The 230,686-nt window shown below is 70.2% G+C and carries 213 protein-coding genes and 1 riboswitch (2 of these 214 cut by a window edge); of the genes, 111 read left to right on the forward strand and 102 right to left on the reverse strand.

Translation table 11 applies throughout. The features are described from left to right. The 3 genes from BDK92_RS12030 to BDK92_RS12040 form a co-directional block, all read right to left on the reverse strand. Window positions 1-348: the start of an ATP-binding protein gene (locus BDK92_RS12030; protein WP_121156789.1), read on the reverse strand. 2,832 nt of this gene lie to the left of the window's left edge; 348 of the gene's 3,180 nt are visible here — the first part of the coding sequence; it begins with the start codon at window positions 346-348; its stop codon lies off the left edge, out of view. 99 nt (window positions 349-447) lie between these two features. After that, on the reverse strand, window positions 448-1,173 hold the full coding sequence (locus BDK92_RS12035; RefSeq protein ID WP_121156790.1) for a GAP family protein: 726 nt from the start codon (window positions 1,171-1,173) through the stop codon (window positions 448-450). Further along, entirely contained in the window at window positions 1,173-1,802 is a 630-nt protein-coding gene (locus BDK92_RS12040) for a TetR/AcrR family transcriptional regulator (protein WP_121156791.1), read from the reverse strand. The genes BDK92_RS12035 and BDK92_RS12040 overlap by 1 nt, the downstream gene beginning before the upstream one ends. A 136-nt stretch (window positions 1,803-1,938) precedes the next feature. Here BDK92_RS12040 and BDK92_RS12045 point away from each other — a divergent pair, with 136 nt between their 5' ends. From BDK92_RS12045 to BDK92_RS12060, 4 genes are all read left to right on the forward strand, one after another. Next, window positions 1,939-3,132 carry a glycosyltransferase gene (locus tag BDK92_RS12045; RefSeq protein WP_121156792.1) on the forward strand — a complete coding sequence of 398 codons (1,194 nt, stop codon included), beginning with the start codon at window positions 1,939-1,941 and terminating at the stop codon, window positions 3,130-3,132. Between the two features lie 165 nt (window positions 3,133-3,297). Next, window positions 3,298-4,662 carry a sensor histidine kinase gene (locus BDK92_RS12050; RefSeq protein ID WP_246016978.1) on the forward strand — a complete coding sequence of 455 codons (1,365 nt, stop codon included), beginning with the start codon at window positions 3,298-3,300 and terminating at the stop codon, window positions 4,660-4,662. Next, entirely contained in the window at window positions 4,650-5,324 is a 675-nt protein-coding gene (locus BDK92_RS12055; RefSeq protein WP_211349190.1) for a response regulator transcription factor, read from the forward strand. Before BDK92_RS12050 ends, BDK92_RS12055 begins: the two co-directional genes overlap by 13 nt. A 66-nt stretch (window positions 5,325-5,390) precedes the next feature. Beyond that, entirely contained in the window at window positions 5,391-6,290 is a 900-nt protein-coding gene (locus BDK92_RS12060) for a DUF1775 domain-containing protein (protein WP_121156793.1), read from the forward strand. Between the two features lie 19 nt (window positions 6,291-6,309). Here BDK92_RS12060 and BDK92_RS12065 read toward each other — a convergent pair whose 3' ends face one another. The 5 genes from BDK92_RS12065 to BDK92_RS12085 all read right to left on the reverse strand — a co-directional run bounded on the left by BDK92_RS12065 (window position 6,310) and on the right by BDK92_RS12085 (window position 11,757). Next, complete coding sequence (locus BDK92_RS12065) at window positions 6,310-8,310, reverse strand: bifunctional copper resistance protein CopD/cytochrome c oxidase assembly protein (protein WP_121156794.1); 2,001 nt, start codon at window positions 8,308-8,310, stop codon at window positions 6,310-6,312. Further along, window positions 8,307-8,915: a copper resistance CopC family protein gene (locus BDK92_RS12070; RefSeq protein WP_121156795.1), complete on the reverse strand. Its 609-nt coding sequence runs from the start codon at window positions 8,913-8,915 to the stop codon at window positions 8,307-8,309. Before BDK92_RS12070 ends, BDK92_RS12065 begins: the two co-directional genes overlap by 4 nt. Window positions 8,916-8,991: 76 nt before the next feature. Then, window positions 8,992-9,906, reverse strand: a complete 915-nt coding sequence (locus tag BDK92_RS12075; protein WP_121162018.1) for a cation diffusion facilitator family transporter — start codon at window positions 9,904-9,906, stop codon at window positions 8,992-8,994. A 107-nt stretch (window positions 9,907-10,013) separates the two neighbouring features. Further along, window positions 10,014-11,363: a hypothetical protein gene (locus tag BDK92_RS12080; protein ID WP_121156796.1), complete on the reverse strand. Its 1,350-nt coding sequence runs from the start codon at window positions 11,361-11,363 to the stop codon at window positions 10,014-10,016. Window positions 11,364-11,382: 19 nt separating this feature from the next. Further along, window positions 11,383-11,757 carry a hypothetical protein gene (locus BDK92_RS12085; RefSeq protein WP_147456966.1) on the reverse strand — a complete coding sequence of 125 codons (375 nt, stop codon included), beginning with the start codon at window positions 11,755-11,757 and terminating at the stop codon, window positions 11,383-11,385. 89 nt (window positions 11,758-11,846) lie between these two features. Between BDK92_RS12085 and BDK92_RS12090 the strand changes: the two genes are divergently transcribed. The 3 genes from BDK92_RS12090 to BDK92_RS12100 all read left to right on the forward strand — a co-directional run bounded on the left by BDK92_RS12090 (window position 11,847) and on the right by BDK92_RS12100 (window position 14,846). Continuing rightward, window positions 11,847-12,722 carry a copper resistance CopC family protein gene (locus tag BDK92_RS12090; protein WP_121156798.1) on the forward strand — a complete coding sequence of 292 codons (876 nt, stop codon included), beginning with the start codon at window positions 11,847-11,849 and terminating at the stop codon, window positions 12,720-12,722. Window positions 12,723-12,898: 176 nt separating this feature from the next. After that, a riboswitch (cyclic di-AMP (ydaO/yuaA leader) is annotated at window positions 12,899-13,030 on the forward strand. Window positions 13,031-13,033: 3 nt separating this feature from the next. Next, window positions 13,034-14,044 carry a coiled-coil domain-containing protein gene (locus BDK92_RS12095; RefSeq protein WP_121156799.1) on the forward strand — a complete coding sequence of 337 codons (1,011 nt, stop codon included), beginning with the start codon at window positions 13,034-13,036 and terminating at the stop codon, window positions 14,042-14,044. A 259-nt stretch (window positions 14,045-14,303) separates the two neighbouring features. After that, the gene (locus BDK92_RS12100) at window positions 14,304-14,846 is read left to right on the forward strand and encodes a MarR family winged helix-turn-helix transcriptional regulator (protein ID WP_246016979.1); all 543 of its coding nucleotides are present in this window, start codon (window positions 14,304-14,306) and stop codon (window positions 14,844-14,846) included. A gap of 51 nt (window positions 14,847-14,897) precedes the next feature. On the opposite strand, the gene BDK92_RS12105 is transcribed toward BDK92_RS12100, so the two are convergent. The 7 genes from BDK92_RS12105 to BDK92_RS12135 form a co-directional block, all read right to left on the reverse strand. Continuing rightward, window positions 14,898-15,584, reverse strand: a complete 687-nt coding sequence (locus tag BDK92_RS12105; protein ID WP_121156801.1) for a hypothetical protein — start codon at window positions 15,582-15,584, stop codon at window positions 14,898-14,900. Between the two features lie 142 nt (window positions 15,585-15,726). Next, complete coding sequence (locus tag BDK92_RS12110; protein ID WP_121162020.1) at window positions 15,727-17,013, reverse strand: erythromycin esterase family protein; 1,287 nt, start codon at window positions 17,011-17,013, stop codon at window positions 15,727-15,729. 8 nt (window positions 17,014-17,021) lie between these two features. Continuing rightward, entirely contained in the window at window positions 17,022-17,441 is a 420-nt protein-coding gene (locus BDK92_RS12115; RefSeq protein WP_121156802.1) for a DUF4118 domain-containing protein, read from the reverse strand. A gap of 204 nt (window positions 17,442-17,645) precedes the next feature. Beyond that, window positions 17,646-18,452 (reverse strand): ErmE/ErmH/ErmO/ErmR family 23S rRNA (adenine(2058)-N(6))-methyltransferase, encoded by an 807-nt coding sequence (gene erm / locus BDK92_RS12120; protein WP_121162022.1) that lies wholly within the window; start codon window positions 18,450-18,452, stop codon window positions 17,646-17,648. A 193-nt stretch (window positions 18,453-18,645) separates the two neighbouring features. Further along, window positions 18,646-18,852 (reverse strand): hypothetical protein, encoded by a 207-nt coding sequence (locus tag BDK92_RS38950; RefSeq protein ID WP_121156803.1) that lies wholly within the window; start codon window positions 18,850-18,852, stop codon window positions 18,646-18,648. A gap of 38 nt (window positions 18,853-18,890) precedes the next feature. Beyond that, window positions 18,891-19,796, reverse strand: a complete 906-nt coding sequence (locus BDK92_RS12130; protein ID WP_121156804.1) for a Gfo/Idh/MocA family protein — start codon at window positions 19,794-19,796, stop codon at window positions 18,891-18,893. A gap of 159 nt (window positions 19,797-19,955) precedes the next feature. Continuing rightward, window positions 19,956-20,660 carry a hypothetical protein gene (locus tag BDK92_RS12135; protein ID WP_147456967.1) on the reverse strand — a complete coding sequence of 235 codons (705 nt, stop codon included), beginning with the start codon at window positions 20,658-20,660 and terminating at the stop codon, window positions 19,956-19,958. 205 nt (window positions 20,661-20,865) lie between these two features. On the opposite strand from BDK92_RS12135, the gene BDK92_RS12140 reads away from it, so the two are divergent. Continuing rightward, window positions 20,866-21,231, forward strand: a complete 366-nt coding sequence (locus BDK92_RS12140) for a hypothetical protein (RefSeq protein ID WP_121156806.1) — start codon at window positions 20,866-20,868, stop codon at window positions 21,229-21,231. Window positions 21,232-21,310: 79 nt separating this feature from the next. Continuing rightward, a complete protein-coding gene (locus tag BDK92_RS12145) occupies window positions 21,311-21,697 on the forward strand; it encodes a hypothetical protein (protein WP_121156807.1) in 387 nt (128 codons plus the stop codon). 14 nt (window positions 21,698-21,711) lie between these two features. Here the strand turns inward: BDK92_RS12145 and fabG are convergent, their stop codons facing one another. Then, entirely contained in the window at window positions 21,712-22,470 is a 759-nt protein-coding gene (gene fabG / locus BDK92_RS12150; protein WP_121156808.1) for a 3-oxoacyl-ACP reductase FabG, read from the reverse strand. Window positions 22,471-22,507: 37 nt separating this feature from the next. Beyond that, complete coding sequence (locus BDK92_RS12155) at window positions 22,508-24,166, reverse strand: alpha-amylase family protein (RefSeq protein WP_121156809.1); 1,659 nt, start codon at window positions 24,164-24,166, stop codon at window positions 22,508-22,510. A 238-nt stretch (window positions 24,167-24,404) separates the two neighbouring features. Here BDK92_RS12155 and BDK92_RS12160 point away from each other — a divergent pair, with 238 nt between their 5' ends. Continuing rightward, complete coding sequence (locus tag BDK92_RS12160) at window positions 24,405-25,100, forward strand: DedA family protein (RefSeq protein WP_121162024.1); 696 nt, start codon at window positions 24,405-24,407, stop codon at window positions 25,098-25,100. A gap of 109 nt (window positions 25,101-25,209) precedes the next feature. On the opposite strand, the gene BDK92_RS12165 is transcribed toward BDK92_RS12160, so the two are convergent. From BDK92_RS12165 to BDK92_RS12180, 4 genes are all read right to left on the reverse strand, one after another. Beyond that, window positions 25,210-26,601, reverse strand: a complete 1,392-nt coding sequence (locus tag BDK92_RS12165) for a chitinase (protein ID WP_121162026.1) — start codon at window positions 26,599-26,601, stop codon at window positions 25,210-25,212. Between the two features lie 169 nt (window positions 26,602-26,770). After that, window positions 26,771-28,186, reverse strand: a complete 1,416-nt coding sequence (locus BDK92_RS12170; RefSeq protein ID WP_121156810.1) for a carbohydrate-binding protein — start codon at window positions 28,184-28,186, stop codon at window positions 26,771-26,773. Window positions 28,187-28,303: 117 nt separating this feature from the next. After that, the gene (locus tag BDK92_RS12175; RefSeq protein WP_121156811.1) at window positions 28,304-29,047 is read right to left on the reverse strand and encodes a YidC/Oxa1 family membrane protein insertase; all 744 of its coding nucleotides are present in this window, start codon (window positions 29,045-29,047) and stop codon (window positions 28,304-28,306) included. 172 nt (window positions 29,048-29,219) lie between these two features. Continuing rightward, window positions 29,220-29,519, reverse strand: coding sequence for a DUF6412 domain-containing protein (locus BDK92_RS12180; RefSeq protein WP_246016983.1), 300 nt, complete (start codon window positions 29,517-29,519; stop codon window positions 29,220-29,222). Between the two features lie 178 nt (window positions 29,520-29,697). On the opposite strand from BDK92_RS12180, the gene BDK92_RS12185 reads away from it, so the two are divergent. The 6 genes from BDK92_RS12185 to BDK92_RS12210 all read left to right on the forward strand — a co-directional run bounded on the left by BDK92_RS12185 (window position 29,698) and on the right by BDK92_RS12210 (window position 38,727). Further along, window positions 29,698-31,584, forward strand: coding sequence for a DUF1800 domain-containing protein (locus BDK92_RS12185; protein ID WP_121156812.1), 1,887 nt, complete (start codon window positions 29,698-29,700; stop codon window positions 31,582-31,584). A 10-nt stretch (window positions 31,585-31,594) separates the two neighbouring features. Beyond that, window positions 31,595-32,989 (forward strand): DUF1501 domain-containing protein, encoded by a 1,395-nt coding sequence (locus BDK92_RS12190; RefSeq protein ID WP_121156813.1) that lies wholly within the window; start codon window positions 31,595-31,597, stop codon window positions 32,987-32,989. Between the two features lie 159 nt (window positions 32,990-33,148). Further along, on the forward strand, window positions 33,149-34,432 hold the full coding sequence (locus BDK92_RS12195) for a carboxylate-amine ligase (RefSeq protein ID WP_246016985.1): 1,284 nt from the start codon (window positions 33,149-33,151) through the stop codon (window positions 34,430-34,432). Between the two features lie 3 nt (window positions 34,433-34,435). After that, entirely contained in the window at window positions 34,436-35,809 is a 1,374-nt protein-coding gene (locus BDK92_RS12200; RefSeq protein ID WP_121156814.1) for an FAD-dependent oxidoreductase, read from the forward strand. Window positions 35,810-35,980: 171 nt separating this feature from the next. Beyond that, entirely contained in the window at window positions 35,981-37,405 is a 1,425-nt protein-coding gene (locus BDK92_RS12205; RefSeq protein ID WP_121156815.1) for a WGR domain-containing protein, read from the forward strand. Between the two features lie 125 nt (window positions 37,406-37,530). Then, window positions 37,531-38,727: a low temperature requirement protein A gene (locus BDK92_RS12210; protein ID WP_121156816.1), complete on the forward strand. Its 1,197-nt coding sequence runs from the start codon at window positions 37,531-37,533 to the stop codon at window positions 38,725-38,727. Window positions 38,728-38,733: 6 nt separating this feature from the next. Here BDK92_RS12210 and BDK92_RS12215 read toward each other — a convergent pair whose 3' ends face one another. The 3 genes from BDK92_RS12215 to BDK92_RS12225 all read right to left on the reverse strand — a co-directional run bounded on the left by BDK92_RS12215 (window position 38,734) and on the right by BDK92_RS12225 (window position 41,774). Then, on the reverse strand, window positions 38,734-39,918 hold the full coding sequence (locus BDK92_RS12215; protein WP_170208556.1) for a low temperature requirement protein A: 1,185 nt from the start codon (window positions 39,916-39,918) through the stop codon (window positions 38,734-38,736). A 147-nt stretch (window positions 39,919-40,065) separates the two neighbouring features. Beyond that, complete coding sequence (locus tag BDK92_RS12220; RefSeq protein ID WP_121156818.1) at window positions 40,066-40,875, reverse strand: Fpg/Nei family DNA glycosylase; 810 nt, start codon at window positions 40,873-40,875, stop codon at window positions 40,066-40,068. Between the two features lie 275 nt (window positions 40,876-41,150). Beyond that, a complete protein-coding gene (locus BDK92_RS12225) occupies window positions 41,151-41,774 on the reverse strand; it encodes a TetR/AcrR family transcriptional regulator (RefSeq protein WP_211349191.1) in 624 nt (207 codons plus the stop codon). Window positions 41,775-42,307: 533 nt separating this feature from the next. On the opposite strand from BDK92_RS12225, the gene BDK92_RS12235 reads away from it, so the two are divergent. From BDK92_RS12235 to BDK92_RS12260, 6 genes are all read left to right on the forward strand, one after another. Continuing rightward, complete coding sequence (locus BDK92_RS12235) at window positions 42,308-42,727, forward strand: YbaB/EbfC family nucleoid-associated protein (RefSeq protein WP_147456968.1); 420 nt, start codon at window positions 42,308-42,310, stop codon at window positions 42,725-42,727. Next, the gene (locus BDK92_RS12240; protein WP_121156821.1) at window positions 42,720-43,034 is read left to right on the forward strand and encodes a WXG100 family type VII secretion target; all 315 of its coding nucleotides are present in this window, start codon (window positions 42,720-42,722) and stop codon (window positions 43,032-43,034) included. Before BDK92_RS12235 ends, BDK92_RS12240 begins: the two co-directional genes overlap by 8 nt. 22 nt (window positions 43,035-43,056) lie before the next feature. Continuing rightward, window positions 43,057-43,542 (forward strand): WXG100-like domain-containing protein, encoded by a 486-nt coding sequence (locus BDK92_RS12245; protein WP_246016987.1) that lies wholly within the window; start codon window positions 43,057-43,059, stop codon window positions 43,540-43,542. 76 nt (window positions 43,543-43,618) lie between these two features. Further along, a complete protein-coding gene (locus BDK92_RS12250; protein ID WP_147456969.1) occupies window positions 43,619-44,086 on the forward strand; it encodes a GH-E family nuclease in 468 nt (155 codons plus the stop codon). 15 nt (window positions 44,087-44,101) lie between these two features. Then, window positions 44,102-44,518 carry an ankyrin repeat domain-containing protein gene (locus tag BDK92_RS12255; RefSeq protein WP_121156824.1) on the forward strand — a complete coding sequence of 139 codons (417 nt, stop codon included), beginning with the start codon at window positions 44,102-44,104 and terminating at the stop codon, window positions 44,516-44,518. After that, window positions 44,515-45,054, forward strand: a complete 540-nt coding sequence (locus tag BDK92_RS12260) for a suppressor of fused domain protein (RefSeq protein WP_170208557.1) — start codon at window positions 44,515-44,517, stop codon at window positions 45,052-45,054. Before BDK92_RS12255 ends, BDK92_RS12260 begins: the two co-directional genes overlap by 4 nt. A gap of 36 nt (window positions 45,055-45,090) precedes the next feature. Here BDK92_RS12260 and BDK92_RS12265 read toward each other — a convergent pair whose 3' ends face one another. Beyond that, window positions 45,091-45,315: a hypothetical protein gene (locus BDK92_RS12265; protein ID WP_121156826.1), complete on the reverse strand. Its 225-nt coding sequence runs from the start codon at window positions 45,313-45,315 to the stop codon at window positions 45,091-45,093. 85 nt (window positions 45,316-45,400) lie between these two features. On the opposite strand from BDK92_RS12265, the gene BDK92_RS12270 reads away from it, so the two are divergent. Beyond that, window positions 45,401-46,249, forward strand: a complete 849-nt coding sequence (locus BDK92_RS12270) for a DUF4262 domain-containing protein (RefSeq protein ID WP_121156827.1) — start codon at window positions 45,401-45,403, stop codon at window positions 46,247-46,249. Window positions 46,250-46,273: 24 nt separating this feature from the next. Here BDK92_RS12270 and BDK92_RS12275 read toward each other — a convergent pair whose 3' ends face one another. Both BDK92_RS12275 and BDK92_RS12280 read right to left on the reverse strand, forming a co-directional pair. After that, window positions 46,274-47,182 (reverse strand): phytanoyl-CoA dioxygenase family protein, encoded by a 909-nt coding sequence (locus tag BDK92_RS12275; RefSeq protein WP_121156828.1) that lies wholly within the window; start codon window positions 47,180-47,182, stop codon window positions 46,274-46,276. 169 nt (window positions 47,183-47,351) lie between these two features. Further along, window positions 47,352-47,702 carry an MmcQ/YjbR family DNA-binding protein gene (locus BDK92_RS12280; RefSeq protein WP_121156829.1) on the reverse strand — a complete coding sequence of 117 codons (351 nt, stop codon included), beginning with the start codon at window positions 47,700-47,702 and terminating at the stop codon, window positions 47,352-47,354. A 435-nt stretch (window positions 47,703-48,137) separates the two neighbouring features. On the opposite strand from BDK92_RS12280, the gene BDK92_RS38370 reads away from it, so the two are divergent. Next, window positions 48,138-48,485: a hypothetical protein gene (locus BDK92_RS38370; protein WP_147456970.1), complete on the forward strand. Its 348-nt coding sequence runs from the start codon at window positions 48,138-48,140 to the stop codon at window positions 48,483-48,485. 39 nt (window positions 48,486-48,524) lie between these two features. On the opposite strand, the gene BDK92_RS12285 is transcribed toward BDK92_RS38370, so the two are convergent. Together BDK92_RS12285 and BDK92_RS12290 are read right to left on the reverse strand one after the other, a co-directional pair. Continuing rightward, window positions 48,525-49,193, reverse strand: coding sequence for a YceI family protein (locus tag BDK92_RS12285; RefSeq protein WP_121156830.1), 669 nt, complete (start codon window positions 49,191-49,193; stop codon window positions 48,525-48,527). Window positions 49,194-49,562: 369 nt separating this feature from the next. Continuing rightward, window positions 49,563-50,522, reverse strand: a complete 960-nt coding sequence (locus BDK92_RS12290) for an alpha/beta hydrolase family protein (protein ID WP_121156831.1) — start codon at window positions 50,520-50,522, stop codon at window positions 49,563-49,565. Between the two features lie 163 nt (window positions 50,523-50,685). Here BDK92_RS12290 and BDK92_RS12295 point away from each other — a divergent pair, with 163 nt between their 5' ends. After that, on the forward strand, window positions 50,686-51,285 hold the full coding sequence (locus BDK92_RS12295; protein WP_121162032.1) for a TetR/AcrR family transcriptional regulator: 600 nt from the start codon (window positions 50,686-50,688) through the stop codon (window positions 51,283-51,285). A 42-nt stretch (window positions 51,286-51,327) separates the two neighbouring features. On the opposite strand, the gene BDK92_RS12300 is transcribed toward BDK92_RS12295, so the two are convergent. Then, entirely contained in the window at window positions 51,328-52,572 is a 1,245-nt protein-coding gene (locus tag BDK92_RS12300; protein WP_121156832.1) for a low temperature requirement protein A, read from the reverse strand. Window positions 52,573-53,056: 484 nt separating this feature from the next. On the opposite strand from BDK92_RS12300, the gene BDK92_RS12310 reads away from it, so the two are divergent. From BDK92_RS12310 to rocD, 3 genes are all read left to right on the forward strand, one after another. Further along, window positions 53,057-53,773, forward strand: coding sequence for an RAD23 family protein (locus tag BDK92_RS12310; protein ID WP_147456971.1), 717 nt, complete (start codon window positions 53,057-53,059; stop codon window positions 53,771-53,773). A 362-nt stretch (window positions 53,774-54,135) separates the two neighbouring features. Then, the gene (gene ddaH / locus BDK92_RS12315; protein ID WP_121156835.1) at window positions 54,136-54,957 is read left to right on the forward strand and encodes a dimethylargininase; all 822 of its coding nucleotides are present in this window, start codon (window positions 54,136-54,138) and stop codon (window positions 54,955-54,957) included. Between the two features lie 11 nt (window positions 54,958-54,968). Further along, window positions 54,969-56,168 (forward strand): ornithine--oxo-acid transaminase, encoded by a 1,200-nt coding sequence (rocD, locus tag BDK92_RS12320; protein ID WP_121162034.1) that lies wholly within the window; start codon window positions 54,969-54,971, stop codon window positions 56,166-56,168. 88 nt (window positions 56,169-56,256) lie between these two features. Here the strand turns inward: rocD and BDK92_RS12325 are convergent, their stop codons facing one another. From BDK92_RS12325 to BDK92_RS12370, 10 genes are all read right to left on the reverse strand, one after another. Continuing rightward, a complete protein-coding gene (locus BDK92_RS12325) occupies window positions 56,257-57,414 on the reverse strand; it encodes an FHA domain-containing protein (RefSeq protein ID WP_121156836.1) in 1,158 nt (385 codons plus the stop codon). Then, a complete protein-coding gene (locus BDK92_RS12330; RefSeq protein WP_121156837.1) occupies window positions 57,411-57,704 on the reverse strand; it encodes a 4a-hydroxytetrahydrobiopterin dehydratase in 294 nt (97 codons plus the stop codon). Before BDK92_RS12330 ends, BDK92_RS12325 begins: the two co-directional genes overlap by 4 nt. Window positions 57,705-57,799: 95 nt before the next feature. Beyond that, the gene (locus tag BDK92_RS12335; protein ID WP_121156838.1) at window positions 57,800-58,831 is read right to left on the reverse strand and encodes a fatty acid desaturase family protein; all 1,032 of its coding nucleotides are present in this window, start codon (window positions 58,829-58,831) and stop codon (window positions 57,800-57,802) included. Between the two features lie 136 nt (window positions 58,832-58,967). Then, complete coding sequence (locus tag BDK92_RS12340; protein WP_121156839.1) at window positions 58,968-62,594, reverse strand: SCO7613 C-terminal domain-containing membrane protein; 3,627 nt, start codon at window positions 62,592-62,594, stop codon at window positions 58,968-58,970. 106 nt (window positions 62,595-62,700) lie between these two features. Continuing rightward, window positions 62,701-63,021, reverse strand: a complete 321-nt coding sequence (cutA, locus tag BDK92_RS12345) for a divalent-cation tolerance protein CutA (RefSeq protein WP_121162036.1) — start codon at window positions 63,019-63,021, stop codon at window positions 62,701-62,703. Between the two features lie 10 nt (window positions 63,022-63,031). Beyond that, window positions 63,032-64,078 carry a 1-acyl-sn-glycerol-3-phosphate acyltransferase gene (locus BDK92_RS12350; protein ID WP_121156840.1) on the reverse strand — a complete coding sequence of 349 codons (1,047 nt, stop codon included), beginning with the start codon at window positions 64,076-64,078 and terminating at the stop codon, window positions 63,032-63,034. Continuing rightward, window positions 64,078-64,914: a patatin-like phospholipase family protein gene (locus tag BDK92_RS12355; protein WP_121162038.1), complete on the reverse strand. Its 837-nt coding sequence runs from the start codon at window positions 64,912-64,914 to the stop codon at window positions 64,078-64,080. The genes BDK92_RS12350 and BDK92_RS12355 overlap by 1 nt, the downstream gene beginning before the upstream one ends. Before the next feature lie 107 nt (window positions 64,915-65,021). Continuing rightward, window positions 65,022-65,276, reverse strand: a complete 255-nt coding sequence (locus tag BDK92_RS12360; protein ID WP_121156841.1) for a helix-turn-helix transcriptional regulator — start codon at window positions 65,274-65,276, stop codon at window positions 65,022-65,024. Window positions 65,277-65,289: 13 nt separating this feature from the next. After that, a complete protein-coding gene (locus tag BDK92_RS12365) occupies window positions 65,290-66,141 on the reverse strand; it encodes an ABC transporter permease (RefSeq protein ID WP_121156842.1) in 852 nt (283 codons plus the stop codon). Next, window positions 66,138-67,109, reverse strand: coding sequence for an ABC transporter ATP-binding protein (locus BDK92_RS12370; protein ID WP_121156843.1), 972 nt, complete (start codon window positions 67,107-67,109; stop codon window positions 66,138-66,140). Before BDK92_RS12370 ends, BDK92_RS12365 begins: the two co-directional genes overlap by 4 nt. Window positions 67,110-67,281: 172 nt before the next feature. Between BDK92_RS12370 and BDK92_RS12375 the strand changes: the two genes are divergently transcribed. Both BDK92_RS12375 and BDK92_RS12380 read left to right on the forward strand, forming a co-directional pair. After that, window positions 67,282-68,481, forward strand: coding sequence for a hypothetical protein (locus BDK92_RS12375; protein ID WP_121156844.1), 1,200 nt, complete (start codon window positions 67,282-67,284; stop codon window positions 68,479-68,481). A 173-nt stretch (window positions 68,482-68,654) separates the two neighbouring features. Further along, a complete protein-coding gene (locus BDK92_RS12380; protein WP_121162040.1) occupies window positions 68,655-70,229 on the forward strand; it encodes a serine/threonine-protein kinase in 1,575 nt (524 codons plus the stop codon). A 77-nt stretch (window positions 70,230-70,306) separates the two neighbouring features. Here the strand turns inward: BDK92_RS12380 and BDK92_RS12385 are convergent, their stop codons facing one another. Then, the gene (locus BDK92_RS12385) at window positions 70,307-71,815 is read right to left on the reverse strand and encodes a chitinase (RefSeq protein WP_246017508.1); all 1,509 of its coding nucleotides are present in this window, start codon (window positions 71,813-71,815) and stop codon (window positions 70,307-70,309) included. A 210-nt stretch (window positions 71,816-72,025) separates the two neighbouring features. After that, entirely contained in the window at window positions 72,026-73,192 is a 1,167-nt protein-coding gene (locus BDK92_RS12390) for an ROK family transcriptional regulator (RefSeq protein ID WP_121156845.1), read from the reverse strand. 144 nt (window positions 73,193-73,336) lie between these two features. On the opposite strand from BDK92_RS12390, the gene BDK92_RS12395 reads away from it, so the two are divergent. The 4 genes from BDK92_RS12395 to BDK92_RS12410 all read left to right on the forward strand — a co-directional run bounded on the left by BDK92_RS12395 (window position 73,337) and on the right by BDK92_RS12410 (window position 78,752). After that, window positions 73,337-75,430 carry an alpha-galactosidase gene (locus BDK92_RS12395; RefSeq protein WP_121156846.1) on the forward strand — a complete coding sequence of 698 codons (2,094 nt, stop codon included), beginning with the start codon at window positions 73,337-73,339 and terminating at the stop codon, window positions 75,428-75,430. A gap of 106 nt (window positions 75,431-75,536) precedes the next feature. Beyond that, window positions 75,537-76,853 carry an ABC transporter substrate-binding protein gene (locus tag BDK92_RS12400; RefSeq protein WP_121156847.1) on the forward strand — a complete coding sequence of 439 codons (1,317 nt, stop codon included), beginning with the start codon at window positions 75,537-75,539 and terminating at the stop codon, window positions 76,851-76,853. Between the two features lie 13 nt (window positions 76,854-76,866). Further along, window positions 76,867-77,823: a carbohydrate ABC transporter permease gene (locus tag BDK92_RS12405; protein ID WP_121156848.1), complete on the forward strand. Its 957-nt coding sequence runs from the start codon at window positions 76,867-76,869 to the stop codon at window positions 77,821-77,823. After that, entirely contained in the window at window positions 77,823-78,752 is a 930-nt protein-coding gene (locus BDK92_RS12410; protein WP_121156849.1) for a carbohydrate ABC transporter permease, read from the forward strand. Before BDK92_RS12405 ends, BDK92_RS12410 begins: the two co-directional genes overlap by 1 nt. Window positions 78,753-78,777: 25 nt before the next feature. Here the strand turns inward: BDK92_RS12410 and BDK92_RS12415 are convergent, their stop codons facing one another. The 10 genes from BDK92_RS12415 to BDK92_RS12460 all read right to left on the reverse strand — a co-directional run bounded on the left by BDK92_RS12415 (window position 78,778) and on the right by BDK92_RS12460 (window position 89,991). Beyond that, a complete protein-coding gene (locus BDK92_RS12415) occupies window positions 78,778-80,127 on the reverse strand; it encodes an ABC transporter ATP-binding protein (RefSeq protein ID WP_246016989.1) in 1,350 nt (449 codons plus the stop codon). A 183-nt stretch (window positions 80,128-80,310) separates the two neighbouring features. Then, window positions 80,311-81,414, reverse strand: a complete 1,104-nt coding sequence (locus tag BDK92_RS12420; protein WP_121162046.1) for a glycosyltransferase family 4 protein — start codon at window positions 81,412-81,414, stop codon at window positions 80,311-80,313. 134 nt (window positions 81,415-81,548) lie between these two features. Continuing rightward, window positions 81,549-82,226, reverse strand: coding sequence for a BON domain-containing protein (locus BDK92_RS12425; protein ID WP_121156850.1), 678 nt, complete (start codon window positions 82,224-82,226; stop codon window positions 81,549-81,551). A 274-nt stretch (window positions 82,227-82,500) separates the two neighbouring features. Next, window positions 82,501-84,144 carry a trypsin-like peptidase domain-containing protein gene (locus BDK92_RS12430; protein ID WP_121156851.1) on the reverse strand — a complete coding sequence of 548 codons (1,644 nt, stop codon included), beginning with the start codon at window positions 84,142-84,144 and terminating at the stop codon, window positions 82,501-82,503. Between the two features lie 93 nt (window positions 84,145-84,237). Continuing rightward, a complete protein-coding gene (locus BDK92_RS12435; RefSeq protein ID WP_246016990.1) occupies window positions 84,238-85,803 on the reverse strand; it encodes a sensor histidine kinase in 1,566 nt (521 codons plus the stop codon). Then, a complete protein-coding gene (locus BDK92_RS12440) occupies window positions 85,800-86,498 on the reverse strand; it encodes a response regulator transcription factor (RefSeq protein ID WP_121156852.1) in 699 nt (232 codons plus the stop codon). The genes BDK92_RS12435 and BDK92_RS12440 overlap by 4 nt, the downstream gene beginning before the upstream one ends. A gap of 106 nt (window positions 86,499-86,604) precedes the next feature. Continuing rightward, window positions 86,605-87,210 carry a PadR family transcriptional regulator gene (locus BDK92_RS12445; protein WP_121156853.1) on the reverse strand — a complete coding sequence of 202 codons (606 nt, stop codon included), beginning with the start codon at window positions 87,208-87,210 and terminating at the stop codon, window positions 86,605-86,607. After that, a complete protein-coding gene (locus BDK92_RS12450; RefSeq protein WP_121156854.1) occupies window positions 87,207-88,097 on the reverse strand; it encodes a DUF4097 family beta strand repeat-containing protein in 891 nt (296 codons plus the stop codon). The genes BDK92_RS12445 and BDK92_RS12450 overlap by 4 nt, the downstream gene beginning before the upstream one ends. A 122-nt stretch (window positions 88,098-88,219) precedes the next feature. Continuing rightward, on the reverse strand, window positions 88,220-89,197 hold the full coding sequence (locus tag BDK92_RS12455) for a lysophospholipid acyltransferase family protein (protein WP_121156855.1): 978 nt from the start codon (window positions 89,195-89,197) through the stop codon (window positions 88,220-88,222). Beyond that, window positions 89,194-89,991 carry a GNAT family N-acetyltransferase gene (locus tag BDK92_RS12460; RefSeq protein ID WP_121156856.1) on the reverse strand — a complete coding sequence of 266 codons (798 nt, stop codon included), beginning with the start codon at window positions 89,989-89,991 and terminating at the stop codon, window positions 89,194-89,196. The genes BDK92_RS12455 and BDK92_RS12460 overlap by 4 nt, the downstream gene beginning before the upstream one ends. 337 nt (window positions 89,992-90,328) lie before the next feature. On the opposite strand from BDK92_RS12460, the gene BDK92_RS12465 reads away from it, so the two are divergent. The 4 genes from BDK92_RS12465 (at window position 90,329) to BDK92_RS12480 (ending at window position 97,685) form a co-directional block, all read left to right on the forward strand. Next, complete coding sequence (locus tag BDK92_RS12465) at window positions 90,329-94,081, forward strand: multifunctional oxoglutarate decarboxylase/oxoglutarate dehydrogenase thiamine pyrophosphate-binding subunit/dihydrolipoyllysine-residue succinyltransferase subunit (protein WP_121156857.1); 3,753 nt, start codon at window positions 90,329-90,331, stop codon at window positions 94,079-94,081. A 79-nt stretch (window positions 94,082-94,160) separates the two neighbouring features. Continuing rightward, entirely contained in the window at window positions 94,161-94,340 is a 180-nt protein-coding gene (locus BDK92_RS12470; RefSeq protein ID WP_121156858.1) for a DUF6104 family protein, read from the forward strand. 79 nt (window positions 94,341-94,419) lie between these two features. Next, window positions 94,420-96,516: a phosphate acetyltransferase gene (gene pta, locus BDK92_RS12475; protein WP_121156859.1), complete on the forward strand. Its 2,097-nt coding sequence runs from the start codon at window positions 94,420-94,422 to the stop codon at window positions 96,514-96,516. Next, window positions 96,513-97,685, forward strand: coding sequence for an acetate/propionate family kinase (locus BDK92_RS12480; protein WP_121156860.1), 1,173 nt, complete (start codon window positions 96,513-96,515; stop codon window positions 97,683-97,685). Before pta ends, BDK92_RS12480 begins: the two co-directional genes overlap by 4 nt. An 88-nt stretch (window positions 97,686-97,773) precedes the next feature. On the opposite strand, the gene BDK92_RS38955 is transcribed toward BDK92_RS12480, so the two are convergent. The 5 genes from BDK92_RS38955 to BDK92_RS12505 form a co-directional block, all read right to left on the reverse strand. After that, window positions 97,774-97,947: a hypothetical protein gene (locus BDK92_RS38955; RefSeq protein ID WP_170208558.1), complete on the reverse strand. Its 174-nt coding sequence runs from the start codon at window positions 97,945-97,947 to the stop codon at window positions 97,774-97,776. Window positions 97,948-98,393: 446 nt separating this feature from the next. Further along, window positions 98,394-99,647: a hypothetical protein gene (locus tag BDK92_RS12490; RefSeq protein WP_121156862.1), complete on the reverse strand. Its 1,254-nt coding sequence runs from the start codon at window positions 99,645-99,647 to the stop codon at window positions 98,394-98,396. Between the two features lie 420 nt (window positions 99,648-100,067). Beyond that, window positions 100,068-101,030 carry a zinc-binding dehydrogenase gene (locus BDK92_RS12495; protein WP_211349193.1) on the reverse strand — a complete coding sequence of 321 codons (963 nt, stop codon included), beginning with the start codon at window positions 101,028-101,030 and terminating at the stop codon, window positions 100,068-100,070. Window positions 101,031-101,137: 107 nt separating this feature from the next. Then, entirely contained in the window at window positions 101,138-102,316 is a 1,179-nt protein-coding gene (locus BDK92_RS12500; protein ID WP_121156863.1) for an NAD(P)-dependent malic enzyme, read from the reverse strand. A gap of 144 nt (window positions 102,317-102,460) precedes the next feature. Beyond that, the gene (locus BDK92_RS12505) at window positions 102,461-102,823 is read right to left on the reverse strand and encodes a S24/S26 family peptidase (protein ID WP_425462226.1); all 363 of its coding nucleotides are present in this window, start codon (window positions 102,821-102,823) and stop codon (window positions 102,461-102,463) included. A gap of 84 nt (window positions 102,824-102,907) precedes the next feature. On the opposite strand from BDK92_RS12505, the gene sodN reads away from it, so the two are divergent. From sodN to BDK92_RS12520, 3 genes are all read left to right on the forward strand, one after another. Beyond that, window positions 102,908-103,315 (forward strand): superoxide dismutase, Ni, encoded by a 408-nt coding sequence (gene sodN / locus BDK92_RS12510; RefSeq protein ID WP_121156864.1) that lies wholly within the window; start codon window positions 102,908-102,910, stop codon window positions 103,313-103,315. Between the two features lie 104 nt (window positions 103,316-103,419). After that, on the forward strand, window positions 103,420-103,851 hold the full coding sequence (locus tag BDK92_RS12515; protein WP_121162054.1) for a GNAT family N-acetyltransferase: 432 nt from the start codon (window positions 103,420-103,422) through the stop codon (window positions 103,849-103,851). 235 nt (window positions 103,852-104,086) lie between these two features. Next, window positions 104,087-107,848 (forward strand): S8 family serine peptidase, encoded by a 3,762-nt coding sequence (locus BDK92_RS12520; protein ID WP_121156865.1) that lies wholly within the window; start codon window positions 104,087-104,089, stop codon window positions 107,846-107,848. A gap of 58 nt (window positions 107,849-107,906) precedes the next feature. Here the strand turns inward: BDK92_RS12520 and BDK92_RS12525 are convergent, their stop codons facing one another. From BDK92_RS12525 to BDK92_RS12535, 3 genes are all read right to left on the reverse strand, one after another. Further along, window positions 107,907-108,917 carry a helix-turn-helix domain-containing protein gene (locus tag BDK92_RS12525; protein ID WP_246016991.1) on the reverse strand — a complete coding sequence of 337 codons (1,011 nt, stop codon included), beginning with the start codon at window positions 108,915-108,917 and terminating at the stop codon, window positions 107,907-107,909. Between the two features lie 206 nt (window positions 108,918-109,123). Further along, entirely contained in the window at window positions 109,124-111,127 is a 2,004-nt protein-coding gene (locus BDK92_RS12530; RefSeq protein ID WP_121156867.1) for a prolyl oligopeptidase family serine peptidase, read from the reverse strand. Between the two features lie 137 nt (window positions 111,128-111,264). Further along, on the reverse strand, window positions 111,265-112,218 hold the full coding sequence (locus BDK92_RS12535; protein ID WP_121156868.1) for an aminoglycoside phosphotransferase family protein: 954 nt from the start codon (window positions 112,216-112,218) through the stop codon (window positions 111,265-111,267). Window positions 112,219-112,491: 273 nt separating this feature from the next. Here BDK92_RS12535 and BDK92_RS12540 point away from each other — a divergent pair, with 273 nt between their 5' ends. After that, a complete protein-coding gene (locus BDK92_RS12540; RefSeq protein ID WP_121162056.1) occupies window positions 112,492-112,899 on the forward strand; it encodes an ATP-binding protein in 408 nt (135 codons plus the stop codon). Between the two features lie 13 nt (window positions 112,900-112,912). On the opposite strand, the gene BDK92_RS12545 is transcribed toward BDK92_RS12540, so the two are convergent. After that, window positions 112,913-113,302 (reverse strand): hypothetical protein, encoded by a 390-nt coding sequence (locus BDK92_RS12545; protein WP_121162058.1) that lies wholly within the window; start codon window positions 113,300-113,302, stop codon window positions 112,913-112,915. A 61-nt stretch (window positions 113,303-113,363) separates the two neighbouring features. Between BDK92_RS12545 and BDK92_RS12550 the strand changes: the two genes are divergently transcribed. After that, entirely contained in the window at window positions 113,364-114,314 is a 951-nt protein-coding gene (locus tag BDK92_RS12550; protein ID WP_121156869.1) for a diacylglycerol/lipid kinase family protein, read from the forward strand. 432 nt (window positions 114,315-114,746) lie between these two features. Next, window positions 114,747-115,004 (forward strand): WhiB family transcriptional regulator, encoded by a 258-nt coding sequence (locus BDK92_RS12555; protein ID WP_121156870.1) that lies wholly within the window; start codon window positions 114,747-114,749, stop codon window positions 115,002-115,004. A 137-nt stretch (window positions 115,005-115,141) separates the two neighbouring features. Here the strand turns inward: BDK92_RS12555 and BDK92_RS12560 are convergent, their stop codons facing one another. The 4 genes from BDK92_RS12560 to BDK92_RS12570 are packed head-to-tail and all read right to left on the reverse strand — an operon-like array spanning window position 115,142 to window position 118,564. Further along, on the reverse strand, window positions 115,142-115,918 hold the full coding sequence (locus BDK92_RS12560; protein ID WP_121156871.1) for a sirohydrochlorin chelatase: 777 nt from the start codon (window positions 115,916-115,918) through the stop codon (window positions 115,142-115,144). Continuing rightward, window positions 115,900-116,676, reverse strand: a complete 777-nt coding sequence (locus tag BDK92_RS12565; RefSeq protein ID WP_121156872.1) for a phosphoadenylyl-sulfate reductase — start codon at window positions 116,674-116,676, stop codon at window positions 115,900-115,902. Before BDK92_RS12565 ends, BDK92_RS12560 begins: the two co-directional genes overlap by 19 nt. Further along, entirely contained in the window at window positions 116,673-116,831 is a 159-nt protein-coding gene (locus tag BDK92_RS38960) for a hypothetical protein (protein ID WP_170208559.1), read from the reverse strand. Before BDK92_RS38960 ends, BDK92_RS12565 begins: the two co-directional genes overlap by 4 nt. Next, a complete protein-coding gene (locus BDK92_RS12570) occupies window positions 116,828-118,564 on the reverse strand; it encodes a nitrite/sulfite reductase (RefSeq protein ID WP_121156873.1) in 1,737 nt (578 codons plus the stop codon). Before BDK92_RS12570 ends, BDK92_RS38960 begins: the two co-directional genes overlap by 4 nt. 491 nt (window positions 118,565-119,055) lie before the next feature. Between BDK92_RS12570 and BDK92_RS12575 the strand changes: the two genes are divergently transcribed. Then, window positions 119,056-120,465: a glycosyltransferase family 39 protein gene (locus BDK92_RS12575; RefSeq protein WP_121162060.1), complete on the forward strand. Its 1,410-nt coding sequence runs from the start codon at window positions 119,056-119,058 to the stop codon at window positions 120,463-120,465. Window positions 120,466-120,612: 147 nt separating this feature from the next. On the opposite strand, the gene BDK92_RS12580 is transcribed toward BDK92_RS12575, so the two are convergent. Beyond that, the gene (locus tag BDK92_RS12580; RefSeq protein WP_121156874.1) at window positions 120,613-122,142 is read right to left on the reverse strand and encodes a sensor histidine kinase; all 1,530 of its coding nucleotides are present in this window, start codon (window positions 122,140-122,142) and stop codon (window positions 120,613-120,615) included. Between the two features lie 49 nt (window positions 122,143-122,191). Further along, window positions 122,192-123,226, reverse strand: a complete 1,035-nt coding sequence (locus BDK92_RS12585) for an SIS domain-containing protein (protein WP_121162062.1) — start codon at window positions 123,224-123,226, stop codon at window positions 122,192-122,194. Window positions 123,227-123,432: 206 nt separating this feature from the next. Between BDK92_RS12585 and BDK92_RS12590 the strand changes: the two genes are divergently transcribed. Beyond that, window positions 123,433-125,241, forward strand: a complete 1,809-nt coding sequence (locus tag BDK92_RS12590; RefSeq protein ID WP_121156875.1) for a tetratricopeptide repeat protein — start codon at window positions 123,433-123,435, stop codon at window positions 125,239-125,241. 104 nt (window positions 125,242-125,345) lie between these two features. Here the strand turns inward: BDK92_RS12590 and BDK92_RS12595 are convergent, their stop codons facing one another. Next, window positions 125,346-126,944, reverse strand: a complete 1,599-nt coding sequence (locus BDK92_RS12595) for an MDR family MFS transporter (protein ID WP_121156876.1) — start codon at window positions 126,942-126,944, stop codon at window positions 125,346-125,348. 119 nt (window positions 126,945-127,063) lie between these two features. On the opposite strand from BDK92_RS12595, the gene BDK92_RS12600 reads away from it, so the two are divergent. Further along, window positions 127,064-127,639 (forward strand): TetR/AcrR family transcriptional regulator, encoded by a 576-nt coding sequence (locus BDK92_RS12600; protein WP_121156877.1) that lies wholly within the window; start codon window positions 127,064-127,066, stop codon window positions 127,637-127,639. Between the two features lie 42 nt (window positions 127,640-127,681). Here BDK92_RS12600 and BDK92_RS12605 read toward each other — a convergent pair whose 3' ends face one another. Together BDK92_RS12605 and BDK92_RS12610 are read right to left on the reverse strand one after the other, a co-directional pair. Beyond that, window positions 127,682-128,212: a GNAT family N-acetyltransferase gene (locus tag BDK92_RS12605; RefSeq protein ID WP_121156878.1), complete on the reverse strand. Its 531-nt coding sequence runs from the start codon at window positions 128,210-128,212 to the stop codon at window positions 127,682-127,684. Next, a complete protein-coding gene (locus BDK92_RS12610) occupies window positions 128,209-128,424 on the reverse strand; it encodes a biotin/lipoyl-binding carrier protein (RefSeq protein ID WP_121156879.1) in 216 nt (71 codons plus the stop codon). The genes BDK92_RS12605 and BDK92_RS12610 overlap by 4 nt, the downstream gene beginning before the upstream one ends. Window positions 128,425-128,568: 144 nt before the next feature. Here BDK92_RS12610 and BDK92_RS41140 point away from each other — a divergent pair, with 144 nt between their 5' ends. Then, window positions 128,569-128,643 (forward strand): 50S ribosomal protein bL37, encoded by a 75-nt coding sequence (locus tag BDK92_RS41140; protein WP_369814844.1) that lies wholly within the window; start codon window positions 128,569-128,571, stop codon window positions 128,641-128,643. A 106-nt stretch (window positions 128,644-128,749) separates the two neighbouring features. Here the strand turns inward: BDK92_RS41140 and rsrA are convergent, their stop codons facing one another. The 5 genes from rsrA to BDK92_RS12640 form a co-directional block, all read right to left on the reverse strand. Continuing rightward, window positions 128,750-129,037, reverse strand: coding sequence for a mycothiol system anti-sigma-R factor (gene rsrA, locus BDK92_RS12620; protein WP_121156881.1), 288 nt, complete (start codon window positions 129,035-129,037; stop codon window positions 128,750-128,752). Between the two features lie 4 nt (window positions 129,038-129,041). Beyond that, a complete protein-coding gene (locus BDK92_RS12625) occupies window positions 129,042-129,944 on the reverse strand; it encodes a sigma-70 family RNA polymerase sigma factor (protein ID WP_425462227.1) in 903 nt (300 codons plus the stop codon). A 286-nt stretch (window positions 129,945-130,230) separates the two neighbouring features. Then, entirely contained in the window at window positions 130,231-130,848 is a 618-nt protein-coding gene (locus BDK92_RS12630; protein WP_121156883.1) for an alpha/beta hydrolase family protein, read from the reverse strand. 42 nt (window positions 130,849-130,890) lie between these two features. Next, window positions 130,891-131,289, reverse strand: a complete 399-nt coding sequence (locus BDK92_RS12635) for a WhiB family transcriptional regulator (RefSeq protein WP_121156884.1) — start codon at window positions 131,287-131,289, stop codon at window positions 130,891-130,893. Between the two features lie 196 nt (window positions 131,290-131,485). Continuing rightward, entirely contained in the window at window positions 131,486-132,280 is a 795-nt protein-coding gene (locus tag BDK92_RS12640; RefSeq protein ID WP_121156885.1) for an SOS response-associated peptidase, read from the reverse strand. A 175-nt stretch (window positions 132,281-132,455) separates the two neighbouring features. On the opposite strand from BDK92_RS12640, the gene aroA reads away from it, so the two are divergent. The 4 genes from aroA to BDK92_RS12660 all read left to right on the forward strand — a co-directional run bounded on the left by aroA (window position 132,456) and on the right by BDK92_RS12660 (window position 136,882). Further along, window positions 132,456-133,763 (forward strand): 3-phosphoshikimate 1-carboxyvinyltransferase, encoded by a 1,308-nt coding sequence (gene aroA, locus BDK92_RS12645; protein ID WP_121156886.1) that lies wholly within the window; start codon window positions 132,456-132,458, stop codon window positions 133,761-133,763. 53 nt (window positions 133,764-133,816) lie between these two features. Next, window positions 133,817-134,902 carry a ribosome small subunit-dependent GTPase A gene (gene rsgA / locus BDK92_RS12650; RefSeq protein ID WP_246017509.1) on the forward strand — a complete coding sequence of 362 codons (1,086 nt, stop codon included), beginning with the start codon at window positions 133,817-133,819 and terminating at the stop codon, window positions 134,900-134,902. A 152-nt stretch (window positions 134,903-135,054) separates the two neighbouring features. Next, window positions 135,055-135,849: a histidinol-phosphatase gene (hisN, locus tag BDK92_RS12655; protein ID WP_121156888.1), complete on the forward strand. Its 795-nt coding sequence runs from the start codon at window positions 135,055-135,057 to the stop codon at window positions 135,847-135,849. Window positions 135,850-135,973: 124 nt separating this feature from the next. Further along, window positions 135,974-136,882, forward strand: coding sequence for a hypothetical protein (locus BDK92_RS12660; protein ID WP_425462301.1), 909 nt, complete (start codon window positions 135,974-135,976; stop codon window positions 136,880-136,882). Here the strand turns inward: BDK92_RS12660 and BDK92_RS12665 are convergent. Further along, on the reverse strand, window positions 136,837-138,036 hold the full coding sequence (locus BDK92_RS12665; RefSeq protein ID WP_121156889.1) for a glycosyltransferase: 1,200 nt from the start codon (window positions 138,034-138,036) through the stop codon (window positions 136,837-136,839). The genes BDK92_RS12660 and BDK92_RS12665 overlap by 46 nt on opposite strands. 516 nt (window positions 138,037-138,552) lie before the next feature. On the opposite strand from BDK92_RS12665, the gene BDK92_RS12670 reads away from it, so the two are divergent. Beyond that, window positions 138,553-139,149: a DUF5709 domain-containing protein gene (locus BDK92_RS12670; protein WP_121156890.1), complete on the forward strand. Its 597-nt coding sequence runs from the start codon at window positions 138,553-138,555 to the stop codon at window positions 139,147-139,149. Window positions 139,150-139,156: 7 nt separating this feature from the next. Here the strand turns inward: BDK92_RS12670 and BDK92_RS12675 are convergent, their stop codons facing one another. Next, entirely contained in the window at window positions 139,157-139,819 is a 663-nt protein-coding gene (locus tag BDK92_RS12675) for a response regulator (protein ID WP_121156891.1), read from the reverse strand. A 32-nt stretch (window positions 139,820-139,851) separates the two neighbouring features. Next, entirely contained in the window at window positions 139,852-141,000 is a 1,149-nt protein-coding gene (gene macS / locus BDK92_RS12680) for a MacS family sensor histidine kinase (RefSeq protein WP_246016993.1), read from the reverse strand. Between the two features lie 162 nt (window positions 141,001-141,162). On the opposite strand from macS, the gene BDK92_RS12685 reads away from it, so the two are divergent. Continuing rightward, complete coding sequence (locus BDK92_RS12685; protein WP_121156892.1) at window positions 141,163-141,690, forward strand: ATP-binding protein; 528 nt, start codon at window positions 141,163-141,165, stop codon at window positions 141,688-141,690. On the opposite strand, the gene BDK92_RS12690 is transcribed toward BDK92_RS12685, so the two are convergent. Beyond that, window positions 141,683-142,621, reverse strand: a complete 939-nt coding sequence (locus BDK92_RS12690) for a ribose-phosphate diphosphokinase (protein ID WP_121156893.1) — start codon at window positions 142,619-142,621, stop codon at window positions 141,683-141,685. The two genes, BDK92_RS12685 and BDK92_RS12690, sit on opposite strands and share 8 nt — an antisense overlap. Before the next feature lie 100 nt (window positions 142,622-142,721). Between BDK92_RS12690 and glpK the strand changes: the two genes are divergently transcribed. Next, on the forward strand, window positions 142,722-144,209 hold the full coding sequence (gene glpK / locus BDK92_RS12695; RefSeq protein WP_121156894.1) for a glycerol kinase GlpK: 1,488 nt from the start codon (window positions 142,722-142,724) through the stop codon (window positions 144,207-144,209). Between the two features lie 123 nt (window positions 144,210-144,332). On the opposite strand, the gene BDK92_RS12700 is transcribed toward glpK, so the two are convergent. After that, entirely contained in the window at window positions 144,333-145,163 is an 831-nt protein-coding gene (locus BDK92_RS12700) for a phosphoribosylaminoimidazolesuccinocarboxamide synthase (protein WP_121156895.1), read from the reverse strand. A gap of 159 nt (window positions 145,164-145,322) precedes the next feature. Beyond that, window positions 145,323-147,143 (reverse strand): right-handed parallel beta-helix repeat-containing protein, encoded by a 1,821-nt coding sequence (locus BDK92_RS12705; RefSeq protein ID WP_246016994.1) that lies wholly within the window; start codon window positions 147,141-147,143, stop codon window positions 145,323-145,325. 237 nt (window positions 147,144-147,380) lie between these two features. Between BDK92_RS12705 and BDK92_RS12710 the strand changes: the two genes are divergently transcribed. Then, window positions 147,381-148,700 carry an ABC transporter substrate-binding protein gene (locus BDK92_RS12710; RefSeq protein WP_246016996.1) on the forward strand — a complete coding sequence of 440 codons (1,320 nt, stop codon included), beginning with the start codon at window positions 147,381-147,383 and terminating at the stop codon, window positions 148,698-148,700. A 30-nt stretch (window positions 148,701-148,730) separates the two neighbouring features. On the opposite strand, the gene BDK92_RS12715 is transcribed toward BDK92_RS12710, so the two are convergent. From BDK92_RS12715 to BDK92_RS12725, 3 genes are all read right to left on the reverse strand, one after another. Continuing rightward, entirely contained in the window at window positions 148,731-148,979 is a 249-nt protein-coding gene (locus tag BDK92_RS12715) for a hypothetical protein (RefSeq protein WP_121156896.1), read from the reverse strand. A gap of 69 nt (window positions 148,980-149,048) precedes the next feature. Then, window positions 149,049-150,074 carry a DUF695 domain-containing protein gene (locus BDK92_RS12720; RefSeq protein WP_121156897.1) on the reverse strand — a complete coding sequence of 342 codons (1,026 nt, stop codon included), beginning with the start codon at window positions 150,072-150,074 and terminating at the stop codon, window positions 149,049-149,051. 171 nt (window positions 150,075-150,245) lie between these two features. Then, complete coding sequence (locus BDK92_RS12725) at window positions 150,246-154,415, reverse strand: CHAT domain-containing protein (RefSeq protein ID WP_170208560.1); 4,170 nt, start codon at window positions 154,413-154,415, stop codon at window positions 150,246-150,248. Between the two features lie 212 nt (window positions 154,416-154,627). On the opposite strand from BDK92_RS12725, the gene BDK92_RS12730 reads away from it, so the two are divergent. Further along, the gene (locus BDK92_RS12730) at window positions 154,628-156,760 is read left to right on the forward strand and encodes a LuxR family transcriptional regulator (protein WP_246016998.1); all 2,133 of its coding nucleotides are present in this window, start codon (window positions 154,628-154,630) and stop codon (window positions 156,758-156,760) included. Window positions 156,761-156,839: 79 nt separating this feature from the next. Here BDK92_RS12730 and BDK92_RS12735 read toward each other — a convergent pair whose 3' ends face one another. Beyond that, window positions 156,840-157,988 carry an oxalate decarboxylase family bicupin gene (locus tag BDK92_RS12735; RefSeq protein WP_121156899.1) on the reverse strand — a complete coding sequence of 383 codons (1,149 nt, stop codon included), beginning with the start codon at window positions 157,986-157,988 and terminating at the stop codon, window positions 156,840-156,842. Then, on the reverse strand, window positions 157,942-158,226 hold the full coding sequence (locus BDK92_RS12740; protein WP_147456972.1) for a hypothetical protein: 285 nt from the start codon (window positions 158,224-158,226) through the stop codon (window positions 157,942-157,944). Before BDK92_RS12740 ends, BDK92_RS12735 begins: the two co-directional genes overlap by 47 nt. 258 nt (window positions 158,227-158,484) lie before the next feature. Between BDK92_RS12740 and BDK92_RS12745 the strand changes: the two genes are divergently transcribed. After that, complete coding sequence (locus BDK92_RS12745) at window positions 158,485-159,573, forward strand: SDR family oxidoreductase (protein ID WP_121156901.1); 1,089 nt, start codon at window positions 158,485-158,487, stop codon at window positions 159,571-159,573. A 660-nt stretch (window positions 159,574-160,233) separates the two neighbouring features. Continuing rightward, entirely contained in the window at window positions 160,234-160,899 is a 666-nt protein-coding gene (locus BDK92_RS12750; RefSeq protein ID WP_121156902.1) for a hypothetical protein, read from the forward strand. Window positions 160,900-161,176: 277 nt separating this feature from the next. Here the strand turns inward: BDK92_RS12750 and BDK92_RS12755 are convergent, their stop codons facing one another. From BDK92_RS12755 to BDK92_RS12765, 3 genes are all read right to left on the reverse strand, one after another. Then, window positions 161,177-162,340: an IS110 family RNA-guided transposase gene (locus BDK92_RS12755; RefSeq protein WP_121153563.1), complete on the reverse strand. Its 1,164-nt coding sequence runs from the start codon at window positions 162,338-162,340 to the stop codon at window positions 161,177-161,179. A gap of 301 nt (window positions 162,341-162,641) precedes the next feature. Beyond that, a complete protein-coding gene (locus BDK92_RS12760; RefSeq protein ID WP_121156903.1) occupies window positions 162,642-163,751 on the reverse strand; it encodes a sensor histidine kinase in 1,110 nt (369 codons plus the stop codon). Next, complete coding sequence (locus BDK92_RS12765) at window positions 163,748-164,404, reverse strand: response regulator transcription factor (RefSeq protein ID WP_121156904.1); 657 nt, start codon at window positions 164,402-164,404, stop codon at window positions 163,748-163,750. The genes BDK92_RS12760 and BDK92_RS12765 overlap by 4 nt, the downstream gene beginning before the upstream one ends. Before the next feature lie 9 nt (window positions 164,405-164,413). Here BDK92_RS12765 and BDK92_RS12770 point away from each other — a divergent pair, with 9 nt between their 5' ends. Continuing rightward, window positions 164,414-165,664, forward strand: a complete 1,251-nt coding sequence (locus BDK92_RS12770; RefSeq protein ID WP_211349194.1) for a serine hydrolase domain-containing protein — start codon at window positions 164,414-164,416, stop codon at window positions 165,662-165,664. Window positions 165,665-166,124: 460 nt separating this feature from the next. After that, a complete protein-coding gene (locus tag BDK92_RS12780) occupies window positions 166,125-166,394 on the forward strand; it encodes a hypothetical protein (RefSeq protein ID WP_121153555.1) in 270 nt (89 codons plus the stop codon). Between the two features lie 467 nt (window positions 166,395-166,861). Here the strand turns inward: BDK92_RS12780 and BDK92_RS12785 are convergent, their stop codons facing one another. From BDK92_RS12785 to BDK92_RS38965, 3 genes are all read right to left on the reverse strand, one after another. Beyond that, complete coding sequence (locus BDK92_RS12785) at window positions 166,862-167,863, reverse strand: DUF4917 family protein (RefSeq protein ID WP_121156906.1); 1,002 nt, start codon at window positions 167,861-167,863, stop codon at window positions 166,862-166,864. A gap of 163 nt (window positions 167,864-168,026) precedes the next feature. Continuing rightward, window positions 168,027-168,701 (reverse strand): DUF3800 domain-containing protein, encoded by a 675-nt coding sequence (locus BDK92_RS12790; protein ID WP_121156907.1) that lies wholly within the window; start codon window positions 168,699-168,701, stop codon window positions 168,027-168,029. A 30-nt stretch (window positions 168,702-168,731) separates the two neighbouring features. Continuing rightward, on the reverse strand, window positions 168,732-168,914 hold the full coding sequence (locus tag BDK92_RS38965; RefSeq protein WP_170208561.1) for a helix-turn-helix domain-containing protein: 183 nt from the start codon (window positions 168,912-168,914) through the stop codon (window positions 168,732-168,734). Window positions 168,915-169,065: 151 nt separating this feature from the next. On the opposite strand from BDK92_RS38965, the gene BDK92_RS12800 reads away from it, so the two are divergent. The 3 genes from BDK92_RS12800 (at window position 169,066) to BDK92_RS12810 (ending at window position 171,990) form a co-directional block, all read left to right on the forward strand. Continuing rightward, the gene (locus BDK92_RS12800) at window positions 169,066-169,677 is read left to right on the forward strand and encodes a hypothetical protein (protein ID WP_121156909.1); all 612 of its coding nucleotides are present in this window, start codon (window positions 169,066-169,068) and stop codon (window positions 169,675-169,677) included. 192 nt (window positions 169,678-169,869) lie between these two features. Further along, window positions 169,870-170,502, forward strand: a complete 633-nt coding sequence (locus tag BDK92_RS12805) for a phage integrase SAM-like domain-containing protein (RefSeq protein WP_121156910.1) — start codon at window positions 169,870-169,872, stop codon at window positions 170,500-170,502. 144 nt (window positions 170,503-170,646) lie between these two features. Beyond that, window positions 170,647-171,990, forward strand: coding sequence for a tyrosine-type recombinase/integrase (locus BDK92_RS12810; protein ID WP_121156911.1), 1,344 nt, complete (start codon window positions 170,647-170,649; stop codon window positions 171,988-171,990). A gap of 19 nt (window positions 171,991-172,009) precedes the next feature. On the opposite strand, the gene BDK92_RS12815 is transcribed toward BDK92_RS12810, so the two are convergent. Together BDK92_RS12815 and BDK92_RS12820 are read right to left on the reverse strand one after the other, a co-directional pair. After that, entirely contained in the window at window positions 172,010-173,032 is a 1,023-nt protein-coding gene (locus tag BDK92_RS12815) for a DUF5954 family protein (protein ID WP_121156912.1), read from the reverse strand. A gap of 294 nt (window positions 173,033-173,326) precedes the next feature. Then, window positions 173,327-173,551, reverse strand: a complete 225-nt coding sequence (locus tag BDK92_RS12820; protein ID WP_121156913.1) for a DNA-binding protein — start codon at window positions 173,549-173,551, stop codon at window positions 173,327-173,329. A gap of 615 nt (window positions 173,552-174,166) precedes the next feature. Here BDK92_RS12820 and BDK92_RS12825 point away from each other — a divergent pair. The 18 genes from BDK92_RS12825 (at window position 174,167) to BDK92_RS12905 (ending at window position 191,472) form a co-directional block, all read left to right on the forward strand. Beyond that, window positions 174,167-175,228, forward strand: coding sequence for a DNA-processing protein DprA (locus BDK92_RS12825; RefSeq protein ID WP_211349195.1), 1,062 nt, complete (start codon window positions 174,167-174,169; stop codon window positions 175,226-175,228). Window positions 175,229-175,415: 187 nt separating this feature from the next. Then, window positions 175,416-175,931, forward strand: a complete 516-nt coding sequence (locus BDK92_RS12830) for a hypothetical protein (RefSeq protein WP_147456973.1) — start codon at window positions 175,416-175,418, stop codon at window positions 175,929-175,931. Window positions 175,932-176,176: 245 nt separating this feature from the next. Continuing rightward, window positions 176,177-177,280: a GGDEF domain-containing protein gene (locus BDK92_RS12835; protein ID WP_121156916.1), complete on the forward strand. Its 1,104-nt coding sequence runs from the start codon at window positions 176,177-176,179 to the stop codon at window positions 177,278-177,280. Beyond that, window positions 177,277-178,338, forward strand: coding sequence for a site-specific integrase (locus BDK92_RS38375; RefSeq protein ID WP_147456974.1), 1,062 nt, complete (start codon window positions 177,277-177,279; stop codon window positions 178,336-178,338). Before BDK92_RS12835 ends, BDK92_RS38375 begins: the two co-directional genes overlap by 4 nt. After that, on the forward strand, window positions 178,331-178,906 hold the full coding sequence (locus tag BDK92_RS12845; protein WP_121156918.1) for a DUF4164 family protein: 576 nt from the start codon (window positions 178,331-178,333) through the stop codon (window positions 178,904-178,906). Before BDK92_RS38375 ends, BDK92_RS12845 begins: the two co-directional genes overlap by 8 nt. A 237-nt stretch (window positions 178,907-179,143) precedes the next feature. Continuing rightward, entirely contained in the window at window positions 179,144-180,169 is a 1,026-nt protein-coding gene (locus BDK92_RS12850) for a helix-turn-helix transcriptional regulator (protein WP_170208562.1), read from the forward strand. Next, window positions 180,166-180,978: a molybdate ABC transporter substrate-binding protein gene (gene modA / locus BDK92_RS12855; RefSeq protein ID WP_170208563.1), complete on the forward strand. Its 813-nt coding sequence runs from the start codon at window positions 180,166-180,168 to the stop codon at window positions 180,976-180,978. Before BDK92_RS12850 ends, modA begins: the two co-directional genes overlap by 4 nt. 11 nt (window positions 180,979-180,989) lie before the next feature. Further along, window positions 180,990-181,667: a molybdate ABC transporter permease subunit gene (modB, locus tag BDK92_RS12860; RefSeq protein WP_121156921.1), complete on the forward strand. Its 678-nt coding sequence runs from the start codon at window positions 180,990-180,992 to the stop codon at window positions 181,665-181,667. Next, a complete protein-coding gene (locus BDK92_RS12865) occupies window positions 181,664-182,782 on the forward strand; it encodes an ABC transporter ATP-binding protein (RefSeq protein ID WP_121156922.1) in 1,119 nt (372 codons plus the stop codon). Before modB ends, BDK92_RS12865 begins: the two co-directional genes overlap by 4 nt. Window positions 182,783-182,796: 14 nt before the next feature. Further along, complete coding sequence (locus BDK92_RS12870; protein WP_121156923.1) at window positions 182,797-184,047, forward strand: MFS transporter; 1,251 nt, start codon at window positions 182,797-182,799, stop codon at window positions 184,045-184,047. Window positions 184,048-184,170: 123 nt separating this feature from the next. Further along, complete coding sequence (locus BDK92_RS12875; protein WP_121156924.1) at window positions 184,171-186,078, forward strand: hypothetical protein; 1,908 nt, start codon at window positions 184,171-184,173, stop codon at window positions 186,076-186,078. Between the two features lie 156 nt (window positions 186,079-186,234). Beyond that, a complete protein-coding gene (locus BDK92_RS12880; RefSeq protein ID WP_121156925.1) occupies window positions 186,235-186,492 on the forward strand; it encodes a hypothetical protein in 258 nt (85 codons plus the stop codon). 303 nt (window positions 186,493-186,795) lie between these two features. Next, entirely contained in the window at window positions 186,796-187,227 is a 432-nt protein-coding gene (locus BDK92_RS12885; RefSeq protein ID WP_121156926.1) for a hypothetical protein, read from the forward strand. A 76-nt stretch (window positions 187,228-187,303) separates the two neighbouring features. Continuing rightward, entirely contained in the window at window positions 187,304-189,520 is a 2,217-nt protein-coding gene (locus BDK92_RS12890; RefSeq protein WP_147456975.1) for a hypothetical protein, read from the forward strand. 118 nt (window positions 189,521-189,638) lie between these two features. After that, window positions 189,639-189,857, forward strand: coding sequence for a hypothetical protein (locus BDK92_RS12895; protein WP_147456976.1), 219 nt, complete (start codon window positions 189,639-189,641; stop codon window positions 189,855-189,857). A gap of 50 nt (window positions 189,858-189,907) precedes the next feature. Then, the gene (locus BDK92_RS12900) at window positions 189,908-190,519 is read left to right on the forward strand and encodes a hypothetical protein (RefSeq protein WP_121156929.1); all 612 of its coding nucleotides are present in this window, start codon (window positions 189,908-189,910) and stop codon (window positions 190,517-190,519) included. Window positions 190,520-190,546: 27 nt separating this feature from the next. Then, window positions 190,547-190,696, forward strand: coding sequence for a hypothetical protein (locus BDK92_RS38970; protein WP_170208564.1), 150 nt, complete (start codon window positions 190,547-190,549; stop codon window positions 190,694-190,696). 356 nt (window positions 190,697-191,052) lie between these two features. Continuing rightward, window positions 191,053-191,472, forward strand: coding sequence for a hypothetical protein (locus BDK92_RS12905; protein ID WP_121156930.1), 420 nt, complete (start codon window positions 191,053-191,055; stop codon window positions 191,470-191,472). 627 nt (window positions 191,473-192,099) lie between these two features. Here BDK92_RS12905 and BDK92_RS12910 read toward each other — a convergent pair. Next, window positions 192,100-192,411: a superoxide dismutase gene (locus tag BDK92_RS12910; protein WP_121156931.1), complete on the reverse strand. Its 312-nt coding sequence runs from the start codon at window positions 192,409-192,411 to the stop codon at window positions 192,100-192,102. After that, entirely contained in the window at window positions 192,408-193,037 is a 630-nt protein-coding gene (locus BDK92_RS12915) for a superoxide dismutase (protein WP_121156932.1), read from the reverse strand. The genes BDK92_RS12910 and BDK92_RS12915 overlap by 4 nt, the downstream gene beginning before the upstream one ends. 228 nt (window positions 193,038-193,265) lie before the next feature. Between BDK92_RS12915 and BDK92_RS12920 the strand changes: the two genes are divergently transcribed. From BDK92_RS12920 to BDK92_RS38975, 24 genes are all read left to right on the forward strand, one after another. Beyond that, window positions 193,266-194,081, forward strand: coding sequence for a deazapurine DNA modification protein DpdA family protein (locus BDK92_RS12920; RefSeq protein ID WP_211349196.1), 816 nt, complete (start codon window positions 193,266-193,268; stop codon window positions 194,079-194,081). 703 nt (window positions 194,082-194,784) lie between these two features. Next, window positions 194,785-195,291, forward strand: coding sequence for a hypothetical protein (locus BDK92_RS12925; protein WP_121156933.1), 507 nt, complete (start codon window positions 194,785-194,787; stop codon window positions 195,289-195,291). A 232-nt stretch (window positions 195,292-195,523) separates the two neighbouring features. Next, window positions 195,524-196,462, forward strand: a complete 939-nt coding sequence (locus BDK92_RS12930; RefSeq protein ID WP_170208565.1) for a DUF4192 domain-containing protein — start codon at window positions 195,524-195,526, stop codon at window positions 196,460-196,462. Further along, complete coding sequence (locus BDK92_RS12935) at window positions 196,459-197,613, forward strand: CpaE-like family protein (protein WP_121156935.1); 1,155 nt, start codon at window positions 196,459-196,461, stop codon at window positions 197,611-197,613. Before BDK92_RS12930 ends, BDK92_RS12935 begins: the two co-directional genes overlap by 4 nt. After that, complete coding sequence (locus BDK92_RS12940; RefSeq protein WP_121156936.1) at window positions 197,598-198,002, forward strand: hypothetical protein; 405 nt, start codon at window positions 197,598-197,600, stop codon at window positions 198,000-198,002. Before BDK92_RS12935 ends, BDK92_RS12940 begins: the two co-directional genes overlap by 16 nt. A 415-nt stretch (window positions 198,003-198,417) precedes the next feature. Beyond that, window positions 198,418-199,545, forward strand: coding sequence for a DUF932 domain-containing protein (locus BDK92_RS12945; RefSeq protein WP_121156937.1), 1,128 nt, complete (start codon window positions 198,418-198,420; stop codon window positions 199,543-199,545). 294 nt (window positions 199,546-199,839) lie between these two features. Continuing rightward, the gene (locus tag BDK92_RS12950) at window positions 199,840-201,522 is read left to right on the forward strand and encodes a ParB/RepB/Spo0J family partition protein (protein ID WP_170208566.1); all 1,683 of its coding nucleotides are present in this window, start codon (window positions 199,840-199,842) and stop codon (window positions 201,520-201,522) included. A 214-nt stretch (window positions 201,523-201,736) separates the two neighbouring features. Further along, window positions 201,737-202,120, forward strand: a complete 384-nt coding sequence (locus BDK92_RS12955; protein WP_147456977.1) for a hypothetical protein — start codon at window positions 201,737-201,739, stop codon at window positions 202,118-202,120. Beyond that, window positions 202,117-202,521, forward strand: coding sequence for a hypothetical protein (locus tag BDK92_RS12960; RefSeq protein WP_121156940.1), 405 nt, complete (start codon window positions 202,117-202,119; stop codon window positions 202,519-202,521). Before BDK92_RS12955 ends, BDK92_RS12960 begins: the two co-directional genes overlap by 4 nt. After that, on the forward strand, window positions 202,518-203,042 hold the full coding sequence (locus BDK92_RS12965) for a DUF3085 domain-containing protein (protein ID WP_121156941.1): 525 nt from the start codon (window positions 202,518-202,520) through the stop codon (window positions 203,040-203,042). Before BDK92_RS12960 ends, BDK92_RS12965 begins: the two co-directional genes overlap by 4 nt. Further along, complete coding sequence (locus BDK92_RS12970; RefSeq protein ID WP_121156942.1) at window positions 203,042-203,983, forward strand: hypothetical protein; 942 nt, start codon at window positions 203,042-203,044, stop codon at window positions 203,981-203,983. The genes BDK92_RS12965 and BDK92_RS12970 overlap by 1 nt, the downstream gene beginning before the upstream one ends. A gap of 109 nt (window positions 203,984-204,092) precedes the next feature. After that, window positions 204,093-204,890 (forward strand): hypothetical protein, encoded by a 798-nt coding sequence (locus BDK92_RS12975; protein WP_121156943.1) that lies wholly within the window; start codon window positions 204,093-204,095, stop codon window positions 204,888-204,890. A gap of 113 nt (window positions 204,891-205,003) precedes the next feature. Further along, window positions 205,004-206,563, forward strand: a complete 1,560-nt coding sequence (locus BDK92_RS12980) for a DUF3560 domain-containing protein (protein ID WP_121156944.1) — start codon at window positions 205,004-205,006, stop codon at window positions 206,561-206,563. A 90-nt stretch (window positions 206,564-206,653) separates the two neighbouring features. Beyond that, entirely contained in the window at window positions 206,654-207,271 is a 618-nt protein-coding gene (locus BDK92_RS12985; protein ID WP_121156945.1) for a hypothetical protein, read from the forward strand. After that, entirely contained in the window at window positions 207,271-207,891 is a 621-nt protein-coding gene (locus BDK92_RS12990; protein WP_121156946.1) for a hypothetical protein, read from the forward strand. The genes BDK92_RS12985 and BDK92_RS12990 overlap by 1 nt, the downstream gene beginning before the upstream one ends. A 181-nt stretch (window positions 207,892-208,072) precedes the next feature. After that, window positions 208,073-208,291, forward strand: a complete 219-nt coding sequence (locus BDK92_RS12995; protein ID WP_121156947.1) for a hypothetical protein — start codon at window positions 208,073-208,075, stop codon at window positions 208,289-208,291. A 99-nt stretch (window positions 208,292-208,390) separates the two neighbouring features. Next, complete coding sequence (locus BDK92_RS13000) at window positions 208,391-209,455, forward strand: hypothetical protein (protein WP_121156948.1); 1,065 nt, start codon at window positions 208,391-208,393, stop codon at window positions 209,453-209,455. A 367-nt stretch (window positions 209,456-209,822) separates the two neighbouring features. After that, a complete protein-coding gene (locus tag BDK92_RS13010) occupies window positions 209,823-210,398 on the forward strand; it encodes a hypothetical protein (RefSeq protein ID WP_147456978.1) in 576 nt (191 codons plus the stop codon). Between the two features lie 124 nt (window positions 210,399-210,522). Then, window positions 210,523-211,395, forward strand: coding sequence for a bifunctional DNA primase/polymerase (locus tag BDK92_RS13015; RefSeq protein WP_121156951.1), 873 nt, complete (start codon window positions 210,523-210,525; stop codon window positions 211,393-211,395). Window positions 211,396-211,848: 453 nt separating this feature from the next. Further along, entirely contained in the window at window positions 211,849-212,280 is a 432-nt protein-coding gene (locus BDK92_RS13020; protein WP_121156952.1) for a single-stranded DNA-binding protein, read from the forward strand. 91 nt (window positions 212,281-212,371) lie between these two features. Continuing rightward, entirely contained in the window at window positions 212,372-212,818 is a 447-nt protein-coding gene (locus BDK92_RS13025; protein WP_121156953.1) for a single-stranded DNA-binding protein, read from the forward strand. Window positions 212,819-212,933: 115 nt separating this feature from the next. After that, entirely contained in the window at window positions 212,934-213,152 is a 219-nt protein-coding gene (locus tag BDK92_RS13030; RefSeq protein WP_147456979.1) for a hypothetical protein, read from the forward strand. A gap of 26 nt (window positions 213,153-213,178) precedes the next feature. Next, complete coding sequence (locus tag BDK92_RS13035; RefSeq protein WP_121156955.1) at window positions 213,179-213,619, forward strand: hypothetical protein; 441 nt, start codon at window positions 213,179-213,181, stop codon at window positions 213,617-213,619. 478 nt (window positions 213,620-214,097) lie between these two features. Next, the gene (locus BDK92_RS38975; protein ID WP_170208567.1) at window positions 214,098-214,259 is read left to right on the forward strand and encodes a hypothetical protein; all 162 of its coding nucleotides are present in this window, start codon (window positions 214,098-214,100) and stop codon (window positions 214,257-214,259) included. A gap of 52 nt (window positions 214,260-214,311) precedes the next feature. On the opposite strand, the gene BDK92_RS38980 is transcribed toward BDK92_RS38975, so the two are convergent. Next, a complete protein-coding gene (locus BDK92_RS38980) occupies window positions 214,312-214,770 on the reverse strand; it encodes a hypothetical protein (RefSeq protein WP_211349197.1) in 459 nt (152 codons plus the stop codon). Between the two features lie 324 nt (window positions 214,771-215,094). Here BDK92_RS38980 and mobF point away from each other — a divergent pair, with 324 nt between their 5' ends. After that, on the forward strand, window positions 215,095-219,624 hold the full coding sequence (gene mobF, locus BDK92_RS13050) for a MobF family relaxase (protein WP_121156958.1): 4,530 nt from the start codon (window positions 215,095-215,097) through the stop codon (window positions 219,622-219,624). A gap of 11 nt (window positions 219,625-219,635) precedes the next feature. Here mobF and BDK92_RS40260 read toward each other — a convergent pair whose 3' ends face one another. Beyond that, complete coding sequence (locus BDK92_RS40260) at window positions 219,636-219,908, reverse strand: hypothetical protein (RefSeq protein ID WP_246017000.1); 273 nt, start codon at window positions 219,906-219,908, stop codon at window positions 219,636-219,638. Between the two features lie 443 nt (window positions 219,909-220,351). On the opposite strand from BDK92_RS40260, the gene BDK92_RS13060 reads away from it, so the two are divergent. Continuing rightward, entirely contained in the window at window positions 220,352-221,176 is an 825-nt protein-coding gene (locus BDK92_RS13060; RefSeq protein WP_211349198.1) for a 5'-3' exonuclease, read from the forward strand. Between the two features lie 141 nt (window positions 221,177-221,317). On the opposite strand, the gene BDK92_RS13065 is transcribed toward BDK92_RS13060, so the two are convergent. Then, window positions 221,318-221,830 carry a GNAT family N-acetyltransferase gene (locus BDK92_RS13065; RefSeq protein ID WP_170208569.1) on the reverse strand — a complete coding sequence of 171 codons (513 nt, stop codon included), beginning with the start codon at window positions 221,828-221,830 and terminating at the stop codon, window positions 221,318-221,320. A gap of 113 nt (window positions 221,831-221,943) precedes the next feature. Then, window positions 221,944-222,930 (reverse strand): XRE family transcriptional regulator, encoded by a 987-nt coding sequence (locus tag BDK92_RS13070; protein WP_147456981.1) that lies wholly within the window; start codon window positions 222,928-222,930, stop codon window positions 221,944-221,946. A 305-nt stretch (window positions 222,931-223,235) separates the two neighbouring features. Between BDK92_RS13070 and BDK92_RS40265 the strand changes: the two genes are divergently transcribed. Continuing rightward, a complete protein-coding gene (locus BDK92_RS40265; protein ID WP_246017002.1) occupies window positions 223,236-223,442 on the forward strand; it encodes a glutamate ligase domain-containing protein in 207 nt (68 codons plus the stop codon). A gap of 142 nt (window positions 223,443-223,584) precedes the next feature. Here BDK92_RS40265 and BDK92_RS13080 read toward each other — a convergent pair whose 3' ends face one another. Continuing rightward, window positions 223,585-224,076 (reverse strand): OST-HTH/LOTUS domain-containing protein, encoded by a 492-nt coding sequence (locus tag BDK92_RS13080; RefSeq protein WP_246017003.1) that lies wholly within the window; start codon window positions 224,074-224,076, stop codon window positions 223,585-223,587. A gap of 304 nt (window positions 224,077-224,380) precedes the next feature. Continuing rightward, window positions 224,381-226,585, reverse strand: coding sequence for an RICIN domain-containing protein (locus tag BDK92_RS13090; protein ID WP_121156964.1), 2,205 nt, complete (start codon window positions 226,583-226,585; stop codon window positions 224,381-224,383). A 576-nt stretch (window positions 226,586-227,161) separates the two neighbouring features. On the opposite strand from BDK92_RS13090, the gene BDK92_RS13100 reads away from it, so the two are divergent. After that, window positions 227,162-228,202, forward strand: coding sequence for a hypothetical protein (locus BDK92_RS13100; protein WP_147456983.1), 1,041 nt, complete (start codon window positions 227,162-227,164; stop codon window positions 228,200-228,202). 105 nt (window positions 228,203-228,307) lie between these two features. Continuing rightward, window positions 228,308-230,686, forward strand: partial view of a polymorphic toxin-type HINT domain-containing protein gene (locus BDK92_RS40780; protein WP_147456984.1) — the 5' portion only. Its footprint extends 1,884 nt past the window's final position; the window shows 2,379 of its 4,263 coding nt (coding positions 1-2,379); the start codon lies at window positions 228,308-228,310; its stop codon lies beyond the right edge, outside the window.

Consider the following 230,686-nt stretch of genomic DNA (forward strand, 5'->3'; position numbering starts at 1 on the left):
GGCGAAGCGGCGGGCGGCCGTGACGTCACCGCACCGGAGTACGCCCCGGGCCCGCTCGACGAGTGCCCTGGCCTCGACGGCGTCGACGCTGACCTCGTCGGTGGGCAGACGGTATCCGCCCGGTACGGCGACCACGGGGAGCCCGAGACGGCGCACCCGGGAGATGAGCGCCTGGACGGCACCGGTCGCGTCGTCGGGTGGCAGGCCGTCCCAGACGGCGTCGACGAGCAGCGTCGCGGAGACCGCCCGCCCGCGCGCGTCGACCAGCGCGCGGATCACCGCCGCGAGGCGCTCACCTCGGACCGGCTGGCCGTCCACGGCGAGCGGGCCAAGGATCGTGATCTGCACCGACCCAGCATTCCCTACCCGCGCGGTCGCCGTTCGGGGACCACCGGTCATTTGCCGGTCAGCCGGACGGTGGGCTGGTATGCAGCCCGACGCCCGGCGCTACTTCGCCCCGGAGAGGGAGTCGATGGCTTCGAGGATGCCGAGTTCCTGGGCGGCGTTCGCGGCGAGGAGGAAGCCCGCGATGCCGAGGACCCACCCGGTGGTCTCGGCGGCGCTACGGGTCATCCATCCGTTGACCCAGACGAGTACGGGCTGCACCCGGTCCGCCCCGACCACCCGAGCGCCCAGCAGGACGAGTGCCGGCAGGACCATCACCAGGCAGTATCCGGCGAGTACGGCGACGGTGGTCGGCAGGGCAAGCTCGGCCGCGCTGATCAGCCCGATGGCGGCCAGGTACGGCAGCATCGTCGCCACCTCCAGGGTGACCGCGGTCAGGGCCAGTACGACCAGCGCCTTCGGCGATCCCTCGCCGCTCATCGCCTGCTCGCGCCAGCGCAGCAGCCGCCCCGGCTCGGAGCCCTTCCGCTTCTTGCCGAAGCGGAAGGAGTAGGCGAACAGCGCGACGCCGACGACGAGCTGCGCCACCTGGAAGGGTCCGCTCGCGGCGACCGGTCGGAGGTCGTCCAGGAGGGCCAGCGCCCCGAAGGTGAGGGCCACCCCGAGCACCAGGTAGAAGATCGCGACGGTGGCCAGGAAGGTCAGCAGCCGGCCGGGGTGCAGCCTGCCGGGCGCGAGCATCATCCAGATCGGGATCAGCAGGGTCCCGAAGCTGGTGCTGTCGATCAGGGCCAGCAGGACAAGGGATCCGATCAGCCCGGCGTCCATCAACCATCCTCTCGTACGGCGGATTCGAGCGCTTCCAGTCGTCGGCGCAGCAGGTCACGGAGCTGTTCCGGCGGGAGTTGCGCGCGGAAGGTGGCGCCCTGCAGGGCGAGCCCGTCGACGAAGGTGTGCAACTGCGCCGCCTCGGCTTCCAGATGCTCGGCGGGGAGCGGCGCGGCGAGTTCGGCCGGCCACGGGCGGCGGGCGAGTTCGGCGACGGCGAGCCGGCAGACGTACCGCTCGCCCTGCCAGGCCGTCTGCCGCAGGTCGTCCAGGCTGGGGTCGACCCGGGCCCGGCCCAGGAAGGCGAGCCAGACCAGGACCTCGCCGAGTCGCTCCTGGTCGAGCGGGAGCAACTCCTCCAGCAGGCCCTGCGCCTGTTCGAGGCCGGTTCGACCGCTGCCCAGCTGTGTCCTGAGTCGTTCCGGCGCACGGCGGAGCATCACTTCGAGCGCGAACCGGAGCAGCCCGTCCTGGGTGGCGAAGTAGTACCGCAGGGCCCCCATCGACCAGCCGGCCTCGGCGGCCACCGCGCGTACGGTGGCGCCTTCGACGCCGGCGCGGGCGACCACGGCCCAGACCGCCCGCGCCAGCTCTTCCCGACGGCTGTCGTGGTCGACGATTTTCGGCACGTCTCTTTGTAGCCGGCATCGACCCGCGTTTCAACACAAGTGTGCGAAATAAAACCGACGGTTACCCGACACCCGTGCCGGCCCGTCCCACGAATACCGGTTGATTCCGGCGTACGGATCGTCGAGGGTCGGCCAGGTGCGCATCCTCTTCAGCTTCGTCGGCGGCAGCGGTCACCTCATCCCGCTCGTACCGATCGCCCGCGCCGCCGAAGCGGCCGGCCACACCGTCGCCTTCGCCTGCTCCGCGACGATGGCGCCCAGGGTCGAGGCACACGGCTTCACCGCCCTCGCCACCCGCCGCGCCCCCGACCCCCCGTCGGACACCGGGCCGGGCGCCACCGCCGAGCGCCTCCCGTTGCAGCCGATCGACCCGGCGCGGATCGACCGCGAGGTGCGGGAGAACTTCGCCGTCCGGGCCGCCCGCGAACGGTCCGCCCGGATGGTCGACCTCATCCCCGACTGGCGGCCCGATCTGCTGGTCTTCGACGAGGCCGACTTCGGCGGCATGATCGCGGCCGAACACCTCGGCCTGCCGTACGCGACCGTCCTGGTCCTCGCCGCCGGGTCACTGGTCCGGCCGGCACTGGTCGCCGAACCGCTGGACGAACTGCGCGCCGGGTACGGCCTGCCGCCGGACCCCGAGTTCACCATGCCCGGCCGCCACCTGGTCCTCTCCCCCTTTCCACCCAGCTTCCGCGACCCGGACTTTCCGCTGCCCGCCACGGCCCACTCGCTCCGCTCCGTCACACCACCGGCGACCGGTGACCGGGACCCGGCGCAGTGGTGGCACCCGGGCAGCCGGCCGAACGTCTACCTGACCCTCGGCACCGAGTTCAATGTGGAGTCCGGTGACCTTTTCCCCCGGCTCATCAACGGCCTGCGCGAACTCGACGTCAATCTGCTCGTCACGGTCGGACACCAGATCGATCCGGCGGAGTTCGGTCCGCAACCGGAGCACGTACGGATAGAGCGCTACGTCGACCAGGGACTGGTCCTCCCCCACTGCGACCTGGTCGTGTCGCACGGCGGCTCGGGCAGCGTGATGGGGGCCCTCGTTCACGGCCTGCCGATGGTCCTCGCCCCGATGGGCGCCGACCAACCGGCCAACGCCGCCCGCTGCGCGGCACTCGGCGTCGGCCGGGTGCTGGAAGCGCTGACCGTCACCCCACAGGATGCCGCCGTCACGGTCGCCGAGGTGCTGGCCGACCCCGGCTACCGGCAGGCGGCGGGGCGGCTCCGGAACGAACTCGCCGCCCTTCCGGGACCGGAACGGGCGGTGCCGTTACTGGAACAGATCGCCACCCGACGGCGTCCACTCCTCGACGACTGAGAAATACCGTTGGTCGGCAATGAAATGCGGCGGGCAGATCAGAATCAGTCGGAGAATCGGCCGACCCGGTCCGACAAACACCACTGCCCGGGGTATAGCCAGGTATACCCCGGGTCTATCCGCAGACCGATGGCCCCGCCGAACACCTACGATTAGCGTCGGAGCGTGCTCACCGACGAATCCCGGAACCCCATGGAAAACGGTCCCACGACCCCACTGGAATCGTTGCGACAACGACGATTCCTGATCAGCGCCTGGCCATGGCGATCACTCGGCTATCTGCTCACCACGGCACTGGTCGCCGCCGCCGTGGGCGTGCCCTGGCTGATCCTCGGCACGCCCTGGCTGTTCGCGCTCCACCGGCTCACCAGCGGGGGGTTCCAGCCCGTCGAGAGCCGGCTCGGGGTCGTCCTGTTCGGCACCCTGCTCGGGGCGGTGCTGATCGCGGTCTGCGGGCCACTGATCGGGTTACCGGTGGCCGCACTGGAACGACGCCGGCTGCGACTGATCAGCACCAGACCCGTCGAGTCCGGCCATGCCCGGGTCCGCGAACCCGGTCCCTGGCCCTGGCTGCGTACCCGCTACACGGAGGCGGCCACCTGGCGCGCGGTCGGCTACACGTTCCTCCTGGTCACGGCGGCACCCCTGCTGTACGGCGCGGTGCTCCTCGTACCCCTGCTGATCCTGACGCTGCTGGCCGCCCCGTTCCTGGTGGCGGATGGCAGCGGCCCGTTCGAGATCGGCCGGATCACGATCGACTCCGCCGCGTCCGCCCGCTGGGCCGCCCTCGTCGGTCTGCTCCTGTTTCCGCTGGTGCCGTACCTGCTGGCGCTGCTGGCCGGCGCGCACGGTGCGGTCGCCCGGCTGCTGCTGCACCGGGGCGCGGACGATCGGCTCCGGGCCGAACTGGTCGAGGTGGCGCACTCGCGGGCCCGGCTGGTGGACGCGTTCGAGTCCGAACGTCGCCGGATCGAACGCGACCTGCACGACGGCGCCCAGCAACGGCTGGTCAGCCTGACCCTGCAACTCGGCCTGGCCCGGCTCGACCTGCCCGCCGAATCACCCGCCGCCGGCCCCCTTGCCACCGCACACGAGCAGGCCAAACAGGCGATGGTCGAGCTCCGGGAAATCATCCACGGGATCCACCCGCAGATCCTCACCGAACGCGGGCTGCCAGCGGCCCTGGCCGAACTCGCCGACCGCTGCCCGATCCCGGTGACGGTCCAGGGTGACCTCTCCGGACGGCTGCCGGGACACCTGGAGGCAGCGACCTACTTCGTGGTCGCCGAGGCGCTCACCAACGCCGCCCGGCACAGCGCCGCCACCGGGGTACGGGTGGACCTGGCACGACAGGACGGCCAGCTCACCGTACGGATCAGCGACGACGGTCACGGCGGGGCCGACCCGGCGCACGGGACCGGCCTGACCGGGCTGGCCGACCGGTTGGCGGCGGTCGGCGGCCGGATGCTGCTCTCCAGCCCGCCCGGTGGCCCGACCCTGCTCCAGGTGGAGCTACCGTGTCCCCGGTGACCAGGGTGGTGCTCGCCGAGGACGGTGTGCTGCTGCGCGAGGGTCTGGTCGGGCTCCTGGACCGCTTCGGGTTCACGGTGGTGGCGGCGGTCGGCGACGCCGACGCGCTGGTCGCCGCGGCGGCCGAGCAGCAACCGGACCTGGTGGTGACCGACGTACGGATGCCGCCCGACTTCACCGACGAAGGGTTACGGGCGGCGGTGCGACTGCGCCACGACCGGCCCGAACTGGCGGTGGTGGTGCTCAGCCAGTACGTCCGACCGGGCTACGCCGCCGAACTGCTCGAGTCGGGCGACGGTCAACGGGTCGGCTACCTGCTGAAGGACCGGGTGGTCGACGTCGCCGAGTTCGCCGCCGTCCTGCACCAGGTGGTGGCCGGTGGCACCGTGGTCGATCCCGAGGTGGTACGGCACCTCCTGCGTCGCCGCCGCGATCCGCTGGCGCGGCTCTCGGTACGGGAACGCGACGTACTCGCCCTGATCGCCGAGGGTCGCTCGAATGCCTCGATCGCGCGGGCCCTGGTCGTCTCCGAGGCCGCGGTGGGTAAGCACGTCGGCAGCATCCTCGCCAAACTGGACCTGCCACCGACCGAGGACACCAACCGTCGGGTGCTGGCGGTGCTCGCCTACCTGGGCAGCGGAGCCGGATCGTCGGCCGATTGAACCTTTACGGCCTCCGGTCCGAACTACCACGGTAGGGGCACGGGTACGGATCAAAGGAGGTCGCCGGTGAACAGGTCGGTACGGGTCCGAGGCGTCCGCACGGTACGCAGCGCGCTGGCGGGCGCCCTGGCCAGCGGCGTACTCGTCGGCGGATTGGCGTTCGCCGCCCCGGCGGGCGCGGACGTGACCGTGGCACCGGCGCAGGCGTACCGGGGTGACGCCGCCAAGCTCACCTTCCGGGTGCCGGACGAGCGCACGGGGGCGTACACGACCAGGGTCGAGCTCCGGTTGCCGGAGTCGACGCCGATCGCCGAGGTGTATCCGATGTCCGTCCCGGACTGGGGCCCGAGCACCACCACCCGTCCGCTCGACCAGGCGCTCACCGGGATCCACCATGGCGCGGTGACGGAGGTGACCTCGATGGTCACCTGGGTACGCACCGCACCACCGGCCGCTGCCGGGGGCGTCGCCGAACTGGTGGTGTCGCTGGGGCCGATGCCCGAGGCCGAGGAGCTCGTCTTCGACCTGACCCAGACCTATTCGGACGGCACCCAGGTGCGGTGGAGCGGCCCGCCCGGCCCGGCCACGGCCGGCACCGGTCCGGCACCGGTGGTCGCCCTGCTTCCGTCGTCCGCCATGGCACCGGCACCGGCCGGGAACGAGGCGGGGAACTCCGAGGTGGCGGGGGCGGGCGAACCGGCGACGGACGGCTTCTCGAACGTGTTGCGGATCGGGTTGTTGCTGGTCCTGCTGGTCGTCGCCGCACTCGGCGGCGCGGCGGTCGCCCGCCGCCGCCATCCGGCCACCGTCACCGGGGTCCCGGCGCTGCCCGGGCCACCGGCCGACTCGTCGGACGCGGCGGCGACCACGGCCGGCGAACCAGCGACGGCTGGCGACGCGGAGCCGGCGGGCGACGCGGCGCGGACGGAGGCGGCCGGGAGCAGCCGTTGGCGCCTGCGCTCCTGAGCGTGGCCCGGTCGACGGGTCAGGGCCGGCCGGGCGGGTTCGCCACCGCCGGTTCCGGCGCCCCCGTTACCGGCACGTCGGCCGGAGCGTTGGCCGACGAATCGGGGCCGCCCCGGCGCAGGAGCAGGCCGAGGATGAGCAGCGGTGGCAGGTTGCCGAGTGACCAGAGGATCCGGCCGGCGGTCTGCTGGTCGACCAGGGGCGGATCACCCCAGGGGCGGGCCAGGGCGGTGAACCAGTCGCCGGCCAGCAGGGTGCTCGAACCGGCGAGCCCCAGGCCGAGCACGACCTGCGTCAGCATCAGCAGCAGTACGCCGAGCAGCCGGGCCGGTCGCCCGGCGGGTCGCGGCACCGGGTCGAGACCGAGCACCACCCAGCAGAAGAGCCCGCCCGCCGCCACCAGGTAACCGATCATGACCAGGTGCGCGGCGTGCGAGCGCAGGGTCAGGTCGTACAGGCCGGTGAGGTAGAGCAGCGGGGCGGCACCGGCGAGCAGCCCGGCCGCCACCGGTGGCCGGGTCAGCAACCACAAGAGACGCGACGACCCGGCCGACCGCAGCCGGTCCCGTACGCCCGGCCAGCTCGGGTCGGTGGTCGCGGGAAGCGCCCGTAGCGCCAGGGTGAGCGGGGCGGCGAGCACCATCAGCAGCGGTACGACCAGGGTCAGCAGCAGGTGCTGGACCAGGTGCGCGCTGAACAGCAGTGGCGTGTACCGGGCCAGCCCGCTGGAGGTGGCGAGGACGAGCACCACGCAGCCGGCGAGGAAGGTGGCCGTACGCGTCGCCGGCCAGCGCTCGGCCCGCCGCCGCAGCCGGGTCACCGCGCCGAGGTAGGCCCAGGCGGCGCCGAGCGCGGCGGCGATGACGATCGGCTCGGGCAGCCAGTCGCCGAGCAACCGCCCGGCGTCCGGTGCCGCCGGTATCGGGTAACCGAGCAGGGCCGCCGCGATGCTCTCCGCCGGCCCGGCCGGCACCGGCGCCGGGGTCCGGGACAGGGCGACCGCGGTGCCCATCGCGGCGGCGAAGAGCAGGATCTCCACCGTGGCGACCCGGACGAACCGGCTCCGGTCACCGCCGGCCAGGGCGGGTAACGCGGCCCGCCGCTGCCACCAGCCGGCGGCGGCGAGCGTGCCGAGCAGCGCGGTCTTGAGCAGGACGAGCTGGCCGTACCGGGTGTCGACGAGCGCGCCGGGTCCGGGGAGCCGGACGTACGCCGAGACCACTCCGGAGCCGGCGACCAGGAGCAGGCAGACGGCGGCGAGTGGGGAGAACCGGCGTACGGCGATGGTGAGCTGGTCGGTGGCGGCTCGACCGGTCAGCGCCAGGGCGAGCAGTCCCCCGGCCCAGACCGCCACGGGTACGACGTGCAGCAGCAGGCCGGAGACGGCGAGCTGGTGGTTGCTCGCGGCGGCGGCGTGTCCGGTGAAGACGGGCGGCACCATCGCGAGTACGGCGAGCAGCAGCGCGATCCCGGCGGCCCGGGGTGTCAACGCGGCCCGGCAGACGAGAAATACCGCCCCGGCGAGCCAACCGGAGAGGGCGAGCGCCTGCCCCAGTTGGACGGTGGTGGCGAAGTTGACCACGCTGGTGAACGACACCGCCTCGCCGATCGGCATCCCAAGTATGTCGGAGAGGGTCAGGCAGAGGGCGACGATGCTGGCCAGGCACCAGCCGAGCGCGGACCAGGCGGCGGCCCGCACCCGCCGGTAGCCGGTCCCGGAGAGTCCGCCTCCGGCGGCGCGGGCGGAGAAGAGCAGCGCGGCGATCAGCAGGCCGATGGTGACCACGGCACCGACCTGCATGCCGAGCCGGGCACCGGGCAGCGCCCAACCGGTGATCGGGCCGGAGTCGGCGAGGCCGGGCAGGCTTTCCCTGCGGGTGGCACCGCCGTACCAGAGCATCAGCACCAGCACACCGACGGCGGCGAGCAGGCCGGCGGCGGCCCGGGGCAGCGTGCCGTACGCGGTCGCGCTCGTGGTCGGCCGGCCGGTGCTCGCGGGCGGCCGTGGCGGTCGGCTCACGGCTGGCGGGTCCGGCGCTGTCGGACCAGCAGGATCCCGGTGCCGATCGCCAGTAAGGCGATGCCGCCGAGCAGCAGTCCCGCCAGGTTGTTCCCGCCGCCGTCCTGTTCGTCGCCGACGAGCGCCCCTGGTTCGGCCGCCGTGGTGGCGGGTGCGCCGGTGGTCGTCGCCGTGGGCGGTGACGCGGGCTGTGCGGGGAGCCCGGCCGGCGCGGTCGGCGGGGCGGTGGTCGGCGGCGTGGTGACGGTGAAGGTGTGCGAGCCGCGTACGGGGTGCCCGTCGACCGACACCACCCGGTACGCCACCGTGTAGGTGCCCGGGTCGAGTGGCTGGTTCAGCGGCTGGACGGCGCGTACCCCGTCGACCTTCGGTTTACCGGAGGTGACCGCCTTGCCGGCGGGGTCGGTGACGGCGACGGTGGTGAACCGGGGGTCGAGCCGTTCGGCGAAGTCGAGCGTCACCTCGACCGGTGCGGTGGCGAGCCGGGCATTCTTGGCCGGGTTGCTGGCCCGGAGTTCGTTGTGCGCCCAGGCGGGTGCCGGCGCGGCCAGCAGCCCGACGGCACAGGCGACGGCCATGACGGCCAGCGGGCGGAACATTCGCATCCAGCTCAACTCCCAACGGCGATGGCAGACAGCCCCAGGGATAGTCGTATCGACGGGCCGGATGGTTCCCATCCGATCACCAGTGGCTGTCCTGACACAACCGGGCCGAGGCCAGCGGTTCGACCTGGAGGGTGGCGTGGTCGATGCCGAAGCCCTCGTGCAGCCGTTCGCGGGCGGCGGCGAGGACCGGGCCGACGTCGGCACCGGGGTCGAGGCTGAGGTGGGCGGAGGCGACGTCCATGCCGGAGGTCAGTGTCCACACGTGCAGGTCGTGTACGTCGCAGACGCCGGTGACACCGGCGAGGGTGCTGCGCACCCGGGCCACGTCGACGTGCGCCGGTGCGGCCTGGACCAGCACCCGGATCGCGGCCTGGGCGAGTTGCCAGGTGCGCGGCAGGATGAAGAGGCCGACGGCGACCGCGACGACCAGGTCGGCGTAGAGCCAGCCGGTGAGGGCGATGACGGTCGCGGCGACGATCACGCCGACCGAGCCGAGCAGGTCGCCGAGCACCTCCAGGTAGGCGCCGCGTACGTTCAGGCTCTCCTGCGCGCCCTCGCGCAGCAGCAGGAACGCGACGATGTTCGCGACCAGCCCGCCCACGGCGACGAGCAGCATCGGCCCGGCGGCGACCTCGGGCGGGTCGCCGAACCGGCGGACCGCCTCGACCAGCACCGCGATCGCGACCCCGGAGAGGAGTACGGCGTTGGCGAGGGCGGCGAGCACTTCCAGTCGGTAGAGCCCGAAGGTCCGTTGGGTGTGTCGGGCGGCCCGACTGGCGGCGGTGATCGCGGCCAGTGCCATGCCGATGCCGAGTACGTCGGTGAACATGTGGCCGGCGTCGGAGAGCAGAGCCAACGATCCGGTCAGCCAGGCCGCGACCGCCTCGACGATCATGAAGACGGTCAGCACCGCGAGTGCCGCCCAGAGGGGTCGGCGGTGTCGTTCGCCGGCTCGTCGTACGTGTCCGCCGTGGTCGTGACCCGCACCCATGGTCGCCCCCTCGTCGTCGCCACCTTCGCCCAAAGTATGCGTACATCGCTATGTGTGCAAGTCAAAGGCGAAACGGGTGACCGATAACCAACAGAGAGTAACCGGAGCTAGCCGGCGAAGAGCAGCAACAGACCGGCGACGGTGTAACCGACCATCAGCACCAGCAACGGCACCTGCGCGGCGACCGCCGCCCGGCCGGGAAAGAGCACCAACGCCCGGTCATGGCCGAGCACGGTGCCGATCAGGTGCCCGAGCACGATCAGGGTCACCTGCAGCGTCGCCACCCCGGACGGGGTGACCAGAGCTGCGCTGATCGACCAGTGCGCGGTCCCGAGCCAGTTCGCCGTGCCGGTGACCAGCGGATCGGAGAGAAGCGCCAGGGTCCGCTGCCCCTCCAGCACCAGCAGCGAGTAGTAGTGCGCGAGCACATAACCGACCGCGATCGGCACGATGCAGTGGGCGATCTCGGCCGCGACCTCACCCGGTCGCACCCCCGGCGCCAGCCGCGCCGCGAGCAGGCAGGTCAGGCCGTACGCGGCCAGCACCAGCCCGATCAGCGCGAGCATCCCGACGGTGTTGGTGAACACCGGCGGCAACTCACTGTTCTGCACAAAGCGGAACCAGGCGGGCGCGTTGGAGAGGCTGTCGAACAGCGTCGAACCGAGCAGGACCACCACGACGACGACAAACCCGGGAGCGGGCGCCAACGCGCTCATCCCCTCCAACGGGTTGCGCCAGACCAACACGCCGTCGTCCCGACGGCCGACCACCGCGAGCCGCCCCACCAGGTCGCTGTATACCTCGAAGGCGTCACCCCGGTCGAGGAAGTCGACCCCGAACACGACCGCGCCGACCAGCACCACGATCGCGTACGCGACCAGCCAGGTCCGGATGACCGGCACCGTGGCCCGGTCCGGCGCGACGAGTTCGAGCCAGACGAAGGCGAGCAGTCCCAGCGCGGCCGGCCAGTAGCCGAGTCGCGCCGGCAACGGCAGCAGTCCCCGGCGCGGATCGCGGCGCAGCACCGCCGCCACCAGCAGAAAGCCCGTACGCAGCGGGTTCAGCGCCGGCCAGACCGGCCCGAAGAGCAGCGACAACGGAACCAGCCCGACCCAGAACAGGACGTAGAACGCGCCCGCGGTCGGATTCCGGTCCAGGTCGGGACCGAGGAAGAGCCCGATGCCGAAGTAGCCGACGACCACCAGGCCCAGCAGGCGCAGCCCCCACCGCCACCCGGCCGAGTCGACCACCCGGCCGACCCGCTCGGGCAGCGGCCGGCCCGCCTCCGGGTCACCCAGCCTCGGCTCCCGCCAGAACGCCCCGAGCACGACAAACGAGATGACCAGGGCGAGCGCGGCTCCGGTCACCGCGAAGCCGAACGGAATAGGCAGATCCTGCCGGCCGCCGACCCCGTGCGCGAGCAGCTCGGGAAACGTACCGAGGGCGGGATCGCTCATCGGACCGGGGCGGGATCGCTCATCGGACCAGGAGCTGGAACAGCAGCAGACCGGTCTGGTGCGTCTCGACCTCGAACAGACCGTCCATGTCGGCCACGAACTCGACCGTGGCCGGCTGCCCGGCCATCAGGTCCGCGCCGACCTCGTACCCGTGCACATGCACCCGGTCCGCGACATCGCTGGTGACGGTGATCCTGACCTGCTGGTTCTTCTTCGCGTCCACCCGACCCGGCTGCGGCTGGGACCGCCCGCCGGTGATGGTGATGGCCACCTCGACCGGAGAACCCGGGTCGGCCGGCGCCTCGCTCGACCCGCAGCCGGTACCGGCGACGGAGAGCAGGATCGCACCGGTCAGCGCGGCCAGCGCGCGGCGGCGGCCGATAGCGGGCAACATCGACATCTCCCCTGACAGGCCGGTCCCGAGACGTTGGGAAGCGACTGTAGCGTCTTGCCGGGCACAGCGGAAGCCACCATGATGGGCCGATGCGATCGACCCGGATGGTTACCGTCCACGCGGCATGCCGCCTGCTCGCCGTCGTTCTCGGCGCTGCGGTCGCGCTCGTCGTGGCCGGGTCGCCGGCCTCCGCGCACGGACAGTTGGCGATCTCCGATCCGGTGGCCGGCGCCACTGTCTCGCAACCGAAGCAGGCGCTGGAGCTCTACTTCACCGAGGCGCCCGCGGCGAACGCGTACTTCACCGTGACCGCGCCGAGCGGCGTACGGGTCGACGCCGGTTGGCGGCCCGGCCTGGACAAACGACTCGACCGCCCGGTGACCGAGCTGTTCCTGGTCAACGGGAAGTGGGAGCCGCGCCTCTACCACACGGGCTACGCCGCGTTGGTGCAGGTGGCGCACTGGCCGGAGAAGGGTGAGTACACCGCCAGCTACCTCTCGGTCGCCTCGGACCGGGAACCGGTACGCGGCACGGTCAAGTTCACCTACTCCGGTACGCCGACCGCCGCACCGCAGGGCTGGAGCCCGCCAACCAACTCCGCCGATCCGGCGCTGGTGGCCGCCGCCGAGAACCCGGAGCCGCCGTCCTCGGCGAATCCCGGCAGCACCACCAGCACCCACACCACCGCGCCGCCCCCGCCACCCACCGGGAACGCCAGCGGCACCACCGGCGACAGTGGAGTGATGACCTGGTTGCTGCCGGTGTTGTTGCTGGTCGCGGTGGCGGCAATGGTCTTCCTGGTGGTTCGACCGAAACGGGGTGCCCGGATCAACACCGGCCCGGCGAACCGCCGTCGTCCGGCCACCTCCGCCGCCGCCCGACGAGCGGCGGCGGCCCGAAAGGCGGTCGCCAATCAGTCGGCGCGAAACACGCAGCCGTCCCGCAAACGCGGCGGCAACCGCTGACACGACAATCCCCGGCACCACCATTACCCGCGGTACACGCCGTTGTCGAATACGCGGATGATAACCGAAAGTCGTTGTCCCATAACGCTTTTCGTACGGGTCGGGGCGTGCACAAGATGTCGATCCACGCGGTAGGATTCTTCGCGGTCAACGCCAATCGGCGCCAACCGGTGCCGGCGGGACCGTCGCCTAATCGTCCATGGACGAACCGGGGAACCGAGTACCCGGGGTGAATCCGCGAAAGCGGTAGGGATCACTTCCATCCCGAACCCGTCAGCTAACCCGGTCGGCGACCAACGGAAGGATCCTGCATGACGGCACCCCTCCGCCGATGGTTCACCCCTGCCCTGGCTCTGCTCACCGCTTCCCTCCTGCTGGTGCCGTTCTCCGCCGCGGCCCAGGCCGCGCCCGCCACGCCACCGGCGCCGGCCGAGTCCGACGGCCAGCTGTTGAGCGAGGTCCTGGAGCAGACCGGCCGCCGCTTCCTCGACGCCAAGGCCGCGCTCGAGGCGTCAAAGAAGCGCCAGGGGGTTCTCGCCGCCGAACTCCAGAAGGCCGAGGCCCAGATCGAGGAGTTGACCCCACAGGTCACCGAGATCGCCACCCGCACCTACCGGACCGGAAAGCTCGGTGCGGTCTCGGTGCTGCTCAACAGCGCGTCACCGGACTCGTTCCTCCAACGGGCGGTCGCGCTCGACGAGATGAACGCGGTCAACGACCAGAAACTGCACGAACTCAACGCCGCTCGCGAACTGGCCGACCGTGCCAAGGCCCTGGCCGATGCCGAGGTCAAGGAGCAGGAGAAGCAGCAGGCCGTGATCGCCCGACAGAAGTCGGACGCCGAAAAGGCGTTCGCCCTGGTCGGCGGCAAAAAACTGACCAACGGCCTGGTCAGTGCCACCTCGGCGGTGGCCGCACCGGCACCGCGTACGGCCAGCGGTGGCTGGCCGAAGGAGTCGTGCAGCAAGAACGACCCGACCACCAGCGGCTGCATCACCCCGCGCACGCTGCACGCGTACAACGAGGTGAAGAAGGCCGGCTTCAACCTCTTCGTCGGCTGTCACCGCAACGGGGGGCCGTTCGAGCACCCCAAGGGCCGGGCCTGCGACTGGTCGCTGCTGAAGAGCGGCTTCGCCCCCGCGAGCACCAACGCGCAGAGGTTGTACGGCAACAACCTGACCGCGTTCCTGGTCCGCAACGCGGATCGCCTCGGCATCCTCTACGTGATCTGGTACAGGCAGATCTGGTTCCCGGCGACCGGCTGGCAGTCGTACAGCGGTGAGAGTGACCACACCGACCACGTACACATGTCCATGCTCTGATCCGACGCCCGGTCGACCCACGGCACCAGGCCCCCGCCCAGCCACGAAGCTGGGGACGGGGGCCTGAGCCGTTCACCGGTGACGGTGGTCACGGACAGCCCAGTGATCAGCGACGATGGGTGCACCTGGGACACCCTGGCGGGCGCCACCGGAAGGTGAGTACCGGACTTACGTGACGGCCGGGCTGATTCCCCCGCCCGGTTTCTCCCCCGCCCGACAAGCCAGGATGACACGTCAGCCTGGCCAGTATCATGGTCAGGTGGCAACGACCGGGGAACGATGGCTCGACGAGCGGGAGCAGCGCGCCTGGCGTTCGTTCATCACCATGCAGATGGAGTTGCACAACCGGCTCGGCCGCCAACTCCTCGCCGATGCCGGCCTCTCCGAGACCGACTACGCCGTCCTGGTGCACCTCAGCGAAGCGCCCGAGGGCCGGCTGCGGATTTTCCAGCTTCGGGCGCACCTGGAGTGGGAGAAGACCCGACTCACCCACCACCTGGGGCGGATGGCCCGGCGTGGGCTGGTCGAGCGGGAGCCCTGCCTGACCGACCCCCGGGGCGCGTTCATCCGGATCACCGAAGCCGGCCGGGAGGCCATCATCTCGGCGGCGCCCAAACACGTCGCGAACGTCCGTCGCTGGGTGATCGACGTGCTCACCCCCGAGCAGCTGGACGTACTCGCCGAGATTTCCGACAAGGTGCGCGCCGGGTTCCACAAGGACGTCTGCCCGCCGGTGAAGGCCGAGCCGTGCGACGCGGAGTCGGCCGACTGCCCGACCGACACCGCCTCGCACGACGTCTAGGTTCTGTCTCACGGGTCTGGCCCAACCGGCCTGGACAGCCGGGGCCACCGGTCAGGCGCGGTTGAGCACCCAGGTCAGGCCGCCAGCATCCTTCGGGGTCAGGGTCAGCGTGTTCCCGCCGCACTGGTAACGCCCGGCACCGAGCAGTGGCTGGATGTCGACCACGTCGGCGCTGCGGGTGGCGCCGTCGCCGACGTACTCGGCGATCCGGACGTTGTCGAAGAGCTTTGCCGGCGCCGGTTCGGTCAGCTCGACGGTGACCCGGGTGTCGCCCCATTGCAGCGGCGGGATCGGGGCCCAGTCACCGGCCGTGCCGCCGGTCCCCCCGGTGCTCACCGTGCCGTTGGCCTGCCCCGCGTAGCTGAACCGGCCGGCGACCTTGGCATCGCCGAGCTGCGCGTTGAAGCTCACCGGACGCATCCCGGCGAAGTCCACCGTCGTCGCACCGGTCGGGCCGACCTTCACCAGAACTCCGTCCCCGCCGCTGATGCTCGCGCTGGCCAGGGCTCCACCGGTCTGTCCGGCGGCGGAGGTGGTCCGCCAGTCACCGGTCACGCAGGACGCCACCGGACCGGCGGACGGCGGGGAGGCACCCGCGCTGCCGGTCGGTGCCGCGCTGCCCGTAGCGGCGCTCGGGTTCGGGGTGGCCATGCCCACCACCGATCCCTCACCGCAGCCGGCTACGGCCAGGCCGAGCCCGGCCAGCGTCGCGACCGTCGCTATCGCCGATGTACGCATCGATCCTCCTCGGAGTCGGGGCGGCGGGGTCCGTACACCCGCCGGGGCGGGCGGCACGGGAAATCCGCCCACCCGTCCTGCTACCCCGAACCGGACATCGACCAAACCGGGGGCCGACGCCAGTGAAGATCGAAAACCGGGCTCAGGTCCCGGCCGGGTACGTCTCCAGCTCGCCCGGCTCGGCGTTCGCCGGCAGCTCGTGCAGGGCGGTGGTCTGGTCGCACCAGATGAACCCGTCGTACCGTTCGGCCAACCGGGTCGGTACGTAGTTGCCCCACTCCTCGAACGACGGGTCGTAGACCACCCCGATGGCCCGGTGCTCGGCCGGCTCGTTCAACCAGGCCGGCCGGTCGCCGTGGGCGAGTACGAGCAGCGCCCGTTCCGGCAGCATGCGGTGCAGCCGTTCCTCGATCGAGCCGGGTCGGGCCGGCGGCACCGTCATGATCTCCGCCGGGGCGCCCCAGCGCGGGGCGGCGACCACGCTGCCCTGGTAGCCGCCGAAGCCGATCAGGGCCACCGCCTCGGCTCCGTGCCGTTCGCGGGCGAGCTGACCGATGTTGATCATGCCGGCGTCGGCCATGTCGGTGGCCCGTGCGTCACCGATGTGGGTGTTGTGCGCCCAGACCACCGCCCGGGTGTCCGGACCGTACCGGTCCAGCAGCCGGTCCAGGGTGTCGGCCATATGGATGTCGCGGATGTTCCAGGACTGGGGCCCGCCCGCCACCATGGCCCGGTAGTACCGTTCCGCCCCGGCCACCACCTCGGCGTTCTGCCAGGCCGCGAAGCGGTCGGCCCCACTGGTCGGCTCCCCACCCGTCGCCGCCCCGTCGGTGGTCGCGCGGGCACGGATCGCGCCGAGCAGCCGGACCACCTCGTCCTCGCAACTGGCCGAGACGAACCTGCTGGCCAGCCCGTACTCCTCGACCTGCTGCCCGTACGGTTCGAAACACCGGTACGCCTCGCGCGCGGCGGCCAGCGCCTCCTGGTCGTCGTCACCCAGATATTCGAAGATCGCGTGCATCGACTCCCAGAGGGAGTAGACGTCGAGGCCGTGGAAACCGACCCGGTCCGACTCCGGCCGTTCCAGGTTCCAGGCACGCAGCCAACGGCAGAACCGGGCCACCTCCGCGTTCGCCCACATCCAGGTCGGCCAACGCTCGAACCGCTCCAGTGCGAGCTGCGGGTCGGAGTCACCACCTGGCGCGGAGATCACCGACTGGTGCACCCGGTCGCAGTCCGGCCAGTCGCCCTCGACCGCGACGAAGTTGAACCCGCACTCGACGATCAGCCGGCGGGTCAACTGCTCACGCAGCCGGTAGTAGTCGTACCCGCCGTGGCTCGCCTCGCCGAGCATCACCACCCGGGCACGGCTGGCCAACCCCAGCAGCGGATCGAAGTCGCCCGGTCCCCCGAGCCGGTGCACCTGCATGCCCGGGGCTACCCCGCCGACCGGGTATGAAACCGCCCCGTTCCGGCCACCGACCCGGGCCGGGAGCGCCGGACCCATCCCAGAGCCGTTCCGAGGAGCACGGCGACGACCAGCAGCAGGAGGTAGCCGGCGCTCCGAGCGCCGTGCCAGTGCAGCTCGCCGTACCGGTCGAGCAGGAACCCGCTGAAGCAGAGGAAACCGAGCAGGCCAACCACGAGACTCGCCCGCAGATCGGATACGACCAGGGCGAAACCGACGACCGCCAGCACTATCACCAGCAGCCGGGCCAACGGCGCGGAGACGGGGAACAGCGCGGCAGCCAGACAGGTCGCGGCGACGACCAGCGTCGCTCCACCGCCGATCCGAATGCCGAACGGTGCCGGCGGGACCCCGGGACGACCTGTCCGGCCACCGTGCTCCAGGTCCATCGCCGCTCCTTCCGTTTCCCCCCGGGCCACCGCGCACGGCGGCCCCGAAGGACGAGTGAAGCGCGGGAGTACGCCCTGGCGGCAGCCGCTTTGACGAGTGCCTTACGCCGGCCGTCACGATCTCTACGGGACCTTGACGGCCGGCGCTCCGGTGCCCGGTCAGCCGGTACGCGGTCAATCGGTACGCGGTCAACCGGTACCCGGTCAATCGGTACGCGGTCGGTCCGGTGCCACGGGCTGCAGGAGGCGGAACAGGGTGAGCCACTGCTCCGGCCAGACGTACCCGACCGGGGTGTCGGCGGCCAGCCGGATCGCCCGGAACGCGCCGTCCAGACGGGCCCGGGGATAACGCCGGCGCAACGACCCGTACAGCGAACCGCCCTCACCCACGAAGCCGAGTTCGACCAGTTTCCGGTAGTCGGGCAGCAGCGCCGGGGGCAGCAGCGGCTCGACCCGCCGGTCCAGGCAGAGGATGCCGGCATCGACCCGGGGCACCGGACGGAACGCCGACCGGTGCACCCGTCCACCCAGCCGCCACCGAATGGACGGCCAGGTCAGCACGGTGAGCCGACTCCACCGGCCGTAGTCGCCGGTGCGCTTGCGCGCGTACTCCAGTTGGGTGAGCAGTGTCGCCGAGGTGAGCGACCGGGCCCCCAGGCACCACTCGACCACCCGGGCGGTCAACGCCCACGGGATGTTCGCCACCACGGCGAACGGCTCCGCCGGTGCCCGCGCGGCGAGGAAGTCCTCGGCCCGGCAGGTGACGTTGCCGAACGGGGCACAGGCGTCGGCGAGCGCACCGGTCAACTCCGGGTCGATCTCGTACGCGAGCACCCGCGCACACCGCGCGGCCAGCGCCCGGGTCAGCGCTCCCCGCCCGGCGCCGGCCTCGACGACCAGGTCGCCCGGCCCGAGCCCGGCGGAGCGCACGATCCGCTCGATCGCCTCGGCGTCGTGCAGGAAATTCTGGGAAAGTACGCGACGGGACCGGTCGCGCTCGGTCTTCGGAATTGGTCCGGGAAATCCATTGACGGGTTGGCGAGGTGCCACAGCCGGTGTCCTTGTCTGCCGCGCCGGTGGATACCGGGCGGCGATCCGGACAGGCAACACGAGTCGGGGCCTGTCCGAGCGGGATCTGGACTCGGGTGGCCCTGGACGTGCGCGGCGGACGCGGCGCGCGAAACGACGATCAGACGTACGACGATCAGCCGGCGGTGGGCGCGTCCTGGCAGGCCAGGGCGGTACGCCGGACTCGCGGACGGGGCGCCAGCAACGGGCCCCACGCGGCCGACGAGGCGGCCACGTTGATCAGGGCGTGCGTCGTCATCATGCACATGTCGGTGAGGCTAACCAGGGGCAGCACGACGAACAACCGGTTTCCGCCGGCCCCACCGCCCTCGCGGGCGCGCACCGGGCCGGCTGGGCGGCCGGCAGCCGCCCGCTGGACCGTCAGCCGGGCAGGCGGACCGTACGCCCCTGCCGGCGGGCCGCCTCGGCCGCGTCGAGTACGGCCACCACCTCGCGGCCGAACCGGACGTCGCACTGGTGGTCCCGGGCCCCCGAGTCGACCGCCTCGGTGAGCTGGTCCAGCGCCAGGGAGAGCGCCTGCACCGCGGTGCCGTCACCGCGCGGCACGCTCTCGATGCCGTTCTCGCCGTAGAAGACGAAATCGAACGCCCGAGCCGAGGGTGACGCGTTCAGGGTCAACGAGAGAGTGCTGGTGGCGCCCCCGACGTGCGACAACAGCAGGTGCACGGTGTCCCGGGGGCCGTTCATGGCGGCCACCTGGGTCACCCGGCCAAGCACCGGCACGATGATCGACAGTGCGTGCGGCCCGATGTCCCAGAGCCCGCCCCGCTCCCGTCGCCAGGGCGAGGCACCATACGGGTTGCCCGGCTCGAAGATCGAGGCGTACATGGTGGCGCGGGCGCCGTACCAGCCCCCGGCGGCGGCGGTCGAAGCGAGGAAGCCGGCCACGTTCGCGTGGAACCGGTTGGTGAAGAAGACCAGCGAGGCGACCCCGGCGCGGGCGGTCGCGCTCACCACCCGTTCGGCGTCGGGCAGGCTCAGCGACAACGGCTTGTCCAGCAGCAGGTGCTTTCCGGCGTTCGCGGCCTGGACCGCGATGTCGGCCTGGATGTCCGGCGGCAGTGCGACCGCCACCGCGTCCACCATTTCGATCAACTTCTCGACGTCGTCGAAGGCCGGTACGCCGTACCGCTGTCCCAGCGCTTTGGCCTTGTCCGGGTCACGTCCCCAGATGCCGGCAAGCTGCGCCTTCGGGTGCGCGGTGAGTGCCGCCGCGTGCGTCTCGGCGGCCCAGTGCCCCGTGCCGAACAACCCGAACCGTTGCAACGCCGGCTCCTCTCCTCGCCCCGCCAGCCTGGCGGTGTCCCCGCCCGGTTCCGCCGGCCACCCTGGTTAACCTAGCGCCTCCCCCGGCCCCGAACACCCCACCCCGACCCGGAAGGAAGGGCCCCTTGTTATCGCTTTCCGATGTACAAGGGGCCCTTCCTAACCTCGACGGCGCAGGAAGCGGCGGCGGCGGGCGGTGTACCGCTCCACCACGAACAGGGCCTCGTCGGCTTCGGCGGCGGACTCGGCCGCCTCGTCGACCAGCGCCTCGGCGGCCACCTCGGCGACCCGGGCCGCCTGCTCCGCGCGGCGTACCCCGGCGGCGGCCCGGTCGTGCGCCCGCCGGGCCGCGGCCTGCTCGATCCGGCGCTGTTCGGCAACCCGCTCCCGCTCCTCCTGGGCCGGGTCCCAGTCACCGGAGCGCCGGAACACCTCCCGTAACTCCTGCACCGAGATGTCGCCGCGCCGGTACGCCGAGAGCGCCGCCCGGGCCACCGCCCGTTCGCGGTCCGCTCCCCCGGTCTCGTCCCGCTCGGTCACCCGGGCCGCCTGGCGCCCAACGGAAGCCGCCTGCCAGGCCAGGTCGTACGCCTGCTCAGCAGCCTCCTGGGCGGCCCAGGCCAGGTCTCGGGCCTGCTCTGCCACGGCCACCTCGGCACGGGCCAGAACCGCCCGCTCGGCCGCTCCGGCGGCGTCGATCCCCACCTGGGCGGCGTGCACGGCCAACTCGTCGGCCTCCGCGCGCAACTGCTCCAGATCCGGGCGGGGCGTACGGGCGCGGTCGGTCATCACCGCGAGTCCGAGCAGGGCGAGCACGACAAAACCACCGGCCATCAGCAACGCCCACACGCCCGTCGCGCCCACCGCCGCACTCCCCACGGTCCGCGTCGCCCAGCGGAGCCCGACCGGAGCCGCGAGGGTCCGGTCGGGTCCATGAAGCCCGGGCCATGGCGCGCGGCCCGGGACCGACCGCACCCGATGATAGACGCGTGTTGATGGCGTGACCAGCGGTGACGGTTGACCGGTGGCCAGGTCGGGGGCGTCGGGAGCCGCTCACTAGGCTGTCCACGTGAACGGCTCCCTGGTGACGGTGACGATCGTGCTCTCGCTCGTACTCGCGGCTTGGAGCCTGATCACGACGGTGCGCAACCGGCCCCCGGACCTGACCCACCTGGTCGGCCTGGCGATCGTGGAGGCGAGCCTGCTCGTCCTCGCCGGCCTGGCGCTCGCCGCGTGGGTCGGTGGTGAGCACCCCGCCGAGCCGGGCACCTTCTTCGGCTACCTGGTCACCCTGGTCTGTCTTCCGCCGCTGGCCGGGGTGCTGGCCCGGATGGAGCCGACCCGCTGGGGTTCGGTGATCGTGACCGTGGTCTGCCTGGTCATCCCGGTCGTGGTGGTACGGCTGCAACAGACATGGGAGGTGACCGGTGGCTGAACGGTCGACCAGATCGGTCGGTGGGTCGTCGGCGGGGTCGCCGCCGACCGGGTCCCCGGCGGGCGAGACACCGCCACGGGTGACCAACCGGGGGCCGGGCCGGGTGCTGATCGCGGTCTACATCCTGTTCGCGATCGCGGCGACCTCACGGGCCACCCTCCAGATCGTCACCAAGTTCCACGAGGCGCCGGTGGCGTACCTGCTCTCCGCCCTCGCCGCCGTGATCTACATCATCGCCACCGTCGGCCTGGCCCGGGGCGGCCCGAGCGGCCGGCGGATCGCGCTGGTCTGCTGCACCGTGGAACTCGTCGGGGTGCTCGCGGTCGGTGCCACCAGCCTGCTGGACAAGGCCCTCTTCCCGGACGACACGGTCTGGTCGAGCTTCGGCGCGGGCTACGGCTACATCCCGCTGGTGCTGCCGGTGCTCGGCCTGCTCTGGCTGCGCCGCACCCGCGAGACCGCCTGACCCGCAGGAACCGCTCAGTCGCGCGGACCGCCGGCCACGTAGATCACCTGACCGGAGACAAACGAGGCCCCCTCGCTCGCCAGGTACGAGATGGTGTGCGCCACGTCCTCCGGCCGGCCGACCCGGCGTACCGGGATCTCGGCGGCGCCGAGCCGCTGGAACTCCTCGAACTCGACCCCGATCCTGGCAGCGGTCGCCGCGGTCATGTCGGTCACGATGAAACCGGGAGCCACCGCGTTGGCGGTGATGCCGAACGGGCCCAGTTCGATCGCCAGGGTCTTGGTGAAGCCCTGGAGCCCGGCCTTGGCCGCCGCATAGTTCGCCTGTCCCCGGTTACCCAGGGCCGAGGTGCTGGAAAGGTTGACGATCCGGCCCCACCGCTGCCCGACCATGTGTTTCTGCGCCGCCTGGGTGAAGAGGAAGGCGCCCCGCAGGTGCACCCCCAGCACCGTGTCCCAGTCCGCGTCGGACATCTTGAACAGCAGGTTGTCCCGGAGCACCCCGGCGTTGTTGACCAGCACGCCCGGCGCGCCGAGTTCGGCGGCGATCCGCTCGACGGCGGCCTCCACCTGCACCCGGTCCGCCACGTCGGCCCCGACCGCGATCGCCCGACCGCCGGCGGCGACGATGGCCTCGACCGTCGACGCGGCCGCCGACTCCTCCAGGTCCACGACCGCGACCGCCAGCCCGTCTGCGGCCAGGCGTAGGGCGGTGGCGGCGCCGATGCCTCGGGCGGCACCGGTGACGATGGCGACGCGGGACTGCTCCGACATGCTTACCTCCCGGTAACTTACGCTCGGTCGGAGGAGCTTAACCCAGTTGTCCCTGGCCCCGGTGCAACCGGATCCAGCGGTAGCCGTACCCGGCCAGCGCCAGCGCGTCGAGCTTGCCGACCGGCCCGTACTCCTGGTCGGCGAGGACGTCACCGGGGAGTTCCGCCTCGGCGTACAGCTCACCGAGATCGACCGTCACGTCCTCCGTACCGAGGTTGTGCAGGAAGACCATCGTCCCGGTCGGGCCGTCCGCCCGGTGCGCCAACACCCCCGCCGGCAACACCTGGTCGATGTCCGTACACCGGCCCGAGCCGACCTCCGGGGCCTCACGCAGGGTACGGATCATCCGCTCGAACCAGGAGAGCAGCGAACCCGCGTCGTGCCGCTGGGCGGTCACGTTCACCCGCTCGTAGCCGTACTCGCCGCCGGTGATGACCGGTCGGATCAGCTCCGTCGCCGGTGCCGTCGAGAACCCGGCGTTCTCCTGGAAAGACCACTGCATCGGGGTACGGATCGCGTCCCGGCCGGGCAGCGACAGCTCCTCCCCCATCCCGATCTCCTCGCCGTAGCGGAGCACCGGCGTGCCGCGTAACGAGAACTGCAACGCGTACGCCAGCTCGATCCGGCGGCGGTCGTTGCCGAGCATCGGGGCGAACCGACGCCGGATCCCCCGACCGAACAGTCGCATCCCCTCGTCCGGGCCGAACCGCTCGAACACCTGCTCGCGCTGCTCGGCGGTGAGCCGGGAGAGGTCGATCTCGTCGTGGTTGCGCAGGAAGGTGGCCCACTGCCCGCCGTACGGCAGCTCCGGGGTGTCCCGCAGCGCGGCGATGATCGGCTCCGGATCCTGCCGGGCCAGGGCGAGCACCAGGCGGCCGTTGAGCATGAAGTCGAAGAGCATGTGCAGCCGGTTGGCCGACCCGCCCCGGTCGCCGAAGTAGTGCACCAGTTCGGCCGGCTCCACGTTCGCCTCGGCCAGCAGCACCGCGTCCGCCCGGCGCCACTGGGCGTGCTGACGCAGCTCGGTGAGGAACTCGAAATCCTTGGGCGAGTCCGGGTTGCCCGGCTCGGTCAGCTCGATGATGAACGGCACCGCGTCGATCCGGAACCCGGAAACGCCGAGCTGGAGCCAGAACGAGACGATCTTCTTGATCTCCTCCCGTACCGCCGGGTTGCCCAGGTTCAGGTCCGGCTGGAACCGGTAGAACCGGTGGTAGTACCAGGCCTTCGCGGTCCGGTCGTAGCTCCACGTCTCGTCCTGCTCGCCCGGGAAGACCATGCCCTGGCGGCGGTCGGGCGGCGCCTCGTCCGCCCACACATACCAGTCCCGGTACGGCGAGTCCGGTGACGAGCGGGCCGACTGGAACCAGGGGTGCTGGTCGGAGGTGTGGTTGACCACCAGGTCGATGATCACCCGGATACCCCGGTTGTGCGCCTGGTGGAGCAGCTCGGCGAAGTCACCGAGGGTGCCGAAGCGGGGGTCGACGTTGTAGAAGTCCGTGACGTCATAACCGTCGTCCCGGTTCGGGGACGGGTGGATCGGATGCAGCCAGAGGCAGGTCACGCCGAGCCGGGCCAGGTAGTCCAGCCGGCCGATCAGCCCACGCAGGTCGCCCACCCCGTCGCCGTCGCTGTCCGCGTACGTGTCGATGTCGAGGCAGTAGACGACTGCCTCGGAATACCACCGGTCTCCCATGCCCGACTGCCTTTTCCTCCGCCCGGCGCCGGTAAACGGAACCCTGCTCGGGACGGAGGTGTGAAAGTCGATCGAGACGGGTACCGCAGGCGCCATCACCCCGGACGGACGTCCTCCCGACGACCGCTCGGGCGATCGCTGTTTCGGGCGACCTCCGCTGGTGAGGCGGTCGTTCACCAGGGCTGGCCGAACCCCATGGGCCGGTCGTCAACGCTGACGGGCGGAAGGAGCCATGTCGATGCTGGTCGTGGCCGAGGCGGAGCCGACCGAGATCGGGGGGCTGACCGGCTGGGTCGCCTCGGTGATCGACGCGCTGGGGCCGCTCGGGGTCGGCCTGCTGGTCGCCCTGGAGAACCTCGTCCCACCGGTTCCGAGCGAGGTGGTGCTCGCGCTCGCGGGCTACCTGGCCGGTGAGGGACGGGGCAACGTCGTCGTGATGTGGGTCGCGGCGACGGCCGGCTCGGTGCTCGGCGCGCTCGCGCTCTACTGGGTGGGCGCCGCCCTGGGCGAGGAGCGGCTCAAGCGTTGGCTCGACCGGGTCCCGTTGGTCGACGCCGAGGACCTGGACCGGGCCGACCGCTGGTTCGCGCGGTACGGCAACTGGGCGGTGCTCCTCGGTCGGATGGTGCCGGTGGTCCGGAGCCTGGTGTCGGTGCCGGCCGGCGCGGACGGGATGCCGATTGGGCGGTTCCTGGCGTTGACCACGCTCGGCAGCGGAATCTGGAACTCGATCTTCGTCGGCCTGGGTTTCGCGCTCGGCTCGCGGTGGCAGCAGATCGACCGGTACAGCACCTGGTTCGACCTGGCGCTACTGGCCGGATTCGTGCTCGTGGTCTCGACCTGGGTGGTCAAACGGCTACGCCGACGCCGCCAACCCGCGACGCCACGGCCGTCGGCCCGCCCGGACACCGGACAAGTGGCTGATCGACGCTGATCAGCCACTCGTCCCGCGCGCCCTGGATGCGGGTCCAGAGGATTCGGTGTCTCCGGTCGGGTCGGTACCTGATGGAGGTGAACCGAACAGGGTCAGGGAGCTGGGCGGGTCACGGCAGCGTCGCCAGGTGCGGCTTGACCGTACGGGCGAAGTTGTTCCCGGTGGCGACGTCCCAGTTGATCGACCAGGTCATCGCGCCCCGGATGCCCGGGTAGGTGCGCGGCGGCTGGAAGCTGCCGCAGTTGGTGCCTCGGGCAAGGCAGTTGAGCGCCTGGTTGACCAGGGCGGGTGCGACGATGCCGCCACCGGCCGCGCCGGGGCCGGCGGGCAGGCCGAGCGCCACCTGGTCCGGCCGGAGTCCGGCTTCCAGTTGCAGGCAGGCCAGCGCGGTCATGAAGTTGACCGTGCCCTGGCTGTACGCGAACTGCTGGTCGCAGCCGAGCATCGAGCCGGAGTTGTAGAACTGGGTGTGTACGACGGTGAGGATGTCCCGGATGTCCAGCGCGAGCTTGAAGTAGCTCACGGTCGGCGACTGCATGTCGATGGTCTGTGGCGCCATCGTGATGATCAGGTTGGCGCCGACCCGGTTGCGCAGGCTCCGCAGCGCCTGTGCCATGTACGTGGGGTTGAGCCCGTTCTCCAGGTCGATGTCGACGCCGTCGAACCCGTACTCCTGGATCAGGTTGAACACGGTGTTGCTGAAGTTGGTGGCGGAGGTCGCGTCGTTGACCGCCACCCGACCGGTTTCCCCACCGACCGACAGGATCACCTTCTTCCCGCGTGAGTGCAGGGTCTGCACGTCGGTCTTGAAGTTGGCGTTGGTGTAACCGCCGAGCGAGGCCGACAGACCCGGGTCGATGCCGAAGGTGACCGCCCCCGGGGTGCTGGTCGCCTCGGCGAACGCGACCGCGATCAGGTCGTACTCGCCCGGTACGTCGCGTAGCCGCAGTTCCACCGCCGGATTGTCGAAGTTGTGCCAGTAGCCGGTGAGGAAGTGTTTCGGCAACGGCGAGTTCGGCGGCGGGGTGACGGGCGGCGTGGTCGGCGGCGGAGTCGTGGGTGGAGTGGTCGGCGGGGTCGTGGGCGGGGTCGTCGGAGCCGTACCACCCCCACACGCCACACCGTTCAACACACAGTTCGACGGCACCCCAGCACCCGTGGCATTGAACCCGAAAGACACCGACGCACCCGGAACCAACGTCCCATTCCACGACCGGTTCACAAACGAGAACCGCTGACCCGACGACGTCATCGACGCATCCCAGAACGTACCCACCCGACTCCCCACCGGCAGATCAAACGCCACCACCCACGACGAGATCACCGACGACCCACCATTCGTAACCGTGTACCTCCCCTCCCAACCAGAACCCCAGTCAGACACCTTCACAAAAGTCGCGGTCGGACCGGCCGCGAACGCCGGCATCGCCACCGCGACGGCACCGAGCGCCGCCACCAGGGTCGCGATCAGGGACAGGAGCAGGGTTCTGGAGCGCTTCATGCGGTCCTCCACGGCCGGTCAGGCATCGTCATCCATCGACGGATGGCTAATTATTAAGACTGTTAACTGTTCCTGTCCAGCCCTGACGGGAGAAGGAAGGGCCCCTTGTTATCGGAATCCGATGTACAGGGGGCCCTTCCTAACGCCTCCGTACGGGAGGCGGGGCGGGTCAACGACGGAAGGTGAACCAGTTGACGTTGACGAAGTCGGCCGGCTGGCCGCTGCTGAAGGTCAGGTAGACGGTGTGCACACCGGTGGTCGCCGAGATGTTGCCCGGGACCGAGCGCCAGCTCTGCCAGCCACCGGTGTTGGCGAGCGCGAACCCACCGATCGGCGGATTGGTCGGGCTGTCCAGGCGTACCTCGACCAGGCCGCTCACGCCGCCGGGGGCACCGGAGGCGACCCGGGCCACGAAGTCACGGGCCGGGGTGGTGCCGAAGTCGACATTGTCGAACCGGGCCCAGTCACCGCCGGCCAGGTGGCTCAGGTTCTGCCCGCCCTCGCTGCACGTCTCGACCTGCACGCCGTTCTGTCCGCTGTACGCCTCAGCCTGGATGGTCGAGTACGCGCTGCCGCCGCCACCGGACGGTGGCGTGGTCGGCGGGTTGGTGGGCGTGCCGCCGCCTCCCCGGCTCCATACGGCCACGTAGTCGACCAGCATCGGCCGGCCGGAGACGGTCGCCGAGGTCGGCGTGGTCGCGCCGGCCACCCCGTTCGGGAACGAGCCGCCCATCGCCACGTTGAGCAGCAGGAAGTAGCCGGCGTGACTGGTCATGTTGTCCCAGTGCGGCTGGCCGACCTGGTTCTGGGTGACGGTGTGGTACTGCTGGCCGTCGACGTACCAGCGCAGTTGCTGCGGGTTCGCGCCGCTGTCCCACTCGAAACGGTAGGTGTGGAACGCGGACTGGCAGCTGCTGCCGGGGCAGGCCCGGTTGGTGCCGATGCCGTTGAACTCGTTGCACGGCCCGCCAGGTGCCACGCCGCAGTGGAGTACGCCCCAGACCGAGTTGATCCCGTTGACGTTCTCCATCACGTCGAACTCGCCGATGCCCGGCCAGTTCTGGTAGTTGCCCCGGTACGGTGCGCCGAGCGCCCAGAACGCCGGCCAGTATCCGGCCGCCGCGGCTCCGGTGACGTTCGGCATCTGGATCCGCCCCTCGATGGCGAGTACGCCACCGGACGGGGGTTTGAAGTTGGTCCGTACGGTCTCGATCCGGGACGAGGTCCACTGGCCTCCCGCGCTCCGGATCGGGGTGATCCGCAGGTTGCCGGCACCGTCGTGGCTGACGTTGCTGGTGCTGTTGGTGTAGGTCTGGATCTCACCAGTGCCCCAGTTGGCCGGTCCGCCCGGATAACTGGTGCCGGTGTCGATGATCCAGTTGCTCGCCGAGGGCAGGGTGTTGGCGGCGCCGGTGAAGTCGTCGCTCCACACCAGACTCCAGCCGGGCGGGGTCGGCGGTACGGCGGCGCGGGCGTTCACCGAGACGGCGCTGACCACGGTGACGATCGTGGTGAACGCGGCCAGCAGGAGAAACGCGCGGCGCCTCGGGACGGGGCCGGCCGGAGCCGGGACGGTGCTGGTCATGATCGTGGCCTCTCTACGGGACGGATGAGAGAGCGCTCTCTCCCTGGTTGTACGTCCCGACCCCGGTTATGTCAACGTTCATCGATGCCTGTGGTCGGCGTCCTGGTGTGCCGCGAGCTACGGCAGTGGACGGGGCCGGCGCAGGACCACCCGCTCCAACGCGGTCCACGCGGTGGTGGTGACCAGGTAGAGAACCGCCGCCAGCGGCAGCACCAGGGCGGCGAGCAACGTTCCGTACGGCAGCAGCGGCAACAGCCGGGCCAACACCGCCGCGCCCGGCAGCTCCGTACCGTCGGGCGCGGTTGCCGGGGTGGCGGCGGCGGCATCCCGGCGCATCCGCCGCGACGTCCACCAGGCCAACGCGGTCAGCAACACCAGCAGTACGCCGAAGAGCGGCCCCGCCGCACCGCCGAGCCCGTCCGTGAGGTGGTGCCCGAGCGGCACCCCGGCCAGCCGTTCGTCGAGCAACCCGGCGGTCCCGCCGATCGGGCCCACCGTGGTGAAGAGGTGGTACATCACCACGAAGAACGGCACCTGAAACAGCCCTGGCAGGCAACCCGCGACCGGACTCGCGCCCGCCTCCCGATGCAGCGTGACCAGTTCCTGTTGCAGCCGCGCCCGATCCTTGCCGTACCGCTGCTGGAGTTGACGGACCTGCGGGGCGAGTTCGGCCCGGCGCCGCTCGCCGCGTACCTGCGCCCAGGTCAGGGGCGCGATCAGCAGTCGTACGGCAATGGTGAAGAGCACGACGGCGGCGGCCGTGGCGCCGGTGTCGGCAATCGGGGCGACCGCCGAGGCGAGCGCCTCGACGATGGTGGCGGCGACGGCGACGGCGCCGTCGAGTGGTGCGAACGTGAGCATGGTGAACCCCTCGGTGCGATTCCGGGAGGGCGCGACACCGGTGCGCGGGCAACCTGGTGGCGCGGATCAGCGCGTACCCGCGGATCGGCGCATCCGGTGCGAGCCAGGGACAACGTCCGATGTGGACGATGTAAGACGGAACCGACCGCGTGGCGGTGGGAAGAGGAAACCGCTACGCGGCCGAGAGGAGCACCGACGGTGCTCGGGGACGGGGCCGCCCGGCCGCGTCCGGGTCGAGCTGGCGCGGGATCCGGGCCCGACGGGCCCGCTCCCGGATGGTCAACCCGCGTCTGGCCGCGTTACCGGCCCCGGGCACCGTGCCGACCAGGCGCACCGCCACCGCGATCACCAGCAGCGTGGCCGCGGCCACCGCCGCACCGGCGAGCAGTTCGGACGGTTGGGTGGCCACCGTGACGACGTGCGCGAGGGCGTACGCCCACCAGCCCACGACGCTCAACAGCGATTCCGGCACCCGGTCAGTGTAATCGGCCGGGCCACCCCCGAAAGCACCGATCGGAGTGCTTCCTTTGCTGCGGCTTAACAATCCGTCGCGACGGTTGAGTGGTAGCTCAGCACCTGACTAGGGTGCGCCAGGGGCACGGTCGCGCCGGCGCCCCAGCCGACCGGATCGACGAAGAGGTGCGCCGAGAATGGCCGAGCGGGACCAGCCGGGCTTGGCGAGACGCGACGGAGGTTCCCGCCACCGCGCCGCCAGCCCGCGCGGCAGCGCCACCGAGGCCGCGGGGTTGCCCGCGACCCGGGCCGGCGGCAACGAGCCCGGTCGGCTCGCCCCGGTGCTCGGCAAGATGGCCCGCGCGGCGCGCGCGAGCGAACCGGCCCTCTTCGGACTGCTGCGCAACCGGCGCCAGGTGGTGATCGGGCTCGGCGCGGCAGCCGTCGCCACCGGCGCGGTCGGCTCGGCCGCCGCCGTACTCGGCGGGGGTGGTGGGATCGCCGCCGCCGTGAGCGACCAGGCCACCTCGACCCGGTCGCCCCGGGACGCGGGCGCGTTCGCCGACCGCGACGCCAGCTACAGCCAGTCCCTCGGCGAATCGATCAACTTCGGCGCGGCCGGGATCTCCGACACCCCGGCCAAGGCTGCCAAGGCGGCGCTCGCGGCGACACCGCGCTTTCCCAACCCGCTCAGCCGTGACCCCGTGCAGCACCTGCTGCGGCGGGCCACCTTCGGCCCCACCCGGACCGAGGCCGACGCGGTCCGGGCCATCGGCGTCGACGCCTGGATCGAACAGCAGCTCGACCCCGGCAAGCTCGCCGACCCGGTCGGCGAGCAGGTGGCCGGCGCGTTCCCCACGGTGAACATGTCGACCGCGCAGATCCGTCGGGCGGTCAAGGAGTTCGACTGGGCCGCCCAGTACGAGCTCGGCCACGCCACCCTGGCCCGACAGTTCTGGAGCAGCCGTCAGCTCTTCGAGGTGATGGTGGACTTCTGGTCCAACCACCTGAACGTGACCAACCCGTTCGACGGCGGCTGGGACGTACGGACCTCGTTCGACAGCCAGGTGATCCGTAAACACGCGCTCGGCAGGTTCTCCGACATGCTCACCGCCAGCGCCCGCAACCCGGCCATGCTGCGTTACCTCAACAACAACGAGTCGCACCGTCGCTCGGTGAACGAGAACTACGGCCGCGAACTGCTGGAACTGCACACGGTCGGGATCGACGGCGGTTACACCGAGAAAGACGTACGCAACAGCGCGTACATCATGACGGGCCGGACCGTGACCAACGCGGGCGAGTTCCGGTACGAGGCCGACCGGCACTGGATCGACCCGGTCAAGGTGCTCGGCTTCACCGACAAGAACCCGTCCCGCGCCAAGGGACTCCAGGTCGGCGACCGCTACCTGCAGTATCTCGCCACCCACGAGGCGACCGCGAAGAACATCGCCCGCAAGCTCGCCGTACGGTTCGTCGCCGACACCCCGCCACACAACCTGGTGCAGCGGCTCGCCGAGACGTACCTGGCCAACGGCACCGCGATCGCGCCGGTGCTGCGGGTCCTCTTCCGGTCCCAGGAGTTCTGGATCGCCACCGGGCTCAAGGCCCGCCGGCCGCTGGAGAACTTCGTCGCCACCGCCCGTTCGCTCGGCATCGCACCCGGCTCCGACACCCGCGCCGGAATCGAGGGGCTCTACCGGATGACCCAGCGCTTCGGGCAGCCGCCACTGGGCTGGGTACCGCCGAACGGCTACCCCGACGTCGCGGCGGCGTGGCGGTCGGCCCATGCCACGCTGGCGATCTGGAACAGCCACCGGGCGCTGGTGCAGGGCTCCCAGCGCGGGCTGTCGTACCCGAAGCCGGAAGGGCTGGTCGGCAAGCGCCCGCCCACCACCGGCCAGTACCTCGACGCCCTCGCCGCCCGGCTGTTGCAACAACCGCTGGCCGCCAAGGACCGCCAGGCGCTGCTGACCTTCCTCGGCTCGAAGGAGGGTACGACGGTGAAGAACGCCACCCTGGGCGGCAAGATCGAGCACCTGGCTCCGCTCTTCCTCGACTCGATCTACCACGCGCTGCGCTGAGGAGAGACCAATGACGCAGGAGAATCCTCAGCCGCCGGACGGCAACCCGCCGTACCACCCCGACGACGCGCCCCCGCGTCCCCGTACCGCACAGGAGCTGCGCCGGCACGGCCCGAACCTGGCCGAGGCGGCGATCCGGGTGCAGGCCGAGTCGGTCACCGGGGAGCTGACCGAACAGCGGGACCGCTGGCGGCACGGTTTCACCCGACGCCGGGTGATGGCTGGCGCCGGCGCGGTCGGCGTGGCCAGCCTCGCCGGTCAGATCGCCACCACCCGGGTCGCGTTCGGCGCGCCCGCCACCACCAACCGCGCCCTGGTGGTGGTCTTCCTGCGCGGCGGCATGGACGGCCTCTCCGTGGTGGTGCCGCGCGGCGACCGGAACTACCTCAACGCCCGGCGCAACATCGCCATCCCGGACGGCGCGCTGATCGCCGGGGACAACCGGTTCGGGCTGCACCCGGCCCTCGCCCCGCTCGAGCCGTTCTGGAAGTCGGGCAGGATGGCCGCGGTGCACGCGGTCGCGTCGCCGGACGCCAGCCGCAGCCACTTCCAGGCCCAGGACTGTCTGGAACGGGGAGCCGCCTCGACCGGCGTACACACCGGCTGGCTGGACCGGGTGTTGACCGCGCTCGGACCGGGCACCACGTTCCGGGCCATCGCCGAAGGCTCCGCCCTGCCCCGGTCACTGGTCGGCGGCGAGAACAAGCTGGTGTTGCAGGGCATCCGCGAGTTCGACCTCCAGGGCTTCAGCGGCGTACGGGCCAGCACGCTGACCGCCTTGAAGGCGCTCTACACCGGCCTGGATGACCACCCACTGGCAACCCAGGCCACCGAGACCCTCGCGTCGATCGCGGCCGCGCGGAAGATCGCCAGCAAGGACTACCGCTCCACCGCCCAGTGGCCCGGCGGCGGCTTCGCCGACCAACTGCGGGACGTGGCCCGGCTGATCAAAGCGAAGGTGGGGCTGCGGGTGGCCGCGGTCGACATCGGCGGCTGGGACATGCACACCAACATCGGCGGCCCGGACGGCGGCGACATGCGCAACCGGCTGAACGAACTCGCCAGCGCGCTCGGCGCGTTCGCCGCCGACCTGGGACCGGCGCTGGACGATGTCTCGGTGGTCACGATGAGCGAGTTCGGTCGCCGGGTCGAGGCGAATGGCAGTTCCGGCACCGACCACGGGCACGGCGGGTTGATGCTGCTGCTCGGCGGTGGCATGAACGGCGGCAAGGTGCACGGGCGTTGGCCGGGGCTCGGCGCCGGCGCGCTGGACCAGGGTGACCTGGCCGGCGCCAACGACTATCGGGACGTACTGGCCGAGCTGCTCAGGTCCCGGCTCGGCGTCGCCGACCACAAACCCATCTTCCCCGGCCTCAAGCACAAGGAGATCGGCGTTTTCCGCTAGGCGTACCCGCCGTCGACGTACGTGGAAACCCCTCTCCTCTGGAGCTGAGTGCGTGTCGCCACGCCGGGACCGCGTTTCCCCGCCTGACCGCGCTGGGTAACGGAGTCGTCAGGCGCTGATCTCGGCGCGACGGCAACGACGGAACGGCGGGTGGTGGCGATGGCCGGCATTGTGGCGATGGCCCAGGGCGCGGCGGTTTCCCAGGAGACGGCGGCACGCACGCCTGCGCAGCCGGCGGCCGAGGTTCCGGCCGAACAGCCGGGACTGCGTACGGTCGGGGTCGAGGAGGAGTTCCTGCTCGTCGACCCGGATACCGGGGTGGCCGTACCCGCGGTCGACCGGGTGCTGGAGCGGGTGCCGGAGGAGCTACGTGGCCAGGTGCAGCACGAGTTCCAGACCAGCCAGATCGAGATCGGCAGCCCGCCCGGACTGGAACTGGGCGCGCTGCGCCACTCGCTCGGGCTGCTCCGGGCCGGTCTGTCCGACGCCGCCGAGGCGGCCGGCGTACGGCTGGTCGCGGTCGGTGCCGGGCTGGTCGACGGGCCGGTTCCACCGGTCTTCGACAACCCCCGGTTCCACCGGATGGTCGAGCAGTTCGGCCCGTTGGTGGACGGGCCGGGCAACAACGGCATGCACGTGCACGTCGGGATCCCCGACCCGGAAACCGGCGTACGGGTGCTCAACCACCTGCGTCCCTGGTTGCCGATCCTGCACGCGGTGACCACCAACTCCCCGTTCCACGCCGGGCTCGACACCGGGTACGCGAGTTGGCGTTCGGTGCTCTGGGAGCGCTGGCCCTCCGTCGCGCCGACCCCGTGGCTGGAGTCGTACGCGCACTACCAGTGGCTGGTCGACCAGCTCGTCTCGACCGGCATGCTGCTCGACGAGGGGATGGTCTACTGGTACGCCCGGCTCTCCGCGCACTACCCCACGGTGGAGGTCAGGATCGGTGACGTGTGCCCGAGCCTGGACGACACCATCCTGGTCGCGGCGCTGGTCCGGTCGCTCGTCGGCACCGCGATCAGCGATGTCGAGCAGGGCCGCGAGGCGGTGCAGATCGATCATCACCTGCTCACCGCCGCGCACTGGCGGGCGGCGCACGACGGGCTGGACGGGCTCGCCGTCGACCCGGTACGCGGCGGCACCATGCCGGCGTGGGAGCTGCTGGAGAAGCTGGTCGACCGGGTACGGCCGGAGCTGGACCGCCACGGTGACCTGCCCGAGGTGACCGCGCAACTGGACCGGCTACGCCGGGACGGGACCGGCGCCGACCGGCAGCGCGCGGCGTACGCCCGCCGGGGTGAGCTCTCCGACGTCATCGCCGACCTGGCCCGACAGACCCGCGGCGGCGACACCGATCGGCACCCGGGCGATCGTGCCGAGCCTCACCCGGGCAACCGTGCCGAACAGCAGCGCCGCGACCTTGCCGAACAGCGACAATGAGATATGGCTGATCGACTGATCGTGATCGGCGGGGACGCCGCTGGCATGTCCGCGGCGTCCCAGGCGCGTCGCCGTAGGGACCGGGACGACTTGGAGATCATCGCCTTCGAACGGGGACACTTCACGTCGTACTCGGCCTGTGGCATCCCGTACTGGATCAGCGGGCTGGTCGACTACAACGAGTTGATCATTCGCGATCCGGAGACGCACCGCAGGGAGCACCAGATCGACGTACGGCTGCGCCACGAGGTCGTCAAGATCGACCTGGACCGGCGCGAGGTGGTCGCACGGGACCTGGAGAACGGCGGGCGCGAGGTCCGGGAGAGCTTCGACGAGCTGGTGTACGCGGCCGGCGCGGTGCCGACCGTGCCCGACTGGGCGCGGACCGACGCCGGTGGGGTCTTCGGGGTGCAGACCCTGGACGACGGCAAGGCGCTGCGGCACTGGCTCGAAGGGGACCCGAAGCCGAAACGGGCGGTCGTCGTCGGCGGCGGTTACATCGGAGTCGAGATGGCCGAGGCGATGATCGAACGTGGGCTCGCGGTGACCCTGGTCGAGCGGGGCGAGCAGCCGATGTCCACGGTTGACCCGGACATGGGCCGGATGGTCCGCGACGCGCTCGACGGGCTCGGCATCGACGTACGCACCGGGGTGACCATCACCGGCCTGACCACCGAGGGGGGCCGGGTCTCCGGCGTACGCACCAGCGAGGTCACGATCCCGGCGGACGTGGTGGTGCTCGGGACCGGCGTACGCCCGAACGTCCGGCTCGCGGCTGAGGCCGGCCTGCCGATCGGCCCGACCGGCGGCATCCGTACCGACCTGCGGATGCGGGTGATCGGCGCACCGGGGGTCTGGGCGGCCGGTGACTGTGTCGAGACCCTGCACAAGACAACCGGTCAGCCGGTCTACGTACCACTCGGTACGCACGCCAACAAGCAGGGCCGGGTCGCCGGCATCAACATCGGTGGCGGGTACGCCACCTTCCCGGGTGTCATCGGCACCGCCGTGACCCGGGTCTGCGACCTGGAGGTGGCCCGGACCGGGCTGCTGGAGCCGGAGGCGCGGATCGCCGGGTTCGAGTTCATCACGGTGACGGTCGAGTCGACCAGTACCGCCAGCTACTTCCCCGACGCCGCGAAGATGACGGTCAAGCTGATCGCCGAGAAGGGCACCGGACGGCTGCTCGGCGCGCAGATCGTCGGTCGGTCCCAGTCCGCGAAGCGGATAGACACCCTGGCCGTGGCGCTCTGGAACAAGATGACCGTGGACGAGATGTCGATGCTCGATCTCGGTTACGCACCTCCGTACTCCCCCGTCTGGGACCCGGTCCTGGTCGCCGCCCGCAAAGCCGTCGACATCCTCCACTCGACGTAAGGAAGGGCCCCTTGTTAACGCATAGCGTTAAGAAGGGGCCCTTCCTTACGTGGGAACGGAGGCCGGCGAACATGTCGGTGGGGGTGGTTACGGTCTGGGGCGTTGGTGCGTCGGTGTTTTCGCCCGGCGCGAGTCACGCCACCAGTCACTCCACCCCCGGAGGCTTCGCCGATGTCCCAGGAGAAGACGTACCTCGAACTGTCCGAGGCCGACGGCACCTCGCACAAGTTCTACGAGGTGACCATCGACGGCGCGGAACTGACGGTCCGCTACGGCCGGATCGGCGACACCGGCCAGGTGAAGCGGAGCAGCTTCGCCAGCGCGGAACGGGCCCGGCTGGAGGCGTCCCGCAAGGTCGGCGAGAAGGTACGTAAGGGCTACGCCCCGGCCGTGCCGGGGGTACGGCAGAAGCGCAGCGTCTCCCGTCGCCAGATCGTCAGTGTCCGCTCCACCGCCCGGCGCGCCCCGGTGCTCTGGCGTTACGACTCGGGTGCTCCGGCGTTCGGCATCTTCGTCGATCGCGACGGCTGCCTGGTAGGCAACGAACGCGGGGTGATCACCGCGTTGAACCACAACGCCGAGGTGATGCAGCAGTACCGGCTGCCCGACGGGGTGAAGTGCATCGTCGCCGACGACGACTGGCGGTACGCCGGCTGCGATGACGGCAACGTCTACGACATCTCCGGCAAGGTGCCCCGGCTGGCGTACCGGATCGCCGACGACATCGACATCTACTGGCTGGACATCCACGACGGAGTGCTCGGGGTCTCGGACTCCGGCGGCGGCATCGCCTCGATCGACCACGAGGACGAGTTCCTCTGGCGGCGGCAGGGCAACGGTTCGAGCGGCTGGATGGTGCGGTGCGACGCGGACGCCGTACACCATGGTCATTCCCGTGGGGTGACCAGCTACGACTGGCGGACCGGCCGTGAGGTGTGGCACCAGTCGACCGGTGCGGTCCTCTTCGGCTGGCAGGAGCCCGGCACCCTGTACGCGGGCACGGCCACGAACCAGGTGGCCCGGCTGAGCAAGGACGGCCGGTTCGAGCGGACCTACCGCTGTGACGCCGCGGTCTACTCCTGCGCGACGGCGGCGGACGGCGAGTTCGTCTTCGCCGGGGACAGCCACTCGTCGATCTACTGCTTCGACTCGGCCGGCAACCGGCTCTGGAAGCTCGGCACCGGCTGCGGCTCGGCCTACTCCATGCAGTATCACGACGAGCGGCTCTATCTGGTCACCACGACCGGGGCGCTGGCCTGCGTCGACGCCAGCGAGGCGGCGATCCGGGCCGCGGAGCAGGGCACCGTGCCCGACGTGGTGGACGTGAAGGCACCGCCCCGGATGCCGGCGGTCCCGGTCTCCACCACCGTCGAGGTGGTCCACGATCAGGACGACGGGGTGCTGGTGGAGTGCGTCGAGGAGGGTGGCCGGCTGCGCATCCACGTTCTCACGCCGGGTTTTCGGCGGGACTGGCTGGTCCAGTTTCCCAAGGGCATTCGTGAGCCGCGGGCCCGCTATCTGGTCTCGGAGGTCCGGGAGTCGGGCCGTGGCGGTTTCTACCGGGCGTACGGGGACATCCGTCGTCTGCGCGGCTGAGTCGCCGGTCTCCAGGCCGGCCGGCCCCGGGTGGCCCGGGAACGGATCACCCCACACCGCCACTTCCTACCGCTTAGTGTCTGTTTACGGCGATAACGGTGGACCGGCGGCGGGTGGGGTGATCGATGGCGACGGGCGGCGCCCGGGTGACGGCCTCGACCTCCGAGGATGCGCAGCGGCCGGCTTTCCTGGAACTCTTCTTCGACCTGGTCTACGTCGCCGCCCTGCTCGGGCTCGCGACAAAGCTCGGCGACAAGATGAGCTGGGCAAGCATCGGTCAGACCATGACGCTGCTGCTGGCGTTCACGATGATCTGGGCACTGACCGCCTGGGCGGGGAACAGGTTCGACCCGACCCAGCCGCTGATCCAGCCGCTGGTGCTCGGGGTGATGGCGGCCAGTCTGCTGCTGGCCGCCGCGATCCCCGACGCGTACGGCGACCGCAGCCTGCTGTTCGCGATCACGTACGTGACGATCCACCTCACGTCGAGCTTCTACTACGGCGTGATCGAGCGGCACGGCCCGTCGGCGACTCGCGGGCGCCGGGTCTTTTTCTGGGAGTCCATCGCCGGCGTCGGCTGGATCGTCGGCGCACTGCTCGGCGGCACGTCTCAAGGGGTGCTCTGGGCGACGGCGGTCGGCATCGAGTACCTCGGCGCCGCGTTCGGCTGGCCCGTACCCCGCGCCGGGCGTTCCCGTTCGCAGGAATGGCGACTGATCGGTGAGCGGATCTCCGAGCGTTACCGGCAGTTTGTGATCATCGCGCTCGGCGTATCGCTCTTCGTCACCGGAAAGGCATTCGGCGAGACAAAGACCCAGCGGATCGACCAGGCGTGGGCGGTTCTTGTCGTATTCACGATCACGGTGCTGATGTGGCGGATCTACATCTACCGCGCCGGTGAGCTGATGACGATCGCCATGTTCCGGTCGGCGAATCTGCACCGAATCGGGCATCTCGCCGCCGCCGTCCACGTGGTGATCGTGGCCGGCATCGTCATCACGGCAGGCACCTGTCAACTCGTCATCGAACACCCGTTGGGCAGGACGCCGCCGCACTGGATTCCGGCGCTCCTCGGCGGCCCGGCCCTGTTCCTGCTCGGCCGAGGACTGCTCGACTACGTCGTGTTCGGTCGCGTCTCCCGGTCCCGGCTGGTCGGGCTGGTTCTGCTCGCCGCGGTGGTGCCCACGACGCCCCTGATACCGCCGATCGCGATCACCATCATCGACCTGGTCATCCTTGCCCTGATTGCGACGGCCAACCTGCTCAGCACCCGAAAGCACCCCCGGGAGCCGAACCCACCGGTGCTGGGCGACCCTTCCTGACGCACCTCACGGCACCGGGACCGCCGGGCCGCTCAGCCACCTGGTCCGGACCAGCGTCTCCACGAGCAGGGTCAGCAGCAGCACCAGGTTGGCCAGGATCATGATCATGAGCGGCGGAAGGGGCGCCACCGCGGGTCCGATCGCGCCCAGCACGACCAACGCGACCGCACGGGACAGGAGCAGCCGGCCGGTCACCACAAAGTCGAAGAGGAGCCCGCCGACCAGGAACAGTGCCGGACCGCCCAAAATCAGCACGATCCAGCTCGCGGGTGCCTCGCCGAACGGGCGACCGATGACGAGTATGTCGCTTGCCGAGATGACCACCGCCCCCGCCACCATGACCAGATGGGTGTAGGAGGTCGAGGTGCCGGAACGGACCCGTTCCACCAGAGCGACCTTGGCCGGTGCCAGTAGCTGGCGGACCCGGTGGAAATAGAGGTGGAAGAGCAGCACCGCATTGGCGAACGCCACCCCGCTGGCCGCTACCCGACCGGCCTCGAAGCCGCTGGCGGAGAGTTCCAGCCCGGTGGTCAGGATCAACTCACCGAGCGCGATGATGAAGATCTCCCGGTGCCGCTCGGATAGATGGGTGCCGGTGAAGATCTGGCTGGTGAGATCCGTCCGACCGAGTCTCGGCGTGGGCCAGCCGACCCGGGCCGAGCCGAGGTCCACCGCGACCGCGACGGCCCAGAGCACCAGTCGGGCCGTGCCGTCGACGAGCGCACCGGCCACCCAGAGGGGACCGGTGACACCGAACCAGAAGAAAACCCGGACGCTCCTGGCCTGGATATAACGGTTGACCCGGGTCCCCGGTATCAGCACCAGATCACGGGCGAGGTGGATGCCGAAATACCCGGCGACGAAGATCCACCCGGCGGAGCCGAACGCGCGGGGCGTCGTGATCGCCATGACCAGGGCGCCGAGCATGACCGCGAGTACCGTCGCCTGGATGATCGGCAACTGCGGATTGAAGAGGTCGGTCAGCCACGCTGTCAGCACCCAGACCCACCACGCGGCGGCCAGCAGCACCGCCATCATCACCGCGTTGCGCACGCTGGGGTCGTTGGCCAGGGCCCCGGCGATGCGGGAGAGCAGGAAGATGTAGACCAGATCGAAGAAGAGCTCCAGGAACGTCGGGTACTCGGGCTCGTCACCCTTGCGCAGGATCCGTGGTAGCGGACTCGACGTCACGGCGGCTGGCCTCCTATGCACGCCGGACCAGCGAGAGGCGGCCATATCCTGGTCTTGTTCGTACCCCGCTAAACATACAAAACAGGTGGTTATCCGGCAGCCAAACGGCTCGCTCCCAGACCCGATGAGCCCGGCTGGTCGGCTCGGTCAGCGCGGCTGGCAGGTCGGGCACCAGTACAGGTTGCGCCCGACCAGTTCACCCTGGCAGATCGCCGTACCGCAGACGTGGCAGGGCTGACCCGCGCGGCGGTAGACGTACACCTCGCCGCCGTGCCGGTCCACCCGGGGCGGTCGGCCCATCGCCTCCGGCAGGTGCTGCGGCCGTACGGTATCGATCCGACCGGTCACCACCGCGGCGCGCATCAACTCCCCGAGATCGTCCCAGAGCGCCGCCCAGCCGGCGCCGGTCAACCGCTGCCCGGATCTGCGCGGATGCGTCCCAGCCCGGAAGAGCGCCTCGGTCACGAAGATCAGACCGGTACCGGCCACGATCGTCTGGTCCAGCAGCAGCGCCGCCAACGGGGTCGGACTGCGCCTGATCCGCCCGTACGCGGGCTCGGGATCGGCGCCCGGCCTCAGCGGATCGGCGCCGAGCCGATGCCGCAGCGCCTCGACCTCGGGCGGTGTGAGCACCTCGCAGGCGGTCGGCCCACGCAGTTCCAGCCAGTGCCGGTCGGTGCTCATCCGCAGCCTGACCTGCCCGACCGGGTCCGGCGGCTCGCCGTCACCATCGGCGAACTTGCCGTACAGCCCGAGGTGGACGTGCAGGCTCACGCCACTGGCGTAATGATGGAGCAGATGCTTGCCGTACGCCTCGGTGCCGTCCAGGACCGTGCCACTAAGCAGCGCCGCCCCCTCGGCGAACCGACCCTGGGGGCTGTCGACCAGCACCTTGTCGCCCGCGAAGAGCGCCCGGTGGCGTACCGCGAGCCGGTGGATGGTGTGTCCCTCAGGCATGGTGACCAAGCCTATGCGGTAACTCGAACTGATCGCCCCGGACCCACGGCGGGGTCAACAGGGGGCCCTTCCTATACCGAAAACGATAAGAGGGGGCCCTTCCTTACAAGCCAGTGCCCCCTCGGCCATGGCGGAGGCGCGAGGGGGCACTGGGGTCGAGGCGACCGTTGACTGTACGTCCGTCCAGTCCACTGTCGACACGACCCTACGAGCCCGATCATCAGCTAGTCAACCGGACGTTGGCAAGTCAACGGTCCGCGAGCGGACGGCCACCGTCAGACGGGGGCGCGCAACCCGTCGGTGACCCGGAAGTCGTCCGGCGGCAACGGCAGCGGCGACGGCTCCCCCAACTGATAGAGCTCGTACAACCGGGGCCGGACGTCCGCCAGCGGGTAGGTGTCCTCGTACACGGCGAGCTTGTAGACCACACCTTCGAGCAGGCTGCGCAGCAGCACCTCCTCCAACGCCGGATCAGCCGCACCCCGCGCCTTGAAGATCGCGCGCAGCCGCTCCTCGAAGGCCCGTACCGCGACCGCGCGTGACCGCTCCACCTTGGCGAAGACCTCGCGGGTGCCGGGCTGGAGCATCAGGCAGAGCATCAACCGCTGCATGCCGAGGAACTCGCGGGCGCCGAGCAGTGCCCGGTCGATCACGGTCGCGAGCAGTCGGTCCGCCGGCACGTCCTCGCCCTGGTCGTCCAGCATCGAGAGCACGCTGTCCAACCAGCGCCCCAGGACCGCCTCCAGCAGGTCACGTTTTGAGGCGAAGTAGTAGGAAATGAGCCCCCGGGACACCTGCGCCCGCTCGGTGATCTGGGAGATGGTCGCTCCCTCGTACCCGTGAGCCGCGAAGACCTCCAACGCCGCACCGATGATCCGTTCCTGGGACCGATGGCGCATCTGGACGTTCACCCGAGGGGAACGAGGGGACACCGATGACCTCCAGTTGGGAGCGCGCAACAACATAGGCATCATTGCGTACCAACCCAGGTCGCGAGGGCTCGGCGGCGCTGCGGCGGGGTGTCCGAAGATCACAAACGTCCGCCGGAGCGCCCCACGAACGTCAATGCCCGTCGCGGCAGTCGCCGGCCGTGGGCCCGCGCGCGGCGAGAAACACCCCCGGGGGTACGCCCATGAGACGCCGGAACTCCGCTGTCATGTGGGCCTGGTCGTAGTAACCGGCACCGCTCGCCAACTCCGACAAATGCGTACGGGAGCGCGGTCGCGAGCAGCGCGGTCGCGTGGCGTACCGGACCACTGTTCGCCGACGGCGTCGACACCATGGCTCACCCGCCTGTCAGGATGTTCCTCCGCTGTGGACTCGGTACGGGCCGACCCACGCCGGTCATCGGGGCAAACCGCGTTGCCGATATCTACTACTGTCAACCTCCGCCGATGGGACAGACGGGAGTGTGCGGGTGACGGATCCGGGAATGGGCGCCGCTGCGATCGCGCAGTTACTGGAACAGACGCGCCGAAGCCTTCAGGAGATGCGCGCCGATCGAGATGACCTGCCGGAGATCGAGGCGCGAGGAGAAGCTGAGACCGCTGGTGGGCTGGTCCGGGCGGTCGTCACGCCCGAGGCGCACCTGGAAGTCCTGTATCTGGACCCGCGGGCGATGCGGATGGATTCGCTGGCGCTGTCGGAGGAGATCGTCCGCGCCGTCAACGCCGCCGCCGACGAGCTACGTGCCCAACATCCGCAGGGACCAGCTGGCGCTCCGGACCCGCAGGCGCTGGCCGAGCAGTTGGAGCAGGTCCAAGAAGAATCGGTACGCCGGATGGCGGTGTTCAGCACCGCGATGGCCGACGTCCTGGACCGCCTCGCGCAGGGCGACGGCCGCCGTGGCTGACGGGCTGCTGGTGGAGACGGAGACGCTGCGCCAGGCCGGACAGCAGCTACTCCAGCTCGCCGAGGAACTCGACGGCGCCTGGGCCCGGTTCTCCGGGCAGGTGCAGGCGATGGGTGACATCTTCGGCGACGACGACGTCGGCGGCCTGATCGGTATCGGCTATCACGCCGCACACGAGATAGCCGGCGACTCCTACCTGTCGGTTGTCGACGGCCTCTACAGCTTCAGCGCCGGCCTGAGTGACATGGCCGACAACTACGACTCGGTCGAGGCGGACAACACCGGCCTCTTCTCGGCGATCTACTGAGCCGGGCGACCCCATGGGATTGATGATTCCCGGCGAGCTGGCCAACCTGCTCAACGAGCTCGGCTACACCTGGCCGAAGTCCGACGAGATGAAACTCTTCGAGCTGGGGCAGAACTGGCTGGCCCTCGCATCCGAGCTGCAGGCGCTCGGACAGAGCGCCGACGCGGCGGTGCAACCGGTCGCCGCCGCGAACGCCGGTGAGGCGATCGACGCGTTCCTGGCCGCCTGGCACGGTGACGACGCCGCGCCGTCCGTGTTGGACAGCGGCGTCACCGGCGCCAACGTCATCGGCGGGGCCCTGTTCGTCTGCGCGGCCGTGGTCCTCGCCCTGAAGATCAACGTAATCGTCCAACTGACCCTCCTGGCAATCGCGATCATCCAGGCGATCGCGACGGCCGCGCCAACCTTCGGTGCGTCCCTGCTGGAGATCCCGGTCTTCAAGAGGCTCACCGACATCGTGATCAACATGCTGATCGACCAGGCTCTCGGGGTAATCCTCGGTGGCTAGGCGGAACAACGCGACCGGCGCTGGCGCGAATCGCATCGCCCAGGCCGCCGCCTCGACCTTCAAGACGAAAGCGAAGGTGTACGGCCCGCTCACCGCTGAGCAGGCCCGGAAGAAGGCTGAACGGGCCGCGAAGCGCAAGGAACGCCGGGAGGCCACGCCGGTGGCGGTCCGTGACCGCGTCAAACTGTCCGCACCGACAAAACGTGCAATCTATCGCGACGCGGTCCGAGACCAGAACGGTGACTTCGTCTGCGAGGCCACCGGCGGCAAGATCCCCCGCGTGACCACCCCCGACGGAAACACCGTTTATATCAACCCCGACACCGGCCGCCGGGTCAACCCGGGACAGGGCGGCATGACCGTCCCGCAGCCCGGCACCTTCGACTTCGGCCACCGGCCCGGACACGAGTGGGCCGACTACAAGAAGGAAGCGATCGCGAACAACTACGATCGGGCGCGAGTCATCAAGGACCAGGACAGGCCGGAGATCTACCGGCTTGAACAACAGGGACCGAATCGCAGCCGCAAATTCCAGGGCCCATAGAAGGAGCCGGTGATTATGGCCAAGTCAGACGACCTGGACCGCGACGAGCTGCACTACGCGGCACTCCGCAACGACGTCGACCTGATCAGGCAACGTCTCGCCGCCGGCGTGCCGGTGTCAATGCGGGAGCGCCGCGAGGGTTACACCCCGCTGCACTTCGCCGCCCAGGACGGCGCCGCAGCGGCGGTCGATGCGCTCCTCAGCGCCGGAGCCGACGTCGACGCCCTCTCCAACCGGGGACAAAGCCCGCTCTGGCTGGCCGTCATGAACTCGCGCCGGGCGCCGGACGGCGTTGTCGTGCGGACGCTGCTCGAGCATGGTGCGGACCGCAACCTCCGCGACCAGGGGGGGCAGTCACCGCTCGAGCTCGCGCAGCGCATCCACCCGTTCCCGCTCGAGTGGTTCGACGAAGTGCCGGAGGGCAAGCAGTGAGCCTGGAAGCGATTGCCGACCACTACGACCTGTATCTGGGTGAGTCCGAGGACGTCGCCCCGGTCGGCGTGCTCCGCATCCTCGATTTCCAACCGGACGAGGCCGACTTCGTCACCTTCGCGTCTCTCGGCCTGTCGGCGGCGAAAATCACGGCTGTGTTCCCGCAGGAGATCGTCTGCTCCGTCGTCGACGGCCAGGACGGTGCCGCCGAACACCTCGTCCGAATCGCCGTCGAACTCGTCCTGCAGCAGGGCCGTGGCCTCGTCAACGAGGATGTCATCCCCAACGACGGCCCGCTGCTTGCCGGCACCGAGATCCATGGTGTCCTCGTCGCCTCACACCCGTCCCTGGGCGACTCCTTCAACGTCGTCTTTGCCGAGGACGGAGTGACCGTCGTCGCCGAACTCATGACCATGATCCCGATCACCGCCAATGAAGTGGCACTCGCCCGACGTGAGGGCGTACAGACACTGATCGCCCTGCTCGACGTCGCCGACGTCAACCTCCTCGACGTGACCCGAGACTCGGTGGTCTAGCAAGTCAACCCATACCCCTGCTCCTACCGGGTCGGGTCAGCCGAGCTGGATGGCCAGGGTCTGGAGGTGCCCGTCGACCTGTGCGCGGTCGTAACCACGCAACCGTACGACAAGAACGGCCCGCCGGATCTCGTCCCGGGCCGCGGCGAGCCGCACCTGGTCCGCCGAGGCGGGTGCCTCCTCGACCAACGTGATCAGTCCGTCCACCTCGGCGGTGTCGTAACCCCGTAACGCAACCGTGAAGCTCGGCTTGCTCCGCATCCGGCCAGTGTGCGAACCGGCGGCAAGCCGCCGCCCCGCAGCCCTGGCCACTGCCGGTCGGCAACGCCGTCGGTAGAGTCGCGAGGTGACCGAGCTCCCCTGCGCCTGCCTCGTCTGCTCCGACGCTCCCGTCGGAAGGGACGACCGCATCGTCGACACCGTCCGGCAGCACGGCTGGTCGGCCCTGCGGGTCGAGGGCGGGCTCAGTTTCGCGTACACGGTCGGGCTGTGGCACACCTTCCGCCGGCCCGAGATCGTGATGTTCGGGCTCGACGGCGAGAACATGCAGCACTGGTTGAACGCGTGCGTGGACCGGGGGCGCGCGCACGGCTGGCCCGAGCCGGGGGAGCCGTTCGAGGGTGTCTTGCAGGGCTTCGAGACCCAGTTGCGACCGGTGCACGAATCGTGGCGGGACGCACTGTTCGGCACCGCGCACCGCTTCTACGGCGGTTTCGAGGTGCCCGTACTCCAGCTGGTCTGGCCGGACCGCGACGGACACTGGCCGTGGACGGACGGGGCGACCCCGAGCAGCCGCAATCGGCAGGCGTTCGCCTGGTTGCCGGTCTCCGAGCACCCGGCGGGCGCGTGGCGGCTGGTCGGTGAACTGGAACCGGGTTTCCCGTTCCCGGTGGGTCCGGACAGTCTGGCCCTGACCACCGCGGCGGTGCTCGACGGTGAGCGGCCAATCGCCCGGGTCAGCCTGGACGACGGCGCGTACGACGTGCTCGACGAACGCGGCTACGACGCCGACGACCTCTGCCTGGCCTTCCTCGGTGACCTGGTGGTGCGGTACCCGCAGGTGACCGCCGCCGCCGATCTCGGCGAGGGACAGGTCGCGATCAGCGGCGACGACCAGGTCTGGCTCCGTGCCGGGCAGTCACCCAGCGACAGCCGGGCAAGCCAACGAGCGTGGGAGTCCGCCCAGCCGCGTTAGCCACCGGACGGACCCGGCTGCCGGTCAACGGAGCCAGGGAATGGAGCGGTCGAGGCGCCGGCGCCGCTTGAGCTCCCGGCGCAGTGGGATCTCGTCGTCGACGTACCCGTCCCAGTTGACGCCCCAGTGGTTGGCCGTGTGGGTGCTCTCCCCCAGCAACTGCCGCTGCACCGGCGTACGTGCCGCCCACCACGGGCCGTCATGGTCGAGGTGCAGGTCGTCAAGGGGACGGATCCAGCGGTACGTGTAACCGACGAAGAGCATCTTGCGGGTGATGCTGGAGCGGTTGATCGACCGCGAATGCCACAGCCTACGGTCGAAGACAAACGCGTCGCCGGGGTTGGCGGTGATCTCGACCGCGCCCTCCGGGTCGGGGTGGTGCACCGAGAGATCCGCCGGGCGGGGCAGCGAGTTCCTGATGTGGCTGCCCGGGATGACCTTGGTTGCGCCCCGACCCGTCTCCGAGAGGTCGGAGAGCACGTACGCGACCTTCAGCGAGAACATCGGCCGAGGCTGGTCGGAATCCAACGTCTGCGGGTCGGAGTTCTGCCGGTAGCCGTCCTGGTGCCAGCCCCAGTACGGCCGCTCCGCCTCGGCGGCCGGCTCCGGGGGCGTCACGTCGAGGTGGTTGTGGTGGGTGTGGATGTTCCAGCCGAGCAGCCCCCAGACGTACGGGAACGTCGTCGGGTGGGTGAGCAGTTCGCCGAAGAGTTCGTCCCGTTCCAGGAAACCGAGCAGGTGCAGGGTCCCGTTCTTCGCGGTGTTGCCCGCCGTGGCCGCCCGGTCGTGGATCCGGTCGACCGCCTTCTCCAACGCCGTCCGGTGCTCCTCGGTCAGCACCTGCCGCAGCAGCAGGAAACCCTGGTCGTGGAACTCCTTGCGATCGACGTCGCTGATCGTCTCGTACCCTGTCCGCCCCTGGTAGTCGAACATTCCGCCAACCTTTCCCTTGACACGCGTCCTGTGAAGCTGTCAGGGAGTGAACCGGCCGGATACGAAAAAAACATGTGGTTCGGATCAGCGATCGATGGCGGGGGTCCGGGCGGGTCGGACTCCATCACCGCCGTACCTGATCTTCGCCGTCCCTTCACAAAAGCCCTGGTCAGACGGTTGGTCGGTCCCTCAGCGGAAGCTTGCTCAGCACCGCCTCGTAGGAGGCGTCGATCGCCTCGACGAGTTCGTCGTCCGGGATCGTGCCGTCGATCCGCAGGCTGTTCCAGCCGTACCGCCCGATGTAGGCCATCACCGAGGCGTCCCGGGGGTGGCGGAGCAGCCACTCGTCGGCGATCTCGCGGTCGGCACCGCACTTCACCCCGACCGAGGTTCGTGACTCGGAGCCGAGAAACGCGAAGATCTTGCCGCCGACCTTGACCACAATGTCGGTCTCCCACGGCTCGTCCTGCCAGGCACCCGGTTTGGCCAGGCAGTATTCGAGCACCTCGTCCCACGTCATCCCAGTCCCCCTTACTGACAGCCATGTTCACATGCCGGTACGACACCGCGCGTGATCCGCACTGACACGCAGCTCGGGAGAGTGAGGATCGCCGGGTACACGTGGCTCCCCGGGCAGGCGTTCAAAGATGCTCAGTCGGAATGCCCAGCGTGATCCACGCCATACCGCCGACAACGCCTGGCCCCGTTCGCCGGCACGAGGTCCGGGTCCCCGGAGATCGACGCACCGGTTCGGTCGATCTCCATCAGCCCCACGTTGGAACGTCGCGGATTGTGCTGACGGTATGGACTCCCGGCGGTCCCGCGCCGGACGGTACGACGCCCTGGGTGCTCCGGTCGCGGTCAGCAGCGACCAGGGCCGGAGCTGGATCTGGCCGAACGTGCCCGAACTGGGCGACGTCGTGACGCTGCACGGCGGCAAGGACGGCTCCGACACGTGGCTGATCCCCGAGGTGCAGGTGTTCCGACGCTGTTGCGGCTCGCCGACGACCAGTGGGTCACCGTCCCGGCGACCGGTCACCCGACCGAGGCGGGCAAATACAACGCGGTCGCGGTGGGCGGCGGCGCACTCGCGGTCGCCGGTCCGGGCGGCTTCGGGTACGTCAACACAAGCGACGGCGTCTGGGTGAGCGATCCACGGGTACCGCCCGGGCTGGGCCTGGTTGACGTACTCGCGGACGACACTCTCGCGGTGACCGACCGGGCCACCTCGGACCAGTTCTACCTGGGGATCGGCTCGGCAGCACGGCGCAACTGGGTGCAGATCCTGCTCAGGTCCGAGTGAGCCGCCGGGTGGTCGGCGGGGTGGCGACGCCCGTTCGGGTCAGGACTGACGGATGGCCTCACCGGCGATTTCGATCCGTACCGTCTTGCCGACGAGAACTCCACCGCTTTCGAGGACCACGTTCCAGAGCAGGCCGTAGTCCTCGCGGTCGATGTCCGCCGTCGCGTTGAAGCCGAAGATGTCCTGCCCGTAGGGATCACGTCGGGCACCGCCGAACTCCACCTGAAGGTCGACCGCCCGGGTGATTCCCTTCACCGTCAACTCTCCGGTGAGCACGAATCGCCCGGGCGTCTGGGCCACTTGCGGCGGTACCTCGCGCCCCGCGCCCCGCTGACCCAGTCGGTGGTTCCTCAACCGGGCCCAGGTGAAGATCGGGTCTTCGTTGCGCTGCCACTTGATGCCCGTACTCCGGTATTCGAGCGTCCGATAGCGCTCCACGTCGAGAAAGTCGGGGCTGCTCAGGTGGGTGTCCCGGTCGATGCTCCCGGTGGTGAGGCTCGCCGTCTGGATCGTCGCGGTCACCGAGGAGGCCAAGGGGTCCTCCGCCACGTGGATATGGGCGGTCGCCTCGGCGAACTCCCCACGTACGGGACTCACCATCATGTGTCGGGCCACAAAACCGATCCGCTTGTGCGCCTGATCGAGAAGATAGGAGCCGGCAGCCGGGATGGTCATGCCTTCCCAGGTACGTGTGACGAAGTCGGTCATCGTGTTGCCTTCCCCGGTTGTCTTCCCCCCGAGTTGTTCCCGGGTGTTTGCCAGCGCGCTACTGGAGCCCGCGGGTACGCGAGTCGGTCGGACCCGCGTACCCGCAGCCCAGCATAAGGACGCTCCGGGGCCGCTTTCCTGGCTCCACCGAACGGTGGATCTCGACTGGCCGCTCGCTCGGGAGAAAGGTGCGTACGGCGGCGAATTCACACGGCATTTCGGTCATTTCCCTGCGGGAATCGGCTAGCGAAAGGGAGTGACCGACGATCGAATTCGATGGGACTCGATCCCGGGGCAACGTCCGGGACCTGCGCCGACCCGCCCACGTGATAACGCTCACCACCAGGGGCCTCGCCGGGTCCGGTCCGCCTACTTGGACTCGACCCGTCCGAGCGGGTTCGGGCCGGCCGCCAGCGCGGCACGCGCCGCCTGCCAAGCCGATTCGCCGGGGTGGAGCTCGGTACGGAGGTAGGCCCAGGTGAGTCGCTGGACCACGGACACCCGCTCGGGGTTCTCGTCCGTCGTCTCGGCTACGTCATATCCGGAGACCCCGCCGAGCCCGTGCTCCGCCTCGAACAGGGTGAGCAGAGACTTCGGGCCGGGAGCGAGGAAGTACGGATCCGTGTGCCAGTCCGCGCCCCGAACGGTCAGGTGGGCAGAGGTGTCCTTGTCGCCAGCGACCACGAGCGTGGGCGTCGCCATGGCGGAGAAGTCCGTGGTCACAAAGAAGGAGTAGTTCTTGGCCGCGAACTCGCTGAGGGCGTCGCCTCCTCTACCGGGCGCGGCGAGCAGCACACCCGCCTTGATCCGGGGCTCGGTCAGATTCACTTCCGTTCCGTCCTCCGGATCGGTGAGCCGGGCGCCCAGCAGCAGGCTCGCGGTGTGCGCGCCCATCGAATGCCCGGCTACGGCGACCTTGCTGTGGTCCAGGCGCCCGAGCAGCTGTGGCACGGCGGCCTCGATCACGTCGAGCTGGTCGAGGATGCGCTTCATGTCCTCGGCCCGCGATCGCCAGTGCAGGGGCGCCCCCGGGGTAGCGGGGTCGAGCCTCAGCGTCCGGGAACTCAGATGGGTGGGCTGGATCACGACGAAGCCGTGCGCCGCCCAGAAGTTGACGAGGGGGGCGTAGCCGTTCAGCGAGGAGAGGTTGTTCGAGTGGCCCTGGCCGTGCGAGAGGAGGATGACCGGCAGCTCGCCCCCGGTCACGGGCGCGGAGACCCGCACCTCCAGGTCCACGGCTCGGCCGGGGGCCGACAGCACCACCGGGCTGACCGAGAGCACCGGAGTGGGTGGGCTGACAGTGTCGGCCACGTAAGTCGATCCAATCATGATGCGTGTTTCCCTTCACTGGCCTCTGCCGCGGTCTCGTCCGGCTCGCGGCAGGTGAGGCTGTCAGGAGGTCGGGCTTCAGCTAAGCTAAAGCGGAACGTTGCTCCGATTAATATACGGAGCAGTGTTCCGCTTTGTCAACGGCCACCGGAAGGAGAACGCGGTGCCCACCACCAGCCAGTCCGGGCAGGTGCCTGCCCGGGGCAAACGGGCCGACGCGCTGCGTAATCAGCAGACGCTGCTCGCCGCCGCCGCCGCGGTGTTCGTCACCTCCGGCGTCGACGCGCCGATCCGCGAGATCGCGGCCAAAGCGGGCGTCGGGATGGGGACGATCTACCGCCACTTCCCCACTCGGTCGGATCTCGTCGTCGCCGTCTACCGCCACCAGGTCGAGGCATGCGCCGAGGCCGGCCCGATCCTGCTGGGCAGTGCCGACTCACCGCTCGCGGCACTCCGACAGTGGGTCGACCTCTTCGTTGATTTCCTCGTCACGAAGCACGGGCTCGCCAACGCGCTGCAATCGGAGAGCAGTGGCTTCGACGCGCTGCACACCTACTTCCTCGACCGCCTGGTGCCCGTCTGCGCGCAGTTGCTCGACGCCGCCGTCGAAGCCGACGAAATCAGCCCCGGTACGCACGCCTACGAGCTGATGCGGGGCATCGGCAACCTCTGCGTCGGACGTGACAGCGACCCCCGCTACGACCCCCGCCGACTGGTCGAGCTGCTTCTCCAGGGACTACGGCGACCGCGACCGTCATCCTGATCCCGACCGTCGACGGGTGCCTACCGCCTCCTGGCCGTACCGTCATCCGCCGGGCGGCTGACGGCCCGGAAGCCGGATCGCGTCCCAGACCCCGACGCCGGCCACGACCAGGGTGGCGATGGCCGAGAGAGCCAGCGGCGACACGTGCGGCCCCACCGGCACCAGGGCGGCGAGCGCGACGATGGCGAGCAACCGGGGCAGCGAGAAGGTGGCGAAGACGGAACGCTTGAAGAGCAGGTGCCCGGCGAGGAAGAGGGCCGGCCCGCCGAGCACGGTGACGATGGTGACGGTCTCGGCGTGGCCGCCCGGGTGGGCGATGACGAGGTCGTCCCCGACCGCCGCGACGATGATGCCGGCGACGATCGGCAACTGGAAATAGGTGTACGCCGAGCGGCCGATCTGCCCCGGGTTCTCCGATTGCTCGATCGCCGCGCTGGCGGCCTCGGCGCCTCGGTCGAAGTAGAGCCACCAGAGGGCGACGGTGCCCAGGAACGAGACGGTGAACGCGAGCAGGTGCGGCGCCTCGGCCGGACGGGTCCCGAAGACCGTACCGGTGATCAGGATCGATTCGCCGAGCGCGATCAGGATGAACAACTGCCCGCGTTCGGCGAGGTGCCGGCCGTTGACCGGCCAGTCCGCCGGGTCGGACTTGCCCACTCCGGGGACCCAGAAGCCGGCGATGGCGGCAAGGTATTCGATCACCACGGCGGCGGCCCAGAACGCGAGCCGCGCCGACCCGTACGAGAGACCGCCCGCCACCCAGAGCGCACTGGAAACGGCCTTCCACACCAGCAGGCGCTGAAAGTTGAGCCGCAGCCCCAGCCGTTGACGCTTCTGCTCCGCCGACTCCCCCGCCGCGCCAGCGCCCGGCCGACCCAGCGTCACTATGACGAAGACGTTCCGCCCGACCTGGATCGCCGCGTACGCACCGGCGACCCAGATGCCCCGCTCCCCGTACGCCTCCGGCAGTGACGCCGAGACGATCAGGCTGAGCAGCATGAGGACGACCAGCATCAGCCGCACGGCCAACTGGTTCGGGTCGAACCAGTTGGTGACCCAGGAGGTGTCCACCCAGGCCCACCAGATCGCCAGCAACAGCAGCAGGGTCTGGGCCGCACCGAGAAGGGTCAGGTGGGTGAGGAGGAGGTGGGTCAACTGCGTGACCGCGAGTACGTAGATCAGGTCGAAGAACAGTTCGACGAACGTGACCCGGCCACGTCCTTCGGAGCCCCGGAGGCCCCGCACGCTGTCCCCGATATCCGCCACCTGACCGGCCTCCGACCGCATCCGCCCAGCTCAGCCGCTGTGGCCAGGCCGATGGTAACGGCGGGTACAGCGCCAGGTCCGCATGTTGCGGCAGGTCAGGTCAGGGTACGAGCAGCAGGAGCGTGGCCAGGGCAGTGGCGCCTCGGCGTGGGCCAACGCCCGGTCGAACTCGACCCCGGACGCCGCCGAGATCTCCTGCTCACTGATCCGGGACGCCACAGAACTCCCCCACCACGTTGCGGAAGTGGTTCACCAAGCTGTCGGTTTCCCGCTTTCCCAGCGCCGGACGCTGCTCGCCGAGCCCCACGGCGAGCGCGTAGGGCTCGCCTGTCGGACGAGCCGTCCCCGTCCGATGTGGGCGACCGTCCATGTACCCGAACCCTCCGCCCGCCAACCGTCCGGCCTGGTGGTTGGCGGGTCGGAGATCGGGGTACTCCGATGGTCGTAACCGCGTGGGCACCGGCGAACAGGCGTAGGTAGCCGCGCTCCGACCAGGAGGTGTGTTGTGGTCAGAATTCCTTCGCTCTCGCGGCGCACGGCGGCGTCGACCGAGCCCGGGCCGGCGGTGACGCCCGCGCCGACGCCAGACAGCGGACGGGCGGGTGACACCGGTGCGGTGGCTCCGCCGAGCGCGGTGGCTCCGCCGAGCGAGCGGGCGACGTACCGCAGTTCGTCGGCCGGCTCCGCGACCGCGCCGGTCATCGACCGCCCACGTACGAGTGTCAGCCGGGACGACGACACGCGGGTCGACGGTCGCCCCGCAGGAGAGGACCTTCCCCGGGCCGACCGTCGTGACCGGACCGACGGGCCGACGACCACCACCGAGCGGGTCGACGACCGGACGACCGGCACCGAGCGGGTGGACCGCGAACCGACCGTGGTGGCGCCGGCCGGCCCGCGCCCCCGGGCCAGCCTGCTCGCCACCGTCAGCCTGGTCCTCGGCGTCGCCGCGGCCCTCTTCGTGCTGACCGGCACCCTCGCCGGGTACGGCATCGCGATCGGCGCCCTCGGGTCGCTGCTCGGCGTCGCCGGCGTCTCGGCCACCAGTCGCCGGCACGTCGCCGGCAAGTCCGACGCGCTGCTCGGCCTGGTGTTGGGGCTCGGCGCGGTGGTCCTGGGCATCCTCGCGATGACCGGGCAGTTCACCTGGCCGACCACGGACGGGGACTGGGTGCTGCGATTCCGGGAGTGGCTCGACTCACAGTTTGTGAACCGCTTCTAGGGGGCAGATATGACGCCAGAGCGGTGGTGCACCGCTCGGGCGTAGCTCGCCGGTGGTGGTTCACCGCCAGAGCTGAGTCGATGAAGGGGGCGGCGTCCACGCCGCCCCCTCAGCGACGACCGGCAACCCGTCGTACGGCAACCGGCTCCGAGCCGGGTGACCGGGCGACGCCGATCAACCGGGCGACGCCTGATCACCCGACGCAACGAATCGCCGTAAGAGGCCGCTCCATACGCAATGATCCGCCGCACGACGCAACTCCTCCCAGTGGTTTCGGCCAGGCCCAGCCGCATAGCGTTGGGTTACGCGCCAGCGGTGTGAGCCGACCCCGGCCGGGCGCGCCCGACCACTGGGAGCAGGGCATGACGCTGGACAACAGCCGCCGGCACTACCTGATGTGCCGGCCCACATATTTTGCCGTCGAGTACGCGATCAATCCGTGGATGGATCCGAGCGCTCCGGTCGACGCCGCGCTCGCCATCCGTCAGTGGGAGACGTTGCGCCGCACGTACCTCGACCTCGGCCACACGGTCGACGAGATCGAACCGGTGCCCGGCCTGCCCGACATGGTCTTCGCCGCAAACGGCGCGACCGTGGTGGACGGCGAGGTGCTCGCCGTCCAGTTCCGTGACCCGCAGCGGGCCGATGAGGCACCCGCGTACCGGTCGTGGTTCGAGCGGGCCGGGTACCCGGTCCACGAGGCCAAGTACGTCAACGAGGGCGAGGGCGACATCCTGCTCGCCAACGGGATGCTGCTGGCCGGCACCGGATTCCGTACCACGCACGCCGCGCACGCCCAGTTGCAGGAGGTCTTCGGTCGGCCGGTGGTGACGCTGCAACTGGTCGACCCGCGCTTCTACCACCTGGACACCGCGCTCTGTGTGCTGGACGAACGGAACGTGGCGTACCTGCCGGAGGCCTTCTCCGCCGGCAGTCAGGCCGTACTGCGGCGGCTCTTCCCGGACGCGGTCCTGGCCGAGGCGGCGGACGCCGAGGTGCTCGGCCTGAACGCGGTCAGCGACGGCCGGAACGTGGTGCTTCCGGCCCAGGCCACCGGCCTGGCGGCCAAGCTTCGCGAGCGCGGATACGCGACAATTGGCGTTGATCTGTCCGAGCTACGCAAAGCGGGCGGCGGACCGAAGTGCTGCACCCTGGTGCTGCGGGAACGAGAGGCAAGCAAGTGATCGTGGACGACATGCTGCTCACCCCAGGGGCGGTACGCGACGCCGAACGCTGGACCGCGCACAACTACCACCCGCTGCCCGTGGTGATCTCCTCCGCCGAGGGCGCCTGGGTGACCGACGTTGACGGCAAGCGCTACCTCGACTGCCTGGCCGGCTACTCGGCACTCAACTTCGGCCACCGCCACCCGAAGCTGATCGCCACCGCGCACGAACAGCTCGACCGGCTCACCCTGACCAGCCGCGCCTTCATCCACGACCAGTTCGCCGACTTCTGCCACGAACTGGCGGACCTCTGCGGCACCGAACTCGTCCTGCCGATGAACACCGGCGCCGAGGCCGTGGAGACCGCGATCAAGGTCGCCCGTAAGTGGGGCTACCAGGTCAAGGGCGTGCCGGCGGGCCAGGCCACCATCGTCGTCGCCGACGGCAACTTCCACGGCCGGACCACCACGATCATCAGCTTCTCCACCGACCCGGACGCCCGCAACGACTTCGGGCCGTACACCCCCGGCTTCCGGATCGTCCCGTACGGGGACCTCACCGCGCTCGCCGAGGCGATCGACGAGACCACCGTCGCCGTACTGCTCGAACCGATCCAGGGCGAACAGGGCGTGGTGGTGCCGCCGACCGGTTACCTGCCCGGCGTACGGCAGCTCTGCACCGAACAGAACGTGCTCTTCCTCGCCGACGAGATCCAGTCCGGTCTGGGCCGGACCGGCGCCACGTTCGCCCTCGACCACGAGGGCGTCAAGCCGGACATGTACCTGCTCGGCAAGGCGCTCGGCGGCGGCATCGTGCCGGTCTCGGCGGTCGCCGCCGACAAGTCCGTACTCGGCGTGCTGCGCCCGGGTGAGCACGGTTCGACCTTCGGCGGCAACCCGCTGGCCTGCGCGGTCGCCACCGAGGTGGTACGACTGCTCGCCACCGGCGACTTCCAACGTCGTTCGGCCGAACTCGGGGCGCGCCTGCACACGGCACTGGGCGGGCTGGTCGGCGAGGGCCTCGTCGCCGTACGCGGCCGTGGCCTCTGGGCCGGGATCGACATCGACCCGTCGCTGATGACCGGCCGGCAGGCGTGCGAGCGACTGGCCGCACGGGGTGTGCTCGCCAAGGACACCCACGGCTCGACCATCCGGCTGGCCCCGCCACTGGTGGTGGAGCCCGAGGAGCTCGACTTCGCCGTCGAGCAGCTCCGCGCCATCCTGAGCTGACACCGGGAAGTCACCGGCGACGAACCGGTACGTGAACAGCGGTCACCCCAATCCGGGTGACCGCTGTTCAGGTACGCGGAGGATGCGCTCAGGGGCGCTCGATGACCCGCATCGCCATGGTCGGCGCCTCGGCCATCACCGAACTGGGGTTGATCACTCCGCCGGAGGTCCAGTTCGACGACCGACCGATCTGGACACCCGGGTACAGCTCGACGATGTCACCGCCACGCAGCACCCGGTTGGCCTGCTGCTTCAACGCGATCCGCTCGTCCTCGTCCATCGAGCCGCCGGGCCGGACACCCGACCCGTTGGTGCTCACGTCGAACGCCACCAGGTCGCCGCCGCGCAACTCGAAGCGGACGTGGTTGCGGCTGATCCAGCGCCGGGCCTCCTCGCTCAGCCACTGGCCGAGCACGATCCCGCCGGACTCCTCCGGCGCGCGGCCGACCATCACGGGCCGGTCCGCGGAGACCACGAAACGACGACGTACCTGGCCACCGACGCGGACCGAGAGCACCTCGGTGTCCGGCCGGGGACCGGCATCGGTGAGGCGGCGGTCGTGCCGGGGGCAGCTCGGGGCGCCGCCGCGCAGCGTGGGCGGGGGCTGCCCGCCCGGTTCGCGGTCGGACCGGGCCAGATCGGCGAAGGAACCGCCGCCACCGCCACCATCGCCGAACAGCACGCAGCCCGGTTCAGGGCAACGCCACAGCCGGGACAGCAGCTTCGCCCCGGTCGGGGACGGGCCGGGCGAGGTCCAGACCGCCTTGCCACCGGCCTGGGCCACCAGGGTCGGCCCGTTCGGGCTGTTCACCGGGGCGAGCAGGCGGCCGGGCTGCGACCCCAGCCAGGGATAACGCCCGAGCATGCCGTCGAACCGCATCCGGCTGAGCACCGGCAGGCCAAGCAGGTCGGCCAACTCCAGCATCCGCTCGACCGGGTTGGGCAGCACCTCGACCAGGCCGTCATCGGCCCACCGCCGGACCACCATGCGCTCATTGGAGGTGAGGTCGGCGTCGGAGAGGAGCGCCCGGTGCACCACCGGGTAGACCGGGACGCTGTCCTCTTCCAACTGCCGACTGAGTGCGTCGATGACGATGCCGAGCCGGAGCATGCTCGCCGGGCGGCCGCCGTCGAAGTCGGTGTAGCGGACCACCTCGGCCAGGTCCAGTACGGCACGGGCCAGCGACGGATCGGTGCAGACCCGGCCCTCGATCGCGTCGAGGACCTTACTGATCTCGAATCTCACGCCGCTCCCCCGAGGATCTGGTCGATACGCTGTGCGAGCTGGATGTCCCGGCGGGTCACGCCCCCTACCGAGTGGGTCGCGCACCGGAAGGTCACCGTACGCCAGCGGATGTCGATGTCCGGATGATGGTCTAGTTCCTCGGCCACCACCGCCACCCGGTCGACCGTCGTGATCGCCTCCGGGAAGCTGCCCAGCTCGACGGTACGGGTGATCAGTGCGGGATGACCGGACCAGCCGTCCAGCCGCTCCAGTTCACCGCGCACCGCCTCGGCGTCCAGCACCTCTGCCATAAGGCAGACCTTACCGCCGCGCTTCCCACCCGGGGAGGGCAACCGGGGCCGGCGCATCCGTCGGGTTCACCCACCCCGGCCTGCACCGGGACAGATCAACGGTCGGCGCGCAACCCGGCTCCGACGCTGTGCAGGTGCCGCAGCGCCTGGGCGTACGAGTCGAGCAGGCCGGTCTCCTCGTAGGGGATGCCCTGCTCCGCGCAGTACTGCCGGACGATCGGCTGGGCCTTGCGCAGATTCGAGCGGGGCATGCTCGGGAAGAGGTGGTGTTCGATCTGGTAGTTCAGCCCGCCGAGCGCGAAGTCGACGACCCGGCTGCCCCGTACATTGCGGGAGGTCAGGACCTGCTTGCGGAGGAAGTCGAGGTCGTCCTCGGCGGTCAGCACCGGCATCCCCTTGTGGTTGGGCGCGAACGAGCAACCCATGTAGACGCCCCACAATCCCTGGTGTACGGCGATGAAGACCAGCGCCTTTACCGGCGACAGTACGGCGAAGACCACGCCGAGGTACGCGGCCACGTGCGCGACCAGCAGCACGGCCTCGACCGCCCGGTACCGCATCGGTGCCCGGAACAGTCCCTGGAAGCTCGCGTAGTGCAGGTTCAACCCTTCCAGGGTCAGCATCGGGAAGAAAAGGTACGCCTGGTGCCGGGCCAGCCAGTGGCCGAAGCCGCGCCGCTCGCGCGCCTGCTCGTCGGTCCAGACCAGGGCTCCGGCGCCGACGTCGGGGTCGTGGTCCTCGTGGTTGGGGTTGGCGTGGTGCCGGTTGTGCTTGTCGATCCACCAGCCGTAGCTCAGCCCGACCGCCAGGTTCGCGGCGAGCAGGCCGGCGACCTCGCTGGCCCGGCGGTTGCGGAACATCTGCCGGTGACCGGCGTCGTGTCCGAGGAAGGCGACCTGGGTGGAACCGATCGCGAGGAGGACCGCGACCAGCAGTTGCCACCACGAGTCACCGACCAGGACAAGGGCGCCCCAGCCGGCGGCGAAAAGCCCGACGGTCAATGCGATCTTGGCCGCGTACCAACCGGGCCGGCGGTTCAGCAGACCCGCCTGACTGATCTTCCGAGATAACTGCGCGTAGTCGCTACCTCGTCGAAGGGTGGGTTCCGCCACCGCGCCGACCGTCATGACTTCTCCCAGATTGCTCGGAATTGATGACGCGCCGGGCGACGCGCGCTGCCTCAAGTCTCGCGATCGAGCTTGCGCTGAGTAACCCTGGAAACCCCCTAATGCGCGGTAGTGCCAGCCCTACCGCCACAGGTGATCAACTCATCCGGGAGACGGCCGCGCGCCAGCGCGACAGGTCCCGCCGCCGCCGCTCGTACGTGATGGCGAGCCCGATCAGGGCGAGCCCACCGGCGGCCAGGAAGATCCACCGGGGTAGTTGGTCCCACGCGCCGACCACCTCGTGCAGGGCGACGACGGCCAGCGTGGCGCCGCCGAGCAGCACCGGCGCCTGCTGCCGCCAGTGCGCCCCGGCCAGCACCACCACCAGCGCGCCGACTCCGAGCAGCAGCCGCCGCCACGGTTGGTCCCCGTCGACCAGCACCGACGCGAGGCTGGGCAGGAGCGCCGCCGCGAGCCCGGGGCCGTACGTCACCCAACTGCTCAACGCTGGCTGGACTCGTAGCGCCAGCGCGCCGACGACCAGCGCGCAGAGCGCTGTGGGCAGGGTGTACGCCTCCAGCACCGCCACCTGCGCGGAGCCGAGCAGCACCCAGACCGCGAGCAGTTCACAACCGGCCGCCGCCGAGGCGAGCAGTGATCGGCGCCGGGCCGGCTCACCCGGGCGCAGCGCGCGTACCCCGACCACCACCCCCCAGATGGTGGCGACCGCTGCCGCGTACCGGGCGGAGCCGACGGTCAGCAGCAGGGCGACCAGCGCCCCGGCATGCCCGGCCGCCTCGATCGCGATCGACTCGGCCGGCCGCCGTCCGCGCAGCAACGCACCGCCGGCCAGCACCACCGTGGCCACCCCGAGCACCACGAGCGCGGCCACCCGCAGCGGCAGTTCGGCCGCCCGGCTGGCGGCGACCGCGAGGGTGAGGGCGGCGCCGCTGGCGACGAGCCAGCCGACGACCCGCACCGCCGGCAGTGGTGCCGCGCCGCCGGCCGCCGCGCCGATCGCCGTGGCGACCAGCACGACCAGGCCCAACGCGAGCAGGGTGCTGGCCTTGGTGGGCAACGCGCCGGCCAGGCCGGCCGCGGCCAGCAACACCCCCGCGGGTACGGCCACCAGCCCGAACCGGGTCGCGCCGGGCGCTGCCGTACGGCCGATCGGTACGGTGCCGGCAAGCAGCGCGGCGAGTCCGCCGAGCAGGGCCACCGCCGGCACCACCGGCCAGTTTGCACCGACGCAGGCGAGTACGACCGGCACCGCTGTCGCGGCCACCGGGAACGCCACCAGTGCCGCCCCGCCGAGGCTGCGGTGCCAACCCCAGCCGGCCAGGGCGAGTACGCCGGTCAGCACCACCAGTGCGGCGCCGGCACGGCCGTCGACGGGCCAGCCGTGCGGGGCGAGCCCGACACCGGTGGGCGTCCCGGACCAGACCCGGCCCAGCCAGCCGTACGGGCCGAGCAGCACCGCGCCCACGGTCGGCGCGACCGCGAGCAGGACCGGGAACGCCAGCACCGGCACGCAGAGCAGGCTGGCCGACACCGGGCCGGGCAGCCGGGTTCCGGCCCGTGGCGCCTCCACCGGTCCGGTGCCGGTCGGGGTGCCGGCCCGCGCCGTCAGCACTCCGCCGATCTGGAGCGCGGCGACTCCCAGGAGCAGTGCCAGCGCCGAGTAGAGCCCGAGCGGCTCGTCGGTTCCCCCGGCCAGTGGGGCCAGCCCGGTCACCAGTGCGGTGCCGGCGAGTGCGGTGTCGGCGTACGGGAGGTGATCGGGTCGGCGGCGACGTACCAGCGCCACCGCACCGAGTACGAGTACGCCGCTGGCGAGCGCGGCCCGCGCCTGCCACCACGGTTGCACCCCGGCGGCGAAGAGTCCGACAGTTGTCGTCGCCGGTACGGCGAAGAGGCCGACGGTGAGAGCCGCCCCGCCGATGACCCGCCGTACTGCTGTTACCGGGTCCGGTGTCCCGTCGCCGTCGCCGTCGGTGCCGTCCTCGCCGGGCCGACCGGCGCCGGCGAGTACGGCGACGACCAGCCCGGTCAGCATGATCGTGCCGAGTACGGCCGCGGCACTGGTCGGACGGGCCAGGGCGACCAGGAACGCGTGCCCGGCCAGTGCCGCTCCGACGACCGCCCGGACCAGCACCGACGCCACCCCGGGCGCCGGCACGCGTACGGCGGCGAGCAGCAGCGGCACCGCGACCGCCAGTTCCACCCCGGCCAGCCCCCACCAGGGCAGCGGCAGCGCGGCCGGGAAGGCGAGCACCGCCAGCCCGACGCCGGCTACCGCCACTGGTTCCCGGGCCGGCCGGGGCAGCAGCATCGCGAGCGCCAACGCGACCAGCAGTACGGTCACCGACGCCTGCCAGTCCAACGTGCTGACCAGCCCGGTGCCGCTCCCCCGCCAGGCCGGCCGCGAACGGTCCACCGCCGCCAGTCCGGTCATCGCGGCCATCGCGAAGGTCAGTGAGCCCAGGGCGCCACCGAGCAACAGCCCGCCGATCCACGGGCCGCGCCAGACCTCGACCGGCAGCCATCTGCGGCCCCACGCGACCGCGCCGGCCAGTACGGCGATCACCACGCCGCTCGCCACCAGTGCCGATGGCGGGGCCAGGTCGAGGACCGGGCGCAGGGTCGCGGCGGCGAGGGTGAGCACGACCACCAGTCCGGCGGCGGCCTGGAAGCCGGCGTTGCGCGCGAGCACCGCACCGGCCACCAGTACCGCCACCGCGACCAGCAGTGGCCCGCCGGCCAACACCGGCGTTCCCGGCCCGTCGCCCACCAGCAGCGCGATCAGGCCGCAGAACGCGGCGACCGCCAGCGCGGCGGCGTACGCCACCCAGCCGACGACCCGACGAGCCGGCGCCACCCCTCCGGGCGCCGCCCCGTCAGTTCCCCCACCTCCCACACGTACGCCCGCCGGGGCCGGTTCACCGGTCTCCGGCACCGGAGCGGACCGGATCCGCTCGGCGTACACCACGATCAGGTTGAATCCGGCAAGCGTGGCGAAGGCCAGCGCCCAGCCGGCCGCACCGGGATCCGTCTCGCTCACCAGGAGCGGCAACACCGGCTGGACCAGCGCCAGCGCGGTGAACCAGGGCGCGTCGAGGCGGGTCAGTCGTTGGTAGCCGAGGGCCACGGCAGCGCTGACTCCCCAGACCAGCGCCGCGTAGGTGGGGCCCGACCAGGCCCGGACGTCGAGCAGGTTCACCGACCAGGCGGCGTAACCGTCGAGCGCCAGCAGCAGGAGTCCGACCACCGAGAACGTCTCGGCGGTCGCGGTGAGCCCTCGTCGCTTCGCCAGCGGTGGCAACGCGAGCACACCGGCCGTGACGCCGGCCAGGATCGCCGCCCGGCCGGCCACTCCGACCACCGACCAGGTGACCGCGATGAAGACGATCGCGGCGGCGCAGAGCAGCAGTCCACCGAGGACGAAGAGCAGGTTCTGTACCGTCCGGGTGGACGCTTCCGGGCGTACCGGTGGCGGCGCGGCGGCGTGGACGACCGGGGCGGGTGCCGGGCGTGTCGCCACCACCCGTACCTGTGCGGCCAGTTCGGCTCGGCGGCGGCGGAGCCCGTCGAGGGTGGTGACCAGTGCCGTGTACGCCTGCCGGGTCTGCTCGACCCGGGCGGTCAGCGCGACGATCTCACCGTCCAACCGGACCACCTCGGCGGCGACCGGGTCCGGTGCCCGTCCACAGCGCGGGCAGCCGGTGCTCAGATTGGCCCCTGCCCCACATCCGGGGCAGGGATACAGACTCGGCGGATTGCTCACCCTCGCATGCTCGCCCCGCCGGCCCCGACCAGCACAGAGTCCGGGTACTCAGCGACCGGCGGTGGCCGGGGGGTGGGTACTCACGCCACCTGGCCCGATCCCCGGCTCAGGTCCGGGTCTGGTCGTGGATCCAGGTGGTGTAGTCCGGGTTTCCGCTCTCCACCCAGTGCACCAGGATCTCCGGCACCTCGTACGGATGGGAGCTGCGCAGGTGGTCGACGAGCGCCTCCACCCGGTCCGGCGCGGTCTTGAACTGCACCGACCACTCGCGGGTGGTTTCCATCCGGGACTGCCACCAGTAGGTGCTGTCCATCGGGCCGCCCACCTGGGCGCAGGCCGCCAGCCGGCCGGCGACCGCGGCGGCGGCGAGCAGATCCGCCACTGACCGGGCATCCACCACGGTCGTTACCACGCAGAGCTGGTCCACGTCGCGCACCTTACGCGCTGTTGCGGTGGATATCGACCCATTCGTCGATACGTTTCCACCAGTCGTAGAGCCAGTCGATCCGCTCCTGCCGACCAGCTGGTATTTCCTCCGGCGGCACCGACCAGAAACGCATCACAATCTTCTTATCCATCGGCAGTTCGCGCCAGACGTCGGCCACGGTCAGCATTCGGTCGAGACCGGTGTGCGCGACAAAAATGACGCCCGCGTCCGGTGCCGCATCGAGCGCGGCTAGTACGCCGCCGGGCTGCGGTGCGAGCACGTGCCGCATCGCCTCCGCCCGTACGGCCATCTTCTCCAACCCCCGCGCCCGCAGCCGCTCGATGGCCCGGATCCGCCGACGCGGCGTGAAGTTCCCGCCCTCTGGAAAGATCACGAACGCGTCGTCGCTGTCCAGGCCGACCGCGAGGTGCCCGATCTGCTCGGTGAGGGTACGGCCCGGCTGACGACTGTCGCCGCCGATCGCCGGATCCTGCGCCCGGCCGGGCGCGATGAACCGGTTCGGCAGTCGATTGAGCAGGACGTCGACCGCCGGGTCCCACTGCAGGGTCTGCTTGAGGACGATCCGCGGCTCGCGATCGAACCAGTTCACCAGAGCGTGGATCAGGATGAACGAGTCACCCGGGCCGGCATGCCGGCAGAGCACCAACTGCGGGCGACCCGGCAACGCGCTGTCCGGGTCGGTGCCCACCATCTCGATGGTCAGCCGCAGCGTCCACTGCGCCTGCCAGAAGAGGAAGTTGAGGAACCAGCCGGTGAGCACGTAGTGCGCCCGCTGGAACCGGGGTGAGCGCTTCTTCCAACCGAAACCGGAGGCGATCCAGAGCGCGAAGAGCGCGATCAGCGCGGTCGCGTCCCAGGCCAGGTAGATGATCGCCATCCAGAGCACCCGCAGCGGGCGCAGATAACCCGGCACCAGTGGCGACGCCGCCGCCGCGAGGATCAGCCAGACCGGCAACGCGCTGACCACGAGTACGGCCAGCAGCACCACCACCGGCCCGAGGAACACCCGCCGCAGCCAGCGCGGCGGCAACCACATCAGCTGCCCTCGACGTGCGATTGCAGGTAGCGCCGGGAGGCGGTGTACGCCCGGCTGATCCGCCGGCCCACCGCCGCCATGTCGCGGTACGCCCACGGGGTGTCATCGCGTGGCTGCGACCCTCCGGTCGGCAGTACGTGCACGTCCACGTCGTCCGGCAGCGCCGCCATCTCCCGGGCGAACCGGTGCCTTCGGGCGATCTCGAAGGCGACCTGGGCGATCTCCCACGGCCGCCGGGGCGGGCTCAACGGCCGTTCGATCCGGCCCACCTGGAGCACGAAGATCTGCTTCGCCCCGCAGTCCACCGCCTCGCCGATCGGAATCGAGTTGACGATGCCGCCGTCGACGAAGTGCTCCCCGTCGATCTCCGAAGGTGGGAGCAGGCCGGGAACCGAGGCCGAGGCGAGCACCGCGTCGACCACCGGCCCGCTGGAGAACCAGTGCTCGGCGGCGCGCTCGATGCTCGCCGCACAGCAGCGGAACGGCACCTTCAGGTCGGCGAAGGTGGTCCGTTCACCGATCTCGGATTCGAGCAGCCGGCGCAGCGGACGGGGCGAGTGCAGGTGCGTACGGGCGGCGAACCGGCGGAGTTGCCGGGCCACCGAGTCGCCGTACACCTCGCTCGCCTCGGGCGACGCCCAGAGCCGGACCAGCCGGTTGGTCACCGCCTCGGTCGGATCGGCCGCCACCAGGGCGCCGTTGACCGCACCAATCGACGTACCGATGACAAGATCGGGGCGGATGCCGGCGCGGAACAGCGCCCGGAGCATGCCGACCTCGACCGCACCGAGCACGCCACCGCCGCCGAGCACGAACGCGACCGGACCCTTGACCATGCCTTTCATCGTGGCACGACCGGTCACGAGCCGGGTCGGCGCGGCCGCTTCGACGTGCGCGTCCGCACCCCGCCGGCCGCCCGGCACACCCGGCGAGCGGTGCCCGGTCAGGCGGGCCGCCGCTCCGACACGGCCGGGCCGCCACCGATGCGCGGAAAGGGCTCGGTGGAGAAGACCACCTCGACCGGCACCTCGAAGAAGGCGGCGATCCGCAACGCCAGGTGCAGGCTGGGCCGGAACTCGCCCCGCTCGAGGTAGCCCACGGTCTGGTAGTGGACCCCGAGCGCCTCGGCGAGCTGTCGGCGGGAGATGCCCCGCTCGACCCGGAGCACCGCGATCCGGTCGTAGATCACCTCGTTCATGGCGTCCGCCCTCTCACGCGACCCGCTGCAGGGCCTTCTCGCGACGCGCGGCCACGCTCGACCCCGACTCCCGTCGAGCCATCCGGCGCAACACGACCGGCGCCACGACCAACCCGACAACCGCCCAGATCCCGAGTACGCCGAGGGTCTCCAGGTGCCGCCAGGACTGTCCGATCTCGACCGCCGACAGGTTCTCCGGAAGCAGCGCCGACCTCATCCCCAACCCCAGCCAGTAGATCGGGAACACCTGCGCGACCCCCTGTAGCCAGGCCGGGAAGTTGGTGATTGGGTAGAAGATACCGGAGCTTGCAACCAGCCCCATGATGGGCAACATGATCAGGCCCATGTTGCGGGGGTTGTCGAAGAGCGAGCCGATGATCGCACCGATCGGCATGGTCGCGACCAGCCCGAGCGCCAGCACCCAGGCCAGGGTCAACCAGGAGGTCAGGCTCGTCACCGTCAGACCGTCGACCAGGAACAGCCCGGGTACGAGCTGGAGGGTGGTGCTCACCACGGTGATACCGGAGATCAGCACGATCTTCCCGATCAGGTAACCCAGCATTCCGTTCGGGACCGCCTTGGCCCGGAGCAGGGTGCCGTCCTCCCGCTCGACGATGAGCTGCTGGGCCACGTTGACCAGCCCGCCGAAGGCGACGCCCATGCCGATCGCGCTCGGCAGGGTCCGCGACCCGAGTGAGAAGCTGGTCCCGGGCACGCTGACGTCCCGGGTGAAGAACATGACCACGAGCAGGATCGCGGTGGGGAAGAAATAGGTCCAGAGGTCCTGGGCGGTGGTGAACGTCTGGCGCAGCTCGATCCCGCCGCGCGCGAGCCCGGACCGGACCGCGGTCAGCACCGGCGTCATCGGACAACCTCCTCGAACGTACGCGCCGCGGTGGCGGCCCGCCCCGACTCGAACTCCCGGACCATGGCCATGTAGGTGTCCTCCAGGCTGGCCCGGCGTACCTCCAGGTCGGCGACGGACTCACCGTGCTGGCGGAACAGTTCCCGGACGAACCGGGTGGCGTCCATGGTGGTGTGCACGAACCGCTGGTCGTCGTGGGTCCAGCGGACCTCCGCCTCGGTGGACATCCGCCGGGAGAGTTCGTCGGCCGACCCGTCGGCGATGATCCGGCCACCGGCCAGGATGAGGATCCGGTCGGCGAGCTTCTCCGCCTCGTCCAGGTCGTGCGTGGTGAGCAGGATCGTGGTGTCGTCGGTGTCGGAGAGCCGGTGCACCAGGTCGTGGAACTCGCGCCGGGCGGCCGGGTCGAAGCCGACCGTCGGCTCGTCGAGGAAGAGCAACTCCGGACGGCCGACGATGCCGATCGCCACGTCTAGCCGCCGCCGCTGCCCACCCGAGAGCTGGCCGACGCGCTTGCCGGCGTGCTCGGTGAGCCCGACCGCCGCCACCAGTTCGTCGATGTCCCATGGGCGGCGGACCTGGTCGGCGGAGTACGGCAGGTAGTAGGAACCGATCTGGGCGAGCAGTTCGCGTACCCGCCATTTGGCGTGGTCACGCCAGGACTGGAGGACCACGCCGAGCCGGGCCCGCCACCGCTCGTCACCGTGTCCTGGGTCCACGCCGAGCACCCTGACCTCGCCCGCGGAACGCATCCGGAAGCCTTCGAGGATCTCGATGGTGGTGGTCTTGCCCGCCCCGTTCGGGCCGAGCAGCGCCAGCACCTCGCCCCGGTGCGCGGCGAACGTGACCCCGTCGAGCACGTCGTTGGTGCCATAGCGCATGCGCAGGTCGCGTACGTCGAGCACGGTCGACCCGTCGGTCCGGCCGGAGACCCGGGCGGGTGCGTTCAGCTCCTGCAACCCCGTCATAGACCTTCACCTCCCCGTCTAACCAGTGGGCCAGACCATAGCATGAGTACTACATTCTGAAGCAGTCTCATTCCTGACAGCCGCACTTTCTCGCCGGTACCGGTGCTGGGTAGCATGAGCCCGCCCCGATGCTTCCCGTAGAGCCCCGTCCGGCGGCTGAGGAGACCAGGAAGTGCCCCTATCGCAGGGCGTCGACGCCCTCACCCGGCTCCGCCGCACGATTTTCCGTACGCCCGGTCCACTGCGCTGGGTCGCCATCGGCACCACGCTCGGCCTGGTCCTCCTACTCGTACTGTTCGGAGTCGTGTTCCGGACCGGACTCGGCATCGTGCCGGTGGTCGGCGCCCGGGAACCCGACGGCGGCAACCGGGTCGGCGCGGCCGCACCGATCGGCATCGCCCCCAGTCCGGGCACCTCACCGAAGCCGCTGCCGGACGAATACGTACCCCTGGTGGTGGCCGCCGGCAAGGTGTGCCCGGAGCTGCCGGCGCCCCGGATCGCCGGACAGGTGATGGCCGCCTCCGGCTTCACCCCCGGAGTCCTCGGCGAGGACGGCGCGGAGGGGGTCGCACAGTTCCGACCCGAACTCTGGCAGGCGTACGCACCCTCCCCCGCCGCCTCGGCGACCGACCCCGCCGCGGCCGTGCCCGCCCTCGGGCGGGCCATGTGCGGCCTGGTCGACGAACTCGCCCCACTCGACGGGGACGCCTACCTGACCGCCCTGGCCGCGTTCCAGTGGGGACCGGAGGCGATACGGGAGGCCGGCGGGCTGCCCGACGCCCCGAGCCTGCGTGCCTTCGCCGACATGGTGTCGGACTACACCGCGTACTACGCGCGGGACCCGCGACTGGGCGGCGCCTCGGCCACCCCCACCCGGCGGAACAACCCGACCGCTTCGACACCGAGCGGGCCGGCGGGTACGGCCAGCCCGCCGGGCAACGCCACCCCCGACCCCACCGGCCCCGGTACGAACCCCAGTGGCACCCCCAGGCCCTCGGCGACCACCACCACCGCGCCGCCACCCCCGCCGGCTCCGGTCTGGCAGGAGCGGGTGATCCGGTCGACCTCCGCGCTCCGCACCGACCAGTCCTGGACCTCGAACCGGTTGGAACTCACCCTGACCGGCGACGGCGACATCGTCCTGCGGGACCAGGGACGGACGGTGTGGCGGTCGGGCACCGCCGGTAGAGGCGGCCAGGTCCTCGTCTTCCAGGGCGACGGCAACCTCGTCCTGTACTCGCGATACGGCGGGACCGTCTGGAGTTCGCGTACCGCGCGCAACAACGGCGCGACGCTGGTCCTGCGAGCGGACGGAAACGTCGTCATCTCCGACGACGGCAGGAGCATCTGGCAGACCGGGACCGCGAGCTGAGCGACGCTTCGCCGGCCGTGGGGAGCGGCCGGCGAAGCGGGTACACCAGAACCGGAAACCCCGGTCCGACCAGGGGTTGACGGCAGGTGCCGGGTCGGACCACCGATCGTTGACAGAACGATTACATTCGCGCAACCTGATACGACCCCCTCCCCAGGCAGGTGCTGCACACGATGGCTGCGCTGTACGCGGGCGGTCTGCTCGCCCGCAGGTACCGACTCATCGACCAGATCGGCGCGGGTGGCATGTCCGTCATCTGGCGTGCCCGCGACGAGGTACTGGACCGGGTCATCGCGATCAAGGTCCTCGCCGCGTCGCTCGCCGCCGACGCCAAGTTCCGTGACATGGTCCGCGAGGAGGCACGCGCCGCCGCCCAGCTCGTCCACCCGCACGTCACCGCCGTACACGACTACGGCGAGGAGATCGCCCCGGACGGCGCCGTCACCGCCTTCGTGGTGATGGAGCTGCTCACCGGCGAGGAGCTGGAGGCCCGGCTACGGGACGGCCCGCTGCCCTGGGCCGACTCGGTGGAGATCTGCGCGCAGGTGGCCGAGGCCCTGGCCGAGGCGCACGAACTCGGCATCGTGCACCGGGACATCACCCCGTCCAACATCATGATGACCTCGGTCGGCGCGAAGGTGCTCGACTTCGGCATCGCCACCCACGTCGGCGCGCCGGACGAGGACGAGGACGGCGAAACCTTCGGCACGCCGGCGTACGTGGCGCCGGAGCGGCTCGACGGGACTCCGGCGCAACCCGCCACCGACACGTACTCGCTGGGTGTGCTGCTCTACGAGACGCTCACCGGACAGGTGCCCTATCCCGCCGAGACCTGGGACGAGCTGACCGAGGCGCTGCGTACCGGTGGTCCCGTACCGCCCCTGACCGGCGTACCCGGTCTGCCGCCGAAGGTGGCCGACGCCTGCCTGCGCTGCCTGGCCCGCGATCCGGTCGACCGGCCGACCACCCGGGAGGTCGCCGAACTGCTCCGTGGACAGCTCCTCGCCGCCGAGCCGCCGGCACCGGCCGAAGCGGCACCGCCGTCCGGTCGACCAGCGATCGTCGCCGAGCCGTCACCCTCCCCGGCCGCGCCGATCCCCCCAGCCTGGTCACACGAGCGGACAGCCATCGGCGTACGGGTGCTGCCCGCCCTCGCCGAGCCGGCCGGATCCGGCCCCGGTGCCCCGGCTGCCACACCGGTACGCCAACCCGAGCAGCACGCTCGCCGCTCCCGGATCGGAACCCTCGGACTCGCCTGCGGCGCGGTCGCCGTAGTCGGGTTGGCCGTGATCGTCGGCCTTCTGGTCAGCGACCCGCGCCAGCCCCGACCGGTCGGCCTCCCCACCGCCCCGATGCCGGCCACCTCCGCACCGGCGCCGTCCACGAACGGGTCGACACCGCCCACGAACGGGTCGACACCGCCCGGTACGCGGAGCGCGGCTCCGATCGGACCGACACCGACCGGACCGGTTGTGGTGACCGCGGCGACGTTCCGGGAGGCGGTGGCGGAACTCGACCGGTTGATCGGCAACGGCCTGGCCGCCGGGGCGATCCGCGGCGATGTCGGGGTCGACCTGCGCAACCAGCTACGCAACCTGCAGATGTCGATGATCTCCGGACCGGTCGACCTGGTCGGACCGGTCGACCTGCTCCGGCAGGCGGTCGCGACCCGGGTGCACGAGGGTGGCATCAGCCGCGACTACGCCAGGCAGTTGGACGCGGTCCTGGCCCAACTCACCGCGACCTGACCCGAAGGAAGGGCCCCTTGTTATCGCATTCTGTATAGGAAGGGGCCCTTCCAAACGGCTGTCCGGGGGGGGAGCGGTCAGGGCAGGGAATTCAGGAAGGGGTCGTGACTGTTCTTGAACTCCCAGTTGTAGAAGCGGTCCCAGTTGATCGACCAGGTCATCAGCCCACGGAAGTTGGGGTTGGTGCCACTGCGTGGGGCATAGCCGCCGCAGTTGGTACCGCGCACCAGACAGGTGACCGCCTGCTGGACCCCGGCCGGTGCGACGTACCCGTTGCCGGCGCTGCTGCCGGCGGGCGTACCGAAGGCGATCTGGTCCTCGCGCAGGCCGGGGAAGACGTTCGCGCTGTTGCCGGCGACCGGGAACCCGGCGAGCAGCATGTCGGTCATCGCGATGTGGAAGTCCGCGCCACCCATGGTGTGGTACTGGTTGTCCAGCCCCATGATCGGCCCCGAGTTGTAGTCCTGTACGTGCAGCACGGTGATGTCGTCGCGAAGCGCGTGGATGACCGGTAGGTACGAGCCGGCGCGCGGATCCTGACCGCCCCATGGCCCGGAGCCGTAGAACTGGTAGCCGAGCTGCACGAAGAACGTCTCGGGCGCCATGGTGAGGACGAAACCGGAGCCGTAGCGTGCCTTGAGGGTGCGGATGGCGGAGATCAGGTTGACGATCACCGGCGTGGTGGGGTTCCGGAAGTCGGTGTCACCGGTGTTCAGTGAGAGCGAGTGCCCCTCGAAGTCGATGTCCAACCCGTTCAGGCCGTACCGGTCGATGATGGCGCTGACCGAGCTGACGAACCTGTCCCGGGCGGCGGTGGTGGTGAGCTGCACCTGCCCGTTCTGGCCGCCGATCGAGATCAGCACCTTCTTGCCCTGCTGCTGTTTGGCCCGGATGGCGGCGGTGAACTGCGGCTCGGTCTCGACGCCGGGGCATTCCGCGACGGGGCAGAGCTGGAACCTGATGTCGCCGGAGGTGACCGAGGTCGGCTCGCCGAAGGCGAGGTTGATGATGTCCCACTCGGCCGGTACGTCGGCCATCCGGAGATAGCCGGAACCGTTGGCGAAGCTGCTGTGCAGGTAGCCGATGAGCGCGTGCTTCGGTAGACCGGTGTTCGGCGGCGGCGAAGTGGTCGGCGGCGGGGTGACGGGCGGCGTGGTCGGCGGCGGAGTCGTGGGTGGAGTGGTCGGCGGGGTCGTGGGCGGGGTCGTCGGAGTCGTACCACCCCCACACGCCACACCGTTCAACACACAGTTCGACGGCACCCCAGCACCCGTGGCATTGAACCCGAAAGACACCGACGCACCCGGAACCAACGTCCCGTTCCACGACCGGTTCACAAACGAGAACCGCTGACCCGACGACGTCATCGACGCATCCCAGAACGTACCCACCCGACTCCCCACCGGCAGATCAAACGCCACCACCCACGACGAGATCACCGACGACCCACCATTCGTGACCGTGTACCTCCCCTCCCAACCAGAACCCCAGTCAGACACCTTCACAAAAGTCGCGGTCGGACCGGCCGCGAACGCCGGCATCGCCACCGCGACGGCACCCACCCCGGCCGCCAGCGCGGCGACCATACCGATGAACAACGATCTGGAGCGTCTCATCCAGTCCTCCCGACCGGTCATGGCTCGCGCAGCCATCGACAGTTGGCTAATTATTAGGACTGTTAACTGTTTGTGTCCAGACCCCGGCCACCGTTCGACGAGCGCACCCAGGATCGACGTCTGTCGAAGCAGACCTACCGCCGGATCCGGCGGAAGGCCCCGCCGGGCACGACGGGTGAGTCAGGAGACGACGAGCGACTGGATGCTGACCGCCGCCGCACCACGCGCCCACTCCTCGAACGGAAGCGGGCGAATGGACAGGGGGCACTGGGCGGCGGCTCCGAACGCCTGGCGTTCGAAACCGGCCCGGATGTGCGGCTCGAACAGGTCGTAGACGGCCAGCCCTTCGCCGGACACGACGATCCGGGCCGGTCCGACCAGGTTCGCAACCGCCGCGATGCCGGTGCCGATCGCGTTGCCGGCGCGGGCGAAGACAGCGGTGACCCGTTCGTCACCGGCTCGGGCCAGGGCCACCGCGTCGTCGATGGTGAGGTCGGACCGGCCGGTCCGGTCCCGGGCCTGTTCGACGATGGCGTGCGTGCCGGCGATGGATTCCACGCAGCCCCGCCCACCACAGTGGCAGCTCGGGCCGGTCGCGTCGATGCCGATGTGGCCGACCTCGCCGGCCACGCCGTGCGCCCCGGAGACCAACCGGCCGTTGACGACCAGGCCACAACCGATGCCGGTGCCGACGGTGACGAGGGCGAAGGACTCGACGCCGACACCCTCACCGAACCAGTGTTCGGCGGCGGTCAGCGCCTTCACGTCGTTCTCCACGGTGACGCTGAGCCCGGTGAGCAGGCTCGCGCGCTCGCGCAGCCGTACGTTGTGCCAGCGCAGGAAGGGCGAGTACCGGACCAGGCCGGTGCTGCGGTCCACGTCACCGGAGACGGCCAGTCCGAGCCGTCGGGTGCGCTGGCGGTAGTCGTCGGGACCGTCGAGCAGTTCGTCGACGAGTCGGCCGAGTTCGGTGAGGACCGCTTCGACACCGGTGTCGGTCAGTGGCCGGTGGGCCGCTGCCCGTACCCGTGCGCCGAGGTCGCAGACCACGCCGATCAGCTCGTCGGCGGTGATTTTCACGCCGACGAAGAACTCACGGTCGCTCCGGATGGCGAGCGGGCTGGCCGGGCGTCCGGCCCCCGGTCCGGTCCGCTCGGTCGCGGCGAGCTCGTGCAGGTAGCCCATGTCGATGAGCGGTCGGGCGGCCTTGGTGACAGCGGCGGAGGAGAGTCCGAGCCGGCGAGCGAGGGTGACCCGACTCAGCGGACCTTCGGTCAGTACGGCGGTGAACACGGCCGTTGCCGCCGGGGCCACGGAGAGGCTGCCCGTGCCGGTCTCGGGAAACATACGCGAAACCTAGGATCAATAATTAACTTCGTCAAGTATTGATTTCGGCGCGGCGGCGGTCCTACGCTCGGCGGCACTTACGGCCCGCCACCCCATCCCGGCCCGGTGGAGCCACCACCCGATCGCCGCACAACCGAGGAACCGATGCCCACCGTGCTGTTTCACCCCGACCATCGCCTGTGGCTGCTGTGCGGGCCGACCGCAGCGTACGCCGTCCGGCTCGCCGAGGACGGCGCCGTGCGGCATGTCCACTGGGGTGCGCCGCTCACGCTCGACCAGGCCGTTCAGGCGGTCGAGCGCACCTCGCCGGCGGCGAGCAGCTTCGAGGCCGTGGCCGGAGTCGACGAACTGACGGTGGAGGGCGGCGCCCGGTTCGGCCCACCCAGTCTGGTCGTACGGTTCGCCGACGGCACCCGGGCCCTCCAGTGGCGGTACGCCGGCCACGACGTCGACGGTGGGCACCTGAGCATTCACCTGGAAGACCAGCACTACCCACTTCGGGTGACCCTGCACTACCGGACACATTCGGACAGTGACGTACTCGAGCGGTGGACGACCGTCCGGAACCTCGACGCCCACCAACCGGTCACCCTGCTCCGCTGCGACTCGGCGACCTGGACGGTGCCGCACCGGACCCACTACCGGCTGAGTCACCTGGTCGGCGGCTGGAACAGCGAGTTCCAACTGCGACGTACCGAGATCCCGGTGGCCGAGACAGTGCTCACCAGCCGGCGCGGCATGACCAGCCACCACGCCAACCCCTGGCTCGCCGTCGACGACGGCACCGCCACCGAGGAGCACGGCGAGGTCTGGAGTACCGCGCTGGCCTGGAGCGGCAGCTGGCGGATCACCGTGCACCGCGACCCGGTCGGCCGGACGACCTGGACCGGCGGCTTCGGCCACGAGGGCCTGACCTGGACCCTCGCGCCCGGCGAAGCCCTGGACACGCCGATCGTCGCCGGCCTCTACAGCATGGGCGGATTCGGGTCGGCCAGCCGCGCCTGGCACGGATACGTCCGCCGGCACGTGCTGTCGCACCCCGACGAGACCCGGCCGGTCCTCTACAACTCCTGGGAGGCGACCGGCTTCGACGTCGACGAGGCGGGCCAGAAGGCCCTCGCGGCCCGCGCGGCGAGCCTCGGCGTCGAACTGTTCGTGATGGACGACGGCTGGTACGGCGCCCGCAGCAGCGAACGCGCCGGCCTCGGCGACTGGGTGCCCAACCCGGCCCGCTTCCCCAACGGCCTGCGCCCGCTCGCCACCGAGGTACGCCGGCTCGGTATGCGGTTCGGGCTCTGGGTGGAGCCGGAGATGGTCAACCCCGACAGCGACCTGTACCGGGCGCACCCGGACTGGGTGCTACACATGGCAAACCGCGACCGCACCGAGATGCGCCACCAACTGGTGCTCAACCTGGCCCGACCGGACACCGCCGAGTGGACCCACTCATGGCTCGACCGGCTGGTCAGCGAGCACGACGTCGACTTCCTCAAGTGGGACGCCAACCGCCCGTTCACCGAGGCGGGATGGCCCGGCCACGGTGACCCCGACCGGCTCTGGATCGCGCACACCCGCGCGGTCTACCGGATCATGGACCGGCTCCGGGCGGACCACCCGGGCCTGCGGATCGAGGCGTGCGCCGGCGGCGGCGGACGCGCGGACCTCGGCGTACTCGCCCGTACCGACCAGGTGTGGACCTCTGACAACACCGACCCGGTCGACCGGATCGGCATCCAGCACGGATTCGGTCAGCTCTACCCGGCGCAGGTGATGGGCGCCTGGGTCACCGACAGCCCGAACGTCGCCACCGCCCGGCGTACTCCGTTGCGCTTCCGCTTCCACGTCGCGATGGCCGGCGCGCTGGGCGTCGGCGGCGACCTCACCGCCTGGACCGAGGACGAACTGACCGAGGCCGCCGGACTCATCGCCACGTACAAGCTGATCCGGCCGGTGGTCCAGCACGGAACGGCGTACCGGCTTCGCGGCGACGGCGCGCTGACCGGGATGCAGTACGTCCACGGCGACGACCACGTACTGCTCGCCTGGTGCCCCACCCGCCGGTTCGGCCACCAGCCACCACCGCTCCGCCTGGCCTCGGTCGACGTCGCCGCGAGCTACCACGACCTGGAGTCCGGGGCGACGTACCCGGGCGCACTGCTCCGGCATGCCGGCCTTCCCCTCGGCCTGCCACCGGGCGACCACGCCAGCACCCTCGTCCGGCTACGGCGGATCGACTAGGTCGAGAGGCGAACCCGACCGGCCCACGCCACGCCACCCCACCGAACGCACCGACAGCCAGACACCGGCGAGATCCGGTGTCCGAACCCTCACTGGGAGGTTCCCCATGGCGCACGACCAGACCACACCGTCCCCCTTCACCTCCGACGCCCGCCCCGATCGCCGTACGCTGCTGAAGGGCATCGGTGGCGTCACCGCCGCGCTCGCCTCGGCACCACTGCTCGCCGCCTGTAGCGGGGGCTCCCCCTCGGGCGAGGGCGGTGACAAGGCCACCTCGCTCGGCTCGGGCCTCTCCGACGCCGTACCGCGCAGCGCCGTCCAGGCGATGGTCGACGCGTACCAGCAGAAGTCCGGCGCGGCCGTGAAGACCAACGTGATGCCGCGCAACGAGCTGATCAACAACATCAGCACGTACCTGCAGAGCAGCCCGGAGGACGCGATCACCTGGTTCGCCGGCTACCGGATGCGCTACTACGCCGCCAAGGGTCTGCTCGCGCCCGTGGACGACGTCTGGGAGAAGATCGGCGGGAACTTCTCCGAGGGCATCGCCAAGGCGTCCACCGGCGACGACGGTAAGAAGTACCTGGTGCCGAACTACAACTACCCGTGGGGCTTCTACTACCGCAAGAGTGTCTGGCAGTCGCACGGCTACCAGATCCCGGCCACCTTCGACGCGCTGCTCGCACTCTGTACGCAGATGAAAAAGGACGGCCTGACCCCGATCGCCTTCGCCGACAAGGACGGCTGGCCGGCGATGGGCACGTTCGACTATCTCAACATGCGCACCAACGGCTACCAGTTCCACGTCGACCTCTGCGCGCACAAGGAGTCCTGGGACCAGCAGAAGGTCAAGGACGTCTTCGACAACTGGAAGGCGCTGCTGCCGCACCAGGACCCGGCCGCGCTCGGCGCCACGTGGCAGGAGGCGGCCCGGAGCCTGGCCACCAAGAAATCCGGCATGTACCTGATCGGTGCCTTCATCGGTCAGGAGCTCACCGACCCGGAGGTCGCTGCCGACCTGGACTTCTTCCCGTTCCCCGCGATCGCGGTCGAGGGCACCGACGCCATCGAGGCGCCGATCGACGGCTTTGTGCTCTCCGCGAAGGGTGGGCGCAACCAGGCCGCCAAGGACATGCTGGCGTTCTTCGGCACCGGTGCCGGGCAGGACGCGTACGCGGCGAAGGACTCGTCGAACCTGCAGACCGCCAAGGACGCGAACACCTCGTCGTTCAGCGCGCTCAACCGCAAGGGTGCCGAGGCGATCGCGAACGCGAAGTACGTCAGCCAGTTCTTCGACCGTGACGCCCTACCCGCGATGGCGAACAACGTCATGATTCCGGCCCTGCAGAGCTTCCTCAAGGACGGCGTCGTGGACACCCGCAACCTGGAGTCGCAGGCCAAGACCCTGTATGCCGCGCAGTGAGCTGTCAGCTGTCATGACAACCACCACCGTGTCCCCGCCGGCCGCGCCGTCGGCCGGCGGGACCGCGCCCCGGCCGGGGTCCCGTCGGGTACGGCGACTGACCGGCCCGGATCGGCTCGTGCTCGGCCTGATGGTGGGCGTACCCACGCTCATCCAGGCCGTGCTCGTGTGGATTCCCACACTGTTGTCGATCGGGCTCTCCTTCACCCGTTGGAACGGGCTTGACCTGGCCGACATCCGGCCGGCCGGCCTGACCAACTACACGTACTCGACGCAGGAGTACCCGCCGTTCTGGCCGGCGGTCTGGCACAACGTGATCTGGCTGGTGTTCCTCGCGTTGGTGGCCACCCCGATCGGTCTGCTCCTCGCGGTCCTGCTCGACCAGAAGATCCGCGGTAGCCGGCTGTACCAGAGCATCTTCTTCACGCCGGTGATGCTCTCGCTGGTCATGGTCGGCATCATCTGGCAGCTCGTCTACGCCCGCAACGAGGGCCTGCTGAACAACCTGCTGGGCACCGCGGGGACACCCGGCGCCACCGACTGGTTCGGTGACTCGCAGGTCAACCTCTGGGCGGCCCTGGTCGCCACCACCTGGCGGCACGCCGGCTACATCATGGTGCTCTACCTGGCCGGACTGAAGGGCATCGACCCGAGCCTGCGGGAGGCTGCCGCGCTCGACGGCGCCACTGCCCGGCAGACGTTCCTGCGGGTGGTCTTCCCGGCGATGCGACCGATCAACATCGTGATCGTGGTGATCACGATCATCGAGGCGCTACGGGCCTTCGACATCGTGTACGTGATCAACCGGGGTACCAACGGCCTGGAGCTGCTCAGCGTTCTGGTCATCCAGAACCTGGTCGGCGAGGGCCAGGTGATCGGCGTCGGTTCCGCGCTCGCGGTGATCCTGCTGGCGATCTCGCTCGGCCCGATCGTCTACTACCTGGTCCGCACCTTCCGGAGGGCTGACTGATGACGACGACCGCGACGCCCAGGCCGGCAACCGGCCGCGCCGGCGGCGGCGACCGGGGTGCCACCCGACGTCGGCCGTCCGGGCGCCGGCACTACGGCACCCACCTGTTCCTCGTCGCGATGGCGGTGCTGTGGCTGGTGCCGCTGCTCTGGACCCTCTACACCGCGCTGCGACCGAAGGAGGTGACGGACCGGTACGGCTACTGGAGCCTGCACGGGCCGCTCAACCTGGAGAACTTCGCCACCGCCTGGACCCAGGGCGGGATGGCGACGTACTTCGGCAACTCGGCGATCATCACCATTCCGTCGGTGCTGCTGACCCTCGCCCTCGCCTCGATGATGGCGTTCGCGGTGAGCCGGTTCAGTTGGAAGTTCAACCTGACGTTGCTGATCATGTTCACCGCCGGCAACATGCTGCCGCCGCAGGTGCTCGCCGCACCGCTGTTCGAGATGTTCAAGCACACGCCGCTGCCGTACTCGATCAGCGCCTCGGGCAGCCTGCTCGACACGTACTACGCGGTGATCGCGGTGGAGGTCGCCTTCCAGTTGGGCTTCTGCACCTTCGTACTGGCCAACTACATGAAGGCGCTGCCGGGTGAACTGACCGAGGCGGCACTGGTGGACGGGGCGGGCGTCTGGCGGCAGTACAGCCGGATCATCCTGCCGCTGTGCCGGCCGGCCCTGGCCGCCCTCGGCACGCTCGAAGTGATCTGGCTCTACAACGACTTCTTCTGGCCGCTGCTGTTCATCCACAGCGGCGACCAGTTGCCGATCACCACAGGCATCAAGAACCTGCAGGGACAGTTCCTGCTCGACTACAACCTGATCGCGGCCGGCGCCACCATCACGGTCATCCCGACCCTGATCGTCTACCTGGCCCTGCAACGGCACTTCGTCGCCGGCCTGACCCTCGGCGCGAACAAGGGCTGAGACGAGGTCGTGGCCGCGGATCGGATCAGGCCGGACCCGCCCCGGACGGGTCGAGTCTGATCCGGTCCCCGGCCCGGTCGAAGAGGAGGAGCCGGTCCAGGTCGACAGCGAGCGCCATCGGCGCCCCCGGCCGGGGCGGGGTCAGGGCCGGCACCCGCACCACCAGGTCGGCGACGGGCGGCTGGTCCTGCGCGGACTCCGGCTCGTACACCGGGTAGAAGCCGTACTCGGTCCTGGCGGTCGCGGGCGGGGAGTCGGTGCGCTGGTGCGGAATCATTCGGGCGAGCGTGTGCCGGAACGGGTGACCGGTCGGCGGGTCGTCGGCGAGCAGCTCCGACAGGTGCTGGCCGGTGTCCGGGTGCTCCAGCCGCGATTCGACGACCGAGGTCGGTACGGCACCGATGTCGACGTACACCAACGCCTCGTGCCCGAGGTGCTCCACCGACCGTACGTTGCCGCGCAGCACCGCACCGGGCTCGGCGCCGGGCCTCACCGGGGTCAGCACCTCCGGGCGCAGCGCGAGCGTCACCCGCTCGGTGTGCCGGCGGACCAACGTCCGTAGCCTCGGGTCGTCACGGGGCAGTTCCAACAGTTGTGAGCCCACGTCGATCAGCACCCGTTCGCGGTCGACGTAGACCGCTCCCTGGAGCAGGCTGGGGCGGGGTGTGCCGAGGAACGCCGCGACAAAGAGACTGACCGGGTCGGCGTACACCTCGGCCGGCGTGCCGAGCTGCTGCACCCGGCCCCGACGCAGCACCGCCACCCGGTCCGCCATTGTCATCGCCTCGACCTGGTCGTGGGTCACGTAAAGCGTGGTCACGCCGAGCCGCCGGGACAGGCCGGTGATCTCCGTACGCAGTTCGGCCCGCACTCCGGCGTCCAGGTTGGACAGTGGTTCGTCGAGCAGGAACGCCTGCGGCCGTCGGACGATCGCCCGTGCCATCGCCACCCGCTGTCGTTGGCCGCCGGAGAGGTTGCCCGGCCGGCGTTCCAGCAGATGGGTGATGCCCAGTTGTTCGGCCGCCTCGGCGACCCGGGCGGCGAGCGCGCCACTCGGCTCCGCCCCGAGCCGCAACGGAAAGCCGATGTTCTGTGCCACGGTCAGGTACGGGTACAGGGCGTAGTCCTGGAAGACCATGGCGACCCGGCGATCGCGTACCGTCTGGTTCTCCATCGGTTCGCCGTCGAACAGGATCCGGCCGCTGGTCGGCTCCTCCAGTCCCGCGACGAGGCGCAAGATGGTGGACTTGCCGCACCCGGTCGGCCCGAGCAACGCCACGAACTCGCCGGATCCGATCTCCATGCTCACGTCGTCGACCGCCATGGGCCCGCCGTCGAAGATCTTGGTCAACCGGTCGAGGGTGATGGCGACCAAAGGGACCACCTCCTGCCCCACATGGTCCGGGCCGGTACGCCACTCGCGCTACCCCCACGACACTTTCGACCGACCCCGGTGCGCCGGACGTCCCCTTCCCTGCGCCGGACGCCACTGAGGACAGCAGGTTAGGAAGGGCCCCTTCCTATACAGAAAGCGATAACAAGGGGCCCTTCCTTCGGATTACCAGGCTCCGGTGGGGGTGAGGGCGGAACTGGTGGGGCGGGGGGCGGTCGCCGCCCAGCGGCGGTAGACCCGCTCGTAGCCCTCGGCCATCAACTCCGCCGAGAAGGAGTTCCGTACGTGCGCCACGCACGCCGCCGGATCGAGCCCACCCGCGTCCCGCAGGGCCTGTGGCAGGTCGTCCGGGTCGACGCAGACAACCCCGGTCTCGCCGGGTCGGATCAGCTCCGGTACGGCCCCTCGGTCGAGCGCCACCACCGGCGTACCGGTCGCCATGGCCTCGACCATCACCATTCCGAACGGCTCCTCCCAGCGGATCGGCATGATCAGGCACCGGGCCGAGAGCATCAGTTCGAAACAGGTCGCCCGATCCGGGTTGCGCAGCACGGTCAGATCGGGACCCTGGAGCGGTTCGATCACCTCTGCGAGGTAACGCTGCTCCTCGGGCTCGTCGCACTTGCCCGCCAGCACCAGCGACAGCCCGGCCGCCCGGCACGCCCGTACGGCCAGGTCCGGTCCCTTGTCCGGGCTGAACCGGGCCAGCCAGAGGACCGGGCCGGTGCCGGCCGAGGTCTTGTGCGGTACGTCGTCGAGCGCCATTCCGTTATGGACGGTCGCGACCCACGGCAGGTGGGGACGGAGTCGACGCTGCGCGTGTGAGATCGCCACCAACCCGACCGAACGGTCGATGTCAGCGAGAATGTCCCCGAGCTCGCCGGTCGGGCGGTTGTGTACGGTCGCCACCGTCGGCACCGACCGCCGAGGGGCGACGAACGGGCCGATGGTGGTGTGGTCGTGCACCACGTCGAACACGTCGGGATTGATCATCTGGTCGACCCGGGCCAGGTGGGCCAGTTCGGGCAGGGACTGCCCGAGGCGTTCGTGCTGCAACTCCGGCATCGTGCCGACGAAGCGGGCGGCGGTACCCGATCCCGTACCCGCACCGAAGAGGGTCACCTCGTGCCCACGGGCGGCCAGCGCGTCGACCAGCGCGGCGCAGACCTGCTCCACCCCGCCGTAACCGGCGGGCGGAAGCTCGTACCAGGGCGGCACGACCATCGCGATGCGCAATGGTGCCGTCCGGTCGAATCGGTCGATTGGCATGTGGTTCACGACGTCGAGCCCTCCCCACTGCTCCGGCTGACCCGGATACTTCGGGTTCCCCGGCTGCACGGTGGATAACCGGCGGTGACGCCGCGAGAACCGGCGACGGACGGGACCCGTGGGCCGTCAGGTGGTCAGATCCCCATCCCGAGCCGGTCGTCGACCTCCCGGACACCCGGTGACGACCAGGCCACCCGGCGCGCTTCCTCCCGTTCCATCCACGAACGGACGGTTCCCGCGAGGATGACCGTGTCGGCCTCGATCCGCACAACGATCTTGTCGGCGTTGTCCTCGATCACCCGAGCCAGCGCGCGCCGGATGTCGCGTTCCCGCTCCTGCGGGGTGACCCGCTCCCCCGGTCGGACGGAAATGAGGTTGGTGATCCCCCGGACCCCGGAGAGCCGACCGAGGTCCCGCTCGGCGGCCTGTTTCTGATAGCCCCAGTCGACCTCGCCGCGCAACACCACCCAGCCGTTCGCGACGGTCACGTCGATCTGCTCCACCGGCACGAACGAGTCCCAGTCGAGGGCACGGCTGGCCGCCTTCGCGATGTCGGTGTCGGTGGGTGCGGCCGAGCCGTGGAACCGTACCTCGATGTCGTTGGCCACGCCGCGGACGCCACGGACGCGGTGCGCGGTGCGCTCCGCGGCCCACCGGCGGGCGTAGCTGTCCACCCATCCGGTCAGCGTGACGACACCGTCCCGGACCACGACTCCGACCTCGTTGGGCTGCACCTGCGCCTCCCACTTCAACTCGGCCAGCAGGTCATTCTGGATGGCCGTGTCGTCGCGGGTCGCGGTCGCTGTGGTCATACCCGTTCCTCCCCGGATCCGTACCCGTTCTGCCGCTTCCCCGAGCGTCACACCCGCCGGGGTGACCGGGCCTCGTCCGGGCGAGGTGAGGAGAAGCCGGCGACGGGTGAGAGAAGCCCGGCACCGGGTGAGAAGCGGAACCGGTGCCGGGCGGGAGAGAAGAGGAGCGGCGGGCGACGTGACCAACCCCCTTGGTCACATCGCCCGCCGCCTGGGGAGGAGGCGCACCTCCGGGTTACGGAAAGTGCCCTCAGGTCTGCGCGGATCGCTGGTGTTATGACGTCTCGGCGAGCGTCACGGTTGCGGTCTGCTCCACACCATTTCGGGTGAAGGTCAGCTGGACCTTGTCACCCACCTTGCCGGTCTGGACCGCCCCCACCAGATCATTGGAGTCGTTGACCGTCTTGTCGCCGAAGCGGGTGATCACGTCGCCCTGTTGCAGGCCGGCCTGCGCGGCCGGGCTGCCCTGGGTCACCCCGTTGACCACCGCGCCGACGTTCTCGGACTCGGTCACGCTGACCCCGAGGTACGGGTGGCTGACCTTCTGGCCCTGCTGGAGCTTGCTGGCGACGTCCTTGGCCTTGTTGCTCGGGATCGCGAAGCCGACGCCGATGTTGCCGTTGCTGCCGGCGGTGGCGATGGCGGTGTTGATGCCGATCACCTCGCCCTTGGTGTTGATCAGGGCACCACCGGAGTTACCCGGGTTGATCGGGGCGTCGGTCTGGAGCAGGCCGGAGATCGAACTCGCCGCCGCCTGCGGCTGCTGCTGCTGGAACGGGTTCTGCTGCTGCTCGTCCTCGCCACCGGCCTGGATGGTCCGGTCCCGGGCGCTGATGATGCCGGCGGTGACCGAGCCCTGCAGACCCAGCGGGCTGCCCAGGGCGAGCACGGTGTCCCCCACCTGCATCGCGTCGCTGTCGCCGAACTTCGCCGGGTTCAGGTCGCTGACCCCCTGCGCCTTGACCACCGCGAGGTCGGTCTTCGGGTCGGTGCCGATGATCTTCGCCTGGGCGGTCTTGCCATTGGCGAGGACGACCCGGACCGTGTCACCGGAGGCGCTCGCCACCACGTGGTTGTTGGTCAGGACGTAGCCGTCGGCGGTCAGCACCACACCCGAACCCTCACCGGTGCCGGTGGTGATCGAGACGACGCTGTTCTCCACCGACGCCGCGATCTTCGGCAGGTCCTCGCTGTTGATGATCGGTGCGGCGGTGTAGGTCCGGCTGGGTCCGGAGGAGCCGCCGTCGAGCGCCAGCGCGACCGCACCACCGGCGATGCCGGAGCCGGCCATCAGCACCAGGGCCGCGGCACCGATCGCCGCGAACTTGCCGGCCCTGCTCGGCCGGGGCGCCGGACCGGGCACGCCCGGGCCCTGCGCCCAGATCGGCGGCGGGTTCCCACCGACCTGCGGCGGCTGCGGCGGCATGTGCGCACCGTGCGGGTGGTGCCCGGCGTAGGTCGGGTTACCGGTCCAGCCCGGCTGGTTCTGCGCGGCCGGGTGCCAGGGGCTCGGCGGGTACGGGTTGGGCGTCGGGTGCGCGGGAGCCCCGGACTGGGGAGCACCGTACGAACCGGCGTACGGGCCGGGCTGGCCCGGGTGACCGGCGTACGGGCCGGCCGGTGTCCCGGGGTGGCCGGTCCCGGCGTACGGGTCCGTGGTCGCGCCGGAGGAATCAGCGGGGACGCCGGTCGTCGGGCTGGCGTACGGGCTCTGCGGCTCGGCCGTGGCTGCTGGCGTACCGGCCTGGTCCGGGTCACCGGCGGTGGCCGGCTCGGAGGCGGCCGGGGCACCGGAGGCGGTGGTGGAGTCGGCCGGCCCGCGCTCGACGGGCGACAACTCCGCGGTGGGATACGACGGCGTGGCGTCGGCGTCGGCGTTGGCCGAAGGCCGCTGCGGGTCGGTCTCGTACTCGTTCATGGCACCTACCTTGCCCCGTTGCTCTGCGACCCACCTGGAATCGCACTGGATGTTCGCTGTGAATCGTTCGTGTCGGCCGGGTGGCCGGCACCGCTACTCGTTCTCGGTCGAGTCGGGCGTACCCGGGGCGAGCGGCAGTTTGACCCGGAAGGTGGCCCCGCCACCCGGTGTCTCGAGCACCTCCACGCTGCCGTGGTGTGCCGCGACCAGGGCGGCGACGATGGCCAGTCCGAGGCCGGTGCCGGTTGCACCGTCAGCCCGCCGGGTACGGGCCGCGTCGGCCCGGTAGAACCGTTCGAAGACCCGTTCCGCCTGTTCGGGGGCGAGCCCGGGACCGGTGTCGGCGACCTCGACGGTGGCCACGTTGCCGGTGTCGGCGCGCAGTCGTAGCGTCACCGAGGCATCCGGCGGGGTGTGGGTGATGGCGTTGGTCATGAGGTTGCCGAGCACCTGTCGCAGCCGCGCGTCGTCGGCGAGCACCACCAGGTCCCCGGAGCCCGGCACGACCTCCAGGAAGATCTTCCGCTCGGGTGCGATCGCCTGAGCCGCCTGCACCGCCTCGGTGGCCAGCACCGGCAACTCGACCGGCCCCAGCACCAGCGGCCGCTCCCGGTCCAACCGGGCGAGCAGCAGCAGGTCCTCGACAAGCAGCCCCATCCGGGACGCCTCGTCCTCGATCCGGCGGACCAGCCGGGCGGTCTCCTCGGGCGAGCCGGCCGCCCCCTGGCGGTAGAGCTCGGCGAAGCCACGGATGGTGGTCAGCGGCGTGCGTAGCTCGTGCGAGGCGTCCGCGACGAACTGTCGCATCCGCTCCTCGGAGCGGCGGGCCCGTGCCTCGGACGCCTGTGCGGCGAACGCCGCGTCCCTGGCCCCCAGTTCGGCGTTGCGGGCTGCGGCCTCGGACGCCGCCCGGGCGGTGAAGGCCGCCTCGATCTGGGTGAGCATCGCGTTCAGTGCCCGGGAGAGGCGACCCAGTTCGGTCTTTGCCTCGGCCTCGCCGGGCTCGGGGTCCGGGACCCGTCGGGTCAGGTCGCCGTCGGCGATCGCCGCCGCGGTCTGCTCGATCTTGTCCAACGGTCGGAGGCTGGTCCGGACGATCGCCGCGCCCAGGGACGCGAGCAGGATCAGCACCGTGCCACCGACCACCAGGTCGATCCAGATGAGCTGCTCCACCGCCTCGTCGACATCGGTCAGGTGCTGTCCGATGGCGACCATCTGGCCGTTGGGCAGCTTGGTGTAGAGCATTCTCCAGCGGACCTTGCCGTCATGCGCCCCGACCGTGATCGGGTCGCCCTGGAGCTTGGCGAAGCCCTCGGCGTCAGCCGGCCACGGCGGCAGGTCGGCCGGGCTGAAGCGGCCGGTGTCGTACCGGAGATAGACCTGGTTCGGTTGGTTGGTCGGCAGCACCACGATGTAGTCGGCCAGCGGCAGGCCAACCGTGCCACTGTTGGCCTCCGCCATCAGCGTCTGGAGGGTGCGGGCCGAGGTGTGCAGCTCGGAGTCGACCTGGCTGACCAGGTAGTTGCGGAGGAAGAAGGTGGTCATGACGCTGATCACCAGCAGGGCGGCGGCGACCAGGGCGAGGACCGCGGTGACCAGTTTGAAGCGCAGCGGCGTGCTCCGCAGCCGGCCCTTCAGCACCGAGGCCGGCGTGGTCACGCCGCCGGCTTGCGCAGCACGTAGCCGACGCCCCGCAGGGTGTGGATCAGGCGGGGCTGGCTGCTGTCGACCTTGCGCCGTAGGTAGGAGATGTACGACTCGACGATGTTGTCGTCGCCCCGGAAGTCGTAGTTCCAGACGTGGTCGAGGATCTGTGCCTTGGAGAGCACCCGGTTCGCGTTGAGCATCAGGTAGCGGAGCAACTTGAACTCGGTCGGCGAGAGCTGCACCCGCTGCCCGGCCCGGTGCACCTCGTGCGTCTCCTCGTCCAGCTCCAGATCGGCGAAGCTGAGACGGGACGGCGTCTGGTCCCCGGTCGCGGTACGGCGCAGCACGGCCCGGATCCGGGCGGTGAGCTCCTCCAGGCTGAACGGCTTGGTGACGTAGTCGTCACCACCGAGGGTCAGTCCCCGGATCTTGTCGTCGGTCGCGTCGCGGGCGGTCAGGAACACCACCGGGGTACGCGTACCGCTCTCCCGCATCAGCCTGATGACCTCGAAGCCGTCCAGGTCGGGCAGCATGACATCGAGCACCACCAGGTCCGGATGACGCTCCTTCGCCGCCGTCACGGCGGCACTGCCGCTCGTGGCGGTGGCCACGTCGAATCCCGCGAAACGCAGGCTGGCGGAGAGCAACTCCAGGATGTTGGGGTCGTCTTCCACGACAAGTAGTCGTGCCTCGGTTTGCGCTGCCATGACCACATCATCCGCCGCTCCCCTTCGGGCGGGCTGGAGGTCCCCTGAAAACTACCTGGGAACCCGCCCGACCGCCCCAGGGAGGGATCAGCGGCGTACGGACGGGTCAGCGGAGCAGGCGGCGCAGCCCGTCGAGGGCGCCGTCGAGGGTACGGAGCAGGGTCCGCATCTGACCGTCGGTGAGCTGCCGGCCGCGTACCAGTGCGCGTACCTCGGCGGTGAAGTCGGTGAGCCGGCGGTCGAATTCCGCATCGAGATCGGCACCGGGCGGAGGGGGCTTGCGGGGGGCGCCACCGGGGTTGACCCAGCCGCTGAACCGGGTCTCCCGGGTAGCCGCGCGAAGTTCCCGTTTGAGGTCACGGACCGAGCCGCGTACCTCGGTCTGGATCTCCCCGGCGAGGCTGGCGAGATCCTCCACCGAGGCTCGGATGTCCGATTCGAGGTCGGCCACCTCACCACTGCGCTGAGCCAGCTCGGCCTGGCCGGCGTCGGTGATCTCGTAGACCTTGCGGCCGCCGGCGGCGGTGTGGGTGACCAGACCCTCGACCTCCATCCGCTGCAGGCGCGGGTAGATGGTGCCGGCGCTCGGCGCGTAGAGACCGAGGAACCGCTGCTCCAGCAGCCGGATCAACTCGTAGCCGTGTTTGGGTCCGTCGGCGAGCAGTTTGAGCAGATAGAGCCGGAGCCGCCCGTGGCTGAACACGGCCGTCATGCCGCCCCCCGCCCCTCGTCGCCAGCCCCGGTCCACCGGGCGCTTCCCGGCACGTCCGGATCCGCTTCCCCGGGATCCTTCTCGTCCGGGTCGACCGATCGGGCCAGCAGGGCGATGCCGCCCGAGGTGGAGTTCGCCCAGAGGCTACCCGCACCGGTGCCGAGCACACCGTGGGCCTCCTTGGCCCAGTTGGGGATGCCCGTACGGAGCTGCGGGAACGCGGTGGTGATCCGGCCGGAGGCGGTACGCAGTCGGACCGTGAGGTCGCTGTCCTCGCGGATCCGTACCGTGACGCTGCCGGAGGTGGTGCTGAGCTGGATCTCGCTGTACTGAGGATTGTCCAGATCGCAGGTGATCGATCCCGATATGGTGGTGGCCCGGACCAGAGCGGCGGAACTGTCGGCGAGGACCAGTTCCCCGGATACGGTCTCCATGCTGAGTTCACCGCCGACACCGAGCGCCTCGACCGGGCCGGAGACCAGCTTGGCGCTGGTCCGGCCACTCAGCCCCATCAGGGTGACCTGACCCGAGGTGACGTCGACCCGGGTCTCCTCCCGGAGCCCGGAGACGATCAGGGAGCCCTCGACCAGCCGCAGGTTGGCGACGACGTGCGCCGGCACCGCGATCGAGACGTCGCTGCGGTACCTGCGGCCGAGCCACCAGAAGAGGCCCTGCCAGCGCCGGTTCCAGTCCTGGCGTACGGACAGGTGCCCCTCGTGCTGCTCGACCACGATCTCGGGTCGGCGGCTGGCCCGGGTGATCTCCACCCGGGCGGGGCCGTCGGTGGCCACCACGTTGAGTCGACCCGAGATCAGGTGGACGTCCAACCTGCTGATCCGACCGTCCAGGGTGAGCCGTTGCGGCTCCTTGATCGTCCACTTGGCCATGGCCCCACACCCGTCCCGTCACATCCGGCCACGGTGGGTGGCCGGATGTCGTCAGCGCACTGTCGCGTCTCCCCATACTAACGCGATACATCGCGACATGACGAGTAGCTGCGGGTCGGGACTCAGGCAGCCAGGTCGAGCCCGGGCGGCGGGGCGCCCAGCGAGGTCGGGGCGGCGAGCGTCGGGGCGGGAACAGCGCCCGACGGGATGACCAGGGTGACCGGGACGGGCAGCGGGAGGACCGGCTCGACCCGGGCGGCGCGACGATGCGCCAAGGGACCGGCGAGGCGGACCGCCGACTCCGCCGCCTGGGCCAGCCGGCGCCGGGAGGCCGTCTGTTCCGGATGCAGCGCCGGTGCGGCGGTCACCGTGATGGTGAGCCCGCGCACGGCGAGCACCCGCCGCAGCGACACCAGGAGGCTGTCGTCACCGAGGAAGGCGGCGGCGGTCGTCCCGTCGCGACCCGGACCGGTGCGATAGCTGATCGTCAGCGGCACCACCGGTGCCCCGGCGTCGATCGCCGCCTGGAACATCGCCGGCCGGAACCGACCCCCGGCCGGGCAGTCACTCGTCTCGCGGGGCTTGCCACACCAGGTCGTACCCTCTGGAAAGACCGCCACCACCCGGTCGGCCCGCAGCGCCTCCGCCACCAGGGCGACAGTTCGGGGCAGCGCCCTCGGCCGACCCCGGTTGACGAAGATCGTGCCGCCGGCCGAGGCCAGCGGCCCGATCAACGGCCACTGCCGGACCTCCTGCTTGGCCAGCATCCGGGCCGGCGCGACCGCCAGCGTGGCCATGATGTCCAGCCACGAGATGTGGTTGGCCGCCAGCAGCGCCCGGCGCCGGGGCAGCCGGCCCCGCACCCGCAGCGTGATGCCGAGCGAGCCGAGAACCAACCGGGCCCACCAGCGCCCGCCGGCCTGGCGCCCGGCCGGGGGCAACACCGGAAGTACGGGGAGCAGCAACGCCCCGAAGAGCAGCGCGCCGAACAGGGCGGCCAGCCGGCCGGCCCGACGCAGCCGCGAGACCTCCGGGGTCTCCCCCGCACCGGGGAGGCAGTGCGGCCCGCAGGCCGAGCGCGGTTGCCAGAGCGGGTTCATCCTTCTTCTCCGAGTCCAAGGAAGTGACGGCGGTAGCGGGGGTGCATCCGGTCCATCGAGAGCAGGACGTACAGGTCGGCGACGCCGAAGTCGGGGTCGTACGCCGGCTCGCCGCAGACCCAGGCGCCGAGCCGCAGGTAGCCGCGGAGCAGGGCGGGTACGACGGCCGGCGGTGCTCCCGGCGAACCGGCGCCGGCGGCGACCGCCGCCACCCCGGAGGGCTCGGCCAGCCAGGGCCGGTGCGGGCGGACCCGCAGCGGCGGCGGCGCCATGTTCCGGGCGGAGACCTGCGCCCAGACCGCGGCGGCGTTCGCGCCACCGTCCTCGAGCCCGAGCGAGGCACAGCCACCCAGCCAGCGCAACCCGCGCAGGTGCAGGTAGCGGGCGATGCCGGCCCACATCAGATTGATCACCGCACCGGTGCGGTGGTCGGGGTGCACGCACGAGCGCCCGATCTCCACCAGCTCGTCGCGGAGCGGTGCGAACGCGGAGAGATCGAACTCGCCCTCGGCGTACCGCCGGCCGGCGCGCGCGGCGCGGTCCGGCGGCAGCATCCGGTAAGTGCCGACCACGGCCCCGGTGCTGTCGTCCCGGACCAGCAGGTGGTCGCAGTGTTCGTCGAACTCGTCGGTGTCGAGTCCATCGACGTCGGAGTGCAGGGTGGCGCCGAGTTCTTCGGCGAAGACGTCATGGCGCAGCCGCTGCGCGGCGGCGACCTGGGCCGCGCTGTCGGCGATCAGCAGGGTGTAACCGCTGGTCCCGGTGGGTGCGGGAGCGGTAAGCAGAACAGCCATGCGCTATGTGTAAGGTCGCCGCCCACCGTTGGCGTGTCGCGCACCGGGTAAACGGGTGTCGATCGGGTGAACGGCCCTGTACGCGGTGCGTGGCCGGTCCGACCTGGCACCCGATGGCGTACGGCAGCGGTCCCGACTCCGCCGACCAGGCGACGACCGCGACTTGAACGCCAGGTGAACAAGACTTTCATGCTGTGAATCGCAACACGGGCCGGATGCGGCAATGCCCCTCGATAGCGTACGGCGTAGCCTGGGCGGTGACTTCTGACTCCAGCTTCAGGCGGCGGCAGAACCCGCGTGAACCGCAGAACCCGCGTGAAAGAGGCGATCACTGGCCGTGTCGACCCAGCAGACTTCGCAGGACAACCCACTGGCGGGTTTCGGCCCGAACGAGTGGGTCGTCGAGGAGATGTACCAGCGTTACCTCGCCGACCCCACCAGCGTCGATTCAGCCTGGCACGACTTCTTTGCCGACTACCGACCGGCGACCGACGCGACCCCGGCCGGCACTGACGGCAAAGGGTCGGGTGCCAAGACAGTAGCAGCGGCCAAGCCGGCGCCGGAGGTGAAGAACGTACCGGCCGCCCCGCCGGCCACGAAGCCCCAGCCGGCGAGCGAGTCCACCGCGGCCCCGGTCGCCACCAAGCCGGCCGAGGCGAAGTCGACCCAGGTCGCCGCGAAGGCCGAGGCGGCACCGGCCGCCACGCCGAAGCCGAAGAGCGCACCGGCCCAGCCGGCCGGCGGTAGCTCCACCACCGCGCTGCGCGGGGTCGCGGCCAAGATCGTGCAGAACATGGACGCGTCGCTGTCGGTCCCGACCGCGACCAGCGTGCGCGCGGTTCCGGCGAAGCTGATCGTGGACAACCGCATCGTGATCAACAACCACCTGGCCCGTGGCCGGGGTGGCAAGGTCAGCTTCACCCACCTGATCGGGTGGGCCCTGGTCCGGGCGCTGGCCGAACACCCGGAGATGAACAACTCGTACACCGAGGTGGACGGCAAGCCGGTGATGGTCCGGCCGGAGCACGTCAACCTGGGCATCGCGATCGACCTGGTCAAACCGGACGGCTCCCGCAACCTGGTGGTGCCGTCGATCAAGGCGTGCGAGCAGATGGACTTCCGCCAGTTCTGGCAGGCCTACGAGGACGTCGTCCGGCGGGCCCGCCGCAACGAACTGACCATGGAGGACTACGGCGGCACGACGGTCTCGCTGACCAACCCGGGCGGGATCGGCACGGTGCACTCGCAGCCCCGACTGATGGTCGGTCAGGGCACGATCATCGGTGTCGGCGCGATGGAGTACCCGGCGCCGTACCAGGGCATGTCCGAGGAGACCCTGGCCGAGCTGGCGGTCAGCAAAATCATCACGCTGACCAGCACGTACGACCACCGGATCATCCAGGGCGCCCAGTCCGGCGAGTTCCTGAAGGTCATGCACGAGCTGATCCTCGGCGAGCGCGGCTTCTACGACGCGATCTTCACCTCGCTGCGGATCCCGTACGAGCCGGTCCGCTGGATGCGGGACGTGGCGGTGACCTCCGAGGGCCAGATCGACAAGACCGCCCGGGTCATCGAGATCATCCACGCGTACCGGGTCCGTGGTCACCTGATGGCCGACACCGATCCGCTCGAGTTCAAGATCCGCAAGCACCCGGACCTGGACGTGCTCCAGCACGGCCTGACCCTCTGGGACCTGGACCGTTACTTCCCGGTCGGCGGCTTCAACGGCAAGCAGAAGATGAAGCTCCGCGAGGTCCTCGGGGTGCTGCGTGACTCCTACTGCCGCCGCGTCGGCGTGGAGTACATGCACATCCAGGACCCGGAGGAGCGGCGCTGGATCCAGGACCGGATCGAGCGCAAGTACGAGAAGCCCGCCGCGGACGAACAGAAGCACGTACTCAACCGGCTCAACGCGGCCGAGGCGTTCGAAACCTTCCTCCAGACCAAGTACGTCGGCCAGAAGCGCTTCTCCCTGGAGGGCGGCGAATCGCTGATCCCGCTCCTGGGCGAGGTGCTGGAGGCGGCGGCCGAGGGCGGGCTGGACGAGGTTGTCATCGGCATGGCCCACCGGGGTCGGCTGAACGTACTCGCCAACATCGTCGGCAAGCCGTACGAGAAGATCTTCTCCGAGTTCGAGGGGCACCTCGACCCCCGGTCGACCCAGGGCTCCGGCGACGTCAAGTACCACCTCGGCCAGGCCGGAAAGTTCAGCACCCCGGACGGCGAGCACGCGATCAAGGTGTCGGTCACCGCGAACCCCTCGCACCTGGAGGCGGTCGACCCGGTGCTGGAGGGCATCGTCCGGGCCAAGCAGGACCGGATCGACCTGCGACTCGAGGGCTACACCGTGCTGCCCGTGGCGGTGCACGGCGACGCCGCGTTCGCCGGGCAGGGCGTGGTGGCCGAGACGCTCAACCTGTCGCAGCTGCGTGGTTACCGCACCGGTGGCACCGTGCACGTCGTGGTCAACAACCAGGTCGGCTTCACCACCGCCCCGGAGTACTCGCGCTCCAGCCTCTACAGCACCGACGTCGCCCGGATGATCCAGGCGCCGATCTTCCACGTCAACGGGGACGACCCCGAGGCCGTGGTCCGGGTCGGCCGGCTGGCCTTCGAGTACCGCCAGGCGTTCAACAAGGACGTCGTGATCGACCTGGTCTGCTACCGGCGGCGCGGCCACAACGAGGGCGACGACCCCTCGATGTCCAACCCGCAGATGTACCAGATCATCGATTCGAAGCGGTCGGTCCGCAAGCTCTACACCGAGGAGCTGATCGGACGCGGGGACATCACCGTCGAGGACGCCGAGGAGTTGCTGCGCGACTTCCAGGCGCAACTCGAACGGGTCTTCAAGGCCACCCGGGACGCCGCGACGGCGGGTCGGCAGTCGGCCCGTCCCCGCCGCCAGCCCGAACCGGAGCCGCAGGTCGCCACGGCGGTGAACGCCGACGTGGTCCGCTCGATCGGCGTAGCGCACACCACGCTGCCGGAGGGCTTCACCCCGCACAAGCGGATCCAGCAACTGCTCGAGCGGCGGGCCAAGATGGCCGTCGAGGGCAACATCGACTGGGGCTTCGGCGAGATCATCGCCTTCGGTTCGCTGCTGCACGACGGGGTGACCGTCCGGCTCGCCGGGCAGGACTCCCGCCGGGGCACCTTCGTCCAGCGGCACGCGGTGGTCGTGGACTCGAAGACCGGCAAGGAACACCTGCCGCTCTCCGCGCTCACCCGCGACCAGGCCCGGTTCTTCGTGCACGACTCGCTGCTCAGCGAGTACGCCGCGATGGGCTTCGAGTACGGCTACTCGGTGGAGAACACCGAGGCGCTGGTGCTCTGGGAGGCGCAGTTCGGTGACTTCGCCAACGGCGCCCAGTCGGTGGTCGACGAGTTCATCTCGTCGAGCGAGGTGAAGTGGGGACAGCAGTCCGCGGTGACGCTGCTGCTGCCGCACGGCCACGAGGGTCAGGGACCGGACCACACCTCCGGTCGCCCGGAGCGGTTCCTGCAGATGTGCGCCGAGGACAACATGCGGGTGGCCATTCCGACCACCCCGGCCAACCACTTCCACCTGCTCCGCCGGCAGGCGCTGTCGGAGAAGCGCAAGCCGCTGGTGGTCTTCACCCCGAAGTCGCTGCTGCGGCACAAACTCTGCGTCTCCAGCGTGGAGGACTTCACCACCGGCTCGTTCCAGCCGGTGCTGGGTGACCGGACCATCGCCAAGCCGGAGGCGGTCAAGCGGGTGCTGCTCTGCACCGGCAAGATCTACTACGACCTGCTCCAGGCCCGTGACGAACGCAAGATCACCGACACCGCGATCGTCCGGATGGAGCAGCTCTACCCGCTGCCGGTGGAGGAGATCCGGGCGGCCCTGGCCGAATACCCGAACGCCGAGGACTTCGCCTGGGTCCAGGAGGAGCCGGCCAACCAGGGCGCCTGGTCGTTCGTGGCGCTCAACCTGTTGGAGCACCTCGAGGGCGTACGGCTGCGGCGGATCTCCCGCCCGGCGGCGGCCGCCCCTGCGGTGGGCTCGGCGAAGATGCACGAGGTCGAGCAGACCGCGCTGATCGAGGCGGCTCTCCCCCGCCCCTGACCGTCGCACCGCGTTGAGTTGAGACCGGGGCGGATCGAGGTTCCCACCTCGATCCGCCCCGGCGTCTGAAAGGACCACGATGTACTTCACCGACCGGGGTATCGAGGAACTGGTCGAACGCCGGGGGGACGAGAGCGTCACCCTGGAGTGGCTCGGCGAGCGACTGCGTGACTTCGTCGACCTCAATCCCGAGTTCGAGACGCCGATCGAGCGGTTCGCCACCTGGCTGGCCCGGCTCGACGACGAGGACGACGAGTAGACGGCGTGACGGCGTGATGTGTCCCGGTAGACCTCGGCTGACCCGGCCGATGGGGCGCCCGATCTTGTAGGTTGGGCAGGTGGCACGCAGTGTCTATATCGCCAGCCTGGGACAGGGCGGCGGCAAGTCGACGATCGCGCTCGGTCTGGCCGAACTCCTCTCCCGGCAGGTCGAGCGGATCGGCGTGTTCCGGCCGCTGGTCGGCGGGACCGAAGAGGACCCGATCCTGGCCCTGCTCCGCGACCGCTACCGGATCGACACCCCGGCGGAAGACCTCTACGGCACCACCTACGCCGAGGCGTCCGCCCTGGTCGCCGACGGCCAGCGGGAAGAGCTGATCGCCCGGATCGTCGAGCGCTACCGTACGGTCGAACGCGGCTGCCCCGCCGTCGTGGTGGTCGGCAGCGACTTCGACGACGCGGCGGAGAGCCGCACCGGTGGTCTCTCCCGGGAACTCGCCTTCAACGCCCGGCTGGCCACCGAATTCGGCAGTGTGGTGGTGCCGGTGGTGGACGGGTTCGGCCAGGAACCGGAGGCGATCGCGGCAGCGGCCCGGGGCGCGTACCACGACCTGGAAGACCTGGGGGCGACCGTACTGGCGGTGATCGCCAACCGGGTGCCGGGGGCGATGCCCCTGCCGGAACTGCCGGTTCCGGCGTACGCGATCCCCGAGGTCCCGACCGTGTCGGCGCCGACGGTGGCCGAGGTGGCGGCTGCCCTCGGCGCCCGGCTGCTCGCCGGGGACCGGGCCGCGCTCGACCGTGACGTGCTCGATTTTGTGGTCGGCGCGGCACACGTGCCGACCCTGCTCGACCATCTCACCGACGGGGCCCTGGTGATCACGCCCGGCGACCGGGCCGATCTGCTGGTGGCCGCCGCCGCGGCGCACGTCGCCGGTCAGGTGTCCGTCGCCGGCCTGGTGCTCACCCTGGCCGAACAACCCGATCCACGGGTGATGCGCCTGGTCGAACGGCTCCGCACCGGGCTGGCGGTGCTCTCCGTGCCCGGCGACAGCTACCACACGGTGGCCGCGTCCAGTCGGATCGAGGGCCGACCGAGCGTGGCGAACCCGCGCAAGGTCGAGGCCGCTCTCGGCGCCTTCGAGGCCGCCGTCGACACCCCCGAGCTGGCCCGTCGGCTCCGGGTCACCCGCTCGGTACGGGTCACCCCGCTGATGTTCGAGTACGACCTGATCGACCGGGCCCGCGCGGCGCGGCGCCGACTCGTGCTCCCCGAGGGCACGGACGAGCGGATCCTGCGCGCGACCGAGATCCTGCTCCGCCGCCGAGTAGCTGATCTGACCCTGCTCGGCGACCCCGGCGAGATCCGCCGCAAGGCCCGCGAACTGGGAGTGGAGATCAACCAGGCCGAGCTGGTCGACCCGGCGACCAGCCCCTGGCGCGAGACCTTCGCCGCCGAGTACACCCGGCTGCGCGCCCATCGCGGCGCCACCCTCGACCTGGCCCAGGACGTGGTCGTCAACAGCAACTACTTCGGCACGATGATGGTGCACCAGGGTCACGCCGACGGCATGGTCTCCGGTGCCACCCACACCACCGCCGCCACCATCCGCCCCGCCTTCGAGATCATCCGGACGGTGCCGGGGCTCTCGGTCGCCTCCAGCGTCTTCTTCATGCTGCTCGCCGACCGGGTGCTGGTCTACGGCGACTGCGCGGTCAACCCCGACCCGGACGCGACCCAGCTCGCCGACATCGCGCTCTCCTCCGCCGAGACCGCCGCCCGGTTCGGTGTCGAACCCCGGCTGGCGATGCTCTCGTACTCGACCGGCGCCTCCGGTGCCGGCGCCGACGTGGAGAAGGTGGCCGCCGCGACCGCACTGGTCCGGGCCCGCCGACCGGATCTGCTGGTCGAAGGGCCGATCCAGTACGACGCCGCGATCGACCCGACGGTGGCGGCCACCAAACTGCCCGGCAGTACGGTCGCCGGCCGCGCCACCGTCTTCGTCTTCCCCGACCTGAACACCGGCAACAACACGTACAAGGCCGTGCAGCGCTCGGCCGGGGCGGTCGCGGTCGGTCCGGTCATGCAGGGCCTGCGTCGTCCGGTGAACGACCTGTCCCGGGGCGCCACGGTCAAGGACATCGTCAACACGGTGGCGATCACCGCGATCCAGGCGGCGGCCGGACCGGAGCCGGAAGGCAGGGTGGTCCCATGAGCCGGATCCTGGTCGTCAACTGCGGTTCGTCCTCGCTCAAGTACCGCCTCTACGACCGCGTCGACACGGGCGGCTCGGGCGGCGCCGACGGCTCCGGTGGTCCGGGCGGCTCAGGGCCGGTGGTGCTCGGGCAGGGAGTGATCGAGCGGATCGGCGAGCCGGACGGGGGCCCACCGGACCACGAGAGTGCGGTCCGGCAGGTGCTGGAGGGAATCGACCGTACCGGCCTGACCGCGGTGGGACACCGGGTGGTGCACGGCGGCGAGCGCTTCGCCGCGCCCACCCTGATCGACGACGAGGTCTTCGCCAAGATCAGGGAACTGGTGCCACTCGCCCCGCTGCACAACCCCGCCAACCTGACCGGCATCGAGGTCACCCGGCAACTGCTGCCGGACGTGCCCCAGGTCGCCGTCTTCGACACCGCGTTCCATCGCACGCTGCCGGAATCGGCCTCGCGCTACGCCATCGACTCGGCCACCGCCGACCGGTACGGCATCCGCCGGTACGGCTTCCACGGCACCTCACACGCGTACGTGTCCCGGCGTACCGCCGCACTGCTCGGCCGGGCGTACGAGGAGACGAACACCATCACCCTGCACCTGGGGAACGGGGCCAGCGCGTGCGCCGTCGCGGGTGGTCGCAGCATCGCCACCTCGATGGGCATGTCGCCGCTGGAGGGCCTGGTGATGGGCACCCGCAGCGGTGACCTGGATCCGACGGTCCTGCTCCACCTGCACCGCTCCGGCGGGCTGTCGGTGGACGAGATCGACGACCTGCTCAACCACCGAAGCGGTCTGCTCGGTCTGAGCGGCGCGAACGACATGCGCGAGGTGCTGCGCCGCCGGGCGGCCGGTGACCCGGCGGCCGAACTGGCCTTCGAGGTCTACTGCCGGCGGATCACGTTCTATGTCGGCGGCTACCTGGCGTTGCTCGGCCGGCTCGACGCGATCACCTTCACCGCCGGGGTCGGTGAGCATGCCGCACCGGTACGCTCGGCCGCGCTCGCCGGCCTGGAACACCTCGGCGTGGTGGTGGACCCCGACCGTAACGCCGGGTCCGGCGACCGCCTCATCTCCCCCGACGGGGCCGGGGTGGCGGTCTGCGTCATCGCCACCAACGAGGAGTTGGAGATAGCCCGACAGACCGCCAGTCTGGTCGCGCCCGGCTGACCTCCCGTCCCGCCGCCGCCCGCCCGCCCACGGGTCGGGGCGGGTGGGGCGGCAGACAGGGCGTGAAGGAGTCGACGGGTAAGGCGAACTAGAGGGCCAGCCAGGCGATCAGGCCGACCACAACCACGGCCGCGACGACGAGGGCGACGACCAACGGCAGGTTCGACGACGACTTGACGGGGGCGGACGGTTCGGCGGCCGGGTGCGCGAAGGCACGGAAGGCCTCGGTGTTGCCACTGGGGTCCGGGTACGTGTCAGGCATGCCGATGACCATAGCGAACGTGCCCGACAGCCTGGCTCGGACCACTCGTCGACCCGGCGAACCACCGAGGTGGCCGGTCAACATCGACCGGCTGGCCGCCGTACCGCAGCCGGACGGGTGGCCGTGTATGGCGGAGTACGCGCTTACGGTCAAAGAGGTGCGCGGAGACGACCGTGGATCGGGTCGCTCGACCTGGCCCGGTCGGTCACGCGTACCGACTGCGGGCGGGCGGTTGCCGCCTCGGGGTGCGCCATCGAACGGGCCGTGCCCCGCCCAGCGCCGGAGGGAACGTACGCGGTCGGCGTGCGTACGCTCGCTCGCGGCCGCGGTGCCGCCCGCCCCAGCAGCGCCCCGCCGTCCGGCCCACGCGTACGCCTCCTCCTGCCGCACCCGGGTCCGCGCTCGCGCGCGGACCCGGGTGGAGGGGGGCGGGTGGAGCGGTCGGGTTACGGGACAACCGGCCTACGGTCGTCCGCCCAGACGTTGCTGGGCTTGTCCCAGCTGATTCCGGCCTGGGTCGGGCGGGCCACCACACCGAACCGGAAGTCCCGGCCGAAGACGTTCTGGCGGAACCTGATGTTGCTGCCGTTGAGGTCCTCGCGGATTCCGATCGAGTAGTTGCCGCCGTTGCAGTAGTTGTTCTCGAAGGTCAGGTTCGACACCACCGGACCCGTCGTCGAACCGATCATGATGCAGGCGTTGAACGGATCCCTGGTGATCGGGTTGTACGTCTCCAGCGAGTTGCCCCGTACCACGATGTTCGACGCGCCGGTGGTCTGCAACGCGTCGTTGTGCGAGCCGCTGGCCCGGCTGAGGTGGTGGATCCAGGAGTTTTCGATCACGGTGTTGTTGCCCAGGCGCGGACCGTCGATGGTGTTGGTGATCTCGACCCGGCGGAGGGTGTAGTCGCCGCAGCAGACGGCGGCCGAGTTCGTGCCCTGACCGTTGATCTCGACATCCTCGACCAGCAGGTTGACCGCACCCTTGGTCCTGATCGAGTAGAGCCCGCCACAACTGATCCGCGACTTCCGCAGCACCACGTTCTTGGCGGTGACGGTCACGCAGCCCTTGATGTCGAGCCCGGTGAAGACCTGGCCGTCCCTTACCGCGTTGATCGAACCGGATGCCTTGAGCGTGACACCGGATGGCACTCCGGTGTTGTTCGGGCCCGGGAAGGACTCCGGGATGCTGCCGATCGCCTCGGGCGGTGGCGCGCTGCTGGGCGCCGGGGCGGTCGTACGGGTGGCGCTGGGGCGGGCACTGGGGGTGGCGGTGGACTCGGCCGGCGCCTCGGGGGCCGGGCCGATCTCCGCGCCGGCGGTCACCGCCTTGCCATTCCAGGTCGACTCGACAATCGTCGCCGGGGCGGAGTCGGAATACATGAATCCGTGTCGGCAGCCGAAAACCTGTACGCGTCGGGCGGTGTAGTTTCCGAACACCACTCCGTTGGTCCGGGCCGACCCACAATGAATCTTGGTGTCCTCGATGACCGTGCCGGAGAATCCGTCGAAGATCCGCAGCGCGTGCGAGGCACCGCCGTAGCGGATGGTCGAATTCTTGATCGTGACGTTGTTCGCCCGCACGTGGAGGTAGCCGTTGATCGCCGCCCCGTCGACCACGGTCCCGTCCTTGTAGATCGCCATCGACCCGTCGCGGCTGCCCGCCACGGCCACTCCGATGCCGGCCACGGCGACGACCATCGTTGCCAGAATTACCAATAATGAACGCGGGCGACGGCTAAATAACTTATGCCCGCCTCGCGCGGATCGTGGCACTTGTTCAATATCCTTATGCGCCGCCGAGAACCTCAAGATCTGACCCCTTCGACCTACACATAGTCCGCAATCAGCAGAGCAGAACGGCCTGACTGTACCGCGCACCCAAGGTGGCGAGGAGGTATCACAAAAAGATCGGAATCCGAACCTTTAGTTTTCTTAAAGAGGACCTTACCCCGGTCTTATCTACGCTTTTCAGGCGGCTTATGCCGCTCGTTTACCCCTGTTTACCCGGGGGGAAAGGTCCGGATTTTCAAATCGCGTGATCGCGCGTGTTCAGCTCGTCACCGCTCCCAGCAGGTCCACCCGGACCGCCCTACCGGCCGGTACGGGCGCTGCCGGGGCTCAGCGGGAGTGGTCGAGCACCACCTTGCCGAAGACCTCGCCGGAGTGCAGCCGGGCGAACGCGTCGGAGACCTGGGAGAAACCGTAGACGGAGTCGACCACCGGACGTACTCCCTTGTCGACGCAGAGGGCGAGCAGTTCCGCCAGCTCGGCCGGGGTTCCCATCGAGGTCCCCAGGATCTCCAACTGGAGGGCGAAGACCCGCCGCAGGTTCACCTTCGGCTCGTGCCCGGCGGTCGCGCCGGAGACCACGATCCGCGCCCCCGGTTTCGCCGACTTCATCGAGTGGTCGAAGGTCGCCGCGCCGACGGTCTCGATCACCACGTCGACCCGTTCGGGCAGCCGGGCTCCCGGGGCGAGCGCGGTCGCACCGAGCGCCGCGATCCGGTCCCGCTTCGCCGCGTCCCGGCTGGTCGCGTAGACCCGCTTGCCAAGTGCGACGGCGAGCACCACCGCCGCGGTGGCGACCCCGCCGCCGGCCCCCTGCACCAGCACCGCCTCGCCCTCGTCGATCCGGCCCCGGTTGGTGAGCATCCGGTACGCGGTGAGCCAGGCCGTCGGCAGGCAGGCCGCGTCGGTGAGCGGAAGACCCGCCGGTACGGGCACCAGGTTCGCCCTCGGCACCGCCACCCGCTCGGCGAGCGTGCCCGGGAACCGCTCCGACAGGATCGACAGACCACGTGGGTCGGACGGGTCCACCACCACCGGGTAGACCACCACGTCGTTGCCGTCCGGGTCGACGCCCACCGCGTCGCAGCCGAGGATCATCGGCAACTGCTCCGGGGCCAGACCGACCCCGCTCAGCGACCACAGGTCGTGCCGGTTGAGCGAGCTGGCCCGGACCTCGACGGTCACCCAGTCGTCGTCCGGGTGGGTCGGCTCCGGCCGGTCACCGACGGCGAGCGCGGCGAGCGGGTTGTCGGCGTCGAAGGTCGAGGCGAAGGCAGCACGCATGATCCGCACGCTAACAGCGCCGGCCCCCGATCGGAACGCCCCACCGCCGCAGCGCAGGTGTTGACAAGGGCCCCTTCCTATACGGAAAACGATAGGAGGGGGCCCTTCCTTACACCTCAGGCGCGGGCGACGCCGTCGCGTCGGGCGGCGTCGAGAACCGCCTCGGCCACGGCCGGGGCGACCCGGGGATCGAGCGGCGACGGGACGATCGCGTCGGCCGTCAGGTTCTCCGCCACCACCGAGGCGATCGCGTCGGCGGCGGCGACCTTCATGTTGTCGGTGATCCGGGTTGCCCGCGCGTCGAGCGCGCCCCGGAAGATCCCGGGGAAGGCCAACACGTTGTTGATCTGGTTCGGGAAGTCGCTGCGCCCGGTGGCGACCACCGCGACATGCCGGCCCGCGACGTCCGGGTGCACCTCTGGGGTCGGGTTGGCCAGCGCGAAGACGATGCCGCCCGGGGCCATGCCGGCGACGGCCTGCTCCGGGATCTGCCCACCGGATACGCCGATCAGCACGTCGGCGCCGCGCAGCGCGTCGGTGATGCCACCCTGGCAGCGGGCGGCGTTGGTGAACTCGGCCAGCTCCGCCTTGACCGGGGTGAGCCCCTCCCGGTCCGGATGCAGCACGCCCCGCGAGTCGCAGACCACGATCTCACCGGGATTCACCCCGCCCGCGGCGAGCATCCGGGTCACCGCGACCCCGGCCGCGCCCGCGCCACTGACGACCACCCGCAGATCACCGAGCTTGCGGTTGAGCAGGGTGGCCGCGTTGCGCAGGGCGGCGAGCACGACGATGGCGGTGCCGTGCTGGTCGTCGTGGAAGACCGGGATCGGCAGCAGCTCGTCGAGGCGGCGCTCGATCTCGAAGCAGCGCGGGGCGGAGATGTCCTCCAGGTTGATCCCGCCGAAGGACGGGGCCAGCGCGACCACCGTCGCGACGATCTGGTCGACATCCTGCGTGTCGAGGCAGATCGGCACCGCGTCGACGCCGCCGAACTGCTTGAACAGCACCGCCTTGCCCTCCATCACGGGCATCGCCGCGCGGGGGCCGATGTTGCCGAGCCCGAGTACGGCGGAACCGTCGGTAACCACCGCCACGGTGTGCGAGACCCAGGTGTAGTCGTCGACCAGTTCCGGGTCGGCGGCGATCGCCTCGCAGACCTTCGCGACCCCGGGGGTGTACGCGAGGGAGAGGTCCTCCCGGCTGGTCAGCGGTACCGTCGAGGCCACCGCCAACTTGCCGCCACGGTGCAGTTCGAATACCGGATCAGAGTGATCCACAGAAGACGATGGCATGGGGAGAACTCCAGGGTTCGTCGAGCGGTTGGGACCAACCGGCTCGACGCGAGGTCGGCGAATGACCGGCGGTGCGGTGCGGGGGGTCACCCGGGCACGGCCAATGAGCATACTGTCGTCTGTTTACCGTACCTGTGAGCAGGGTCATACCGAGCGGTAACCGAGGCGGCGGGGGCGTGGCCAGTAACGGAACACCACCCGACCGAGCACATCGGCCACCCCGTACGCACGGGAGTCGTCGGTGATCAGCTCATTGTCACCGTGCAGCCACCAGCCACCGTCCTGCCGGCGTACCGCCCGTTTGACGACCGCCAGTTCAGGACGGCTCCGGAAGACGGCCACCACCACATCACCGGGACGTACGGCACGTCCGCCACGCCGTACCAGCACCGCATCACCGTGACGGAGCGTCGGCACCATGGAGGGCCCGCTCACCAGTACGGGGTACAGCCAGCGGGCCGGCGGCACCAGGCCGGCCGGCGGCTCGACCGCTTCTCCACCGCGCACCGGGTTTCACCTCCACCGCCCTGGGGACGTAAGTCAGGAGTAATGTCGTCTCGGATCATCGCAAACATCCCACGGAGGGCCTTGATGCGACTTCCACGCATCCTCACACCACGTTTCGTCGCGCACGCCCATTGCGACCTGCCTTGCGGGGTCTACGACCCGGCCCAGGCTCGGATCGAGGCCGAATCGGTCAAGGCGATCTGCGAGAAATACCAGGCCAACACGGACCCGGAGTTCCGGACCCGGGCCCTGATCATCAAGGAACAGCGGGCCGAGCTGGTCAAGCACCACCTGTGGGTGCTGTGGACCGACTACTTCAAGCCCCCGCACTTCGAGAAGTACCCGAACCTGCACTCGCTCTTCAACGAGGCCACCAAGCTGGCTGGCGGCGGAGGCGGCGCCAAGGCGTCGACCGACCCGGCCAAGGCGGACGAGCTGCTGCAGAAGATCGAGGAGATCTCGAAGATCTTCTGGGAGACCAAGCAGGCGTGAGTTCCACGGTTTCCACCGGCCGGCCGCTCGCCGACCGGGGGGACGGAAGTCCCCGACCCGCGATTCGGCCGGCGCGTCCCTCGGACGTGCCGGCCATCGTCGCGATGGTGCACGAACTGGCCGACTACGAGCGCGCGGCCGACGAATGCCACCTCACCGAGGAGCAGCTGCACGCCGCGCTCTTCGCCGAGCGGCCGGCGCTGTTCGGGCACGTGGCCCTTGATCCGGAGGGCGAGACGATCGGCTTCGCGCTCTGGTTCCTCAACTTCTCCACCTGGCGCGGCGTACACGGCATCTATCTGGAGGACCTGTACGTCCGGCCGTCCGCCCGGGGCACCGGCGCCGGCCGGCGGCTGCTCGCCACCCTCGCCGCCGTCTGTGTCGAGCGCGGCTACCAGCGTCTCGACTGGTGGGTGCTCAACTGGAACCCGGCCCGCGAGTTCTACCACTCCATCGGCGCCGCGCCGATGGACGAGTGGGTGCCGTACCGCCTCAGTGGGGACGCGTTGAGCGCGCTCGCCGAACAGGCCGACTGAGCCCACTCCCCGGTCACGGTGACGGGACACAGGACAGTCATCGATCAGCGACATCTCGTGACAATTGATCACCCTCGGTGGATCATGTTCGCACCCAGGGGCGCGGCGGGATGTCCACTTAGTGCCATGTCGCCTCTGCGGCACCCCTCGTACCGCACCGGGGAAATGATCCGGCCACAGACTCCGAGCTGACGTCAGATTGATGGCGTTCCGCTGAACCTGAGGAGTCTGGGCCATGTCCACCCCCTTGCGTCGTACGGCCGCCGGTCTGGCTGCCGTACTCGCGTTCACCGCTGCCGGCACCCCGCCGGCCTCGGCCGCGCCACCGCCGGGTGCTGCTCCCGCCGCCCCCGTCGCGCCGACCGGCGCCACGTCGACAGTCACCCTGATCACGGGTGACGTGGTCGAGGTTTCCGCTGCCGGAGCCGGTCGGTTCACCGCCTCGGTGCACCCGGGCCCCGGTCGGGAGCGGATGACCTTCCACACCATCGAGGTCGACGGTGGGATGCGGGTGCTCCCCAGCGACGCGGTGCCGTACGTCTCGGCCGGAACGCTCGACGCGGACCTCTTCGACGTCCAGGAGCTGATCGCCAACGGGTACGGCGACGCGAAGTCCGCCGGACTGCCGCTCATCGTCCGCTACCGTGACCCGGCGGCTGGTGCCCGCAGCGCCATCGCCGGTACGACCGGCGCCCGGTCGTTGCCGAGCATCGGTGGCGCCGCACTGGTGGCCGGCAAGTCCTCGCTGGCTGACTTCTGGCGCGCCACCGCGCCGACCGACTCCGCCGGTGCCACGGCCCGTTCCCGCACCGCCACCGCTCCGGCGCTGGGCGCTGGGATCAGCCAGATCTGGCTGGATGGTCGGGTCCGTTCGACGCTCGACCGGAGCACTGCCCAGATCGGCGCGCCCGCAGCGTGGCAGGCCGGTTATGACGGGACCGGGGTCAAGGTCGCGGTGCTCGACACCGGCATTGACCAGACCCACCCGGACGTCGCCGGCAAGGTGGCACTCGCGCAGAACTTCACCGACGGCGCGGATGCGACGGACCACAACGGTCACGGCACCCACGTGGCGTCGACGGTGGCCGGCACCGGCGCCGCCTCCGGTGGCTCCCGCAAGGGCGTGGCACCGGGTGCGAGCCTGCTCGTCGGCAAGGTGCTCGACGACAACGGCAGCGGCTACCAGTCGTGGATCATCTCGGGCATGGAGTGGGCCGCCGAACAGGGCGCGGCGGTGGTCAGCATGAGCCTCGGCGGCACCCCGGGCGAGGGCAGCGACCCGCTGCGCGAGGCGGTCGACCGGATCACCGCCGAGAGCGACACGCTCTTCGTGGTCGCGGCCGGCAACGAGGGCATGGACTACAGCGTCGGTTCGCCCGGCACCGCCGCGTCGGCGCTGACCGTCGGCGCGGTCGACCGGGACGAGTCGCTGGCCCCGTTCTCCAGCCGCGGTCCGCGCCTCGGCGACGAGGGGCTCAAGCCGGAGATCACCGCGCCCGGTGTCGGCATCGTCGCCGCCCGCGCCGCCGGGACCGACATGGGTACGCCGGTCGACGAGCGGTACACCGCCGTCTCCGGTACGTCGATGGCCACCCCGCACGTGGCCGGCGCGGCCGCGCTGCTGGCCCAGCAGCACCCGGACTGGTCTGCGGCGCGACTGAAGAACGCCCTGGTCAGCACTGCCCGTACGAACGAGGAGCTGTCGGTCTTCGCCGAGGGCGCCGGCCGGGTGGATGTCGCCCGTGCGGTCAGCCAGCGGGTCTTCGCCACCGGAGTGGCCGACTTCGGCCTACAGGTCAAGAGCGCTTCCGGAACGGCTCCGGTGGCTCGTACGGTGACGTACACCAACGACGGCACGGTACCGGTGACCCTCACCCTCGCCACGGACGTGTCGAACCTCGGCACGGGTGCCCCGGAGACCGGGGCGATCACGGTCGGCACCGGCACGGTGACCGTACCGGCTGGCGGATCGGTGGACGTGCCGGTGACGGTCGACCTGGCCAAGCTGGCCACCGGTCAGTACGGCGGCTGGATCACCGCGACCGGGCCGGACGGTGTCCTCGCCACCACGGCGATGGCGGTCACCCTGGAGGGCCCACGGCACAGCGTCACGTTCCGCGCGGTGGACCGGGCGGGCAAGCCGGTGGCGGTGCCCGTCATCCTGCTCCAGGGCGACAGCAGCCGCTCGGACAGCCTCGGTTTCCTCTTCGAGGGCACCACCTGGACGACCCGGGTCGAGGCGGGGTCGTACCTGCTGAACAGCTTGATCGACGACGGCGGCGTGCTGGACGAGCAGACGACCCTGATCACGAACCCGGAGTTGCGGGTCGACCGGGACGTCGAGGTGCTGCTCGACGCCCGCACGGGCACCCCGATCCGGATCGAGACGCCGAAGCCGAGCGAGCAGCAGGCGGTGCTGAGCTACTACACGCACCGGGTGACCGGCACCGGCCGGGAGATCAACTTCGGCAGCATGCACTTCAGTACGGTCAAGCAGGTCAACGTCACGCCGACGAAGCAGGTGTCGGCCGGTGCGTTCGAGTTCTCGTCCCGCTGGCAGCTGGTGGCGCCGATGGTCCAGATCCGGGTGCCCGGAGTGAGCGGGCCGCTCGACGTCAACCTGACCGGGCAGTCCCCGGCGTACGACGGGAAGCGCACCTTCCCGCTGGTCTACGCGGGTCGGGGTACCCCGGCGGAGCTGAAGGCGGCGAAGGTGAGGGGCGCGGCCGTCCTGATCGACTCGTCGACCGAACCGAACGGGGAGGACGCGCCGAGCGAGAGCGAGGTGACCGCCTCGGCGGCGGCGGCCGGGGCCGCGGTGACCCTGATGGTTCGCCCGGCGGACTGGTCGGCGTGGACGGTGTGGCGACCGACCGGCGACCGGGAGGCGATCCCGATGCTGGCCGTTGCGGCGGACGCGGGAGCGAAACTCGTCGCCCGCGCGTCAAAGGGTCAGGCCACGGTCGACCTGACCCTGACCACCTCCAGCCCCTACCTCTACGACGTGCAACACGTCGAGACCGGCCGGATCCCGGACCAGGTCGTCTACCGGGTGACCCCGGAGAACTCGGTACGGATCACCTCCAGCTACGCCGACAACGGTGGAATCCCGTGGGAGAAGGAGCAGCGGTTCGGATGGCGCCCCTGGCAGACGTATTCATGGAACGACCACTTCCGCTTCGTCGAGACCCCGAAGGTGCGCGAGGAGTGGGTGACCAGTGGGGACTCACTCTGGCAGCACCGGGTGGCACACGACTGGCCGTCGATCGACTTCGGCCCCTTGGCGACGGGGATGACCGAGCCGCCCACCAGCTACCGTGCCGGTAGGCGTGCGGAGAACTGGCTGGCGGCGGTGGTCCGGCCGGCGTCACCCAAGGGTGTAGCGGAACTGGTCTCGACCCGGACGGGGAACACGCTCGCCCTGCGGGTGCCCGAGTTCGTCGACGCCGACGGTCACTTCACCATCGGCGAGGCCACCCGGATCGACGCCAAGCTGTGGCGGGACGGCCAACTCCTGGCCGAACTGCCGAACGCCCGTCAGGACGTCACCACCACCAGCGCCCAGGCGTGGTACCGGCTGGTGTTGAACACCGAGCGCACGGACCCGGAGTGGAACTGGGGCACCCGTACCGAGACGGTGTGGGACTTCCGCTCCGGTCAACGGCCGGGTGACAAGGCCAGGCCGCTGCCGCTGCTCCAGGTCGACTACGACGCACCGGTCGACCTGACCGGCCGGGCCCCCGACCGGGCGCACACGCTGCGACTGAGCGTGCGGAACCAGAACGGCCTGGGGGCGCCCGAGGGCACCGCCCTGACCGCCGAGGTGTCCTTCAACGAGGGCACCACCTGGAAGAAGGTCACGGTCTCCGGTAAGGGCCCCGACTTCCGGGCCAGCATCCCCGCCGGCAGGGGCAGCGTCTCGCTCCGGGTCCGGGCCACCGACGGGTCCGGCAACGCGGTCACCCAGACCGTGATCCGGGCGTACGGCCTGCGCTGAGTGCCACCGGGCGGGGCGACAGGTCCCGTCGTCCCGCCCGGTCCCGCGCGACCGCCGGTCAGAGCCAGGCCCGACGGGCCGCTTGGAAGGCCAGGCCGGTACGGGTGTCCACGCCGGCGAGGAGCATCAGCCGCTCCAGCCGGCGCTGCACCGTACGTCGGCTGACGCCGAGCTGCGAGGCGATCGACTTGTCCGGGAAGCCGGCCACGAAGAGCGAGAGCAGGAACCGTTCGCTCTCGGCCAGTACGTCGTCGCTCACGTCCCCGTACGAGCTGGCCGGGGCGGGGGTGCCCGGATCACCGTCGAGGCGGATCGGGGTGGCCCGGTCCCAGTGGCTCTCGAAGAGCGCGAGGAGCGCGTCCAGCAGTTCACTGCGCCGGATCAGCGCGGCGGTCGGCTCCCCGATGCCCTGGTGGTCGTCCGGCACCAGTGGACAGACGGCGGTGGAGCGGTCGGCGATGGCGAGTCGGACGGGCAGCGCCGGCAACGTACGGGCCTCCTCGCCGCCGCGTACGCTCTCCGCGATGCTCTCCAGCTCACCGGGCATCTCCAGCAGCCCCCGCTCGTAGATCGCCCGGTACCGCACACCCCGGGTCAGGGCGCCGGACTCCTCGGCGTTCTCCGGCCCGGACATGGCCAACGGGTTGGCCCGGCAGAACCAGAGAATCTCCTCACGGGCCGAGTTCTGCAGGTCGCGCAGCCGGTCGCGCAACGCGGCGGCGCCGACGACCACCTCCACCAGGTGATCGGCGTGGTGCCGCCGGGCGCTGGCCCGGTACTCCTCGGTCAGGGCGGCCACCGCCTGCCGTGCCGTCTCCAGCGACTCCTGCCGGCGAAGCAGGGTGTTGCCGAGGGCCACGTCCGGCGGCAGCGGTTCGAAGATCCGGTCCGGGCCGGGCCGGCTCACCGCCAGCCCCTTGTCCCGTAACGCTTCCAGCAGTTTCGCGGCCTCGGCTTCGGGCAGCGCGGCGAGACCGGCCAGGTCGGCCGGACTGGCCACGGAGAGCCGCAGCAGCAGCCGGTACGCCCGCTCCTCTCCCGGCTCCAGCAGCCGACTGTCGTCGTACACGTCCGCCTCCCTCCCCGGGATCAACCCGGAAACTCTACGAACCGGTCCGCTGGCCTCGGCGACGCCGGTAGCCGGGCGGCCTTGACCGCGCGATCCGGGACGACGGATCACGCGGCCGTGATCACCTTGGACGGCGGTACCGGGCCGCGCGTTCCTTGATCGCATGGCTCGGGGAGGCGGATCGGACGGGTCGGGCGGAGGGGGGGTCAGGAGCGCAACGCCAGCACCGGTACGCCGGGCGGCGTGAAGCCGAAGACCTGTCCGTACAGGGAGAGTTCGGCCTCCAGGCAGGCGACCATGGTGTCCTGGCGGCGGAACCCGTGCCCCTCCCCGGCGAAGGTCAGGTGGGCGCGGGGGACCGGATGGCCGCTCATCCCGCTCAGGAACCGCTCGCTCTGCTCCGGCGAGCAGATCGGGTCGTCCAAGCCCTGGAGCAGCAGGAACGGGACGTCGATCCGCTCCGGATGGGCGGCCGGCGAACGGTCCCGGTAACGCTGCGCAACCGTGGCCAGCGGCCCGACCAGGGACTCCAGATAGTGCGACTCGAAGTCGTGGGTCTGGCCCGACGCCAGGCCGTACAGGTCGAGGATCGGGCAGAGCAGTGTCGCGCAGGCGTACGCGTCGGTCGCGACCAGCGAGGCGGCGGCGGTGAAACCACCCGCGCTGATGCCCCGGATCGCCACCCGGCCCGGTGCCGTCAGTCCTTCGTCGACGATCGCGCGGGCGACGATCGCGCAGTCGCCCACGTCGACCACGCCCCACTGGTCACGCAACCGTTCGCGGTAGGCCCGCCCGTACCCGGTCGAGCCACCATGGTCGACCTGGACCACCCCGATGCCCCGGGAGGTGAAGTAGGCGATCTCCAGGTTCAGCGCGACCGGGGCGCGCATCGTCGGCCCGCCGTGCACCCACACCACGTACGGTGGCGGATCGCTCTCGCCCGCTCCGGAACCAGCGTGGTCGACGTTCCGCGGCGGATAGAGCAGCGCGTGGATCCGCTCCCCGTCCGGGCCGGTGAAGACCCGGGCCAGCGGTTCCGGCAGGTAACCGCGATCCACCGGGGCGTGCTGACCGGCACGGACAACCCGCAGATCACCGGTGGGGAGGTCGTACTCGACGATCTCGTACGGCTGCGCGGGCCCGCCTGCGACGCCGACCACCCGGTCACCGGAGACGGCCAGCTGCGGCAGCCACTCGGATCGCTCCCCCGGCACCTCGGTCACCACACCGGTGACCGGATCGAGCAGGGCGAGCCGCTGCGCACCCAGGCCCCGCAGTACGGCAACCCGGCCGTCCGGCAGCGGGGCGAACCAGCGCAGGCCGAGCCGCTGCGCACCGGCGAACTCCTGCTCGGCCGGGTGCAGCGCCACCGCCTGCCCCGTCTCCGGGTCGACGCGGTACAGGTTCCACCACCCGGTCCGCTCGGCGGCCACCAGCAGGCTGCCGTCCGCCGCCCACTCGGCCTGCGCGATCGGGTCGCCGGGGCCTCCGGTCAGTGTGCGTACCCGGTGCAGCCGGCCCTGGACGTCGACCTCGGCGATCCGCAGCACCGCCGCGTCCCACGGCATGTACGGGTGGTCCCAGGCGAGCCACACGGCGCGGCTGCCGTCGGGCGAGAACCGGGGGCCGCCGACGAACCGGTGCCCGTCGTCGCAGAGCTCCCGGACGGCCGACCGGTCCCGCTGCGCCGACCCGTCGAGCGGGACGGCGACGATGACCCGGCGTACGTCCGACGGCCCCTCACCGGTGAACTCCTCCAGCACGCAGCGGACCTCACCACGGTCGACGTCGATCTCGGGTTCGGCCCAGCGCAGGCCGCCCCCGACGGTCGAGACCGGGGTCAACGGGCGCGGACCCGCCCCGGGGACATCGGCGTCGTACGCGTACAGCCGCTGGTCGGCGAAGTTCACGAAGACCAGCAGCACGCCGTCGGCGCCGGTGTGGGCGTCCCAGGGCCGGCCGCCGTACTCGATCACCCGACTCCGTACGTTCCACGGGGTGGGCAGCACCGTCTCCGTGCTGCCGTCCGCCCGTCGCCGTACCAGGGCCATCCGCCCCTCCTCGGTCGGACGGGGCTCGGTCCACCACACCTCGGCGCCGACCGTGCCGACGTACGCCGGGGCGGCGATCTGCCCGGCGCTCATCCCCTCGGTGGCCATCACCGCGGTGACCGGTGAGACCCACTCGCCGTAGCGGACAGTGACGGTCATCGTCCCCACCCCCATCCGCGCATCGATGCTCGAATACCTGGCAGGAGGGGGGATCGGGGCATCCACGTGACGTCGATGACCCTTGTCGACCGGTTACGCACCGCGCAACTCTAGCCAGACTTGGTCGGGGGCGCCCGTCAGCCGCCCGACTGCCGGTACTCGCTGAGGAGGTCGTCGATGAGCCGCCCTTCCACCGTCTGCCGGCCGGGCGGGGCACCGGTTCGACCGGCGACGACGATCAGGGCCTTCCAGAGCGTCCAGGCCCGTCCCCGGGCCCAGGTCTCCGGGTCGAGGTCGATGGCTGCCCGGAACGCCTCGCGGCTCGGTCCGGAGAAGAGAGTCCAGGCGACTGCCAGGTCACAGGCCGGGTCACCGACGCCGGCGCAGCCGAAGTCGATGACGGCGGCCAACCGGCCCTCGCGGACCAGCAGGTTGCCGAAGGCGACGTCACCGTGGAACCAGACCGGCGTACGTTGCCAACTGCTCGCGAGGCCCGTCTCCCACACCGCCGTGGCGACGTCGGCCGGAATCCGGCCGGCCAGATCCTCGATCGCGCGCCGGGTCTCGGCGTCGTACGTCTCCAGTGGTCCACCCCGGTAGGCGCTGTGCTCCCCCGCCAGCGGCCCCTCGGTGGCGTCGACCCGGCGCAGCGCGGTGAGGAAGCCGGCGAGCGTGGTGGCGAACTCGGTCAGGTCGGCGATCCGCGCGATGTGCGCCTGCTCGCCCTCGATCCAGCGGTAGACGGACCAGTTCAGCGGATATCCCTCACCCGGCGCTCCCATCGCCACCGGCTCGGGGATGGACAGCGGCAGGTACGGCGCGAGTTTCGGCAGCCAGCGATGCTCCTTGGCGACCTGGAGCGCGTACCCGGGGGCGCTCGGGAGCCGTACGGTCATGTCTTCGCCGAGGTGGAAGGTCCGGTTGTCCCATCCGCCGAATTCGACCGGCCGGACCGGTAGGTCGGCCCACTTCGGGAACTGCGCCCGGATCAGCCGCCGCACCAGTGCCACGTCGATCGCCGGGAACCCACCCGTAGTGGCCTCACCAGTCGTCGCGATCTCGTCGGAATGCCCTGCCTCGTCCTGATCCATCCGGCGAGCCTGCCCACCACACCACCGACCCGCAACCGAGTTTGCTCCGCGACTTCAGCATCGCCGGACGCTCGACCGCCTGACCCGCCGCGGAACGGACGACCGAACACCTGACGATCATGGCGACCGGGCGGCGGCACGCGGTACGGGACGGCGGCCGGGGCGGTGCACCCCCACGCCCGGTACGGTGAGAGTGCCCGTCGGCGCCGGGGCGGGTCCCGTCCAGGGGACCGGCGCCACCACGGGCGTACGAAGCCGAGGGAGATGGCACCGGTGACTCGATCTACCACCCAGCCGACGGTCGACGACGACATCGTGATGCTCACGGTGCCCGCCGACGGTGGGTATCTGGGCGTGCTGCGTACCGCGACCGCCGGTCTTGCCGCCCGGTTGCACTTCGCTCTGGACGAGATCGAGGACCTGCGGATCGCGGTCGACGAGGCGTGCGCGATGCTGCTCGCGATCGCCACCCGGGACGCCGAGTTGGAGTGCCGGTTCTCGGTCACCGACGACGCGCTCACCGTCGAGGTGACGGTGCCGACCACCTCGGGTGCCCGGCTGCCGGCGGAGTCGTCGTTCGCGTGGAAGGTGCTGACCGCGCTGACCACCTCGGCCAAGGCGACTGCCGACGGCAAGCAGGCGACGATCACGCTGCTCACCCGACGCGCCGCCGAGTTCTGAGCCCGGCCCGGATTCAGCCGACGCCGAGGGCCCGGTTCGTGGGGGCGCAGACGAGCAGGCCGACGACCAACACGCCGAGCGCCATCAGCGGAATCCCGAGCCAGGCAAGCCCGCCCTGGATCATGTAGTAACCGACCGGGAGCAGCATCAACTGGAGCACGATGGCGGGTGCGCGGGCGCCGGACCGGAGCCGGCCCAGCGCGGCGCCGAGCAACCAGAGCACGAGCGCGCCTCCAGCCGTGAACGCGGTCACGAACAGCGCGTTCACAAGATCGCTCGCGGTGCTGGTCAGGTCCGCGTAGATCAGGTACGCGGCGAGCAGACCGAGCGCGGCAGCCTCACCGCGCAGCAGCCACACGGCCCCGCGCAGTGGTCCGGGCACCAGGGCAGAATCGCTGGTCACGGGTGAGTCGGTGGTCACGCGCGAAACGATACCCGCGCTTTCTCGCGGTACAGTGCCGCCCATGCGGGCCCTTTTGGTGGTCAACCCGAAGGCCACCGCCACCAGCCAGCGCAGCCGGGACGTGCTCGTCCGGGCCCTGCGCAGTGAGGTCGACCTCACCGTGGAGTACACGCGGCGGCGCGACCATGCGGTGATCCTCGCCAGGGAGGCCGTCCGGCACGGCATGGACCTGGTCGTCACGCTGGGCGGCGATGGAACGGTCAACGAGGTGGTCAACGGTCTGATGACCGCCGAGCCGTCGACCGTCGACCTGGCGCAGCCGTCGGCCGAGCGGCTGCCCGCGCTGGCCGTGGTCCCGGGCGGTTCGACGAACGTCTTCGCCCGCGCGCTGGGACTGCCCCGGGAGTGGCCGGAGGCGACGAGCGTGATCCTCGACGGGGTACGGCTGGGGCGGTTCCGGTCGGTCGGGCTCGGCCGGGCGGACGATCGCTACTTCACGTTCTGCGCCGGCTTCGGGTTGGACGCGGCGGTGGTGCACCGGGTGGAACAGGCGCGGCGGCGGGGGCGGGTCTCCACCCCCTCGCTCTACCTCCGGGCGATGATCGCCCAGTACGCCCTCGGCACCGAGCGCCGGCATCCGGACATCGCACTGGAGTTACCGGACGAGGTCGCGGCGACCGAGCTGGCGACGGTGGTCATCCAGAACACCGCCCCGTGGACGTACATCGGCGATCGGGAAGTGAACCCCAACCCCGATGCGTCCTTCGATCTCGGGCTGGACGTGATGGCGGTCCGCCGGCTGCGCGTGCCCAGCACCACACGTACGGTGACGCAGCTGCTGTCGCGGAGGAGTCAGCCGCACGGCCGGCAAATTCTTCGGATGCACGATCTTGAGGAGTTTACGCTGGTAGCGGGGCGTCCGCAGGCGTTTCAGCTCGATGGGGACTATCTCGGTGAACGAGAAAAAGTTCGATTCTCCTCCGTAAGCGCCGCACTAAGAGTAATCTGCTAGCGCTGGGGTACAGCCTCCTCCATGGCTCCCTGAGGAACATGCCGGACGAGGGACGGATGTCGGAAATGCCAGCAATGTCGCGTGGACTGTACTATATTGATCCTTGGCTGTGGTACGGCGGGTCCCGGCAAGCGCCGGAATTCGGACAAAAGGGTTGTGGGCTTGCTCACCCGCTCAGAGTTTTTCTGAGCACTCCCCTTGACATCGCGGGAGTTCGTGAAAGTATTCACAAGCGAACTTGAGTTACCGGGACGTTGCCTCGGACCGCTCGTTAAGCGAGTTGTTCACGCGGCGCTCCCAAGCGCACAACAGCCTGCGCACGTGCTTGTCGAAACGATGGGTGTACACCGTCGAAGTCGGCACCGCGGATGCATATAGGAAAAGATCCACGCTATCCACTGCCACCCATCCAGATTGAGGAGTGTTGCCGCCATGGACTGGCGTCACCATGCTGCCTGCCGCGACGAAGACCCGGAGCTGTTCTTCCCGATCGGGACGTCTGGTCCGGCTCTCCTGCAGGTCGAGCAGGCCAAGGCCGTCTGCCGGCGCTGCTCCGTGACCGACGATTGCCTGCAGTGGGCACTCGAATCCGGTCAGGACGCGGGCGTCTGGGGCGGAATGAGCGAAGAAGAGCGACGCGCTGTCAAGCGTCGCGGCGGACTGCGGGTCCTGCGCGCTCACACCGCCTGACCAACCACAAACGCTGAACGCGCCGGGGGAGTTACTCCCCCGGCGCGTTCTGTTACATCCCGAGCGACGCAGTGCGCGCTTTGTCGACGATCAAGTGATCGCGATTCCCCGGCTTTCGGAAACGACGGCACTGACGATCAACAATGGTCGGAGTGGGTGAGGATCGCCGACTCGGCGCGGTACAGGACGAGCCGGGCAAGTTCGGGCGCGTCCGTGAGCGGAGCCGCCACCGTGACCGCCCCGGCGTCACGGGCGGAGGAGACCGCGGCGTCGTAGAGCCAACCGGGGGCGAGGAAGTAGCCCGCGACGGCCACCCGGCGGGCACCACCGGCCCGCAGGCGCCGTACCGCCGCCCCGGCGCTCGGCTGCGCGGCGGAGGCGTACGCCGCCAGGCACGGCACACCGAGCAGCTCCCCCAGCGCGTCGGCGACCGCCTCGACGGTACGGCGGGCGCTCTCGTCCCGGGTTCCGGCCGAGGCCAGGACGACACCGTCGGCCGCCCCCGCGCCCGACTCGGCCAACCGACGGCCCAACGCCGCCAACAGCAGCTCGTCCGGCGGATCGGGTACGGCCACCGGGCCGAGCACGTCGGTGACGCGTACGGCCATCTGAAGGCCCTCGGCGCGCGCGGCGGTGATCGCCCCGGGAACGTCGACCCGGCCGTGATAGGCGGCGGTGAAGAGCAACGGCACCACGGTGGCCCGCTGGTGGCCGGCCGCCGCGAGCTCGTGCAGCACCGCCCCCGGACGGGGCGTGCTGTGGTCGAGGTAGCTGGCCCGGACCAGCAGGCCCGGACGGGCCGCCCCGACCGCCCGGACCAGGGCCCGGGTCGCCACCGCCGCGCGCGGATCCCGGCTGCCGTGGGCGACCAGCACGACCGGACCCGGTCCGGCGCTCATACGTGCAGGCCGCACTCGGTCTTGTCGAACATCGCCCAGCGGCCGGCGCGCGGGTCCTCGCCGGCCTTGGTCCGCCGGGTGCACGGCCAGCAGCCGACCGAGGTGTAGCCGGACCGGAACAGCTCGTTGACCGGCACGTTCCAGCGGGAGATGTACGCGTCCACGTCGGCCTGGCTCCAGGCCGCGATCGGGTTGACCTTGACCTTGCCGCGCCGGGCGTCGAAGGTCACCACCGGGGTGTTGGCCCGGGTCGGGGACTCGTCCCGACGCAGTCCGGCGGCCCACGCGTCGTAGTCGCCGAGGGCCCGCTCCAGCGGCTCGACCTTCCGTAACGCGCAGCACTCGTCCGGGGCCTTGGCGAACAGGCGCGGACCGTACTCGCCGTCCTGCTGACCGACGGTCAGCCGGGGCCGGATCGACCGGACGGTGACCGGCAGCGTACGGGCGACCGTGTCGCGGACCCGCAGCGTCTCCGGGAAGTGCAGCCCGGTGTCGAGGAAGACCACGTCGACACCGGGGGCGACCCGGGAGACCAGGTGGGCCAGGACCGCGTCCGCCATCGAGCTGGTCACACAGAACCGGTCGCCGAAGGTTTCCACCGCCCAGCGGGCGATCTCGTCCGCCGGCGCACCCTCCAGGGCCCGGCCGGCCTCGTCGGCCAGTGCCTTCAACTCGGCGGCGGACCGACGGGCCGGCCCGTCGGGGGTGGACGCCGGTGTCGGTACGGGGCCGAGGGTGACCAGCCCGAGGTTGGTTGCCGAGAGCATGTTCATCGCGCCACCGCCCGTCCCAGTAGTCCGCTGAACTTGACCGTGAACACCCGCGCACAGGCGTGGCACTCCCAGGCGCCGTGCGACTCCTCGTGCGGCCGAAGGTCCTCCTCGCCGCAGTAGGGGCAGTACATCGGTGCCGCGCGGGTCTCGCTCATCTCAGCTCCTCCTCGTCGGCCCGGAGCACCCACTGGGCGAACGCCTCGCCCTCCTGGCGCCCGGCCAGGTAGCGGCGGGCCACTCGTTCGACGTACTCCGGAAGTTCCTCGGCCGTGGTCTTGAGGCCGCGCAACTTGCGGCCGAACCCGGCGGTCTGCCCCTGGGCCATGCCGAGGCCGCCGCCGAGGTGCACCTGGAAGCCCTCGACCTGACGGCCGTCCGGCCCGACCACGATCTGCCCCTTGAGCCCGATGTCGGCGGTCTGGGTGCGGGCGCAGGCGTTCGGGCAACCGTTGATGTGGATGGACAGGTCGGCGTCGAAATCGCGCAGCCGCTCCTCCAGCCGGGCGACCAGTTCCTCGCCCCGGGCCTTGGTCTCGACGATGGCGAGCTTGCAGAACTCGATGCCGGTGCAGGCCATCGTGCTGCGCCGCCAGACCGAGGGGCGGGCCTCCAGACCGATCCCGCGCAGGGCCGTGACCAGCGATTCGGTCCGTTCCTCCGCGATGTCGAGAACAAGCAACTTCTGGTACGGGGTGAGCCGTACCCGGTCGCTGCCGTGCGCGGCGACGACGTCGGCCAGGGCGGTGAGCTGGGTGCCGGAGACCCGCCCGACCACCGGGGCGGCGCCGACGTAGAAGCGCCCGTCGCGCTGCGGCTGCACGCCGATGTGGTCGATCGGCTTCTCCGGCAGGTCGGGCGCCGGACCGTCGAGCAGCGTACGGCCGAGGTATTCCTTCTCCAGCACCTCGCGGAACTTCTCCACGCCCCAGTCGGCGACCAGGAACTTCAGCCGGGCACGGTGCCGTAGCCGCCGGTAGCCGTAGTCCCGGAAGATCGAGACCACGCCCTCCCAGACGTCCGGTACCTCGGCCAGCGGCACCCAGACGCCGAGACGCTGGGCCAGCATCGGGTTGGTGCTCAGGCCGCCGCCGACCCAGAGGTCGAAGCCGGGGCCGTGCTCCGGGTGGTCGACGCCGAGGAACGCGATGTCGTTGACCTCGTACGGGGTGTCCGCCAGCCAGGAGATCGACGACTTGAACTTGCGTGGCAGGTTCGAGTAGGCCGGATCGCCGACGTAGCGGGCGACGATCTCGTCGATCGCCGGGGTCGGGTCGATCCGCTCGGTTTCGGCGACCCCGGCGACCGGGCTGCCGAGCACGATCCGGGGGCAGTCGCCACATGCCTCGGTGGTCTCCAGGCCGACCGCCTCGAGCCGGCGCCAGATCTCCGGCACGTCCTCGACCCGGATCCAGTGCAGCTGGATGTTCTGTCGGTCGGTGATGTCGGCGGTGTCGCGGGCGTACCTGGTCGAGATGTCGGCGATGGTGCGCAACTGCTCCAGGCTGAGCTGTCCGCCGTCGATCCGGACCCGGAGCATGAAGTGCTCGTCCTCGAGCTCGTGCGGTTCGAGGACGGCGGTACGGCCACCGTCGATCCCGGCCTTGCGCTGGGTGTAGAGCCCCCACCAGCGGAACCGGCCGCGCAGGTCGGCGGGGTCGATCGAGGCGAAGCCCCGGTGCGCGTAGATGTTCTCGATCCGGGCCCGTACGTTGAGCGGATTGTCGTCCTTCTTCGTCCGCTCGTTCGGGTTGAGCGGCTCGCGGTGTCCGAGCGCCCACTGGCCCTCGCCACGGGGTCGGCGCGGTGCGCGTGCCGGCCGGGTCGCGGCGGCTGCGGCAATCGGGGTGTCGGCGGTTTCGGGTAGCGCCGAGGTACTGCTGACCGCCATCGCGGCGTCCTCCGTTGTCTGCTGAGACGAGTTGCTCGGCGTACGCGAGAGCGACGGCACCCCGGTCAGCGGGGCTGAGACAACGGTGTCAGCAGGGCCGGCGCAGAGCGCACCCGAGACAGAAGTGGTCCAGGGGGCGTCAGTGAGCCGGACAGATCGCGCTACGCACGCGGCCGTAGTCGACGTGACGGCGGCAGGTCAGCCCCAGCGTCACGACGCGGCCTCGAACGGCGGTCATAGTGGTCATGCTGCCACACTCCGAGGTCCCCGGACTACCGCTCGCGCCGCGCATCCCGGATCCCGGACCACGCTGTGGCCGGATTCACGTTAATATGCCCAATATTCGGGCTAATTGCGCAAACCGAACTTTTGTCTCGTGACGTCATGAGGCGGGGACAGTGGACGGTCACCACGGGACAGGGCCCGATCGATCCGGAACGGGGCCGCGAGCGGCGGCGGACGGCGACCCGCAACCCGACCTCCCCCGCTGGCTGGACCGAACCCGCTGGCTCTGGCCCGCGCTGCTCACCCTGGCGATCGTCCTGGTCCAGATCGACCGGGCACCGCTCTGGCGCGACGAACTCGCCACCTGGAGCGCCGCCTCCCGCCCCACCGGCGACCTGCTCCGACTCGCCGCCAACATCGACGGCGTCGCGGTCGCGTACTACCTGCTGATCCACGGCTGGATCGAACTCTTCGGCGACTCCGTACCGTCCCTGCGACTACCGGCCGCACTCAGCCTGGCCGGGGCCGCGGCACTGGTCGCCGTACTCGGCGGACGGCTCTTCGGCGGACGGGTCGGGCTGGTCGCCGGGCTGCTCTTCGCGGTCCTGCCGAGCACCTCCCGGTACGGCCAGGAAGCCCGACCGTACGCCCTCGCCACGCTCTTCGCGGTGCTCGCCACCCTGCTGCTGTTCCGGGCGCTGGACCGACCAGGCTGGTGGCGCTGGGCCGGCTACGCCGCCGCACTGGTCGGGCTGGGCCTGTCCCACCTGCTCGCGACGAGCCTGGTCCTCGGGCACGCGGTAGCGGTCGGACTCGCCTGGCACCGGCAGACCGACCGCCGGTACGCGCGCTGGCCGCTCGCCCTCGTACCGGCGATCCTGGTCCTGGCGCCACTGGCCTGGCTCGGCCGCGACCAGCAGGCCCGCCAACTCGCCTGGGTACGGCCACCGACCCTGACCGACCTGCCCGACCTCCCCGGCGACCTGCTGCAGAGCGGTGCCGTCGGCGGCCTGCTGGTCGGGCTGGCCGCCGTCGGCCTGCTCACCCGGGGACGGCGAGGCGTCGCGCTCGGCGCGTGCGTCCTGCTCCCGGCCGCGCTGCTGTACGTCGGCGGCCTGCTCACCCCGCTCTGGGTACCGCGCTACCTGCTCTTCACGGTGCCGTTCGGCTGCCTGCTCGCCGCCGGTACGCTCGCCCCGCTCCGGCTACGCCGGGCCCTGCCGATCGTGGCGCTCGCCGGGCTGCTCGGCGCACCGGCCCAGGCCAGCCTCCGGCGTACGCACGAGACCCCACGTTCGGCGCCGATCGACTACCCGGCCGCCACCCGGATCATCGGTGCCGGCCAGCGACCGGGCGACGGGATCGTCTATTCGCCCAGGGACATGCCCGGCTTCCTCGACGTCGCCGTCGCGTACTACCTGCCCGACCGGCGCCCCCGGGACGTACTGCTGGTCGAGGGCCCGGTCGCCACCGCCACCCTGGAGGCCACCGAGTGCCCGCTGCCGGCCCAGTGCCTGGCCGGTGTCGACCGGGTGTGGCTGCTGACCCGCGGCGTTCACCCGACCGACCCGCTGACCGGGGTCACGCGGCCCAAGGCGACCGCACTCCGCGACAACTTCCGGGTCGAGCGGACCTGGACCGTCCCCGGCCTCACCATCGCCCTCCTAACCCGCTAGCCCACCCCCGCCCCTCCCCCGCCCGCCCCGCCGATCTAGGGCAAGTCCGCGCTTGATGATCTCTCCCCGCAGCGATTTGCCCTAGATCACGGAAGATGGCGGGGGGGGCGGGGGGGTGGGAAGGGGAAGGGGAAGGCGGGGTGGGGGTTAGCGTTTGTGGAGGGGGACGACCAGGATGGCTTCGGTGCCGCCCTCGGCCCGGTTACGCAACTCGATGGTGCCGGCGAGTTCACCGGTGGCGAGGGCCCGGACGATCTGGAGGCCGAGCCGGCCACCGCTGGCCGCGTCGAACTCGGCCGGCAGGCCCTGGCCGTTGTCGGCGACGGTCACATGCAACTGCTTACGGAACCGGTGCGCCGAGACCACCACCTCGGCCGTACTCTCCTCGTCGGTCTTCTCGGCAGGTTCCTCACCGGGCGGCGGGAAACCGTGCTCGACCGCGTTGAGCAGGAGTTCGTTGAGGACCATCACCAGCGAGGTGGCGATCTCCGCCGGCAGTACGCCGAACGTCCCCTCGCGCCGCATCCGTACCGCCACCTCGGTCGCGGCCACCTCGGTAGCGGCGGAGGCGACCCGGTCGACGATCCCGTCGAACTCCACCGCCTCGTCGCTGGACATGGCGAGGGTCTCGTGCACGAGCGCGATCGAGGCGACCCGCCGTACCGACTCCTCCAGCGCCGCCTTCGCGGCCGGGATGTCCACCCGGCGGGCCTGGAGCCGCAGCAGGGCGGCGACCGTCTGGAGGTTGTTCTTCACCCGGTGGTGGATCTCCCGAATGGTGGCGTCCTTGGTGATCAGGGCGCGGTCCCGGCGTCGTACCTCGGTCATGTCACGGACCAGGACCAGCGCGCCGATCGGCACCCCGGCGGGCATCAACGGCAACGCCCGGGTCAGTACGGTCGCCCCACGGGCCTCGATCTCCCGGCGGGCCGGCGCCTCGCCGCGCAGCGCCGCCAGCACCCGGTTGCCCGCCTCGGTGCCGTCCAGCGGGTCGGCCGCCAGCCGGGTGTTGAGCGCGGCCAGGTCCTCGCCGACCAGGTGCGAGGCGAACCCCAGCCGCCGGTACGCCGACTGGGCGTTCGGACTGGCGTAGGTGACCTTGCCGCTGGCGTCGAGCCGGACCAGTCCGTCCCCGACCCGGGGCGCCGAGGTCGTCTCGCCCGGATGCCGGGGCGGCGGGAAGGTCCCGTCGGAGAGCATCTGGGCCAGGTCGTCGGCGGTGGTCAGGTAGTTCAGTTCCAGCTGGCTCGGGGTGCGTGCGGTGGAGAGGTTGGTGTCCCGCCCCACCACGGCAATCACCTCGCCCGACTCACCGTCGGCGGCCCGCAGCCGGACCGGGATCGCCTCGTGCCGGGCCGGGGTGTCGCCGTACCAGACCGGGTCGCCCTCCCGCCAGATCCGGCCCTGGGTGTACGCGATCGTCAGGTGCGCCACCTCCGGCCCGCCGACGATCCGCCCCACCTGGTCGTCCTGGTACGCGGTGGGGGCGGTCGTCGGGCGCACCTGCGCCACGCAGAGAAATACGGTGTCGTCGCCCTCCACCGGGACCCAGAGCAGCAGGTCGGCGAAGGAGAGGTCGGAGAGAAGCTGCCAGTCACCGGCGACCCGGTGCAGATGGTCGATGTCGGCCGGACGGAGCCGGGTGTGTTCCTCGGCGAGGTCGCGCAGCGTGGACATCAGGCAAGCGTGCCACGTCCACCCCGCCCCGTCGGCGGCACGGCCGTGGTCAGAGCGTCGAGGTCACCTTGTGCAGACCGCGCGGCGCGTCCGGGTCCTCGCCCCGGGCCAGTGCGAGCGCGAGCGCGAGCTGCTGCAACGGCAGGATGTCCAGCAGTGGGGCGTACCGCTCGTCGACCTGGGGAACGGCGAGCCGGGCGGTGGCACCGGGTACGTCGGACGGCCCCACCGCGACCACGTCCGCACCGCGTTCACCGACCCGGGCCAGTACGTCCCGCATCGCCGCCCCGCCCGGACCCGCGCCGACGACGGCGAGCACCGGTACGTCAGGGTCGGTCATGGCGAGCGGCCCGTGCAGCAGGTCCGCGCCGGAGAAGGCGAGTGACGGCAGGTACGAGGTCTCCATCAGCTTCAGCGCCGCCTCCCGGGCGGTGGGGTAGGCGTAGCCCCGGCCGGTGGTGACCACCCGGGCGGCGAACCGGTAGCGGGTGGCGAGTTGGCGCGCGGTCGGGTCGGCGAGCGTACGCTCGGCGAGTTCCGGCAGGGCGGCGAGGGCTTTCCGCTCCTCCTCGGGGAGGACGCCGTTGCCTGCGCGCACCCCTTCGATCAGCATCAGCAGGGTGAAGAGTTCGGCGGTGTACGTCTTGGTGGCCGCGACCGCCCGCTCGTGCCCGGCGACGATGTCGATCGCGAGTTCGGCCACCCCGGTCAGCGGTGAGTCCGGGGCGTTCGTCACGGCCAGGGTCAGCGCGCCGGAGGCGCGGGCCTGGCGGAGCACCTCGGCCAGGTCGGAGGAGCCGCCGCTCTGGCTGACTCCGATGACCAGCGCACTGGAGAGGTCGGGGCGGGCGCCGAAGACGGTGACCGCGCTCGGCGAGGCGAGGCCGGCGGGGAGCCCGAGCCGGATCTCGGTGAGGTACGCGGCGTAGAGCGCGGCGTGGTCGGAGGTGCCGCGCGCGGTGAAGACGACGTGACGGGGGCGGCGCTCGGCGATCACGGCGGCGATCCGGGCGATCGCCTCGGCGTTCGCGGGTTCGAGCAACCGGGCGAAACCCGCCGGCTGCTCGTTGATGTCGGCCGCCATGCCGGCTCCCGGATGTGCCACGAAGACCTCCCAGTCCTGCGCGATCGCCGCGCGTTTCATGCTCAGTCTTGCATTATCGAAGCTTTTCAAGCAATAAACCGAGCAGAATCGAGCAGACAATCACCGCCGATCCCGATCATGCTCTAGGCTGCCCAACCCAAGGGGGAACGAACGCACGACGAGAGGTCGACACGGTGTCCGAGGGAATGGACGACCCGCGGCTGTCGGCCGAGGGCGAGTTGGCACTGGCCCGACTGGCTCTCGACGAAGGCGACCTACGGCACGCGGCCGGCCATCTCGCCGGCGCGATCGCGTACGCGCCGACCATGCCCGAGGTGCACGAGGTGCTGGCCCGGCTCGCCGTCCGCGCCGATGGCGCACTGGACCTCTTCCCCCTCGACCATCACCCGTTCATCGGCTCCGTGGTGGCCCGCGCCCACCTGCTCGCGGCCAGCGGCCACCCGGACGAGGGGCTGGACCTGCTCGCCGCGGCCACCGCCCACGCACCGGGCGCGGACTGGGCCGGGGTTCCCTGGGTCACCACCCCCGAGCTGCCCGGACAGCTCGATCCGGAACAGATCTCCCGGTTGCTGATGCAGATCTGCGCCGCCGTCGCCGACCCGGTCGACTCCGACGAACGCGGGCCGCTGCTGCCGTACCTCACGCTGGCCCGGCACGCGCTCACCACGTACCCGGACGACGGCCAGCTGCTCGGCGCCGCGTCCGCGCTGGCCCGCCGGGTCGGCGAGGTCGAACAGGCGGTCCGCTGGGCCGACGCCGGGGCGCGGATCAGGCCGTCGAAGCTGGCCGAGGTCTGGCTCGGTTACGCCTACCGCAGCGCCGGCCGCACCGCCGAGGCGCTCGCCGCGCTGAACCGGGCCGTCGAGCACGACCCCGACGACCTCTCCGTGTACGCGGACATCGCCGGCACCCTCGCCGACCACGGCCGGCTGAACGAGGCACTGGGCTGGATCGACCGGGCCCTGGCCCGGGACGCCTCGTTCGACTGCGCGGTGCACACCGGGCACCGCCTGCGCTACCAGCGCGACGGCCGGCTGGACCATCTGGTCGCGCTCGCCGACTTCCGCCGTGACCACCCGGACGACACGCACGAGCACAGCGACCTCACCGAGTGCTGCCAGGGCCGGCCCTGGCTGGGGCAGATCCCGGCGGCCGGCGAGGCGGTCACCAACGTGCTGCGGCAGGTGCTGGCCGACGAGGGGCCGGTCAGCGGTGGGCAGCTACGCCTGAGCGGACTGGAACCGCCGAGCGCGATGCGGGCGGTGGCGGCGGCCGTACCCGGGCTCGCCGTCGAGGTGGCCGAGGTCGCGGCACCGGACATCCGGGAGCCGCGCCGGTCGTCGGCCCGGCGGCTCTGGAGCTACCAGGGCACGATCGCGGTACCGGCGGTGCCGGCTCCCTCCACGACCGCGGTCGACCGGATCCGCCAACTCGCCCACCCCGCCTGGCCCAACCCACCGGCCGCGTACGACGCCGCTGTCGGCCTGGCCACGCTGGAGGTCGACGATCTCCTGGGCCTGCTGGTGCACCCGCCCGAGCCGCCGGCCACCCCGCTGGGTCGGACGCTCGCCGAGCACGACCCGACGCTCTGGGTGCGGTGTGTGCAGGTCTGGGCCTGCCTGGGACTGCTGCACCACCGCACCGACGAACCGTGGGCCGATTCCACCCGGCGCCGGGTCCTGGTGGACCTGGTCTGGGGAGTGGAGGACTGGGTGACCGAGGCGGCGCTCTGCGCACTCGTCACCGCGGCCTGGGTCGATCCGGCGGTCCGGGCCGACGTGGCCGCGATCGCCGCCGAACGGCTCGCCGACAGCGTGGCGGTGGCCCGTCAGCGCCCGGTCTCGATCGCCCGCTCGCTGGCCCAACTGGTGCTCGCCACGCCGTCGGTCGACCCGGACACCCTCGCCACCGCGCGCGAGATCATCGCCGCGGAGGTGCCGACCCCCCGTCCCGGTGGCTGGCTGGGCCGGCTCTGGCGGCACCTGCGCCGCTGATCCCGGCTCCGCCACTGCCCGCCCGCCCTGCGCCCATGGAAAACCCGCCGGCCCCGGCCTGTGGGTGACAGGCGCGGGGCCGGCGGGCGTGTTACCGCCGGGGCTCAGTGCACCGGGGCGTTGGCCAGAGCGGTCTCGGCCTGTTCCTCCGCGGTCTCACCCGTCGGGTCGTTCGTGCCGCGCAGCGGGATCTCCTTGATGAACCAGGCGAGCACCGCGACGGCGGCGGCGAAGAAGACCGCCCAGCCGAAGACACCGGAGATCGAGTCGGCGAGGCCGCCGAGCACCGCGTCGCGTACGTTGCCCGGCAGTTCGCCCAGCTTGGCCGGGTCGATCCCGCCACCACCACCGCTGCTGAGCTGGTCAGCGGCCTGGGCGCCGAGCTTGCTGGAGAGGCTGTCGTGCAGCCGGTCGGCGAAGATCGCGCCGAAGAGCGAGATACCGAACGAACCACCGATCGACCGGAAGAAGGTGGCCGCGCCGCTCGCCGCGCCGAGGTCCTTCTGTTCCACGCTGTTCTGGGCGATCAGCATCGAGGTCTGCATCAGGAAGCCCATGCCGACGCCGAGGACGACCATGTAGAGCGAGAGCACGGTCTTGCTGGTGTGCACGTCGATCATCATCAGCAGGGCCATGCCGGCGGTCATCGCGACACCGCCGATGATCGGGAAGATCCGGTACTTGCCGGTCTTGGTGATCGCCCGACCAGCGATGATCGAGACAATCAGCATGCCGAACATCAGCGGCAGCAGCAGCAGGCCGCTGTTGGTCGCCGAGGCGCCCTGCACGGTCTGCTGGAACAGCGGCAGGAAGTTCATCGCGCCGAACATGGCGAAGCCGAGCAGGAACCCGATCACCGAGACGACCGCGAAGTTGCGGTTGGCGAAGAGGTTCAGCGGCAGGATCGGCTCGGCCACCCGTCGCTCCACCAGACCGAACGCGACCAGGCTCACCACGGCCAGCACGGTCAGGCCGAGGATCTGTGCCGAACCCCAGGCGTACTCGTTGCCACCCCAGGTGGTGATCAGCACGATCGCGGTGATGCCGATCGAGAGCAGCGCCGCGCCGAGCCAGTCGATCCGGTGCTCGGTGCGGTACTTCGGCAGGTGCATCCGGGTGATCAGCAGCAGCAGCGCGACGCCACCCAGCGGCAGGTTGACGTAGAACGCCCAGCGCCAGGAAAGGTTGTCCGTGATGAAGCCACCGACCAGCGGCCCGGCGACCATGGCGATGGCCATGATCCCGGCCATCATGCCCTGGTAGCGCCCGCGCTCCCGGGGCGGCACCAGGTCACCGATGATGGCCATCACGCCCACCATCAGGCCGCCGGCACCGAGGCCCTGTACGGCCCGGAACACGATCAGCTGGATCATGCCGTCCTTGGTGCCGCCGAACATCGGCGAACCGGCCATGCCGCAGAGCGCGGAGCCGATCAGGAAGATCACGATCGAGGTGATGAAGATGGTCTTGCGTCCGTACAGGTCGCCGAGCTTTCCCCAGATCGGCGTCGACACGGTGGTGCCCAACACGTAGGCCGTGACGACCCAGGTGAAGTGGTTCAATCCGCCGAACTCGCCCACGATCCGGGGCAGTGCGGTGCTGACGATCATGTTGTCGAGCATCGCGAGCATCATCGCGATCATGAGGCCGGCCAGTACGACCCGAATGTTCGGTCGTACCACCGCCTGCTCGGTCTGGGTCATCGGTAAGCTCCCCCTGAGCTGCAACCTACTTACTTGCCGACCGGCTAGGGCCCTTACTAGCCGTACGGTAAGCTGGCGCGCGGAAGCAGTCAAGCCGAATTCGATAGTTGGGGGGTCAGGTGTCCGAGAACACAGGAAACACCAGGACCCGCATCCAGACCGTCGCGCTCGAACTCTTCACCGAGCAGGGCTACGAGAAGACCTCGCTCCGCGAGATCGCCGAGCGGCTGGGCGTGACCAAGGCCGCGCTCTACTACCACTTCAAGAGCAAGGACGACATCGTCCAGAGCTTCGTGGAGGATCGCCTCGACCGGCTTGACGCCCTGGTCAAACACGGTCAGGAGCCGACCGGGGATTTCCCCGGCCGCCGCCGCGCACTGCTCAGCCGCTACGCCGACGAGTTCTTCGGCAGCACCGGGCACTCGGTGATGCGGTTCTTCGACCAGAACCAGACCGTGCTCAAGAGCCTGCCCGCCGGGCAGATGATGCGCGAACGGATGCTCCAGCTCGCCGCGGTCCTGGCCGCACCGGAGGACTCGCCGGGTGCGCGCCTGCGCGCCACGCTCGCCCTCTTCGCCGTACACAGCAGCTGGTTCGCGCTCCGCGACCCCGACATCACGAACGAGGAGCGGCGCGAACTGGCGCTGGAGATCGCGTACGAGATGCTCGACCGGATCGGGGCGACCAACTCCTGAGCCGCACCGCCCCGCGGCGAACACCGCCGGGCGTCGCGGAGGCTAGGAGGCGGCCGGCACCACGCTCGGCGCCGTGACGAGGTCCAAACGCAGCGCCAGCAACCGGATGCCGGGCCCGGGGCTCCAGTCCCGCTCGGGAGTACGGACGAAGCCCAGTCGGGCATAGAGCCGCTGGGCGTTCTCCACGAAATCCCGTACGCAGATCGCCACCGCGCCCAGCCCCAACTCGGCGGCGCGGTCCACGCAGGCACGGGCCAGCGCCTCGCCGACACCCCGGCCCTGGGCCGTCGGGTCGACCGCGAGCATCCGGAACTCGGCCTCGCCGTCCCGGGAGATCTCGGCGAACCGGGTCCCCGGCAGGACGAACACCACCGACCCGACCACGTCCCCGGTCGCCGGGTCGACCGCGACCAGCAGCTCACCCGCGCTCGCCCGCCCGGCGACGTCCTTCAACGTGTCGGCGTAACCACCTGCCGAGTGGAGCTGACCACCGGCCTCGTACGCCGCCACGGTCAGTCGGGCGATCGCCGGGAACTCAGCCGGGACCGCCGGTCGGACGAGCGGACCACTCATTCGATGACCGCGATCAGGTCACCGTCCTGCACCACGTCACCCTCGTTGACCGCGAGCTGCCGGACCACGCCGTCAGACTCCGCGATCACCGGGATCTCCATCTTCATGGATTCGAGAATCACCAGCGTGTCGCCCTCGGAAACGGTGTCGCCAGCGTTGGCGACGACCTTCCAGACGTTCGCCACCATCTCGGCGCGAATCTCCTCGGCCATGGTGGTGCCCTCCCTCGTCGACGCGGTGTTGCATGCGAACGGTATCCAATCATGAGCCGGCCCGCGCCGGGACCACGGCGGGGCGGACTAACATCATCGGGTCAACTCCCGGTCCCGGGAGAACCTGTCCGACGGGAGGCCAGCATGGCGAAGAAGTCTCGCAAGAAGAAGGCTCGCAAGAAGAGCGCCGCCAACCACGGCAAGCGCCCCAACTCCTGACCGAGGCTCCACTCCGCCAGCCGGCGGAGGATGCTCGGCGGTCCCGCTGCGGGCCCTGGACCAGGGCCCGCGCGGGACACAGGCATGCCCCAGCGGGGCGCACCGGTCAGTCGGGAAGGTACTCCCGGGACTGCTCGGTCTCGAAGACGATTTCGGTGAGCCGAAGCCGGAGCCGCTCACGCAACTCCGTCGGCGCGGTCTCGTTGCCGCAGCAACGGGCGACCAGCGCCTTCACCTCCTGCTCGATGCCGTACTCGCGCAGGCATCCGGTGCAGTCGTCCAGATGTTCACGGATCAGGTTCCGTCGCTCGTCGGCGCATTCCAGGTCGAGGTAGAGATACACCTCGGCGAGCACCTCACGGCAATCGGTCTCGTGCGGTTCACCGCAACTCACGGTCCTACACCTCCCGGCCGGCTGCGGCGGAGTCCTTGGACGTCGTAGCCGCATGGAAACCCCGGTCCGCGGCGTAACGCTCAAGCAGCTTGCGCAGATTACGCCGACCCCGGTGCAGCCGGGACATTACCGTACCGATGGGCGTTCCCATGATGTCCGCGACCTCCTTGTAGGAGAAGCCCTCGACATCAGCGAGATATACGGCCAGCCGGAATTCCTCGGGCAACTGCTGTAGCGCCTGCTTGACGTCGCTGTCCGGCAACCGGTCCAGCGCCTCGGTCTCGGCCGACCGCAGGCCGCTCGACGTGTGCGACTCCGCCTCGGCGAGTTGCCAGTCGGTGATCTCCTCGGTCGGCGCCTGGATCGGCTGACGCTGCCGGCGCCGGTACGAGTTGATGTACGTATTGGTCAGAATGCGGTAGAGCCAGGCCTTGAGGTTGGTTCCCTCTTCGAACTGGTGAAATGCCGCGTATGCCTTCAAATAGGTCTCTTGGACCAGATCCTCTGCGTCGGCCGGATTACGGGTCATCCGCAGACCGGCCGCGTAGAGCTGATCGACGAAGGGCAACGCGTCCCGCTCGAAGCGCGCCCGACGTTCGTCCGTAGCCTTGTCCGGTCGTGTCAACCGCACGTCCCCCCGCCTCGGTCGCCCATCCCGGGATCGGCCGGAGACGGACGGCCGGGACGGGCTCAGGACCAGTTCAGAAGACGCCAACGACGCCACCGAACGAGTCGACTTTCCCGCCGAGGATACGCGGAAAGCTCCGTCCGCAGATCGGGTTCCGGCCGTGCCGGTGCTCACCGGGCGCAGTTCGCGTGCCACCCGCCCCGCTCCTGGGCCACGCACCTGCCGATGCGGCCCGGTGTCGTGCTCGGCGCGCGCCGGATTCCGTGTTTCGGTCGGCACAGGTCAACCCCCTCGCCTGAGTAGCTTCCGGGAGTTGTAACGCTCGACGACCACTGGGGCATTCCGGTGATCCTGGCCCCATCCCTGGTCCCGGCCGGCAACCCTTGGCTGGGGCGGCCACGGCAGGGACCAGGAAGGGCCTGGGAGGATGACGCCGGTCGGCGAATTCCACGAACTGGTGCGGTCCCTCGATCGGCCGGCGTCATGAGTTGCAACGATCTCCCCGGGCCAGGGAAACGGCGCGCCGTCCGGTCAGCGGACGGTCAGAATGAGGTCAGGCTGCCCGTCAACGGGCCCAGCCCCGACCACGTAGCCAGGCGAGCGCGAGCGATGCGGTGCCCGCCGGATCCCTCCGCAGGTCGTGCCCCTCAGCGGGCCGGACGACCACCTCCACGCCGGCACCCGCCGGCGGCACACCGAACGGATCCCGGTCACCGTTGAGCACCAGGGTCGGCACCCCGGTCGACAACTCGGCCGCCCGGGAACGCTCGGGTCGTCCGGGCGGATGCAGCGGGAAGGCGAGCGCCACGATTCCGGCGGCACCGACCGCCACCGCACCTCGACAGGCCACCCGGGCGCCGCTGGAGCGCCCACCGACAACCAGCGGCACCTCCGGAAGCTGTTCGGTGAGCGTCGCGACGACCGCCGCCCAGCACTCGTCGAGCTGCCCGGCCGGTGCCGGTGCCCGTCGCCCGGCCACCCGGTACGGCTGGGTGATCCGGGCGACGGCAACACCAGAGGCGACCGCCTGGTCGCGTAGGGCGATCAGGTCCGGCGCGTCGACCCCACCACCGGCACCGTGTCCCAGCACTAGGAGACCGACCGGTAGGCCGGTGCCGGGCGGGTCCAGGTCGACCCGCGCGGGTCCTCTGGGGGTGTCGACGAGCTTGTCACCACGGAACATCCGGCCATTCTGCTCCCGCCGGCACCGCGCCCGATGGCCAGCTCAGCGACTCAGCGGCACCAGCGTCAACAGACGGTCCCGTACCGGCGGACCGTTCTCGTCCACCATCGCGTCCGGATCACGCTGCACCTGGCCCCGCCAGGCCACCAGCATGGCCCGACGCTCCCGGGGCGTGGTGCCGCCCCAGACGCCGTGGCAGTCGCCCACCTCCAGTGCCCAGGCCAGACACGCGCCCTGCACATCGCAGGTACGACAAAGTGCCACCGCCGCGTCAGCCGGTTCACTCGGTGCCGGAAAGAAGGTCTCCGGATCCACGCTCTGGCAGACGCCTCTGGTCCGCCAGGCATCATCAAGCTGCCGCTCCGCTACCGCCCGCAACAATCGCGGGTCTCGTCGTGCCGCGGCAACCTCGTGCGGGCGTGGCATGCGCGCCCGTGTCATCCACCCACCTCCCCCGTGGGACCGGCATGATCGGTGGGCCTCACCCGCCCGGTGCGAATCCGTACCCACTGCCGGCGCTGTGTTCTATCGCACTATTGCGGGCGGAGACAAGGGGTTGTGGAGAACCTGCGCGAAGTCCAGGGCGACGATTCACCCCTAACTCTGGCAAATCAGCTCGCGCCAATGGGGTCGACGCTCAGAAAAGCGTAAATTCGTCGGCCGTCGCGGGTCCCGTACGCAATGGCGGCGCGCTCACCCGGGCAACGAGATCGGGGCCGTCGTTACGTACGTCGCCGACCCCCCGTCCGACCGGACGGATCTCGATTCCGGCGAGCAGTTCGGGCGTCGGGGGCGCGAGCAGGTGGGCCGGCGAGTCCCCGCCGTCGAGCCAGTCACCCCAACGCTCCTGCTCCAGCAGCAACGGCATCCGATCATGCACGTCGGCCAGGTCGCCAATGGCCGAGGTGGTGATCACACTGCAACTCGTCAGCGGCCCGTCCGGGCCCTTCCAGACCGACCAGAGGCCGGCGAAGGCGAGTACGCCACCATCGGCCCGGGTCATGAAATAGGGCTGCTTGCCGCCGTCCCGGCGGACCCACTCGTACCAGCCGTCGGCCGGCACCAGGCAGCGGCGCCGGGCGAAAGACCGGGCGTACGCGTTGGTGGTGGCCACCGTCTCGGCCCGCGCGTTGATCATCCGCGCACCGCTCCGGGCGTCCTTCGCCCAGGCCGGCACCAGACCCCAGCGGGCGAGCGAGAGCACGCGCCGGGCACCGTCGTCGGTCGCCCCGTTCCGGTCCGGCGCGCCGGCCACGGCCTCGTCGCCAGGAGAACCGGACCCCCGGTGACCGGCGCCGATCCGGACGATCGGCACCGGATCGGTCGGCGCCACGTTGTAATCAGCGGCGAGCCGACCGCCCGTTTCGTCGTACGACTCGAAAAGCTGACTCAGATCCGCGGCGCTGCGGGTTGTCGCGTACCTCCCACACATGACACCCACGCTAGCCCGTCCGACGGAGACCAGCCGCCCCGCGAGATCGTCCCGTCGCACTACGAAGATCAATCGGCGGGCCGGCCCGAGTTGACCGAGAACGACCCGTCCCGGCAGGCGAGAGCGCCCGGACCGCCGAGCCCGGGAGCCGCACCGGGCGCGGCAGAATGTACGGGTGGCACATCTGACCGCGACCCGTCCCGCCCAGCCGTGGAGCGCCCCGACCGCCTCCGACCCGGTGACGGCATCCATCACCCTCCCCGGGTCCAAGTCGATGACCGCGCGGGCCCTCGTGCTCAGCGCGGTCGCGGACGGCTCGTCCACCCTCCGCCGACCGCTGCGGGCCCGCGACACCGAACTGATGGCCGCCGGGCTGCGCGCCCTCGGCACCCAGGTCTCGACCGTCGAAGAGGAACGCTGGCTGATCCGGCCCAACCCACTTCGCGGCCCGGCCCACATCGACGTCGGCCTGGCCGGCACGATCATGCGTTTCGCACCGGCGGTGGCCGGGCTGGCACACGGACCGGTCACCTTCGACGGCGACCCGGTCGCCCGCACCCGCCCGCTCGGGCCGCTACTCGGCGGACTGCGCGCGCTCGGCATGCGGATCGACGCCGGACCCGTCGGCAGCCTGCCACTGACCGTGCACGGCACCGGCGAGGTTGCCGGCGGCGAAGTCAAGATCGACGCCTCCGCCTCCAGCCAGTTCGTCTCCGGACTGCTGCTCGCCGCACCCCGGTTCACCCACGGCGTCACGGTCCGCCACGTCGGTCCCCCGGTGCCCTCCGCGCCCCACCTGCGGATGACCGTGCAGATGCTGCGCGCCGCCGGCGCCGCCGTCGACGACACCACGCCGGATGTCTGGGTGGTCGAACCGGGCCGGCTCTCCGGGCGCGGTTGGGACATCGAACCGGACCTCTCCGGCGCCGTCCCGTTCTTCGCCGCAGCCCTGGTGACCGGTGGTTCGGTGACCCTGACCGACTGGCCGCACAACAGCCTGCAACCGGTCGACACGCTCCGTACGCTGCTGCTCCGGATGGGGGGCGAGGTCACCCTGGACACCGACGGGCTGACCGTACGCGGCACCGGGGTGGTCAAGGGCCTGGACGCGGACCTCTCCGACGTGAGCGAACTGACCCCGGTGCTGGCCGCGCTCGCGACCGTGGCCGACGGCCCGTCCCGGCTGTACGGCGTGGCGCACATCCGGGGTCACGAGACCGACCGGCTGGCCGCACTCGCCCACGAGCTCACCACGCTCGGCGCCCAGGTGATCGAGTCCCCGGACGGCCTGGAGATCCACCCACGTCCACTGCACGGTGGGACCTTCCGGACCTACGCCGACCACCGGATGGCGCACGCCGCGGCCGTGATCGGCCTCACCGTCCCGGGGATCGAACTGGACGACGTGGGGTGTACCTCGAAAACCCTGCCGGAGTTCCCGGCACTATGGTCAGCGATGGTGGCGGGCGGCAGCGAACGGTAGCGGCCCGCCGGACCGGTCCGCGGCACGGTCGCGGCGCAACCGAGGGAGTCGAGCTGGCCGGCAAGCGGCGGGAGTACGACGAGGAGGACGTCCGGATCCGACCGGGGCGTTCGTCACGGCCGCGTACCCGTACCCGGCCCCGGCACGAGGACGCCGTTCCCGCCTTTGTGGTCTCCGTCGCCCGTGGCCGCTACATCTGCGTACTGATCGACCTGGACCGGGACGAGGGGCCGGGCGTACCCGAGGGCGGGACCGACGCGCCGGCGCTGGTGACCGCGATGCGGGCCCGTGAACTGGGGCGCAAGTCGGTGGTGGTCGGGGACCGGGTCTTCCTGGTCGGCGACACCACCGGCCGGGACGGGGCACTGGCGCGGATCGTCCGGATCGACGAACGTCGCTCGGTGCTGCGACGTACCGCCGACGACGACGAGACCACCGCCGAGGGCCGGCTGGAGCGGGTGGTGGTCGCCAATGCCGACCAGCTCGTCATCGTCAGCTCGCTGGCCGATCCACCGCCACGTACCGGTTTCATCGACCGCTGCCTGGTGGCGGCGTACGACGCCAACATCTCACCGCTGCTCTGCCTGACCAAGTCGGACCTGGCCAGCCCGGCCGAGGTGCTCGACTACTACGCCGAACTGGATCTGCGGTACGTGCTGCTCCGCCCGGACGCCGACCTGGCCGAGCTGCGCCAACTGCTCGGCGACCGGATCTCGGTCATGGTCGGCCACTCCGGCGTGGGAAAGTCGACGCTGGTCAACCGGCTGGTGCCGGCGGCCGCGCGGGCGGTCGGCACGGTCAGCGCGATCGGCCGGGGCCGGCACACCTCGACCAGTGCGGTGGCGCTGCACCTGCCACCGCTGTCGGCCGACGGGCCGGATCGCGGCGGTGCCGCCGGCTGGATCATCGACACCCCCGGCATCCGGAGCTTCGGACTCGCCCACGTCTCCGCCAACAGCTTGCTGCACGGCTTCTCCGACCTGGTCGAGGGGACCGTCGACTGCCCGCCCAACTGTGAGCACACCGCCGCCGAGGCCGAGTGCGCGCTGCCCGCCTGGGTGGCCGCCGGGCACGCGGACCAGCGGCGGCTGGCGTCGTACCGCCGGCTGCTCGCCTCCCGGGCCGGCGAGACCGAATAACCACGAGGGGCCGGACGCCCGGCGGGAACCGGGAGCCGGCGGCACCCGCACGGTCGTGCAGGACCGGGGCACGCGGGACCGGGGTGGCCGGCGCCACGCGGAGGGGCGGTCCCAGATCGCGTCGGACCCGGATGTCGGCTACCTTTCCGGCCATGGCCCGGTATGCGGATGATCTGTCCCTCGCCCACGTGCTCGCCGACACCGCGGACTCGATTTCGACGGCCCGGTTCCGAGCACAGGACCTGCATGTCGAGTCGAAGCCCGACCTGACCCCGGTGACCGACGCGGACCAGGCGGTCGAGCGGGCCATCCGGGCCACGCTGGCCCGTACCCGTCCCCGCGACGGCGTGCTCGGCGAGGAGTACGGCACCACCACGCCGGCCGCCGGAAGCGGCACCCGGCAGTGGGTGATAGACCCGATCGACGGCACGAAGAACTTCGTCCGGGGAGTGCCGATCTGGGCCACGCTGATCGCCCTGATGGAGGGGGACCAGCCGGTCGTCGGACTGGTCTCCGCACCCGCGCTCGGTCGACGTTGGTGGGCCGCGACCGGGCACGGCGCGTACGCCGGGCGGCACACCGCCGCCGCGACCCCGATCAACGTCTCCGGGGTACGTCGGCTCGCCGACGCCAGCGTCTGCTACTCGTCGCTCGACGGCTGGACGGAGAACGGGCGGCTGCCGGCAATGCTCGACCTGCTCCAGGGCGGCTGGCGCAGCCGGGCGTACGGCGACTTCTACGGCTACATGCTGGTGGCCGAGGGGGCGGTCGACGTCATGGTGGAACCGGAGCTCTCGCTCTGGGACCTGGCGGCACTGATCCCCATCGTCACCGAGGCCGGCGGAACCTTCACCGACCTCGCCGGCCGACCCGACCCGGCCGGGGGCAGCGCCGTGGCCAGCAACGGGCTCCTCCACGAGGACCTGTTGCGCCGGCTCAACCCGTAACGGGACCCACCTTCACCAGGGCATTTGTTCCGCCGCGGGAGCCGACCGACCGCCTCCTGCGGGCCGCACCGGCAACCTCTATCCTCGCCGGATGGTCTCTGCGGGCTGGTACTTCCTTGCGGCGATGATCGCCGCGTACGGTGTCGCCAACCTGCTCCAGTCGGTGGCCGCGGCTCGGACCACACTGCACCACACCTTCGATCCCGGGCTGCTGTTGCGCCTGGCCTGCCAGCGCACCTACCTACTCGGGTTGGGCTGCCAGATGCTCGGGTTCGCGCTCGCCTTCCTGGCCCGCCGGGACCTGCCGCTGTACCTCGTCCAGGCCGCGGTGGCCGCCGGTCTGGGGGTCACCGCGCTCCTCGGCGTACTGCTGCTCCGTTGGCGGCTTCCGGTCACCGAGGTGGTCCTGCTGGTGCTCCTCCTCGGCGGCATCGCCGCCCTGGTGCTGGCCGCCCGACCGGCCCAGTCCCGGCCGCTCGGCCCGGCCGCCGTGGTCACGCTGGCCGCCGTGCTCGGTGTGGTCGGGGCGCTGGGTTTCTTCGCGGTACGCCTGCGCGGGGTGCCGGGGTCGGTGGCGCTGGGCGCCCTGGCCGGGCTGGCCTTCGCCGCGGCGGCGGTCGCCGCCCGGCCGCTGGCATCGGCCGAGTCGTTCGGGGACTTCGTCCGCGACCCGTTGCTCTACCTGCTGGTCGCCCACTCGATCGTCGGTCAGCTCCTGCTCGGCCTGGCGATGCAGCGGGGGTCGACCACCGCCGCGGTGGCGGCGATGGACGCGGCGGGCGCGTTGCCGGCCGCCGTGGTCGGGCTGCTGCTGCTCGACGACCGGGTCTGGCCGGGGCGCGAGTGGCTGGCCGCCCTCGGCTTCCTGGTCACCCTGCTCTCCGTCTGCGCCCTCACCCGCTACGCCGAACCCCAGCCCCGACGGAAAGGAAGGGCCCCCTCCTATCGTTTTCTGTACCGGAAGGGCCCCTTGCTCACGCCGGTCGCCTACACCTCCGCGTCGGGGCGGCGCAGGCGCACCACCCGTTCGTAGACCCGCTCCAACGCGCCCCCGGTCCGTTCCCAGGTGTAGCTGCACCGCACCCGGTCCACCGCCGCGTGCCCGTACGCGAACCGCCGGGCGTCGTCGCTGAGCAGCCGGCGCAGGGTCACCCCGAGCGCGCGTACGTCCCCGGCCGGGACCAGCCGTCCGGTCACCTCGTCCACCACAGTGTCGGCGATCCCCCCGAGCGCATAGCCGACCACCGGCACCCCGCACGCCATCGCCTCCAACGGGATCCGTCCGGCGGCCGCGTAGCGCGGGGTGCAGGCGACCACGTCCGCGGAGCGGTACCAGGCCGGCATCTGCTCGTGCGGTACGTCGCCGACCAGGCGTACCTGCTCGCCGACCCCGGTCTGTGCGGCGAGTTCACGCAGCCGGCGGGCCTCGCCGTACTGGTCCACCTGGTCGGCGGGGGGACCGCCGAGGATGACCAGTTCGGCGTCCCCGATCAGCCGGAGCGCCCGGATCAGGTCCTCCTGTCCGTGTCCCGGCGCCAGTCCCCCGACGGAGAGGATCCGGGACCGTCGTTCGCGCGGCTCGGCGTCGCCGTCCGGGGTGAACCGGTCGATGTCCACGCCGGCCGGGACCACCGTCACCGCGGCCCGGTCCAGCCCCATCCGGGTCAGCTCGTTCACCTCGTCGGTCGACTGGGCCACCGCGAGGTCGACCGCCCGGGTGAGTGCCCGCTCCAGCGGGATCCGCTCACCCGGTCCGGTGTACTCCCGGCCGAGGTGGCGTAGTTGCTCGACACCGAGCGAGTGGAAGGTCTGCACGACCGGAATGTCGGTTTCCCGTACCGCGCTCGCGGCGGCGAGCCCGCCGATCCAGAAGTGGCCGTGCACCACGTCGGGCGCCCATTCGCCGGACCAGTGTTCGATCAGCCAGCGCCCGAACTCGGGCACGTACGGCACCAGGCTGGCGGTCGGTGCACGGGTCGACGGACCGACCGGCACCCGCTCCAGCCGGTAGCCGTCGGTCTCGGTGGTGTCCGGCAGTTCCGGGTCCTCCCGGCGCTCGTAGACCCGTACGTCATGGCCCCTGCCGCTGAGTTCGGCGGCCACCCGCGCCACATGCTGCTGGGTGCCGGTCGTCGTACTGGACGGACCGGGGGGACCAGCGTGTGCGCGGACCAGGCCGACGCGCATCGGGCTACCTCCATCAGGGTGGCGGGGGCCAGCGGCAGGCTGGCCGGGCTGGTCTCCGGTGGCGGCACGACACCCCTGGTGGCCGGGCCAACGGGCTTCCGATCAGAGTCTCCCGTTAACCGGGCTCCGCGGAGCCGAAACCTCCCAACTCGGGTCGGGGGCGGGCCGCTGGCGGGACCGCGCGGCCGGACGTACCGGACGATCGGCGGGGACGTACCCCGAACAGCGCGGCGTCGCCGGGGCGGAGCGGTGCGCGCGGTCCGGCCCTGACCGGCACGAAGGGCGCGTTCCGGCCCGCGCCGGGCAGGGCGCGCCAAGGGGTACGACGAACAGCCACCGCCGGAGCGCGGTGCTCGCCGACCGGTTTCCGGTCCACTGTGGAACAGAAGATCGGCCGGATAGGGCGATCCGGGGCACGAACCGCCCTGCTCCCGGTCAGAGCGGATGGAACGGCCAGCCGGACACCGGACGGCAGCCGGCGGTTACGCGGAGACCTCAACGGGTAGTTCCGTCGGTATGCGCGATGACGACTACCCGGTACCCCTCGCCGACCCGGAGGCCGAGGGCCTGCCCGACACCGCCGACGACGACTCGACCGCCTGGGACGACGTCGCCACCGGCCGGGAGGCCGACGGTCGCGAACCGGCCGCGCTCCCGGCGGACCGGCCCCAGGCGGTGGACCGCTTCGGCAACACCGCCCAGGAACAGCTCGACGGTGAGTCGGTGGACTACAAGATCGCGCGCGAGCAGCCCGAGACGCCCATCGACGACCCGCTGGCCGGGCCGGTCGATCCGGCGATCGCGGCCGAGGCGGACAGCGAGGAGGCCGCCGCCCAGGCCCAGTTCGACGCGGATGTGATCGACCCCGGCCCGACCTCCGATCCGGCGTCGGCGGTGTCGATCTACGACCACGGCAACCTGGGCGGCCCGACCGGTCAGACCGTGGGGCGGCTGGTGGAACAGGACCAGGGTGCCCGGGACGACGTGGAGACCGACGCGGTTGCCGCCGACGCGGGTTCGGCCGGTGGCGGCCCGACGGCCGAGGAACTCGCCATCCACGAGACCGAGCCGCCCGGCGACCGGCAGCCCGGCCTGACCCAGCCCCCGCCCTGAGTACGGGTCAGTCGTCCAGGCCCTGCTCGATGGCGTAACGGGTGAGTTCGACCCGGTTGTGCAGTTGCAGCTTGCCCAGCGTGTTCTGTACGTGGTTCTGCACCGTACGGTGCGACAGACCGAACCGCTCGGCGATCTGCTTGTACGACAGCCCCTTGGCGACGAGCCGGAGCACCTCTGTCTCCCGCTCGGTGAGTCGGGGGGTGCCCTCCTCCTCGGCCGGCTCGGGTGCGGCGGCGAGCCGGCGGTACTCGCCGAGCACCAGCCCGGCCAGCCCGGGGGTGAAGACGGCGTCGCCGGCGGCGGTACGCCGGACGGCCTCCAGGAACTCGGCCGGGGCGGCCGACTTGATCAGGTAACCGGTGGCACCGGCCTTGACCGCGTCGAGCACGCTCTGCTGTTCACCGCTTGCCGAGAGCATCAGCACCCGGATACCCGGCACCCGGCCGATCAGGCCGTCGATTACCTCGACGCCGGAGATGTCGGGCAACTGGAGGTCGAGTACGACCACGTCGGGTCGGGTCGCGGCGGCGATCCGGATCGCCTGGCGCCCCTCGCCGGTGGTCGCCACGACGGCGTAGCCCGCCTCGGTCAGGTCCCGGGCCACCCCCTCACGCCACATCGGATGGTCGTCCACCACCATCACCCGGATCGGGGTGCCCACGCTCATCCGCCCACCTTAGAGCGGGCGGCAAGGCCCTCTCACCCTCGCTGGGCCGGCACCCGCAGCTCGACCTCGGTGCCCTGCCCCGGGGCGGTGACGATCCGTACGCTGCCGCCCAGCTCGGCGACCCGGCCCCGGATCGACTGGGCCACCCCCAGCCGCCCCTGCTCCTCCGCCTCCGCCAACCGGCCCGCCGGCATCCCCGGCCCGTCGTCCCGGATCGACACCGTCACCACGCCGGCCTCCTCCTCGACCAGCACCCAGGCCCGGCCACCACCGTGCCGTACGGCGTTGTCCAGGGCCTCGCCCACCGCCGCACCGACCTCACGGGCGACGTGGCCGGGAAGCCGTACCGGGGTGGCCGGCACCGCGATCGAGACCGCCGCCGAGGCGTGACCGCCGAGCACCGTACGCAGGTCCGTCTCCGCCCCGTCCGGGTCGGTGGCACCACGGGTCGGCCCCCTGGTGGCGATCAGTGCCCGCAGCGCCGCCTCCTGTTCACCGGCGAGCCGGGCCAGCTCACCGGCCTCCCCGTCCAGGTGCGCGCCACGCCGCTGGACCAGGGCGAGCACCTGGAGCACCGAGTCGTGGATCCCCCGGGCCAGCCGTTCCCGTTCCCGGGTCGCCGCCTCCAGCTCCGTGGCGCGTTGCAGGCGCTCCTGGGCGATCGTGGCGAGCCGGGCCACGTGCCCGACCGCGATCCCGGCCAGCAGCATCAGGATCACCCCGTTCACGGTGGCCTGGATGAGCTGGTCCCGCATCAGCAGGTCGGTGCCGCCGAGGATGAGTGCCGCGATCGCACCTCGCCGCCGTCCGCCGGTGACCGCCCAGGCGAGCACCGGGCCGCCCTGCCAGGCGACCGCGAGCGTGGGCACACCCGAGGCCAACGCGGCCTGCCCCGCCACCCCGACACTCGCCAGGAGGGTCGCCATGACCACCAGCAGGTCGGCGACGAGCAGCGGCCAGCGCCGGCGGGCCGGCCGGGCGTACGTGTAGCTGGCGAAGGCGGTCCAGACGGTCATCGACACCAGCACCGGCACCGCCGCCACCGGGTGGGCGTACTCGTCCAGGTTCAGCCCCACCAGCACGACGACGTACGCCAGGGACGCGAACCGGAAGACCGCGATGGCCCGCCAGAGTGGTGTCTGGAACCCTCCGGACGGCTGCGCGATCGACCTCTCCGACACCGACCGACCATGCCACACCGGGGCGGCCGGCGGCTGTCCCCCGCTCCGGCGACAACCGACCCGCGCCGACCCGCGCCGGCCCGGGACGTACGGGGGACGACCGGTAACCCGACGTAAGGTGGAAAAGCCATAAAGCAACTGACGATCGATGGCGAGCCGACCATGACCAGCAGCACACCCCGCACGCCGCGTCCCGTGCTGCCCGTCGAGCCCTCCCCGTCGGTCGGCGGAACCGCCCCGCTGCTCGCCGAGACATTCCACCGGGAACAGGTCTCCGCACTCCGGCACTCGGTCGCCGCCCACGCCGAGGCATCCGGACTGGCCGGCCAACGCCTCGACGATTTTGTACTGGTCGTGAACGAGCTGATCACCAACGCCGTCCTGCACGGCGGCGGTCAGGGACGCCTTCGGCTCTGGCCGACGACCGGGGCGGTCTGCTGCGAGGTCTCCGACCACGGCACCGGCATCGGCGCCGACCGGTTGGCGGACCGCCGTCGCCCCGCGCCGGAGAGCGCGGGCGGATGGGGACTCTGGCTGGCCCGCCGACTCAGCGACGAGATGGCGGTGGAGACCGGTCCCGCCGGCACCACCGTACGGATCATCGCCCGTCTCACCGGCGACCACCCGCCGCCGCCCGACCGACCTCGGCCGGGCGACCTCGGCGGCGAGCGCCCACCACCGGTCAGCTGAAGAGCGCGCTGACCGACTCGCCGTTGTGAATCCGGCGCATCGCCTCGGCCAGCGCCGGCGCCACCGAGAGCACCCGCAGCTTCGGCATCCGCTTCGCCACCGGGATCGGCACCGTGTTGGTGCAGACGATCTCCAGTACGCCGTCCTGCTGGCTGAGCCGCTCCAGCGCGTCGCTGGAGAAGAGGCCATGGGTGCAGGCGAGGCGGATCGACCGTACCTTCAGCTCCCTCAGGTGGTCCATCAGTTCGATCATCGTGCTGCCCTTGGCGATCTCGTCGTCCAGCACGATCACGTCCCGATCCACCACATCACCGATCACCGCGCTGATCTGCACCCGGTCGTCACTGAACCGCTGCTTCGCCCCGGCGGCGACCGGCGTGCCGAGCATCCGGGCGAAGGCCGCCGCCTCCTTGGCGTTGCCCAGGTCGGGCGAGACAACCACGGTCTCGGTCAGGTCGTACCGCTTGAAATGGTCGGCGAGTTCACGCAACGCGTGCAGGTGGTCGACCGGCACGCTGAAGAATCCGTGCACCTGCGGGGAGTGCAGGGTCAGGGCCAGCACCCGGTCGGCGCCGGCCGAAACCAGCAGGTCGGCGACGAGCCGGGCGCCGATGCTGATCCGTGGCGCGTCCTTCTTGTCCGACCGGGCGTAGGCGTAGTGCGGCAGGACCACGGTGATCCGGCCGGCCGACGCACCCCGGGCCGCGTCGAGCATCAGCAGCAACTCGACCAGGTTCTCCTGGACCGGAGGGACCAGTGGCTGGATCAGGAAGACGTCACGCTCCCGGCAGTTCGCCTGGAGCTGCACCTCCAGGCAGTCGTTGGCGAACCGGGAGACCCGGACCGGGTGCAGGGGGACACCGAGATGGGCACAGATCTCGGCGGCCAGCTCAGGATGGGCACTTCCGCTGAAGACGGCGATGTCACGCACGCTCGCATCCTAGGTTTCCGCCGGCGTCACCGGGTGTTCGCCGAGCCGCGACGACCGGCGGCGGCAGCACGGACCGGGCGTTTACCGGTACGGTGCGGCGGTGACCGAGCAGTACGTCGCCGCCATCGATCAGGGCACCACCTCCTCCCGGTGCATGGTCTTCGACGCCACCGGCACCCCCGTCTCCGTGGCGCAGCGCGAACATCGACAACACTTTCCGCAGCCCGGCTGGGTCGAACACGACGCCGAGGAGATCTGGGCGAACGTGCAGTGGGTGATCCGGGAGGCGCTGGACGGCGCCGGGATCGGCCCCGAGCGGCTCGCCGCGATCGGCATCACGAACCAGCGGGAGACCACCCTGGTCTGGGACCGGCACACCGGCAGCCCGGTCGCCAACGCCATCGTCTGGCAGGACACCCGTACCGGGCCGCTGCTGCGGCAGCTCGACGAGACGTACGGCGAGGAGCGGATCAGGGCCCGTACCGGTTTGCCGCTGGCGACGTACTTCGCCGGACCGAAGCTGATGTGGCTGCTGGCCGAGGTCGACGGGTTACGTGAGCGGGCGGTACACGGTGACGTCCTCTTCGGCACGATGGAGAGCTGGCTGATCTGGAAACTGACCGGTGCGCACGTCACCGACGTGACCAACGCCAGTCGCACCCTGCTGATGGACCTGCGCACCCTGGCCTGGGATCCGGAGCTCGTCGACCTGATGGGGATTCCCCCGGCGATGCTGCCGGAGATCCGCGCGAGCGCCGAGGTCTACGGTACGGCGACCGGACCGCTCGCCGGGGTGCCGGTGGCGAGCGCGCTCGGCGACCAGCAGGCAGCGCTCTTCGGTCAGACCTGCTTCGCCCCGGGCGAGGCGAAGTGCACCTACGGCACCGGCAGCTTCCTCCTGCTCAACACGGGTACCGAGCCGGTGGTCTCCGGGCACGGACTGCTCACCACGGTCGGCTACCGGATCGGCGCCGAGCCGGCGACGTACGCGCTGGAGGGGGCGATCGCGGTCACCGGGTCGCTGGTGCAGTGGCTACGGGACAACCTGGGGCTGATCTCCACCGCGCCCGAGATCGAGGAGCTGGCCCGCAGCGTCGAGGACAACGGCGGCTGTTACGTCGTACCGGCCTTCTCCGGCCTGTTCGCGCCGCACTGGCGGGCGGACGCGCGCGGGGTGATCGTCGGCCTCACCGGTTACATCACCCGGGGGCACCTGGCCCGTGCGGTGCTGGAGGCGTCCGCCTGGCAGACCCGGGAGGTGGTGGACGCGATGAACGCCGACTCGGCGGTGCCGCTCACCCGACTCCGGGTCGACGGCGGCATGACCACCAACGAGCTGCTGATGCGGTTCCTAGCCGACGTACTGGACGTACCGGTGGTCCGGCCGGCGGTGACCGAGACGACCTGTCTGGGTGCCGCGTACGCGGCCGGCCTGGCCGTCGGCTTCTGGCCGGACCTGGAGACGCTTCGGGGCCACTGGCGGCAGGACGCGCGGTGGGAGCCGGCGATGGACCCGGATCACCGGAACCGCGAGCTCCGCAACTGGCGCAAAGCCGTCGACCGCACCCTCAACTGGGTCGAGGACTAACCCCCACCCCCACCCCTCCTCCGTCGTCGATCTAGGGCTAATCCGCCTTGTTGGAGATCAACAAGCGCGCATTCGCCCTAGATCGACGCGGTGGTTCGGGTGCTACGGGGAGCTTGGGGTTGGTTACCAGGTGCGGCCGGTGAGCCGTTCGTAGACGTCGACGTAGCGGGCGCGGGTCGCCTCGACGACCTCCGCCGGCACCTCGGGCGCGGGCTCCTGCTTGTCCCAGCCGGTGCTGACCGCCCAGTCCCGGACGAACTGCTTGCCGAGGGAGAACTGCCCCCGACCCGGCTGGTACGACTCCGCCGGCCAGAAGCGCGACGAGTCGGAGGTGAGCACCTCGTCGGCGAGGACCAGGGTGCCGTCGGGCGCCCAGCCGAACTCGAGCTTGGTGTCGGCCACCAGGATGCCCCGCTCGGCGGCCAGCTCGGCGCCCCGGCAGTAGACGTCGATGGTGATCTGCCGCAATCGCTCGGCGGTCTCCGCGCCCACCTTGTCGACCACGTCGGCGAAGGTGATGAACTCGTCGTGCTCGCCGAGCGGCGCCTTCGTCGTCGGGGTGAAGATCGGCTCGGGCAGGATCGACGCCTCCACCAGGCCACGGGGCAGTTCGATGCCGGAGACCGTGCCGGTGCGCTCGTACTCCTTGAGGCCCAAGCCGGTCAGGTAGCCCCGGGCGATGCACTCGACCTGCACCATCTCCAGCCGCTGGACCCGGATCGCCCGGCCGGCGAACTCCGCCGGTACGTCGGTGGCGGAGATGACGTGGTTCGGCACGATGTCGGCGAGCTGCTCGAACCACCAGAGCGAGAGCGCGGTGAGCAGCTTGCCCTTGTCCGGAATCGGCGTCGGCAGGACCGCGTCGTAGACCGACACCCGATCGGAGGCGACCAGGATCAGATCGTCGCCGTCCGCGTAGACGTCCCGGACCTTGCCGGAGTGCAGAAGTTCCACGGGGCAAGTACATCACGACGGGATGTCCGGCCGGTGCGCCCGTCGCCCCGGTGTGACGCGCCCGGCGCCCCAGGACGGCCGAGACCGCCCGGAACAGGACACGGCCTTCGCCGGTGGCAGGCGGGGCCGCCCGGGACGGCGGCCCCACGTCGTCGCGGGTCAGATCCGGGCGCCGACCTCGATTCCGCCCAACGGGCGCAGGAAGGACGACGACGGAATCGTCCCGGCTGCCGTACGCGGGCCGGTGATCACGCTCCGATCGGTGCTGACCAGTGAGGCGTCGGTCCAGGTACCGCCCAGGTCCCAGGAGTTGCCGGCGCCGGTCGAGGCTCCCATCGTCACCGCCTGCGCGTTGCTCACCGAAAGGTTGCCGGTCAGCGTGGACCGGGAGTCGGCGACATCGAAGCCGGTCCCCCCGTTGTCCCAGGCGGTGTTCCGGTCGAGCCGCATGGCACCGGGGTTGGCGTTGTCGATGAACCCGCCCTGGGCGTTGTCGAAGGCGATGCTGTTGCGGACCTCGTGCCCGGCCGGCAGGTCCTCGTCGCCGCCGCCGAGCTTGAACCCGTTGCCGTCACCGGCGAAGTTCGGGAAACCCCAGCGGTTGACGCCGTTGCCCCAGGCCACCGAGTCCTCGATCAGGATCGGGGAGAGGAACTCCCAGGCGTCGAAGCCGTCGTCGACGTTGTTCCACAGCCGGGCACCCCGGATCACGTTGCCGGTGCCCGAGCCCTCCTTGATCGCCAGCCCGTCCGCGCTCTCCCCGTTCTTGCGCGGGTCACGGTTGCCGTAGCTGTCCAGGTTGAGCACCTGGTTGTTGCTGGCCTCACCCTGGATCTGCAGGCCGGTCTCGTAGTTGTCCCGGGTGACCAGCCGGTCGAAGATGTTGCCGTGGCAGGTACGGCAGTAGACGCCGTACGGCCCGTTGGCGATTTCCAGGCCGACCAGCCGCCAGTACGACGCCGCCATGTGGATCGCGCCGCGCTCCGCGTTGGGGATGCTGCCGTCGAGCGGGGCCGGGGTGTGCGGCATCTGCTCGCCGTCGATCAGGACGGGCTCGTTGCCGTACCGGGTGAGGGTGATCGGGGCGGCGGCGGTTCCGCTGTGCGTGATCCGGATGTTGCTGGTCGGCGCGTAGCTGCCGCCCCGGATCGCGATGGTGTCGCCGGGTTGGGCCAGGTCCACCGCCCGCTGGATGGTCCGTAGTGGATGGTCGAGGGTGCCGGCCGAGGTGTCGTCGCCGAAGGTGGCGACGACCAGGAGGTCGGTCGGCGGCGCGGTGGTCGGCGGCAGGGTCGGCGTGGGTTGGCCGGTCGGGCTGGGTGAGCCGGTCGCGGTCGGTGTCGGGTTCGGCGCCCCGGCCTGTACGTCCACGTCGTCGAAGGAGGCCGTGGCCCGGTACGTCTGCAATCCGATCCGCCCGTTGCCGGCCTGGCTGGCGCCCTCTCCCACCGGTGTCCCGTCGACCCGACCCCGTACCGTCGCACCGTCGGCGGTGATGGTGAGGGTGGCCCAGGCACCCGTCGGTACGGCCACCCGCACCGAGCCGAGCACGGTGACGGTGCCGCCCCGGACGGCCTGCAGTTCGGCCCGGTCGGCGAAGAGCGCCAGCCGGTCGAAGCTGGTCGCACCGGTGGAGCGGGCGGCGACCGCGACGAATCCGCTGGCCGTGCCGTAGCTCACCGGCTTGACCCGGGCCTGGATCTGGTAGCCGGTCCAGTTTGTCGAGCCGCCGAAGACCCGGGACAGTTCCGCTCCGCTGTTGCCCTGACGCAAAGCCCGGGTGCCGTCGGTCACCACCGTCCAGGTGCCACCCGATTTGGACCACCCGTTGGCGTTGCCGTCCTCGAAGTCGTCGCCGAAGAGCGCGGCGGCGGAGGCGGTCGCGGTGACCCCGACCAGCGCGGTCAGCACGGCTGCGAGCAGGGCGACGACGATGACCTGGGGCCGTCGGGTCGGGCTCGGTCGCTGGAGCGCCATCATGGAGTGTCCTTCCGGTACGCGAACCACGAGCGGGAGTACGGACACGAGCGGGAGTCTCGAAGGAAAGCGCTTTCCCCCTCCGGGACGTTACGGATGACTTTTACGTGTGTCAATGGCTCGGCCCCCGCACCGCTCCCCGGTCAGGTGATCTCGACCGGACGGCCGTTGACACCCACCGGGCATTCCTGTGTAAATGTTCCCGGTCCAACCCCATGACCGGCGCCGACAGGAGATGCTGTGCCCGCTGTTTCCCGCATCCCCGGGCGCCGGGTGTCCCGACTGTGGACCGCCGCGGCTCTGGCCATGGTGACGCTGTTGACCAGCTCCCTCACTGCCTGCGGCGGCACCAGGGACACCCCGACCGACGAGGCGATCCGCCTCTCCGTCTTCTGGTGGGGCGGGGAGAAACGCGCCGAACTGACCGAACGGGCCCTGCAGCTCTACTCCTCCCGGCACCCCGAAGTGACCTTCCAGGTCACCTGGCAGGGCAACACCGGCTACTACGAGCGCCTCTCCAACCAGGCCGCCGGCGGCAACGCCCCCGACCTGTTCCAGATCGACGACAACTACCTCACCGAGTACGCCGAGCGGGACATCGTCCTCGACCTCAGCGACTACGTAAGCACCGGCCGGATCGACCTGACCACCCTGCCGCCCAGCCTCGCCCAGTACGGCCAGCTCAACGGCCGCACCATGGGCGTCGCCGCCGCCGAGAACACTCCCGGCCTGATCTACAACCGGAGCCTGCTGAAGCGGCTCGACCTGCCGGAGCCCTATGTCGGGATGCCGTACGACGAGTTCGTCGACTGGGCGGCCGAGGTGACCGAGAGCACCAACGGCAAGATCGCCGGCACCATGGACCCCTCCGCCGACTACAAGGCGCTGTGGCTGTGGCTGCGGGCACAGGGCAAGGAGCTCTACCGGGGACGGCAGCTCGGCTTCACCGAGGCCGACCTCACCCGCTGGTTCGACCTGTGGCGGGACGCCCGTACCGCCGAGGCCACCCCGTCGGCGAAGGTCGTCGCCCAGGCGAACAGCGGTGACGTGACCCGCCAACTCGTCGCCACCGGCAAGGCCGCCACCAGCTTCATGTGGTCCAACCAGCTCCCCGAGCTCCAGAAGCTGACCAAGGACGAACTGGCGGTGGTCAGCTACCCCGGCGCGCCCAAGGCCCAGTGGGCGCGGGCCTCGATGTACTGGGCCGCCTTCCGGGGGACCCGCCACCCCGAGGTCGTCGCCGACGTGATCAACTTCCTGGTCAACGACGTGGAGGCCGGACAGATCCTCGGCACCGAGCGCGGGCTGAGCGCCAACCTGAGCGTCCGCTCGTACGTCGCGGACTCGCTCACGGACGAGAGCATGAAACGCTCGGCGTCCTTCGAGACCTCGATGGTCGACCGGTTCGGGGCCGCCCCGACGCCGCCGCCCCGGGGCCACGCCAAGGTCCGGGCCCTGCTGATCACGGTGGCGGAGAGCGCGCAGGCCGGCAGGGCCACCTCCAAGCAGGCGGCGACCGAGTTCGTCAGCCAGGCGAACGCCGCGCTGGCCGGCGGCTGAGCCGACGCCGACCAGCGCGTGCCCGCTCGGTCACCGACGACCGGAGCGGCGACGGAGCAGCACCACCAGCAACACCACGATCGCCGCCACCGCCACCGCGCAGCAGACCAGTCCGAAGACCCCGAAACCGGCGCCGCCACGACGCCGGACCCGGGTCGCCTCCAGCACGATCTGGCCGGTGCCGGAAGAGGCCCAGGCCGACACCGGTACGAGTACGGCCAGGGTCGCCATGCTGACGACGGCGCCCAGCCTTGCCCACCACTTTCCAAGAGAAGCCATGTCTACATCCTCTGTCCTGCGCGCAACCCGTACGCGCCGCTCGGTCGAATCGGACGCCACCACCCACGGCTACGGGCGCAGGTCCCGTACCGCACGCCAGGCCGGGTCGTAGCGGGAACCCACCCGTACCCGGCCCTGGTCCCACCCACGCACCGCGTCCCGTACCGGCTCGACCACCGAGGCCCCCGCCTCGGCGTACAGGTGGAAGGTCCGGCGCCCGGCGGAGGTCTCGTGCGCGACCAGCGTCGCTTCCCCGGCCGCTGCGGTGATCCGCTCCTCCAGCCGGTCCAGAGCCAGGCCCGCCGCCCCGGTCGGCAGCCCGGTCCCCGGCTCCGCCCGGTACGGCACCACCACCGCCAGGTGGGTGTCGAGCTGCGGCCAGCGGACCGGTTTGAGCGGCTGCCGGATCGCGGCGAGCTGTGGTTGTCCCCCGACCGGGGCACGTTCGAGCGACAGCCAGTTCGTGTCCCGTAGTCGCCGGGCCAACTGGGCCACCACCGCGACCAGTGTCTCGCCCGGCTCGGCCCGGGGAGGCAGCGTCGCGCTCGTCTCGACCACGCCCACCCAGAGTTCGACCGCAACCTCGCCGAGCAGCCAGTCCAGGGCCAGGAACGCCACCCGGAGCCGATCGGGTTCACCGAGTTGGACGAAGTCCGGGTGGTGGACGACCACGTCCACCTCGTACCGGTCGGCGTCGATCCGGCAGGCGAACCGCAGCTCGGGCAGCTTGATCTCATGACCGGCGACGGTCAACGCGGCAGACAGTGAACTCGGGTCAGGCTGCCGGGTCGAGTGGTACTCCCAGGTTCCGTCCGAGGCCGGCGCGGCCCGGCACCAGCGCTCGGCGACCGCCCGCAGCCGGGGCGTCCCGGCGGCCGAGACCACCAGCGAATACCCCGCTCGGGAGCCCTGGGCGAACTCCCACTCCAATTCCTTGTCAATCGCCTTCACCCGGCGGCTGACCTCGGTGACGAGGTCGTCGGACCAGGCGCTGTCAGCGATCGCCACCTCGACCCGGTGACGGGCCCCCGACCACCACCGCCAGAATTCCGCGATCGCCCGATCGGTATTCCTGTGCTGGTTCGAGAACAGCATGGCAACGGAGCGTACGACCGATCAGCACACATGTTGATCGGCCGATCAGTCGGACTCGCCGATATCCGTCGATCGCGCAGGCCGGTGACCCGGCGGCCGCAACTGGTCCTGATCACCGCGGCCGCCTGCGCCCACAACTGGCCTGAACGGATTCGTTACCGGATTCCGCGCTCAGCCGAGCTTCGTCTGATATAGCGCCAACCGGTTCCGCGACTCCTCGGTCGGCGTCTCGGCGTGCAGCTTCTCGACAATCGCGAGGGCCCGCTGCCACTGCCTACGGGCTCGTGCCGGGTCGCCGGCCGCCTGCGCCAACTCGGCCAGGCGGTCGTGCACGCCGGCCTGCGCCAGTCGCGCCCCGAGGTCCCCGGGGTCGAGCGCGACCCGCCGTCGCCACGTCGCCAGCGCCTGGTCGAAGAGCGTACGGGCGAGTGCCGGCTCACCGGCGTCGCTCACCCAGCCGCCCAGGCGCTCACCCGCCCGTGCCAGGTCACGGTGGAACGCGCCGTTGTCCGGGAAGCGGTGCACCAGAGTCTGCGCGATCTCCAGCGACCGTTCGAGATTTCCGCGTACCTCCTGCGGCTCTCCGTTCGCGATGGAGTAGTCGGCCATCCGGCGGAAGGCCGTAGCGAGGTCGCGTTGCCCGTCGATGCTGTCGGGGTCGGCGTCGGCGAGTCGTTCGGCCAACGTGACCGCGCCCACGAAATGCTGCCGGGCGCAGGCGAGGTCCCCGGCGCCGAGATCCATGTCGCCGAGTTGCCAGTAGGAGATGAGCAGCTCGCGCTGGTAGGCGATGCTGCCGGGGTTCGCCTCGGCCAGCCGGTTCACGATCGAGGCCGCCTCCATGATGAGTTCCCGGGCCTGCTCGGACTCGGCGCCGGCGGATCCGATGAGATCGGCCAGAGCGCTCACCGCATCGAGCAGATTCGCCAGCAGGTTCTCGTTCTCCGGGTGGGCCTCCACCAGCGGACGCCAGATGGCCAGCGCCTGCTCGACCAGTTGCCGGGCCTGCGCCGCGTCGTCGCCGGCACGGCACACGGCGGCGAGCGTGACGAGGCCGACGCCCAGGTCGTCGTGGAGTACCGGGTTGTCGGGGTCGGCGTCGACCAGTCGCTGGCGGATCCGCAGCGACTGGTCCGCCGCCTCGCGCGCCGGCCCGATCTCAGCACAGTCGAGTGCCAGTTGAGCGATCTTCTGATAGCTCGTGCCCAGGTTGCGCTGGTACTGGGCGTCTTCCGGGTCAACTTCGCACAAATGAGCGTCGATGCCGAGTGCCTGCTCGTAGTGGTCGCGCGCCTCGGCCATCCGGCCCAGATGGCGCAGCAGCCGCCCCTGGCTGTCCAGGGCGGAACTGAGTTCGATCAGCGCCTCCGGGTCCTGCGGCTCGTTCTCGACCAGGCCGGCGGTCAGGGCGACCACCTCTTCCCCCTTGGCCGCCGCCGCGGCGGTGCTGCCGGTGGCTTCCAGCGCGTCCCGTTCCCGGCGGACCAGTTCGAGGTACGCGACGTGGTCGGTCGGGAAGCCCGGGGTCACCTCGCCGAGGAAGGCCGCGACCGTCAACTCCCCGTCCAGACTCGGCAGCAGTTTCTCGGCGAACATGGCCAGCTCGTCAAACCGGTCGGCGGCCCTGAGGTGGTAGACGGCCTCGGTGAGGTCCTCGAACCCGGCCCGGTTGGCCGCCACGATCCGGTGGCACATCAGGGCGGCCCGGCGGTGCCGGTCGAGGCGCCGCTCGCCCTGGAGGTCCACCAGGGCCTCCCTGACCCAGGACTCCACGAGCACCCCGTCGTCCCTGGAGGTGACCAACGTGAAACCGAGCAGCCGCCCGATGTGCGCGGCCATGGCGGCCCGGTCCTCATCGGAGGGCTCCCGCTCGTGGACGGCGAACGCGAGGTCGTCACCGATCAGGGGTACGCGCGACACCGCGGCCTGGAGCAGCGCCTCGCGTTCGGCCGGGGTCAACAGGTCGAGCAGTTCGCCGAGGAGCATGTCCCGGGCGCCGAGCGCGATCGCCTGTCGGGTCGCCTCGGCCGCGTCGGGAGCCTTCGCCGCCGACCGGGCGAGTTCCACCCGCTCCTGTTCGGCGAGCCGGCGCAGACGCTCGGTCACCTCGGGCAGCCGCGCCGTACCGGCCTTGCCGCGCAGCAGGGCGTCGACGAACTCGAGCAACCGGGGGTGCCCACCGACGGCCTGCACCACCGTGTCACGGTCGGCGGAGGAGAGTTCCCGCAGTGCCGGCAGGCGCAACAGCAGCCGGCCCAGTTCGGCGTCACTCAACCTCGGCACCTCGACGCGGAGCAGCGGCACCGGGCGCGGTATCGGATAGCGACTGGTCACCAGGATCTTGCCGCGCTCCGCCGCGTGGCACAGTTCGCCGAAGACCTCCGCGAATCCCGGATCGAGGAAGTCGTCGCCGCCGACGGTGAGGTTCTGCTCGAAGTCGTCGAAGACGATCAGCAGGCGCTGGTTCCGCAACGCCTCGGTGATCGCCGTCAGCGCGAGTGACTGGTCCTGGTGGTCGCCGACACCCGCCCCGGCCCCGGTGGCGGCGATGTCCTCGATGAGCTGGGGCGGGTTCCACGAACCGCCGTGCACGACGATCGACCACGGGTCCTCGATGTCGTCCCGCAACCGGTCGATCGCCCGACCGACCAGGGCGGTCTTGCCGATGCCACCGACCCCGGTCAGCACCACTCCGTTGACCAACTCGGACTGCCCGCTCGGGGCAACCTCGTCACGAAGGGTCCGCAACACGACCCGCAGCTCCCCGCGCCGACCGACCAGCTCACCGAGGGCCAGCTCCCGTACGCCGACACCGGTGGGTAGCTCGGTCGGGTTGGACAGCGGCTCGGGCCGCGCCACGGCGTCCCAGAGCGGGCCGTCCCCGGTGGCGAACAGGGTCGGCACCGCGTACTCCGGGCGGCTGGACGATTCGGCCCGTACCGCCTCCTCGTACATCTCCGACCGCGCCTCGGCCAACGCCACCGCGACGGAGGTGTTCTCCTCGGCCAGCGTCCGGTAGACGCTCGTGATCAAGCTGGTCGCGTAGCGGTCGGTCACCGTGGTCTGCATCGCGATCACCCGGATGGCGCCGTGCCGCAGCAGGGTCGCCGCGAGGCCCGCGTCGGCGTCGGCCGCGCCACCACAGCTGGAGAGCACGATCAGCGGGACCGGCCGGCCGCCGCGCCGCAGCGCGCGTACCAGATCCTCGGCCTGGACCTCGACCGCGTTACCGTCCCGGTCCTCCAGTTCCACCCCGTACGGCGACCCGTGCGCCGACAGGTGCAGCACGTGGTACGCGTCGCGCCGCAGCGCGTCGGCGATCTCCTGCGGGCCGGCCACCTCGAGGATCGTCACCTCGGCCCGGCCGAGCCCACCGACCACGCTGACGATGGCCTGCATCTCGGCCTCGATGTCCAGTGCCGGGCTCGCGGTGTGTTCGGGGGCGCCCACCGCGACCAGGATCTTCAACGGTCCGGGGGTCGGCGGGTGTACCCGATCCGGCAGGCCGGCCATGGTCCGGGTGAAACGCACGCCCTCGACGGCGGCCAGCACCCGCTGGTCGGTGAGCCGGATCATCTCGAACGGCAGTTCGTGGGCCGGGCCGTCGGCGGTGACCACGACGTCGATGACCGTGCCCTCGGTGGCCTCCGCGACGAGCGTGGTGAGCTGGTCGAGGGAGTCGGCGTCGAACAGCGCCGCCGACAGCCGCTGCCCCAGACGGGCCAGCCGCGCGTCGGCGTCCGGCAGATCCAGCAGCGACCAGACCTCGTCCCGACCGAACGGCAGCGGTTCGTCCCGTTCGCAGAGCAGTGTTCCGGCGAGCGTCGCGGTGCTGCGGACCCGGCTCTGCGCCACGCTCACCTCCAGGCACAGCTCGTGCCGGGGAGTGGAATCCACCGTCCCGCACCGCCGGTGGAGTTCCGCGACCAGGGCGGCGACTCCGCGCCTGCTCAGCGTGCGGAGCCGGTGCCGGGTGCCGGTGTGGCCGGACAGGATGGCCGGCAGGTCACGTACAGTGCCGCCGGGCAGCACCACCGGCAGCACCACGGCGGCCTTCTCCGCGTCGTCGAGCATGTCCCCGATCGCTCGGGCGGCCCGCCACAGATCCGGGTCGGCGTCGGCCGGGTCGGCGGCGGCCGCGACCTCACGGTAGAGCGGCGAGCCGATGAGTACGACCAGATCCGGGCCGTCCAGTTCCAGACCGGCCAACTCGGCCGGCGTGGGCAACTCGACGTCCAGACCCCCGGCCCGCAGGAGGATCCAGAGGTCCCGCACGGCGTCGACGTGCACCGCGTCGTCGGGGGCGTACGAGATCAGAATTCGGCCGGCTCCGCTTGTCATGCGCAACATGATGGCAGGACTGTCGATCTTGGATGATCTCGGTGCGGCGGCACCGAAAGAGGCCGAACCCGAACGGATTAGCCAGATAACCGGCGCCACCGGCAGGGCCCTGTATAGCCTCGCGGTGTCGACCCGAATTCGATTCACCTTCACCCAGCCATCGCCTTCGTCTCCGTCGACCAGGCCCACCGGCTGCCACGGAGGGAAGTCTCGTGCCCGAATGGCGACTGTTGAACCGGCCATCAGCGACCCGGCTCCGACCACCGACCCGCAGGACCAGGGCACGGACGGCCCGCACGGCGGCCGACGGCCCCGCCTCCGCCGGCACCGGTCCGCTGGCCGGGCTCACCAGCGTGCAGCGGTCGATCCTGCGCGCGCTGGCGTTCAGCGCGACGCCGGGCGAGCTCTGGTTCGTCGAACGGATGGTGCGGCGGTCCGGGCCCGCACTTGAGGCGAACATCGAGATGCTCATCGCGTACGACCTGCTGCACGACTCCGATGGCGGGCTGCGCCTGCGCTCGCCCGCCGTACGGCGGGCGGTGCTCCGGGCCACCCCGCCATCGCTGCGGGGCGCGATACACGTACGGGCGGCGGCGGTGCTGGCCCACCCGTCGCCGACGCTCGCCGCCGGTCACCTGTTACGGGCGCTGGTCGAAACGACCGGGCCGGAGCACCCCGGCACCGGTACGGGACGCCTCGACCTCGCCCTGGTGAGCCGGCTCGCGGTCGATCCGGCGGTGGACCCCTCCGTCGCCGCTGACCTGCTGCTCGCCGTCCATGTCCGGTACGGCCCCACGCTCGCTCCGGAGCACCACCGGAGCCTGCTGCCGGCGCTCGTCGACCATCTGATGCTGGCCGGGCGAGCCGAACAGGCTATGGCGGTGCTGACCGAGGAGATCGCGGCCGACCGGGACGGCCCAGAGCAACGCGCGATCCTGCTCGGTCGCCTGGGCGCCTGGCACGCCACCGGGCGTCCCTCCCTCGCCCTGGCGTACCTGCACCGGGCGCTGGCCCAGGAACGGACCCAGCCGATCCACCGGGCGTGGCTGCTGACCACCCTGGCGGCGATCGTCGCCCCGCTCGGTCAGCCGGCCGTGGCGGAACTGCTCGGCGAGGCGGAACAGGCCGAACGGGAGACACCGGCGCCCGGCGGCGCGGTACGCCTGGCGCTCGCGCGGTCCGGGGTCGCGCTGGGCCGGGGCGACCTGCGGGCCGCCCGACGGCTGTTGGGGCAGGCCGACCCGCACGCGCCGGACTCCCGAGGCCCGGCGGCCCTGCTCCGGGTCGACCGGATCGCGACGCAGCTCGCGTTCGGCGAGTTCGACCACGCGCGCATCTCGCTCGCCGCCGCCACCGCCGAGATCGACCGGCTCGGCGCGGTGGTCGAGCCGATGCTGACCGCGCTCGACTGCCTGCTCCGGCTCAGCGTGGGAGAGCTGCCGGAGGCCGAGGCGCGGGCCGGGCTCGCGCTCCATCCGCGCGCCGAGCGCCGACTGCCCGACGAGGTACGCCTGGAGCTGCTCTCGGTGCTGGTCGAGGTACTGATCCGCCGGGGCCGACCGGACCGGGCGCGATCCCTGCTCGACGCGGAGCGGCCGGTCAGCGGGTGGCCGGACCGGATGCAGTGGATCCGGCTCGGCTGCGCGGCGGCGATGGACCCTGAGCCGGTACGCCACCTCGAACTGCTCTGCTCCTCCGCCGAGGCACTCGACCACTCGCTCACTCAACTGGTCCGGCTGCCGCACCGGGGAACCGTGCTGGTGCGGGCCTTGCTCCGGGCCGGCGAGCCCGCGCTGGCGCGTACCGTCGCCGGGCATCTGGGCACCGTTGCCGAGCAGGTCGACAACCCGCTCTGGTGGGGCATCGCCGGGCACGCCACCGGGCTGGTGGAGGGGGATCCCGCGACGGTACGCGAGGCGGTGGCGCGGCTGCGTACCACCACCGCCCGACCGGCGCTCGCCGACGCGTTGCTCGACCTGGCCCGGTCACCCGAGGTGCCCCCGGCCGAGGCCGCCGCCGCGGCGCAGGAGTCCGCCGCGCTCTACGGCCGGATCGGCGCCACCGGCGACCAGGGGCTCGCCCAACGGCACCAACGGGTCCTCGACGGGCAGTCTTCCCGATCCGCCCGGCCCCGGACCGGTCTCGACTCGCTGACCGGCGGCGAGGTACGGGTGGCAGCGCTGCTGGCCGGCGGGGCGACCAAACGGGAGGCGGCGGCCCAGCTCTTCGTCTCGTTCCACACGGTCGACAGTCACCTGCGGGCGATCTACGCCAAGCTCGGCATCCGCAGCCGGCTGGAACTGGCCCGGATCTGGGACGACGAATCCGCTGATCCGCCGGCCTGAACGGCGACCCGCCGGCCGGGTGGTTTCGACGCGACGGGCGCCCCAACCCGCTGGGGACGCCCGCCGTACGGTCTCGCGGTCAGCGTACGACCGGCTGTTTTGTCTTCGGTAGTGCCTCGATCATCTCGCGCGGCAGGTTGAGCGTGTCGGCGGTGATCTGCGGCGGCGTGTTCGCCATCCACTGGGCCAACGAGATGTCCTCGAAGCGAGGGTTACGGAACATCTCCAGGAACCGTAACGGTTGGTCGCCGAGGTTCTCGATGTAGTGGCCGTACGCGAAGGGCACGTACCCAACATCGCCCGCCTGGTAGTTGAACGTACGGTTCAGACCGGTGCTGGCGAACACCCCCATCCGCCCGAAGCCGGAGATGTAGTACTGCCACTCGTCGTCGGTCGGGTGCCAGTGCAGTTCACGCATGCCGCCCGGCTCGATCTCCACCAGTGCCGCCGAGATGGTGTTCGCGGCGGCGAAGTTGGTCTGGTCGACGATCCGTACGGAGCCACCCTTGAACCGTTGTGGCGCCTGCGCGTGCATCCGGTGTTTGAACGTACGGGGCACGTCGCCGGTCGGGCTGACCACCTTGTCGGCACTCAGGGCAGGGGGCACCTCGCCGCTGAAGATGTACTTCTCCCGCTCGGGCAGGTTCTCCAACTGGTCCACGGTCCAGCCGAAGTTCTTCGCCAGCACCTCTTTCGGTACGTGCGCGAAGAAGTCGCTGATCAGGAAGGTGCCGTTCTCCGAGGAGGCGCCGTCATCGAAGACGAGCAGGAACTCCACTCCCTCGGCGAGTGCCTGGATGTGGTGCGGTACGCCCTTCGGGAAGAACCACAGGTCGCCTTCCTGGACGTCGTCGAGGAAGTTGCGTCCCTCGTGGTCGACGGCGCTGATCCGGCAGCTGCCGGCGAGCACGTACGCCCACTCGGACTGCTGGTGCCAGTGCAGTTCCCGGTACGCCCCGGGTTCGAGCCTCATGTCGACGCCGGAGAGCTGGGTGGCGATCGGCAGCTCGCGCTGGGTCACCTCGCGGGTCCAACCACCCTTTTCCAGCCGGGTGTGCGCCATGGAGAAGGAGAACTTCAGGTTCGGCACGGTGCCGCTGTCGGTGGTCGGCGGTACCAACAGGTCCGGGTTCTGCCGGTCCAGCCCCACGTTGCGTGGACCGGGGTCGGATCCGCCCTGGTCACCTCGGCTGGGCTGGGGTACGTCCTGACGAGCGGAGTCGGGCATCGGGCTTCGTCCTCTCGGTTCGGTGCCGCACGGGTTGCGGCCGGGATGGCAGGCACAGCAGGGCCCGGACCAGTCGTGGTCCCCCCAGTAGGCCGGCAGCCACGACGATCGCGGCGGTGGTCAGCAGGAGCACGCCAACGGCCCACCAGGAGATACCGGCACCGGCACCGGCGGCGGCGAGCGCGACGAAGGCCGCGAGCTTGGCCCGGGTACGGGCGAGCGGCATATCACTGGTCACCACCCGATCGTGGCCGGCTCGACCGGGTGAACACATCGCGCGTTCGCGGGGGATTTACCCGATTCGCCGTTTGTCGTCAACGACCCCGCGCCCTGGTCGGTGACCCAGCTCCCAGGGTTGGCGTCACCTACGACACCCGGCCGGAACCGGCGATACAGTCAGAACACCTCGGCTTCGGCCGACGCCCGCGGGCTTCTCGACACCAACACCGATCCCGCCGCCGGCTCCTCGTGTCGGTCAGGGAGCACGGAGGTACGCGTGAAAACGGGAGACAGTGGCGAGAACTTCGCTCTGGTGGTCGGCGCGACCGGGATCTCCGGTCGTGCCCTGTGCCGGGAACTCGCCGAACGGGGGTGGCGGGTCGCCGGCCTGTCCCGACGTGCCCCGGCCGCCCCTCTTGACGGCGTCGAGACCGTGCGGGCCGATCTGACGGACGTGGAGTCCGTGCGGTCAGCCCTGGCCGGGCTGGACCTCACCCACGTGTTCTTCACCGCGTGGAGCCGCATGGCGACAGAGGCGGAGAACATCCTGGTCAACTCCGCCATGGTGCGGCACGTCCTGGACGTCACAGGACCGTCGGGACACGTACGCCACGTGGCGCTGGTCACCGGCCTCAAGCATTACCTGGGACCGTTCGAGGCGTACGCCACCGGGGAGACCCGCGACACGCCCTTCCACGAGGAAGAGCCCCGCCTACCGGCGCCGAACTTCTACTACGCCCAGGAGGACGAGCTGTGGAAGGCCGCCGAGCGGTACCGGTTCACCTGGAGCGTGCACCGCTCACACACGATCATCGGGCATGCCGTCGGCAACGCCATGAACATGGGAACGACCCTGGCCGTCCAGGCAGCTCTCTGCCGCGCCGAGGGCAGACCCTTCGTCTTCCCCGGTAACGAGGTGCAATGGAACGGTGTCACGGACATGACCGACGCCGGACTGCTGGCGCGCCAGATGATCTGGGCGGCCACGACCGGCGATCTGCCGAGCCAGGCGTACAACACCGCGAACGGAGATCTCTTCCGTTGGCGCTGGATGTGGCCACGGATCGCGGAGCTGCTCGACGTCGAGCCGGAAGGCTACCTGGCTCGGCCGCGACCGCTTGAGGAGCAGATGTCCGGCGCAGCTGACACCTGGCGCCGACTGGCCGAGCGCGAACACCTTGCCGAGCCCGACATCACACGTGTCGCTTCCTGGTGGCACACCGACAGTGACCTGAACAGACCGATCGAGTGCTTCACGGACATGACGCGCAGCCGGAGCGCGGGATTCACCGACTACGTCCACACCCTCAGCTCGTTCGCCAACCTGTTCGACACACTCCGGCGGGACCGTGTCATCCCCAGTTGAGCCGGCGGGCCGGCGGCACCGGGTCGCCTTCACCGCTCACGATCGCCCGGATACCGCGAAGTGCCACGTCGGACGATCCGCTTTCCACCTATTGCCGGTCGAACAGGCAAGAACCCGCCTCCCGTTTCGGGAGGCGGGTTCTTTTCTTTGTAGCGGGGACAGGATTTGAACCTGCGACCTCTGGGTTATGAGCCCCGTCCAGGGTTCAAACCCCTGAGCGTCGAGCGTCTATTTTCCCAGCTCAGGCATGGTTTTTCGTGATCTCTGATGGCGCCTCATGTTGCCCTGTAGTGGGACGTCTGCCCGGACCACGCCCGGATGGGGATCTTGCCGCGAGCGCCACCCGCATATGATCTTGAAACGGATGTGACTGTCGACACAGCCCCCACCCATCGAGGGATACTGATCGCAGGCGTCCACCCGATGAGGGTAGTAGCACTCGGTGGGGTTGTTGCGCGACGACCTAGCGCGGCCCGGGTGGAGGTTGCCTCGGTCTAGCCGTATCTACCTGGGCACCTGAGTCCGCACGCCGACCTGTGGTGTTGGTTTTCATCAAGGAAGACCGACCGACCGGCGGGTCGTCGCAGGACATCGAGTCGTTGGCACCAGTGAACACGTGAGCCATCGATACGGTCGGCGGCGACCAGGGCGAGGTGGGCGATGCTCAGGAGGATCCCGCTGGCCCTGGTGGGCCTGGTAACCCTTGCACTGCTCACCGTGGGCGGGTCCGCGACGATGGTGACGGGCAGCGGAAGCATCCCGGGGCCGGCAGCGTGCGGCCCGGAGCACCAGCCGGAGCGGGCGCCACACAGCTTCGTCCAGAGAGCCAAGGACTACACCAGGACGGATCTCCTCGTGGAGAGCGACGCGGTCATCCGGGCGTCGGCGATCGACTCGACACCCAAGGTCGAATATCCGTGGCCGCCCGAGCCGGAGGCACCCTCGATGCGGTACACGCTGACGACGGTCAGGGTCTTGGAGGTGTTGTGGGTCGCTCCGGCACCCCGTACCAGCCGTAAGGGTGAGGTACGCGTGGCCGGCAGGATGCCCCTGACGCAGGCGTCCGCGGAAATGGCTCGGGATCCGGGACTGGCGCCACTGCTCAACCCTGCGTGTGAATATTTGATCTACGTCGTGCGGAACAGCGACCCGAGAAGGGGTGCGCCCCCGGCTCTCGGCTGGCATATCACCGGAGGCCAAGGTGTCTACCGGCTCGACGCTGGCCCAACCGGTTCACCCCGGTACGTGTTCTCGGGAGGTGGAGAGCCTCCTCTACCTTCGGTCCTGGAGGTAGCCGCCGTACGTTCGCGTACCTTCCTCGACTGATAGGAAGCGTCCCGGCTCCCGGTGATGAGCAAAGCCGGGACCGCGGACGAGGCGAAATCCGTATCGGCGGCGGAGCCGGTGTTTGCGGAGGCTGAGGTCGGCCCCGCCGCCAGCCGACACGGCTCGAAGTGCACACCCTGGGCACGTCAGCCCATCCCCAGCGATCGACCATCTTGCTGACTATCGGATCTCGGGAGGTGCCCCGACGATAACCGTGCGTGACGGATCTCCCCGAGTGTCGCGAGCCGCTCGCTTCCGGATCTGGCACCCCTCTGTGTCAAGAGGCGGCGAGGAGCGGTGTTCTAGGCTGGGGTTCGGCGGGTCCGGGAAGTGACTGTTCCGAAGTGTCGACCATGGGGATTGGGTCGGCCGCGCTGGATTGAAGAGTCGTCCCCACGTGTCCTCCCGGGCCCGTCCTCGCCGATGCGGCGTCTTTGATCATCTGCTTGTAGACGACGTCGGACAGGCGTCGTTTCAGGCAGCGTATGGCCTCCATCGGGGTCTTGCCCGCGGCGAGTTTGCGCCGGTAGTACGCGCGACCTTCGGTGTCGTGCCGCATCTGGACGATGGCCATGATGTGCAGGACCCGGTTGATGCGCCGGTTCCCGGCCCGGGACAGTCGATGGCGTTTCTGGTCGCCGGACGAGGCGTCCAGAGGCGCGGTGCCGTTCCAGGCGGCGAAGTGGCCACGGGTCGCGAACCGGCTGACGTCACCGACGTCGCCGATCAGCCGGGCGGCGCCGGACGGGCCGATGCCGTTGAGGTCCTGCAGACCACTGCCGGTGGCGGCGACGAGTTCGCTGAGCTCCTTGTTCGCGGCCTTGATTTTCTTGTCGACCTGGGCCAGCTCGGTGATGAGTTCTGACGTGAGTCGCCGGCGGGTGGATCCGACCAGGTCACGGGGTCGGACCGTGTTGAGTAGTGTCCGGGCCTGCGGGGCGGACAGGAACGTCTTCGCCCCGCCGGGCACCAGTTCCAGGAGCAACTTGTGAATGCGGTTGAGTAGGTCTGTACGGGCATGACCAAGACCATCGCGACGGTCGACCAGTAGTCGCAGCGCGATGGTCGCGTCGTCGACGGCCACCTCCCGTAAGCCCTTGGCGCGTAACGCCGCGACGGCCACGCTGTGGGCGTCGACCGGGTCGGTCTTGCGGCCCTGACCGGTGTCGAAGACCCGGGCCCGCGCGGACAGCTTCGCCGGCACGTCGATCACAGTCTCCCCGTCGGCTACGAGGCGTTGAGCGATGTGCCGGCCGATGCCGCTGCAGCCCTCGACCGCCCAAACACGGTCCTTGTGCTGTCGGCCGACCTTGAGCATCGCCTGGTAGCCATCACGGTCGGTGGCGAATCTGCCTTGGGCAAGGATCTGCTCGCGGTCGTTGATGATCTCAATAGTCGCGGACCGCTTGTGCGGATCCATGCCGATGATGACGCGTCCCACGCTCGTCCTCCTCGATCAAACCGGGCTGAATCCGGCGAGGAGGGCAGCGCTACTTCGAGCTGGGCAGACCCCTCTTGAGCCTCTCCGCGCCACGGTGACCGGCAGGACGCATGCCAAATGAGAGCCACACCAACTCGCGGTGGGCAGCCGATGAGAGAGCTACCCCGCCGGTCACCTCGACCAAGCCTGGCCTGGCTGCGGTCGTAGCACCAGTACATAAGTAGCCGATGAGAGTTCATCAGCGCGCTGTGTACGACAGGATCGCCAGCAGCACCATACTTCACGCCATCGAGGAAGTCGTTCATCGGTTCAGAAAGGTGCTGCCCGCATCCGGGAGAGGGAAGTGCAGCGTCACGCACAGCCCGCTGCCGTCGCGCGGGGTTAGGCGGATCCGGCCCCGATGGGCCAGGACGATCGCGTGCACGATGGCCAGCCCGAGCCCTACGCCCTGGCCGCCGGTGCGGCCGCCCTCGGCGCGCACGAACGGCTCGAGCAGGTGCTCGGCCTGGCCTGGAGCGATCACCGGGCCGCCGTTGGAGATGCGCAGGAACGCCTTGCTGCCCTCGACCCCGGTCTCCACCTTGATCTCGTCGTCGGGATCGTTGTGGCGCCAGGCATTGTCTACGAGGTTGGCTACCATCATCTCCAGCAGCACCGGGTCGCCGACCACGGGGGCTGGCCGCAGGTTTGACTGGTCTGGGACCCTGACAAGATCCGACAGGTCGACCAGGCGCCGCCGTCCTGTCGCTGCCTGGCTGTGTGCCAGTGCGAGCAGCCCGTCGAGTGTGCGCTGGCTCTTGCCGATCGCGGTCCGAATGTCCTGCGCCATCGTGATCAGCTCATCTCGGCTGGGTTCGCCGTCGAGGGTGACGTCGATCGCGGTGCGCATCGTGGTCAGCGGGGTTCGCAGCTCGTGCGCGGCGTTGGCGGTGAACAGCTTCTGGCTGGCCACCCCGGCCTGGATCCGGTCGAGCATGCCGTTGACCGTCGCGGCGAGCGCGGCCAGCTCGTCGCGGGGCTCGTTGACCGGAACCCGCTCGGAGAGGTTCTCCGCCGAAAGGCGCTGCGCGGTGGCGGAGATGGCGCGGATCGGGCGCAGCACCCGCCCCGCCACCAGCCAGCCCAGCAGCGCCGCGAGCGCGGTCACCACGGCGAGCGCGGTCAGCGCCTGGATCAGCAGCTCGTGCAGGGTCGCGCCCCGCAACCGGTCCAGATCCGGCAGCAGGTCCTCCGGGCGCGGGGCGGTCTGGACCGTGCCGTCTGGGCCCCGAAGGTCGATGCGCACCAACCGTTGCCCGAGACGGTGCCGCATGAACAGGTACGTCAACCCGGTCAGGACGAGTCCTGCGGCGAGCACGAGTCCGGTGTAGAGGACGGTGAGCCGGGCGCGGGCGGTAAGCGTGAGCTTCACGGGATCATCCGGTATCCGGCGCCGGTCACCGTCTCGATGGGCGGGGGATCGCCCAGCTTGCGGCGCAGCGTCCCGATCGTGATACGGATGGCGTTGGTGAACGGGTCGGCGTGCTCGTCCCACACCTTCTCCAGCAACGTCTCCGCGCTGACGACATCGCCGCCCGCCGCTAGCAGTTCCTCCAGGACGCCAAACTCCTTGGGGGTCAAGGAAAGCAGCCGCCCGGCCCGCTCGGCGGCGCGGCGCGCCGGGTCGAGCACCACGTCCGCGTGGCGCAGCACGGGAGGGCGCGCCGGGGTGCTGCGCCGGGCCAGCGCACGCACCCGCGCCACCAGCTCCGAGAAGGCGAACGGCTTGCCCAGGTAGTCATCCGCGCCCAGGCTCAGGCCGCCCACCCGGTCCTCGACCGTGCCGGACGCGGTCAGCATCAGGATCCGGGCGGTGCCGTCCTGCGCGAGCCACCGGCACACCGAATCCCCGTGCAGCACCGGCAGATCGCGGTCGAGCACCACCACGTCGTAGGCGGTCAGCTCGCACTTGTCGAGCGCGGACCGGCCGTCGAACGCCACGTCGACGGCGAACCCGTGCTTGCGCAGCCCGACCGCGACATAACCGGCCAGCGGCTGCTCATCCTCCACCAGCAGCACCCGCACTGGACAAGTATGCGCGAGCCCACCTATGGATCACGTATGGTCGCTCGATCGGCCCGCCATACGCGCCCACCGGTAGACCTATGGCTCATGACCACTACACGAAGAACGATCCTCTCGCTCGCCGGCGCGGCACCGCTGGCCCTGGCGATCGGGAACCCGGCCGGAGCGGACCCGGGTTACGCAAAGGTGCCCGATGGCCTCAAACCGGGTGGGGAGCTTGACAAATTCGTCGCCGAGCTGGCGGTCAAGGACGAGTTCTCCGGCTCGCTGCTGCTCACCCACCGCGGGCGGCGAGTGCTCAGCCGGTCATACGGCATGGCCAACAAAGCGCTGGGCATTCCCAACGGGCCCGACACCATCTTCGCCCTCGCCTCGGTGACCAAGGTGCTCACCGCGTTGAGCGTGGTACAGCTCGTGGAGCGGGGGAAGCTCTCCCTCGGCGCCAAGCTCGGCCCGCTCCTCGACGGTTTCGCGCCCGAGGTCGGGGAGGCGGTGACCGTCCACCACCTGCTCACGCATACGTCCGGGCTGGGCGATTTCCACATGGTGCCCGGATTCTGGGAGACCGCACGCACCTGGAGCAGCGCCCAGCAGGTCATGGACGGGATCACGCAGATCATCCGGGGGATGCCGGTGACGTTCCCCGCCGGGGCCTCACACGCCTACAGCAATGCCGGATTCCACCTGCTCGGGGCGATCGTGGCGAAGGTATCCGGGCTGTCCTACTACGACTATGTGCGGCGAAACGTCTTCCGGCCCGCCGGGATGAGCAGCTCGGACTTCTACACCAAACCGCAGTGGCTCACCGATCCCCGGATCGCCCATCCCTACACCAGGCCGGAGTCGGGCAAGCAAGTCGATGACATCGACAGCCGTTACTTCATTGGGACCCCGGCCGGCGAGGCCTTCTGCACCTGCGCCGACCTTGACCGCTTCACCCAAGCGCTGCTGGGCGGCAAGCTGATCGATGCGCCATTCCTCCAGCTCTACGCCAGTGGAAAGGTGCCGATGCCGCCGCCACCCGGGACGCCGCCGCTGCCGGGACCGCCGCCGGTGACACTGCAGTGCTACGGCCCGATCGGAACAGTCGCCAGCGGTCAATGGACCTTCGGCCACGGCGGCGGATCCCCCGGAATCTCCACCAACCTCGAGATCTTTCCCGACAGCCGATGGACCTCCGTGGTGCTCGGCAACTACGACCCGCCCGCCGCGCTACCCATCGCCAGAATGGCCCGGCAGTTGATCACTGGGCAGAGTTAGATCCATGTCACGCCTGATGTCGTCAGCGTTGTGCCTTCGACATCAGGCGTGACACCGATCAAGAGACATCAATTACTTCCGTCGCTACTCCCGCCGCGTCGACAGCGAGTACGAAGCGGCACATCCGGGCGCGACCGCCGCACTCTTCTGCCGCAGATAGCGCGCGGCCCGTCGGCTCCGTCGGCGGTGACCTCGCTGTGCAGGGTGACGTCCTGGACTTCGATGCCGGGCCGTTGTTCGATGCTGTCTGCGATGCGGCGCAGCAGTGCCGGGACACTGTCTTGGCCGCGGCCTGCCGGATTGGCCTGTGAAGCCGCGACTCGGCCCGCCCGTTCACCTCCGCCCTTCGGCGCCGGATGCAGCGACTGGCGGCGGGCGGTACGGACGAAGATAGGGGCGGTGAGGTGACATCCGGGATCTGTGGGGATCGGGCGGCCGGCGGTGCGCGGATAATGGGGGGATGAAGCGAGAGGTTCGCCTGATGCGGTTGGCCGGGACGCGCGCCGACGGTGCGGTGGCGACGGGCGCGGCGGCTACAGGCGCGCGGGCTGCGGGGGCGGCGTCGCTCGGCGCCCTGGCCGTCGGGGCGCTGGCCGTCGGGGCCGTGGCCGTTGGGGTGCTGGTCATCGGGCGGTTAGCTATCCGCCGGGCGGTGGTGCGGGAGCTGCGCGTCGGCCGTTTGGAGATCGACGAGCTGGTGGTGCGGAGCCGACCCGCTGCCGAGGGATAACCCCCTCGCGCAGTGGACGAGTCCGCATCTAGCCGCGATCCACGCTCATCCTTCCGACCTCCTGTGACCCAACGTAGTTAGATCAGGCAGCCGTCCTGGTGGCCGACGGCAGTCCTCGATGCACCCGACGTCGATGCGGCGACTTGTGGATCTTTGTAGCTCATCGTGTACCTGGCTCTGCACTCCAAGCCGTACCCCCGACACCAGGAACTGCTGCGCGCCGACCAGCCCAACCTGCTTCAGCCGGGCTTGGCTCGTCGCCGTGGTGGCTGCCGTTCCCGTCGCGTCCCGCACCATGCCCGGCCCGGACCGACGCGCAAGGGAGCCCGGCTCTCGCGACCCTCGCAGCGGCGGTGGACGGTGTCGGTGTCGCCGGTCGCGAGCCCGGTCTCGGTTCCCTTGCGCGCCCGGTCCTCGGGCCGGGCTTTGGTTGGGAACGCGCCGGGCGGCAGCAGCCCACGGGACGGTCATCGTACGTTCAGGTGTCGGTGCCCGAGCGGGTGTGTCGCGGCGTCGAAGAACATGACCCGGTGCCGGTCGTGAAACAGGTCGGTGAGTTCGGCGATGCGTCGCTGTTGCCTGCGGGCGCCCGCGTCTGCACGCATCGAGATCGCGATGCGCCGGGCCGGTCCGTTGTCGATGGCGTCGACGATGTGCTGGTCTTGTGGGCTGAGGCTGGAGCCGAAGATGACCAGGTCGTCGTGGTCGAGGGCGAGTTGGCGTAGGGCGAAGGAGAGGTAGTCGCTGCGGCGGATGGCTCGGAGTTTGTCGGCGCTGGTTCCTTCGCTGACGAGCAGGGCTTGCCGTTCGGGGTGGTCGAGGTAGCGCTTCTCCAGGTCGAGGAGTCTGCCGCCGTCTTCGTGTTCCCACTTGCCGGTGGTGCCGGTGCGTTCGTCCTGCCAGAGGTGCAGGCCGCCGTGCAGGTGCAGCAGTTGGGTGCGGCCGAGGAAACGCGCAGGGGTTGTCAGGTCGAAGGTGAGCGGTTGGTTGCGGTCGCCGCCGCGGGAGAAGAAGTCGGTGACCTCGGCCCGCTGGCGGCAGGTCATGAGGCTCCAGTAGCCAAGCAGGTCGTAGTTGGTGGTGAAGACTCGCCGGTAGTTGAGCAGTTCCCCGGCGATCGCCCGCAGAGTCTTCTCGGGGATCTCGTCGTGGCGGATGTGGGTGGCGTTGACGGCTGCGAACAGTGCTTCGCGGATGTTGGCGTATTCGGCGTCGATCAGTCGTTGGCCGTTGCGGGGGCTGCCGAGGGTCGCGCCGACGCGGCGGGCGGCGCCGAGGAGTTGCAGGACGAGTTCGAAGTTGGTGGTGTCGAATTCGGCGAAGAGCTGGGCTGCGGCGATGGAGAGGTCGGCTTCTTCGTAGAGGCTGTTGTAGGAGAAGCCGGTGCAGATGTTGATTGATGTGCCGTTGCCGAGGAACAGGGTGTTCCAGTCGCCGGGCAGGGTGGCGAAGTGCGGCAGGGTGGTCATGGCTGTTCTCCCGTGCGGTGGTCCTGTGGTCGTCCGCGTCGCTCCACCCGCTTATGGGCGGTGGGGCGCGTGTTACGGTGGCCGGGCGGACCTGCCCCACGCTCGTGGATGTGCAGGTCCTGCTGTTTTCCCGCCGTCGTCCGGGTGGCGGCCCGGGGTGGTGCTAGAGCGCGAGTGGGCCGTGCGGGTCGAGGGGGCCGAGGGTGCGCGGGTACCAGTTCCAGAAGCGTCGTTTGGTGGGCTTGCGCAGGATTGACTGGTAGGCGCTCCATGCGGCGAAGTCGGCCATTTGGACCCATTGGTCGTGTTCGGCGGAGCGGAAGACGGGGGCTTCGATGAGCCCGCGGGTGTCCGGGTGGAGTTCGCGGTGTGCGCCTGCGTAGCGGTGGTCGCTGCCGTCGCCGTCCATGAAGATCATTCCCATGTGGCCGGTCCGGTGGAGTTCGCCGTCGAGGTGGTTGACCAGTGCCCGGTACAACTCGCGTTTGGCTTCGCTGGGGTGTCCGCCGTGGCGGTAGACGGTGCCGACGGTCAGTCCCCGGATCGCGGCGATGACGTCGAGGCCGTCGCGGACGATGGTCAGTCCGTGGGTGCGGACGCTGAAGTCCGGGTTCAGTGATGGTCGGCTTCGGCCGCTGGTGAGGTCGGTGGCGTGGAGGCGGGCGCCGGGTGGGATGCGGTGTCGGGCGTAGAGGTCGGCGCGGAACCGCAGCCACTGCTGTTGGGCCGCGGCCCAGCTTTCCGGGGCGAGGGCGAGCCAGGTGAAGGTGGTGTAGCCGGTGTCGGCTGATCCTGAGTCGTCGATGTAGTGCAGACGGAACCGGGTGTGGCAATTCATCGGGCTCTCCAGGCGAGGGGTCGACGTGGGTCAGCGGGGTAGGCACTGGGTTTCGAGCCAGTGGTCGACGTCGGCCTTGCGGTACCGGTTGTAGCGCCCGACTTTGTAATATTTGGGGCCTTTACGCTGGTGGTTGAGGAAGTAGAGGGTTTGCTCCTCGATGCCCAGGTAGCGGGCTGTTTGTTCGTGGGTCCACATCTTCGACTCGTCCATCATCCACTCCGTGCTGTCATTGAGACGGCAGACTGACCTGCGCCTCTGTCGCTTAGGACGCAGACTTTGCACGAGGGGCTTGCGTGCTGTCAAGGGGACGAGTAATACTGTCTCCATGACAGCACGCGATGCGGATGAGGCGCCTGCCCAGGTGACTGCGCCCATCAGTCCGGGGGCACTGATCATCGGCCGGCTCAAGGACGGCCGAGCCCGACTGGGCGGGATCAGCACCTACCAGCTGGCCGACCGGCTCGCCGCGATGACCGGCGGCGGGACGAAGCTCAGCGCCAACGTGCTCCAGAACCTGGAAGCGGGGCGCCGGCAGCAGGCGGTCACCGTCGAGGAGATGCTTCTGCTGTCCCTCGCCCTCGGCGTGCCGCCGGAGTTCTTCCTCGCCCCGCCGGAAGGTGACCGGGTCCAACTCGCGCCCGCCGTGGTCATCGACTCCGAGGCGTTCCTGGCGTGGGTACGCGGCCGCCAGCCCCTCCCCCTCACCGACTCGACCCAGTACGAGCAGGTCAGCGCCGAAGTGCTGGGCGACACCGGGTCGACAACCAACGCTGATCTGAAATCCGAGTTCCTCCGCAACGCGGCAGGAATGCTCGACGACTTCCTCGCCGACAGCGACCAGATCATCCGGCAGACCCGCGGCCAGGTCCGCGACCTGCTGCAAGACCTGCGCACCGCAGTCGACGGCGAGACCAGCCGCGAGGACCTGCTGAAGACGATCGACAGCTACCTCGCCCGGCTACCCGCCAGCTAACCCCTCACCCCACCCGCCTGACCCTGTGACGCCCTGCGGGCACACGGGGCGATGACCCACATCCTCATGCAGCCCGGACGGTCCTGACCGCCGGGTCGATACCCCACACCCTGATCCACCCCGCGCGGCGCCCGGCGCTCGTGGGGCGATCCCTCACGCCCTCCCACCGAACCCCGGAAGGAAGTACCCCTCATGCCCTGCCACAAGGACCGCCCCAACCAGTACCGGGTGACCTGGCGTGACCCCGCCACCAACCACCGCAAGCAGCGGACGTTCACCAACCGCCGAGACGCCATCGAGTTCCAGACCAGCCGCAGCACCACGCCCGCGCCGGAACCGCTGACGGTCGCGCGGCTGTGCGAGCAGTCGATCGACGACCGGGCGCTGGCGCTGCGGTACTCGACCGCCGCTTGTCTGCGGTCGGTGTGCCGCACCAGCATCAGCCCGTTCTTCGGCACCCGTGACGCCAGCGAACTCACCCGGGAGATGGTCGCGGACTGGGTGCGCTGGCTCGTCGACGAACGCCACTACAGCCCTCGGACGGTTCGCAACCACTTCCGGGTCCTGGCGTCCGCGACCCGCCGGGCCGTGCAGTTCCAGATCCTGCCTGTCGACCCCTGCTCCGGGGTGGACCTCCCCCGTGTCCCGGTCCGGTCCGCCCGCGACACCGTCGCACCGGCCAGGGCGGCGCGTACCAGCAGCACCGTGGCGGGCTCCGCTACCGGTCACAGCCGCGACCACGACCCGATCGCGAGGTTGCGCCGCGCGCTGCACGACGCGACGCCCGACGAGATCGGGCACCTGCTCCGCGAACTCGACGCCTGACCCCGATCCCCCTGCTCCTCGCGCTCCTGCTCCACCTCACCGGATGCCGCGCACCCCTCACCGCGCGGCATCCGGTGAATCCCGAAAGGACCCACCCCTCATGTCCACGCCGACCCGTCACCACCATGCCCTCAGGCGACCGCCATGGGTTGGGTAGAGCCACACCAGGCCGACACCGGCCAGAGGACCTACTACGCCCGCTACCGCGACCGGAACGGGATCAAGCAAACCCAGGGCATCTACACCGTCAAACGCGACGCCGAGGCCGCCGCCCGGTCCGCCGACGTCAGAAGCGCCGAAGGCCGCATCGGCGACCCCCGCCGCGGCCGGCAGACCTTCGACCGGTACGTCATCGAACAATGGCTGCCCTACCACGTCATCGAGGCATCCACCCTCCAGGGCTACACCTACCAGATCAACAAGCACCTCATCCCGTACTTCGGCGCCATGCGCCTGGTCGACATCACCCCCACCCACATCCGGGAGTGGGTCGCCAAGATGACCGCCGACGGCATGAAACCCAAGACACTCAAGAACGTCAAGAACATCCTGTCGGCCATCTTCACCACCGCGCTCAACGACCAGATCATCTTCTTCCACCCCTGCAAAGGCGTGAAAACTCCGCACGCCCCGGCACGCCAACTGAAGATCATCACCCCGGAACAGTTCGACGTCATCTACGACGCACTGCCCGACTCGTTCATGCAACTGCTCGTCGAGACCTCCATCGAAACCGGCCTGCGCTGGGGGGAGCTCACCGAGCTACGCGTCAGCGACCTCGACCCACGCACCGGCGTCTTCTCCATCCGCCGCGCCGTCGTCGAAATCGACGCGAAGTTCCACCCCGACGCCGAGAACTTCCTGGTCAAGGAATACCCGAAGGACCGGGACCCGCGCCGGGTCGACGTCAGCGAAGCAGTCCTCGCCCGGCTCCTGCACCACATCACCCAACACGGCCTCGGCGACAACGACCTGATCTTCCACTGGCAGAACCCACCCCCGGCGACCACCACCCGCACCCCGCCGGACCCCGACACCCTCGGCCTCACCGAACCAAACGAGCAGGGCCGCCAGTACCGGCACGGCACCACCAGCGCCTACACCGCAGGGAAGTGCCGCTGCCAGCACTGCCGCGACGCGTTCGCGATCTACCGCGCCAACCGGCGCAACACCGGCAAGGACACCCCCCGGCGAACCCGGCAACGCCACGTCGACGCCGACGGCCACATCCCCCGCGAGTGGTTCCGCAACCAGATCTGGAAACCGGCACTCGCCGTCGCCAACATCGGCATCCACGTACGGCCGCACGACCTACGCCACGCCCACGCGTCCTGGCTCGTCGCCGCCGGCGTCGACCTGCAGAAGGTCAAAGACCGGCTCGGCCACGCCAGCATCACCACCAGCGAGAAATACCTGCACACCCTGCCCGACCTCGACAAGGCCACCATCAACGCCTTCGCCTCCATCCGCAACCGGAGCAGACGCTGACTACCGGCGGCCGGTGAGGTCACTCCAGATCGGGCATCCTGCCCTCGGCACGCAGTTGCTGGAAGTGCAGCTCCGGTGGCGGCTCCGGGTCCCAGTCCGACGGCCGCGGCGTCTCCGGACCATCCGCGCCCACCCGGATAAACGACTCGACCCGGGTCACCCGGCAGCGGACACCCTTCACCTCGAACTCGTCGGTGGTCGGGGCCTCGAACTCCTCGATTGCACGGTTGTACGCGGCTCTGATCTCCTCGAACGACGCGTTCTCGTGCGGAACGATGTCTTCGAACGTGAAGGACGCCAACTCCCGGGCCGCCCCCGGCGTCGGTTCCATCGAGAACGACCGGGGCCGCCACGTCCCATCGACGTACTCACCGAGAGTGAAGCCGACCGGTAACAGCACCACGTTCGGATGCGTGACCAACGCCCGACGCGAATCCTCCCGTACCTCGTCGGGAAGCACCCCCGCCGACTTGTAGATCGCGGGCACGAGCTCCATCCGCAGGATCCCGTCGGACAACCCGGTGCTCGCGCCGGGGTCGATGACGAATCCCTCCATCTGCGATCCCGCCGAGCCCGTCGCACGTCCCTTGCCCACCGGGCGGGGGTCCGGGTCGGTGGGCCGGGGCGGCTCCGGCCCGTCCGGTCCCATCCGGATGAAGGGCTGGGCGCGGATGATCCGGTAACGGCGACCATTGACGGTGAGGTCGTTGACCACCTCCCAGTCCAGCAGCCGGATCGCCGCCTCGTACTCCTTGCGCTCCACCGCCGTCTCGGCGGTGTCCGGCGTCTCGCTCAGCAGCCGACGGAAGTGGGAACCCAGACCGTCACGGGTGCCCTGCGGCCGGTTCCCAATCAGGCTCAGAATCCGCCACCGGCCGTCGACTTCCTCAGCGGAGCCGAAGACGGGGGCACCCCACATCAGCCTGGGATAGGCGACCGAACGGCGCCGCGCGTCATCCTCGGACACCGCCGACACCGGATCGTCCCGATGCTCAATCTTGATCAACAGATGATCGGGCACCTGCTCACCGTATTGCGTCATGCACGCAGTGTGCCTTGCCGTCCATCGACCCGCAGCCCCACCACGCCCACATCGACCGGCGGCATAGCGCCCGAAGGCAGTCGGTCACAACCATCTGCGCAACGCGGCAGGCGCCTCCGTCATCGGCGTCCGCTTCTGCTGGCGGTCGACCGACAGGCGGCGCATCCATCGCGCGTCCGATGCGCGAACGCGCCAGGCCGGCCTGCACAAGCGAAACCGGACACATCACGACCGGGAGCGTGATGTGTCCGGCGTCGGGCAAATAGGCTCGGCCGCAGGTTCACCGGTAGGGAGTCATTCCGCGCCAAGGTGCGCGAGGATACCGGGGACGGCCACCCGATAACACCGCCCCACGCGCATCACCCTGACAGGGAACTGGTCGTGACGGGCGAGTTCATACGCCTTGCTGCGACCAATGCCGAGGATTTGCCCAGCCGTTTCGAGGCTCGTGACCAGCCCCAGTTCTCGTACCTGCTCCGGCGTCCAGCGCACCTTGCACGGCATATCGATTCTCCCCATGTCCGATCGTTCTCCGGCGCGCGTGTTCTTGCCGGGAGGACCACTGTGCAGACATGCCCTGACCTGCGTCAACGGGCGGCGAGCCACCTGAAGACAGGTGAAACTGAGCGACCGCAACTCATAACACCCCGTCTCAAAATACGGGACCGCCATCCGCGCGTGTCCGTCCGCGCATCGAATCCTGGCCGGTCACCGTTTCCGTGCACGTCGCCAATGGTGAACCGTTCGTTCCCGTTCATCAAGGGATGATCTATGTTTCGGCCACCGATGTGACCAGGCTCCGCCACCCGATTGTGGGGGTGCCGGGGTGGGGACTCGGCACGGTCCCGGTCGGTCGTGCCGTCGTCAAGCCGCCCGCCGACGCCCCACGTTCGGATCCGTGGCCGCCCGGCTTGCTGCGCTGCGCCGGGGCGCTTCGCTCGGCCACAGATCCTCGGCGTGTGGCTGCCGGTCTGGCTTGACCCCGGCGGTGCCCGGCCGGGCCTGTCGTGCTCGTCCCCATCCCGACGGCACGCCCCCGCGGCGGTCGCCGGGATCCCCCGAACGTTGGGAGCCGAGCAAATGTCCTCCGATGACCATGTTTTCCGAAGTGTTCGAGCGGCGCTGTCGCTGTATGTGGGGGGTGCCCTGCCCGACGACCTGCGCGGGACCGCCGAAGTCCATGGCCTTCCCACCGACGGGTGGGTCTTCCCGCCGGACTCGGCCACCATCTCCGATGCTGGCATTGACCCGCCGACGGATCTCCTCGCGCTCGGCGGGCTTCTGCTCGACCAGGCGCGCCAAGCCGGGATCACGCAACTGGTTCCCGGCGATCCTGGTTGGCCGGCGGGCACCGGCTGCGATCCGCTGCCGTGCTTGTGGGTGATCGGTGACGCTGACGTCGCCGGTTTGCTGCGCGAGGCGATCACGGTCACCGGCACGCCCGGTGGGACGGCGTACGGCAAGCAGGCCGCGACCGGCCTGGCCTACGCCCTCGCGACCTACGGCTGGACCGTCACGGCCGGCGCCGCGACGGGCACCGACGCCCACGCCGCGCTTGCCGCGCGTGCCGCCGGACGCCCCGTGTTGCTGGTCGTAGCCAACGGCCTGGACCAGTCCTACCCTGCCGAGCTGACCGGACTACTGGCGGATGTGGCGGAGCACGGTGCGGTGGTCAGCGCGTTCCCGCCTGGATGCCCGCGGAGTCGGGCGCGGTGGGCGGTCCAGGAGCGGCTGCTCGGCTCGATCACCAGGGCCACGGTGGTCGTCGAGGCCATGGTGACCAGCCGGGCGTTGTTGACCGCCCAGGCCGCGACGCAGACCGGTCGGATCGTCTGCGCGGTCCCGGGTCCCATCACTTCCGCCTGGTCGGCGGGCTGTCACCAGTTGATCGCCGACGGCACCGCCCGGCTGGTCGCCCTCGCCGCCGACGTCATCGCGGCAATCGACCCGCCACTCGTCCCCGACGGCTCGGAGCAGTCGTTGTTCCAGATCACCGGTACCGCGTCGTGGGATGACGGCCGTTGGCGCACCCGGCACATGCCGGAGTTCCTCGTCCGGGCCGCATCACACCGGGACGCCGCCGACCGCGGGTTCGAGGTCATCTTCGCAACGAACCCGCACGCGTACGCGACCTTCGACGCCGGGGTCGTGGGCCCCGGCGGGGTGTACGAGGCAATCCAGGTCACCACCGGCTGACCCACCACACGCATCCCGCGCCTCCCCAACGGTGGCAGGCCAACCATGCCTCCCACCTCGCCCCTCCTTCCCCGGACGAGAACGGCCTACGGGCCACCCGGTGACGGTGCCCTGCGCCCCGGAACGGCTCACCACCTCCCCGGCCTCGCCAACACCCCTCGAATCACAGCCCTCACAGGAGGAATCCGTGTCCCTGCCCGATATCAACGACTTGCAAGACCTACTCACTCCGCTGTTCCAGGCGATGGAATGGGCCGAGGAAGAGATCGAAGCGGCACGACGCAGACACCGCTACGCCGCCGACCGCATCTGGGACAGCTTCCTGCTGCTCACACCGACACATGACCTGATGAGCCGCTCGGAGGCTGTGTACCGGTCGCATTGCCGGGAACTGCTCGACCGGGTAGCACGCCGCGAAGACACCCGACCAGGCACCGCCGCCGAGTGCTGCATCGCACTGAGCGAAACCAGCCTCCGGGCACCGCTGAACACCACCGCCGCCGGCCTCTACGCCCGCATGTGGACACTCGCCCAACTGCCGCCGATCGAGATGACCGACAGCAGCGTGCACTACGAAGCCCTGGAAGGCTCGTCGATCGACCAGCAGGAAGCATGGCTTCGCCGCAAGCTGCGCCAGCAGTCGCGCATAACGGCCACCAGCAGTGCCGCCGCAGCCGTGCCACGTCAGGCAGCAGCGGCCTGACGAGGCCTTGTCGTCGCGGGGCCCTTCACTCTGATCACCGCCTCTGCGCGGCGTACGGGAACTGATTACCCGGCAGCCTCGAAGGTCCACAGCGCAACTCGCAAGCCATGTGACTGATTGGCCCGTCCGCCGGAGCGCCATAGCCCATTCGGCACCACGAAAATCCGTCGCGGTCCACCGCGTCCCGATCGCTGTTCCTCAGCCCGCCTGATGGCGGGCTTTTTTGCGTTTCTGGGAGACCCCTCATGTCCGCAACCACCATCGCCGTCATCGCGGCCATCGCCACCGCCGAAGTCCTCCAAGCCATCGCCGTCGGCCTCAAACTCCGGCACCTGCACGCCCGTATCGCTGCCATCGCCGAGACCGCCGGCCGGGACTACCTCACCGGCATCGCCGGACGACGCGGCCTACACGACACCCACCGCGACCTCACCATCGCCGGAACCCCGCCCGGTGTCCTGCTCCTCGATTTGACCCTGTTCAAGGACGTCAACGACACCTTCGGCCACGACACCGGCGACGACCTCCTGTCCGCCGTCGCCGCCCGCCTCCACACCGTCGCCACCACGCTGCGTGGGCTCGCCGGGCGCCTCGGCGGCGACGAGTTCGTCCTACTCCTCCCGCACGCCACCACCAGCCAGCAACTCATGGACGCCGCCGCAGTCGTCCGGCAAGCCCTCGCCGAACCCGTCACGATCGACGGCGCCCCTGATCCGCTAACGGTGAGCTGCGTGATCGGGCTGGCCCCGCCAACCGCGACACCCGTGCCGGGGAAACCGTTTCGGACCGCCGACATCGCCCTCTACCACGCCCGCCACCACCGGCAGACCCACGCCATCTACCAGCCGGGCATGACCTACCCCACCGCAGCAGACCGGCACGGTGCCCGCCTTCGCGACCAACGGCCCGCACCGCCCGTCGCCGTCTTCGACACCACCAGGTTCCAGCACCTGGCCGCCGGAGATGTCTCCAGCGACGTCGCGCACCCCGACGACATCGCCGAACTGAACAGCCTCCTGGAGGTACTCGACCCAGGCAGTCGTGACTTCGGCACCGACGTCCACGACCTGCTCTCCCGATGCGTCGCGCACGGCGCGATGCGCTACCGGGACCCGATTACCGACGTCAGCGTCCACCCGACGACCGTCGGTGAGGCCCGTGATGGTGGCTTCCTTCTTCTGGTCCACCTCGACAACGCGGTCACCGTCGCCTCCGACCAGATCCACCCGCGCATGTTCCACCAGCGCCCGCACGCGGCGGACCTCGTGCTCACGGACATCGCGGAGACCGTCTGCCGGGTCTACGACACCTACCGCGCCCACACGACCACCCCGCAGCGCCCGCGATGAGCGACACCGTCTTGCCGCACCTGTCGGCGTGGTGCCAGCGGTGGCACCAGGGCCGCCACAGCTGGGTCCACCGCCGCCACGGTGGCTTCAACGCCCGCCGCTACCAAACCATCGAGTTGCCCGAAGCCGAGGCGAAACGCTACGTCCTTCGGCATCATTACGCCCACAGTTGGCCATTTATCTTCATGGTGATCTTTCCTACAGTCATGTCAGCCACGTTTGCGCTGAGCTGGCCTGATCATCGATATCCAAGGGGTGTTCGGCATTTTAGGCACGTTCGTCACGTCGTTCCGCGCCGAGCGGGCGACTCTGAATCAGGATCGAACGGGATGGGTGGTCGTCGGAGCCTACGACTACGCTCTCCACCGCGAGGGCTCGCTTTTTCTTGCGGGGCTCCGAGAGGCCGGCCGCTGCCGTTCGACCGCAGCCGCATCTTTGCCTACGCCTTCCGGCACACCTACGCCCAGCGTCATGCGGACGCAGGCACCGACCTACATACCCTGCGCGACCTCATGGATCACAAATCAGCCGATACCACCCTGGGATACTTCAAGGTCTCCCTCGCCAAGCGCCGTGAGGCGGTGGAGACCATGCGCCAACACGTCGTTGATCGCGCCGGCAACCCCGCGCCGACGTTGTCGGCGACCGCGTACGAGGCACGATCAGTCGCGGTGCCCTTCGGCAACTGCACCGAGCCGTCCAACGTGAAGGCCGGCGGCGGACGGTGCCCGATCCGCTTCCAGTGCTCCGGCTGCGGCTTCCGCCCCGATCCCTCCTTCCTTCCCGCGGTCGAGGACCACATCCGCGCGTTGAAGGCTGACCGCGAAACCGCGCGGGCCCTGGAGGTCGCCGAGTTCGTCGTCCGCAATCTCAGCGACCAGATCAACTCCTTTCAAAACGTCGTCACCAGCATTCGTACCCAACTCGCCGCGATGCCCGAGGACGAACGCCGCCACCTCGAAGAAGCAGCCACAGTCCTGCGTAAGGTCCGCGCCGCAGCCCGGCTGCCCGTCCTGCCCATTCCCTCGATCCCCACTCGGAGCACCCCCAATGAGTGAGCCCCGCACCCCCGGCCAGGTCCTGCGCGAGGCACGCCAAAAGGACTCACTCACCAAGCGCACCCGCGTCCTGTCCGTCGTCGATCAGCTCCTCGCCGACAACGAACCGGTCACCTTCACCGGCGTGGCCCGCGCCGCGAACGTCTCCCACTGGCTCGTCTACGCAGACGGCGTACGCGAGCACATCGAGGCCGCACGCCGGCGCCAGGGCCGCACCGCGGCCAACGACGCCCGTACCAGCGCCCGGACCCCGCCCGGGTGGAAGGTCGAGAAGCAGCTCCTGCGGGAGGACAACCGGCGGCTGCGTGAAGACGTGGAACGGCTCAAGGCCGCAGTCCGGCGGAACCTGGGACAGCAACTCGACCAGTTCGGTGCTGCCGACCTCGGCGCCCGCGTCGACGAACTCACCACCGACAACCGGCGTCTACAGGACGAGCTCGCCAAGGCACAAGCCAGAATCGAGCAACTCGCCAGCCAGCTCAAAGAGGCCGAGGACGACCTTGCTGCCGCGCGAACCAGCATTCGCCGTCTGATCCGCACCGAAAACATAACCAGTACCACACCGTGACCTGCCCATAGCTCGAACGACGGCCCTCTGAGTCCCGCCGCTGAGCGTGCTGCCGCGGTAACCGCCGGGCAGAGGGTCCATGCATGTCACCAGCTTGACCACGCCAAGGCAGACCCTGAGCCGATCTGGGGTGGCGCCGGACCGAGATTTCCAACGCGGACACGGGCGTGTGTCGTGACATCCGAACCTGGGCGCCAGGTCTATGCTCGGATGCTGTCACTGCGCTACTTTCCTAGCATGTCTGGTGAGCGGGTGCGGCAGCGTCGGCTGCTTCGCGGTTGGTCGCAGGCCGAGTTGGGGGCTGCGGCGGGGATGTCGCGACAGTCGGTGGTGGCGGTCGAGGCGGGGCGGCACGTTCCGTCGGTGGTAGCTGCGCTCGGGCTGGCCGCCGCGCTGGACTGCACGGTGGAGAACCTCTTCGGGGGCGGTGGCACCGATGCGGTGTTGCCCGTGTTGGCCGACGTTGCCGAGCCGGCGCCTGGGACGCCGCTGGCGGTAGCCCGGGTGGGTTCTACACAGGTGTGGGCGCCGCTTGCGGAGTCGGATGCGTCGGGGTTCTGCCTGGCCGATGCTGTCTGGACTGCGCAGGGGCCGCAGCTTTTGGACGGTGCGAGCGGGGACGGCTTCGTGGTGGCCGGGTGCGAGCCCGCTCTCGGCATGGCCGCTTCGGCTGCCCCCGGGAAGGGCGCCGCACGCCTGGTCGTCGTGCACGCCTCGTCGGGTCGCTCGCTTGCGGCGCTCGCGGCGGAGCGGGTGCATGCGGCGGTGGTGCACGGCCCGGTCGGAGGTCTGCCGCCGGTGCAGGCTGGCGTGGCTCGGTGGGAATTGGCTCGCTGGCCGGTCGGTCTCGCCTACAACGGCACGATGCCGCCTCTCGGCGAGGTCGGGGCTGGCCGGGTGCCGGTCGCGCACCGTGACTCCCAGGCCGCCTCCGAGGAGGCGCTGCATCGGGCGTTGGCGGCGGCCGGGGCTGCGGGGCGGGTGGCCGGGCCGGTCGCGTCGGGGCATCTGGCGTCGGCGCGGATTACGGCGGAGGGGCGGGTCGCGGCTGGGGTAACGATCGCTGCGGCGGCTTCGGCGGTGGGACTGGATTTCACCGCGTTCGAGGAGCACGTGGTGCAGCTTTGGGTGGACCGGCGGTTCGTCGAGCACCCGGGAATGTCGACGTTGTTGCAGGTGTGGTGCTCACCAAGGGTGAGTGCCCAGTTGCGCCGGCTGGGCGGATACGCGCTGGCCGGCGCGGGAGCAGAGGTGACTACGTGAAGCGCACCCGTGCACTGGTAGCTGGGCTGCTGGCCGCAGCCGTCATATTGACCGGCTGCGGCGCCGGCAACGACACAGCCGACGGGGCAGGCGCGCAGCAGAAGGTGGTGAAGGTCGCCGCGGCCTCCGACCTGAAGTTCGCCCTGGACGACGTGCTGAAGGACTTCCGCACCGACAACCCGACCACGAATGTCGAGGTCACGTACGGCTCGTCGGGCAACTTCGCCACCCAACTGTCCAACGGCGCCCCATTCGACGTGTTCCTGTCCGCCGACACCTCCTACCCTCAGAAGCTGGAGGAGGCCGGGCTGACGGTCGACGGCTCGCAGTTCGACTACGCCGTCGGCCGCCTCGTCGTGTGGGCGGACAAGAACAAGCAGTTCGGCATCGTGGCCGGAGGCATAAGGAAGTTGACCGACCCGAAGATCCGCAAGGTGGCGATCGCGAACCCGGAGCACGCCCCGTACGGTCGCGCCGCGGTGGCCGCGCTCAAGAGCGCGGGTGTCTACGAGCAGGTGCAGCCGAAGCTGGTCCTGGGCGACAACATCGCCCAGGCCGCCGAGTTCGTGACCTCCGGCAACGCCGACGCAGGTGTGATCGCGCTGTCGCTGTCGCTGGCCGGCCCGATGAAGGACATCGGCGACGTCGCCGAGGTGGACCTGGAGTCCTACCCACGGATCAACCAGGGAGGCGTGATCATGAAGAAGGCCACCGACGTCGAGGCCGCTAGAACGTTCACCGCTTACCTCGGCGGGCCGAAGGCCCATGCGGTGCTGAAGGCGTACGGCTTCTACCTCCCCGGCCAATAAGGGATCCGTTCGTGGACTGGCAGGCCGTTCTACTCAGCCTGCGCCTGGCGGCGACGACCACCGGCATCCTGCTGGTGGTCGCCCTGCCGCTGGGCGCATGGCTCGCCTACGCACCCCGGCGCTGGTGGCGCACCGCCATCGAGGCCGTCGTCGCGCTGCCCCTCGTGCTGCCGCCGTCGGTACTCGGGTTCTACGCCCTGATAGCGCTCGGCCCGAAGTCCCCGGTCGGCCGCTGGTACGAGGACCTGACCGGCAGTCTGCTGCCGTTCTCCTTCACCGGCCTGCTGGTCGGCTCGGTCCTGTTCAGCCTGCCGTTCGCCGTCCAGCCGATCACGGCCGGTTTCGCCGGAGTGGACCGTCGACTGTTGGAAGCGTCCTGGTCGCTGGGCGAATTCCGCACGGTCACACTGGCCCGGATCGCCGTTCCCCTCGCGTTGCCGGGGATCGTAACCGGTGCGGTGCTGTCGTTCGCGCACACCGTCGGCGAGTTCGGCGTCGTCCTCATGCTCGGTGGCAACCTGCCCGGACAAACCCGCACGATCTCCATCGCCATCTACGACTCCGTGCAGGCGATGGACTACGCGACGGCCGGCCGCACCAGCCTGCTCCTGCTGGTCTTCTCCTTCGCCGTGCTGGCCACCACCTACACCCTCCAGCGCCGGTTCACCTACGCCGGAGCCACCCCATGACCCTCACCAGCGACGCCACCACCAAGACCGAACCGGGTCAGGAAGGTCACGCACTCACGGCCGCCTTCATTGCCCGGCACCGGCGCGGGCCAGCCATCACCGCCGACCTGACCCTCGACGCCGGGCAGACGCTGATCCTGTTCGGGCCCTCCGGCGGCGGCAAAACCACCATCCTGCGCGCCCTCGCCGGCCTCCACGCCCCCGACACCGGCCGCATCACCTGCGCCGGACACACCTGGTACGACTCGGCCACCCGCACCAACGTGCCCGTCCAGAAACGCGGTGTCGGGTACCTGTTCCAGGACTATGCCCTCTTCCCGCACCTCACCGTTGCCGCGAACATCACCTACGGCATGCGCCGCGCCCGCCGCGACCACCGCACCCGCAAACTCGCCAAACTGGTCGACCTGCTCAACCTGCACGGCCTCGCCGGCCGCAAAGCCGGTCAGGTCTCCGGCGGCCAGGCCCAGCGCGTCGCTCTCGCCCGTGCCCTGGCCACCGACCCACGCCTGCTGCTGCTGGACGAACCGCTCTCCGCCCTCGACACCCCGACCCGGGCAGCGATCCGCTCCGATCTGCGCGCCCTCCTGCGCGAGGTCGGCATCCCGGCCGTGATCGTCACCCACGAACGGGCCGAGACCTACGCGCTCGGCGACCGCCTCGCCCTCATCGTCGACGGCGCCACCACACAGACCGGACCGGTCGCCGACGTCATGGACCACCCAGCGAACCTGCCGGCCGCCCGCGCGCTCGGCTTCGACAACCTCCTACCCGCCACCGCCACCGCGCCGGACACCTACCAGCTGGCTGGCGGCCAGCAACTCCACCTGCCCACCACCCGGGCCGGCAAGACGGTCACGATCGCCATACGCGCCGAGCACCTCGCACTACAACCGCACGAGTCCGGCGACGCCACGCCTGCCGACGGCCACACCCTCGCCGGTACAGTCACCGACGCCACACCCGAAGGCCGGCTGACCCGCACCCGCGTACGCATGCCTGACGGCACTACCCTGACCGTCCTCACCCCGGCCCGCGACCACACTCCGCCGCAACCGGGACAGGCCGTCACCGTCACCATCGACCCGGCCTGCGCCGTCGTTCTTCCTGCCTGAGGACCCCGCCACCGATGACCACCCAGTCCACGCCCGCCGAACCCGAGACCACACCGGACGGGCCCTGGCTCACCCCGGGCGTGAGAGGCATCGGTACCGCCAGCTTCCTCGCCGACGTCGGCCACGAAATCCCCACCGCCCTGCTACCCAGCCTGCTCACCTCCACCCTCGGCGCCCCGGCCGCCGCCCTCGGCGCGATCGAAGGCGTCTCCGACGCCCTCGCCGGCGCGGCCCGCTTCGGCGGCGGCGTCCTCGCCGACGACCCAGCCCGGCGCCGCAAAGTCGCCGTCGGCGGCTACGCCACCACCGCCGTCCTCGGCGCGGCAACAGCCGGCGCAACCACCGTCTGGCAGGTCGGCCTACTCCGGGCAGCAGCCTGGACCGCCCGCGGGCTCCGTGTGCCAGCCCGCAACGCCCTGCTCGCCGACATCGTCCCCGCCAACGCGTACGGACGGGCGTACGGCTTCGAACGGATGATGGACAACCTCGGCGCGATCTTCGGCCCACTCCTCGCCCTCGGCCTCGTCGCCTGGGTCGGAGTGCAGTGGGCGATCGGCCTGTCCGTCATCCCCGGCTTACTCGCCGCGACCGCCATCATCTACGCCATCCGCAAGACGCCCCGCCCCACCAGCCGCGACAAAGTTCCGCTGAGAATCCGCATCAAGCCGGTACTCAAGGGCGACCTGGGCCGTCTCCTCGGCGCGGTCGCCGCGTTCGAGGTCGGCAACGTCGCCGCCACCCTGCTGATCTTGCGGGCCTCCGACCTCCTCGCGCCCGAGCACGGTACGAAGACAGCGACGACGATTGCGCTCGGCCTGTACACCGCGTACAACGTTGCCGCCACCCTCGCCTCCGTCCCGGCCGGACGGCTCTCTGACCGGCTCGGCAGCCGTGGACCGGTGCTCGTCCTCGCCGCAGGCGTCGCCGCATTCGCCGCCGCGTACGGGCTGTTCACGGTGAACGAAGCCGCCATCGCATTCCTTGCCATCCCGTTTTTACTGGCCGGCATCGGAATCGGCACAGTGGAAACCGCCCAACACTCCGCAGTCGCCGCGCTCGCTCCGACACACCTGCGCGGATCGGCGTTCGGGATGCTCGCCACCGTTCAATCGCTGGGCAACCTCGCCGCTTCCACCACCGCTGGCCTGCTGTGGAGCACCATCTCGCCAACCGCCGCCTTCATCTACCTCACCACTTGGATGACGCTCGCGCTCGCCGGCCTCATCCTTAGCGCACTGCAAGCGCGCCGCACCGACCGTGCCTGACATGCCTGACCAGGTCTCACCGGAATGACCTGGTCTTGTGCTTGACAGGTGTAGATAAGGACGCCGGTCCGCGCGCTGTGTGAACTCATCGCGAACGCACTGGATGAGGATCCCGACGCACACGTGGGGTGGGCCGACGGGGTCCTGACGATTGCCGACGCCGGCCCGGGTATTCCCGAGGAGGGACTTATCCTCGGCTACTCGACGAAGAATGATCAGCAGATCGGTCAGTTCGGGGAGGGGAAGAAGCTCGCCTGCCTGGTCCTTGCCCGCAGCACGGACATCGGGGCGGTCCGCTGCGAGACGGTCGGCTACAGCTTCGTCCCGACGGTCGAGCGGCGTCGGCTGCTCGGCGGCCTGATCCCGTCGCGCTCCGCGCAGGGCGCGGAGGTCCTCGTGTACCACCTGGCCCAAACCGACCGGACCCGAGGAACCGTCATCACCGTCGAATGCCCTCAGGCACTCGCCGACGACGCCATCGGACGGTTCCGGGCACTGACCGAACCCGCCTACATGGCGCCAGGACTCCCGGGGGCCTGTGTGCTGACCGGGGATCCCGGCCGGGTCTGGATCGGCGGCGTACTCGTCACCACCGTTCCGGGATTCCGTGCCTCCTACGACCTGCCGCTGGACAACAAGACCCTGCAAAACCGGGACCGCACCGTCATCGAGGCCGGGGCACTACGCGACGCCGTCCGCGGCATCCTCACCGCCACCGAGGACCAGGCCGTCATCGACCGGTTCGCCACCCACGTCCTCAGCGGCGGCACCCTCCGTGAGCCGGAACAGTTCTTCACCGGGGTAACCCACCCCCGGGCACGAGCCGCGTGGCGGGCATGGGGGCGCGCTCACCTGCCCGCCCAGACGTTCTACACCGCCCCGGGCACCAACTCCGAAGCAGCCCTCGACCTGCGCGACAAGGGCTACACCGAGGTCACCGCCCGTCAGTTGCCCGCCAACCATCAGCACGCACTGATGGACCTGCTCGGCGTCGAGGTCGCCCGAGCGTCGCAGCGACGCCACTACGAGCGCAACCGCGACAAGACCACCTGGGTACCCGAGCGTTCCCTGACTGTGGCGGAGCGGACGGCGTTGCGGGACGCCTGCCAGCTCGTTCGCCGCGCCATCGGGTCCTACGCGCTGGACCGGGTCCGGGTGTACTCCGACAGCGAGGAGTCACCCTGCTCGGCCGGGTTCTACCACCCGCGTAACGGTGATACGGCTGTCCACCGGGACACGCTGTCCGACCGACACGCGCTGCTCCGCACGCTGCTGCACGAGGCGGCGCATCGGGTCGGGCATCGCGGCGGTGGCCGTTGGACACCCATTCCCGACTACGGCGACCGAACCCGGGGGTTCGAAGGAATCCTCAGCGACTTCGGCGGACTGCTCCTCGGCTACCTCGCCGACGGCGGCACACTGCCCGACCATGTCGACCAGCCAGCCCGCGCACCAGCCGCCGGGGTGCGACTGTCCGGCGCGGACGACCCCGCCGTCCCGGTCAGCCGCCGGGAGCTGGCGCACCTGCTCACCGATCTGCTGCCGCACGCCCTGACCGCCGGCGGGTACGCCAGCGAGGAGGACATGGTGGCCTCCACCGGAGTCCACCCCGAATACTGGCGCACCTTGACCAGCCCCAGGCCCGCCGGCTACCGCCGGAAGATGGGCGCGGGCGGCCGGGCATGGGACTACGACAAGGTCGCCCTGCTCGCCGAGGCCGTCGGGGTACATCCACCCGTCGTCTGGCTCGGCTACAACCTCTGCGAAGGCCCCCTCCACGGACGTCGGCGGGAGAACTGGGGCCAACCGGGCCCGTGGACGCGCAGGATCCGCGACCTGACACTGCGGGCCTGCGCCGACCTGGAGGCGCTCGGCGGGTCCTACGTCGAACAGATCCCGGCCCTACGCGCCCTGGTCAACGGTGAGACACCCGCCCCGACAGGTGACGACACCTGGCAGGCCCCAGCGCGCGCTCTCCTGGCGCTCGAACGTCAGCGGCTCGGCCTGCACCTCCCCGTCCAGCCAACCTGACCGGCGGCCGGGCACAAACCACAGGCGAACAAACCAACAGGACCCCCGGGTGGAACGCACCCCCGCCAGCGCCCGCGCGTCCGGGCGCCTGTCCCCGCACGGTGACCTGCTCGACCGACCCCAACCACACCCGAGCCCGAACGAGAGAAAGCAGCCATGAGCCACGAGATCTTCCCGGTACGGGACGCCGTCGTGCGCCTGTTCGACCGCAGCGCCGACCTGGGCAGTGACGACGCCAGCGACATGTACGTCCTGGAAGTCGCCGGTATCTCGGTACTGGTCCGCTTCCGCACGACCCGGACCAATCCGATGAGCCGGCCTCAGCTGTATGTGCACATCGAAAACGAGGGCCGCGGACCGACCGAACTCGCGGTCGAGATCAGCAACAGCGGCGACACGATCCACCAGATCTAGCGCCACGAGGGCACGCCCCCGTCCCCGGTCCGCCGCGACGGTCACCCCAAAGCGAACTGGCCGGGCGCCGAACGGACGAGCACGTGGCCCTCGGCGGAAGCGGCGAGCAACCCATGCCGGCCGGCAACACGGTGTCCTGCAACGTCGCCGAGTCGCTCAGCCCACAGATTGCCGAAGCCCTGCTCCCGGACGCCGCGACTCCGCGCGGGGCCCGCCCGGCACACCTGGACGGCAACACCCTCCCCGCCACACCACACCCAGATCGCGGCCGATGTCATCCGCCGCACCAGAAAGGGATCTCTGATGAACAACACCACCCCGTCCCAGCCGCCCAGCCCCGTACACGGCGAGGACGTCGCGTCTGGCACCACCGGCGGCACGCCAGCCCACGTCGTCATCACCTACAACATTCCCGACCCGGGCCAGCGCTCACCGAACCCGCAGGTCGTCCGGGATAGCCGGGGACGCATCCGCGTCTGCGACGACGCGGGCGACCGCCTCGGATGGGCCGATCTTCACATCACGTGGGAGGACGCCGACCCCGGTCACCACCCACACGGCGAGGCGACGGACCACGACGTCGACCCCCGCCCGCTGGAGCCGTACACGGCTGCTGACCTCGCATTCGTCACCGAGGCGCTGACGGCCGTCTGGGACAGGCCGGGTAGCACCCCGCAGGACCTCGCCCGTGCCCCCCTGGACGCGCTCGGGCAGACCGGCCGGCTCGAACCCTAACCCCTCGGCGCGCGCCCGCGCCGCCCGGCACGGGCCGCCCTCTTCCCAACCCATCCCCACGTCCCGAAGGACACCCGTGAATCAGCACCCGAACCCCATGTTCGTGCTCACCGACGACACCTACAACGCCCGGGGCGCCGTGGTGGTCGAGAACGGCCGCTGGATCGGCCGCGACACCAGCGGCGCCCGGCTGTTCGACCGCAGAGACATCCACGGCACGGAGGCCGCGGCCAAGAACCTGGGCCTGCGCCTCGTCACCAGCGCCTGGTACGGAGTCCAGACCGGCGGCCCCACCAGCCCGGACCAGCGAACGCACAGCGCTCCCGACGCGATGCCACACGAGCGCCTGTTCAAGACCCACAACCACCAGAGCCGCCCACCCACGCACACCGTCCACGACAAGCGGGACTGCCCGCACGCCAAGGGCGTCAACCACCAACACATCCGCACCGCCACCGGCCGCGAGGTGATGACGGCCTGGCTCGCCAACGAACGGCAAGTCGACCGCCTGGAACTGTGCGACATCTGCCTACCCGCAGCCGCGCCGACGATGAACACCCTCGCGGACTTCAAACGCGCCGCCGTACCGGGCAGCCGCTGGATGTGCATCAACCGGATCCACCCCCAGGTATCCGGGATTCGCACCGTCACCGGAGGCAAGACCCGGCTGCGCTACACCGGCACCAAAGCCGATGGATCGACGATCGACAACGGCGGAATGGACTTTCCGAAGGCCAGCGAGTGCCGCATCACCGGCAACGCCGTCAACGTCCTGGAGGAAGCCGGATCCGACCTGGTCGCGTTCACGTGGAACCGGCTGCCCGACGGACCGCCGACCGAGGCGGTCCGGTTGCCCCGGCTGATCACCGCCCGACCGTGGAAGCGCGAACTGCGCGGCACCGACGAGAAGCGCTGGTGCGTCTACGACACGCAACGCGCCCGGGTCGCCCCGATGGCGGGCCCCGACGCTGAGGACGGCGACGGCGCCTACTTCGCCACCGAAGAGCAGGCGCAGGCATGGATCAACCAGCACAGCACCCCGGTCGCCGAGCCGATGTCGACAGGCGAGCACGCCGCCCCGCCCGGCTCCACCTGCGACGGGTGGGACGAGCGCAACCCGCACAGCGACTGGGCGTACGACGTCGACGACTACGGCATCGTCTACGGCGACGGCGCGTGGCCGTTCTACATAGACGGGCAGCCAGCACGCGTGCGACTCTCGCCCACCACCTTCCGAGCGTGGGGCAGCCGTTACGCCGCTACATGGCCTGACCATCCGGGTCACGCCGCCGCCTCTTTCAACTGCGACGTTCGGCCGCAGGGCATGGGCGCGACCGGCAGGCGGGTGACGGTCGACATCAACCTCCTCACAAACACCTTCACGGTGCCGGACTCCTGCCCACTCGAGTTGCGCGAAGAGGCCATTGCGCACGCACAGCGGATCCTCGATGTCATCATCGCCGCCCGTGCTGACCGTGAGCACTACGCCCGGCCGTGGACCGCTCATGACCGACATGACGCGAAGCAGGCTGCGGCAGCCGGCCTGGAGGCGCCCGTCCGGGAGCGGAGGCCGACCCCACTGGTGCCGCCAGCCGCAGCCTCAGTGTCGACCGACGTGTACGCCGTGCGGCAGTACGAGACGGTGTGGCAGCGCGTCGGCCCGGACGAATGGCTGTTCATGCACCCGAGCGGGGCGACCAGCCGGCCATGCGAGCATCGGCACGACACCGCAACCGTGCGGTTGCTCGGCCCAGTCGAGCCGATCGACAGCCGTCCGGTCAAGGTGCTCGACCGGCTGACCGCCGACCTGGTCGGCGCCACTGTCAAGGTGCAGTTCGGTCGGCGGTACGTCGACCTCTGGGTGGAGTCCGCCGAGGCCGGATTCCTCTACGGGCAGACGGACCGAGTCGGCCCACGCGTGGTGCACCTGGCAGAGACGGGCCTACCGCTGGACCTGCCGCCGCTGCTTGACCAGCACGGTCACCCGATCGCCGTCGGTGACTACGTGCAGGAGTACACCAACGGGCGAATCGGGCCGCAGCCGGCCGGCGAGTACGTGGGCACCTTCAGGGTCGTCGCGGTCGACGATCTCGACCGGGTGGTCTTCACGAACAGGTACGCCCACGACGGCCAGGAACAGGCGGTCGCGTTCCCCGCCGACGTCCGCCGGGTGCCCGCGATATCGGTACCACAGTGGCCGACGTCGTACCGCCCGGCGACGGAGCCGGACCAGCCGAGCGAGCCCTTCCCAGCGGACCAGGTGCTCCCCACCAATCCCACCCCGCAGTCCTAACAAGCGCGACGTCTGGCACGAGGTGGCCTACCTGGACGCCGGACGGAACTACTTCAACCGTGAACGCATCACGACGCGTAAGCCGAGCTGATCCATGAGTCAGGTCGAGGGGGAAGGCATGTTTCAGGATGACGAAATCCGCCGCCTGGCGCGGCGACGTGAGCGGTACGCCCTGGCCGTACTCGCTGGCGCGAGTGATGCGCCGCAGCTTCTGGCGGACATGCGGGAGGCAGGGCGCCAGTTGGGCGTACTGCGGGATGCCGAGGCGTTGGCGGCGCACCGGAACCAAGGGGCGGTCTGGGCATGGCCGAAGCATGCCCCGTGGGCAGGATTCTGACGTGCCGTAATGGTGGGAGCTGGATCGAAGCAACCGAAGGTGAGGCAAGCATGTACGGCCAGGTAATCGAGGAACCCGGATACCGGGTGCTTCTGGAACAGGAGGATTCACCGGTCAATCCGCGCGAGGAGTGGAACAACCTGGCGCACGTCGTGACGGTTCCCTCGGCTCGGTACATCGACGTGGACGAGGACGGGGGGCCGCTGGCCGACGCCTGGGCGACCCTGAACTACCGACACTTCTGCAGCGAGGCTGAGGTGATCTTCACACGGTACGCACGGATCTTCCACGGCGCGACGGTGCTGGTTGATGCGCCGATCGATGGCGCCCGGTCGGTGTGGTACCTGATGCCGGAGGACATCGAGCGCCAGGGCATCACCAACCCGGTCGCCTGTCTGAAGGGGGAGCGCGACACCTACCGCCAGTGGGCAGAGGGTGACGTGTACGGCTGGGTGGTGGAGGAGTCCGTCATCTGGGTCAGGGTGGTCGATGCCGGCGACGCGAAGCCGGACAAGTTGGTGACGCGCAAGACATGGGAGGTGGTCGACGCGTCCTGGGGCATCTACGGGTACGAGTACGCCGAGGAAGCCGCGCGGGAGGCGCTGGCCAGGTACGTCATGATGCGTTCGCGGTGTGATGGCTGGACGTCAGCCGAGCATTGACGGTGGGCGTGGCCGTAAGACGCCGTAATGCCCCCGTCTGTCCTGCGCCATGTGGTACTCGCGTCGAAGAACGCCCCGCTGACCGAGATCCGGCTGCGGTCGGGTGTTGCCCGCCGGTACGCCGAGGTCGCCCTGGTCCTTGCTCGCGTGGATAGCCGGCCCTGCGCGCGCCTGTGATGGGGACTCGGCACGGTCCCGGTCGGTCGTGCCGTCGTCAAGCCGCCCGCCGACGCCCCACGTTCGGATCCGGGCCGCCCGGCTTGCTCCGCTGCGCCGGGACGCTTCGCTCGGCCACAGATCCTCGGCGTGTGGCTGCCGGTCTGGCTTGACCCCGGCGGTACCCGACCGGGCCTGTCGTGCTCGTCCCCATCCCGACGGCAGCGCACCCGGCCGGCAACGCGAACAAGAACCTACAAACGAATTAGCTCCGGCCGACGGCCGAACACCTCATCAGACAACCGTTTCGGACCGGTTCCGGAACGGATCAGACCCATGTCCGTGTCGCCATCGGCACAGGAAAGGAAGCCAAACACATGCTGACGGTCACCGTCTATCACAATCAGGAAAGCCGGTTCATGCCCTACGAGGACGGGCAACGGCTCGTCGCCGTCACATCGCACCGGCTCGAAGCTCACGACGGCCGCGACCCGCAAATGGCCACCGAATGGGCGTTCCACGCCTTCAACGCCGACCTTGACCGCTTGGAGTCGGCCCGCGGAACCGCGGACGGCGAGGCCGCGTTCCTCGCCGCCTGCGTGTACCGACTGCTCGGGTGCCGGTCCGTATCCGTCGGCGATGTCGTCGAGGTACAGGCAGACCGGGAGGACAGCCAGTGGTTGTCCTGCTCCCCCTTCGGATGGCGCCACATCACCGAGCCATCCAACCTATCCGGCGAGCCGCTCACTGCCGCCAAGGTCTACCAGCACATCAGGTCGCAACAGTCCACTCGATGACCGACACCGTCCTTGGACGCCTCAACAGACCTGGCGTCCGGCTTGCCCGGGACACCCGCGACGCCGGGGAACCTCCGCGACCTCCGCCCGCGTTTCGCAGGCCGACCGCTGCCAGGGAGCGGGCCCGCCGGGATGCCGCGCGCCAACGTGACCGCTTGACCGTGCCCACTCGGGTTCTTTACTCAGCTTCACGGAGGTTGTTTCTTGTCCCGCAACGTGGTGCTCAGTTTCGGTGCGGGCATTGACTCATCCGCGGTTCTCGCCCGATGGCTCACTGACCCATCCAGTCGTGACTTCGAACTGTCCGCTCTGACCATGATCGTCGCCCAGGTAGGCGACGAATACCCCGACACCTACCAGACCGCCGAGCAGGCACTCCTACCCATGCTCCGGGCGCGCGGGGTCCGGCTCGTCCAGGTCGCCCGCCCAGCCCTGGCTACCGGCGGCGGGAAACGCTATGTCGTCCTCGATGACACCGCCGCACCCCGACGGCTGGTCCGGGCCGGTCCGGTGCGACTGTCGGACGAACTGGCCCGCAACGGCACGATCGCCCAGGTCTCCAACCGGCGCTGCATAGTTGACTGCACTAAGCAGGGCAAGCGAATCCGCGAACTGGTCAGTGTTGACTCACTGCGGTCCGGTGATGGCAGCCTCGGCCATGAGCAGGGTCAGTTCTTGAATCAGCTCGTCCATGCTCTGGCCGGTCTGAGCGCGCACCAATGCCAGGGACAGTTCGGCGAGCAGGCAGAAGCCGCGGGCCTGGGCGCGCGGGTCACCCATCGCTTCGAGGAGCTGCTCGGCGCCGGCGAAGTCGCCGCGGTGCTTGGCAGCGACGACGCCTGCGGCCTGCTGAGCGCCGAGGAAGACCGGCCCGGTGCCCGCGCTCACGGGAGTGCCGGACCCCGCACTGTCGTCGCGCTCCGGGCCGGTGCCGGTCACGGGGCGACGATGAGCGGGTTGCCGGCGGCGCGGGCCGCGTCGAACCGCTTGGTCACGTCGGCCCAGTTGACCAGGTTCCACAGTCGGTCGACGTAGTCCGGGCGCACGTTCTTGTACTGCAGGTAGTAAGCGTGCTCCCAAGCGTCGAATACCAGGATGGGCGTGGAGCCCTGACCGACGTTGCCGTGATGGTCGTAGACCTGCTCGACGATCAGGCGCTGCGACAGCGGCTCCCACGCCAGGACACCCCAGCCGGAACCCTGCACGCCCTTGGTCGCGGTGGACAGCTGGGCCGAGAACGCCTCGAACGATCCGAAATGCTCGCCGATCGCCGCGTCCAGCTCGCCGTCGGGGCGGTCGGCGCTCCCGCCGGGCCGCAGGTTGTTCCAGAAGATCGAGTGCAGCACGTGCCCGGAGAGGTTGAACGCGAGGGTCTTCTCCAGACCGACCAGCGCCGAGTAGTCGCCCTTGTCGCGGGCCTCGGCGAGCTGATCGAGGGTGTCGTTGCTGCCCTTGACGTACGCGGCGTGGTGCTTGCTGTGGTGCAGCTCCAGGATCTGGCCGGACATGGCCGGTTCCAGGGCGCCGTAGTCGTAGGGCATGTCGGGAAGCGTGTAGATCGTCATGCTGCCCAGTATTCCCTATTGCAAACTCTTGGCAACTACAGAATCTTGACTTCAAGGGCAGGAGTGTTGCGTGGCCGTGACCCACCAGCCTCAGACGGTGCGTGCGCCGTTGTTGACACCGAAGGGCGTTCCGGCCCGCGATGATCCACGCCGCCGGAACGCCCTTCGCTACCTCACCGCAGACGGCGGTGACGCCCCGATGTGCGGACCAGGCACCGGGTAGAACCGGTGCGCACCTTCTACCTGGGCACGCATCGGCCCGCCTGGTTGCGGGACAGCACCGTCCCGCTGTTCGTGTCCGACACCACGCTGCGCGACTACCGTGCCTTGCCTCGCGCCAGCACCACCTGGGCCCTGGACTCCGGGGCCTACAGCCAACTGTGGCGCCGCGGTGGCTGGCAGAACGGGCCCACCCCACGCCAGTACGCCGGCCGGATCCGCCGCTACGTCGACGAGATCGGCCACCTCGCCTGGGCATCACCCCAAGATCACATGTGCGAGCCCGACATGCTCCACCGGACCGGTCTGACCGTTGAACGGCACATCGACCTGACCGTCGGGAACTACCTGGAACTGAAGGGCGTCGACGCGGGTTTGGCCGTGATACCCGTGGTCCAGGGGTGGCTACCGCGCGACTACGCCCGATGTGTGGCGTTGTACTCCCGTCACGGCGTGGATCTGAGCGGGGAACCTTTGGTTGGGGTGGGCTCGGTGTGCCGACGCCAAGGCACCACCGAAGCCGAACAAGTCATCGACACCCTCTGGGACCTCGGCGTACGACGCCTGCACACCTACGGGGTCAAGACGCTCGGATTACGCCGCTTCGCCAATCGTATTGACTCCAGCGACTCTCTGGCTTGGTCGCTCGCGGCGAGGTACAGCCCGCCGTTGCCCGGCTGTACCCACCGTGGGCACTGCGGGAACTGCCGCCGGTGGGCCATGCGCTGGCGCGGCGATCTCCTCCGGTCCTTGCCGCCGACACGGCCCGGAAGCACTCCGCGCCGGAACCAACGAGCCTCCCGGCCTCCGGTAGAGACTCCGTGACCATCTGAACCACCCGAATCTACGGTCAGGTGGCGACGGTGGATCGCGGCGTGCTCGGTACGGCTGCCGGAGCGAGCCGCCGGTACATGGCCGCCTCATCCGGTCGGCGGGTTGTCGCCCTGTCCGGTGACTCGTACGGTTACGGAACCGCTGGTCAGGGTGGCTTTCCCCCGTGGTCACCCTGACCACCCATACCCCTGGCGCCCACTGGCATGGGTGGGACTGCGCAAAGCCTCGCCGATCACGACGCAGCGGCGTTACTCGATCTACAGGGACGTGGCAAGTGCACGACTCCGGGCACTGAGGCAGCAGCCGGAGCGCTTGGCGCCTGTGACCGCTTGAGTCATGGTGCGTCGCCCCCAACGACGCCCCATCGTGTGTCTTCCTCTGTCGCGAGTGGCGAACCGATCGTGGCCGCGCGGTGCCGCGCTGTCCTTCCCGCGCGTTCTACCGTCCCGGCCCTTGCCCGGCAAGGGCGCTTCCGTCCACACCGGTCACCGACATACCTGTCGCTGGCCCGGCGTTGACGCGGGTGACCGGTGCCGGCCGGGCCCCTTGCCTGCCTGCGGGCACCCGGGCCGGTACGCAGCGGGAGTCAGCGCGACCCCGGCGGCTTCACCGTCGTCGGGTTCGCGGTCGTGCGACTCCCGAAGAGGTGTCCCATGCGACCTGCCCTTTCCCCGTTTCCCCTGGTGGGTGCCCGATGAGTGCCTTCGAGGTTCCCAACGTGCACATCGATGCCCTGCTCACCGCCGGCCTTCGCTTCGCCGAAACGGGCTACCCGCTGTCCTGGTACTGGCCGAGCCCAACCGCAGCCTCGGATCCGGGGAACTGGACTTCCTCCGAGTTGCAGCTGGAGTCCTCGCAGCGCCGCCGCTCCCTGAGCTTGCAGACCGCGGGTCGGGTCGGGGCGATGTTGTTGGCGGAGAACCGGGCCAGCGTCAATCACCGGTACGCCGAGGACGAGATCGAGGAGCCGTACCTGTTCACCTGGCTTCCGGGGACTCCGGACCCGATCGTGGTCCTCAAGGCGCTGGCGTGTTACGAGTACCAGTCGTGTGAGCACCCGGGTTGGCGCGGTAGTGAGGCGTACCAGTTTTGCGACGCGCTTCGCTTGCAGGCCATCGGCCGTCTGCCCCGGTATTCCGACGCCCCGTGGATCATCGATGACGCCGATGTGTTCCTGACGGCCAGGGCCCGCGACCGCTGAGTCCCGCTCCCCGACGGAAACCGCCGAACCCCACGCGCTGGTGCGCGCCTTCCTGTTGCTCGACCGGCCTCGCCACTGGCGCGTCGACGCGCCAGTGCGGGCAATGACCCCGCCTGGTTCGCCACGACATCCTCACCGCGGCGGCCGCCGATCCGGGCAGAGCACTTCGCGGTTCGCTGGCGGCTTCTCGTCGCTTCTTCCTTTCCCCTCCGACCGGACGGAGTTCCTCACCATGCCCGAGAACCGATTCCCGTTCCAGATGCGGACCCCCGAGGATTTGCTCGGGTTGGTGCCGTATCTGCTTGGCTACCACCCGGCGGACAGCCTGGTGGTGCTGTTTGTCCAGGCCGACCACGAGATCCGGGTAGCCGCCCGTCACGATCTGCCCCTGCCTGCCATCCACGTCACGGACACGGTCCGTGCCGTCGCCGCTCGGGAGAATTCCCAGTCTCTGATCGTCATCGGTTACGGTCCGCTGAGCGAGACCGGCTCGATCGCCGCCATCGCCGCCGACCTGGCACGTCACCTGCCCGTGATGGAGGCGTTCCTGGTCACCGTCGGGCACTACTTCTGCCTCGGGTGCCCCTGTGGCGCCTCGGGTGGGGTGGTGTTCGACCCGACGGCGACCGCGACCGCCGCGCGGGCCGCGTTCCACGGCATCGTCGCCCTACCTGGCCGGTCCGACCTGCTCGCGCTCGCCAAACCCGACCCGGTGGAGCAAGCCGCGGTCGGTGCGGAGATCGCCGCCATCCGCAGCAGGGGCTACCCGGAGCCGGCGAAGCTGTCCTTCTACATGGATGTGGCCGGCGACGGGGTTCGGCTCACCACCGCGCAGGTCGCCGAGCTGGGTGTGCTGCTGCACGACAAGCGGCTACGCGCACGGGCGTGGAAGGCCACGTCGGGGCGGATGTGGCAGCGCGATCTGTGGCTCGACATGACCCGCCGGATGCCCGACGCCTACGTCACCGGGCCGGGGAGCCTGGCCGCGTGGTGTGCGTGGATGCGCGGCGAGGAGGCGATCGCCCACGCGGCGGTTCGCCGTGTCCTGACGGTCAACCCTGTAGACCGGCTGACTTTGCTCATCGCCGCGGCGCTCCATGCGCACATCCCCGGCTTCACCGTCGGCGCGTGGCCACCCGCCACGACCTTAACCAGCGGGGAGCGGGAATGAGCACCGTGCTGGTCGTCACCGGCGACCCGAGCATTCGCGAGCACCTGCACGCCTACGCCGATCGGGTGGGCGTGCACCTCACCGACCACACCACCGTCACCGCCGCGAAAACGCACTGGGCGGGCGCGAACCTGGTCCTGCTCGGCGCCGATCTGCTCAGCACACAGAAACTCGCGTCGATGCCCACCACCCCCGAACTGATCATCGTGTCTGCGGACCGTAGCGACTTCTCACCCTTTTCAGCGGCGGCTGGCATCGGTGCCGCGTACGTGGCTGTCGTCCCGGACGCGGACCGGTGGCTGACCGAGCAGTTGCGGCGCGCGGGCGGTGATGCGGTCGATCGGCTGCGTGCGGCCGGTTTTCGGATCGGGTTCGCCCACCGCGTTGCCGCCGCCGACACCGGGTGCCTCCTCAGCTATGACCTGTCGGACCAGCGGTATGACGATGAGCAGGCGCTGTATGTGTCGTTGGAGAAGGTGGCCCGGGGTGACTGCCGGGCCGGGCAGTCGACCACCGTCGACCGCAGCAACTACCGGTCGCTGCACCGGGCACACCCCGGCCTGTGGACGGACCTGGTGTTCAGCAACGTCACCGCCCTGGGCGCGTTCGTCGCCGACCTTCCGCCCGAGGTCGTCGACGTGCTGTGCTGGTTGAAGGAGTCGTATCCGCTGTTCGACGAACACGACCACTCCGCGCTGGAGGACGAGGACATCGACGCCTCGTGGGAGCAGTGGGTTTCCGCTGACGTCTTCGCTATGTTGGGCGAGCGGGCGCAGGAGGTGTGGTCCGCGCTCGACGCCGTCACCGTGCGGCGGTTGTGGTGGGACACCGTGACCGGGTTGGGCTACCGGCCCGAGCACAACGGACTCCACGTCACGTGGGACTACACCCGTTTGGTGCCGGCGTTCGCCGCCCGGCTGATGGCGGAATTCCGGCGCGGCTGGCGGCATGACGACCGCTACCAGATCGTGCCCGGCTACCGCGGATGGCGGGCCTATGAACCGGTATACGCCGTGTTCACCGCCGACGAGCAGGAGCTGATCGGCATCGGCTTCACCCGCTTCCAAGCCCAGGTCCACGCCTGGCAGCACCAGACCGCACGCCGCAGCGAACTCCTCTCGGAAGGAGAAATCACGTGCGTCGTGTCCTGAAGGAATCCGTGATCCGCCTACCGATCACCCTCCACCGCGCCGCCACCCGCGCCGCTCCCTGGCACGTCGACCTCCAACTCGATGACCACACCGGATTCAACCCGTTCACCTGCGAAGCACTAACCGAGGCCGACGCCAGACGCGACCTCACCCACCTGGTCGCCGGGACCCTGTCTCGCGTTAAGCAGGGACCGGTCGTCGTCATCGGCGGCGAGGGCCAGTATGCCGACTCCGTTCACATCATCAACCCCGAACCCGGCGGCTGGGCCATACACGTCATTCGTCAAGGGCGCCGCACCACCATCTGGCGAGGGGATTTCACCCGCTCGGACGCCCTCCAGCAGGTGCTCGACAACGTCGGCGGGGAACCGAGCGTCATCTCGCTCTGACGACCGCCGCTCGGTCCTTACCTCAACCGTGCTCCGGCTGACGCCAACAGCACATCACCCTGCTCCCGGTCGGGACTTGCCGGGCTCCGGCCGTCCCCGGGGTGCTGGGTGCGAGGACCGACGCTCCCGCCGCCGCTGGCCGCCGTCAAGCCCCGCCCACGCCGGGGCGGGAGAGGATCCCGGCCTGCCGGCCGCGATCTTCTCCCGCCTGATTCCGGCTCGTCGGGGCTGTGACGTCGTCGGCGCGACCGGCGGGTAGCTGTCCTCGTGCCCCAGCCCCCACCGGGGGACGCCGGGCACACCGCCGCCCGTCTCGACGCGCGCCGTGGCCTCTCGACCAGGCCACGTTCCGCCACGAGGCCGGGCGGTCTCTCTCTTCCCCTCATTGTCGTAAGGAGTGCCTTCTGTGTCTCCGATGATTACTGTTCCGGCCAACCGGAACGTGGAACTCGACCAGCTCCGCCGTATGCTCGCCGACCAGTCCACCCGGGTGGTGGATGTGAAGGCCGGGGCCGGGCGGATGCGCGCGGTCGGCGGGAATCTGGTCCTCGACGGTACCGAGCCGCAACTCGGCCCGGACGGGGTGACGATGACCGCTGGCACGTACACCCCGAACGATGTGGCCAACACCGGCCTGGCCGACAAGCTCGGTATCCCCGTCGCTTACCTGCGGCGGTTGGCTGCCGAGCACCCGGATCTGTGGGACGACAACGTCAACGGGTGGTTGGAACGCGACCACCGCACCTTCCTGGTCCGCTGCCTGCGCGGCAACACCGGCGGCGGTGTCGCCCGGGCGGTGCTGTCGGACCGGTACGCCCGCATCGACAACCTCGACGTCCTCTTCGCCGCCCTCGACGGGATCCGCCAAGCCGGTGTCCACGTCCGGTTCGCCGGTTGCGACCTGACCGACCGGCGCATGTATCTGCGGGTCTACTCACCGCAGGTGCAGGTGGCCGCGCCCCGGCTGCTGTCCCGCTACCGGTCGCCGTTCGACGGTAGGGCCGGTGCCGACCTGCCGATCGTGTCGGCCGGATTCCTGATCCGCAACTCCGAGACCGGCTGCGGGGCGTTCTCCATCTCGCCGTGGGTGCGGTTCGAGGTCTGCCGCAACGGCATGACGCTGCGCCGCGACGCCCTGCGTCGGGCGCACATCGGGTCGCGGATGACGGCTGACGATGGGGTGGTCGCCGCGTCGGAGGCGACGACTCGAAAGACCCTGGAATTGATCACGTCGCGGACCACGGACGCGGTGACCGCGTTCCTCGACGCGGACTACATCGCGCAGGCGTTGCGGGAGTTGGAAGCCGCAGCGGGCACTCCGATCACTGACCCGAACACCACGCTGAAGGTGGTCGGACAGCAGTTGCGGTACACCGAGGAGCAGCAGCAGGCCATCCTCGCGCACTTCATCGCCGGCGCGGACCTGTCCGCCGGCGGCGTCATGCACGCCGTCACGTCGGTCGCGCAGACCCTGACCGACGCCGACGCGGCCCACGAACTGGAATCCACCGCCATCCAGGCGCTGCACCTCGCCGCCGCCTGACCGTCGCTGACCTGTTCAGTCACCGCGAAGCCCTGGGTTCGCCCCTCTCCTGCGGCGGTATGCCGGGGTGCGGTTGCTGGCCCTCGATCCTGGCCGACCGCGGCTGGCCCCGCAAGGCCCACCCCGTCCCAACCGTGCCCGGCTGCGTGGACGCGGCCGGGGGTGGGTCTTGCGGGTCCGCGCCGATCGGTCGGCCTTCACGGATCGGGCCAGCACCGCTCACCCGGCCACCCCGCCGGCCAATGCGCGGCCTTCTCCCTATCTCCGTTCCCCCTCATCTTGGAAGGACCCTCTGTGTCTACAGCCACCCTGACCCGTTCCACTTCCGATTCTGACGAGATCCTCACCGCTTCTGACGAGGTCCTCACCGGCGAGATCGTCGGTCAGGACCTCGCTCTGATTCCAACGCCCGATCTGCCTGCGCTCCGGTCGGAGTACGTCGATCCGACCGAGTTGGTCGACAACCCGCGCAACCTCCGCACGGACATCGGTGACCTGGCCGACCTGAAAGCTTCGATGGCTGTGGTCGGGGTTCTGTGCCCCCTGGTCGTCATCCCGGTCGAGGGCCGCGACGACGTGTTCCAGCTGATCATCGGGCACCGTCGTAAGTACGCCGCGATCGACCTGGGGATGAGCCAGGTGCCGTGCTGGGTCGCCGCCGACGAAGGCGCCGCGTTGCAGATCGTCGCCCAGCTCGCGGAGAACGGCCACCGGATCGGCCTGACCCCGACCGAGGAAGCCGAGGCGTTTCACCAGCTCACCCTGCTGGACTGGACCCCGGAGCAGATCGCGAAGGTGAGGGCGATCCCCACGGCGCAGGTCAAGCAGACCCTGCAACTGCGTGCGCTTCCGCAGGCGGCCCGTGGGGCCGCCGACGCTGGTGCTCTCACCCTGGAGGACGCCGCCGCGCTCGCCGAGTTCACCGAGGAACCCGCCGCCCTCACCCGGATCCTCAAGGCGACAGGGTCGGCGTGGGGACTGCGGCACGCGATCGCCTCGGAGCGGTCCAAGCGTGTCTTCGGCGCGGCGAAGGAACGGCTCAAGGCCGAGCTGGTTCTCGCCGGGGTGAAGGTCACCGGGAAGCCGAAGGGATTCCCGTACAGCGGTGTCGAGGTGGCCGCCGAGGCGTTGGTCGACGCCGACGGGCAGCGCCTCGATCCAGATGCGGTGATGACACGGCCGGGGTTCGCCGCCTTCGTGGAGAAGGGCCTCGGCGACGCCGCACGGGCGGTGGTGTACTGCACCGACCCGGACCGGTACGGCTACACCCGCTTCAACAGATTCGCCACCCAACTGTCGAAAGAAGAGCTGGCCAAGCGCGAGGAGGCCGAGCGGGTCCACGCCGAGTACCTCGAGAACCTCACCCTCGCCACCACCGTGCGGCAGGACTTCTACCGCAAGTCCTACGCCTCCGCCCGCGCCGCGAAGCGCCTGTTCCCCGAGGCCCTGCGCAACGCCGTCGCCGACACCGGCTCGATCCGGTTCGCCGACGCCGACGACCTCTACACGGCGTTGGGTGGTCACGGCATGGACGTGGTCCTGGCGGCCGGCGAGGACCGGCTACGCCGGTGCCTGGTCGCGCAGTGGATCTGCGCCCACGAGCGCAACCTCGGCTACGCCGCCACCGAACGAACCTGGAGCTTCGACGCCGACTCGGCGGCGTTCTGGCTCGACCAACTCGTCGCCGACGGCTACACCCTCTCCGACGCGGAAACCACGCTGCGGAAGTCCCTGCACGGCGACGAGGAACCTGACGAAAACACCGACCCGGACCTCGATCCGGAACTCGATCCGGACCTTGACGCCGAGGTGGCCGAGATCGAGCTGCCAGCAAACGACGCCGCCGCTGACGGTGAGCTCGGCGAACCGGGCGACGGGCAGGGAGCAGATCCCGAGGACGGCTCACCGATCGAGGACCTGGTCACGGATTCCGCCCTCGCCGAACTCACCGAGTCCGAGTCCCTGACCACCGTCTGACACCTCACCCCCTTTCGCGGGAGGTCAGCGCGATGCGCTGGCCTCCCGCCGTCTTGCCGCTTCGGCGCCCTGGGACCTCATCGCCTGGCTCGTCGAGGCCATCTCCGGCGGAGCCCCACCCCTGCACAACCCCCCGACGTGATCGGAACCGCACATGACCATCAACCCTCAGGCCACTACTGGCACGATCCCGGACGACCGGGACGCTCGGCTGGTGCGTATTCGCCAGCGGCAGATCCTGCTCGCCTTCGAACAACACGGCCCCGGCTACCAACGGGTCACCGGGGACGGCTGCCGGTACGTCGCCGAAATCGTCAAAGCCACCCGCGACGAGTGGGACTGGATCTACACCCACGGCCGCACCCACCCCGAGGCCCTCACCGACACCGGTCCGGTCCGCAACCCCCAGCAATGGGACGACCTGCGCCGCGAGCAGGGAGAAACAGCGTTCACCGCGGCCCAGACGGCATTCGACGCGGGCGACCATGCGGCGGCACTGGACCACCTTGACGAGGCACGGGCGCTCGGCGTGCTGCCAGAGGAATCCTGGGACCGCCTCCGCAACCACATCCTGGCCGCCGCTGGAGGCGCGCGATGACCGGCGACCGGCATCCGGACACCGTGATCGTCGACGAGCTGACCGCGTTCCTCAACCGCGAGGCGGACCCTTCCGGCGCCGACGTGGTCGAGCTGCTGTGTGGGCTGATCTCGGGCAGCGGACGGCCGCTGATCGATGAGGCGTGGGAGATCGACGCCGAGGTGACCGAGACCCGCTACGGGCTGCAGGTCGCCGCCGTCACGGCGGACAAGTACGTGGTCCGCGTGTACCAGCCCACCGACCGCAGCGCCGACCTGAGCGTCGAGGTGCTCACCGACGACGGCGACGACTTCGGGCTCGCGGTGACCGTCGACGGCCGCTCGGTCCTGGACGCCATGACCTTCACCTGGACCAGCACCGTCCCACCCGACCTACAACTGACGAAGGAAACCCGCCGATGATCACCCTGCTGTTCCCCCTGGACCAGGCGCTGGGCCTGGCCGAGCACGCACTCACCGCACCGGATCACGTCCGGTCGCTGACCCGCGAGGAAGAGGGCCTGCCCGCCGTACCGGCGCTGCTATGGGTCAAGGACGACGGCACCTACCTGATGAGCAACGGCATCCCCGGCCCGCCCGCCGATCCGGGCCGGCCCGACGCCGGCCAGCAGGTCGTCTACGCCGACGGCTGGGGCTCAGGCACCCGCCAGGAACTCGGGCACACCGACGAGATCGGTGGCGACGACTTCGTCGAGCACCTCGAACTGACCCAGCGGTTCCCCGACGGCCGTGTCCTGATCGACCTCCTACGGGCTGCGGCCCGCCAGCGGCGGCCCTGGCTCGCGCTCGTTCTGGAGGACCTCGACACGTTCCGGTACGCGTTCCCGAAGCCCGACACGCAGGGACCGGCCGTGAACCACGGGTCCCCGGCAGACCCGCCACGACGCCCTTCCGCGAATCGTCGCGATATCGGGGGGCTGTGATGAGTCGGAGTTCGCAGACCGAGGCGCTGCGGGAGATGCGGCACCTCATCGACACGAACGCCGGACGGATTCAAGGCCAGTCGCTGCGCTACCGCAGCCACGCGCCCATCCCAGCAGGCGCCCTGACGCCCGAGGCCGCCGCGCTGCTACACGACAGCGTCTACCGGGAGCGGGGGACGCCGGTAACCGGTGACTCGATTTATTACGTCGTCTCCTGCGACGGAACCCCGGTCGCGTGGCTCACCTACGGCGCACGGGTCGTCACCCCTGCCGCCACGCTGACCAGCTACCAGCTTCGCCACCAGGCCCAAGCCGTCGTCGCCCTGTCCCACCTGTCGCGCGGCGCCATCACGTGCCTGGCCCGGTTACGTGACGCCAGCAACGACCGCAGCCCCGGGCCCGAACCGTACCGGAGTGATTCGGGTACCCAGGTGCTGGTCGCCGACCCGGCCGACCCGACACTCACCCACTGGACCCGGATCACCACCGACCCTGCCGAGTCGCTAACTCATCTGCGGCAGGTCTGCGATACGACCGGCCCGGTCCTGATCGTCGACGCGTTCGGGTACGGCGACTACGGCCGCCTCCGCGACCGTCTCGACGTCGAGGTGCTGTGCGTCATCGAAGCCCTCGCCGCCACCCACGACCTGCTGCCGTCGGTCGTCGGGGACTGGCTGCACGCCGAGGGTGCCACCAACAGCGATCTCACCGCCGACCAGATCACCGCCGCGTTCGACACCGCGTACGTCGGAGTTCATTCCGGTCGCCACGATTTCGCCACCGTCGAACGCGACCGAAGCGGCTGGACCGGGGCGCTGCGGGCCGCAGGTATCCCTGATCGGTTCTTCCACACGGAAGCGTTCGTCGAGCACCTGTTCCGCGATTCCGTCCGCGACGTCAGGGTCCCCGGCAGCGGCATCGCCGTGTTCCGCCGCACCTGACACATCCACGCACCGGCGGACCGCCGATCCCGACGCCGTACGCGGCGATCGGCGACAGCTGTGCCGCCCCTCACCAGCCCAACCCCGATTCAACCCAGGGGGTTTTGCTATGACCGAGTCCATTCACGCCCTGGCCGGCTACGGCCTGGTTACCGTCGCGTCTGACGTCCGGGCGACCGGCGTCGTCTGCTACCAGGTGACCGGGCCGCACCTACGCGGCTCGATCGCGTTCAAACCCGGCATCCTCGATGACCAGGCCATCCCCGAGCAGATCATCATCCAGCTCGGTGACGGCGACCACCTCTTCGCGGACTATCAGGACGATCTGCCCGTCGTCCATGGCATCACCGCGAAAGGCGGCGCCGTCGTCCACCTTGATGACCCGACCTGGCAGCACCGCTTGGATCTGCTACGAGTGCCCGACCGGGCAAAGGGCACCCGCCCCGAGACCACCGCTGAGTTGCCCGATCGCAGCCGCCGGTATCTCCTGACCGTGATCAGCACGCTCGCCGACTCCTACCGCCGGCTCGACGTCAAAGAGTTGATGCACGCGGCGGCCCGGACCACCGCGAACGCCCGACTCAAGCGGTGGACCCACGGTCAGATCCTCCTCGACCACCGTCTCCTGACCGAGGTCCGGCGCGACCTCACCGCGGCCTACTCCCTAGCCGACCAACTACAGGCCCTGTCACCGATCAAGCTGCCCTCGACCAGTGCCGCGTCCCGCTGCCCCGGGCGCCTGCCCTTCGCGCATCCGGACACCTACATCAGCGCTGACGACGACGGTGACTGGCTGACATGCCCCGCCTGCGACACCCGCACCGTCATGATCAGATCCGGTGACGGCCTCGCCGGCCTACTCAGCGCCCACGCCGCACACGACTGCGCGGCCATTCGCCCCTCGTAGCCCCGCTGAGCCTCCGCTGACCCGGAGGCCGCCGCTTCGCTCTTCTCTCGCCCGGTCCGCGCCCCAGCGCGGGCCGGGCTTTTTGCGTTCAACACCCCTCAAGGAGCACCACCATGATCATTATTTCGCATTCACACGCGGACGGCACCGTCCTGACCGGTTCTCGGAAGGGTGATGGCGTCTACGAGTTGGTCAAGCCGCATGGGTTCCGCTGGTCGCCGTCGGTGGGGATCTACATCCGTGGCAGCCGTGACCGCGACGTCCAGCGGTGGCGTATCGACGCCGCCGCGCAGGCGCTGCGCGGCAACGGTTTCGACGTCGAGATCGAGGTCGACGACCAGTGGCGGCCGACCGCCGACCGTGAAGCCGACCGCGCGGTCCGCGCTGACGAGCGCGCCGACCGGCTCCACGAACGGGCCGGCGCCGCCGCGTCACGCCGCGACGACCGGCAGGCCGCGGCGGACCGGGTCTACGAGGCGATTCCGTTCGGGCAGCCGAAGATGCCCGGCCACCACTCCTACGCCGCCGACAACAACCGCCGCGAACGGGCCCGGACCAATATGAACAAGGCGATCAAGGAGGACCAGTACGCGGGCGACCTCGCCGAACGGGCCAACGCGGTGCGCGCGCATGAGGACGCGAAGGACAACCCTCGGGCGATCATGCGACGGCTCGAACGACTCCGGGCCGACCTACGCCGCGCGGAACGCGAACACGCCGCCGCCACCGAGGCCAACACCAGCGCGGAGTACCAGGCGCGGGTACAGCGGGAGATCGACCGGCTGGCCGAGGACATCGCCCACCAGGAGGCCAAGCTCGCCGACCGCGCCGCGTCCGGGGAGTTCGTGGCGTGGGGGCCGGACAACCTGGCCAAGGACGACCTGGTCCGGGTCGGGTCGCACGGGTGGTACCGGGTGACGCGGGTGAACCGCAAGACTGTCAGTCTCGACAACCGGATGTGGCCGCAGAAGGCACCCTTCGACGAGATCTTCGGCCGCCGCCGCGACGGCCTGCAGTACGACACCCCGCACGGGCAGCCTTGGCCCGTCGACCTCGCCACCGCCGTCGAGCGGTGGCAGCGCCTGGAGCACGGTGCGCGGATCGCCGGCTACGACCCGGCCGAGCAGGAGCGTGCCCGGCATGTCCGCTGGGCGCAGCGTCTCGTTCACGGCCTGGACCTGTCGGCCAGCGACGCCGAGGTCACCGCGTTCTGGCCCGGCACCGCCGACCCGGAGACGGTCAGCGAGAGCCGCCGCCTGTCGGCCGCGTACCTCGCGGTGTTCGACCGTCTGGAGGCCGGCGAACTCGTGCCGGACATCGTGGCGTCCCTGCTCGCGGACGGGCAGGCACCGTCGTGGCGGCTGCCCGACGGCGACCCGGTAGACCGCCACCCGCAGGACCTGCACCCCGGCGACCTGGTCAAAGGGCTGTGGCAGCACTCCGGCGGACAACGCCAGCTGTGGCGGTACTTCGCCGGACCCGTCGCCGCGGTCGGGCCGGTCGAACACCGCCGCGAACTCGGCGACTGGGTGACCGTCACCCTCACCGACAGCCGACCCCGCGACTTTCAGACCCACCAGTGGCTCGCCATCTACCCGGGCAGGGCACCCGTGCCGGCTGCTGTCTTCGCTGCCGCCGACGGTGCCGCCACCGCCCCGAATGACGACTACTGACCAGCGCGGCCGATGACCCGCCGCCCGCACGTCTGGGGCGCCCGGCTCGACAGACCACCCCGCAACCTCCCGACGCGCTGAGGAGTAGATATGACTGCCAAGACCATCCGTGACTACGTCCACACCCCCGGCAATCCGGTCCTCGACCGGGTTGCCGCTGAGCGGACTCTCACCAACAGCGGTAGGTCCGGCCATGTGATCGCTGACGGCGATGCCGTCCGCCTCGTCGGCGAGCGCAAGCAACTGCTCGTCACCGGCGTCGACCATCAAAGCGGGCAGATCACCGTGACCGCCGACACGGGAACACTCACCACGCTTCCCGGCGTTGACGTCGAGGTCGTCGCCCTCGCCTCTCACCCGGCCGTTCCGGACGACGTCCTGGAGTCGATGACGCTGGAGCAGGCACGCACCCGGATGGCGCTCATCGCCTCGGACTACGGCCGGTACCCGCAGTACGGCGATACGTACTTCGCCGGCTGGGTGTTCGGCCGGGTGAACGACGAGATCCGGTTCCGGAACTCGCCGCACGGGGACGTGCTGTTCGTCGCCGGGCAGCGGGTGCTGGTCCGGACAGACGACCGCTCGGTCTGCGGCGTCAGCGGTCTGAACACCATCACCGCCTGGTCGACCCGGTGGAGGCGTCACGGGATCGGGGTGTCGGTGTGGCACCACCAGATCCGGCTCGAGACGCAGCCGGGCGACCTTTGATGGCCGACCTCACCCTCCGCGACAACGCGCCGAGGTTCCACGTCGAGCGCCACGACACCGGGGACGTCGAGCTGATGGTGTCCGCCGACGGCACCACCGTACGCATCAACATCGGCCGGGACCACGAGGACGCGTCCAGCCTGTCCGAGCGGCTGCGGCACCTCAGCGAGAACGCCGCCAGGGACATTCTCGCCGATTGGTGGGACATCCCCGACGAGTCCGACGCCTGCATCTCGGTCGACCGGGACCGGTACCACGTCGCGCTCGACGGCAGCACCGTCGGGACCTATCCCAGTCGCGAGGTCGCCGAGATCGCGCTCGCCCGCGCCATGGTCACCCATGGGGTGTTCCCCCGCGCCTGGTACATCAACGACCGCGGGAACCACACCGACATCGACGCGGATATCCGCCGCTGGCACGACGAGGGCGGCGACCAGATGGTGCCGCTGCCCGGCGTCGAGTACCAGCCCGGTGACCTCGTCTGGCACGGCGACCCGGACTGGCCCTACAAGGTCGTCGACGACTGGGGCGAAGCCGGCGTCGAAATCCACACCGTCGGCGACCCCACCGTCCGTGCCCACGTCACCGACCGCACCCAGCTACGGCCGTATTCGCCGTGACGCTGCGTGCCGTGCGACCTCGCACCCTCGGTCACGCCCTGCAGGCCATGCCCAGGATTCCCCAACACCTTCACGAGGATGACTATGCCTAGCCCTGACCAGCAGAACCGCCCCGACGCCCAGGCGAACCAGCAGAGCCGGCACACGACCCGGAGCCTGGACCTGATCGCGCACCTGATCGGTGGAGCAGGGGTGGACCGACGCGACGCTCGACGGGCTGGCGCGGCGGTTCCTGGACGCCGCCGACGACGAGACGCAGCGGCAGTTCATCGACTTCCTGCTCGACGTGCAGCGAAGTGAGAACCCGGACGACGAAGCCGGGACGGCGTTCAGGGCTGCTCCTGCGGCAATGCCAACTACGGCACCCCCGGGTCACGACCGCGACCCGAACGCGACATAAATCCGCTCCGCCCACTCCGAGACGACCGCCAGCCCACGACAAGGGCCGCGATCGTCTCCGTTCTACGGCACACCCAACCTCGCCACGAAGGAAACGACCATGACCAGCACGACCATCGACCTGCGCACCTTCACCACCCGGCCCCGAGTGGCGGCGCGACTGGACAACCCACACGTGAGCAGCGGCCTCACCGTCGACCCGCTGAGACAGGCCGCGAAGAATGCCGCCGACACCGCCGCCGGCCGGTACGCGACGCTGGAAGCCGGGCAGGCCGCCGAGATGCTCACGAAGGTGTTCCCCGGCGCGCACCGGGTGGCATTCGAGATCAGCTACGACGACCCAGAGGTGGCGGCGAAGCTACGCGCTGTCTGGGACGCCGAGCGGCGGATGCTGTGGCACTGCCCGTCCGACGGCCAGATCGGGGCGCACCCCGACGCGGTGACGCGCGCCGAGGCCGAGGCGTACGGCGGGCCGGTGATGCCCGACCTCGACACCGACACACGCGACGCGATCGAGATTCGGCTCGAGTTGGCCGAAGACTACGGGCGCGGCTTCTTCATCTCCGCACCCGAGACCAGCCCCCTCGTCATCCAGCCCGGCGGAGGGCTGACCCATGCCCGCTGGTGGTACGAGGGAGATCTGCGGGAACTGACGGTGCCTGACGCGATCGCCGAGGCGCAGCGGCAGCGTAACGAGCCGAAGAACATGCCGGCCGGTGAGCTGTGGGTGGTGTCGATCTCGCACCGGCACGGCACGACCGTCGAGGTCCACCAGTCGGAGAGTGCCGCGAGGCGCGGTGTAGCCGAGTTCGCCCGGGAGTGGTGGCCGGAGGTGTCCGGCCACCACGGTTGCCCAGTCGACCCGCCCACCGCCGACGAAGAGGTCACCCGTCTCTACTTCGACACCGCCCAGGACGAGTCGTGGTCCGTCGACAGCGTGACCCTGGCGTACAACGAACCGGCCGCTTCTCCGACCACGCCGGCACGCGATGCCGTGCAGCGGGTGGTGACCGTGGGAGGCGTAGCCGCGCAGTTCTCCGGTGACGAGTTGGACACCCTCGCCCGCACCGCCGGTGAGGTGGTGCACGGCGACGGCGACCTCAGCGGCCCACAGCGGGAACTCGCCGGCCGCGCCTACCGGGCGCACATGGCCGAAATGGCATGACCCTCACCGACTGACCGGGATGCCACCCGGCGCCGACCGCCCCGCGGACTGCCGCTCCCGTCCCCCACCGCCCTCATCAAGCGCGACCCACAAACCACCAAAGACGCTCTCGACCAACTCACCCCCGACGAACTGCACCACCTCCGACTCGCCGCCGAGAAACTCTCCAACGCCGCCGAGGCGCCTACTACGAACGGGCCGAACAGTGACCACCCCAGCGCAGAGCCACCCCGACGAACCCCCTCGGCAGGAACCCAGCACCACCGCAGACCGAAAGACACATCTCACCCTGCCCCTGACAGCACCTTTCCCCACCATCAGCGCTGTCGAGACACTGCACTTCGACACCGGCATGGTCCGCTATCAGATGACCGGGCCGCGGCTCACCGGCAGCATCACCATCGCCGCCGATCCCGCCCCGACACTCACCACACCCGAGGAACGAATCCGGGTCGAGCTCGGCTTCGAGCCCAGGCCAAACACCTTCCGTACCGACCGACCTCTCGTCAACGGCATCGAAGTCAGCGGCACGGGCAACATCACCCCACAACTCATCCCGGACATGACCTACGGGAACCTCGGACTCCGCCGCACCACCCGCCGACGCTGGGACGACGCCGTACCCGACCACAGCGCCAAATACCTCACCGAGGCCATACGGGCACTGCTCCACCGATGGACAACCCTCCCGCAGCTCCACGACCTCATGCACGCCCACGCCCGACATCTGGCCCCGACCCGCCTCGCCCACCTCCGCACCTACACCATCGACCGGCTACGACAGCGAGAAGTCGACCTCCACCACAAACTCGCCGACCTCCACCGCGAACTCACCGCCGCCGAGGAACTCGCCGCCGAACTGCACACCCTGGCCACCTCACCACCACCACGCCAGCCCACAACCACCCCTGAGACCAACCCACCCCGCACCCAACTGCTATAGGCACCTGCGGTCTGGCGGCGGAGCCGCACTGGCCCCCGAAGAGGGCAAACCGCCGCGCCCGGAACAAGGCGCCGAGACGCCCGGGTGCCGCACGCACCATGGAGGGAAGCAGGGGAGGTAAGAGATGGGAGAGAGTCTGCTCGGGGCGGCCTTGCGATACGCGGAGGCCGGTATCCCGGTGATGCCGTTACACACCCCCGTACCCGGCGGGGGCTGTTCCTGCCGGGAACGTGACGGGTGCGGCTCGCCCGGCAAGCATCCACGGCTGCGGCACGGGTTGCACGAGGCGTCCACCGACACCCGGTTGATCCGGTCGTGGTGGCGGCGCTGGCCGAGGGCGAACATCGGCCTGGCCACCGGAACCACGCTGGACGTGTGCGACGTCGACACCAACGCCGGCCTGCGCGCGGTCCTCGATCTACTCAACGTGGTCCGCCCGTCCGGGCCGCTCGTGCGTACGGGGCTCGGCTACCACCTGTGGTTCGCCCCGACTGGGTACGGCAGTCGGATCGGGTTGCTGCCCGGGGTGGACTGGCGCGGCCGGGGCGGGTCAGCGGTCGCGCCGCCGTCGCTGCACGCGACCGGCCACCGGTACCTGTTCACCCAACCCTGGGACGGCGGCACACTGCCGCAGTGCCCACCGCAGCTTGCCCGGTTGGTGGTCCCACCGGCGCCGGTACTGACGGTCGCGGCCGAGCCGATCGCCGACCTCGACCGGTACGCGCAGGCCGCGCTGGACGGGGAGGTGGGCCGGATTCTGGCCGCGCCGCGCCCGGCGTTCCGGGGCGGGCAGCGGGTGACGGGCGGTGGACGCAACAACGCGCTGAACCGGGCCGCGTTCCGGCTCGGACAACTCGCCGCGAGTGGAGCGCTCGACGAGGCCGTGGTGTGGCCCCGGTTGACCGACGCGGCGGTGTCGGTGGGGTTGAGCCAGGCGGAGGCCCGGCGCACGATCGCGTCCGGTTGGCGGGCCGGTCTCCGCCGCCCCCGGCGCTAACCCGGTCCGCGACCTCGATTGGTGGTCGTTGTCCCCCGCTGGTGAGGGCCCGGGCCGGTGGGGCCGAGCGCGCACGGCAGCGGGGGTGGGCCGGGGCTTGCGGGCCGCTACCGCACCCCGGTCACGGGTCGAAGGTTGAACAGTGCGGTGCTGGGCCCGGCAGGGTGCGGTGCGGTTGTCGGCCGTTGGTGGTCGGTGGGATCCGTGGCCGCCTGATGCCGCTGCTGAGGGACCCGAAGGTCAGCCCACCCGGGCGCGGGGCCGCTAAGCCCAGCCAAAAACATCTTGGCTGTCTTGTCTCGCTCCGCTCGACGCCAAGATCTTTTTGTCTGGTTGCTTGCAGCCCCGGCCCACGGGCGGGCTCTGACCGGCCCCGTCAGCGCGGCACCCGGCGCCGGATCACCCGACCCGGCCGGCACCCGCACCCCGCACCACCCTGATGGGAGCACCGTCATGCTGTTCAGCTTCACCTTCGAGGGCAACCTGGCCGACGAGCCCGAACTGCGCTTCAGCCCCGCCGGCAAGGCCGTCTGCAAGCTGCGCGTCGGGCACAACACCCGTCGGCGCACCACCTCCGGCGAGTGGGTCAACGGGCCGACCATGTGGGTCACCGTCACCTGCTGGGAAGCACTCGCCGAACGGGTCGCCGAGAGCGCCAAGAAGGGCGACACCGTGATCGTCGACGCCCGCGACGACCTCAGCGTCTGGGCCTACCTCAACCAGACCACCGAGAAGCCCGCCGGTCAGCTCCAGGTCACCGCCGCGAACGTCGCCCTCTCGATGCGATTCGCCGCAGCGCAGTCCCAGCGCACCGCCAAGCCCGCCACCGGCGCCGAGCAGGACCCGTGGGCGCCGTCTGACCGCGACCTCGAACCGGCCTTCTGACCCCACCCCCGCGCGGGGCCGGTCGCCACTCACCGGCCGGCCCCGCCGCCCGTCCCGCCGAACCCCTGTCGACGTTTGGAGCACCCCTGTCATGTCCTTGTTCGCCTGCGTCATCGAAGCCCGGCTCACCGCGTCCCCGCAGACCGGCCACACCCGCGAGGGCCGCGAGTTCGTCCAGTTCCCCGTCGTGCACCGCGACCGCTACCGCGACCACACCGGCAAATGGGTCGACTCCCGCGCCATGTTCTTCGAGGTCATGTGCTGGGGCGACCTCGCCACCCGCGCCCGCAACCTCACCCGCGGCGACCAGGTGATCATCGAGGCAGGGCAACTCCTGCCCTACATCAACGACAGCGACCTACCCGCCATGAAAGTCCAGGCCCGCAACCTGTCGGTCTCCATGCGGTTCACCGACGCCCACGCAGGACCCCAGGTCAAAACCCGTCGCGGCGACATCGTCACCACCGCCGACGGCGAGCAGTACGCCGCCGACGCCTACCCGGAAGTCACCACCGACCGAGAACTCCTCCACCACTGAGCCACCCGCCGGAGCGGGCCGGTCGCGGGGCTCCCACCGCGACTGGCCCGCCCGAGCCCGCCGTTCCACCCCGACCCGCATGGCGGCTGACACCCCAACCCTCTTGGAGCCATCGGTGTTCACGATCCCGACCGCGCCCGCCCCACCTGTGCACTACCGGGACCAACCCGTCGCCCACCACGGCGGCGAATACGTCTACCCCGGCCGCCGCGTGGTCGAAGGCGACTGGCTCTACCCCTCGCCGGAGATGTGCCGCGACGACCGGCCCGATGGCCAGTGGATCGCCGACGGCCAGGTCTTGGTCTGCCGTTCCTGCGGCCTGGACTGCACCTAACCCAGCTCACCCCTTTGGAGCGACCCATGGCCCCAACAAGCCAACAGCGTTTCACCGCCGCCCGCACTCACCTCGTCGCCGCCCACCGGGCGTTGCGACCCGTTGTCGAGGCCGCCCACCCGAACGCGGCGAGGTGCCTACCGATCCCGCCGATCAGCGTCCCCAACACCATTGCCGACGTCCCCACGCAGCTCGACATGCTCGCCGCCAACCTGTTCGACCCCAAGCACCACGGCACACACCGCCAGTGGATCACCGCCTGGAACCGGTGCACCCACCTCGACCGCGAACACGCCATCGCCCTGAAAGAGCTCTACTACCGCTGGTACCAACTACTGGCCGCCGTCTGGCACCGCGTCGACGACAGACCCGTTCCGGGCTCCGCCGCCGACATCGAAGAGCGCAGCAAGAACTTCTTCTACTGGCTGCACCAGTACCCGGCTGGTGGCCGGCGCCACGACCGCTGACGCATCCCGCGCCCTCACGGGTTCCGTGCCGGAGACGGCCCTGCCGCATCCCGCAGCAGCGGCGGATGAATCGCACCGCACATCCTGGCCGGCGCGGTGGGAGCCCTGCACGCAGTCCCGCCGTTGAACGCGGCGGGCCGTGCCCGGGGCACTGGATGCCCGAGCCGTTGTCCGGAGTCGTTGGTGTCCCACACCGTTCGTCCCGGCGGGCGAGCGTACGGACCGCCCGCCTGGCCCGCGGGTGCGCGCTTGCCAGCCCCAGTGGTGACCGACCAGGCCGCGTCAGGCAAGAGCCGTCAAAACATCTTGGCCCGGTCCGCTTCGCTCCCCGGCCGCTGCGCTTCCAAGATCTTTTGCCTGGCTTTCTTGCCTGCCCGCTGACCATGGCCGGTCCCTCACCGATCTGTCAGCGCGGCACCCCGGGGCCAGACCCGCAGGGCACCGCCGCACCCGGTCCACCCCGCCAGGAGGCATCGTCATGCGCCACACCAACCAGTCCACCGACCACCGCCGCAGCGGCAACGCCAACCCGACCCGACGCCACCGGTTCGTCCTCGTCGGCCAGAAGGACTTCTACGACCCGCGCAACCCCGCCGACCTGGCCGAGTACCGAATGGTCGTCCGCTACCGCCACCGCTGACCCACCAACGCGGACAGGGCCGAACCCACCTGGGTCCGGCCCTGTCCGCGCGTCACTCCCACTCCCGCCGCTCCCCCGATGCCGCGCCGCTCGCCTCCGTCACGTCAACCCCGCCGCGCGCCGCATCGTCCTGGCCGTCGCTGTCCTCCGCCAGGTCTAACCCGGCCGCCGGGGTAACGCCTGCTCGCGTCACAGCCGCGCGGACCCCGGACACCGGTAGGCCGGTCATCCCCGCGATCTCCACCACCGGCTCGCCCAGTTCCTTCAGCCGTGCCACCGCCGCTTCCGCATCCCGGTCGAGCAGCGCCGCCGCGGTCTCCGCCTCGGTGATGATCCTGCGTGCTCGCTCCCCCGCCTCTTCCCGGACCTGCGCCGCCCGCTCGGACCGGTCGAAGTAGAGCCCCACCGCCGCCGTCACCGCAGCCTCGTGCGCTGCCCGCCGCGCCTGCCTCGCCGCCGCCACCTCCGACGCCTTCCGCGCCGCCGACCTGTTCACACCAGCACCACTCAATCGCTTCACCATAGCCCCAGACGATAGCCACGGAAAAGCAATCACCTCAAGCCCAAGTCGCAAATTCAATACACATCAAGGCAACTAAAAACAACCGAAAGCCAAAACCCCCGAAACCCCCACACCACAACCCTTCCACCAGCCAAAACACCAAGACCACACCCTAAAAGAGAACTCCCACACACCTCTTGCAGATGCTCTTGTCATGGATCGCCTCCGGCGGCTACCGTCCCCATTTCACACACACGCCAATAGGCACAACCGCGTCGGCGGACAGCGGAATTCGCGGACACCGGATAACAGCCGTGGGGAGGTGTTGCCGCGATGATGACGTTGCACAAGTTGTCCGTCGCCGACGGCTACACCTACCTCACCCGGCACGTCGTCGGCGGGGACCGCGACCGCGAACCCGGACAGAGCGCGGCCGACTACTACACCGCCAACGGCAACCCGCCCGGCCGGTGGGGCGGACGCGGCCTGACCCAGCTCGGGCTGACCGGCCAGGTCACCGAGCAGCAGATGAGGCACCTGTTCGGGCAAGGCATGCACCCCGACGCCGACCGAATCATCGCCGCCTACCTGGCCGAGCACACCCGCGCCGGGATGACCGAAACACAGCTCGCCGCCCTGACGCAGCAGGCGATCCGGCACGCCACCCTCGGTCGGAGGTTCCCGGTTTACAAGACCCTCGACGCCTTCGACACCCGCGTGGACGAGCGCCTCGCGGTCATTCGGACGGAGGCCAGTAGGGAGCCGACGCAGGCCGAGGTCGGCAAGATTCGTATGGAGGAAGCCCGCCGCGCCCGTGGCGGTGTCGCCGGCTACGACCTGGTGTTCACCCCGGTCAAGTCCCTCGTCCTACTCTGGGCCCTCGATGAGCGGCAGTGGGTCCGCGACGCGGTCCGGGCCGCGCATGAGCAGGCCCGCGACTCGGCCCTCGCTCTACTCGACGAGCATGCCGCGTTCACCCGGGTCGGTGACGTCGGGCAGGCGCAAATCGGCACCCACGGACTGATCTACGCGGTGTTCGACCACTACGACTCCCGCGACGGCGACCCGAACCTGCACACCCACGTCCCGATCAGCAACAAAATCCGGGGCGAGGACGGGAAGTGGCGCAGCCTCGACGGCCGCGCCCTCTACCGCATCGCGGTCGCCGCGTCGGAACACTACAACTCCACCATCGAAACCCTCGCCACCCAGCACCTCGGCGTCGACTTCGAGGTCCGCCCCGACACCGCCACCAAACGACACCCCGTGCGGGAAGTCGCCGGCATGCCCCTGGAGTTCGTGAAGACGTTCTCGTCGCGGCGCTCGCACATCGAGGCCCGCTACGAACAACTCATCGTCGACTTCCGCCGCGCCCACGGCCACGACCCGGACAACCAGGCCGCGTTCCGGCTCGCCGGGCAAGCCAACCTCGACACCCGAGGACCCAAACCCAAACCCCGATCACTGGCCGGGCTCCGGGCCGAATGGGCCGAGCGCCTCACACTCACCCACGGCCGCACCGCACTACGCCATCTCGTGAAGACGGTCGCCGCGTCCCGACCCGACCAGGTACGTGAAACGTTTTCCACAGAACTATCCACAACCCAGATCAGCGCCCTGGCGTCACTCGCCGTGGGCCGGGCAGAGGCATCCCGGTCGACCTGGACGGTATGGAACCTGCGCGCCGAAGCCGACCGGCTGCTCCGAGAACCTCCACACATGCTGTTCCCGAAAGGCATCCGGTTCGGATCCACCGACGACCGTACGGCGCTGCTAAACCGGGTTGTCGGAGACGCGGTCGAGTCGTTGTGCGTGCCCGTCACCGCCCAGCCCAACCTGATCGAACCGGCCGCGTTACGGCGCCCGGACGGGACGTCGGTGTTCGTCCAACACACGGCGATGCGATACACCAGCCAGGAAATCCTCGACGCCGAACAACGCCTCCTCAACGCCGCGCACACCCCCACCATCCACAGCTGCGCACCCCTCGCGGTGCACACGACCCTCGGCAACTACGAGTCCGCGTTCGGCAAGACACTCGACCCCGGTCAGCGGGCCATGGTGGTCGCGTTCGCCACCGACCCCCGCCTCATCACCGTCGGTCTCGGCCCCGCCGGTGCCGGCAAGACCACCACCATGCACGCCTACCAACACGTCCTCGCCGCCCACGGCCAGCGGCTCATCCCCCTCGCCACCTCCGCCGCAGCGGCAGCCGTACTCTCCACGGACCTTGGTGTCCCGGCCGAGAACCTGCACAAGTTCGTCTACGAACACCTCACCCACGGCCAACCCACACCACACCCCGACGGCACACTGCCAACACAGAAAGCCTTTTTCCACATCCGGCCCGGTGACGTGATCCTCGTCGACGAAGCCGGCCTGGCCGGCACCCGCAACCTCGACACCCTGCGCGACATCGCCACCCGCCACGGTGCGGTAATCCGGCTGCTCGGCGACTACCGGCAACTCTCGGCGGTCGAGTCCGGCGGCGCCCTGCGCCTGCTCGCCACCGAAGCCGGCGCGGTCGAACTCACCCATCTACACCGGTTCACCAGCGCCGCCGAAGCCGACGCCACCCGCCGGCTCCGTGACGGCGACACCACAGCCATCGACTACTACCAAGCCCACAACCGGATCCGAGGCGGCTCCGCCGAAGCGATGATCGAGCAGGCGTACAACGCCTGGCACACCGACATGACCCAAGGGCTCAAAACCCTCATGTCGTCATCCACCACCACGGGAGTCACCGCCCTGTCCGCGCGGGCCCGAGCCGACCGCGTCGCCGCCGGGCAGGTCGAAACCGAAGGTGTGACCCTGCACGACGGGAACCTCGCCGGGCGCGGGGACTGGATCGTCACCCGCGGCAACGACCGGAAGATGACCTGCAACCAGGGCAAGGACTGGGTCCGTAACGGCGACGCCTGGACCGTCACCGCCCGCCACCGCGACGGCTCCCTGAAGGTCCAACACCTCGGTCACGGCGGCACCCTCACCCTGCCCGCCGCCTATGTGTCAACCCACGTCGAACTGCTCTACGCCACCACCACCCACCGCGCCCAGGGCTCAACCGTCGACACCGCGCACGCCCTGGTCACCGACGACATGACCCGCGAAAGCCTCTACGTCGCCGCCACCCGCGCCCGCCACCACACCACCCTCTACGCCGTCACCCACCGCATCCTGCCCCTCGACGAAGACGCCCGAATGGACCGAACCGTCTACGACCGGCACGCCCGCGACGCCAGAGAGATCCTGGAAACCGTCCTTGCGACAGAGGGTGCGCAACCGTCCGCGACCGAAGCGATCATTCGCGCGAAGGAGGAGGCGCTCAGTCTCGCTACGCTCGTCCCGCGCCTGCGCTACGCCAACGAAATCGCCGACACCAACCGTCTGCGGACCCTCGTCACCAGCACGCTCGGTCCGGACGGCAACGGCCTGCACCGAGACCCAGCCTGGCCGGCCGTGGTCCGCGCACTACGCACCGCGGAAGCACAGGGGTGGGACCTGCCGCAGGTCCTCGCCGCGACCGCCCGCCGTGGCACCCTCGCCGCCGCCGAATCCCCCGCGCAACTCCTCGCCTGGCGCATCAACGACCACACCGACGGCCGCCGCCCCGCCCCGGCGCTGTCCCAGCCGACCGTCGCGGACACCACCCGCTACGCCGCCCTCCTCCGAACCGTCCTGCGCACCACCGACCCCATAGACCCGGTCGACGGCACCCGGCCACCCCGCCTCCTACACACCGAACCGACCACCACGGTCACCGATCACCAGCAACTCCTCGCCACCGTCCTCGGCGACCACGATGCCTCCCGCGCCGCAGAGGAGGCGGCTTGGCCAGCGCTACGTAACGCGATCCGACGCGCCGAACACGCCGGCCACGACCCCCTCACCGCCGTGGCCACCGCCGTCGTCTCCCGACCGCTCCACGACGCCCGGTCCCTGTCCGAAGTCCTCGCCTGGCGCCTCAACCACCACCTCGACACCACCCCACCACCAGCAGCACAACCCGGCACCACCGACGCCTGGCGCACCCTCGCCTGGACCCTGAAAGCCGCCGAGAAGCACGGACACCCCGCCGACCATCTCCTCGCCGCCGCACGCCCCGGCAGCGACCTCGACGGCATACGCCACCAACTCCAACACCTCACCCGACCGATTCCCGCGACCGGGCCGCTGCCGTGGATCGAGTCCACCCCGCAGACCACCAACCCGGAATGGGACACCTACCTCAACGACATCAACCAGCTCATCAACGAACGCGTCCACAACCTGACCATGGACACGATGGCCCACCGGCCCGCTTGGCTCGCCGGACTAGGCGAAACTCCAACCGACGCTCGCACCCTCACCGAGTGGATGCGGCACGCGTCGACCGTGGCCGCCTACCGCGACCAGCACCAGATCACCCTCGACGACCCCACCCAACCACTCGGCGCGTACATTCCCGCGCACCACTCCGGGCACCAGGCATACCTCCACGCCGTCGACGCCGTACTCGCCGCCCGCCACCCGCACGACACCCCGGCAGACCCCATCACCGTCCGCATCACCACTGACACCTACCTCGCCCTACCCGACACCGACCGCGACAACATCACCACCGCAGTCGCCGCCCGGCTCGGCGACGACTGGCTCGGCCCCCGCCACGGCGACGCCGACACCCTCCTCACCACACCCACCTACGCCACCCACCTACAAACCGAACTCATCAACCGCGGGCACCTCACCCCACCACCCATCAACACCCCCACGCCGCCACCGCCCCCAGCAACAACGCGTCCGGCCACCCGACACCAACCCGCCTTCGAACCACCCCTGGAACTCCCGCAGCTCGAGCCCGGCATCGAAGTCAGCTGGTAACGTGCCGCCGCCTACTGGCGGGCCAACTCGACGGACAGCACTCGACGTAAAGCGGCAACAACCGCGCCAGGCGGGAACCGCTGTGCGGCAACCCGCTCCGCGCGCGCTACCGCGCCGTGTATCTGCTCGGGCTGCGCGACGCGCAGAGTCGCTACCAGCCAGCCCTCCAGATCGACGAGATCCTCGGGTAGCTCCAGCGACTCCGGCGACGGCAACGGTGGCGGCATGCTCCGACCCGGTAGCGGATCCCCGGCCGAGGCGTACCGGCCCGGCGGCAGTCCCACCCGAAACGGGTGCACGCACACCGCCGTCCCGGATGGGCCGACTCGCCACCCAATGGTCGCGTCGTAGGCGTACTCCCAGCCCGGACCTGCAACCACGTCGAAATCGCCCGGTCCGAGCATCTGGGCCGGGCATACCCCGCACGTCTCGTCGCGCCACTCAGGCCGCAGACCACCCACCGAAGAAAGGCTAGTGCCGCCGCGCGGTCCCGTCCCGGCACCGCGTCCGTATCTTCCCCCTACCCGACCCAGCCCGATCGACCCGAGGAAGCCTCGGCTTCAAAACCGGGTACACCGTGTCGAGCACCGGACCTTGTTCAGACTTGGCCAACACCTCGCGTTGGTTCTCTGACCTGCGCCGTTCGGCCGGTACTCTTCTTAGAGTTCGGCGACGAGCACCCGCTGCCACGGTCACAGGCAAACTACCCGCGCCTGGGAGGCCCTCTGTGACTCCGCTGTTCGCCGTCGACGGACACCATCTGCTCTACCGCGCCTGGTTCGGTTTCCCGGCCCGGATCATGAGCCGCGACCGTACCCGCGACCTGACCGGCGTGTTCGGCTTCCTCGCCCTCGCTCGGAAAGCCCACCACCTGCACGCACCCGACAGCGAAATGGTCGTCGTCTTCGACGGAGAGTTCGGCACGGCGGATCGTGTCCGTGCCGAGTCGACCTACAAGGCCAACCGTGCGACGGCCGATCACACCCCGATCAAATCCCTCCCGGCCGTGAAACAAGCGCTCAGCGCCGCCGGCGTGAGATGGGCCGAACTCGACAACCACGAAGGCGACGACGTACTCGCCACCGCGATCAGCGCCGCCACCAGGCAGGGGCGCCGCGTCATCTGCTTCTCCGGCGACCGGGACTTCTACCAGCTCCTCGACGACACCGTCACGATTCTCACCCCGACGCGGGCCGAACTCACCGGTGCTGACGTGCGGCAGCGATTCGGCGTACTGCCCCGTCAGTGGCCCGACTACCGGGCCCTGACCGGAGACCCCGCCGACAACATCCCCGGCATCAGAAGTATCGGCCCCAAGACCGCGGCCGCCCTGCTGTCCGGCGGTCTGCACCTCGAAGATCTGCCCTCTTCACCCCAGCTCGATACCCCTCGCTGCGGGAAGGTACTTGAGCAATGGGACCAGGTCCTCGCATGGCGCGACATCATCCGCCTGCGCCACGACGTCACCCTGCCTGCCAACATCGTCACCGGGCAACCCACACCGCCCCTACCCCGAGCTGCCCAAATACTCGAACACCTCGACCTCTGGTAATTGATCACATGGTTCGTCACCTGGTCTGAAAGCGTTCTCACTCGCCTGCGTGTGGGTAGTACGTGGTCGGCTGGTGGCGGGACCGACCTCAGCTTCCGCAAACACCGGTTCCGCCGCCCGCCCCCTCGCACGGTCCGATGCTCAGGGACGCGCGAGGTAGATGAGCGGTCCACGGGCGTCGACCTTGGTGTACCGCTCACTCATGCCGATCTTGGCCGCGATACGGAGCGACGCGACGTTGTACGGTCGGATCGTTGCCCAGACGCGAGGGACAGCGGCTGCCAGTCCCTCGTCCAGTACAGCCTGGGCTGCCTCCCTGGCGAACCCCTGGCCCTGGTGCGAGTGCCTGATCTCGTAGCCGATCTCCGGCTCGATCTGCCCGATCCGGCCGAAGAACAGGCCGCAGTTGCCCAGCAGGTCGCCGTTGGGTCGCGCGCGTACGGCGTACCAGAGCAGTCCGGTTTCTTCCGCGACCTGGACCCGCCGACGGATCCAGGCACGAGTTTGTTCGGTCGAGGTGAAGGGGCCATCGCCGATGGTGTGTGTCTCGGGGTCGCTGAAAATGGTGTGCAGCTCATCGGCGTCCGCCACACGGAACGGACGCAGTTCCAGACGAGGGGTCGCGATCAGCGCCCGCACGATGAGGTCTCCCATCCACGTGGTTGGACAGCAGGCCCGCCTGGGCACGTTCATCAGCGCCTGCTACAGGTACACCTCTGATCTGGCGCACCCACGGCATTGCGCTGCCCGACTCAGCCCGGGATCAGCTATGACCTCCTCGTGAGTGCCCCGGTCAGGGTGGAAGTCAGGGCACGGACGGAGGGGCGGCGTAGCTCCTGTGGCGCGTGCTGTGCGGCAACCCGTAAGGCCTGGTGTGCCCGGTCGGGTTTGCCATGCGACGCCCACGCCCGGGCGGTGTCGATGCAGTAGCGGGCGCGGCGTTCAGCATTCGGCAGCAGCTCGGGGCGGACGCTGCTGGCGTGGTGAAGGGCAGCGGCGGACTCACCGAGCGCCGTGAACACGCCGATCTTGTAGATGGCGACATTGGTCGCGTTGAACCGCAGACCGCCCTGGGATCGGGTGTGGTCCAGCCGCCGGGCGGCCTCGGTGGCTTGCCCCAGGAGGTGCAGAGCCCGACTCCCGTTGCCGTGCTGGGCGCTGCTGTAGGCCGCCGTACAGAGCAGCGACCCGTACGCGGCAACCACGTCCGGGCCGGCCCGGACGGTATCGGCATCAAGGTCCTGGGCGGCGGCGATCAACAACGCGACGGCGTCTTCGTGTTGGCCAGAGCGCCGCATCGCGATCGCAACGGAACGCGACGCGGCGGCAATCATGGTCGCATCGCCGCTGGCGTTTGCGACGGTCAACGCCCGATCGGCGAGGACCCGAGCGACCGGATCGTTGCCCAGTTTGATGGACAGTTCGGAGGCCAGTTGGTAGCTGCCGGCAAGGATCGCGGCAAGCCCGTCACGACCAGCGGCGGCCTGCGCCCAACTCGCCTCGGCCGCACCCATGATGGCCGGCAGTTGCGAGCAGAGTTCGTCGTACCGGGTATCGGCGTAGACGGTCCAGGCACGGGTCAGGGCACGAGTCAGCCGGGCCGTGGATTCAGGGACGGCGTTCGTGATGTCAGCGTCCAGGAGGGCAAGTGCGCCGATGTCGGGGGCGGATACAGGGTCGGCGAGGGCTGGGTCGGGCCAGCCGACCGTGGTGGCGGTAGCAGCCAGGCCGGCGAGCATCTGGCGTCGTCGCACCGAATCACCTCTTCCAATCGCCGGGCGCCCGCCGACGATAACGCCAGAACGAGGCCAAAGAACAGACGCCACTCACGCGCAGAGAAGGGTCAGACACCATCAGTAGTCTCTCGCGGTGAACATCATCAGGATCGCGGTAGCGCAGAGCTACATCTCCTGCGACCGGCGGTCAACGGCACAGCCATATGCGCCCTGATGCGCCAAGCCCACCAGCAGGGCGCCCGTCTGATCCAGTTCCCGAAAGAGCGATCTCCCGATACGTCAGGCAGACCAAGGCGCTCGGGTGCGGTCATCGGATCGGGGACGTGGCGGAGGCGCTGTCCCGGGCCGAGGCACTCTCGCCGGGCCGGATGCAGGTCACGACCAGAGCGGACGGGATCACCATCATCAACGACGCATGCAACGCCAGCCCGGAGGCAATGACGGCGGCGTTGCAGGCGTTGGCCGACATCACCGCGCGGTGGGTCGCGGCCGTTCTACAAGATCGAATTTGGCCGCGGTGTCCCCAGTAACTCGATCTGATCTTGAGGGACGGGTCGGCGTGGGTGCCGAAGAGCGCCCTGCCTCCGAAACTATTCGTCCGACCAGACTCGTCCAGCACCAACACCAGGTTGACACGCACACCCAATTCGGCGGTCGGTCGGCTGATCCAGGTCAGATGTCGGGGGCGATGTCAGTGCCGACCACAGCGCGACGGCCGGAGGCCGGGATGGCTCGTTCGGGTGTGGGCCGGCGCTGGTCGCGGATGTAGACGACGGCGGGCTTCCCGCCGCCGGGGAGGCGGCGCTCGACCTCGAACAAGGTGGTCGCCGTGACCAGGTCGGTGAGCTTGGCGTATCCGTAGGTGCGGGAATCGAAGTCGGGTCGCCGCTTGGTCAGGATATGCCCGACGGCGGCGAGGTGGGCCCAGCCGTCGTCGCCGGAGGCGGCTTCCACGGTGTCGCGCAGCAGCATCACGAGGGCGGTGTCGTTCTTGAGCTGCGCGGCGCGGGTGGGGGTTCGGGGTTTGACGAGGGTGGCCTCGGCCGGTGCGACGGGGTGGTCGTAGGAGAGGTTGTCGGTGTAGACGAACTTGTCGCAGGCGGCGACGAAGGACTGGGGTGTCTTCCGAACCGGCGCTTCGCCCCGCCGCCGATGGCACGACAACGGGCCCGTGCGGCGAGGCGGTCGCGGTGACGGGCCTGCCACCGTGGCGCCAGCTCAGTGACCAGGCTCTCGATCACCTGCAGGGACAGACCCGTCATCCGCCGGTTCCTCCTGATCATCGCGCCAACCATGATCAGGCTAACGATCATCGATGCTCAAGGACTCGCAACCGTGCACGAGGTCGTTAGGGCCAGCCCTTCGGCGTTGCTCGCCGTCGGGATGCGCAACGGTCGCCGCGCGAGCTCATCGCGCGGCGACCGTTGGGATCATGTGCGTCTATGGGCTGGTTGCACGGGTAGCCGTGTCACGCACGTGGCGGGGAATGAAAAACAAATCTCCAGAACTGGCTCGCTCCCCGGTCGCAGAGCCATTGGTGAACCTTGGCTCCGTCCGCTGCATTGTTGTACGCGACGGTAATGCACTTACCAGTCTGGAAATTTACCATTATGGGATCAAATAAATCCCCACCGAATCGTTGCGCCCCCGTACCGTTACAGGTGTAGAGCACGATTGGTGTGCCGTCGGCCGGATTGCTGCCCCACACGTCAATACACTTGCCGTTGAAACTGACGAAGTTGTCACCTGGCACCCACATGAATTGCTGGGAAGGGCTGCCGGTGCAGGTCCGCATCTCCAGTTGCACGGCATCGTCGAACCTGCCGTCCGGCACGGTGAGGCACTTGCCGTTCAAATGACTGACGACGGTCATGTCAAAGAGGTCGGTGGACCAGGTGGCATTGCCGCTGTCGTTTCGGTAGAGGACGAGATTCCCGTCCTTTTGCAGCTTCAGGCTGCTCGGCCCATTCCCGTGGGTTCCGGACGCCCACACCGGTGTGCCGTCTGCACTGTAGAGGACGAGATTGCCGTCGCGCTGGTTGGCGAGGCGCGCGCCGTTGGAGACCGCGGGCGCCCAGACGGCCTTGGGTCCCTTCGAGACGACAAGCTTGCCGTCACTTTGGAGTCGCAGCGTATGACCGAGGTGCGAGTGGAGCGCTTTGGCGTCGGAGAGTTCCGCGCCGGCCTCCAACTCGGTGTTGGTCGGGTAGAACAGCTGATCGGGGGTGACAAGAGGAGATCCAGTGACGGCACCGGCGCCGGCGTCCTTGCTCCCGCCGATGATGGCGATCGCCCGGCTGCCGAACGCGTTGGTCCAGACGTAATTGTCACCGCCAGCCAGCTTGGTGTACCGGAAGTTCTGGTCGGTCTGGCCGTCGCAGGTGCGGATGACGAATTTGATGCCGACGCCCGTCGCAGGGCTGGCGAGGCTGACGCACTTCGTGCGGTCCAAGGCGTTGATGATGCGGTAGATATCAGTGGTGCCATAGATTCGCATCGCCAGCCAGCGTTGCTTGACGTTGTCGGCGCAGTTTGCCTGCACCACGGCCTTGCCGTTGGTGACGCTGTCGCCCTCGGCGGCCAGGCATTTGCCGGAGTTCAGGTTGGTCCACTGCCATGACTTGGCGCTGGGCCGGTTGGTGGAGTCTGGCGGCACCTGGTAGCGGCCGGTCGTCAAGAAGTTCCGGACGGCGTCCACGTCGCCGGCCAGTGCTTGGGTGGCGGCGGTGACGAGGTTGTCCTCGCCGTCGGCGGCCGCCTTGGTCTTGATGTTGTTCGCGCTCTGGCGGTGTGCGGCCTCGGCTTCGGCCAGCTCTCGGTCGAGGTCTCGGCGGTCGGCTTCGCGCATGCCGGTGTCGATGAATGCCCGCCAGTCGGCCGGGTTGCTGCTGCGCAGCGCGGTTTCGGCGGCCGCGCTGATCTCGATACGGTTCGGGTCGGTGTCGACGACCTGCCACACCCAGCGGGTGAAGTTGTCGTCGGTCATGGCGAGCTTGCCCTCGTCGGCGACGACGCCGATGATGGCGGCGGCAGCGGTCATGGCGCCTCGGCGCGCCAGGCGGGCCTGTTCGGCGGCGCCGGCGGCCTCGGCTGCGGCGATCGCGTCCTGCACGTCTTGTTCGGCGGCGGTCTTGACGCCGGTGGCGAGGAACGCGTGCTGCTGGGCGGGGGTGCCGTTGATGACCGCGGCTGCGGCGGCCTTGACGCGGGCCCCAGTGGCCCTGCTCCAGATCTCGATGACCGCGTCGCGTTCGGAGAGTAGGAGCATGCGGCCTTCGGTGTCGAGGGTCAGGCCGGCCGCGGCGTAGGCGGCACGCTTGAGGTCGCGGGCGGCGCGGGCGGCGGCCTCGTCGCTGATCTTCTTCGCGTCATCGGCGATTTTGGCATCGAAGATGCCGTGCAGGATGAATTGCTTGCAGGCGGCGTCGACGGTGGCGATGTCGGTGGAGAGCGTCAGTTCGGCGGCGGTGCGGACCAGCGGGTAGGCGGCGGATTGCTGCCAGATCCAGAAGACGAAGTTGCGGTCGGTCTGGCCGAGCACCCAGGGCTCGGGTTCGATGCCGATCTCGCGGGCGGCCCGGACCTTGGCCAGCTCGTCGGTTGGCAGGCCGTCGTCGGTGGCGGCGGCCTCCGCGGCCGCGCCGGTGAGGGCGGCCCTGGTGGACTGGGCCATCGGCTGCGCGGCTTTCGCCTTGGCCCCCGTGGACATCGGCGGCGGGGCGGAGGTGGGCGGCCTGATGGCAGGCGGAGCTGCCGGGGCAGGCGCGGGCTTGGCGGATGTTGGTGAAGGGGTGGGTGCGGGGGCGGCGGCTGCTGGCCCGGCGAGGAGTGCGATCAAGCCTACGGTGGTGGTGGCGGTGGTGAGCAGGACGCGCAGGGCATGCGGACGCCGGTGTGCTGTCTTCAATGCGATCCCCGTTTTCGGTGAATAGAAACGATGCCGTCTCGCGTGGTGGGCGGATGAATGTCCGACGCTGTGATGGCATGCCACGGATTGCCGAGTCCCGAATGGTGGCTAGGGCAGGCTAGCCCGCGAGTTGCATCGACGGCAAGCTACATCTACGGCCTGTCATATGCGCATTTCTCTATGATTTAGGGTTCCACGGCACACGGTTGTGTCCGGTGTGGATTCGTGGTACGAATCTCTCGCGTTCGGCGGTCATCGATCTACGGTGTCGCTTCTGCTGCCACGGGGGTTGGCCAAATGAATAGGCGTGTGCGGACGCGGTCCGCGGCGATGCTTGCTGTTTTGCTGGTGGCACTGGGCTTGCTCGGCGGCGTCGCTGTGCCAGCATGGGCGACCGCGCGGGACTCAACCGCGATGGCGAGTGCGGCTTTTGACCAAGCCGAGGAAGATCGTCTTTTCGTGCGCTTCCTGGCTCTCTACGACCCGCGTGCGCTGGTGCGGACGGCCGCTTGGAACGCTTTGACCAGCAGTAATGTTCCCGCTGCCATCGACCGGTTCTTTACCTCGGGGTTCCCGTACGCGGTCAGCCGTTCACAGGAACTCGCCGCGCGCAACCTCGACTTCGCCAAGCGGATCGTGGCCACCCACCCCGCGGAGTTCTCGCCGGAGGTGCACGCGGCCGCCCAATATGCGATCAATAGCGGCACTACCGCGCTGGACACCTTCGCCCGGACCGGCTACGCGGCCGCAAAGGAACGCGACCGGATCGCCCGAGAAGCCTCTGGCGATCATGCTGCCGGCCTACTGCAGGCCGATCGTGACTTCGTCGTTCAACTGCGCGAGCACGATCCCGGCGCGCAGGTTCGAGCCGCGGCCGGGCTCGCGCTACGCGCCGAGGCCACCGACGCCGATGTGGTGGAGTTCTACGCCTACGACTGGGCCGCCGCGGCCTCCGTGGACCTGCAGACCCATCAGACGCAATGCGCCAACAACGACATGATCTGGCGCTCCAAGATCAAGACTTTGCTGGCCGACGCGCAGGCCGCGCACGCGGCGGCGCTCGCTGCCGAGGGCGAAGCACGCGAGCTGGCTCGAGAGACCGCCGCCCGCGCCTGGCGCACGCTCGGAGCGCAGGCCGAGCCGGCCAGGTCCACCTGGGACACCGCCGTCGAGGTTGCCGAGCGGCAGGCGGCGAACTGGCAACAGGTGGCGCTGGCCGCAGCGGCGGCCGCGGACAACCCGAACTGGGAGTCCATCACGGTCAGCGCGCAAGCCAACGGTCAGCAGTGGACCAACGAGCACGTTAACGCCACGAGGCAGGCCGCGTACTGGACTTCTCTCTACGAAATGGCGCTGGCCGGCGAGCGAGACATGACTTCCTGACAATCTGACGTCTATTACCGGCACTGGCCGCACGGCTCGATTCGTCCCTTTCTCGCTTTCCGGCGCTGGCAAACGCGCCGGCGCTGACGCATGGGCAGGTATCGCGTGAAGAAGAACTTGGCTGGAGTACGCGCGTTTTTGGCATTGATCGTCACTGCAGTGATGATCGTCACTAATTTGCACGCACCACCGGCTGCGGCCACCCCGGCTACCCCACGGCCGAGTGCGCAGGCCGAGAACCTGCCCCCGATTCCGGTTCCGCCGTTGGTAACCGAGGAGTGGAACGGCACCGCGGGTGTGGTGACCAGCAATGAGCGCTGGGTGCAGGCGGTGACTGATCTTGCGGAGCTGACCGAGGAGCCGGAGATCCGTGACGCCGCGTTGAAGGTGCTGGCGACCGGGGACGCGGCAGCGATCCGCCAGTTCGCGTTGATGGATATGCCGGTGATCGACCAGCAGGTGCGTGAGCGTAAGCGTCTGGAAGCTGCGGACCGGCTGGCGAGGGTCAGGGCGATGGTGGGCACCGGTGTGCCTGGTGGCTATTTCAACGCCGAGGTGCAGCGGGTGCTGGCCGGCACCGATGAGGACCGGAAGGCGTTTCTGGCTTACGGTGCCGACATCGCCCGTGCCCGTGACGACAAGGCGGCCGGTGACTCGCGGGAGCGGGCTGCGGCGTTGCGGGAGCGGTTGCGGGTGTTCGCGGCGGCGGCGCCGTCGGGTACGCAGGTGAAGGCTGCCGCCCAGCAGGCGCTGGCCGGCGATGACGCGGCGGTGGCCGCGTTCTTCGCTACCGGTTATGCGGCGGCGGCGAGGGCCGACTCCGCCGCACGGGAGCAGTACCTGGCGGATCTTGAGGCGCGGAACAAGGCGGCGGAGGAGCTTTCTGATCTGGCGCAGCGCGCCAGGCGGGCGTCCGAGGCGCGGGCGCAGATGATGGTCGCGCACGGTAACGGGGTCCGGGCGTTGCAGCGGGCCGCGAACGCGATGGCGAGTGCTGCCAATGCTGCCCGGCATAGTCAGCGGGTTCTCGCCGGGCCTGGCACGGTTGCGAGCAAGGCCGGCGATCTGGCTATCGACAAGGCGCTGATCGCCACCGAGTTGGACGGTGTCCGGCTGGCTGCCCAGCAGGCCCAGGCCGCGGCGGCCGCGTCTCGTTCGGCGGCGCAGGTCCTGCAGGAGACGGGGCTCACGTACGGCGTGGAGTGGGCTGATATCGCGGAGGGGATGAGCCAAGCTTCCCAGGCGGCTGTCGGCGCTACGACGACCGCCGCTCATGCGGTCGACGCCACGATCGCCACCAACAACGCGCAAGGGGCACAGGCGCAGGCTGAGGCCCGCGAGCGGCAGGCGGTGCAGTGGCGCCAGCACGCGCAGGAGCACGCTGCGGCGGCGGCGAAGTTGGCTGCGGCAACAGCCGTGGAGGCTGCTGCGGCAACCACCGCCGCCGCACGCGCCAAGACCGCTAAGGAACAGGCGCAAGCCGCCGAGGCCAAGGCTTGGGCGGAGGCGGCGAAGACTCGTCAGCAGCGGCAGGCGGCCGAGGCGCAGGCGGGCGAGGCGAAGCGGCAGCGTCAGATCGCCGAGGCGGAGCGGGCCAACGCCGACCGGTACCGGGTCGAGGCGGAGCAGCAGGCTGCCATCGCGCGTAATGCCCGCTCGGCCGCGGATACGCAGGCGGCCATCGCGGATCAGGCCCGGTCGAAGGCTGAATCGGCGGAGGCGACCGCTCGCGCAGCCGAACAGCGGGCGTGGGACCAGGAAGGCGTCGCGCGGCAGGCGCGCGACGACGCCATGGCCGCGGAGCGCGCGGAGCAGACCGCCAGGGCGAGGGCCCAGGCGATGCGGGCCGCCGCGGCGTCGGTTGAGACCGAAGCCGAACGCCAGGAAGCCCAGGCTCAGGCCGACGAGGCCGACCGGCAGGCCGGCATAGCAAGCTCGGCAGCGCGGGCAGCCCGCGCTCAGGCGAACACCGCCACCGGTGCCGCTGCCAACGCCCGTGCTGCCAGCACACAGGCGCAGAGTGCGGCCAACCTCGCCCGGGCCGCTAGCCAGCAGTCGCGTGCGGCGGCGGTCGCCGCGGACTCGGCAGCGGACAAGGCTGAGTCAAGCGCGCAGGCCACGCATGCGGCGCGGGCACGGGCTGACGCGGAGGCGGCGCAGGCGACCGCTGAGGAGACCAAGGCCGCTGAAGCCGCGGACACTGCCCAGGCTTTGGCCGGGCAGGCCGCCGACGAGTCCGTGAAGTCGCTGTGGGTGGCGGACCGCACGCGTGATGAGGCGCAGGCTGCCTTGACGGAGGCTGTGGCCGCCGCTGCACAGGCTGAGATCGCGATCAATGCGGCGGCTGCGGCCCGGCAGTCGGCGGCGGGCATCGCCGAGCCGGCCAACACCGCCATCGGCATGGTCAGCCCGTTCACCGGCGCCGACATCGACGCCGACTTCACCCAACTGGTCGCCCAGCAGGCCCTGAGCATCGGTCAGGAG

It is taken from the genome of Micromonospora pisi, from assembly GCF_003633685.1.
Lineage (GTDB): Bacteria > Actinomycetota > Actinomycetes > Mycobacteriales > Micromonosporaceae > Micromonospora_G > Micromonospora_G pisi.

Bases quoted from the DNA above. Each gene is read 5' to 3' on its own strand.
- BDK92_RS12035 (WP_121156790.1), bottom strand. From the start codon at position 1,173: ATGGACGCCGGGCTGATCGGATCCCTTGTCCTGCTGGCCCTGATCGAC.
- BDK92_RS12070 (WP_121156795.1), bottom strand. From the start codon at position 8,915: ATGCGAATGTTCCGCCCGCTGGCCGTCATGGCCGTCGCCTGTGCCGTC.
- BDK92_RS12075 (WP_121162018.1), bottom strand. From the start codon at position 9,906: ATGGGTGCGGGTCACGACCACGGCGGACACGTACGACGAGCCGGCGAA.
- BDK92_RS12080 (WP_121156796.1), bottom strand. From the start codon at position 11,363: ATGAGCGATCCCGCCCTCGGTACGTTTCCCGAGCTGCTCGCGCACGGG.
- BDK92_RS12085 (WP_147456966.1), bottom strand. From the start codon at position 11,757: ATGTTGCCCGCTATCGGCCGCCGCCGCGCGCTGGCCGCGCTGACCGGT.
- BDK92_RS12090 (WP_121156798.1), top strand. From the start codon at position 11,847: ATGCGATCGACCCGGATGGTTACCGTCCACGCGGCATGCCGCCTGCTC.
- BDK92_RS12095 (WP_121156799.1), top strand. From the start codon at position 13,034: ATGACGGCACCCCTCCGCCGATGGTTCACCCCTGCCCTGGCTCTGCTC.
- BDK92_RS12105 (WP_121156801.1), bottom strand. From the start codon at position 15,584: ATGCGTACATCGGCGATAGCGACGGTCGCGACGCTGGCCGGGCTCGGC.
- BDK92_RS12110 (WP_121162020.1), bottom strand. From the start codon at position 17,013: ATGCAGGTGCACCGGCTCGGGGGACCGGGCGACTTCGATCCGCTGCTG.
- BDK92_RS12115 (WP_121156802.1), bottom strand. From the start codon at position 17,441: ATGGACCTGGAGCACGGTGGCCGGACAGGTCGTCCCGGGGTCCCGCCG.
- fabG (WP_121156808.1), bottom strand. From the start codon at position 22,470: ATGTCGGAGCAGTCCCGCGTCGCCATCGTCACCGGTGCCGCCCGAGGC.
- BDK92_RS12155 (WP_121156809.1), bottom strand. From the start codon at position 24,166: ATGGGAGACCGGTGGTATTCCGAGGCAGTCGTCTACTGCCTCGACATC.
- BDK92_RS12160 (WP_121162024.1), top strand. From the start codon at position 24,405: ATGCTGGTCGTGGCCGAGGCGGAGCCGACCGAGATCGGGGGGCTGACC.
- BDK92_RS12165 (WP_121162026.1), bottom strand. From the start codon at position 26,601: ATGAAGCGCTCCAGAACCCTGCTCCTGTCCCTGATCGCGACCCTGGTG.
- BDK92_RS12170 (WP_121156810.1), bottom strand. From the start codon at position 28,186: ATGACCAGCACCGTCCCGGCTCCGGCCGGCCCCGTCCCGAGGCGCCGC.
- BDK92_RS12175 (WP_121156811.1), bottom strand. From the start codon at position 29,047: ATGCTCACGTTCGCACCACTCGACGGCGCCGTCGCCGTCGCCGCCACC.
- BDK92_RS12185 (WP_121156812.1), top strand. From the start codon at position 29,698: ATGGCCGAGCGGGACCAGCCGGGCTTGGCGAGACGCGACGGAGGTTCC.
- BDK92_RS12190 (WP_121156813.1), top strand. From the start codon at position 31,595: ATGACGCAGGAGAATCCTCAGCCGCCGGACGGCAACCCGCCGTACCAC.
- BDK92_RS12195 (WP_246016985.1), top strand. From the start codon at position 33,149: ATGGCCGGCATTGTGGCGATGGCCCAGGGCGCGGCGGTTTCCCAGGAG.
- BDK92_RS12200 (WP_121156814.1), top strand. From the start codon at position 34,436: ATGGCTGATCGACTGATCGTGATCGGCGGGGACGCCGCTGGCATGTCC.
- BDK92_RS12205 (WP_121156815.1), top strand. From the start codon at position 35,981: ATGTCCCAGGAGAAGACGTACCTCGAACTGTCCGAGGCCGACGGCACC.
- BDK92_RS12210 (WP_121156816.1), top strand. From the start codon at position 37,531: ATGGCGACGGGCGGCGCCCGGGTGACGGCCTCGACCTCCGAGGATGCG.
- BDK92_RS12220 (WP_121156818.1), bottom strand. From the start codon at position 40,875: ATGCCTGAGGGACACACCATCCACCGGCTCGCGGTACGCCACCGGGCG.
- BDK92_RS12225 (WP_211349191.1), bottom strand. From the start codon at position 41,774: ATGCGCCATCGGTCCCAGGAACGGATCATCGGTGCGGCGTTGGAGGTC.
- BDK92_RS12235 (WP_147456968.1), top strand. From the start codon at position 42,308: ATGGGCGCCGCTGCGATCGCGCAGTTACTGGAACAGACGCGCCGAAGC.
- BDK92_RS12245 (WP_246016987.1), top strand. From the start codon at position 43,057: ATGATTCCCGGCGAGCTGGCCAACCTGCTCAACGAGCTCGGCTACACC.
- BDK92_RS12255 (WP_121156824.1), top strand. From the start codon at position 44,102: ATGGCCAAGTCAGACGACCTGGACCGCGACGAGCTGCACTACGCGGCA.
- BDK92_RS12265 (WP_121156826.1), bottom strand. From the start codon at position 45,315: ATGCGGAGCAAGCCGAGCTTCACGGTTGCGTTACGGGGTTACGACACC.
- BDK92_RS12275 (WP_121156828.1), bottom strand. From the start codon at position 47,182: ATGTTCGACTACCAGGGGCGGACAGGGTACGAGACGATCAGCGACGTC.
- BDK92_RS12280 (WP_121156829.1), bottom strand. From the start codon at position 47,702: ATGACGTGGGACGAGGTGCTCGAATACTGCCTGGCCAAACCGGGTGCC.
- BDK92_RS12285 (WP_121156830.1), bottom strand. From the start codon at position 49,193: ATGACCGACTTCGTCACACGTACCTGGGAAGGCATGACCATCCCGGCT.
- BDK92_RS12290 (WP_121156831.1), bottom strand. From the start codon at position 50,522: ATGATTGGATCGACTTACGTGGCCGACACTGTCAGCCCACCCACTCCG.
- BDK92_RS12300 (WP_121156832.1), bottom strand. From the start codon at position 52,572: ATGCGGTCGGAGGCCGGTCAGGTGGCGGATATCGGGGACAGCGTGCGG.
- ddaH (WP_121156835.1), top strand. From the start codon at position 54,136: ATGACGCTGGACAACAGCCGCCGGCACTACCTGATGTGCCGGCCCACA.
- rocD (WP_121162034.1), top strand. From the start codon at position 54,969: ATGCTGCTCACCCCAGGGGCGGTACGCGACGCCGAACGCTGGACCGCG.
- BDK92_RS12330 (WP_121156837.1), bottom strand. From the start codon at position 57,704: ATGGCAGAGGTGCTGGACGCCGAGGCGGTGCGCGGTGAACTGGAGCGG.
- BDK92_RS12335 (WP_121156838.1), bottom strand. From the start codon at position 58,831: ATGACGGTCGGCGCGGTGGCGGAACCCACCCTTCGACGAGGTAGCGAC.
- BDK92_RS12350 (WP_121156840.1), bottom strand. From the start codon at position 64,078: ATGTGGTTGCCGCCGCGCTGGCTGCGGCGGGTGTTCCTCGGGCCGGTG.
- BDK92_RS12355 (WP_121162038.1), bottom strand. From the start codon at position 64,914: ATGGTCAAGGGTCCGGTCGCGTTCGTGCTCGGCGGCGGTGGCGTGCTC.
- BDK92_RS12360 (WP_121156841.1), bottom strand. From the start codon at position 65,276: ATGAACGAGGTGATCTACGACCGGATCGCGGTGCTCCGGGTCGAGCGG.
- BDK92_RS12365 (WP_121156842.1), bottom strand. From the start codon at position 66,141: ATGACGCCGGTGCTGACCGCGGTCCGGTCCGGGCTCGCGCGCGGCGGG.
- BDK92_RS12370 (WP_121156843.1), bottom strand. From the start codon at position 67,109: ATGACGGGGTTGCAGGAGCTGAACGCACCCGCCCGGGTCTCCGGCCGG.
- BDK92_RS12380 (WP_121162040.1), top strand. From the start codon at position 68,655: ATGGCTGCGCTGTACGCGGGCGGTCTGCTCGCCCGCAGGTACCGACTC.
- BDK92_RS12385 (WP_246017508.1), bottom strand. From the start codon at position 71,815: ATGGTCGCCGCGCTGGCGGCCGGGGTGGGTGCCGTCGCGGTGGCGATG.
- BDK92_RS12390 (WP_121156845.1), bottom strand. From the start codon at position 73,192: ATGTTTCCCGAGACCGGCACGGGCAGCCTCTCCGTGGCCCCGGCGGCA.
- BDK92_RS12395 (WP_121156846.1), top strand. From the start codon at position 73,337: ATGCCCACCGTGCTGTTTCACCCCGACCATCGCCTGTGGCTGCTGTGC.
- BDK92_RS12400 (WP_121156847.1), top strand. From the start codon at position 75,537: ATGGCGCACGACCAGACCACACCGTCCCCCTTCACCTCCGACGCCCGC.
- BDK92_RS12405 (WP_121156848.1), top strand. From the start codon at position 76,867: ATGACAACCACCACCGTGTCCCCGCCGGCCGCGCCGTCGGCCGGCGGG.
- BDK92_RS12410 (WP_121156849.1), top strand. From the start codon at position 77,823: ATGACGACGACCGCGACGCCCAGGCCGGCAACCGGCCGCGCCGGCGGC.
- BDK92_RS12420 (WP_121162046.1), bottom strand. From the start codon at position 81,414: ATGCCAATCGACCGATTCGACCGGACGGCACCATTGCGCATCGCGATG.
- BDK92_RS12425 (WP_121156850.1), bottom strand. From the start codon at position 82,226: ATGACCACAGCGACCGCGACCCGCGACGACACGGCCATCCAGAATGAC.
- BDK92_RS12430 (WP_121156851.1), bottom strand. From the start codon at position 84,144: ATGAACGAGTACGAGACCGACCCGCAGCGGCCTTCGGCCAACGCCGAC.
- BDK92_RS12440 (WP_121156852.1), bottom strand. From the start codon at position 86,498: ATGGCAGCGCAAACCGAGGCACGACTACTTGTCGTGGAAGACGACCCC.
- BDK92_RS12445 (WP_121156853.1), bottom strand. From the start codon at position 87,210: ATGACGGCCGTGTTCAGCCACGGGCGGCTCCGGCTCTATCTGCTCAAA.
- BDK92_RS12450 (WP_121156854.1), bottom strand. From the start codon at position 88,097: ATGGCCAAGTGGACGATCAAGGAGCCGCAACGGCTCACCCTGGACGGT.
- BDK92_RS12455 (WP_121156855.1), bottom strand. From the start codon at position 89,197: ATGAACCCGCTCTGGCAACCGCGCTCGGCCTGCGGGCCGCACTGCCTC.
- BDK92_RS12460 (WP_121156856.1), bottom strand. From the start codon at position 89,991: ATGGCTGTTCTGCTTACCGCTCCCGCACCCACCGGGACCAGCGGTTAC.
- BDK92_RS12470 (WP_121156858.1), top strand. From the start codon at position 94,161: ATGTACTTCACCGACCGGGGTATCGAGGAACTGGTCGAACGCCGGGGG.
- BDK92_RS12480 (WP_121156860.1), top strand. From the start codon at position 96,513: ATGAGCCGGATCCTGGTCGTCAACTGCGGTTCGTCCTCGCTCAAGTAC.
- BDK92_RS38955 (WP_170208558.1), bottom strand. From the start codon at position 97,947: ATGCCTGACACGTACCCGGACCCCAGTGGCAACACCGAGGCCTTCCGT.
- BDK92_RS12490 (WP_121156862.1), bottom strand. From the start codon at position 99,647: ATGGTCGTCGCCGTGGCCGGCATCGGAGTGGCCGTGGCGGGCAGCCGC.
- BDK92_RS12500 (WP_121156863.1), bottom strand. From the start codon at position 102,316: ATGCCATCGTCTTCTGTGGATCACTCTGATCCGGTATTCGAACTGCAC.
- sodN (WP_121156864.1), top strand. From the start codon at position 102,908: ATGCGACTTCCACGCATCCTCACACCACGTTTCGTCGCGCACGCCCAT.
- BDK92_RS12515 (WP_121162054.1), top strand. From the start codon at position 103,420: ATGGTGCACGAACTGGCCGACTACGAGCGCGCGGCCGACGAATGCCAC.
- BDK92_RS12520 (WP_121156865.1), top strand. From the start codon at position 104,087: ATGTCCACCCCCTTGCGTCGTACGGCCGCCGGTCTGGCTGCCGTACTC.
- BDK92_RS12530 (WP_121156867.1), bottom strand. From the start codon at position 111,127: ATGACCGTCACTGTCCGCTACGGCGAGTGGGTCTCACCGGTCACCGCG.
- BDK92_RS12535 (WP_121156868.1), bottom strand. From the start codon at position 112,218: ATGGATCAGGACGAGGCAGGGCATTCCGACGAGATCGCGACGACTGGT.
- BDK92_RS12550 (WP_121156869.1), top strand. From the start codon at position 113,364: ATGCGGGCCCTTTTGGTGGTCAACCCGAAGGCCACCGCCACCAGCCAG.
- BDK92_RS12555 (WP_121156870.1), top strand. From the start codon at position 114,747: ATGGACTGGCGTCACCATGCTGCCTGCCGCGACGAAGACCCGGAGCTG.
- BDK92_RS12565 (WP_121156872.1), bottom strand. From the start codon at position 116,676: ATGAACATGCTCTCGGCAACCAACCTCGGGCTGGTCACCCTCGGCCCC.
- BDK92_RS38960 (WP_170208559.1), bottom strand. From the start codon at position 116,831: ATGAGCGAGACCCGCGCGGCACCGATGTACTGCCCCTACTGCGGCGAG.
- BDK92_RS12570 (WP_121156873.1), bottom strand. From the start codon at position 118,564: ATGGCGGTCAGCAGTACCTCGGCGCTACCCGAAACCGCCGACACCCCG.
- BDK92_RS12580 (WP_121156874.1), bottom strand. From the start codon at position 122,142: ATGTCCACGCTGCGCGACCTCGCCGAGGAACACACCCGGCTCCGTCCG.
- BDK92_RS12585 (WP_121162062.1), bottom strand. From the start codon at position 123,226: ATGGCGGCCGACATCAACGAGCAGCCGGCGGGTTTCGCCCGGTTGCTC.
- BDK92_RS12590 (WP_121156875.1), top strand. From the start codon at position 123,433: ATGGACGACCCGCGGCTGTCGGCCGAGGGCGAGTTGGCACTGGCCCGA.
- BDK92_RS12595 (WP_121156876.1), bottom strand. From the start codon at position 126,944: ATGACCCAGACCGAGCAGGCGGTGGTACGACCGAACATTCGGGTCGTA.
- BDK92_RS12605 (WP_121156878.1), bottom strand. From the start codon at position 128,212: ATGAGTGGTCCGCTCGTCCGACCGGCGGTCCCGGCTGAGTTCCCGGCG.
- BDK92_RS12610 (WP_121156879.1), bottom strand. From the start codon at position 128,424: ATGGCCGAGGAGATTCGCGCCGAGATGGTGGCGAACGTCTGGAAGGTC.
- BDK92_RS12630 (WP_121156883.1), bottom strand. From the start codon at position 130,848: ATGTTCCGTGGTGACAAGCTCGTCGACACCCCCAGAGGACCCGCGCGG.
- BDK92_RS12635 (WP_121156884.1), bottom strand. From the start codon at position 131,289: ATGACACGGGCGCGCATGCCACGCCCGCACGAGGTTGCCGCGGCACGA.
- BDK92_RS12640 (WP_121156885.1), bottom strand. From the start codon at position 132,280: ATGTGTGGGAGGTACGCGACAACCCGCAGCGCCGCGGATCTGAGTCAG.
- hisN (WP_121156888.1), top strand. From the start codon at position 135,055: ATGGCCCGGTATGCGGATGATCTGTCCCTCGCCCACGTGCTCGCCGAC.
- BDK92_RS12660 (WP_425462301.1), top strand. From the start codon at position 135,974: ATGATCGCCGCGTACGGTGTCGCCAACCTGCTCCAGTCGGTGGCCGCG.
- BDK92_RS12665 (WP_121156889.1), bottom strand. From the start codon at position 138,036: ATGCGCGTCGGCCTGGTCCGCGCACACGCTGGTCCCCCCGGTCCGTCC.
- BDK92_RS12670 (WP_121156890.1), top strand. From the start codon at position 138,553: ATGCGCGATGACGACTACCCGGTACCCCTCGCCGACCCGGAGGCCGAG.
- BDK92_RS12675 (WP_121156891.1), bottom strand. From the start codon at position 139,819: ATGAGCGTGGGCACCCCGATCCGGGTGATGGTGGTGGACGACCATCCG.
- BDK92_RS12685 (WP_121156892.1), top strand. From the start codon at position 141,163: ATGACCAGCAGCACACCCCGCACGCCGCGTCCCGTGCTGCCCGTCGAG.
- BDK92_RS12705 (WP_246016994.1), bottom strand. From the start codon at position 147,143: ATGATGGCGCTCCAGCGACCGAGCCCGACCCGACGGCCCCAGGTCATC.
- BDK92_RS12715 (WP_121156896.1), bottom strand. From the start codon at position 148,979: ATGGCTTCTCTTGGAAAGTGGTGGGCAAGGCTGGGCGCCGTCGTCAGC.
- BDK92_RS12720 (WP_121156897.1), bottom strand. From the start codon at position 150,074: ATGCTGTTCTCGAACCAGCACAGGAATACCGATCGGGCGATCGCGGAA.
- BDK92_RS12725 (WP_170208560.1), bottom strand. From the start codon at position 154,415: ATGACAAGCGGAGCCGGCCGAATTCTGATCTCGTACGCCCCCGACGAC.
- BDK92_RS12735 (WP_121156899.1), bottom strand. From the start codon at position 157,988: ATGCCCGACTCCGCTCGTCAGGACGTACCCCAGCCCAGCCGAGGTGAC.
- BDK92_RS12750 (WP_121156902.1), top strand. From the start codon at position 160,234: ATGCTCAGGAGGATCCCGCTGGCCCTGGTGGGCCTGGTAACCCTTGCA.
- BDK92_RS12770 (WP_211349194.1), top strand. From the start codon at position 164,414: ATGCGCGAGCCCACCTATGGATCACGTATGGTCGCTCGATCGGCCCGC.
- BDK92_RS12780 (WP_121153555.1), top strand. From the start codon at position 166,125: ATGAAGCGAGAGGTTCGCCTGATGCGGTTGGCCGGGACGCGCGCCGAC.
- BDK92_RS12785 (WP_121156906.1), bottom strand. From the start codon at position 167,863: ATGACCACCCTGCCGCACTTCGCCACCCTGCCCGGCGACTGGAACACC.
- BDK92_RS12790 (WP_121156907.1), bottom strand. From the start codon at position 168,701: ATGAATTGCCACACCCGGTTCCGTCTGCACTACATCGACGACTCAGGA.
- BDK92_RS38965 (WP_170208561.1), bottom strand. From the start codon at position 168,914: ATGGACGAGTCGAAGATGTGGACCCACGAACAAACAGCCCGCTACCTG.
- BDK92_RS12805 (WP_121156910.1), top strand. From the start codon at position 169,870: ATGCCCTGCCACAAGGACCGCCCCAACCAGTACCGGGTGACCTGGCGT.
- BDK92_RS12810 (WP_121156911.1), top strand. From the start codon at position 170,647: ATGGGTTGGGTAGAGCCACACCAGGCCGACACCGGCCAGAGGACCTAC.
- BDK92_RS12815 (WP_121156912.1), bottom strand. From the start codon at position 173,032: ATGACGCAATACGGTGAGCAGGTGCCCGATCATCTGTTGATCAAGATT.
- BDK92_RS12820 (WP_121156913.1), bottom strand. From the start codon at position 173,551: ATGGGGAGAATCGATATGCCGTGCAAGGTGCGCTGGACGCCGGAGCAG.
- BDK92_RS12835 (WP_121156916.1), top strand. From the start codon at position 176,177: ATGTCCGCAACCACCATCGCCGTCATCGCGGCCATCGCCACCGCCGAA.
- BDK92_RS38375 (WP_147456974.1), top strand. From the start codon at position 177,277: ATGAGCGACACCGTCTTGCCGCACCTGTCGGCGTGGTGCCAGCGGTGG.
- BDK92_RS12845 (WP_121156918.1), top strand. From the start codon at position 178,331: ATGAGTGAGCCCCGCACCCCCGGCCAGGTCCTGCGCGAGGCACGCCAA.
- BDK92_RS12850 (WP_170208562.1), top strand. From the start codon at position 179,144: ATGTCTGGTGAGCGGGTGCGGCAGCGTCGGCTGCTTCGCGGTTGGTCG.
- BDK92_RS12865 (WP_121156922.1), top strand. From the start codon at position 181,664: ATGACCCTCACCAGCGACGCCACCACCAAGACCGAACCGGGTCAGGAA.
- BDK92_RS12870 (WP_121156923.1), top strand. From the start codon at position 182,797: ATGACCACCCAGTCCACGCCCGCCGAACCCGAGACCACACCGGACGGG.
- BDK92_RS12880 (WP_121156925.1), top strand. From the start codon at position 186,235: ATGAGCCACGAGATCTTCCCGGTACGGGACGCCGTCGTGCGCCTGTTC.
- BDK92_RS12885 (WP_121156926.1), top strand. From the start codon at position 186,796: ATGAACAACACCACCCCGTCCCAGCCGCCCAGCCCCGTACACGGCGAG.
- BDK92_RS12895 (WP_147456976.1), top strand. From the start codon at position 189,639: ATGTTTCAGGATGACGAAATCCGCCGCCTGGCGCGGCGACGTGAGCGG.
- BDK92_RS12900 (WP_121156929.1), top strand. From the start codon at position 189,908: ATGTACGGCCAGGTAATCGAGGAACCCGGATACCGGGTGCTTCTGGAA.
- BDK92_RS38970 (WP_170208564.1), top strand. From the start codon at position 190,547: ATGCCCCCGTCTGTCCTGCGCCATGTGGTACTCGCGTCGAAGAACGCC.
- BDK92_RS12905 (WP_121156930.1), top strand. From the start codon at position 191,053: ATGCTGACGGTCACCGTCTATCACAATCAGGAAAGCCGGTTCATGCCC.
- BDK92_RS12915 (WP_121156932.1), bottom strand. From the start codon at position 193,037: ATGACGATCTACACGCTTCCCGACATGCCCTACGACTACGGCGCCCTG.
- BDK92_RS12925 (WP_121156933.1), top strand. From the start codon at position 194,785: ATGAGTGCCTTCGAGGTTCCCAACGTGCACATCGATGCCCTGCTCACC.
- BDK92_RS12930 (WP_170208565.1), top strand. From the start codon at position 195,524: ATGCCCGAGAACCGATTCCCGTTCCAGATGCGGACCCCCGAGGATTTG.
- BDK92_RS12935 (WP_121156935.1), top strand. From the start codon at position 196,459: ATGAGCACCGTGCTGGTCGTCACCGGCGACCCGAGCATTCGCGAGCAC.
- BDK92_RS12945 (WP_121156937.1), top strand. From the start codon at position 198,418: ATGATTACTGTTCCGGCCAACCGGAACGTGGAACTCGACCAGCTCCGC.
- BDK92_RS12960 (WP_121156940.1), top strand. From the start codon at position 202,117: ATGACCGGCGACCGGCATCCGGACACCGTGATCGTCGACGAGCTGACC.
- BDK92_RS12965 (WP_121156941.1), top strand. From the start codon at position 202,518: ATGATCACCCTGCTGTTCCCCCTGGACCAGGCGCTGGGCCTGGCCGAG.
- BDK92_RS12970 (WP_121156942.1), top strand. From the start codon at position 203,042: ATGAGTCGGAGTTCGCAGACCGAGGCGCTGCGGGAGATGCGGCACCTC.
- BDK92_RS12975 (WP_121156943.1), top strand. From the start codon at position 204,093: ATGACCGAGTCCATTCACGCCCTGGCCGGCTACGGCCTGGTTACCGTC.
- BDK92_RS12980 (WP_121156944.1), top strand. From the start codon at position 205,004: ATGATCATTATTTCGCATTCACACGCGGACGGCACCGTCCTGACCGGT.
- BDK92_RS12985 (WP_121156945.1), top strand. From the start codon at position 206,654: ATGACTGCCAAGACCATCCGTGACTACGTCCACACCCCCGGCAATCCG.
- BDK92_RS12990 (WP_121156946.1), top strand. From the start codon at position 207,271: ATGGCCGACCTCACCCTCCGCGACAACGCGCCGAGGTTCCACGTCGAG.
- BDK92_RS13000 (WP_121156948.1), top strand. From the start codon at position 208,391: ATGACCAGCACGACCATCGACCTGCGCACCTTCACCACCCGGCCCCGA.
- BDK92_RS13010 (WP_147456978.1), top strand. From the start codon at position 209,823: ATGACCGGGCCGCGGCTCACCGGCAGCATCACCATCGCCGCCGATCCC.
- BDK92_RS13015 (WP_121156951.1), top strand. From the start codon at position 210,523: ATGGGAGAGAGTCTGCTCGGGGCGGCCTTGCGATACGCGGAGGCCGGT.
- BDK92_RS13020 (WP_121156952.1), top strand. From the start codon at position 211,849: ATGCTGTTCAGCTTCACCTTCGAGGGCAACCTGGCCGACGAGCCCGAA.
- BDK92_RS13025 (WP_121156953.1), top strand. From the start codon at position 212,372: ATGTCCTTGTTCGCCTGCGTCATCGAAGCCCGGCTCACCGCGTCCCCG.
- BDK92_RS13035 (WP_121156955.1), top strand. From the start codon at position 213,179: ATGGCCCCAACAAGCCAACAGCGTTTCACCGCCGCCCGCACTCACCTC.
- BDK92_RS38975 (WP_170208567.1), top strand. From the start codon at position 214,098: ATGCGCCACACCAACCAGTCCACCGACCACCGCCGCAGCGGCAACGCC.
- mobF (WP_121156958.1), top strand. From the start codon at position 215,095: ATGATGACGTTGCACAAGTTGTCCGTCGCCGACGGCTACACCTACCTC.
- BDK92_RS13065 (WP_170208569.1), bottom strand. From the start codon at position 221,830: ATGGGAGACCTCATCGTGCGGGCGCTGATCGCGACCCCTCGTCTGGAA.
- BDK92_RS13090 (WP_121156964.1), bottom strand. From the start codon at position 226,585: ATGGCCCAGTCCACCAGGGCCGCCCTCACCGGCGCGGCCGCGGAGGCC.